Here is a 225,875-nt window from a genome sequence, read left to right as displayed (position 1 = left end):
TCACCGGCCATTGCCCGTGGGCCGGCTGCCCGGACGAGATCACCCCGCAGGCGAACGCCCACATCGGCGCGAACCAAGTGATCGGCTTGAGAAGCTCGACAACGGCGCTCGGGGCGGGCGTGGTAGCCATCCCGGCACGCTACCGGGGCGACGGGGCGTGTCAAGCTGGATTTACACTTCGCGGCAAAATGTCGATCCGGCTTGGCGAACAAAGCGCCCCAGCATGCCGACGAATACAAAATCCAACACCGGCTTTGGCCGGACACGATCGTGTCAAGGGATGGTCGATTCGTCGAAGGGTAGAAGTTCTTAAACTTAGCCTTCGAAGAGTCTGCCCGGGTTCGCCGCAGCAACTCTTCGACGAGTCGCACGGGCGATCCCGCCCTCACGGTCGCGTCTGCGCCGGATCGGTGCGGATGCGCCGACGCCATCCGGCCCACGGGCTCTGCCCCGATCGGGCGCCGCCCGCCGCCTGCTGCGCTACGCTCGCAATGACCGTGGGATTTGCGGCGGCCCGCCCGGGCGTCCCGATCGCACCCGCATCCCGATAGGCTGCGCAGCCGCCGCACAGGAGCCCTCCAGCCGGCCGCGCGATCCCTGGACGACTCCTTCGAGGCCTACGCTACGCTCGGGCGCACAGGATGAGGGAATGGGCTGGCAATCCCGCCCATCCCCTCGTCGCCACGGCCCAAGCCAGGCCGAAGACCCCGCATCCTGAACCGCAGCAGGAATCAATCGTCTTCGCCGGGGGCGTCGAGGTCGCCGACGCCGTAGCGGCGCATCTTGGCGTAGAGGCCCTGGCGGCTCAGGCCGAGCATCTCGGCCGCGGAGGCGCGGTTGTCCCGGGTGATCCGCAGGGCCGCCTCGATGCAGAGCTTCTCGATCAGGTCCGTGGTCTCGCGGACCAGGGTCTTCATCGAGACCCGGCCGACCAGCTCGGCCATCTGCTCCACCGAGCGCGGCACGTCGCGGCTGCCGGCGAGCCGGCCCTCGGGGATCCGCCGGGGCGCGGAGCGGATCGCGAAGCCGAGGCACGGCCGGGACCCCGGCACCGAGACGGCCGCGACCTCGACATCCTCGACGCCGCCATAAGTCCCCCGGATCACCGTGGCGAAGCGGCGGACCGAGCCGTGATCGACCAGGCTGGCGAACAGGGCCTGGGCCTCGGTATCCTCGCGGCCGAGCCACTGGTCGAGGGGCCGGCCCCGGGCCTGGCCCTCCGTGGCGAGCTGCGCCAGTTCCAGGAAGGCGGCGTTGGCCATCAGCACCCGGCGGTTGGAATCGGTGACCACGAAGCCCTCGGGCATCGCCTCGATCACCGCCCGGGTCGGGGCCTCCTGGTCGGGGCTCGCCTCGGCGGCGGCCGGATCGGCCACAAGCCGCATCAGCGCGCTCGGGCCGCCCTCGCCGCGGAACAGCGAGACCGAGACCGTCACCTCGCCGCGCCCATGCGGCAGGGTCGCGCGCACCTCCCCGGCCTGGCCGGTCGCCCGCAGGGCGGCGAATTGGGCCTCCAGCGAGCGGGCGCTGCCGGCCTCGAACAGGTCCACGGCGTCCTGGCCGGCGAGCCGTTTGGCCGGGCGGCCGAGCAGGCGCGCGGCGGCGGGATTCGCCTCGACGACCCGGCGGGTGCCGGCATCGACGACCAGAACCGGCTCGCCGGAGATCTGGAACAGCAGCCGGTAGCGGGTCTCTGAGGCGCGCAGGCGGTCGTAGTCGCGCTCCAGGGCCTGCTGGGCATCGGTGAGCCGGCGCTGGAGCGCGGCCACCGCCCGCATGTCGCGGCCGAGGATGAGGATCGGCCCGCCCTCCACGGAGCGGAGCGAGGCGTAGCGGATCGGCAGGTCGATGCCGCTGGGGGAGGGGTGGTTGATCTGCCGCCAGCGGGTGATGCCGCCGGTCTGGGCGTCGCGCAGCAGCGCGTCCACCTTCGGCCGGCTCTCGACCGTCACGGTGTCGATCCAGCGCCGGCCCAGCCAGCCGGGGATGTTCTCCGCTTCCAGATCGGCTGCCGCGGTGGCGTCCCGGATCACCCCGTCGGCATCGACCACGAGGGACAGGTCGGCCGAGGCCGCGACCAGACGTCCGACCGCCTCTCCATCGAGGTGGCCGGCCACCTGGAGCAGCGCCGCAGGGGGCGGCTGCGGGGTGGGGTGAGGCTGGGGCGTCACGGTCACCGTAATGTGATGGTTGTACTTTGGACCCTTTCAGCAGGCCAGGGCGCGTCTGTCCAGCAACGCTTCGGCGGTGGCCGGCGCCAAGCACCCGTCCGGTGCACAGGCATCGGCGCCGACGATGCCCGCCTCGCCGCCGTAGCGGGCGAAATACGGACCGCCGACGATCACCCGGACCTCGGGATTGGCGGAAGCGCGCCGGACATCCGCCACGGTGACGGTCAGGGCGGGCAGGAACACGTCGCAGGACAGCGACAGCCCGACCACGTCGAACCACTCGGTGCGCAGCAGGTTCAGGGGATCGACCTCAGGCCCGGGGACCGCGGTGGTCACGTCCCAGCCGGCTTCGCGGAAGAAGCTCGCGACGATCGACAGGCCGAAATGATGGGTCTCGCCTGGGCAGGGCAGCAGCAGCACGCTGCGGCCGTTGGCGGGCACCGACTCGTCCTCGAGCTGCGCGCAGAGGCGCCGGCTCACCGCCTGCAGCCGGCCCAGCGCCTCGGTCACGGCGAGGAAGTCGCAGACATCGTCCTCCCAGAGCTCGCCGAGGTGGCGCGCCGCCGGGGCGAGCAGGTCGAGGAGCAGGCGCGGCAAGGGCAGCCCGCCCTCGCGCAGGGCGGAGACCTGGCCGTCGAGGTCGATCGGCCCGGGGGCGAGCAGGAGGGCGCTGAAGGCCGCGATCTCGTCCGGGCTCGGCGCCCGGTCGACCTGGGCGCGGCGGCCGGCGGGCCGGTGGGCCAGCATCAGCCGGGGCAGGATCTCCGCCTCGACCAGGCGGGCCAGCGCGTCCGGCACCGCCTTGTCGTCCGCGGCGGGGCGCGGGATGGATTGGTGGCGCACCCGCGGGCCGTCCGCGAAGGACGACCGCCCGTCGCTCATCGTGCCGCAGCCGCCGGCGACCGGCCCAGGATCCAGACGCTCACCGAAATGCCTCCAGTCTCCCATCGGCATCCCTCCCAGAAGCGGCCCCGGCCCGGATGGACCGGCGGTTCCGCATGCGCGTCGAGCACGGCGTTGTCCGCCTGTCTTCTCACGTCTTCGTCGTCGTCGATCCTCGGATCAAACCAGCCAAGCTACGAAAGCCCCAACCAGCGTTCGGAACGATACCCGAGCCGCCGATCTTGGCAATGACTTGGAACAAAGAAAATATGTCAAACCGCATGTCATCTCAAAGAAGCGTCAAGCTCACTTGACACTTTTGGGGATGCGGCCCTAGCCTCTGCCAACGACGACGTCCCAGGACGACGCCGAGAGCAGGGGAGCGGATGCATGGGTCCCGGGGACCGGCCAGCACGACCGCTCTACACGGCCGCCGAGCGTCGGCGGCGCGACGCCTCGCCCTGGACCCTGGTGCAGGGCGTGCTCGCTCCGGTGCAATTCGCGATCTTCCTGGTGAGTCTCGCCCTGGTGTTGCGGGCGCTCGCCACCGGGCAGGGCCAGCTGGCCGCCGAAGCATCCGTGGTGGTGAAGACCCTGGCGCTCTACGCGATCATGGTCACGGGCTCGATCTGGGAGAAGGCGGTGTTCGGCCGCTGGCTGTTCGCCCCGGCCTTCTACTGGGAGGACATGGTCAGCATGCTGGTGCTGGCCCTCCACACCGCTTACCTCGCGGCGCTCGCCACCGGCGCCCTCGGCGCTCAGGCCCTGCTGATCCTCGCGCTGGCGGCCTACGCGACCTACCTGGTCAATGCCGGGCAGTTCCTGCTGAAGCTCCGGTCCGCCCGCCTGGAAGGTGCCGGCACAGGCCAGCCGCAGCTCGCGGAGGCCCTGTCGTGAACGCGCCCGTCCCGCCCCCGGTGGCCGCGTGCGGCGGCATCGACCTTCATCAGGAGCACGGCCAGCGCGCAGTGTTCTGCGGGCTCACCGGCATCGTCTGGCTGCACCGGAAGATCCAGGACGCCTTCTTCCTGGTGGTCGGCTCGCGCACCTGCGCCCACCTGATCCAGTCGGCCGCCGGGGTGATGATCTTCGCCGAGCCGCGCTTCGCCACCGCGATCATCGACGAGCGCGACCTGGCCGGGATCGCGGACGCCAACGAGGAACTCGACCGGGTCGTCACCCGGCTGATCGAGCGGCGGCCGGACATCAAGCTCCTGTTCCTCGTGGGCTCCTGCCCGTCCGAGGTGATCAAGCTCGACCTCTCCCGGGCGGCCCAGCGCCTGTCGGGGCGCCTCGCACCGGTGCGGGTGCTGAACTATTCGGGCTCCGGCATCGAGACGACCTTCACGCAGGGCGAGGATGCCTGCCTGGCCGCCCTGGTGCCGGAGCTGCCGCGGGCGCCGGCCGAGGAAGCGCCGGCGCTGCTGATCGTCGGCGCGCTGGCCGACGTGGTCGAGGACCAGTTTCTCCGGATCTTGTCCGCGATGGGGATCGCCGACGTCCGGTTCCTCCCGGCCCGCCGGGCCGGCGCGATGCCGGCGGTCGGGCGCAATACCCGATACCTGCTGGCCCAGCCGTTCCTCGCCGACACCGCCCGGGCGCTGGACGAGCGCGGCGCGCGCCGGCTCGCCGCGCCGTTTCCGCTCGGCGCCGAAGGCACCACCGGCTGGCTGCGCGCGGCTGCCGAGGCCTTCGGGATCGATGACGCGACCTTCGCGGCGGCGACCGCGGCCGGGCGCGCCCGGGCCGAGACCGCGCTCGCGCCCCATCGCGACAAGCTCGGCGGCAAGCGGGTGTTCTTCTTCCCCGATTCGCAGCTCGAAGTGCCGCTCGCGCGGTTCCTCGCCCGCGAGCTCGGCGTGGCGCTGGTCGAGGTCGGGACGCCCTACCTGCACCGGGCGCATCTGGCGGCCGAGATCGAGTGGCTCCCCGCCGGCACCCGCGTCACCGAGGGCCAGAGCCTCGACGACCAGATGGATCGCTGCCGGGCGGCGCGGCCGGACCTCACGGTCTGCGGCCTCGGCCTCGCCAACCCGCTGGAGGCCGAGGGCCTCTCGACCAAGTGGTCGATCGAGCTGCTGTTCACCCCGGTCCAGGGCTACGAGCAGGCCGGCGACCTCGCCGAATTGTTCGCACGCCCGCTCCGGCGCCGCGCGCTGCTGGAGGTGTAGGGCGATGCAGCTCACCCTCTGGACTTACGAAGGCCCCCCGCATATCGGCGCGATGCGCGTCGCCACCGCGATGACCGGGCTGCACTACGTGCTGCACGCGCCGCAGGGCGACACCTACGCCGACCTGCTGTTCACGATGATCGAGCGGCGGGATGCCCGCCCGCCCGTCACCTACACGACCTTCCGGGCGCAGGATCTCGGCCGCGACACCGCCGAGCTGTTCAAGACCTCGGTCGCCGCCGCCTACGCGCGCTTCCAGCCGCAGGCGATGATCGTCGGCGCGTCCTGCACCGCCGAGCTGATCCAGGACGATCCCGGGGGGCTCGCCAAGGCGCTCGATCTGCCGATCCCGGTGATCCCGCTGGAGCTGCCGGCCTATCAGAAGAAGGAGAACTGGGGCGCGTCCGAGACCTTCTATCGGTTGGTCCGGGCCCTCGCGGGGCCGGCCTCGCCCCGAAGCCCGGATGAGCCGCGGCAGCGCCCGCTCTGCAACATCCTGGGCCCGACCGCGCTCGGCTTCCGCCACCGCGACGACCTGATCGAGATCCGCCGGCTGCTCGACACGCTCGGGATCGCCGTCAACGTGGTGGCGCCGCTCGGGGCCAGCCCGGCCGATCTCGGCCGACTCAAGGATGCCGACTTCAACGTCGTGCTCTACCCGGAGACTGCCCGCAGCGCCGCCGAGTATCTTAGGAAGAGTTTCGGGCAGCCCTTCACCAAGGAAGTGCCCCTCGGGGTCGGCGCCACGAATCGCTTCGTGGCGGAGGTCGCGGCTCTGGCCGGCATCGATCCGGCGCCGGTCCTCGACGGGCCCGGCTCGCGCCTGCCCTGGTACTCGCGCTCGGTCGATTCGACCTACCTGACGGGCAAGCGCGTCTTCGTGTTCGGCGACGCGACCCACGCGATCGGCATCGCCCGGATGGCCGCCCGGGAACTGGGCTTCACCGTCGTCGGCCTCGGGACCTACGGCCGCGAATTCGCCCGCGAGGTCCGGGCCGAGGCGGCCGAGCACGGCATCGAGGCCCTGATCACCGACGACTATCTCGACGTCGAGGCCGCGATCCGCGCCGCCGCCCCGGAACTCGTCCTGGGCACCCAGATGGAGCGCCACGTCGCCAAGCGGCTCGGCATCCCCTGCGCGGTGATCTCCGCCCCAATCCACGTCCAGGATTTCCCGGCCCGCTACGCCCCGCAGATGGGCTTCGAGGGCGCCAACGTCCTGTTCGACACCCTGGTCCATCCGCTGATGATGGGCCTCGAAGAGCATCTCCTCGGCATGTTCCGGGAGGATCCCGAATTCCACGACGGCGTCGGCCCGTCGCATCTCGGCGGCACGCCGTTCGAGGCCCCGCCGGTTGCGGCCCCCGTGCCCCCGGCGCCCCCAAGCCCGGCAGTCGCGCCGATCCTCCTGGAGGAAGCGGTCACGATCACGGACGCCCCCTGGGCCCCCGAGGCCGAGCGGGAACTGAAGAAGATCCCGTTCTTCGTGCGCGGCAAAGCGCGCAGCAACACGGAGAAGTTCGCCCGTGAGCGGCGGCTGCCGCTCATCACCCTCGAAACCCTCTACGACGCCAAGGCGCATTATGGCCGCTAGAGCGCTCCCCGCCGGCCTGGAGGCCGGCTCGTCGAAGGCGGACGCCTCGCAGCGCCGGCCGCCGATCCGCGTCGTCATCGTCACCCTCGACAACCACCTCGCGAGCGCGGTCGAGCGGGCGCGCCTGCGCCTGCGGTCCGAGATGCCCGGCGTGGTGCTCGGCTTCCACGCCGCGGCGGAGTGGGACACCGATCCCGCGGCCCTCGACGCCTGCCGCAGCGACATCGCCCAGGCCGACATCGTGCTCTCGGCCATGCTGTTCATGGACGAGCATGTCCGGGCGATCCTGCCGGCCCTCGCGGCCCGCCGCGACGCCTGCGACGCGATGGTCGGCTGCCTCTCGGCGGGCGAGGTGGTGAAGACGACCAAGCTCGGCCGCTTCGACATGAGCGGTACCAAGCGCAGCGCCCTGGACTTCCTGAAGAAGCTGCGCGGCAAGCCCGGCCAGCAGGGCAATGCCGGCCGCCAGATGGCGCTGGTGCGCAAGCTGCCGAAGATCCTGCGCTTCATCCCGGGCTCGGCGCAGGACGTGCGCGCCTACTTCTTGACGCTGCAATACTGGCTGGCCGGCTCGGACGAGAACGTCGCCGCCCTGGTCCGTTTCCTGGTGCATCGCTACGCCGCCGGCGCGCGCGCCGTGTGGCGCGACGGCCCGGCCGCGCCGGCCCCGCTCGACTATCCCGAGACCGGCCTCTACCACCCGCGCATGGCCGGCCGGATCGGCCAGGACCCGTCCCGCCTGCCGCGCGCGGCGGAGGCGCGCGGCCGGGTCGGGCTGCTGCTGATGCGCAGCTACGTGCTGGCCGGCAACACCGCCCATTACGACGGGGTGATCGCCGCCCTCGAGGCCAAGGGCCTCGACGTGGTGCCGGCCTTCGCCAGCGGCCTCGACAACCGCCCGGCCGTGGACGCCTTCTTCATGCGGGACGGGCGCGCCCGGATCGACGCCCTGGTCTCGCTCACCGGCTTCTCGCTGGTCGGCGGCCCGGCCTACAATGACGCCGCGGCGGCCGAGGCGATGCTGACGCAGCTCGACGTGCCCTACCTCGCCGCCCAGGCGCTGGAATTCCAGACGATCGAGCAGTGGGAGGCGGGCGAGCGCGGCCTGTCGCCGGTCGAGGCGACCATGATGGTCGCGATCCCCGAGCTCGACGGCGCCACCGCCCCGATGGTGTTCGGCGGCCGCTCCGCCGCATCCGGCAGCGACAACGCCCGGGACATGCGCGCCCATCCCGAGCGGGTCGCGCGGCTGGCCGAGCGGATCGAGAGCCTCGTGTCCCTGCGCCGGACGCCCAAGGCCGCGCGCAAGATCGCCGTGGTGCTGTTCAACTTCCCGCCGAATGCCGGCGCCACCGGCACCGCCGCGTTCCTGTCGGTCTACGCCTCGCTGCTCAACACCCTGAAGGGCCTGGCGGCGGACGGCTACGCCGTCGAGGTCCCGGAGAGCGTCGACGCCCTGCGCGAAAAGATCCTGGACGGCAACGCCAAGCGCTACGGGACCCAGGCCAACGTCCATGCCCGCATCCGGGCCGAGGACCATGTCCGGCGCGAGCGCTACCTCGCCGAGATCGAGACCCAGTGGGGTCCGGCCCCCGGCCGCCACCAGACCAACGGCGCCGACCTGTTCGTGCTCGGCGCGCAATTCGGAAACGTCTTCGTCGGGGTGCAGCCGGCCTTCGGCTACGAGGGCGACCCGATGCGCCTGCTGTTCGAGCGCGGCTTCGCGCCGACCCACGCCTTCTCGGCCTTCTACCGCTACCTGCGCGAGGATTTCGCCGCCGACGCCGTGCTGCATTTCGGCACCCACGGGGCGCTCGAGTTCATGCCCGGCAAACAGACCGGCCTGTCCGAGGCCTGCTGGCCGGAGCGCATGATCGGGGCGCTGCCCAACATCTATCTCTACGCGGCCAACAACCCGTCCGAGGGGACGCTGGCCAAGCGCCGCTCGGCCGCGACGCTGGTGAGCTACCTGACCCCGAGCCTGGCCACCGCCGGGCTCTATCGCGGGCTGCTCGACCTGAAGAGCTCGATGGAGCGCTGGCGCGGGCTCGACCTCGAAGCGACGGCCGAGCGCGAGACCCTCGCCCGGTTGATCCAGGAGCAGGGCGCCGCCGTCGATCTCGTCCCCGCCGAGCCGGCCTGGAGCGGCGACCTCGGCGCCCGGGTCGCGAGCCTCTGGTCCGCCGTGCAGGAGCTGGAGCAGACCCTGATCCCGCACGGGCTGCACGTGGTCGGCGAGGGCGTGCCGGAGGCGGAGCGGATCGACCTGCTGCTCGCCCTCGCGGAGGCCTCGCACGGGCTCAAGCCCGATCGCGCCGGCATCGCGGCGCTCGTCGCGGGGCAGGGCGCCGAGGCGGCCTTCGCGGCTTCCGGGCTGCCGGCGGATACCGAAACCCGCGCCGCCTTCGCGGGGCTGGCCAAGACCGACGCCCTCCTGGCGCGCGACCACGAGGTCCCGGCGCTCCTGCGGGCGCTCGATGGCCGCTTCATCCCGCCGGTGGCCGGCGGTGATCTGCTGCGCAACCCGGCGATCCTGCCGACCGGGCGCAACATCCACGGTTTCGATCCGTACCGCCTGCCCTCGGCCTTCGCGGTGGCCGACGGCGCCCGCCAGGTCGAGCGCATCCTCGAGCGCTTCGCCGCGGACGGAAAACCCTGCCCTGAGAGCGTCGCCCTGGTCCTCTGGGGCACCGACAACCTCAAGAGCGAGGGCGGCCCGATCGCCCAGGCGCTCGCCCTGATCGGCGCGGCCCCGCGTTTCGACGGCTACGGCCGGCTCAGCGGTGCGGTGCTGATCCCGCTCGAAACGCTCGGCCGCCCGCGGATCGACGCGGTGGTCACCCTCTCGGGCATCTTTCGGGACCTGCTCCCGCTCCAGACCAAGCTCTTGGCGGAAGCGTCCTTCCTCGCCGCCACCGCCGACGAGCCCCTCGAAAAGAATTTCGTGCGCAAGCACGCTTTGGCGATCCAGGCCGAGCAGGGCTGCGACCTGGAGACGGCGGCGTTGCGGGTCTTCTCCAACGCCGAGGGCGCCTACGGGGCCAACGTCAACCACCTCGTCGATTCGGGGAGCTGGGACGACGATGCCGAGCTGTGCGAGACCTTCTCGCGCCGCAAGAGTTTCGCGTATGGCCGGAACGGCCGCCCGGCGCCGCAGCGCGACCTGATGAAGGCGGTGCTGGCCTCCGTCGACATGGCCTACCAGAACCTCGATTCCGTCGAGGTCGGCGTCACCTCGGTGGACCATTACTTCGACGGACTCGGCGGCATGGGCCGGGCGGTGGCCCGCGCCCGCGGCGAGGCGGTGCCGATCTACATCAGCGACCAGACCCGTGGGGAGGGGCGCGTGCGCTCCCTCGAAGAGCAGGTGGCGCTGGAGACGCGCACCCGCATGCTCAACCCGAAATGGTACGAGGGGCTGCTCAGCCACGGCTACGAGGGCGTGCGCCAGATCGAGTCGCACCTGACCAACACGGTCGGCTGGTCGGCCACCGCCAACGCGGTCCAGCCCTGGATCTACGAGCGCATCACCGAGACCTACGTGCTCGACCCCGCCATGCGCGAGCGCATGGCCGCCCTCAACCCCACCGCCTCCGCCAAGGTCGCCCAACGGCTGATCGAGGCCCACAAGCGCGGCTTCTGGACCCCCGACGCAGCGATGCGGGACGCCCTCGACCGGGCCGAGGAGGAACTGGAAGATCGTCTCGAAGGCGTCACCACAGGAGTCGCCGCATGAACATCGCCATCCGCAATCCGGTCATCGCCCGGAAGGAAGAAGGCAGCGTCCAGGTCGCCCTCGACCCGGACCTGAAGATCGAGACCGCGAAGGTGTTCGCGGTCTACGGCAAGGGCGGCATCGGCAAGTCCACCACCTCGTCGAACCTGTCGGTGGCGTTCTCCAAGCTCGGCAAGCGGGTGCTGCAGATCGGCTGCGACCCCAAGCACGACTCGACCTTCACGCTGACCAAGCGCCTCGCCCCGACGGTGATCGACGCCCTCGAGGCGGTGAACTTCCATTCGGAGGAGCTGCGCGTCGAGGATTTCGTGGTCGAGGGCTATAACGGCGTGATGTGTGTCGAGGCCGGCGGCCCGCCCGCGGGCACCGGCTGCGGCGGCTACGTGGTCGGCCAGACCGTGAAGCTCCTCAAGGAGCATCACCTCCTGGAGGATACCGACGTCGTCGTGTTCGATGTGCTGGGCGACGTGGTCTGCGGCGGCTTCGCCTCGCCCCTCCAGCACGCCGACCGGGCGCTGATCGTCACCGCCAACGACTTCGATTCGATCTTCGCGATGAACCGGATCGTGGCGGCGATCCACGCCAAGGCGAAGAACTACCCGGTGCGGCTCGGCGGCGTCATCGCCAACCGCTCGGCCAAGACCGACGAGATCGATCGGTTCAACGACGCGGTCGGCCTGAAGCGCCTCGCCCACTTCCCCGACCTCGACGTGGTCCGCCGCTCGCGCCTCAAGAAGTCGACCCTGTTCGAGATGGAATCGTCTCCCGAGCTCGACGCGGTGACGGCCGAATACATGCGGCTCGCCGAGACGCTCTGGGCCGGCGAGGAGCCCTGCGAGGCCGTGCCGATGAAGGACCGCGACCTGTTCGAATTTTTGGGATTCGACTGATGGCGGGCGCGAGCTACGACACCCGCAGGGGTGAACTGACCACCTATTTCGACCGCACCGCGGTCGAAGCCTGGTCGCGCCTGACCTCCGACGCGCCGGTGAGCCGGATCCGCGCCACCGTGCGGGCCGGCCGGGACGCGATGCGCGCGACGCTGCTCTCCTGGCTGCCCGCCGACATGGCGGGCCTGCGCCTGCTCGATGCCGGCTGCGGCACCGGGGCGCTCAGCGTCGAGGCCGCCCGACGCGGGGCCGAGGTGGTCGCCATCGACGTCTCGCCGACCCTGGTCGGCCTCGCCCGGGACCGGCTTCCGGCGATCCCCGGTCCCGGCCGGATCGCGTTCCGCGTCGGCGACATGCTCGACCCGGGCCTCGGCCGGTTCGACCACGTGGTGGCGATGGATTCGCTGATCCACTATCGCGCCGCCGACATCGTCCGGGCGCTCGCGGTGCTGGGCGCCCGCACCGAGGGCTCGGTTCTGTTCACCGTGGCGCCGCGCACGGCCCTGCTCACCGTGATGCACGCCGCCGGAAAGCTTTTCCCCCGCGGCGACCGCTCGCCGGCCATCGTGCCGGTGACCGAGGGCGGCCTGCGCCGGCGGATGTCCTCGGAGCCGGCGCTCGCCGGCTTCACCTGGGCGCAGAGCCATCGGGTCAACAGCGGCTTCTACCTGTCGAACGCGATCGCGCTGACGCGCGCCTCACAACAAAGCCCGCATCCTGAGGTGCCGGAGCGCAGCGGAGGCCTCGAAGGAGCCCTCCGGCCGGCCGCGCGATCCCTGGAGCCCTCCTTCGGGGCGGCTGCGCCGCACCTCAGGATGAGGGGGAAGGATGGGACGGGGGGGACCCCCGCATGAGATCCGGCCGCGCCCTGACAAACGCCCTCATGCGCCTCGGCCCGGCGATCCTGCCGTTTGCGGATGCCGCGACCGTCGAGCTGCCGATGGGGCGGCTGCTGCGGCTGGCCCTGTTCCAGGTGACCGTCGGCATGGCGGCGGTGCTGCTGATCGGCACGCTCAACCGGGTGATGATCGTCGAGCTCGGCGTCCCGTCCTGGATCGTCGCCGTGATGCTGGCTCTGCCGCTGATCTTCGCGCCGCTGCGGGCCTTGGTCGGGTTCCGGTCGGACACGCACCGCTCGGTGCTGGGCTGGCGGCGGGTGCCGTATATCTGGTTCGGCACCCTGCTCCAGTTCGGCGGCCTGGCGATCATGCCGTTCGCCCTGCTGATCCTGTCGGGCGACACCACCGGCCCGCTCTGGGTCGGGGATTTGGCCGCGGCGCTGGCGTTCCTGCTGGTCGGGGCCGGACTGCACACCACCCAGACCGTCGGCCTCGCGCTGGCCACCGATCTCGCCCCGGCGCATGCCCGCCCGAAGGTGGTGGCGCTGCTCTGCGTCGCCCTCCTGTTCGGCATGATGGCGAGTGCCCTGCTGTTCGGGCTGTTCCTGGCCCACTTCTCGCCCGTTCGGCTGATCCAGGTGATCCAGGGCGCGGCGCTGATCACCATCGTGCTGAACGGGGTCGCCCTTTGGAAGCAGGAACCCCGCGATCCGAACCGGGCCCAGGCCGCGCCGGCGCGGGACTTCCGCTCCTCCTGGCGCGACTATGCCGGGCAGGGCGCCGCGCGCCGGCGCCTCGTGGCGATCGGGCTCGGCACCGCGGGGTTCTCGATGCAGGACATCCTGCTCGAACCCTATGGCGGCCAGATCCTGCATCTCTCGGTCGGGGCGACCACCGCCCTGACCGCTCTGCTCGCCGCCGGCGGCGGGCTCGGCCTGCTGATCGCCGCCCGCTGGCTCGGCCGCGGCGGCGACCCGTTCCGGGTCTCGGCCGTCGGCGTCGGCATCGGCATCCTGGCCTTCTCGGCGGTGGTCTTCGCGGCGCCGCTCGCCTCCGCCGACCTGTTCGCGGCCGGCGTCAGCCTGATCGGGCTCGGCGGCGGGCTGTTCGCCCACGGCACGCTCACCGCCTCGATGAACCGGGCCGGGCCCGAGGATACCGGGCTGGCGCTCGGCGCCTGGGGTGCCGTCCAGGCGAGCGCCGCGGGCATCTCCATCGCCGCGAGCGGCATCGTGCGCGACCTCGGCGGCGCCATCGCCCAGTCGGGGGTCCTCGGCGAGGGCATGAACGAGCCCGCGATCGGCTACCTGATCGTCTACCACATCGAGATCGCCCTCCTGTTCGCGGCCCTGATCGCCCTGGGCCCGCTGGTTCGGGAGGATGCGCGCGCGGCGATTCGCGATCGCCTCGGCGGCACCCTTGCCGAACGGACGGCCTGAGACTCGGGGAGGACAACCATGCCAACCGGCGCCATTACGGGTTACGTCGACGTCGCCCAGGTCGTGCTCTACGCCTTCTTCATCTTCTTCGCCGGGCTGGTCTTCTGGCTGCGCCGCGAGGACCGGCGCGAGGGCTATCCGCTGGAGAACGAGATCGTCGGCCGCCGCAAGGCGCCGGACCCGGTCCTGATCCCGCGCTCCAAGGCGTTCCACCTGCCGGGCGGCGAGACCACCTACGCGCCGCAGGCGATGCAGGGCCGGGACGACATCGAGACCGGGATCCCGGCCCGCAAGGTCGAGCCCTGGCCCGGCGCGCCCTACGAGCGGACCGAGGCCTCCCTCCAGGCCGGTGTCGGCCCAGGCTCCTGGGTGGTCCGCCACGACGTCCACGACAAGACCTGGGACGAGGAGTACCGGATCGTACCCCTGCGGGTCGCAACGGCCTTCGTCATCCATGAGGACGGCCCGAACCCGATCGGCATGACCGTGTTCGGCACCGATAACGCGGTGGCGGGTGTGGTCAGCGACGTCTGGGTCGACCGCGGCGAATCGCTGATCCGCTACTACGAGGTCGAAATGCCCGCAGGTGGCCGCCGGCTGATGCCGACCACGTTCTGCCGGGCCGGCGGCTTCACCAAGACGGTGAAATCCGAGGCCCTGCTCGCCGCCCAGTTCGCCGACATCCCGGCGACCCGGGATCCCGACAGCATCACCTTCCTGGAGGAGGAGCGGATCATGGCCTATTTCGGCGCGGGCACGCTCTACGCCACCCCGGCCCGGGCGGAGCCCCTGCTATGAGCGGCGATTTCCTCCCCGAAGGCACCCTGCGCGGGTTGCCCGGCCCGCTGCCGGCGAACGAGCGGATCCTGTGGCAGGGGGCCCCGACCACCGGGGGGCTGCTGGTCCGGGTCTATCACGCCCGCCTGGTCGCGGCCTGGTTCGCCGCCTGCGCCCTGGCCTTCGGGCTCACGGCCGGCTCGCCCGTCTCGGCGCTCGCCACGGTCGGCCCGACCCTGGCGGTCGGCGCGGTCGGGCTCGCGCTGCTCTGGCTGTTCGCGTGGCTCAGCCACCGGACCACGGTCTACACGATCACCGACCGCCGGGTGGTGCTGCATACCGGCATCGCCCTGCCGGTGACCCACAACGTCCCCTTCGCGCAGGTGGAGGGTGCGGCGTTGCGTGCCTTCACGGATGGGAGCGGGGATCTGCCGCTCCGGTTGCGGCCGGGCCTGCGCATCGCCTACCTTCAGCTCTGGCCGCATGCCCGGCCCTGGCGCATCGCCCGGACTGAGCCCATGCTGCGTTCCGTCCCGGATGCGGACGCGGTGGCGGCGCTCCTGGCGCGGGCGGTCGAGGCCCATGCCGCGGCGTCGCAGACGGTGCGGCCGGTGATCGTCCCGCGTCCGCGGGCGGTCCAAGAAAATCCCGGCCGCCTCGTCGCGGCCGAATAGGGAGAGGCGCGATGGGCGAGCGGGCGGAGAGCGTCGGCCGAGCCGCAGGACCGGCACCGGCCCTGCTGATGATCGGCGCCGGGGCGCTGATGGGCTTCGCCATGCTGGCCGTCCTGATCGGGCGCAGCGAGGGCATCGGCATGATCGCCCTGCCGGCGGCCAAGCCGGTCACGCGGCTCGAATTCCGCGCCGAGGACCAGGTCGACGGCTCCATCGCCCTGCGCAACGCCGCCGACCGGCAGATCGTCGCCTGGATCCGCCCCGGCGAGGACGGTTTCCTGCGCGGGACCCTGCGGGGCCTCGCCCAGGCCCGCCAGCGCGACGGCCTCGGCCCGGAACAGCCGTTCAGCCTGACCCGCTACGATGACGGCCGCCTGTCGCTCGCCGACGACGCCACCGGCCGCCGGGTGCCGCTCGAAGCCTTCGGCCCGACCAATGCCGGCGCCTTCGCCCGGCTGCTCGCCGCCGCCGGCCCGGAGACGCGCTGATGGGCCTGTTCGCACGCCGCACCGTCACCGTGCCCTGCACGATCGAGATCGAGCAGACGCCCGAGAGCCTGCACGCGCACGTCACCCTGGATTCCGGCTTCGAGATCGAGCCCGGCGACGCGGTTCAGGTCCACGACGCCCCGACCTCCGTGCCCTACGGCGAGCGGCTTACCGTCCGCCGCACCGCCACCGTCACCCGGGCCGGCCTGCTGGAGCGTGCCTGGACGAAGCTCGTCGCCCATCTCGAACTGACCGAGCTCTACGAGGTCAGTTTTTCCGAGAGGAGGAAGCTGTGAACGCTCCTGTCCCGCCGCTCTCCGGCCAGCCGGTCCCGAAAACGCCGGTCAACGAATCGACCAAGGCCGCCCAGGAAACGACGTTCCTGAGCCCGCGCTTCTACACCACCGATTTCGACGAGCTCGACCGCACCGACGTCGAGCCGGTGCGCCGGGACTGGGACCTGCTCATCGCCGAGCTGCGCGCCGACCCGAACAAGCGCCACTTCACTCGCAACGCCGATTTCGACTGCGACCTGTCGCAGATGGAGCCCGAGCTGCGGAAGGAGTTCCTGGATTTCCTGGTGTCGTCGATCACCGCCGAGTTCTCCGGCTGCGTGCTCTATGCCGAGATGCGCAAGCGCGCGAAGAACAAGGACATCAAGGAGCTGTTCGGCTTCATGAGCCGCGACGAGGCGCGCCATGCCGGCTTCATCAACGATACGCTGAAGGATTTCGGCATCGGGGTAGATCTCGGCTTCCTGACCAAGTCCAAGAAATACACGTTCTTCCGGCCGAAATTCATCTTCTACGCGACGTACCTGTCGGAGAAGATCGGCTACGCCCGCTACATCACCATCTTCCGCGAGCTGGAGAGGCACCCGGAGCGGCGCATCCACCCGATCTTCAAGTGGTTCGAGCTGTGGTGCAACGACGAGTTCCGCCACGGCGAGGCCTTCGCGCTGCTGATGCGCGCCAACCCGAAGCTGACGAGCGGCGTGAACCGCTACTGGATCCGGTTCTTCCTCCTGGCGGTCTTCGCCACGATGTATGTGCGCGACCATCACCGCCCGGCCTTCCACGCGGCGCTCGGGGTCGACCCGACCGACTACGATTACAAGGTGTTCCGCATCACCTCGGAAATCTCGCGGCAGACCTTCCCGCTGGAACTCGACCTCGACAACCCGAAGTTCCGGGCCGGGCTCGACAGGCTGCTCGCCTGCTCCCGGGCGATCGCCGAGGCCCGGGCCCGGGGCGGCGTCCTGGGCAAGCTCAAGCACGGCGCCCAGGTGCTGCGCGCGGCCGCAACCTTCGTCCGGCTTTACCTCCTGCCGGTCAAGGCGAACGCCCTGCCGGCCGATATCCGCCTCCAGCCGGTCTGGTAGGATGGCGACCTACGCCGTCCCGGTCGCCTACGCCCTGGTGCTCTGGTGGTTCTCCACCGGGCTGATCCTGCTGCTCGACCACGCCCCGCGGCGCACGCATCCGTGGAGCATGGCCGGCGCGACCCTGCTGCTCGCCGGCGCCCTGGTGGCGATCCGCTTGAGCGCGCAGGATACCAGCGCGGCGGGGGCCTACACGGCGTTCACGGCGGCCCTGGCGGTCTGGGGCTGGCAGGAGATGAGCTACTACATGGGCTTCCTGTCGGGCCCGAAGCCGGCCGCCTGCGCGCCGGGCCTGCGCGGGCTCGACCGGTTCCTGGCGGCGCTCGCCACCAGTCTCTGGCACGAATTCGCCATCGTGGTCGGCGGCCTGGCGATCCTGGCCCTGGTCTGGGGCGGGGCCAACACCATCGCCCTCTGGACCTACGGCGCGCTCGTGGTGATGAACCTGTCGGCGCGGCTCAACCTGTTCCTCGGGGTGCGCAACCTGCACGCGGAGTTCCTGCCGGACCATCTCGGCTACCTGGCCTGCTACCTGTCCCGCAAGCCGATGAACCTGCTGTTCCCGGTCTCGGTGAGCCTCGGGACCGTCGCGGCGGGCCTGCTCGGGCGGGCGGCCCTCGGCCCGGATCTGCTGGCGCACGAGCTGGTCGGCTTCACCGTCCTGGCGACCCTGATGGCTCTGGCGACGCTCGAACACTGGTTCCTGATGCTGCCGCTGCCCTCGGCCGAGCTGTGGCGCTGGAGCCTGCCGGCACGCAATCCGGACGGCGCGGCACGGCCGGGAGACAACGGGTAGACCCGGCCATCACGAAAGGATTTCGCGCGCGCACCAATTTGGAACTGGTCTCGTGCGAAACCCGACCTCACAGGCGGGAGCAACCCGCGAATCAATCGGGGAGAGGCGACATGGACTACGAGACCTTCTTCGGAGCCGAGATCGCCGGACTCCACCGCGAGGGCCGCTACCGAGTCTTCACCGACCTCGAGCGCCACGCCGGCAACTTCCCGCACGCCACGCACCACCACCCGGCGGGCACGCGCCCGGTCACGGTCTGGTGCTCCAACGATTATCTCGGCATGGGCCAGCACCCCGCGGTGACGGGTGCGATGCACGAGGCGATCGACCGCTGCGGCGCCGGGGCCGGGGGCACCCGCAACATCTCCGGCACCAACCACTACCACGTGCTGCTGGAGCAGGAGCTCGCCGACCTCCACGGCAAGGAGGCGGCCCTGCTGTTCACCTCCGGCTACGTGTCGAACTGGGCGGCGCTCGGGACCCTGGCCTCGCGCCTGCCGAACTGCGCGGTCTTCTCCGATTCCGAGAACCACGCCTCGATGATCGAGGGCATCCGGTTCTCCCGGGCCGAGCGCCACATTTTTCGTCACAACGACCCGGAGGATCTGAACCGGAAGCTCGCTCTGGTGGATCCGGCCCGGCCGAAACTCGTCGCGTTCGAATCCGTGTACTCGATGGACGGCGACATCGCCCCCATCGAAGAAATCTGCGACGTGGCCGAGGCCCATGGGGCGCTCACCTATCTCGACGAGGTCCACGCGGTCGGCCTCTACGGCGCCCGCGGCGGCGGCATCGCGCAGCGCGACGGCGTCGCCCACCGCCTCGACGTGATCGAGGGGACGCTGGGTAAGGCGATCGGCGTGCACGGCGGCTACATCACCGCCTCGGAGAAGCTGTGCGACTTCGTGCGCAGCTTCGCCTCCGGCTTCATCTTCACCACCTCGCTGCCCCCCGCGGTGGCGGCGGGCGCCGCGGCCTCGATCCGCCATCTCAAGGCCAGCGGCACCGAGCGGGCGCGCCATCAGGAGCGCTGCGCCAAGGTCCGGACCGCCCTGGAGGCCGCCGACATCCCGGTCCTGCCCAACGACAGCCACATCGTGCCGGTGATGGTCTGTGATCCGGTGCTGTGCAAGGCGATCTCCGACACCCTGCTCGACGAGTTCGGCATCTACGTGCAGCCGATCAACTACCCCACGGTCGCCCGCGGCACCGAGCGCCTGCGGATCACCCCCTCGCCGCTGCACACGGATGCCGACATCGCCCATCTGGTCGGGGCGCTCTCCACGATCTGGGCGCGGATCGGGCTCCGGCAGAAGGCGGCGGAGTAGGGGTTCCCTTCTCCCACCCGCTCCCGCATCCTGAGGTGCCCGCGTAGTAGCGAGCCTCAGGATGAGGAGGGTGGATCGGATGCCCCCTCCCAGCATCGGGTCAGCGCGTGCCAACCTTCCCCTTCTCGGCCATCGTCGCGCAGGACGAGATGCGCCAGGCGCTGCTGATCGCCGCGGTGGATCCGTCCATCGGCGGCGTGCTGGTGTTCGGTGACCGCGGCACGGGGAAATCCACGGCGATCCGGGCGCTGGCCGCCCTGCTGCCGCCGATGCGGGCGGTGGCCGGCTGCCCGTACAATTGCGATCCCGACAGCCCGGCGGAGAGCTGCCCGCACTGCGCGAGCCTGCCGGGCGCGCGGCGAAAGTCCGAAAAGAAGCCGGTGCCGGTGGTGGACCTGCCGCTCGGCGCCACCGAGGACCGAGTGGTCGGAACGCTGGACCTCGAGCGGGCGCTGGGCGCCGGCGTGAAGGCGTTCGAGCCGGGGCTGCTCGCCCGGGCCAATCGCGGCTTCCTGTATATCGACGAGGTGAACCTGCTGGAGGACCACCTCGTGGATCTCCTGCTCGATGTCGCGGCCTCCGGGGTCAACACCGTCGAGCGCGAGGGGCTCTCCCTGCGCCACCCCGCCAAGTTCGTCCTGGTCGGCTCCGGCAACCCGGAGGAGGGCGAGCTGCGCCCGCAGCTGCTCGATCGGTTCGGGCTGTCCTGCGAGGTCGCGACCCCGCAGGACATCGCCACCCGCATCGCGGTGGTGCGCGCCCGCGACGCCTACGAGCGCGACCCCGAAGGGTTCTGCGCCGCCCGGGCGGGCGACGAGGCGGCGATCCGAAAGAAGATCCTGCTGGCCCGGGAACGCCTGCCGCATCTGGCGGTGCCGGATTCGGCGCTGGAGCGCGCGGCGCAGCTCTGCCTGACGCTCGGCACCGACGGCCTGCGCGGCGAGCTGACCCTGATGCGCACCGCACGGGCGCTGGCAGCCCTCGACGGCGCCGAGTCGGTCACGGACGACCATATCCGCCGGGTCGCCCCGGCCGCCCTGCGCCACCGCCTGCGCCGCAACCCGCTCGATGAATCCGGCTCGACCGCCCGGGTCGAGCGGGCGCTGGCGGAGGTGTTTTCGTGACGGGGCCTGCGCAACCGCTCCCTCCCCCCTCTGCGGGGGAGGGTACCCTGCGCAGCAGGGGGGGAGAGGGGAGCGCCACGTCCGGACGAGGCGCGTCGGGTGCGAAACCCGCTGCCGTCGCGCCGCCCCTCTCCCGACCCTCGCTGACGCGAGGGCCACCCTCCCCCGCAGAGGGGGGAGGGAAGGCGGAAGCGTCCCAAAACATCTGGCCCGACGCCCTGCGCGCCGCCCGCCTCCTCGCCACCGACCCGCACGGCTTCGGCGGCGCGGTTGTGCGGGCGGCGCCTGGGCCGGTGCGCGAGCGCTGGCTCGATGCTGTGCGGGCGCAGCTTCCCCCGGAGACGCCCTGGCGCCGGCTGCCGCCGGGGATCGGCGACGACAGCCTGCTCGGCGGCCTCGACCTCGCCGCGACCCTGGCGGCCGGCCGGCCGGTGGCGCGGGCGGGATTGCTGGCACAGGCCGATGGCGGGCTGATCGTCGTACCCATGGCCGAGCGGCTGCCCCCCGGCATCGCGGCCCGCGTGGCCGGCGCCCTCGACACCGGCACCGCGTCGGAGCACCCGGCGCGCTTCGGCCTCATCCTGCTCGACGAGGGTGAGGGGGACGAGAGAGTGGCCGACGCCCTGGCCGACCGGCTGGCCTTCCGCATCGATCTGAGCGGCCTCGGGATCGCGGATTGCGACGCAGCGGCGCCCCGTCTCGAAGCTCCGCCCGCCCCGGAGGACGACCCGCTCGGCACGCTGTGCCGGCTGGCGGACGCCTTCGGCGTCGCTTCCCTGCGCGGCCCGGTCCTGGCAGCCCGGGTGGCGCGGGCGCTCGCCGCGGGGGAGCCGATCGGCCCGGACGCGATCACTGCGGCGGCCCGCCTGGTCCTGGCCCCGCGCGCCACGCGCCTGCCCGGACCGGAGGCGGCGATGCCGGAGGACGCGGCTGCGCCCCCGCCGCCCGCGGAGAATCACGCCGCGGAGGACGCGGCGGATCCAGTGCCAACTGACGCGGCCGAGGATCGCGTGCTGGAGGCGGTGCGCGCGGCGATCCCGCCGAACCTTCTGGATCAGCTGCTGGCGGGCGGCGTGCGCCTCTCGACCGCGAAGGCCGGACGGGTCGGCCAGCCGGCGGCGGCGCGTAAAGGGCGGCCGATCGGCAGCCGGCGGGGTGATCCACGCTGCGGGCGCCTCGACCTGCTGGCGACCCTGCGGGCGGCGGCGCCATGGCAGGCCTTACGGCGTGGGGAAGGAGATACCCGCCCGATCCTGGTCCGGCGGGACGATCTGCGGATCCGGATCCTGCGGCAGCGGACCGAGACCACGACGGTGTTCTGCGTGGACGCCTCGGGCTCGGCCGCGCTGGAGCGTCTGGCGGAGGCCAAGGGCGCCGTCGAGTTGCTGCTGGCCGAGGCCTATGTCCGGCGCGACCGGGTGGCCCTGGTGGCGTTCCGCGGCGCCGGCGCGGAGCTGGTCCTGCCGCCGACCCGCTCGCTCACCCGGGCGAAGCGCGGCCTCTCGGGCCTGCCGGGCGGGGGTGGGACGCCGCTGGCTGCGGGGATCGACGCGGCGCTCACGGTCGCCCTCGGCGTGCGCCGGAGCGGCAGCCGGCCGGTCATCGTGCTGCTGACCGATGGGCGCGCCAACGTCGCGCGCTCGGGGGAGGGCGGCCGGGCCAAGGCCGGCGCGGAGGCCCTGCAGGCGGCCCGCGCGCTGCGCGCGGCCGGGTTGCCCGCCCTGGTGATCGATACCGGTGCCCGTGGCGAAGGCGCACGCGCGGTCGCAGACGCGATGGCTGCCCGCTACCTTGTGCTACCCCGTGCCGATGCCGGGCTGCTCAGCGCGGCGGTGCGGGCCGCGCTCTGAGCGTCCTCGCGGGCCGGACCGGGCCGGCCCCGGTCGAGGCTCGGATCAGAGATGGATGCCGACGCCGAGATCGGCGACGCGCTGGTTGTGGGACATCCAGGCGTTCAGCATGTCGCGGAACAGGGTACGGAAGCTCCAGCGGCCGGAGGTCGAGGCAGCGATGTGATGGGTCGAGGAGGTGAAGACGATCATGGCCGGTTCCGTCGGTAGGAGATGTGCGGTGCCTGGGAGCGCCACCGTGATGCCGTCTTTGCTGCGTCGCAGCAATCGGGTTTCCGGCAGCGGTGGCATGCGGTTTCCGCATGCAATCTCAATGTCTTACGAAATACTTCCAACCCAGCACGATAGCGCATCGGCGCGGTCTGCGCTCAAGCTTGGTGCAACGCGGGATATCGGGTGGTGCTGAGCGTGCGCGACGCGGATCGGCCCGACTGGGCGGTCGAGGGCCGGGATTGGCCGCACCGGGAGGCGAGCCGCTTCGTCGAGGCGGCGGGCCTGCGCTGGCACGTCCAGGAATTCGGCCGGCCCGAGGCGCCGGCGCTGCTGCTCCTGCACGGGACCGGGGCGGCCACGCATTCCTGGCGCGGATTGGCGCCGCTCCTGGCCCAGGATTTCCACGTGATCGCCCCGGACCTGCCGGGCCACGGCTTCACCGATCCCCTGCCGGATGCCGACCTGTCGCTGCCCGGCATGGCGCGGGCGGTGGCGGGCCTCGTGGCGGCGCTCGGACGCCCGCCCGTCGTGGTGGCGGGCCACTCGGCCGGGGCGGCCGTGCTGGCGCGGATGTGCCTGGACGGCGCGATCGCGCCGCGTCTGCTCGCCGCCCTCAACGGCGCGCTCGCGCCGCTGCCGGGGGCGGCGAGCCTGCTGTTTCCCGGCATGGCCCGGCTGCTGTTCCTCAACCCGTTCACGCCGAAGATTTTCGCCTGGACGGCCGATCGGTCGGCGGCCAAGCGGCTGATCGAGGGGACCGGCTCGCGGCTCGATCCGCAGGGCGTCGATCTCTACCGGCGGCTCTTCGCCCGGGCCGGCCACGTCCGTGGGGCGCTCGGCATGATGGCGAACTGGGACCTCGCCGGGCTGCACCGGGCCTTGCCGGATTTGACGACCCGGACCCTGCTGATCGTCGGCAGCGACGACCGGGCGATCCTGCCCGACACCGCCTTCACGGTCCGTGACCGCCTGCCCGACGCCCGCGTCGCCCTGATCCGCGGGCTCGGCCATCTCGCGCACGAAGAGGCGCCGGAGCGCGTCGCCGAGGTGCTCCTCGACGAGGCAAGGGCGATGGGCGTTCTCGGAGCCTGATGCGGCCGCCGCCGGTTCCGCGGGGCTGGCGCCGCCCTTGCCTGGGTCGTAGAGCCAACCGCAAGCTGTGGGATTGGCGGCGAAGCCGCGACGAGGAGTGGCCGTGACGATGGCGAGACCCGTGATCGGCGTCATCGGAAACACACGCCTGCTCGACAACCGGTTCACGGCCCAGATCGTCGGCGAGAACAACCTGCGGGCGGTGGCCGAGGTGGCCGGTGCCCTGCCGCTGATGTTCGCGGGCAGCCCGGCGGTCACCGATCTCGGCGACCTGCTCGCCACGGTGGATGGCGTGCTGCTCACCGGGGGCCGCGCCAACGTCCACCCGACCCGCTTCCAGGCGGCGCCCCACCCCGCGCATGAGCCCTACGACGAGGCCCGCGACGCGGTGGCCTTGCCGCTGATCGAGGCCTGCGTGGCGCGCGGCGTGCCGCTGTTCGGGATCTGCCGCGGGTTCCAGGAGATCAACGTCGCCTTCGGCGGCACCCTGCATCCCGAGATCCGCGACTTGCCCGGGCGGCTCAACCATCGGATGCCGCGGCTCGAGAACGGCGAGATCCATCCGGATCTGGAGGTGGTCTTCGCCGACCGCCACGAGGTCCGCCTGGTTCCGGGCGGCGCCTTCGCGCGGCTGCTCGGCCGCGCAACGATCCGGGTGAACTCCCTGCACGGCCAGGGCATCCTGGAACCGGGTGCCCGCGTCGTGGTCGAGGGGATCGCCGAGGACGACACGATCGAGGCGATCCGCATCGCCGATGCGCCCGGCTTCGCCCTGGGCGTGCAGTGGCATGCCGAGCACGATCCCACGACGAACTTGATCAACCGCGCGCTGTTCGAGGCGTTCGGGGCTGCGGCGGCGCGGCAGCGTGCCGAATCCCGCCGACCTCGTTGAGCTGGATTGCGCCGGGGATCGGGTCCGCGAAGTCGCGACGCGGGTAATGCAGGCTTCGCGGCCGCGCGAGCCGAGTCTATCCCGTCTTAATCTATGTTTGTCCGCCCGCTGAACATTGCAGCAGATCTTTCGCCGGGCTGTCAGATTCTTCCCGCGACGGCGCTTGATTCACCTTCTCCCCGGACGACCTGTCGCAGGCGGGAACGGCATCCTGTCGCTGGGGTTGCCCGAGTCCCGAACAGCGGTTGCCTTTCCCAGGGCATACCTGCGCAGACCTTGAGCCATGGACCGCATGCAGCTGCCGCGCGACGACCAAGAGCATCCCCGTGCCCAGGCCTTTCGCGAGTTCATCCGGAACCCGCCCTTTCCCTGCGTCGGCGCCAAGTCGGCGCTCTCGCGCGGGCGCATGAAGATCGTCGTGGCCCGGGACATCACCTCGGGCTGGGACGACATGCGCATCTACCCGGCGCTGCTCGCCTTCGTGGCGCGCTATCGGGAGGCGCCCGACCTGTTCCAAAGCTTCGCCGTGGTGTTCGAGGGACCCGGCGACCTCTCGGAGGAGGCGTTCGAGCAGAACCTCTGGGCGCGGGCGCAATCCCTGACCGACAAGGATGCCTGGCTCGGGCAGCCCCACGACGCGCGCGTGGCGGATGATCCGGACAACCCGCATTTCTCCCTGAGCTTCGGCGGCGAGGCGTTCTTCGTGGTCGGGCTGCACCCGAATGCGAGCCGTCCGGCCCGGCAATTCTCCTCGCCGGTCTTGGTGTTCAATCTCCACGCTCAGTTCGAGCGTCTGCGCGCCGAGGGCCGCTACGAGAAGCTGCGTGCCTCGATCCTGGAACGTGACGAGGCCCTGGCCGGCAGCCTCAACCCGATGCTGGCGCGGCACGGCGAGACGTCGGAGGCGCGCCAGTATAGCGGCCGCGTGGTCGATGCCGATTGGCGCTGCCCGATGCAGGGCCGGCCCGCGGCCCCTGCCGCGCCGGCCACCGACGATTGGCATCCGCTGGCCTTGCCGCTCGACAGCCTCGTCCCGCCCAACGGCGGCTGAGGCGTCGCGCATGGGCCTGGATCGCGGCGGCGTCTGCCGCGTTTCCGGCCGGACGAAAGCGGAAGCGGAGACATCATGGACCGGGCGGACGTGCAGCAGATCGAGCCGCGCTCAGGCGTCGCCTTCACCCTGGACCGGGGCCAGCGCCTCACGGTGATCGACCCGCGGGGCGAGCAGGTGGCCGATCTCGTCGCCTACAACCGCCACGACACGGGCGAGGTGATCTCCTCCGGGCGGACCCTGGATTATGCCAGCCGGATCTACCTGACGACGGGCGATCCGCTCTATTCCAACCGCTCGAACGTGCTGCTGCGCATCGTCGAGGACACGGTCGGACGACACGATTTCCTGCTGACGCCGTGCTCGGCCGACACGTTCCGGATCATCTACGGCGATACCGACCCGCATCGCGGATGCTTCGGCAACCTCGCCGCTGCGCTGGCCCCCTACGGAATCGCGCCGGACGCGATCCCGGTGGCGTTCAACTGCTTCATGAACGTGCCGATCGACGGGACGACCGGAGCGCTCACGGTCGAGCCGCCGCTGAGCCGGGCCGGCGACCGGATCGTGTTCATCGCCGAGACCGATCTGATCATCGGACTGACCGCCTGCTCGGCGCTGCAATCGAACAACGGCAGCTTCAAGCCGATCCACTACCAGATCGATGGCTAGGGCGCCGACCCCGGCCGACGGCGCCAGACTTACAGCGACGTATTTTGTATTTTTTGCTTGAAAACCTCTACGAACGAACGATTGTCTGGCGGTACCCGCACTGAATAGACAAGAATAGATTTTTTCTTACTTCAAAACGATCAAAATACGCCGCCAGCACCCGGCGTGGACCTAATATTTACCAATCGCGTGTCAAACCTTCGCCCCGGAACAGCGCCGAGGGTCGGGGCCGCCCGTGCGGTGTCGACCCCGGCGCTGAGAACTCCCGACGGTTTTCGCCCGTCCCGTTCCCGGTGCCCCGATGACACGCTCGCAGACTCACCGCTCGCCCGAGGGCAATCCTGCGCCCCGGTGGAGCCTCTCGAACGTCACGCTGCGCCACAAGCTGGCGGCCGTGATGGCGCTGGTGCTGGCCGCCGTCGGCGCCCTCAGCGGCCTGAACTACATGGACACCCGATCCTCGGCGCTCGAGGATCGCGCGCTGATGACCAAGAATCTCGGCGACGTCGCGCAGAGCCTGATCGGCCATTACGCGGCGCTGGCCACCGCCGGCCGGATGCCGCTCGATCAGGCCCAGAAGGCCGCCCTCGATGCCGTCAGCGCGCTGCGCTTCGGCAATGCCGATTACTTCTTCGTCCTCGACACCGATGGGCGCCTGATCGCCAACGCGTTCAACGCCAAGAATGTCGGCAAGGTGGTCCTGGACCAGACCGATATGCCGGGCGGCAAGCGCTACTTCGCCGAGATGGTCGAGGTGGCCAAGCGCGAGGGCTCCGGTTTCGTCAGCTACATGAAGCCGCGCGCGGGCGGGACCGAGCCGGTCGAGAAGGTCGTGAGCGTGCAGCTGTTCAAGCCGTGGGGCTGGATCCTGTCCGCCGGCCTCTACCGGGACGACGTCCACGCCGCCGTGCGCAGCCGCGCCATCGCGAACGCCCTGTGGTCCGCGGGCCTCGTGATCCCGGTTCTGGCCCTGCTCCTGCTCATCGGCAACGGCCTGTCGCGGCCGATCGTGCGCCTGACCGCGGCGATGCGGGGGCTCGCCGGCGGCGACCTCGCGGTGCCGGTGGCGGATCAGGCGCGCGGTGACGAGGTCGGCGCGATGGCGCGGGCGGTGCAGGTCTTCAAGGAGGCGCTCATCGCCAAGCAGGAGGCCGAGGCCGCCGCCGCCGTCGAGAACGCCGCCAAGATGCGCCGGGCCCAGGCGCTGGACGAACTGACCACGCGGTTCGACGCGCATGTCGGCGCCCTGACGCAGAGCCTGTCCTCGGCCGCCGTGGAGATGGAATCCACCGCCCGGGAGATGACGCGCACCGCCCTGCGGACCACCGACCAGTCCGGGCGGGTCGCCGCCACCTCCGAGCAGACCTCGGCCAACGTCCAGACCGTGGCGGCCGCCAGCGAGGAGATGTCCGCCTCGATCCAGGAGATCGCTGCCCGCGTGGCGCAATCCTCCACCATGGCCGACAAGGCCAGCCTCGACGCGGCGCGCACCAACGAGCTGATGCAGGTCCTGTCCCGCGGGACGGACCAGATCAGCGAGGTGATGGGCCTGATCGCCGGGATCGCCGGGCAGACCAACCTGCTGGCCCTCAACGCCACCATCGAGGCCGCCCGGGCCGGCGAGGCCGGCAAGGGGTTTGCCGTGGTGGCCGGTGAGGTGAAGGCCCTGGCGGCCCAGACCGCCAAGGCCACCGACACGATCGCCGGCCAGATCGCCGCGATCCAGAGCGAGACCCGCCACGCGGTCGAGTCGATCCGCACCATCGGCGGCACGATCGACACGATGCGCACGGTGGCCCTGAGCGTGGCCGCGGCCATGGAGGAGCAGGGCGCGGCCACGAGCGAGATCGTCCGGAACGTCACCGAGGCGGCACAGGGGACCCAGGCGGTCAGCGCCGACATCGCCGACGTGCTCCAAGCCGCCGGCGAGACCGGCGCGGCGGCAGGCCAGGTGCTCAGCGCCGCCCAGGATCTGGCGCGCTACGCCTCGGGCCTCGGCCAGGAGGTGACCACCTTCCTCGCGGCGGTGAAAGCCGCCTGAGGGACGCTAGCCTAAGCATTACCTCCGGCGCGTTGAGATGGTGCTCCCCTCGCCCCGCTTGCGGGGAGAGGGCCGCGACGACCTCGTCGTCGGCGCGGCGAGGCGGCAGCCGAAGGTGAGGGGGTGATTCCGAAGGAAGCTCTTCCGGAATCGCCCCCTCACCACCGCTTCGGCTTCGCCTGCGCTTCCTGCACGGACGACGACGTCCGTGCGGGCCTCTCCCCGCAAGCGGGGCGAGGGGACCCGCGTCAAAAAAAATCAAAGAATCCCGTCGATCGCCACCCGCAGATGCTCGGGGCCGCGCAGGGCGGCGCCGGGCCGGTAGGGCGGTGGGTCCTCGACCAGCCGGGGGGCCTTGAGGCGCTTCGCGAGAGCGGTGAGCGCCGCCTCGGCCTCGAACCGGGCGAGCGGGGCGCCGACGCAGTAATGCAGGCTGCCGCCGAAGCCGAGATGGCGGATGCCGGCGCGGTCCGGGTCGAAGCGGTCGGGATCCGGAAAGACGGCCGCGTCGCGGTTGCCGGAGGCCAGCAGCAGGACGAGGTCGGCGCCCTCGGGGATCGTGACGCCGGCGATGTCGATGGCGGACAGGGTCTTGCGGGTCCGGAACTGCACCGGCGGCTCGTAGCGCAGGAGTTCCTCGATCAGCCGCGGCGCGCGGCCGGGATCTTGGCGCAGGCGCTCCAGCTCGTCGGGATGGCGCAGCAGCGTGAGCAGCCCGTTGGTGATCAGGTTCACGGTGGTCTCGTGACCCGCCACCAGCATCAGGATCGAGGTCGCGATCAGGTCGTAATCGCCCATCTTCACGCCCGCCGGCGTCGCCTCGTTGGCGAGCCCGGAGAGCATGTCGTCCTGCGGGTGGCGGCGCTTCTCCTTGATCAGGTCGGCCATGTAGCCGCCGATCGCGTCGAAGGTCCGGCTGTTCTCGGCGCGGATCTCGGTGTCGGACAGGCTGTCGGGCTCGAGCGCCGTGGCGAGCTGCGTCGCCCAGCCGTGGAATTTCGGCTCGTCCTCCCGGGGCACGCCGAACAGCTCGCAGATCACCGTCACGGGCAGCGGGTAGGCGAGGTCGTCGACCGCGTCGATCTCCCGGGCGTCGCGCTTCTCGTCGAGCAGCTCGGCCACCAGCCGTTCCGAGCGCACCCGCATCGCCTGCACGCGCTCGCGGGAGAACTGGTGCATCACGGAGGCCCGCAGGACATCGTGGTCCGGCGGATCGCGGAAGATGAAGACCCGGTGCCGGTCCATCATCCAATCCTTGAGCGGCTTGACGATCAGGTCCGTCAGCGGGTTACCGGTGCGCGGACGGTCGGCCGGGGGCAGCGTCTCGGAACTGACCCGCGGATCCTGCAGCAGGTTCGCGATGGTGCCGTGCGTGGAGGCCACCCAGGTCCCGGATTCGGTCCCGTCATCCTGGCGCGAGACCGGGTTCTGCCGCAGCTTGGCGTAGACTGGATAGGGGTTCGCACGGTTGGCGAAATCCTTGACCTGGTCGAGGAGGGTGGCGTCGGGCATGCGGCATCCGTGCTGCGGCGCTTCAGATCGAGACCCTGGCGGCTGCGTCCCGAAACCGGGGCGAGACGCCGGGCGTGTCAGGCGAAACCCGGGGCGAGGATCGTGATCCCCCGCGCCGGGCGATCGGCCGCCGCCCCGTGGGGCGGGAACGGCGCGGCGGTGGCGACCAGTTCGGCATGGGCCGGAAGCCAGCGGGCGCTGTCGACCGACACCGCGGCGACGCAGCGGCCCTCGCGGCCATAGACGGCCACGAAGCGGCCCGAGCCGGGCTCGCCCTGCGTGAAGGCCACGGCATCCGCCCCCGTGGTCAGCCCGGCGGATTTGACGACGACGTCGCCCTGCGTCGACCAGAAGGTCGGCAACGCGCCGTAGGGAACCTCGGGCTTCACCCCGGCCAGCAGCCGCCCGGCATGGATTCCCTGCGCGACGGCGTGGCTCCAATGCTCCAGCGCGGCGCGCCGGCCGCCATAGAGCGGATGGGGGAAGCGGGCCACGTCGCCGGCCGCGGCGATACGGAGATCGGGCTGCCCGTCGCGGTCGAGGACGTAGCCCGCCGCGTCGCAATCGACGCCGCCCGGATCGGCCGAGAGGCCGGACCCGTCGAGCCATTCGGTGTTGCGGAGGGCCCCGAGGGCGATCACCGCGACATCGGCTTCGATGCGGGTGCCGTCGGTCAGGTGGGCGCGCACCAACCGGCCGTCCTCGCCCTCAAGCCACTCGACCTCGCTGCCGCAGCGCAGGTCGACGCCCCGGCCTTCGTGGATCGCCCCGATGAAGCCGCCCACCGCGCTGCCGAGGACGCGCGACAGCAGCGTCGGACCGGATTCGACCAGGGTCGCCCGCAGCCCGAGCTGCCGGCACAGGCTGGCGACCTCGCAACCGATGAAGCCGCCGCCGATCACCAGGACCCGCCGGGGCCGAGCCGCCAGGGCGGCCCGCAGAGCCGCGGCGTCGTCCCGCCCGCGCAGGGTGAAAACGCCGGACAGCCGCCCCTCATGCGGGTTCGGCCAGGGCCTGGCGCGGGTGCCGGTGGCGATCAGCAGCCGATCGTAGGGCAAGGCGCGCCCGTCGGCGAGGTGCAGGGTGCGGGCGGCGCGGTCGAGGCGCGTCGCGGCGCTGCCCAGGATCCACGCCACATCCGCGCCGAGGCTGCTCGGCAGCGTGGTGGCATCCGCCGGGGTCTCCCCGGTGAGGACGTGCTTCGAGAGCGGCGGTCGGTCGTAGGGCCGGTACGGCTCGTCGCCGACGATGGTCAGCGGGCCGGAGAACCCGGCCTCCCGCATCGCCTCGGCGCCGCGCAGGGCCGCGAGGCCCGCACCCGCCACGATCACGCGCTCGGCAGTCGATCCCGACGCCATCTCAGGCGCCCCGCTCCGGATCCTCGACCCGGATCGCCTGGACTGGGCAGGCGACGCGCGCCCGCTCGATATCGGCCCGGTCCCGGGCGGCCGGGGCGGGATCGTAGATCAGGGCCTCGTGTCCCTCGATGCGGAAGGAGCGCGGCGCCGCGTAGCAGCACTGGGCATAGGCCTGGCAGAGATTGAGATCGACGCACACCCGCAGGCCGGGTGACGGGCCGGAGGATGCATCAGCGGTTGTGGACATGGCGGTGCAACCGCGGCGGCGACGGCGGGGTTCCGCGAGGATTGCAGATCCCGCCGTCGCAGGGTCCCGCCAACCGTCTCGCCGAGAGTATCGGACGCATGATCGGGGATCCTCGGCGGCGCGGCAAGGGTCGTTCACGCGAATCCAAACCGATTCACCAATCTAAAATTGTCCTGGGGTATCATCGCCAGACGGGAGCGTCGGAATTCCCCTCCGTGACGGTTCGCTCTATTGTCGCGCCGCCCGCGGACCGATCCGAAGTCCCGCGATCTCAGGAGGGCACCATGCCGTACGGTGCACGAACGAGTCTCGCCGCCCTCATCCTGTCCCTCACGCTGGGCGTGACCGGCGCCTCGGCCGAGCCGGCCTCCGGCTGGACCGACCCGCCGGCCCGCAAGCTGATTCCGGCCGCGAGCCCGGCCGAGACGCCGAAAGCCGCGTCGCCCGCATCGCCCCCTGCCGCCTCGACCCCGGCCGCCGCGGCCCCATCCCGCAAGGCGGTCGCCGCCCGGCCTGCCCCGAAACGCGTCGTGACGCACCATCCCGCCCCGGCAGCCAAGCGGGTGGCCGCGACCCCGCACCGGCCGCGCGTCGCCGCAGCCCCCGCGCGGATCGTTCGCCCGCCCAGGATGGTCGCGGTCGCGCCGCCGCCCCCACCGCCGCCGGACGGCTATCCGCGCTACCGGGCCTACAATTACGGCCCGGGCTATGCCGACGAGCGGCTGGAGCGCCTGCGCGCCGCGGAGGCCGCGGGCTACCTGGTCGTGCGTCGCCGCACCGTGGAATTCCCGGACGGCCGGTCGCTGCGGGTCTACCGACCGGACGACGAGGGCGAGCCGTTCTGAGCCGGAGCGCCCGCCGCCGAAGTCAAAGACCGGGCGTCGAGCCGTCGGCGAACACCGCCCGCAGCGGCGCCCGCAGGATCTTGCCCGCCGGGTTGCGCGGCAGGAGCCCGTCCCAGACGACCACGCGCACCGGCACCTTGAAGGCCGCGAGCCGCTGCGCCGCGAAGGCCCGGATCTCCTCGGGCTCGGTCTGGGCGCCCTCGGCCAGGGTCACGATCGCGCCGGGCTCCTCGCCAAGTGTCGGGTGGGGTATCGACAGCACCACTGCGTCTATCACGTCGGGGTGCGCGTAGAGGGCGTTCTCCACCTCGCAGCAATAGATGTTCTCGCCGCCGCGGATCAGCATGTCCTTGATCCGGTCGACGATGGTCAGGAACCCCTCGTCGTCGGCGCGGGCGAGGTCACCCGTGCGCAGCCAGCCGTCGGCCAGCACCTCGGCGGTGGCCGCCGGGTCGTTCCAGTAGCCGCGGACCACGTTCGGGCCCTTCACGCAGAGCTCACCGATGCTGCCGGGGGCTAAGTCCTGCCCGAGCGGATCGAGGATCCGCACCTCGCAGACCGGCAGGGGCGGGCCGCAGGATTCGGGATGCGCGCGGTAATCCTCGGCCTGGTGATGGGTGAAGGTCGCCGAGGTCTCGGTCATGCCCCAGCCGGTGGCGGGGACGGCCTTCGGGAAGGCCTCGCCCAGGGCGCGCACGAGGTCGCCCGCCGCCGGGGCGCCGCCATAGGTCACGGATTCGAGGCTCGGCAGCGACCGGCCGGCCTCTTGGGCGGCGGTGGCCAGCTGCCAGGCGATAGTCGGCACGCCGCCGGCGCCGGTGCAGCCCTCCCGGTCGATCAGGTCGAGGGCCTCAAGGGCGTCCCAGCGATGCATCATCACCAGGCGATGGCCGCCATAGAGCGCCGCCCCGAGGCTCGCGTGGCAGCCGGTGACGTGGAACAGCGGGATCACCAGCAGCGAGGCCCGCTGCGGCGCGGAGGGGTCGGGCTTCGGCGGCGCCTCGCCCCGGCGCAGGGCGCTGCGCGCGGCGGAATAGGGATAGGCCATCACCGTGGTCGCCGCCGCCCGGTGGGTGCCGACCGCGCCCTTGGGCCGGCCGGTGGTGCCCGAGGTGTAGAACAGGGTCGCGTCGTCCTCGGGGTCAAGGGCGATATCCGGCGGCGACCGGTCGGGCAGGGCGGCCCAATCCGCAACCGCACCGATCACCGCGGAGAGCGGCGTCGCCCGGTCGTCGGGCTCCATCCGCGTGACGAAAATCCGCTCCAGCGCCGGGCATTCGGCCCGGTGGGGCGCGATGCGCTCGAACCGCGCGCCGTCGGCGATCAGCACCCGCGCGCCGGAATGTTGGAGCGCGTAAGCGAGTTCCGGCCCGGTCCACCAGGCGTTGAGCGGCGTCGCGATCGCCCCGGCCAGCAGGGCGCCGTAATAGCAGACCGGCCATTCCGGCAGGTTGCGCAGGGCGATCGCCACCCGATCGCCCTTGCCGATCCCGGCCGCCACCAGGGCATGGGCCAGGGCGGTCGCGGCGCGGGCGAAGCCCGCGAAGGTGACGCGCTCGTCCCGGTAGACCACGAAGGTCTTGTCGCCATGCCCCTGGGCGATGCGGAACAGGTCGCGCAGGGTCGGCGGCGCGGTCGTCCAGATCCGGGTCGGCACGCCGCGGATCGGCACGGTGGCGATCGCGAACGGCGCGCCCGGGGCGGTGAGGCGCGCCTCCGCGTCGCGGAAGGAGAGGGCCGGCCAGCCGGCGGGGAGGCGGGGATCAGGGCTCATCGCGCGATGGTCACGCCGCCGTCGATGACCAGCGCCTGGCCGGTGACGAACCGGCCGGCCGGCGAGGCCAGGAACACGGCCGCGCCCGCGATCTCGTCGGGCTCGCCGATCCGGCGGAGCGGCGCGGCCTCCGTGGTCGAGGCCAGCATCTCGGGATCCTCCCACAGGGCCCGGGCGAAATCGGTGCGGATCAGCCCCGGGCACAGGCAGTTCACCCGGACATTGGCCGGGCCGTATTCCACCGCGTAGTTGCGCGCGAGCTGGAGGTCGGCGGCCTTGGAGACGTTGTAGGCGCCGATCACCGGCGAGCCCTTCAGCGCGCCGATGGACGAGACGATCACGATCGCCCCGTCCCGCCGCGCGACCATGCCGGGGGCGACCATCTGGATCAGCCAGTGGTTCGACAGGACGTTGTTCTCCAGGATCTTCCGGAACTGCGCGTCCGAGATGCCGGCCAGCGGCCCGTAATACGGGTTGCTGGCGGCGTTGCAGACCAGCACGTCCACCGGCCCGAGCCGGGCCTCGGTCTCACCGACCAGATCCTCCAGTTCCGCCTTCACGGACATGCTCGCCGGGATCGCCACGGCGCGGCCCGGGCCGTGGACGGCCTCGATCTCGGCCACCACCGCGTCGCAGGCCGCGCGCTTGCGCGACGAGATCACCACCCGGGCGCCATGCTCGGCCATCCGCAGGGCGATCGCCCGGCCGATGCCCCGGGACGAGCCGGTGATCAGCGCGACCTTGTCGGTCAGATCGAACAGGGACATGGGCCGGCTCTGCTCCGGACGGGGCGGCACGCGCCCACCGCCCTCATTCCGCGGGCTATGATGCTCGGACGTCTTCGACGGAAGAAGAGCCCGGTCGAAGACACGCGCCTCTCCCTCCCCCCTCCGCGGGGGAGGGCGGCCCCTGCGTCAGCAGGGGTCGGGAGAAGGGAACCCGGCCTCCGGATTGAGCAGAGCGGGCATGAAGGCCGCAGCCGTATTCTGCACCGTCGCTCCCCTCTCCCGACCCCCTTCGGGGGCCACCCTCCCCCGCAGAGGGGGGAGGGAGGGCGCGTGCCCTCTCCGGAGCGAGCTTTCCTTTCAAGGCGCACACCATCCAGAACCTGTTGTGTGAATCCGCCAGCCCGCGCGGGAAAGGGAATCCGCGCCTCATACAGCCGCCGATCTGCCCCTCCAGCCATCGTCACACCTCCGACTCCGCCAGCATCGACCGGCGCAGGCGCGCCATGCCGGCGAGCCAGCGTTCGGGGTCGTCGGCCCGGCGGCGGGCGTAATCCGCCACCTGCGGGTGCGGCAGGATCAGGAACCGGCCGGCGGACAGCCCGTTGAAGGCCGCCTCGGCCACGGAGTCGGGCGAGAGCACGCCGTCGCGGGCGGCCGCGCTCGCCGCGCCGAGCATGGCGGTCTCGACGCCCTGCGGGCACAGGGCGGCGATCCGGATGTCGTCCGCGGCATGCGCGATGGCGAGGTGTTCCAGGAAGGCGAGGGCGGCGTGCTTGGTGGCCGAATAGGTGGCGCTGCCGATCTGGCTCAGCAATCCGGCGGCCGAGACGGTGCCGAGGAACGCGCCCCCGCCCCGGGCGAGCCAGAGCGGGACCAGGATTCGCGCCGCGTGGACATGGCCCATCACGTTCACCGACCAGGCGCGTTCCCAGCTCGCCGGATCGGCCGAGGTCGCAAGGGCGGGATCGGGATCGCGCTCGAGGATGCCGGCATTCGAGCAATACAGGGCGATCGGCCCGATCTCGGCCTCGATCCGGGCGAGGGTCCCGGCGACGGCCTCGGCATCCGCCACGTCCAGTGGATAGGCCCGGCCGCCGAGCCGGGCGGCGACGGCCTCCGCCCCGACGCCGTCCCGGTCGAGGGCGACGATTTTGGCGCCCCGCGCCTGCGCGGCCTCGGCGAGCGCCCGGCCGATACCCCGTGCGGCTCCGGTGACGGCGACGACGCGGCCGGCGAGATCCATCTCAGGCCCCCGCCCGCTCGGCGAAGGCCCAGGCCGAGGCGGCGAGCGTCGGCACCCGCGCCGCCATGGCGGCGGCGTGCTCGCTCGCGGCGTTGCCGGCCTTGGCGCGGGCGGCCACGCCCTGGAGGATGCCGACCAGCCGGAACAGGTTGTAGGCGAAGTACCAGTCGAGCTCGGGCAGGTCCGCCCGTCCGGCGGCCCGGCAGTAGAGTGCCACCGCCTCGTCCCGGGTCGGGATGCCCAAAGCCGGCAGGTCGAGCCCGCCGAGCGCACTGCGGCCGTCCGCGGGCAGCGCCCAGTGCATCAGCAGGTAGCTGAAATCGGCGAGCGGATCGCCGAGCGTCGACAGCTCCCAGTCGAGCACCGCGCTGACGCCGCCGTCGGGCGAGAAGATCAGGTTGTCGAGGCGGTAATCGCCGTGGACGATGGCGGTGCCCTGCTGCTCGGGCACGGTCTTGGGCAGCCACGCGATCAGGCGCTCGACATCCTCCAGCCGGTCCTCCTCGGCGGCGCGGTACTGGCGGGTCCAGCGGTCGACCTGCCGGGCGAAGTAGTTGCCGGGCTTCCCGTAATCGGCGAGCCCGGCCGCCTCCGGGTCGATCGCGTGGAGCCGGGCCAGCGTGGCGATCATCATGGCGTAGTGCCGGTGCCGACCATGCGGGTCGAGGCCCGGCAGGGTGCCGTCCCAGTGCACGGTGCCGCCCACCGCCTCCATCACGTAGAAGGCCGCGCCGATGATGGTTTCGTCTTCGCAGAGCGCGAAGGGGCGGGGGACGGGAAAACCCTCGCCGTAGAGCGCGCCGATCACCCGGAACTCGCGCTCCACCGCATGCGCCGAGGGCAGCAGCGGCCCGAACGGCTTGCGCCGGAGCACGTAGGCCTGGCCGGGCGTCTCCAGCCGGTAGGTCGGGTTCGACTGGCCGCCGCGGAACTGCTGCAGGTCAAGCGGCCCGGCATAGTCGCGGACATGCTCGGCGAGCCAGGCGGCCAGCCGGGCCTCGTCGATCCGATGGCGCGGCTCGACCGGCTTCACGCCGGAAAAGGCGTCGGGGCCGCTCATGTACCCTCCCGGGCATTGGTGTAGCGCCCGAATTCGAGCCGGGCGATGGAGCGGTTGTGCACCTCGTCCGGCCCGTCGGCCAGCCGCAGGGTGCGGATATGGGCGTACATCTTGGCCAGTCCGAAATCCTCGGACACGCCGGCGCCGCCATGGGCCTGGATCGCGTCGTCGATCACCTTGAGGGCGATCCGCGGGGCGGCGACCTTGATCATGGCGATCTCGAGCTTGGCGCCCTTGGCGCCGACCTTGTCCATCATGTCGGCGGCCTTCAGGCAGAGCAGCCGGGTCATCTCGATGTCGATCCGCGCCTCCGCGACCCGCTGCTCCCAGACCGATTGCTCGCTGATGCGCTTGCCGAAGGCGACCCGCGAGACGAGCCGGCGCGCCATGGCCTCCAGCGCCGTCTCGGCCACCCCGATGGTGCGCATGCAATGGTGGATGCGCCCCGGCCCGAGCCGTCCCTGCGCGATCTCGAAGCCGCGCCCCTCGCCGAGGATCAGGTTCTCCGCCGGGACGCGCACGTTCTTCAGCACCACCTCGCCGTGACCCTTGGGCGCGTCCTCGTAGCCGAAGACCGGGAGCAGGCGCTCGACGCGCAGGCCCGGCGCATCCAACGGGACGAGGATCTGCGATTGCTGCCGGTGGCGGGGGGCGTCCGGATCGGTCTTGCCCATCAAGATCGCGATCCGGCAACGCGGATCGCCGACGCCGGTGGACCACCATTTGCGGCCCTCGATGACGTAATGCTCGCCGACCCGGCGGATCGCGGTCTCGATGTTGGTGGCGTCCGAGGAGGCGACGTCGGGCTCGGTCATCAGGAAGGCCGAGCGGATCGTCCCGTCCATGAGCGGTCGCAGCCACTGCTCCTTCTGGGCCGGGCTGCCGTAGCGGTGCAGCACCTCCATGTTGCCGGTATCCGGCGCCGCGCAATTGAAGCATTCCGACGCGATCCCGACCTTGCCCATCTCCTCGGCGCAGAGCGCGTAATCGAGGTTGGTCAGGCCGGCGCCGCGGTATTCGTCCGTGTCATGCTCGGGGGAGGGCGGCAGGAACAGGTTCCACAGGCCCTCGCCGCGGGCCTTGTCCTTCAGCCGTTCCATTGTGGCCGAGGGCGCGCGGCTCGCCGCCCGCTCGGCCGCCACCGCGGCGGCGGCGGGCCGGATCGCGTCGGCGATGAAGGTGCGGACCCGGGTCAGCCACTGCGTCTGGGACGGGGAGAAGTCGAAATCCACGGCATCCGCTCCACTCTGGCCCAGCGCCGGATGCGCCGCCTCGATGACTTCGTCCGTCCCACCCAACCCCTCATCCTGAGGCGCCCGGCGATTGCCGGGCCTCGAAGGAGCCCTCCAGCCCGCTTGCGATCCCTGGAAGCCTCCTTCGAGGGCTACGCTGCGCTTCGCCACCTCAGGATGAGGGGATGGGTGGGAGGCACGGGATTACTTACAGATACTTCGCCCCCATCTCACCGGCGAAGCGGTCCGGCGGACCTTCCCAGACGATGCGGGCCTGTTCCAGCACGTAGACCCGGTCGGCATGGGGGAGCGCGAAGGTGACGTTCTGCTCGCCAAGCAGGACGGTGATCGGCGTGGTCTGGCGCAGGCGTTCCAGGGCCTTCGACAGCAGCTCCAGGATCACCGGGGCGAGGCCGAGCGTCGGCTCGTCGAGGATCAGGAGGCGCGGGCGCATCATCAGGGCGCGGGCGATGGTCAGCATCTGCTGCTCGCCGCCGGACAGCGTGCGGGCGGTCTGGCCCTCGCGGGCCTTGAGGATCGGGAACAGCTCGTAGAGCCAGTCGCGCCGCTGCACGCTCTCGGCCTTGGTGACGTGCTGGCCACCGAGATCCAGGTTCTCGCGCACGTTGAGATCGCCGAACAGCTCGCGGGTCTCCGGCACCTGGACGATACCGGCCCGGGCGATCGCGGCGGGGCTCAAGCGCGCGAGATCCTGGCCGTCGAACCGGATCGTCCCGGTATGCGGGACCAGGCCCGAGATGGCGTTGAACAGGGTGGTCTTGCCGGCGCCGTTGAGCCCCACCACCGAGACGAACTCGCCCTCGTGGACGTGGATCGCGGCGCTGCGCAGGGCCTGCGCCTTGCCGTAGAGCACGTCGACGTTCTCGACGGTGAGCAGCGAATCCGGCTTGAACGCCGCCTCCGGGCGGGCGGCGGTCTCGATGCTGCCGCCGAGATAGACCCGGCGGACAGTCGGGTCGGCCATCACGGATTCGGCCGAGCCCTCGGCGATGCGCTCGCCGAGATACATGGCGAAGACCCGGTCCACGAGGGCCGCGACGCTCTTCACGTTGTGGTCGACGAGAAGCACCGCCTTGCCCTCGTCGCGAAAGCCGCGGATCAGCTCGGAGAAGGCCGCGACCTCGCCGCCGGTGAGCCCCGCGAAGGGCTCGTCCACCAGCACCACCTTCGGGTCGCGGGCTATCGCCTTGGCGAGTTCCAGGCGGCGGAGATCCGCGAAGGGCAGGGTGCCGGGCCGCCGGTCGACGACCGCGCCGAGGCCGACGCGCTCGGCGATCTCCCGCGCCCGCCGCGCCACGTGCGGGTCCGCCGCCAGCCGGATCAGGCTGTCGGGCAGGAGGGCGAGGCTGATATTCTCCAGCACGGTCTGCCGCTGGAGCGGGCGGGCGTGCTGGAACACCAGGCCGACGCCAGAACGAGCGACCCGGTGGGCCGGCAGCCCGCCGATCTCGGCGCCGTCGAGGCGGATCGAGCCGGCGGTGGGCCGCTCGAGCCCCATGATCAGCTTCATCACGGTGGACTTGCCCGAGCCGTTCGGCCCAATCAGGCCCAGGATCTCCCCGGGTCGCAGGTCGAGGTCGATGTCCTTGACCGCGACCAGGCCGCCGAACCGCTTGGTCAGGCCGCGCACGGTGAGGCAGGGTTCGGCAAGGGAGGCGGCGCGGGGCGGCGCGGGCCTGACGGCGACGGTCATCGCGCTCTCCGGACGGATGCGAGGCCGAGCAGCCCCGAAGGCACGAACAGGATGACCAGCAGGGCCACCGCCGAGACCACGAAGGTCGAGAGGGGCCCGAGCGGCCGCAGCAGCTCGCCCGCGGCGATCAGGAACACGGCCCCCAGGGCGGCGCCCACGATGGTCCGGCGTCCGCCGAGCACCGCCGCAATGATCACCTGCACGCCGACCGCGGTGTCGATCAGCGTGCCGACGGACGCGGTGCCCATGTAGAAAACCACCAGACCGCCCGCGAGGCCCGAGAAGGCGGCGCTGACCGCAAAAGCCGCGAGCTTGTGCTTGGCGACATTGAAGCCCAGTGCCCCGGTCACGATCGGGTCCTGGCCGGCGGCCTGGAGGATCAGCCCCGCGGGCGAGCGGGCGATGGCGGTGAGCACCAGCCCGGCGAAGGCCATGAAGCCGAGCGCGATCCAGTAATTCGTGTCGGCGTCGATGGAGATCACGTCCGGCACCGTGAGGCCGATCTCGCCGCCGGTGATCCCGGAGAACACCACGATCATGTTCTGCAGGAGCAGCACCGCGACCAGGGTGATGAGCCCGAAATACGGGCCCCGCACCTTCAGGGCCGGCAGCGCCAGGGCCAGGCCGCCGACCACCGCGAGCACGGTCCCGGCCGCCAGGCAGTAGGGGATCGGCACTTCGTAGCGGTTGTTGAGGATGCCGGCCCCGTAGGCCCCGAGCCCGATCAGGAAGGTCGGGCCGAAATTCACCTCGCCGGCGAAGCCGAACAGCAGGTCCCAGGCCATGGCGAAGACGCCGAAGTAATACGCGATGGTCAGGAGCCCGAGGATGTAGCCCGAGACCCACCAGGGCAGGAACGCGGCCAGGGCGAGCGCCAGCAGCGCGACCCAGAAGCCCGGGGTGGAGAGGAGCTTCATGGGGTCAGCCTCATCGGTGAAACGACCGACCTCACTCGGGACCAAGACCCGTCCCGCCCAAACCCCTCATCCTGAGGTGCCGCGCCAGCGGCGTCGAAGGAGACCTCCAGGGATCGCGCGGCGGGCTGGAGACCTCCTTCGAGGCCTGCGCTACGCGCCTGCACCTCAGGATGCGGGCGCAGGCTGGGGGCCCGTGGGGTGGAAGAAACCATCACCGCCGCCCCAGCAGGCCCTGCGGGCGCAGGTACATCACGGCCACGAGCAGCAGCAGCGCCGGGATCACCCGGTAGGCCGGGGAGATCAGGTAGGCGGTGGCGGTCTCGAGATAGCCGACCACATAGGCCGCGATCAGCGAGCCAGTGACGCTGCCCAAGCCCCCCAGCACCACGATCGAGAAGGCGCTCGCGGTGAGCGGCCCCACCGAATAGGACGAGACGCCCAGGAACATCCCGAGCAGCACCCCGGCGATGCCGGCGAGCAGCCCGTAGATCGCCCAGACCGCGACGTAGATCCGGGACATGTCGTGGCCGAGCAGCGTGACCCCGCGGGGGTTCATGGAGGCGGCGAGCAGGACCTTGCCGGCCCGTGCCTTGTTCACGAACAGCCAGAGCAGCCCGATCACGATCCAGCAGATCACCGCGGTGAAGATCTCGTTCTTCGGCGTGCGCACCCCGGCGATCTCGATCACGCCCTCGACGATCGGCAGCACCGTCTTCGGGTTGTCGGTGAAGAAGTAGGCGACGAGCTCCTGGATCATGATCCCCCAGAGCAGGGTGCCGGTGAGCACGAAGATCTCTTTCTCCTCGCGCGGGATCGCGCGGCTGCGCTCGATCGGGGCGACGATCGCGAAGTAGGTGACCAAAGCGGCGGCCAGGCCGCACAGGATGCCGATCCCGGCGCCCGCGTAGGAGCCGAGGCCGAACTGGGACGAGGCCGCCCAGGCCGCGACCGCGGCCATCACCATCAGCGCGCCGTGCGAGAGGTTCAGCACGCCGGAGACGCCGAAGATCAGGGTGAAGCCCATCGCGCCGAGCGCGTAGAGCGCCGAGATCGCGAAGCCGTCGACGAGGATCTGAAGCCCGATCATCGCGCTCTCCCCGACCGCATCACTGCACCGCCGGCTTGACCGCGGGCGGGAGGACCAGCTTGCCGTTGGCCACCTCCGTCGGCCAGATCGCGACCTGCTTGCCGCTCTGCCACTGGGCCAGCAGCCCGGTGACGAAGCCCCGCCCGTACTTGATCGAGTGGGTGAAGGTCTCGTCCTTGCCGTAGAACTGGATCCGCCCGACCGTGCCGAGCCAGTCGGTCTTCTCCAGGGCGTCGACCAGCTTGTCGGCTTCGGTGGAACCGGCGCGCTTCACCGCGTCCGCGGCGTAATGCATGGCGTCGTAGGCCATGTAGCCCGCGTAGGACGGGGCGCCGCCGAAGCGCTTGATGTAGGCGTCGGTGAAGGCGTTCGTCTTCTCGGTCATCGCCACGCCCGGCACCGCGATGGCGTCGAACAGCACGCCCTGCGTGCCGCCGTTGGTGTTGGCCCAGAAGGTCGAGGAGGTCGCCTGGCCGCTGATGCCGGTCATGGCGATCGGAACCTGCTGGTTCTGCCATTGCACGGTCGGCTGCACCCCGACATGGGCGATGCCGGTCACGATCAGGTCGGGCTTGGCCGCCTCGATCTTGTTGTAGATCGGGGTGAAGTCCCCCGTATCCGGCGAGAACCGGACATGCTCCACCACCTTCAGCCCGGCCTTGGGGAGGCATTCCTCGTAGGCCGCGTCCAGCGGGCGGGTCCAGGCCGCGTCCTCGCTCATGATCGCGGCGGACTTGGCCTTGAGCAGCCCGACCAGCGCCTCCTTGGCCGAGTCGCAGACCGACTGCGCCAGGGCGTGCGAGGTCAGGTAGCCGTGGAAGGTGTAGCGGTTGCGCGCGTAGTCCTTATGGACGGCGACGCTGATCTCGTTGGAGGCCGCGCCCGGTGTGATCATCGGGGTCTTGAGCCGGGCCGACCACGGCATCACGGCCAGCACGACCTCGGAGATGTAGCTGGCGATGACGAGGTTGACCTTGTCCTCGCTGACCGCCCGCTGGAACGCGCGGACCGCGTCGGAGGCGGAACTCTTGTCGTCGTAGGTCACGACCTGGATCTGGCGCCCGTCGATGCCGCCCTGGGCGTTGATCTCGTCGGCGGCGAGCTGGACCGCCTTCGGGATCGCGGACCCGGCCACCGACTGCGCCTCGGCGATCACCCCGATCTTGATCGGGTCGGCGGCGCGGGCCTGCCCGGTGAGCATCAATCCCGCCGCGAGCAGCGCGGGCAGCGTGCGCCGAATCGGGGCACGCCGAGCGACGACGCGCACGGTCTCGGACATCGGCGATTCCTCATCCCAGGCGCCCGAATTTTTTATTCGCGGGCTTGGGATGAACTGTATCTGCGCCAAAGCAGAGCACAAGACCTGCGTCGGGATCGGCCGGTGACGTTTCGGCCAAGTCGTTTTCCGCCCGGGGTATCGACTCGCTGCGCGCCGGCCTAGGCTCGGGGTGGCGCCGCGAAACGCGGGCCCGACAGCCTCGAAGAAGGGCGACGGACAGGTGAGGAACGCACGCTCGGCCGCGGCCGGGGTTCGCCCCGGACCGCGGCCCCGGATTCCGGCGACGCGCCTGCTGCCGCGGGGAACGCGCGCATGAGCCTGCGCTGGACCCGGCGCCCCGAGGGCTCGACCTGGGGGGATTTCGGCCCCGACGACGAGCGCGGGCGGCTGAACCTCCTGACCCCCGAGAAGGTCCGCCAGGGCGTCGCCGAGGTGCGCGAGGGCCTGACCTTCTGCCTCAGCCTGCCCCTCGACCTGCCGGGCGGCAACGTCCTCAATCCGCGCCGGCACCCGCCGCAGATCACCCCGACCCGGCGGGCCAACGGCCGTCCGAACATGAACTTCCCGGTCTGCGAGGAGGTCGACGGCGCCACCGACGTGATCTGCGACGACCGCGCCCTGATCCACCTGCAATACTCGACGCAGTGGGACTCGCTCGCCCATGTCGGCTCGCTGTTCGATGCCGACGGCGCGGGCGCCGCGCCGACCTTCTACAACGGCTTTCGCGGCGGCCGGGACATCGTCGGGCCGAGCACCCCCGAGGCCGCCGACCAGCCCTCCCGGGCGAAAAAGCTCGGGATCGAGCGGCTGGCCGAGGTCGGCATGCAGGGCCGCGCCGTGATGATCGACCTGCGCGCCCATCTCGGCGACGCCAAGGCCAAGGTCGGCTACGACCAGCTCGCCGGCATCATCGCGGCCGACGCGGTCGTGATCGAGCCCGGCGACATGGTCTGCCTGCATACCGGCTTCGCCGAGCGGCTGATCGCCATGGGCGGGGAGCCCGATCCGAAGCAGGTCCACAACCTCTGCGCCGGGCTCGACGGCCGGGACCCGCAACTCCTCGACTGGATCACGCGCTCGGGCCTCTGCGCGCTGATCGCCGACAACTACGCCGTCGAGGCCTATCCGGCCGGGATAGGGCCGGCCTGCTGCGCGACCCTGCCGCTCCACGAGCACTGCCTGTTCAAGCTCGGGGTCAATCTCGGCGAGCTGTGGCACCTGACGCCGCTCGCCGACTGGCTGCGCGCCCATGGGCGCAACCGCTTCCTGCTCACCGCGCCGCCGCTCCGCCTGCCGGGCGCGATCGGCTCGCCGGTGACGCCGATCGCGACGGTGTGAGGGAGACACCATGACGGAAATCGCGATCGTCGGCGGCGGCCTGATGGGCCACGGCATCGCCCTGGTGCTGGCGCTCCACGGGCATGCCGTGCGGATCACCGACACGGATGCGCAGACCCGCGCCCGGGTGCCGGCGCTCATGGAATCGGCTCTGGCGACCCTGCAGGAGGCGGGCGCTGCCCCGGACGGCTGGGATTCCGCGCGGCTCGCCCAGGCCGTCCGGGTCGAGGCGGAACTCGAACCGGCGGTGGCGGGGGCCGACCTGGTCATCGAGGCGATCACCGAGAACCCGGAGGCCAAGCGGGCCCTGTTCGCCGCGCTCGACCGGCTCTGCCCGGCCGACACGATCCTGGCCAGCAACACCAGCTATCTCGACGTCTTCCCGCTGATCCCCGCGGCCCGGCAGGCGCGGGCGCTGGTGATGCACTGGTACACGCCGCCCTACATCGTCGACCTCGTCGACGTGGTCCCGGGCCCCGGCACGGATCCGGCGGTGATCGCGGCGATGCGCGACCTCGTGCTCGGCCTCGGGCAGGTGCCGATCGTGCTCAAGCGCTTCATCCCCGGCTACGTCGCCAACCGGATCCAGTCGGCGATCAGCGCCGAGGTGTTCCGGCTGCTGGACGAGGGCATCGCCGCGCCGCGCGACATCGACGACGCGATCATCCACGGGCTGAGCTTACGCATCCCGATCCTCGGCCACCTCGCCAAGGCCGACTTCACCGGGCTGGAGCTGACCCAGCGCGCCCTGGCGAATGCCAGCTACGCGCCGCCCCCGTCGCGGACCCGGTCGGAGACCCTGGACGCGCTCTGCGCCGAGGGCCGGACCGGGGTGATGGCCGGCCGGGGCTATTTCGACTGGGGCGGGCGCGAGCCGGAGGAGCTGTTCCGCGAGCGCGACCGCAAGCTCCTGGCGCTCAAGCGGGCGATGGCCGGGATCGGCCGGATGGAGGGCACATGATCGGCGCGGACCTGTCCGGACGGCGCATCCTCGTCACCGGCGCCTCCTCGGGCATCGGGCTGGCCACGGTGACGCTGTTCGCCCGCAACGGCGCCAGCGTGGCCCTGAACCACCTGCCCGACGATCCCCGCGGCCCCGCGGAGGCCGAACGTCTCGCCGCCGAAGGCCTGGCCGTGATGGCGTTGCCCGGGGACGTGTCCCGGCCCGGCGAGGCCGAGGCGATGGTGGCGGCCGGGATCGCGGCGCTCGGCGGCCTCGACGTGCTGGTCAACAATGCCGGGACCTCCGGCACCACCGCGCCCATCGCCTTCGAGGATCTCGACGCGATGACCGAGGATTTTTGGGCCACGATCCTGGCGACGAACCTGATCGGCCCGTACCGGTGCGCCAGAGCCGCAGCGGCCAGTCTGAAAGAAAGCCGCGGGGCGATCGTCAACACCGCCTCGGTGGCGGGGCTCGGGCGGCGGGGCTCCTCGATCGCCTATTCGGCCAGCAAGGCCGGGCTGATCAACCTGACCCGCAGCCTCGCCCGGGCGCTGGCCCCCGACGTGCGCGTCAACGCCGTCGCCCCGGGCCTCGTCGCCACCCCCTGGACCGAGCCCTGGCCGGAGGCGCGCAAGGCCGCCACCGTGCAGCACACGATGCTGCGCCGCATGGCCCGGCCCGAGGATATCGCCGAAACGATTTTTTTCCTTGCTGCAGGGGCCGCCTACATCACCGGCGAGACCATCACGGTGGATGGCGGGGCGATGTAGCGGGGCTCAGGCTCCTGCTGGGAGCGACGTCTATCGAGGTTCGGAGCGCGATCGCTCTTGAAGGCCGCGCGGTGCTCCCTCTCCCGCACGGGAGAGGCGACCCGTGCCCCTCACGGGCAACGGCAAGGCCCTATCCAACGACGGAAGCGCGCATATCCAGTAGCCCTTGCGGGAGGGCAAAAGCGCAGCGGTTCAAAGGCTTGACGCAGAACCTGATGGGTCGGCCCAGCTTCCCGCGGGCGGCACCGTCAGGATCAGGGAGACGACCATGTCCCGGACGACCGTCATCACCTGCGCCCTCACGGGCTCGTTCGACACGCCCCGCAAGAACCCGGCGGTGCCGGTGAGCCCGAAGGCCATCGCGCAATCGGCCCTGGAGGCCGCCGCCGCGGGCGCCGCGGTGGTCCACATCCATGTCCGCGATCCCGAGACCGCCGCGCCCAGCATGGAGCTCGCCCATTACCGCGAGGTGGTCGAGCGGATCCGCGAGCGGAACGAGTCCGTGATCCTCAACCTCACCACCGGGGCCGGGGGCCGGTTCGTGCCCGGCGATCCCGACCCGTCGGTGGCGGGCCCCGGCACAACCTTCGTGTCGCCCGAGACCCGGACCCGGCACGTCGCGGCGCTGCGTCCCGAGATCTGCACCCTCGATATCGCGACGATGAATTTCGGCGAGCACCTGTTCCTCAACACCCCCGCCCACCTGCGGGCCATGGCGGCGCAGATCCGCGAGGCCGGGGTGAAGCCGGAGATCGAGGTGTTCGACCTTGGCCAGATCGAGCTGGCCCGGCACCTGATCACCGAGGGGCACCTGGCGCGGCCGCCCCTGTTCCAGATCTGCCTTGGCATCCCCTGGGGCGCCCCCGCGACCCCGGAGGCGCTGGTGGCGATGCGCGCCCGGCTGCCCGAGGATGCGATCTGGTCGGCCTTCGGCATCGGCCGGGAGGAATTCCCGATCCTGGCGGTGGCCGCCGGCATGGGTGGCAATGTCCGGGTCGGGCTGGAGGACAACCTGTACCTGGCCCGGGGCGTGCTCGCGCCCAGCAACGCCGCCCTGGTCGAGAAGGCCGTCAGCCTGCTGGCCCATCTCGACCGCGAGCCGGCCACGCCCGACGAGGCGCGCGCGATCTTCGGGCTGGCGCCGCGCGGGTGAGGGGAGGCCCTGACGGATCGCCCGCATCTTCTCATCCGCCCGTATCGGCCTCGGGAGCGGCCGGATAAGCTGTATTGGGACGCCATGCGAGCGACGAACAACGTCGCCGCGTACAAAAAACAGGGAGTGAGACATGACGGTCCGCCACCGTGTCGCGGCACTGACGGGGCTTCTCTGCGCGCTCGGGGCGGGGACGGCCCTGGCGGCCGACCTCGTGCCGGTGAAGATCGGCGTGCTGAACGACCGCTCCGGCGTCTATTTCGACTCCACCGGCGAGGGCGCGGTGGTCGCCGCCCGCATGGCGGTCGAGGATTTCAAGCCGGAGTCGCACGGGCTGAAGGTCGAGGTGGTCGCCGCCGACCACCAGAACAAGCCCGATGTCGGCGCCTCGATTACCCGGCAATGGTACGACCGCGACGGCGTCGACGCGGTGTTCGACGTGCCGACCTCCTCGGTGGCGCTCGCGGTGGCGCAGATCACCAAGGAGAAGAACAAGGCGTTCGTGAATTCCGGCGGCGGCACCGCAGACCTGACCGGCCCGGCCTGCACGCCCAACACCGTGCACTGGACCTACGACACCGCGGCGCTCGCCAACGGCACCGGCAAGGCGATGCTCAAGCGCGGCGGCAAGACCTGGTACTTCATCACCGCCGACTACGCCTTCGGCCTCGCCTTGGAGCGCGACACCAAGGCGGTCGTCGAGAAGAACGGCGGCACGGTCGTTGGCGGCGTGCGCACCCCCTTCCCGAACCCGGATTTCTCCTCGTTCCTCCTCCAGGCGCAGGCCTCCGGCGCGCAGGTGATCGGCCTCGCCGATGCCGGCCTCGACGCGGCCAACGCGATCAAGCAGGCGCACGAATTCGGCATCCGCCAGGGCGGCCAGAAGCTCGCGGCCCTGCTGATCGCCATCACCGACATCCATTCCCTGGGCCTCGAAGTCGCCCAGGGGCTCGAATTCACCGCCTCGTTCTACTGGGACCTCAACGACGGCACCCGGGCCTTCTCGGACAGGTTCGGTGCGCGCATGTCCGGCCGGAAGCCGACCTCGTACCAGGCCGGCGTCTACGCCAGCACGCTGCATTACCTGAAGGCCGTGGCGGCCCTGCACTCGGCCAAGGACGGCGCCGCCGTGGTCGCCAAGATGAAGGCGTTGCCCACCGACGACCCCCTGTTCGGGACGGGTACGATCCGGCCGGACGGGCGCAAGATCCACCCGATGTACCTGTTCGAGGCCAAGGCGCCCTCCGAGTCGAAGGGCGAATGGGACCTCTACAAGGTGCTGGAGACGATCCCCGCCGAGCAGGCGTTTCGGCCGATGGGCGAGGGCGGCTGCCCGATGGTGGCCGGACTTTCGGCCAAGTAGCCGCCCACGGAGCCGGTCAGGCCGCTCCGATCCCGTCCAGGGTGGCCATCGCGTCGTCGGGCAGCGTCAGCTCGGCCGCCGCGAGGTTCTCACGCAGGTGGCCGAGGGAGGACGTGCCCGGGATCAGCAGGATGTTGGGCGCCCGCCGCAGCAGCCAAGCGAGCGCCACCTGCATCGGCGTTGCCCCGAGCTCGGCGGCGACCGCCGACAGGGCGGTGGATTGCAGCGGGCTGAAGCCGCCGAGCGGGAAGAACGGCACGTAGGCGGTCCCGGAAGCGGCGAGCGCATCGATCAGGGCGTCGTCGCCCCGGTGCGCCAGGTTGTACTGGTTCTGCACGCAGACGATCTCGGTGATGCGCCGGCCCTCGGCGATCTGCTGCCGGGTGGCGTTGCTCAGCCCGATCCGCCGGATCAGGCCCCGGCGCTGCAGATCCGCCAGCACCGAGAGCGGCGCCTCGATCGATCCCTCGGCGGGGCCGTGGACGTCGAACATCAGGCGCAGGTTGACCACGTCGAGGACATCCACGCCGAGATGGCGCAGGTTGTCGTGGACGGCCTGCGTCAGCTCCTCGGCCGAGAAGGCCGGGTTCCACGAGGCGTCCGGCCCACGCATGGCGCCGACCTTGGTCACGATCACCAGATCGTCGGGATAGGGGTGGAGCGCCTCGCGGATGATCTGGTTGGTCACGTGCGGCCCGTAGAAGTCGCTGGTGTCGATGTGGTCGACGCCCGCGGCCACCGCCGCGCGCAGCACCGCGACCGCGGCCGCCCGGTCCTTGGGCGGCCCGTAAACGCCGGGGCCGGCGAGCTGCATGGCCCCGTATCCGAGCCGTTTCACCCTGCGGTCGCCGAGCGAAACGGTTCCGGTCTGCGCGATGTCGGTCATGACGAATCTCCTGTTGCCGCCCCGGGTGTAGACGGCCCGGACTGCGCGGATTAGCCGTGACGATCGGCACGGGCCGTGCGGGATTTCGAACAATGGCGATGGACCTGGCGGATCTGACGGCCTTCGTGACGGTGGCGCGGGCCGGGGGGTTTCGCGAGGGCGCACGGGCCGGGGGTGGGAGCGCGTCGAGCCTCAGCGAGGCGGTGCGCCGGCTGGAGACGCGCCTCGGCGTGCGCCTGCTGAACCGCACCACCCGCAGCGTCGCGCCGACCGAGGCCGGCGCCCGCCTGCTCGAACGGCTCGGCCCGGCCCTCGGCGAGGTCGAGGCCGCCCTCGACGTGGTGAACGGGTTCCGCGACCGCCCGGCCGGGACGCTCCGGCTCAACGTGCCGCTGAGCGCGGCGCGCCTCGTCCTCCCGGCGATCGTGCCGCCCTTCCTGGCCGCCTATCCCGAGATCCGGCTCGAACTGGTCGTCGAGGACGGCTTCGTCGACATGCTGGCGGCGGGGTGCGACGCGGGCATCCGCTACGACGAGCGGCTGGAGCAGGACATGATCGCCGTGCCGATCGGCCCGCGGCGGCAGCGTTTCGCCACCGCGGCCGCGCCGTCCTATCTCGACCGGCGCGGGCGCCCGGACCACCCGCGCGACCTCCTGGACCATGAATGCCTGCTGGGTCGGTTCCCGAGCGGCAGCCTGACGGCGCCGTGGGAGTTCGAGCGCGAAGGCGAGATCGTCCGCGTGGATCCGTCCGGCCCGCTGATCGTGCGCGTCGGCGCCAGCGACCTCACGATCGCGGCGGCGGTCGCGGGGACCGGGATCATCCATCTCTTCGAAGACTGGCTGCGCCCGCAGATCGAGAGCGGTGCCCTGGAGCCCGTGCTCGAACCCTGGTGGCAGGTCTTTTCGGGCCCGTTCCTCTACTTCCCCGGCCGCCGGCACCTGCCGGCGCCGCTGCGGGCCTTCGTGGATTTCATCGCCGCGCGGACGCCCGGCCTCATTCCGGCAGCGCGAACACCGTGAGCTGGCCGCCGGGCGCCGTGTATTGCGACAGGGCCGCGTAGCCGCCGACCGCGCCCGAGCCGTCGGCCGGGTCGGTCAGCCCGGCGGCCAGCCCGATGCCGGCCCAGCCGCCGATCCCGGAGAGCACCGCCACGTATTGCCGGCCGTCATGCTGATAGGTGGTGACGTTGCCGACGATGCCGGACGGGGTCTTGAAGCGATAGAGCTCGTGCCCGTCCCGGGCGTCGACCGCCTTCAGGTAACCTTCGAGCGTGCCGTAGAAGACCACGTTGCCGGCGGTGGCGAGCGCCCCGGACCAGACCGAGAACGGTTCCGGGATCGTCCAGGCGATCTGTCCCCTGGCCCCGTCCCAGGCGATGAAGGCGCCGGTCCGGTCGGAGCCCTCGGGCGGGTGCAGGGTCAGGGTCGCGCCGACATAGGGCTGGCCCGGCGTGTAGCTCACCCGGAACGCCTCGTAATCCATGCACATGTGGTTGGTCGGCACGTAGAACAGGCGCGTCACCGGCGAGTAGGCGGCCGGCTGCTGGTTCTTGGCGCCGAGCGCCCCGGGGCAGATGTTCTTGGTAACCTCTTCCTCGTCGGCCTCGCCCGGCGCGTAGCGCTTGTCCACCACCGGCCTGCCGTAGCCCGGAGAGGCGCGGTCCAGGTCGATCCGGCGCGCCCAGTTCACGCTGGGATCGAATTTTTCGGCCACCAGCACCTCGCCCGTGGCACGGTCGAGGGTGTAGCCGAAGCCGTTGCGGTCGAAATGGGTCAGCACCCGGCGCGGGCGCCCGTCGATCACCTGCTCGGTCAGGATCATCTCGTTGACGCCGTCATAATCCCACTGGTCGTGGGGGGTCATCTGGTAGACCCAGCGCGCCATCCCGGTATCGGGATCGCGGGCGATGATCGCCATCGTCCAGCGGTTGTCCCCCGGGCGCTGGGCCGGGTTCCAGGTCGCCGGGTTGCCGGTGCCGTAATAGACGAGGTTCAGATCCGGGTCGTAGGAGAACCAGCCCCAGCTGCAGCCGCCGCCGATCCGCCACTGGTCGCCTTCCCAGCTCTTGAGCGAGGAATCTCGGCCGATCGGGCGCCCGAGCTCGGTGGTTTTCTCCGGATCGACCAGCATGTCGGCATCCGGCCCGGTGGCGTAGGCGCGCCAGAGACGCTGGCCGCTCGCCTGGTCGTAGGCCGTGACGTGGCAGCGGGCGCCGTACTCGCCCCCGGCAATGCCGACGATGAGCTTGCCGTGCACCGGCAGGACCGTGGCGGTGTTGGTCTCGCCCTTGGCCGGGTCGCCGTTCCGCACGGACCACAGGACCCGGCCGGTCTCGGGATCCAGGGCGACCACGGTGGTATCGGCCAGCTGCAGGAACAGCCGACCGTCGGCGTAGGCCAGCCCGCGGGAGACCGTGTCACAGCACATGACCGCGATCACGCCCGCATCCTGGCGCGGGGCGTAGCGCCAGAGGATCTTGCCGTCCTGGTCGAGGTCGAGGGCGTAGACCAGGTTCGGGAACGGGGTGTGCACGAACATCCGATTGCCGACGACGATCGGGGCGCCCTCGTGGCCGCGCAGCACGCCGGTGGAGAAGGTCCAGGCGACCTTGAGGCGCGAGACGTTGCCGGCGTCGATCTGGGCCAGCTCGGAATAGCGGGTGTTGGCGTAATCCAGGGTCTGGAGGACGGGCGGCTCTTGCGCGGAGGCCACGCCGAGGAGGCCGGCGAGCGTCAGGGCCGCCAGGATCAAGACGCGCATGCTCGGACTCCACCTGCCGCCGCCCGGCGCGGCGGCGCCGGCCTCATACACGACCGTCTGCACCGACCGTCCGGATCGCCACCGCGGCCAAGCGTCCGCGCCCGGCCTCACATCCGCTCTTTGACGATCTCCTCGGCCTGCGGATCCGGCTCGTGGCCGGCCTCGCGCAGCAGCGGCACCACCGTCGCCGCGTCCCGGGCGACGATGTAGCTGAGGTCCAGCCCCTCGCGGATGAAGCCATGGCCGCGCATGTGCTCGAACAGGGCGAGCAGCGGCGCCCAGAAATCGGCCACCGAGACCAGCACCACCGGCTTGCGGTGCCGCCCGAGCTGCGCCCAGGTCAGCTGCTCGACCAGCTCCTCCAGGGTGCCGATGCCCCCCGGCAGGGTCACGAAGGCGTCCGAGCGCTCGAACATCAGGCGCTTGCGGGTGTGCATGTCGGGCACCACCACGGTCTCCTGCACGTCGTCGAGCATGTGCTCGCGCGCCTGGAGGAAATCCGGGATGATGCCGGTGACGTGGCCGCCGGCCGCCAGAGCGGCGCGCGCCACCGTGCCCATCAGGCCGACATCGCCCCCGCCATAGACGAGGCCCATCCCGGCCTGCGCGATCGCCGTGCCGAGGGTCTCGGCGGCGTCGCGGAAGGCCGGGTCCCCGCCGAAGCCGGAGCCGCAATAGACGCAGACTGTCCTCACCGGAGCCATCCGGCGCCCTCCATCACGCAACCGTTGCGAGCCGTCGAGAAAGCCCCCCGCGCCCGGCGCTCCACGCGCCAAACTGCTGAATTCGCGTGGGATTCACCCGCCGGAGCGGCGGGACGGCTTGGTGTCGCGACCATGTACGGTATTATGGGCGGTGCAGTCGACGGTTTTTGAGTGGGCAGGCTGCCCATTCGCCGGGCGGCCGGCAGAGCAGGGAGGCCCTCGTGGCGATGTCGAGACAGGTGCGGCGCAGTCTCGCCCTGGCGCTCGCCGGCCTCCTCGGCGGCCTCGGCCTCGTGCTGGCCCTGTTCGGCGGCGAATCCCTGCGGCGGATGATCGACCGGCACGAGCCCGAGCCCCCCGCGGCCACGGCGCCCGCGCCGCAGGGCGGCCTGCGCAGCCTGACGGATCCCGGGGCGACGGCGCAATCCGAGGCGCCGCCGATCGATTTTCGCGACGACAAGACCGGACAGGCCAAGACCGATGCGGCCAAGCCCGGCGACGGCCGATCCGCCATACGGGATCCGGCGGCGGGCGAGGTGCGCGCGGCCGATCGTGTGCCCGACGGCAAGACGGCCGAGCCCGATCCCACCGCGGTGCCGCGCTTCGACATCGTCCGGGTCGAGCCGAACGGCGAGGTGGTGGTGGCCGGGCGCGGGGCGCCCGATGCCGAGATCGAGATGCTGGTCGACGGCAAGGCGGTGGCCCGGGCCAAGGCCGACGCGAACGGCCAGTTCGCCCTGGTTCCGCCGGCGCTGCCGGCGGGCTCCAGCGCCCTGCGGCTGCGCATGACCACCAAGGACGGCCGGGCCGCGGATTCGCGCCAGAGCGTGGTGGTGGACGTGGCGCCCAACCGCGACCGGCAGCCCCTGGTGGCGCTGACCGCCCCGGACGCCGCGACGGTGGTGCTGTCGCAGCCGGGCGCGCCCGAGGCGGCGACGGGAACGGGCAGCCCGGCGGCGAAAGCCCCGGGGGCGCCCGCCACGGCCGGAAAGGCGCCGGCCACGCAGATCGCCAGCGTGGACGTGCAGGAGAACGGCCGGCTGTTCGTGACCGCGACCGGGATTCCGGGGGCGAAGCTCCGGCTCTACCTTAACGACACGCTGATCGCCCCGGGCAGCGTCGGGCCGGACGGCCGGGCGAGCTTCACGATCGGGCGCGGCGTGAAGCCCGGCCAGTACCAGGTGCGGATCGACCAGATCGACCCGCGCACCGGCAAGGTCGCCACCCGCGCCGAGGTGCCGCTCGCGGTGCCCGAGCCGACCCGCGTCGCTACCGGCGAGGGCGCCGGGCAGGAACGGCCGCGCGGCCCGTCAAGCCTGCAAGGCGCCGGAAGCGGGCAGGGGGCGCCCCGTCCCCAGGACGGGCCCACCCCGGCGACGATGCCCTCCGCCCTCAGCGGGAATCCCACCGAGACGAGCGGCCCGACCCGGGCCGGCGCCGTGTTCGTGCCCGAGATCACCACCGCCAAGATCACCCGGGGCGACAATCTCTGGCGGATCAGCCAGCGCACCTACGGCCGGGGCGAGCGCTACACCGTGATCTACGACGCCAACCAGAACCAGATCCGCGACCCGGACCGGATCTATCCGGGCCAGATCTTCATCCTGCCGACCGACAAGCGGGGCTGACGCCCTCACTCGACGATCTGGTCGTCCTCCGCGAGGGCCAGGCGGCGCAGCATCCGGAGCGCCCCGGACAGCTCCTCTTGGGACGGCGTCGACAGGGCGAGGCGGACCGCGTTCGGCGCGTGGCCGGGATTCACCGCGAAGGCCGTGGCCGGCAACAGGGCGATGCCCCGGCGCAAAGCCGCCGCCGCGAAGGCCTCGGCCCGCCAGGTCTCGGGCAATTCGAGCCAGAGATGGTAGGCCCGGGGATCGCCGACCACCGTCAGGTCCGCCAGGATCTCCCGGGCGAGGGCCTGGCGGGACGCCGCGTCCCGGCGCTTGGCCTGCGCCAGCGTCGCGGCCGAGCCGCCCGCCATCCAGTGCAGGCCGGCGGCAAGCGACAGGCCGAGGGCGGTCCAGGCGCCCTGGCGCACGGAGGCCGCGAGCCGGTCGGTGAGGTGCGGCGGGCCGGCGATCAGCCCGATCGTGAGGGCCGGCATCACCCGCTTCGACAGGCTGTCGATCAGGATCGTCCGGTCCGGCGCCAGGCTGGCCAGAGGCTGCGTGTCCGCGAGGAAGCTGTAGACCGCATCCTCGATCGCCGTGAGCCCGGTCGTCTCGAGCACGCGGGCGATCTCGGCGCGGCGGCCGGGGCTCATGGTCGTGCCGAGCGGGTTCTGCAGGGTCGGCTGGAGATAGACGCCGCCCAGCGGCGTCCCCCGGTGCGCCTGGAGGATCGCGTCGGGGCACACGCCCTCCGCGTCCATGGCCAGCGGCACCAGGGTGATCCCGAGCCGGGACGCGATGCCCCGGACCGACGGATAGGTCAGCGGCTCGCAGCCGATCCGCCCCCCCGGCGGCGCCAGGGCCGCGAGCGCGGCGGCGAGCGCCTGCCGGCCGTTGCCGGTGAACAGGATGTCGGCCGGCTGGGGCGCGTAGCCGTCCCCGGAGAGGAACCCGGCCGCGGCTTCGCGGGCCCGGGGCGTGCCGTCCGGGCCATACTGGTTGAAGCTGATCTCGGAGGCCCCGCGCGCCAGGGCGGCCAGGGTCTCGGCCAGCACGGCGTCCTGTTCCGGCAGCCGGGAATGGGTCCGTTGCAGGTCGAGAGCCGCCGGGGGCGGATCCGGCTGGAGCATCACGGCCCGGCCGGGCTCGGAACGCACGAAGGTGCCGCGGCCGACCTCGCCGGTCACGAGCCCGCGCCGACCCAGCTCCGCGTAGACCCGGCTCGCCGTCGAGACCGCGATCCCTCGGGCATAAGCGAAATCCCGCTGGGGCGGCAGCCGGTCGCCGGGGCGTAGCGCGCCCGCGGCGATCTCGGCGGCGACGGCGTCGGCGACATCCCGGTAATCCGAGCTTCGCATCATTGCTCCGAGTGCAATGTTTCGATTGATCCGAGATCTCTATCGGTTCAATTCTGGCGCCGCAATCCCGGCCGGATCGCTTCCCGTCACCGGATCCTCCGCCATGTCGATCATCGCCTTCCCATCCGCCGCGTCCGCCCGGTCCGAGAACCGGCCCGTGCGGCGATCCCTGCTGCGTCTCTGGCTGCAGCGCATCCGGGCCCGGCGGTCGCTCGCCGCCCTGAATCCGGACCAGCTGCGGGATGCCGGGATCGAACCCTGGCGGCTGCGCCACGAGATCCGGAAGCCGTTCTGGAGAGGATGACCGGCCCTGCGGCCGCTGCGGGTGCCTCGACCGTCCCACGGACCTATATGCGGGGAGACGATCGTTCCTCCCGCACAGAATTCCGCATGACCGACGATACCGCGCCTCCGGCCGGGCCTACGCCCCCGGCTGAGCGCCCCGGGCTGATCGCCACCTACCGGCGCCTGTGGCCGCATCTCTGGCCGCACGGCCGGCCGGACCTGCAGCGCAGGGTGTTCCTGGCCTTCGGGCTGCTGCTCGCGGCCAAGCTCGTCACCATGGTGACGCCGTTCACCTTCAAGTGGGTCACCGACGCGCTGGTCGCCGCAGTCGGCGGCAAGGATGCCCCGTTGCCGACGGGGCTGTTCGCGGCCCCGATGCTGCTGCTCGTGCTCTACGGCCTGTCGCGGATCGCCATGTCGGCGCTCACCCAGGTGCGCGACGGGCTGTTCGCCAAGGTGGCGATGCACGCGGTGCGCCGCCTGGCGCTCAAGACCTTCGAGCACATGCACCGCCTGTCCCTGCGCTTCCACCTCGAGCGCAAGACCGGCGGCCTCACCCGGGTGCTCGAGCGCGGCCGCGCCGGCATCGAGGAATTGTCGCGCCTGATGGTGCTGACCCTGGTGCCGACCATCGTCGAGTTCGTGCTGGTGCTCGGCGTGCTCGCCTACGAGTTCGACTGGCGCTACGCGCTGGTCGCGTTCCTCACGGTCGCGGCCTATCTCGCCTTCACCTACAAGGCGACCGAGTGGCGGATCGCCATCCGCCGCCGGATGAACGCCTCGGACACCGACGCCAACACCAAGGCGGTCGACTCGCTGCTCAATTACGAGACCGTCAAATATTTCGGCGCGGAGGCCCGCGAGGCCGCCCGCTACGACGTGTCGATGGCGAAGTACGAGAAGGCCTCGACCCAGACCTACGTGTCGCTCGCCGTGCTCAATGCCGGCCAGGCGGTGATCTTCACCATCGGGATGACGATCGTGATGTGGCTCGCCGCCCGGGACATCCTGGCCGGGCGCACGACGATCGGCGGCTTCGTGCTGGCCAACACCCTGCTGGTTCAGCTGTCCATGCCGCTGAACTTCATGGGCATGATCTACCGCGAGATCAAACAGGCGCTGATCGACATCGACGACATGTTCCGCATCCTCGGGCAGACCCCGGAGATCGCCGACAGGCCCGGGGCCGCGCCGCTCAAGGTCGCGGGCGGCACGGTGCGGTTCGAGGACGTGCGCTTCGCCTATACCCCGGAGCGGCCGATCCTGCGCGGCGTCTCGTTCGAGATCCAGGCCGGGCAGACCGTGGCGGTGGTCGGCCCCTCGGGCGCCGGCAAGTCGACCCTGTCGCGGCTGCTGTTCCGGTTCTACGAGCCGCAGGGCGGCCGGATCAGCATCGACGGCCAGGACATCGCCGCGGTGACCCAGGAATCGCTGCGCGCCGCGATCGGCATGGTCCCGCAGGACACGGTGCTGTTCAACGACACGATCGGCTACAACATCCGCTACGGCCGGGCCGACGCCACCGATGCGGAGCTGCGCGAGGCGGCCCAGCTCGCCCAGATCGACCGCTTCGTCTCCGGCCTGCCGGAGGGCTACGACACGCCGGTGGGCGAGCGCGGCCTGAAGCTGTCGGGCGGCGAGAAGCAGCGGGTCGCCATCGCGCGGACCATCCTCAAGGCGCCGCCGATCCTGGTGCTCGACGAGGCGACTTCGGCGCTCGATTCCTTCACCGAGGCCGAGATCCAGTCGGCGCTTGACCGGGTCAGCCGCGGCCGCACCACCCTGGTGATCGCCCACCGGCTGTCCACGGTGGTCAATGCCGACGCGATCCTGGTGCTCGACCACGGCCGCATCGCCGAGCGCGGCACCCATGCCGAGCTGCTGGAGGCCGGCGGCATCTACGCGGCGCTCTGGGACCGTCAGCGCGAGGCCGACGCGGCGCTGGAAGTGCTCCAGCGCGCCGATGCCCCGGTCCTGCCGATCCGGGTCGGGCGCGGGACGGTGCCGGCGACGGAACCGGCGGAGTAGAACACAGGGAGGCGGATTACTTCTCGGGCTGTATTCGTTATACTGCGCTGAACGGCCCATCACGAAGGCCGCGCTGCGAGACGGCTCACGCCGTCCGGTCGGGGGAGACATCCATGTTGAAGGGCCTGATCACGGCCGGCGCAATGCTGGTCGCCCTCGGCGGGACGGTGCGGGCCGAGGACGTCGTCCGGCTCGGCAACCTGAAATTCGCCCATTACGGCGCCATCTCCTACATGAAGGAGATCGCCCCGAAATTCGGCCTGAAGATCGACGAGCGCCAGTTCGCCAAGGGCGCCGACATCTATCCGGCAATGGCCGTCGACCAAATCGACATCGCGGCCTCGGGGGGCGACGGCGCCGTGGCCGCGCGCGGCAACGGCGTGAAGCTGCTGGTGGTCGCGGGCTTCGCCGATGGCGGCGTGCGCATCCTCAAGCGGCCGGACCTCCCCGCCAAGAGCGCGGCCGAGCTGAAGGGCCTCAAGGTCGCCACGGTCCGCGGCGGCACCCAGGACCTGATGCTGCTGGCCGAGCTCGACAAGCACGGCCTCACCTGGTCCGAGCGTCCCGGCAAGGACGTGCAGCTGACCTACTTCAACAATTACGCCGACCTGAACCAGGCGCTCGGGCAGAAATACGTCGACGTGATCTGCCAGTCGGAGCCGCAATCCACCCAGGCGATCAGCGCCGGCTGGGGCGTCGAGCTGGTCAAGCCCTACGACACCCCGATCGGCAAGCCGGTGCGGCCGCTGGTAATGACCGAGAAGATGTACAACGAGCGGCCGGACGTGGCCGCCAAGGTGCTGCGCCTGTTCGTGGCCGCCACCAAGGCGTTCATCGACGACCCGGCGCTCGCCGAGAAATACGTCCGCGAGCAGGTGTTCAAGGGCCAGCTCACGAGCCAGGATTTTCGCGACGGCATGGCCAACGCGAGCTACACCTACGCCATGCCCGCCGGCCACATGCAGGTGACCACCGACTACATGGTCAAGTACGGGCTGGGTAAGATGCAGAACCCGCCCAAGAGCGATGCCGAGTGGGTCAAGCTCGACCTGCTCGAGAAGGCCAAGGCCGACCTGAAGGTCGAGTGATCCGATGGCCCTGCGCGACCTTCGCGGCGTCCTCATCCCGATCGCGCTGCTGATCCTGTGGGAGCTGGCGAGCCGCACCGGCCTCGTCTCGGCCGTGGTGCTGCCGCCGCCGAGCGCGGTGGCGGTGAAGTGGTGGTCCGGGCTGCTGCCGGCCCTGCCATACGATCCCGGCCAGGAGAGCTACCTGTCCTGGCTGTTCTCCGGCGAGATGCCGCATGACGCGGTCTCCAGCCTGTCCCGCGTGGTCTCCGGCTTCCTGATCGGCGCCGGGCTCGCGGTGCCGATCGGCCTGGTGCTCGGCACCAATGACGGGCTCTACGGCCTGTTCAACCCGCTGCTTCAGGTCCTGCGCCCGATCCCGCCGATCGCCTACATCCCGCTCGCCATCGTGTGGTTCGGGCTCGGCAACCCGCCGGCCCTGTTCCTGATCGCGCTGGGCACCTTCTTCCCGGTCCTGGTCAACACCATCGCGGGGGTGCGGCAGGTCGATTCGATCTACATCCGCGCCGCCCGCAATCTCGGTGCCGGCTCCTGGACGATGTTCCGCCGGGTGATCCTGCCGGCCGCGAGCCCGTTCGTGCTCGCCGGCATGCGGATCGGCATCGGCACCGCCTTCATCGTGGTGATCGTCGCCGAGATGATCGCGGTCTCGGACGGGCTCGGCTACCGGATCCTCGAGGCCCGGGAATATATGTGGTCGGACAAGATCATCGGCGGCATGCTGACGATCGGAATCCTCGGCCTGATCATCGACGGGGCGATGAGCCGCCTCAACGATCACCTGCTGCGCTGGCATCGCGGCCTGGAGCGGTAACCCGGACGATGTCGGCAGAGATCGTGGTCGCGAACGCCGTCAAGGTGTTCGGCAGCGGCGCCTCGGGCGTCGCCGCCCTTCAGGACATCTCGGCGACGGTGCCGGAGGGCCAGTTCCTGTGCCTGCTCGGGCCCTCGGGCTGCGGCAAGTCCACCCTGCTCAACGCGATGGCGGGCTTCAGCCCGCTGACCTCGGGCACGATCACGGTAGGCGGCAAGCCGGTGGTCGATCCCGGCCCGGACCGGGGCATGGTGTTCCAGGAATACGCCCTGTTCCCGTGGATGAGCGTCGAGGACAACGTCCGCTTCGGCCTCGACATCAAGGGCGTGCCCCGCGCCCAGGCCAACGAGACGGTCGACCGGATCACCGCGACGCTCGGCCTGTCGGATTTCCGCAAACGCTACCCGAAGGATCTCTCGGGCGGGATGCGCCAGCGCGTGGCCATCGCCCGCATCCTCGCCCTCGACCCGCCGGTGATGCTGATGGACGAGCCGTTCGGGGCGCTCGACGCCCTGACGCGCCGCACGCTGCAGGACGAGCTGCTCCGGATCTGGGCCGATTACCGCAAGACGATCGTGTTCGTGACCCACTCGATCGAGGAGGCGATCTACCTCGCCGACCGCATCCTGGTGATGACCTACCGGCCCGGGCGCATCAAGCGCGACGTCACCGTGCCGATCCCCCGGCCCCGCGACCCGGCGAGCGCCGATTTCAACGCGATCAAGCGCGAGCTGGGCCAGCTCGTGATGGAGGAGCAGGCCCGCTTCACCGACGCGGAGCTGCACGCGCCGGCGGTGGATTGACGGGCGTTTCGGAGCGCGGCCGCTTCGCTCACCCGCCGGACCGGACCTTCACCCCGAGCAGGCCCTCGAACGGCAGCACCATCGCGCCCTTGTCCCGGTCGCCGTGGCCCTGGCGCAGGGCGGTCTGGTAGGTCGCGGTGGCCGCCGCCGTGACCGGCATCGGGAAGCCGTGCTCGGCCGCGATCGCCGCGGCGGCGACGAGATCCTTGTAGGCCGCGCCCATCGGATAGCCCTCGTCGAAGCGGCCCTGGAGGATGCGCGGCACGAAGTACTGCGACGCGTAGCTCCGGCTCGTCCCCGTGGTGACCACCTGCGCGACCTGGTCCGGATCGAGCCCCATCGCCACCGCCATCGGCAGCACCTCGGCGAGCGCCGCGATGTTGATGTCGTAGAGCACGTTGTTGATCGTCTTGGTGAGCTGGCCGGAGCCCACCGGCCCCATATGCAGGACGCTGGTGCCGATCCGCTCCAGCAGCGGCCGGACCGCCGCGACGGTCTCCGCGTCGCCGCCGCACATCACCGTGAGCGTCCCGGCCTCGGCGCCGGCCGGCGCCCCGGAGACCGGGGCATCGACGAAACGCCGCCCGGTCGCCGCCAGGGCGCACCCGATGGCGAGCGCCTTGGCGTGTGCGATGGTGCTGAGATCCACCACGATCGCCCCCGGCGCCAGCCGTTCGGCCAGGCGATCCCCGCCGAACAGGGCCGCCTCGACCACGTCGCCGTTCGGCAGGCACAGGAGCAGCACCTCGGCGCCGTCGAGGGCGGCGGGATCCGCCGTCGCGACGAGGCCCGGCCCCTCGAGCCCGGCAAGGCGCGCCGGGTCGGCATCCATCGCCACGAGGGTCTCGGAGGCGGCGCGCTTGGCCGCGAGGTTGCGGGCGATGGGAAGTCCCATCGCGCCGAGGCCGAGGATGGCGAGCTTCTGCACCGGACGCGTTCCCCCTTCGGCCCTGGACCAGGCCAGCGGCGCTCTTTGGGACAGCCCCGCTCCCCCCGCGCCGTCATGGCGAGCGCGGTGAAGCACCCCAGAGCGGCGCGCGATTCCCGTAGGGAACGTGTCCCTGGATTGCTTCGCTACGCTCGCAAGGACGGAAGGCCGCAGCCATCCCTTCGAGAGGACCTGTATCGGACGTATCAAGGGGCGCCGCAATCTTGGATGGCGTGTCCCACTCACGGCGGGTGGGGACGATGCAGCATGTCCGATGCGACAAAGACGGACATCCGGTTTTCAGGTCCGCAAGGCGCACCGAACGCAACGCCGACAAATAACCACGGCGAGAAGACTTTCAGCCGGGGATCGACAGGCTTTTGTCACACTTGGTTCGCCGGTGATGACCGGGCCGCCGTTGAGGCGGAAGGCGATTATCGCTAGCGTGCCGGCACATTGGGAGGATGCACGGCAACCGTGCACGGGATGGATATGGCACAAGCAACCCACGCGACGACCGCGCCCGGCGCCCCCCGCGAGCCCTGGTACAAGGTCCTCTATATCCAGGTCCTGATCGCCATCGTGCTCGGTGTGCTGCTCGGCTGGTACGACCCAGCAACCGGCAAGGCGATGAAGTGGCTCGGCGATGCCTTCATCGGCCTGATCAAGATGATGATCGCGCCGATCATCTTCTGCACCATCGTGCACGGCATCGCGTCGGTCGGCGACCTCAAGAAGGTCGGGCGCGTCGGCGTGAAGGCGCTGGTCTATTTCGAGGTGGTCTCCACGCTGGCGCTGCTAATCGGCGTGCTGGTCGGCGAGGTGATCAAGCCCGGCGCCGGCTTCAACGCCGACCCGTCGAAGCTCGACGCCAGCAAGGTCGCGACCTACGCCAACAAGGCGGCGGCCGATTCCACCGTCGCCCACATCCTGGCGATCATCCCGAAGAGCTTCTTCGATCCCTTCGCCACCGGCGACCTGCTGCAGGTGCTGCTGATCTCGATCCTCACCGGCGTCGTCGTGACGAGCCTGGGCGAGCGCGCCGCCGCGGTGAACAGCGCGATCGACACCGCCGGGCAGATCTTCTTCAAGATCATCGGCATCGTGGTGAAGCTCGCCCCCGTCGGCGCCTTCGGGGCGATGGCGTTCACGATCGGCGAGTACGGCATCCAGAAGGTCTACGACCTCGCCTGGCTGGTCGGCACCTTCTACGTCACCGCGATCCTGTTCGTGCTGGTGGTGCTCGGGAGCATCGCCAAGGTCGCGGGCTTCTCGATCCTGCGCTTCCTCGCCTACATCAAGGACGAGCTGCTGATCGTGGTCGGCACGTCGTCCTCCGAGACGGTGCTGCCGCAGCTGATGACCAAGATGCGCCGGCTCGGCGCCTCGGATTCGGTGGTCGGCCTCGTGGTCCCGACCGGATACTCGTTCAACCTCGACGGCACCAACATCTACATGACCCTGGCCACGCTGTTCCTGGCCCAGGCCGTGGGGGCGGACCTGACCTTCGCGCAATACGCGACGATCATCCTGGTGGCGATGCTGACCTCGAAGGGCGCCTCGGGCGTCACCGGCGCCGGCTTCATCACCCTGGCGGCCACGCTCTCGGCGATCCCGAACAGCCCGGTCCCGGTCGCGGCCATGACCCTGGTGCTCGGCATCGACAAGTTCATGTCCGAGTGCCGCGCGCTCACCAACCTCGTCGGCAACGGCGTCGCCTGCGTGGTGGTCAGCCGCTGGGAGGGCGAGCTCGACATGGTCAAGCTCAACGAGGTCATGGCCCATCCGGTGGCAATCGGCACCGACATCGCCGACCACGCGCCGCAGCCGATGGGGACCGACAGCAAAGTCACCAAGGTCGCCGCGGCGGAGTGATGCCTGCGCCCACCGGGCGGGCGCGCCTGGGCATCGATCTCGGCGGCACCAAGATCGCCGGGATCGTGCTGGATTCACGGGGCGCGACCCTGGCCGAGGCCCGGATGCCGGCGCCGCGCGGCGCCTATCGCGACACCATCGAGGCCCTGGCCACCCTGGTGACCCGCCTGGAATCCGAGGCCGGCGCGCCGTGCAGCGTCGGCATCGGCATGCCGGGCAGCCTGTCGCCCGCCACGGGCCTCGTGCGCAACGCCAATTCTCACTGGCTCAACGGCCACCCCTTCGGGATCGACCTCGCGCAGCGGCTCGACCGGCCGGTGCGGATCGAGAACGACGCCAATTGCCTGGCGGTCTCGGAAGCGGTCGACGGCGCCGGCGCCGGCGCGCGCGTCGTCTGGGCGGTGATCCTGGGCACCGGCGTCGGATCCGGCATCGCCATCGACGGCCGCGTGCTGACCGGCCGCAATGCGATCGCGGGAGAATGGGGCCACGGCCCCCTGGCCGCGCCCCGGGCCGACGAGCAGCCCGGGCCCGCGTGCTATTGCGGCCGCCGGGGCTGCGTCGAGACCTGGCTGTCCGGCCCGGGCCTGGCGGCCGACCACGCCAGGCGGCACGGCGGCGCCCTCACCGCCGAGGCCATCGTGGCGGCCGCGCGTGACGGCGACGCGCAGGCGCGCGACACGCTCGCGACCCATCTCGACCGCCTCGGCCGCGCAGCCGCCCAGGTCGTCAACCTGCTCGATCCGGACGTGATCGTGATCGGCGGCGGCCTGTCGCGGATCCCCGAGCTGATCGCCGGCCTGCCCGCAGCGATCGCCCCCCATGTCTTCTCCGACGCCTTCGACACGCCGGTTCGCGCGAGCCTGCACGGCGATGCCTCGGGCGTGCGCGGGGCAGCCTGGCTCTGGGACGCGGACTGAGCGTCCGACCGGCGCAGCGACCGACGACGCGGCCCCGATCGCGCGCGAGCCGAACAGTTTCGCGCTGCGCGGGCACAAGCCCCAACACCACGACCGTAAGCAGGCATCGGCACTCCGGTCTCACGCGGGATGCGCAGGGATGCGGGTCCACTGGCAGCGGCGCCGGATTTGCGGCTTGCCTCCAATTCATACCAAGCATAAGGTTGCCACGCCGAAGATAAACGACTCAATTTTACTTGAAGTAGATAGTAATATTTGATCACTTATCGGCGGATCGAGACTATAAATACCAAAAAACAGATAAGATATTCGTCTTAGAATTGGACGTATACAGGGAAGAAATCCGAGACGGGACTCGAATCAGCCTTCGACGTCTTGGATACCCGTGATGCGCGTCCTCCTGGTTTCGTCTGCGTTCAACAGCATGACGCAGCGATTTTTCGTTGAATTGTCCGATGCCGGATACGAGGTCGCGGTCGAGATCTACGGCGGCGACGAGCAGCGCCTCGAAGATGCGTTCGCCGCGTTCCGCCCGGACCTGACGATCGCCCCGTTCCTGACCCGCGCGATCCCCGAGCGGATCTGGCGCGAGCATCTGACGCTGATCGTGCATCCGGGCATCGAGGGCGATCGCGGCGCCTCCGCCCTCGATTGGGCGATCCAGGAGAAATGGGCCCAGTGGGGCGTGACCCTGCTGCAGGCGGAAGCCGAGATGGATGCCGGCCCGATCTGGGCGACGCGCAACTTCCCGCTGCGCCAGGCGCCCAAGAGCAGCGTCTATCGGCGTGAGGCGATCGACGCCGCAATCTCCTGCCTGTGGGAGGCCCTCGCCAATTTTCAGACGCCGGGCTTCCGGCCCCGGCCGCTCGACTACGCCGCCCCGACCGCCCTCGGGCGCCTGCGGCCGTCGATGAAGCAGGCGGATCGCCGGATCGACTGGAGCCGGTGCGAGACGGCCGACATCCTCGCCCGGATCCACGCGGCCGACGGCGTGCCCGGCGTGCTCGACGAGGTCTACGGCCTGCCGGTCTACCTCCATGCCGCCTGCGCGGAGCCCGAACTGCGCGGCGTCCCGGGCGCGGTGATCGCCCGGTCGGAGAGCGGCGCGATCTGCCGCGCGACGGTCGACGGCGCGATCTGGATCGGCCGCCTGAAGCCGAAGCTGGAGGGCGGCGGTGGGATCAAGCGCAGCGCCCTGGACACGCTGGGCGACCGGATCCCGGCCGACCTGCCCGTCGCCGTCCCGGCGGGCCTCGCGCATCCCAATCCGGTCGAGGAGGTGAGATTGGAGCGCAGGGGCGACATCGTCCACCTCCACTTCGACTTCCACAACGGCGCGATGAGCACGGTGCAGTGCCGTCGGCTCCAGGCGGCGTTCCGCCAGGCCGCGGAGAGCTCCGCCAAGGTCATCGTGCTGGAGGGCGGTGACGACCTGTTCTCGAACGGCATCCATCTCAACGAGATCGAGGCCAGCGCCGACCCGGCGGCGGAATCCTGGGCCAACATCGTCGCCATGGACGATCTGGTGCGCGAGATCATCACCGCGACCGACACGGTCGTCGTCGCCGCGCTCGGCCGCAATGCCGGCGCCGGCGGCGCGATCCTGCCGCTGGCCGCCGACTTCGTGCTGGTCCGGCAGAGCGTGGTGCTCAACCCGCATTACCGCAACATGGGCTGGCTCTACGGCTCGGAATACTGGACCTACCTGCTGCCCCGCCGGGTCGGCTGGGAGCGCGCCGTCCAGTTGACCGAGGCGTGCCTGCCGATCAGCGGCCGGCGGGCCGCCGAGATCGGGCTGGCCGACGAGGCCATCTCGGGCGATGCCGATCAGTTCGCCCGGGCGGTCCAGGCCTTCGCCGCCGCGCAGGCGGAGCGGCATGCCGCGCTCACCGACCGCAAGCGCCTGCAGCGCCAGGAGGACGAGGACCGCCGGCCGCTCGATGCCTATCGCCGGCACGAGCTGACGCAGATGTACCGGAACTTCCACCAGCCGGACGCGCCCTATCACCGCGCCCGCAGCGCCTTCGTGCACAAGCGTCCGGCCTGCTGGTCGCCGCTCTCGGTCCGCATGCTGACGGAGCTGAAGCGGCTCGAGACCAGCGCCACGCCGGAGGTCATCCGGAACGCTGCGGCTTAGGAGTCCTCAGCCCGGCAGAGCGCATTGGAAGACGGATGGGGCGGGGTTCTTCTCGCCCCTCGCGAGACAATCGCCCGCGCACCGTGATTCCGGGGTCGCGGAATCCGGAATCCGCAACCGCAGCGGCATCAGGGTCCTGCACTCTCGGCGGCTCTGGGTTGCCCCCTCCGGATTCGACCTCGCCTGCAGTTCCTTGGAGTCACGCCGTGGCTTCTCCGGCGGCTATCGCATCGCAAACTTGGTAAGCGGTCATAAGAACCGCAATCCGACACCGATAAGCTGTCGCCGCTGGCGAACGGGCTGCCGTCGCACGGGCTCCGGCACATGACGCGGCACCCGCACGGTCACGTGTCCGGGCCGGCCCTTGTCGGGGCGCGAGGGGCAGGGCAGGGAGGGCCCGTCCCAGACCCGATGACCCGATGATCGTCCGCACCCGGCCCAACCTGTTCACCCTGCTGTTCACTATGCAGGGCTCGATCCTGCCGCGCGTGGCCTGGAAGCTCGTCGGCATCGTCGCAGTCGCCTGCCTGGTGGTCTGGGCGGAGGCGCGCTGGCCGGCCGTCTTCCCGGTGACCGCGGGGGTCGCGCCGTTCACGCTGGTCGGCCTCGCCCTGTCGATCTTCCTGAGCTTCCGCAACAATGCCTGCTACGAGCGCTGGTGGGAGGCCCGGAAGGTCTGGGGCAGCCTGATCGGCGAGGTGCGCAACCTCGCCCGCCTCCTGCCGGCGCTTCTGCCGCCCGCCGAGGCGGCGCCGCAGTTGCGCAGGCTGTCGGCCTTCGCGCACGGCCTGCACGCGCGCCTGCGCGGCCTCGACGAGGCGCTGGCGGTGGATGGGAAGGCCCCCGGATCAGACCTTTGCGGTCCCAATCCCACCGACTCGGTCCTGGCCGCCCTGACCCGCGATCTCGCCGGGCTGATGCGCAGCGGGCGCCTCACCGATATCCAGTTCGGCCTCATCGAGGCGCGGATCGAGGCGCTGTCCGGCGTTCACACCGCCTGCGAGCGGATCGCCAACACGCCGCTGCCCTTCGCCTACACGCTGCTCGTCTACCGCACCGCCTGGCTCTACTGCCTGCTCCTGCCGGTGGGACTCACGGGCTCGCTCGGCTGGGCGACGCCCGTGGTCGTGGCGCTGGTCGGCTACACCTTCTTCGGCCTCGATGCCCTGGGCGACGAGCTGGAGGAGCCGTTCGGCACCGAGCCGAACGACCTGCCCCTCGACGCGATGGTCCGCGCCGTCGACCGCATCGTCCAACACGCCCTCGGCGAGCCGATGCCGGCGCCGCTGGCGCCGGACGGGTACTGGCTGCGGTAGGGCAGGGGTCAGCCGTTCCAGCCGCGCAGGACCGGCTCGCTCCGGTCATGCTCGTAGCCCAGCACGCTGACGCTCGCGGTGCCGAGCACCAGCACCGCGCCGCCCTCCGGCGGCAGGCCGATCCAGCGGGCGGCGAGCACGCGCAGGACATGCGCGCTGGAGAACAGGATCAGGTCCGCGTCCAGGGGGCGGATCCGGGCGATGACCCGGTCCGCCCGGGCGCCGACATCGGCAGCATCCTCGCCGCCGGGGCAGCCGTCCCGGAACAGCCGCCAGCCCGGGCGCTCGGTGAGGATGTCCTTGGTGGTCCGCCCTTCGTAGGCGCCGTAATCCCATTCGGCCAGGTCCGGCTCGATCACGCGACCCGCGCCGAAGCCGGCAAGGGCACAGGTGGTGACCGCCCGACTCGACGGGCTCGACCAGACCGCCGCGTAACTTTTCTTCGCGAGTCGCGGCGCCAGGGTGCGGGCCGCGTCCTCGCCGGCCGGCGTCAACGGGATGTCGCTGCGCCCGGTATGCTGGCCGGACCGGCTCCAGGCCGTCTCGCCGTGGCGGACCAGGGTGATCTGCGGGAGCTGGGTCTCGGACATGCACGCCTCCGGCTGCTTGTCGTCAACGCATCCGGGCCGATCCGGCACCGCGCGGCCCAATCACCGCGTCGCACGCCCAACATCGCGCTTGCGCCGCTATGAAAACGGACATAAACATATCTTTATGTCTAACGCTGAGAGTCGCACGGCGGGATCGATCCCCTTTCCGGAAGCCCTGGGCGTTCTGCGCGCGGCGGCCGAGGAGACGCGCCTGCGCATCCTGGCGCTGCTGACGGAAGGCGAGCTGTCGGTCTCCGACCTCACCGACATTCTCGGCCAGTCGCAGCCGCGCATCTCGCGCCACCTCAAGCTGCTGGTCGAGGCGGGCCTCGTCGAGCGCCATCGCGAAGGCGCCTGGGCGTTCTTCCGGCTGTCCGAGGCGCGGGCCGGCCTGGCCGACCCGCTCCTGTCCGGGCTCGACCGGACCACGCCGCCGCTCTCGGAGGATCGCGCCCGGCTCGATGCGGTGCGTACCCAGAGGGCCGAGGCGGCCCAGACCTTCTTCGCCCGGCTGGCGCCGAAATGGGACGAGCTGCGCTCTCTGCACGTCCCCGAGGCCACCGTCGAGGCGGCGGTGCTCGACGCGCTCGGCGAGCGCCCGCTCGGCAGCCTGATCGATCTGGGCACCGGCACGGGCAGGATGCTCGGCCTGCTCGCGCCGCGGGCCGCCCGCGCCACCGGGCTCGATTCGAGCCACGCCATGCTGTCGGTCGCCCGGGCCAACCTGGAGCGTCAGGGCCTGTCGCGGGTCGACCTGCGCCAGGGCGACATCCACGCGCCGCCCTTCGCCCGGGCGAGCTTCGATCTGGTGGTGGTGCATCAGGTGCTCCACTATCTGGACGATCCGGCGCGCGCCTTGCGGGGCGCCGCGCGCCTCGTCGCACCCGGGGGCCGGCTCCTGGTGGTTGATTTCGCCCCGCACGATCTCGAATTCCTGCGCACCAGCCAGGCCCACCGCCGCCTCGGCTTCTCCGCGGACCAGGTTTCCCACTGGCTGGCCGAGGCCGGGCTCGCCACGGTCGCGACCCGCGATCTGGTGCCCCGGGAGGCCGGGCAGCTCACCGTCACGCTCTGGCTCGCCCAGGACATGGGCGTCGGCCGCGAGGCGGAACCGCTTCAGCGCGCGGTCGCCTGACCTGCGGGCCGGACGACCTCCACGCAACCCTGTTCACCCATATCGTCTGAACCGATCGACATAGAGGACGAGACCCGATGCGCCGTTCCACCCACCGCGCCAGCCGCGACGGCTACCACCCGATCCGCGTCTCGATCGAGTTCTTCCCGCCGAAGACCGACGAGATGGAGAAGATCCTGTGGTCCTCGATCGAGCGGCTGGCCCCGCTCCAGCCGAAATTCGTCTCCGTGACCTACGGGGCCGGCGGCTCGACCCGGGAGCGCACCCACAACACCGTCGCCCGGATGATCCGCGAGACCACCCTCAAGCCGGCCGCGCACCTCACCTGCGTGGATGCCAGCCGTGAGGAGATCGACGCGGTGGTGCAGGCCTATTGGGATGTCGGCGTGCGCCACATCGTGGCCCTGCGCGGCGACCCGGCCGACGGCGTCGGCCACGCCTACAAGCCGCATCCGGAGGGCTACGCCACGACCGCGGAGCTCGTCGAGGGGATCAAGCGCATCGGCGACTTCAAGGTCTCGGTCTCGGCCTATCCCGAGAAGCACCCGGAGGCCGCCACCCTGGAGGCGGACATCGATGCGCTGAAGGCCAAGGTCGATGCCGGCGCCGACCAGGCGATCACCCAGTTCTTCTTCGAGAACGAGGTCTACCTGCGCTACCTCGAGAAGGTGCGGGCCGCCGGGATCACGATCCCGATCATCCCGGGCATCCTCACGGTGCAGAACTTCAAGCAGGCGGCGAACTTCGCCCGCCGCACCGGCGCCTCGGTGCCCTACTGGCTGGCGGCCCGGTTCGAAGGCCTCGACAACGACGTGGAGACCCGCCGGCTCGTCGCCGCCGCCGTGGCGGCCGAGCAGGTGCTCGACCTGGTGGACGAGGGCGTGCAGGACTTCCACTTCTACTCGATGAACCGCTCCGACCTCGTCTACGCGATCTGCCACCTGCTGGGCCTGCGCGCGCAGGCGCCGAAGCTGGCAGCGGAAAAGGCGGCGGCCTAGATTCAGCTGCGCCCACACGGCGCAGCAGGGGGCAGGACGATGGCCGAACCGCAGGATATGATTCTTCCGATTCTTCGGGAGATGCGGACCGAGTTGCAGACGGGCTGCTCCGATGTTTGCCGGCAATTCGTTGCGGTCGATGCGCGCTTCGACAGGTTGGAGCGCCAGTGCGACGATCTCCGTAAAGCCATGACGGGCGAATCGATGCTCGGTCGCTGCGCGGCCGCGGGGGTCGGGAAGCGTCTCGACGCGATCGAGAGGCGGCTCGTCATCCTGGAAAAGACGGACTGACGCGGACCATTCCCGGGCCGGTCCGAACCTGAAACGCCAACCCGCGCCCTCATCCTGAGGTGCCCGCGCCAGCGGGCCTCGAAGGAGGGCTCCAGGGATCGACACGACATCTGGGGGCCTCCTCCGAGGCCCCCGCTTCGCTACGGCACCTCGGCTGAGGTGGTCTGTTGGGACCGATCATGACTGACTTTCCCCCCGTCGACGGCACCGAGATCGCATCCGCGCTGCGGACCCGCGCGTCGGAGAAGATCCTCGTCCTCGACGGGGCGATGGGCACGGTGATCCAGCGCCTCGGGCTGACCGAGGCGGATTTCCGCGGCGACCGCTTCAAGGATCACCCGAACGATCAGAAGGGCAACAACGACCTCCTGATCCTGACCCAGCCGGACGCGATCCGGCAGATCCACCTGGATTACTTCCTCGCCGGCGCCGACGTCTGCGAGACCAACACCTTCTCGGGCACCACGATCGCGCAAGCCGATTATGGCCTCGAATCGATCATCCACGACCTGAACCGGGAGGGCGCGCGCCTCGCCCGCGAGGCCGCGCAGCTCGCCGAGAAGCAGGACGGCCGCCGCCGCTTCGTCGCCGGCGCCATCGGCCCGACGAACCGCACCCTGTCGATCTCGCCGGACGTGAACAATCCCGGCTACCGCGCCGTGACCTTCGACCAGGTCAAGACCGCCTATATGGAGCAGGTCCGCGGCCTCATCGCCGGCGGCGCCGAGCTGATCCTGATCGAGACGATCTTCGACACGCTCAACGCCAAGGCGGCGGTGGCCGCGGCCTGGGCGGTGTTCGAGGAGACCGGGATCCGCCTGCCGATCCAGATCTCCGGCACGATCACCGACCTGTCGGGCCGGACCCTCTCGGGCCAGACCCCGGCGGCGTTCTGGAACGCCCTGCGCCACTCCGATCCGCTGACCTTCGGCCTCAACTGCGCGCTGGGCGCCCGCGAGATGCGCGGCCACATCGCCGAGCTGTCGCGGATCTGCGACACCCTGGTCTGCGCCTACCCGAATGCCGGCCTGCCCAACGAGTTCGGCCTCTACGACGAGAGCCCCGAGGCCATGGGCAAGCTGGTCGGCGAGTTCGCTGAAGCCGGCCTCGTCAACATGGTCGGCGGCTGCTGCGGCACGACGCCGGACCATATCCGGGCGATCAGCGAATCGGTCGCCGGCAAGACGCCCCGGCAGATCCCCGAGATCCCGCGCCTGATGCGGCTCTCGGGGCTGGAGCCCTTCGTCCTGACCAAGGAAATCCCGTTCGTGAACGTCGGTGAGCGCACCAACGTCACCGGGTCGGCCAAGTTCAGGAAGCTCATCACCAACGGCGACTACGCCGCCGCCCTGGACGTCGCCCGGGATCAGGTCGCCGCCGGCGCCCAGGTGATCGACGTCAACATGGACGAGGGCCTGCTCGACTCGCAGAAGGCGATGGTCGAGTTCCTCAACCTCGTCGCCGCCGAGCCCGACATCGCCCGGGTGCCGGTGATGGTCGATTCCTCGAAGTTCGAGGTGATCGAGGCCGGCCTGAAATGCATCCAGGGCAAGGCGATCGTGAACTCGATCTCCATGAAGGAGGGCGAGGAGAAGTTCATCGAGGCGGCTCGCGTCTGCCGCTCCTACGGCGCCGCCGTGGTGGTGATGGCCTTCGACGAGCAGGGCCAGGCGGATACCTACGAGCGCAAGGTCGAGATCTGCACCAAGGCCTACCGGATCCTGACCGAGCAGGTCGGCTACCCGCCGGAAGACATCATCTTCGATCCGAACATCTTCGCGGTCGCCACCGGCATCGAGGAGCATAACGGCTACGGCGTCGCCTTCATCGAGGCGACCCGGACGATCCGCGGGACCCTGCCGCACGCCCATATCTCGGGCGGCGTCTCGAACCTGAGCTTCGCGTTCCGCGGCAACGAGCCGGTGCGCGAGGCGATGCACGCGGTGTTTCTGTACCACTGCATCCAGGCCGGGATGGATATGGGCATCGTCAATGCCGGCCAGCTCGCCGTCTACGACGAGATCCCGGCGGAGCTGCGGGAGCTGTGCGAGGACGTGGTCCTCAACCGCCGCGACGATTCCACCGAGCGGCTGCTGGAATCGGCCGAGCGCTTCAAGACCGGCGCCTCCGCCCAGGCCAAGACCGCCGACCTGACCTGGCGCGAGGCCCCGGTGGCCAAGCGCATCGAGCACGCGCTGGTCAACGGCATCACCGAGTACATCATCGCCGACACCGAGGAGGCGCGGGCCGGCGTCGAGCGTCCGCTCCACGTCATCGAGGGCCCGCTGATGGCCGGCATGAACGTCGTCGGCGACCTGTTCGGCGCCGGCAAGATGTTCCTGCCCCAGGTGGTGAAGTCCGCCCGGGTGATGAAGCAGGCGGTGGCCTATCTCGAGCCGTTCATGGAGGAGGAGAAGCGCGCCAATGGCGGCGACGGCAAGCGCCAGGCCGCCGGCAAGGTGCTGATGGCCACCGTGAAGGGCGACGTCCACGACATCGGCAAGAACATCGTCGGCGTCGTGCTGGCCTGCAACAACTACGAGATCATCGATCTCGGCGTGATGGTCCCGGCCGCCAAGATCCTCGACGTGGCGCGCAAGGAGAATGTCGACATCGTCGGCCTGTCCGGCCTGATCACCCCGTCGCTCGACGAGATGGTCCATGTCGCCGGTGAGATGGAGCGCGAGGGCTTCTCCGTGCCGCTGCTGATCGGCGGTGCCACCACCAGCCGGGTGCACACGGCGGTGAAGATCCACCCGGCCTATGCCAAGGGCCAGGCGGTCTACGTCACCGATGCGAGCCGCGCCGTCGGCGTCGTGTCGAGCCTGCTGTCCAAGGAGACCCGCGACTCGACGATCGAGACCGTGCGCGCCGAATACGCCAAGGTCTCGGCCGCCCATGCCCGCTCGGAGCTCGACAAGCAGCGGCTGCCCCTGGCCAAGGCCCGGGCCAACGCCTTCAAGATCGACTGGTCGGGCTATGCCCCGAAGAAGCCGGCCTTCACGGATGCCCGGGTGTTCGGCTCCTACGAAGTCGCCGACCTCGTGCCGTATATCGACTGGACGCCGTTCCTGCAGACCTACGAGTTCAAGGGCCGCTTCCCGGCGATCCTCGACGATCCGGACCAGGGTCCGGCCGCCCGCGCCCTCTACGAGGACGCGCAGGAGATGCTCAAGCAGATCGTGGCCGAGCGCTGGTTCAACCCGAAAGGCGTGATCGGCTTCTGGCCGGCCAACAGCGTCGGCGACGACATCGTGCTCTACAAAGGCGAGAGCCGCAGCGACCGGCTCGCGACCTTCCACGGCCTGCGCCAGCAGCTCTCGAAGCGCGACGGGCGGCCCAACACCTGCCTGTCGGACTTCGTGGCCCCCGCGGAGACCGGCATCGCCGATTACGTCGGCGGCTTCGTGGTCACGGCCGGCCTGGAGGAGGTTCGGATCGCCGAGCGGTTCGAGCGGGCCAACGACGATTACCGGGCGATCCTGGTGAAGGCGCTGGCCGACCGGATCGCCGAGGCCTTCGCCGAGCGCATGCACGAGCGCGTCCGCCGGGAATTCTGGGGCTACGCGCCGGACGAGCATTATTCGCCCGCCGAGCTGGCGAGCGAGCCCTATGACGGGATCCGCCCGGCTCCGGGCTATCCGTCCCAGCCCGACCACACCGAGAAGACGCAGCTGTTCGACCTGCTGAAGGCCGAGCGGCGGATCGGGGTGAAGCTCACCGAGTCCTACGCCATGTGGCCGGGCTCCTCGGTCTCGGGGCTCTACCTGGCGCATCCGCAGGCGCACTATTTCGGCGTCGCCAAGGTCGAGCGGGACCAGGTCGAAGACTACGCCCTGCGCAAGGGCATGGATATCCGCGAGGTCGAGCGCTGGCTCGGGCCGATCCTGAACTACGACCCGACGCGGTACCTGGCGGAAGCGGCGGAGTAGGGGGCTCGGCAAGCATCGGTTGTGAGGGACGCCTTGCGGCGCCTGAACACCCGCGTCGTCATTCCGGGGCTCGCTGCAGGCGAGAGCCCGGAATCCAGAACCACAGGCGAGCCCGAACGATGCGACGCGGGTTGCTCAAAGCCGGCAAGCTCGGCGGCTCTGGATTCCGGGCTCCGCTGTGCGGCCCCGGAATGACGATGCGTTTCGGCTCTTTCGAAGGAACTCTGAGCGACCCGCGTCAGCAGGTCCCGGCGCCGCGGGTGTTGACGTAGAGCGCGTAGACCGAATGCGAGGCGGTCATCAGCAGTAGGTTGCGGTTGAGGCCGCCGAAGCAGAGGTTGGCGCAGCGCTCGGGCAAACGGATCCGGCCGATCGGCTTGGCCTGGGACGAGAGGATGAGCACGCCGTCCTCGGCCTCGCTCATACCCCAGCCGCACCAGAGGTTGCCGTCGACATCGATCCGGAAGCCGTCCGGCGTGCCGGTGCCGGCGTCGTAGAACACCCGTCCGTTGGCGGTCCTGGTGCCGGTCTCGACCACGTCGTAGACGCGGATCAGGCGGTTCGGCTTGGCGCGCGCCTCGATGACGTAGAGCTTCGACTCGTCCGGCGAGAAGGCCAGCCCGTTCGGTCCCGCGAGACCGGCCACCGCGACGCTCGCCTGCCCGGTCGCCGGGTCGATCCGGTAGACATTGCCCGGGAGCTCCGGCGCCGCCATCGACTCGTGCGGGTTGGGGCCGAAGGCCGGATCGGTGAACCAGATCGCACCGTCGGAATGGCACACGACGTCGTTGGGTGAATTGAGCGGCTTGCCGTCGAACCGGTCGAGCAGCGTGGTGATCGAGCCGTCATGCTCGGTCCGGGTGACGCTGCGGGACTTGTGCTGGCAGGTGACGAGGCGGCCCTGCCGGTCCCGGGTGTTGCCGTTGGCGTAGGCGGACGGCTTGCGGAACATTGTGAGCGCCCCGGAGGCCTCGTCCCAGCGCATGATCCGGTCGTTGACCACGTCGCTGAACAGCAGCGCGCCCATGTCGCCGAACCAGACCGGCCCCTCGGCCCAGCGCAGGCCGGTGGCGACACGTTCCACGGTGGCGGAGGGGATGCGGTACTTGGCGAAGGCCGGGTCGAGCACCTCGACGGCGGGATCGGGCACGCGCTGCGACGGCTCCCACCCGGCCCCGGCCGCCCGGGCCGCCCCGAGCAGGGCCGCGCCCGCGAGCAGGCCTCTGCGTGCGATCGTCGCCATGTATCCTCCCTGTCCGGTCAGCCGCCGGCTTCGTCCACGATTCGTGGATCGTTGTTTGGCCGTGCTGCCTTGCCCCGGGCTGAGACGTCGGTCCGCGGGGAGCGCGCGGGTCAGTGAATTTCCGGCTCGGGAATGCCTCCGGCGCCCTCGAGGAAGTCGAAGTCGCAGCCCTCATGCGCCTGCCGCACGTGCTGGGCGAACAGGCGGTTGTAGCCCCGGGGATAGGCCCGGTCCGGCGGCACGAACGAAGCGACGCGCGCGGCGATCTCGGCCTCGTCCAGATGCAGGTGGATGCGCCGCTCGGACACGTCGACGGTGATCAGGTCACCGTTGCGCACGGCCGCCAGCGGACCCCCGGCCGCCGATTCCGGCGAGACGTGCAGGATGCAGGCGCCGTAGCTGGTGCCGCTCATGCGCGCGTCCGAGATCCGCAGCATGTCGCGCACGCCCTGCCGGAGCAGGACCTTCGGGATCGGCAGCATGCCCCATTCCGGCATGCCCGGGCCGCCGATCGGGCCGGCATTGCGCAGGACCATGATGTGGTCCGGGGTGACGTCGAGGTCGAGGTCGTTCACCGCCGCGCTCATGGCGTCGTAATCGTCGAACACCAGGGCCGGCCCGGTATGCTTGAGGAAACGCGGATCGGCGGCCGGCGGCTTGATCACGCAGCCATGCGGCGCGAGGTTGCCGTACAGGATCGCGGTGCCGCCGGATTCGACGATCGGCTTGTCCAGGGGGCGGATGACGTCGTCGTTGTAGACGCTCATGCCGGCGAGCCCGTCGCCGATCGTGCCGCCGGTGACCGAGCGGGCGTCGAGGTGGAGGAGGGGGGACAGCCGCACCATCAGCGCCCGGATGCCGCCGGCGATATGGAAATCCTCCATCAGCCAAGCGCCCGAGGGCCGCAGGTTGGCGATCACCGGCACCTTCTGGGCGAAATCGTCGAATTCGGACAGCTTGATCGGGATCCCGGCCCGGCCCGCCATCGCCACCAGATGGATCATCGCGTTGGTCGAGCCGGCCAGGGCGTTGTGGACCACGAGGGCGTTCTCCACCGAGCGCCGGTCGAGGATGTCGGACGGTTTCAGGTCCTCCCAGATCATCTCGACGATGCGCCGGCCGCAGGCGCTGGCCATGCGCGGATGGTCGGCATCGGCCGCCGGGATCGAGGCCGCGCCCGGCAGGGACAGGCCGAGCGCCTCGGCGATCGAGGTCATGGTCGAGGCGGTGCCCATGGTCATGCAGGTGCCGAAGGTGCGGGCGATGCCCGCCTCCATGTCGTTCCACTGCTGCGTGGTGATCGTGCCGGCTTCCTTCTCGGCCCAGTATTTCCACACGTCGGAGCCCGAGCCGAGGATCTTGCCGCCGGAATGCCCGCGCATCATCGGCCCGGCCGGCAGGAAGATCATCGGCAGGTTCATGGAGATGCCGCCCATCACCGTGCCCGGCGTGGTCTTGTCGCAACCGCCCATCAGCACCGCTCCGTCCACCGGGTGCTGGCGCAGCAGTTCCTCCACCTCCATGGCCAGGAGGTTGCGGTAGAGCATCGTGGTCGGCTTGACGAAGTTCTCCGAGAGGGAGAGCGCCGGCAGCTCGATCGGGAAGCCCCCCGCCTGCCAGACCCCGCGCTTCACCTGCTCCACCCGCTCGCGGAAGTGGAGGTGGCAGGGGTTGATGTCGCTCCAGGTGTTGATGATCCCGACGATCGGCTTGCCGGTGAAGTCGGCGCGCTCGTAGCCCATCTGGAGCATGCGCGAGCGGTGACCGAAGCTGCGCAGGTCGGTGGCGCCGAACCAGCGCTGGCTGCGCAGATCGCCGAGGGTCTTCTTGTGTGCGTTCATCAGACGGTCTCCGGTCTCACGCGCTCGGTCGCGGCGGCCGGTCGGCCCGCCGTGCCGCCCCGGCCCGCCCCCGTCGCGCCCGGCCGGACCGCCAGGAAGGTAATCGTCGCGGAGGCGAGCGCGCAGGCGGCGAGGAAATACAGGCCGGCCTCATAGGTGCCGGTGGCGTCCTTCAGCCAGCCCAGAACGTAGGGGCCGACGAAGCCGCCGAGATTGCCGATCGCATTGATCAGCGCAATGCCCCCGGCCGCGGCCGGTCCCGACAGGAACTCGCCGGGCATCGCCCAGAAGGCGGGCTTGGTGCCGTAGAGCCCGATCGCGGCCACGGACATCGCCGTAAGCGACCAGAGGCTGCCCAGCATCGGCCCCGCAGCGATCAGGCCGAGCATGGCGATCACCCCGGCGACCACGAAGTGCCAGCGCCGCTCGTCGTTCCGGTCCGACGACCAGCTCCAGGCGACCATACCCACGGTGCCGACGACGTAGGGCACCGCGGTGGCCAGGCCGGTCTCCCAGTCCGTGAGCTTCAGGCTCTTGAGGATCGGCGGCAGGAAGAAGGTGATGCCGTAGGTCGCCGTGCCGATGAAGAAGTAGATCGCCGCGAGCGCCAGAACCCGGCGGTCGGTCAGCGCCTGCTTGAGCGTGAAATGCCCGTGCGCCTGGACCGTGTTCCGGCGCTCGGCCTCCAACGTGTCCTCAAGCCAGGTTCGCTCCTCCGGCGCGAGCCAGGCAGCCTTGGCGGGGCGGTCGGTCATCAAGGCGAGCACGACGAAGGCCAGCAGGATCGAGGGCACCGCTTCCAGGATGAACAGCCACTGCCAGCCGTACAGGCCGAGCACGCCGTCGAGCTGGAGCAGCGCGCCGGAGATCACCGCCGTGAGGGCGTTCGAGCCCGGCACCGCCAGGAACAGGGCCGCCACCACCCGGGCCCGGTAGCGCCGGGGAAACCAGTAGGTGAAGTACAGGATCATGCCCGGGAAGAAGCCGGCCTCGGCCACCCCGAGCAGGAAGCGCATCGTCAGGAAGCTCACCGGGCCGGTGATGAAGGCCATGGCGCCCGCGACCAGGCCCCAGGTGACCATGATCCGGGCGATCCAGAGCCGGGCGCCGTTGCGCTCCAGGAGGAGGTTGCTCGGTATCTCGAAGATGACGTAGCCGAGGAAGAAGATCCCCGCGCCCCAGCCGTAAATGGTCGCCGAGAAGCCGAACTCCCGGTTCAGCCCGAACGAGGCGAAGCCCACATTCGTGCGGTCCATGTAGGCGATGAAGTAGATCAACACGATGAGCGGCAGCAGCCGCCACGAAACCTTCGCGACCGTGCGCCGCTCGATCTCCGGCAGCGCCGAGACCGCAGGCATGCCCCCCGACATAGCCCCCTCCCAATCTTGCGTTTTCGGTGCCGGCTTCACGCCGATCGGTATCGGGCGCCGTCAGCGCCCGTTCTGCTTCCGCCACGCGGCGAAGTCGGCGAGACTCTGCTCGTCGGTGGCAGGATAGAGGCCCAGGATGGAGCGGCCCTTGCGGACCTCCTCGGTGACGAAATCCTCGTAGGCGGTCATCTCGACGGCCTCGTCGGCGATCTCGTCGGCGAGGTGGGCGGGAATCACCGCCACGCCGTCGCCGTCACCCACGATCACGTCGCCCGGGAAGACCGGGGCGTCGCCGCAGCCGATCGGCACGTTGATGTCGATCGCCTGATGATGGGTGAGGTTGGTCGGCGCCGAGGGACGCACATGGTAGCTCGGCATGTCGAGTCGGGCGATCTCGTCGGCGTCGCGAAAGCCGCCGTCGGTGACGAGACCGGCGCAGCCGCGCACCATCAGCCGCGTCGCCAGGATCGAGCCGGCCGAGGCCGCGCGCGCATCCTTGCGGCTGTCGATCACGAACACCGCGCCGGGCGGGCAATCCTCCACCGCCTTGCGCTGCGGATGCGTCCGGTCCCGGAACACCGTGATCGGGTTCAGGTCCTCGCGGGCCGGGATGTAGCGCAGGGTGAAGGCCTCGCCGACCATCGTGGCGCCGCCGCCTTTGAGCGGGCGCACGCCCTGGATCATCTGGTTGCGCAGGCCGCGCTTGAACAAGGCGGTCATCAGCGTCGCCGTGCTGACGGTCTTGAGCTTGTCACGCGTCGCGATGGATAGCCCGGGCATCCGCATCATCCCCCTGAAAGCGGTCGCCGTCGAACCCGGATCATCGAGGATCCGGCCGGCGCGGATGCGCCCTGGGCGACCAGTGATATCTCAGGGCTTGAGTAGGACGCCCACCGGAGCCATTGTCAACCGGAGCAGGCGGGGGCTTCGGGACAGACGGGGGGCAGCTTGGCCGGGGAGCGGATTTTGTCGGCGGGCGCCGACGCGTTCGGAATGCAGGTCGATGCCAGGCGGCCGCGTTCCCTGTCCGAGACCGCCTACGACGCGATCGAGCAGATGATCATCAGCCGGCGCCTCGCGCCGGGCGCGATGGTGTCGGAGGGGGAGCTCGGTGCGGAACTGGCCCTCGGGCGCACCCCGGTCCGCGAGGCCCTGGCGCGCCTCAAGGCGATCGGCTTCGTCGAAGTCCATCCGCGCCGCGGCGTGCTGGTCACGCAGGTGGACATCATCAAGCACCTCGAGCTGCTGGAAGTCCGGCGCCCGCTCGACGAATTGGTCGCCCGCTGCGTAATCGCCCGCGCCTCGGACGACGACATGGCGACCTTGCAGGCGCGCACCGAGGGCCTGCTCGCGGCCGCCGCGGCCCGGGACCGCGAGGTCTATTTCCGGCTGAAGCGCGCCCTGCACGAGGCGATGGTCGCGGCGGCGTACAACACGACCCTGACCGGCACGATGGGCCCGCTCCACGCCCAGTCGCGGCGCTTCTGGTACGCCCACGAACCCACCGCCAGCTTCCTCGACTGCGCCGGCATCCACGCGGCGATCGTGGGCGGGATCGCCGCTCACAACTGCGAGCGGGCGCTTGCCGAAATCGGCAGGCTGTTCGACCTCCTCGACCGGATGACGCGCCGGGCCCTCGACCGCCAGCCCCTGGTCTGACAGGTTGACCACGCCGCCCGCAGCCCTATCTTGGGACTGAGATATCAGTCGCATCCCAGGAAACGGCATCGGTCAGGCCAAGGCCGCGAGAGGCCGGCCGGCTGCTCCTGGGGACATGCTCCGGGGCGCCGTCAACGCCAGGGAGAAACGACTTGAGCGGATTGCCCCAACGCACCGGCGCGCAGGTGCTCGTCGATCAGCTGATCGCCCAGGGCGTGGAGCGGGTCACCTGCGTCCCCGGCGAGAGCTACCTGGCCGTGCTCGATGCGCTGCGCGACAGCGGCATCGACGTGCTCGTCTGCCGCCAGGAAGGCGGCGCCGCGATCATGGCCGAGGCCGCCGGCAAGCTCACGGGGCGCCCCGGCATCTGCTTCGTCACCCGCGGGCCCGGGGCCACCAACGCCTCGGCGGGCGTCCATATCGCGCGCCAGGATTCGACCCCGATGATCCTGTTCGTCGGCCAGATCGCCCGGGCGATGCGGGACCGGGAGGCATTCCAGGAGGTCGATTACCGGCAGATGTTCGGCGGCCTGGCCAAATGGGCGGTGGAGATCGACGACGCGGCCCGCATCCCGGAGATCCTCGCCCGGGCCTTCCGGGTCGCGCTCCAGGGCCGGCCGGGCCCGGTGGTGATCGCCCTGCCGGAGGACATGCTCGACGATGTCGCGGCGGTGGCCGACGCCCCCCGGGTCGTCCCGGCCGAGCCGGCGCCGGCGCCGGGCGATGTGGAGCGGCTGCGCGCGCTGCTCGCCGCGGCGCGGCAGCCGATGGTGCTGCTCGGCGGCGCGCGCTGGACCGAATCGGCCCGCACGGCCCTGGCCGGATGGGCGGAGCGCCACGACGTGCCGGTGGCGGTGTCGTTCCGGCGCGCCAACCTGTTCTCCGCCGACCATCCGAATTTCGCCGGCGAGCTCGGGATCGGGCCGAACCCGGCCCTCCTGGCCCGGATCAAGGAGGCCGACCTGCTGCTCATGGTCGGCGGGCGCCTGTCCGAGATGCCGGCCCAATCCTACGGCCTCCTCGGCATTCCCAATCCCGGCCTGCCGCTGGTCCATGTCCACCCGGACCCGGCGGAACTCGGAAGGGTCTACCAGCCGGCGCTGGCGATCCAGGCCACCCCGGAAGCGTTCTGCGCGGCCCTGCCGGCCTATGATGCCCCCCGGACCGGCCGCGCCGCCGAGGCGCACGCCTCCTACCGCGCCTGGTCGGAAACCCCGGAGCCGAAGCCCGGCTCATTCCAGTACGGCGCGGCGATCGCCTGGCTGCGCGAGCGGCTGCCGCCGGAGGCGGTGATCTGCAACGGCGCCGGCAACTTCGCCACCTGGGTGCACCGCTACTACCGGTTCCGCGCCTTCGGCACGCAGCTCGCCCCGACCTCGGGCTCGATGGGCTACGGCCTGCCCGCCGCCGTGATGGCCAAGCGCAGCCTCCCCGAGCGGATCGTCGTGACGCTCGCCGGCGACGGCGACGTGATGATGACCGTGCAGGAATTCGCCACCGCCGTGCAATACGGCGTCGCCATCATCGTCGTGGTCCTCGACAACGGCATGTACGGCACGATCCGGATGCACCAGGAGCGCGAGTATCCCGGACGCGTCTCGGCGACCGAGCTGCGCAATCCCGATTTCGCCGCCCTGGCCCGCTCCTGCGGCGGCCACGGCGAGCGCGTCGAGCGGACCGAAGAGTTCGCCCCGGCCTTCGAGCGCAGCCTCGCCGCCGGCATGCCGGCGATGATCCACTGCCTCGTCGATCCGGAGGCGCTGACACCGACCATGACCCTCGCGGCGATCCGCGCGAAGGCCCTGGCGGCACGCGAGGGCTGAGAGGCCTTCCCTGAACACCGACCCGGTGCGGATCCTCCGTACCCATACGAACAGGAGTCGACGATGACCGTGCGTGGCGAAAACCTGATCGGCGCCCAGGCCCAGCGAGGCACGCAGGCGGCATTCCGGGCCGTGGAGGCGGCCACCGGCCAGGCCCTGGAGCCCGAGTTCCCCGGCGCGAGCCTCCAGGATCTCGACCGGGCCTGCGCCCTGGCGGAGGCCGCCTTCGACACCTACCGCGAGACCGATCCGGAGACCCGGGCGGCCTTCCTCGAGACGATCGCCGCCAACATCCTCGATATCGGCGACGACCTCGTCACCCGCTGCATGCAGGAGACCGGGCTGCCCCGGCCGCGGATCGAGGGCGAGCGCGGCCGCACCGTCGGCCAGCTGCGCCTGTTCGCCGGCGTGTTGCGCGAGGGCAGCGCCTTCGAGATCCGCATCGACCCGGCCCTGCCGGACCGCAAGCCGCTGCCGCGGCCGGACCTGCGCCTGCGCAAGGTCGCGCTCGGACCGGTGGCGGTGTTCGGCGCCAGCAACTTCCCGCTCGCCTTCTCGGTGGCCGGGGGCGACACCGCCTCGGCGCTGGCGGCCGGCTGCCCGGTGATCGTCAAGGCCCATCCGGCCCATCCCGGCACCTCGGAGCTGGTCGGCCGGGCGATCCAGAAGGCGGTGGCCGCGAGCGGCTTGCCCGAAGGGGTGTTCGCGCTGCTGTTCGATGCCGGCCAGTCGATCGGGCAGGGGCTGGTGGCCGATCCCCGCATCGCCGCGGTGGGCTTCACCGGATCGCGCCGGGGTGGCACCGCCCTGATGGAGATCGCGGCCAAGCGCCCGCACCCGATCCCGGTCTATGCCGAGATGAGCAGCATCAACCCGGTCCTGCTGTTCCCGGGCGCCCTGGCGGCCCGGGGCGAGGCGATCGGCCGGGCCTTCGCGGCCTCCCTGACGCTCGGCGCCGGCCAGTTCTGCACCAATCCGGGCTTGATCCTGGCGGTGCCGGGCCCGGGCCTCGACGCCTTCCTGGCCTCGGCCACGGCCGCCCTGCGGGAGACGCCCGCCGCGACCATGCTGACCCCGGGCATCCACAAGGCCTATTGCGAGGGCGTCGCGCGGCTCGCCGGCCACGCCGCGGTCACGCGCCTCGCCGAGGGACCGGAAGGCACCGCGACCCAGGGCCGGGCGGCCCTGTTCGCCACCGATTCGAGCGCCTTCCTGGCGGAGCCCGAGCTGCAGGAGGAGATGTTCGGCGCCGCGGCCCTGGTGGTGCGCTGCCCCGACCTCGCCGCGATGCGGAAGGTCCTGGAGCATCTCGAAGGCCAGCTCACCGCCTCCCTGCACATCACGCCCGAGGACCATGCGGCCGTGCGGGACCTGCTGCCGCTGCTGGAGCGCCGGGTCGGCCGCATCCTGGTCGACGGCTTCGGCACCGGGGTGGAGGTGGCCCACGCCATGGTCCATGGCGGCCCGTATCCGGCGACCTCCGACGGGCGCACGACCTCGGTGGGCAGCCTCGCGATCGACCGGTTCCTGCGGCCGGTGAGCTACCAGGACCTCCCCGACGCGCTGCTTCCCGCGGCCCTGAAACAAGCCAACCCCCTCGGCCTGCCGCGCCGGATCGACGGCGTTCTCGAGCGCCGCTGACGCGACCGGGCGCGCGGGGACGGGCCGGCCCGTCCCTCCCCGCGCGCCCCAATCTCGAACGGCGCAGTTTGCGCCCGATCGAGCGCTTGCAACGCCGAGACTCCCCGTCTAGACAGCCCCAGCCCACGGTGGGGCGTCGCCAAGTGGTAAGGCAGCGGTTTTTGGTACCGCCATTCCCAGGTTCGAATCCTGGCGCCCCAGCCAAGCCTCCGCTCAATCAGTGATCTGTTGTTAAGCTGGTCGCAGCCGCTCCCGCGGCACGGCCGATTGTACGCAGCGCTGTTGCACGCGCTTGTCCACAGGACAGGGCGTTGCCACTGTGTTCTAACCTTTACCGGCGTGGGCCGGCATATCGGTGACGACGGCGAGTCCGTTGCGATGGGCGGGCACGACCGCTTGGTGCCTCCGTAAAGCGGAACTCCACCACGGTCGCGTTGAGCCGCGGCACCAGCGACCAGCCAGGGCGTGCACACTCGGCTGAGGGCTCAACGCGGAAAGCCTCCGCGTTCGGGATGATCCCGCCATGCGCACAGGCGCCTATGGGTCCTCTACCGAGGCTGCAGGATGGGTCGGGCCCGACGTGCCTGCCGCAAGCGGCCGCGCACCCTGGCCCTCTGCTCATCCTCAGGTCCCCCGCAACATTGGGCGGGGAACGTGTCTGATCGACGATCCGCCTGTCGATCAGGGTGTCGGGAGCAGCGGTGTGATCTCGGGCGGCGCTTCGCGAACGGAGCGCAACTCGTACCACAGGGCGTTCAGCACCCCGGCCGCCGCGGCGAGGCCGAGGCCGAGGACCCAGGCGAAATACCACATTGTCGAACTCCTTCGAGAGTGGGGAGGAAGCCCGCGGCCACCCGGCCGCGGAGCGAGCTCAATAGGCCGCCGAGCCGGGGGCGGTGATGTCGCGCTCGGAGACCTTCCCCCAGAGCACCCGGTAGACCCAGGCCGTGTAGGCGAGGATGATCGGCAGGAAGACCACCGTCGCGATCAGCATGTTGCGCAACGTCGCCCGGCTGGAGGAGGCGTCGAAGACGGTGAGCGCGTGGCCCGGATGCGTGCTCGACGGCAGGATGACGGGAAACATCGCGAGGCCGACCGTGGCGATGATGCAGGCGATGCCGAGCTTCGAGGCCAGCAGGGTCAGGCCCTCCCGCCGGGCGCGGAAGCCCATCATGGCGAGCAGCGGCGCTACGATGCCGAGGAGCGGGACGAGGGCGAGGGCCGGATGCGCGCGGAAATTCGCGAGCCATGCGCCGGCTTCCGTGACGACCTCCTTGGCGAGCGGGTTCGAGGGGCCGTCGCCGGGCAGCGCGGTCACGACCCGGTAGCCGCCGAAGGCCCCGGCCCAGACCAGCAGGCCGCCGAGCGCGAAGAGCGCCGCGGTGGCGAGCGCCGCCCGCCCTCCGATGGCGCGGGCGCGCTCGGCGACCGGCCCCTCGGCCTTGAAGGCGAGCCACGCCGCCCCGTGGGCCACCAGCATCGCCACCGAGAGGCCGCCGCAGAGGAGCGCGAGCGGGTTGAGCAGGCCGAGCAGCGTGCCGCCGTAGATCGGCCGCAGGTCGTCCGTGAAGTGGAAGGGGACGCCCTGGAGCACGTTGCCGACGGCGACGCCGAAGATCAGGGCCGGCACCGCCCCGCCGACGAAGAGCGCGGCGTCCCATCGCGCGCGCCAAGCCGGGCTCTCGTTCTTCGAGCGGTACTTGAAGGCCACCGGCCGCAGGATCAGCGCGAACAGCACGAGGAACATGGCGAGATAGAAGCCGGAGAAGCTCAGCGCGTAGAGCGCCGGCCACGCGGCGAAGATCGCGCCCCCGCCGAGCACCAGCCAGACCTGATTGCCTTCCCAGGTCGCCGAGACGGTATGGATCGCCAGCCGCCGCTCGATGTCGGTGCGGGCGACGAAGGGCAGGAGCGCGCCCACGCCGAGATCGAAGCCGTCGGTGACGGCAAAGCCGATCAGCAGGACGCCGAGCAGGACCCACCAGATCAGGCGTAGGCTTTCATAGTCCGAGAGAAGGGCGAGCATGCGGGAAACTCCTCGGCAGGGAGGCGCGACCGGGATCGGCCGGCCCCCGAAGGAAGGGGAGGGAGGGGGTTACTCGGCGGCGGCGAGGCGTGCGCCGGTCCCGTTCACGGTCTGGCCGGGGAAGAGCGCCGCCGGATCCTCGGCCAGCGTCTCGGGACCCTTGGCGATGGCCCGCAGCATCAGCCGCACCTCGATCACCGCCAGCACGCCGTAGACGAGGGTGAAGCCGGCGATGGTGATGAGCAGGGAGGGGATCCCGAGTTCGGAGGTGGCGAGCGCGGTCGGCAGTACGCCCTCGATGATCCAGGGCTGGCGGCCGAACTCGGCAACGAACCAGCCGAACTCGATGGCGATCCAGGGCAGCGGCAGAGCCAGCAGCGCCGCCTTGAAGAGCCAGCGGGGCGCCTCCGCCTCCCGCGCCGTGTGCCAGAGCGCGGCCCCGAACAGGGCGATCAGGAGAAAGCCGCAGGCCACCATCGCCCGGAAGGTGAAGAAGATCGACGGCACATGCGGCACGGTCGACCACGCCGCCCGATCGATGTCGGCCTCGGTCGCCGTCCGCGGGTCGCCGATCAGCGGCTTGAGGAGCTGGGCGTAGCCGAGATCGGCTTGCGTCCGGGCGAAGTCGGCGCGGGCCTGGGCATCGTTACGGTCGGCCTTGATCCGCTCCAGGGCCGCGTAGGCGACGAGCCCGTTGCGGATGCGGTCCTTGGCGTGCGCGACGAGCTCGGTGATGCCGGGGATCTCGGTCGTGAGCGAGCGGGTGCCGATCAGGCCCATCGCGTAGGGGATGTGGAGGGCGTAGCGCGTCGTGCGGCTCTCCAGATCCGGGATGCCCACGGCCGTGAAGGCGGCGGGCGCGGGCTCCGTGTGCCACATCGCCTCCATGGCGGCGAGCTTCATCTTCTGGTGGTCGGTGATGGCGTAGCCGCTCTCGTCGCCGAGCACGACGACGCTGAGCGCCGAGGCCAGCCCGAAGGCTGCCGCGATGGCGAAGGAGCGCTTGGCCAGTTCCAGGTGCCGGCCCCGCAGGATGTAGAGGGCCGAGACGCCGAGCACGAAGACCGCGCCGCAGACGTAGCCGGCCGAGACCGTGTGAACGAACTTCGCCTGCGCGACCGGATTGAGCAGGACGGCGGCGAAGTCGGTCACCTCCATGCGCATCGTATCCGGGTTGAAGGCGGAGCCCACCGGATTCTGCATCCAGCCGTTGGCGATCAGGATCCAGAGCGCCGAGAAATTCGTGCCCAGCGCCATCAGCCACGTGACGACGCAGTGGGCCAGGGCCGAGAGCTTGTCCCAGCCGAAGAAGAACAGCCCGACGAACGTCGCCTCCAGGAAGAAGGCCATCAGGCCCTCGATCGCGAGCGGGGCCCCGAACACGTCGCCGACGTAGTGGGAGTAATAGGCCCAGTTCATCCCGAACTGGAACTCCATGGTCAGGCCGGTGGCGACGCCGAGCGCGAAGTTGATCCCGAACAGGAGGCCCCAGAACTTCGTCATGTCGCGCCAGACCTTCCGGCGCGTCATCACGTAGACGGTCTCCATCATGGCGACCAGGATCGAGAGCCCCAGTGTCAGGGGCACGAACAGGAAGTGGTACATCGCCGTCAGCGCGAATTGCAGGCGCGACAGATCGACGAGCAGCGGGTCGGTCATGGAAGAGTCCTCGGCGTCCTGCAAAGCCTGTCGCCCCGGAGGCGGCATGGGCGCCTTGACCCAGATCAAAGCCGCGCTCGGCCGTCCTCGCGCACAAGGCGGCATGTCCCGTCCGCGAACGATCCGCCTCCGCCGAACCGGCGCCCGTCCCGCGCCCGCCGCCCTCGGCCTCGCCCGCGAGGCGGCGCGCGCCGGCCTGCGCCGCATCCACGGGCTCCACGCCCTGCGCAGCGCCGCGGCGCTCGGAGGCGCCGTGGCACTCGCGCGGCTGACTGGCGCGTTGATCGAGACGGGCGAGCTCGACGATCCGGCACTGGGCCTCGCGGTGGCCTGCGCGCTCGCGGGCGCATGGCTCGCCGCGGCGATCGAGGGGCGCAGCGCGGTGCTGGAGGCGGAGGTCGGCGCAGGGCTGATCGATGCCGCGCAGGCGCAGCTGACGGCGATGCCGGCCCGCACCGCCACGGCGCTGCCCAGGGGCGCGCTGATCGCCGGCCTGCAGCGCCATCCGGGGGCACTCGCCCGCCTCGTTGTCGGCCACGCCGCCGCGCGGCGCATGATGGCGCTTGGGCCCCTGCTGACGGCGGCCACCCTCGCTTCGGTCTCGTGGCAGGCTGCGCTCGCCCTTGTCCTCGCGAGCCCGGTGATGATCGTCTTCTTCGCCCTCGTCGGCGGGATGATCCGGGAGCGCGCCGCGGCGCAGGAGGCGGCGCTCGGGCGACTGGCGACCCAGTTCGCCGACCGCGTGCGGGCGCTGCCGACAATCCTGGCCGCCCACAGCCTCGCGCACGAGGCGGGCAAGCTCGACCGGCGGCTCAGGGCCTATAGCGTCGGCACCATGGGCGTGCTGGCGGTCGCCTTCCTCAATGCGGGCGTGCTCGACTTCTTCTCGTCGCTCACGATCGCGATCCTGGCGGTCTTCCTCGGCCTGGGCCATCTCGGCCTCGCCGAGATCCCGGGCTTTGCCGGGCTCGCGCTCTGGCAGAGCCTGCTGATCCTGCTGCTCGCGCCCGAGTATTTCGCACCGTTCCGCCGCTACGCCGAGCTCTATCACGCCAAGGCGGAGGGCGAGGCCGCCGCGGACGCCCTCGCCTGGGTGTTTCCGCAGGACGCGACCGCGGGGGCCGTGATCGTCGGGCCGCGCCTCGAGGCGCCGGGCGTGCGCGGCCTCGTCCTGCCCCATACCGGGCCGGTCCCGGATTTCGACCTGCCGCGGACGGGCCTCGTCGCGCTCACGGGGCCGAGCGGGGCCGGCAAATCGACCCTGCTGCGGGTATTGGCCGGGGTCGAGGCGCCGCGCGCCGGTGCGGTGCGGCTGCCGGAGGCGGGCCCGAGAACCTGGGTCTCCCTGGAGAATCCCGTTCCGGCCGGTACGCTGCATCACGCGCTGACCGACGGCGTCGTGGCACCGCCCGAGGCGGTGGCACGGGCGGCCGCCGCGCTCGGCCTCGCCGACGACCCGCACTGGCCGGGCGGCCTCGATGCCCCTGTCCGGGCGGGGGCGGAAAACCTCTCCGGCGGCCAGCGGATGCGGATCGCGGTGGCGCGGCTCCTGCTGCGGCCGGGCCTGGCCTTCTGCGACGAGCCGACCGCCAAGCTCGATCCGGTCAACGCGGCGCGGGTCCGGCAGGCCCTGCGGGCGGCCGCCCGCCACCGCCTCGTCGTCGTCGCGACCCACGACCCCGCGCTGGCGGCGCTCGCCGACCGGCGGGTGAGCCTTGGCGCCACCCCGCTCGAAAGACAGGCCGCATGATCCGCTCGTCGTCCGCGGCCGGCACGGCCGGCGCCCGAAACCGCATCTGGAGCCGGGGCTGGCACCTCGCCTTCGCCCTCGCGGCCCTGGCGCTCGCCGCAAATCTGGCCCTGGCCGGCACCGCAATCGCCTTCCTGGCCGCAGTGGCGCTCGCCGGCGCGGGGCCGGCGGCCTTCGCCTTCAACTTTCACCATCCGGCCGCCCTGGTGCGCCTCTTCGCGCTGCTGCGCACGGGTGCGCGCTACGGCGAGCGCATGACCGGGCACCGCGCGGCGCTCGCCGATCAGGTCCGCCGCCGAGCGGGCTTGTTCGCGGCCCTGGCCCGGGCGCCGGAGAGCCGCGCCGCGGGCTGGCAGCTCGGCCGCCCGGAGCGGCTGGCCGACTTCATCGACGACGTGGCCGACGTCGACTACGCCCGGCTGCGTGTCGCCTTCCCGCTCGCGATCACCGGAGCGGCGCTCCTCGCGCTCCTGGCCGCGACCACCCTTCTCGCGCCGCTCGCCCTGCTGCCGCTCGCCGGGCTCGCGCTCGCCGCAACCCTCCTCGCCCGCCGCACGGCGCGTCGGCTCGCCGCCATCGAGGCCGGGACGCGGGCCGCACGCCGGGCCGCGTCGGTCGACCTCGGCGCGGCACTCGCGGGGGCCATCCCCCTCGATGCGGAAGGCCGACGCGCGGCCAGCCTGCGCGACGCCCTCGACCCGATCCGCGCCGCGGAGCGGACGGGCGCCTCCGGGCGGCGGGCGCTGGCCCGGCTCGAAGCTGTGCTGGCCCTGGCCGGCCCAACCGCGGCCCTGGCCACGCTGCTCGCTGCCTGGAGCGCGGGCGCCCGCGGCACCGGCCTCCTGCCCGCTGGCTTCCTGGCCTTCGGCTGGCTCGGGCTCGCCGAGCCGCTGCTCGCGCTGCCCCGGTCACTCCTCGGCGCCGTCCGCGCCCGCCTCGCGCGCGGGACTTTTCCGTCCGAGGCGAGCGCGGCCGCAGAGGCGAGCGCACCCTGCGGTGCCGCCGGGCCGCTCACCCTGCACGGCCTGCGGCTGCGCACACCGGAGGGGCGCGATCTCGGCCCGGTGCCGGACCTCACGGTTTTGCCCGGCCTCGCCCTGATCCTCGTCGGCGCCAGCGGCTGCGGCAAGACCACCCTGCTGAAGGCCCTCGCGGGCTGGGGCGAGGACCGCCCCGGGGACGAAATCCGCCTGGGGGGCACCCGCCTCTGCGCGCAGGAGAGGCGGGCGGCGGCGCATCTCGGCCTGCACGACGCGGCCATCCTGGCCGACACCGTGCGGGAGAATCTGTTCGCGCCCGATGCCGCGGATGCGGAACTCTGGGCGGCGCTCGCCGCGGTCGAACTCGACACCCGCATCCGCTCCGGCGGCGGCCTCGACGCCTGGATCGGCGAGGGGAGCCTGTCACTCGGCGAGGCGCAGCGCCTCAACCTCGCCCGCGCCGCCCTGAGCCCGACCCCGGTGATCCTGCTCGATGAGCCCGCCGAGCATCTCGGCGACGATCAGGCCGCCCGCATCCTCGCAGGCCTCCTGACGCTATGGCGCGACCGCGTCGTCGTGCTCACGAGCCACCGCCCCGATCTCGCGCTGCCGGGCCGCCGCTTCGTGCTGGCGCCGCCTTTCGCTCTGGATCAGGGCCCGAGCCCGGCACCGGCGGCAATCTGCGCCTCATGAACCCCGATCTCCGCGCCCGCTACGACCGGCTCCGGCTGCCCCGCTACACCGGCACCCCGACGCCACCGCACTCCAGGGCAGGCCCGCGCTTACCCTTGCAGCCACCCGGCATCGGCGGTGCCAGGCGCGCCCATCCGGCATCCCTCGCGGGAAGCGTGGTCCATCGTGCCACCACATAGCGGGACCAAACACCGAGCGCTCCGCGCATCTCCCGGTGTCGCGACCGAGTTGTGGCTGTCCCGTCTCTTGGCAGCGCCCGATCGCGGCTCGGTCCGGCGCTGCCCAAGCGTTCGAGCGAAGGCGGCCTCGGCCTACCAGAGATGCATCAGGATATTGGAAAGCTTGCTGAACCAGTTGGTCGATGGCGTTTGGTGGGGCTCGGCGTGGCTGAGCTTCTGCATCATGGAGAGGGCGGCTTTTCGCTGGCTCTCGGAGATGGAGAACGTCTGATAAGTGGCGGTCTTGGCCGCCGCAGGGGCTCCGGCAGAGACCTGGGCGCCGGCACCGCTCGCGCTCGTCGGCGCGGCCGCGCTGATCGGGTTGGTCGGGCTCGTGGCGGTCGGCGCCGAGGCGGGTGAGGCGCTGCTCGGGGCTTGCAGGCTCGGTGCCGGTGAGCGGCTCGCGCCCGCGGCGCTGGCGAGGGCGGGCTGCGCCGTGTTGGCCGTGACGTTGGTCGGACTAGCCGTCGGGCTGGTCGGGACGATGGTGGTCGGCTGCACTGGGCTTGTCGGCGCGGGGCTCGCGGCCGGGGTGGTGGCGAGGCCGCTCGCGCTGGCCGTGGCCGTCGAAGACGGGCTCGTCGGGCTGGGTGCCGCGGTCGGGGCTGCCGTCGGGGCTGCGGTGACGGGCGCGGTCGTGACGGGGGAGATCCCCGCCGATGCGGAATCCGAGGCCGTCGTGCCGGCGGACCCGGCGGTGTTCGATCCCGCGGGCGCGGTGTTGGCCATGCCATTGGCGCGCTGCGAGGCGACCGGGGTCGTCGCGCCGGGGGCGGAAGGGGTCGCACTGGCGGGCGCGGCCGGATTGGCGGGGACGCTGGCCTGTGCGGTCGGCGTGGTGGCGCTCGCGGTCGGGGTCGTGCTGCCCGCGGAACTCGGTGCCGGGATTGCGGATGGGGCCGGTGTCGTGGCGGCGGGGGTCGCGTGCGTCCCCACATTCGTGCCGGGGCTCGCCGTGCTGGCCGAGCCCGTCTGGGCGGCAGGTGCGGCGGCGCCACTGGCGGCCGGGCTCGGCGCCGCTGCCGCATTGGGCGTCACGGTTGTGGTCTGCGGCGCGGCGCCGGCGGTCACCGGGTGCGTGCTGCCGGTCGCCGAACTTGTCGCGCTGACCGGGTTCGGGGCGGCGCTGGCCGGAGCCGGCGCGACGGTCTCGCTCCTGGCCGGGCCGGTCGACGGGGCTGTGGCCTGAGGCGCTGCGCTGCCGGTGCTCGAGCCCGTCGCGCTCGGCGCGGCGCTGGCCGGGGCGGTCGAGACGGGGGAACTCGGGGTCGCGTCCTTCGTGCTGCCGGATCCCGTCGTCGATCCGGCGGTGTTGGCCGTCGCGGTGCCGGTCCCCGATGCGGTGCCGGTCGTCGAGCCGGTCGCCGGCTTGGCCGCTGGCGCGCCGGCGGTCGTGGCCGCGGCGGTGGTCGGGCTGCTCGCGCCCGAAGACGATGCGGGGGAGGGCGTCGCGCTCGCCGCGCCGGCCGCGCTGCTCGACGGGGCTGCACTCGTCGTCGCGCTCGGCGTCGGATTGGCGGCGGTCGCGGGTGTCGATGCGGCCGCCGAGGTGGCGCCGTACAGGCCCGGATCCTTGCCGTCCGGGCTCGACACCGCGTCCTGCCTCACGGCGACGGCGGACGAATCCTTCGAGTAGGCGCGGACGTAGTCGATCTTCGAGGTGATCGCCGTGCGGGCGATGTCGGCGTTGTTGCTGCCGCCGCCCTGCGTGGCCAGATCGACCAGCATGTACATCGGGCTGTGCAGGTCCGACGGGGTGGCCTGCGAGCCGGTCATCTGGCCGTCGACGTAGAAGCTGATCCGGTCGGCCTGCCAGTCCATGCCGTAGGTGTGGTAGCCGTTCTGGTTCGGCATCACGCTGGTGACCTGGCGGTTCTGCTGCCAGGGGATGTTCGGCGTCTGGTCCGTGGTGTGGATCGTGCTGTAGACGGTGCTGGGCCCGTCGCCGTAGCGCTCGACGACGTCGAGTTCCTGATGCTGCCCGGCATTGTGCGGGTCGGGCTTCTGCTGGTTCGGCAGCAGCCAGAACGCGTCCCAGGCGCCGACCTGCTCGGAGAAGTCGGCCCGGACCTCGAAATACCCGTAGGTCTGGGAGAAATTGCCCTGCGTGGTCAGCAGGCCGGATTCCCAGCTGCCGGGCACGCCCGACGTCGTCCTGTCCGGCACCGCGGTGATCGACAGGGCACCGTTCTGGACCTGGAAGGGGTCGTAGCCGGAGCCTTTGTCCACGAAGGAGGAATGGCCGAATCCGACATCGGCGTTGGCGTCGCCGCGATCCTGCGCGCGAATATCGGCCCAGGTCGTGCCGGCGCCGGTCTGCGAGATACTGCGGGTGTTGAATTCTTCGTCGAAGGTCAGCTTGTAACCGGTCAGATCGACCATGACTATTCCCCCAGACTTTCGACAAGGCGCGATTCTGCGATCGCAGCACAAGAAAGCTTGCCTACGTGATTACAGGACGCCGCGAGCGGCCGACCTGCCCAGCTGTATTTTCCTATTTTTAACGCTGTGGAAACAATACTTACGTGGTTGCTTGGCTGTCAAGATTGGTGTTTTGGCAGATTTCAAGCAGACGATTTCGATCTATGCAGATTAGCGCCAACCGATACCCTATTGGGGATTGACAGTGGCGGGCATGCCCCAGCCGCGCCTGTGTTTATTTGCCTAGACCTTCGGCGACCTCGGGCGCGTCCGAGGCTGAGAGCGGCCGCGGCGGAGCCGGGACTTCGCTGTGAAAGCGTGTGCCGGTCGTGGGTTAGGCGGGCGGACAACCGGCACGGGCTGGGGTCGTCGAGACCGGCTTCGGCGCGGCGCGGCGCCCCCTCGCGCGGGGCGGGGAAAGCGTCCGCGGCCCCCCGGCTGGCGCCTCAATTTTGGGCGCGCAGCCCTCCGGCTGCCCGCCGATCACGGGCGGTCGGCAAGCCTCGGCACGCCGCCGCAGGGCGCCGCCGCGCCGTCCGCTCAGGCTTCGGCGAGCAGGCGCTCATACTGTGCCTCGGCGGGCCCGTAGGTGTCGCCGGCCAGTTCCCTGAGCCTGTCGCGGTCGAGCACGGTGATGCGCCCGTCGCTCGCCCGGACCATGCCGGCGCCGGTCAGGACATAGAGGGCCGCCGTCACGCCGGTGCGGCGCACGCCCAGCATCATCGCCATGAAATCCTGCGTGAGCGGCATCTCTTCACTGTCGAGCCGATCATGGGTCATCAGGATCCAGCGGGCGAGCCGCGCCTCGACGTTCAACGTGGCGCTTGCGTAGACCGTGTAGCCCGTCTGGATCATCAGGCTCAGGACGTAGCGGCCCAGAACGCCCTGCAGGCCCGGGCTCGCCTGCAACGCCTCGCGCAAGTCGGCCGCGCGGATGCGCAACGCCTCGCCGCCACCCTGCACGATCCCCAGGAAGGGGCCACGATCGGTCCCAAGGACGAGGGGCACGCCGGCCAGACCCTCGGCGCCGACGAGGCCGATCTCGATCCGGCCGCCCTCGGTGGTCGCCACGAGCGAGACCAGGCCGGTCTCGACGAAATAGGCATGCGACAGCGGTTGATCGACGCCGATCAGCGTATCCTGGAGGTGGAGCGGGACGCGCTCCAGGGCCCGGGCCAGACCCGCGAAGTCCTCCGGGGCGAGGGCGCCGAGCAGGCGGTTGCGAATGTCGGATTGCCGAAGCTGGATCACGGTGCGTCTCCCAATCAGGGCAAGAGCACGCGGTCTCTCAGTCGTTCGCGCCCGAAAACTTCGGCGAACAATGACGATATTATAGTACTATTCCACACAAATAGATAGGGCGGGATCGAATGTACGCTTTCGGACCAACGATATATATTAGGATCGAAATCTGGTCCAATTCCATCGAGCCGATTTGTATATATAAATCTGCCGAATTTTATCGAATGGATACTCGGCTGACGCATGACAGATGGACTGGAACGCACGGATGCTCACTGCTCGCCCGGCCGACATGGCGGCCTACGCGACCCCGCCCAAGAGCCTCACGACCGATTTCGACTTTCCGGTGCGGGAACGCCTCGTTCCGAAGCAGAACGAGGTTCTCGTCCCCGGCGCCACGCCGGACGTGGCCCATCTGCTGCTGGCCGGCCATACCTGCCGCTACCGCATGCTGCAGGATGGTCGACGCCAGATCACCGCCATCCTGGTGCCGGGGGACATCTGCGACCTGGAGGCGCTCCTGGCCGGGCGCTCCAGCTATGCCGTGAGCACGCTGACCCGCTGCACGCTCGGCGAGATCCCGCTCTCGCGCTTCGCATCGACCCACGATCCGGTCCTGGCGGCGGCGCTGCAACGGCGCCTGCGCCGCGACGAGGCCATCGCCCGCGAATGGATCGTCAGCCTCGGCCGCCGGGACGGGATCGAGCGGACGGCGCATCTGCTGTGCGAATTGCGCTGGCGGCTCGCCGAGGTCGGACAGGCGACGGACGACAGCTATGAATTGCGCATCACCCAGCACGACCTCGCCGACGCGCTCGGCCTGACCTCGGTGCACGTCAACCGCGTGCTGATGAACCTGCGCGCCGAACGGCTCATCCACCTGAAGGGCGGCCGGCTGACGATCATCGACCGCACGCGCCTGAAGCACCTGGCGCAGTTCGATCCGGCCTATCTGGTCCAGTGACCGCCGCATGGGCGCGGCGCGGTCGGTGCCGGCCGGTCGGCCGCATCCCGGCGGGTTCCGGGATGCGGCTTCGCGGAGGCAGGCCGGCCCGCATCAACGGGTCGGCAGCGCGGTCGCGGTGACGACCCGGGTCGCGACCGGGGCGGCCGGGACGAGGCGCGGCGTGGTCGCCAGCTCGGCGGCGGGACGCGCGGCCGAGATCGCGCGGGCCTGCTCACGGTAGAGCGGCGGGGTCAGGGCGATGGCCTCGTCCGCGACGGCGGAGCCGATCGTCGGCAGGGTGGCCAGGGCGGCGACGATGAAGGAACGCAGGGTCATGGTGGGATACCTCTCGCTGTCCGGGTCAGGGGCCCGGTGTCGAGGCGATATCTACGCTGCACTGCGTCATGATCCAAACAGATCGGATCGATACTTCAAATCGATCTCGTCAATGATGGCCAGGCATCGTGGGCGGGCGGGGCATCGGCCGAGACCTCCGGTTTCAACCGACGGGTGCGGTCCGCCGATCGCCATGCTACGCCTCTCGGGTCAGCCGAGCTTGCACGGATACTGATCCTCGAACCGGGACGTCACATGCTGGGCTGGTTTCGTGCGCTGATGCCGAGGGAAGACCGGTTCTTCGACCTGTTCGAGCGTCATGCCGCCACCCTGGTCGCCGGCTCGGACGCCCTCCGGGCCCTGCTCGACGGCACCCAGGACGTGCCGGTGGCCTGCCAGGCGATCGCCGATCACGAGGATGCGGCCGACGCGATCACCCGCGAGGCCCTGCTGGCGGTGCGCCGAACCTTCATCACCCCGTTCGACCGGAGCGACATCCAGGCCCTGGTCGGCTCCCTGGACGATGCCATCGACCAGATGCTCAAGACCGCCAAGACGGTGCAGCTGTTCGAGGTCACCGCCTTCGAGCCGTCGATGCGCGAGATGGGCGCGGTGATCCAGGAGGCCGCCGCCGCCACCGCCGAGGCGCTGCCGAAGCTGCGGGCCCTGGGCGAGAACGCCACGATCCTGAACACTCTGACCGAGCGGGTGATCCAGCTCGAAGGCCGGGCCGACGACCTGCACAATGCCGGGCTGAAAGCGCTGTTCAAGGCCTCCCGGCAGGATCCCATGGCCTTCGTGGTCGGCTCCGAGCTCTACGACCATCTGGAGAAGGTGATGGATCGGTTCGAGGATGTCGCGAACCAGATCAGCAGCATCGTGGTCGAGCATGTCTGAGCCGACCGCGTGACCCTCCTGATCCTCCTCATCGCCGTCGCCCTGGTCTTCGATTTCCTGAACGGGCTGCACGACGCGGCCAATTCGATCGCCACCATCGTGTCGACCCGGGTGCTCGCACCCCGCTACGCCGTCATCTGGGCGGCGTTCTTCAACTTCGTGGCGTTCCTGATCTTCGGCCTGCATGTGGCCAGCACGGTGGGATCCGGCATCGTCGACGTCACCATGGTGACCGACCGGGTGATCCTGGGCGCGCTCGGCGGTGCGATCAGCTGGAACCTGATCACCTGGTATGCCGGCATCCCGTCCTCGAGCTCGCACGCCCTGATCGGCGGGTTGCTCGGGGCCGGCATCGCGAAGGCGGGCCTGAGCGCGATCGTCTGGCCCGGGGTGATCGCCACCAGCGCCGCGATCGTGCTCTCCCCGGCCCTGGGCTTTGGCCTCGGGCTGCTGCTGATGCTGGCGGTGTCGTGGATCTTCGTGCGCGCGACGCCCCACGCGGTGGACCGGCTGTTCCGGGGGATGCAGTTCGTCTCGGCCTCGCTCTACTCGCTCGGCCATGGCGGCAACGACGCGCAGAAGACCATGGGGATCATCGCGGTGCTGCTCTACGCCCACGGGGAGGCGGGCGGCGCGTTCCACGTCCCGCTCTGGGTGGTGCTGTCCTGCCAGACCGCCATGGCGCTCGGCACGCTGCTCGGCGGCTGGCGCATCGTCCACACGATGGGCTCGAAGATCACCCGGCTGTCGCCGATGCAGGGCTTCTGCGCCGAGACCGGCGGGGCCGTGACCCTGTTCGCCGCCACCGCGTTCGGGATCCCGGTCTCGACCACCCATACGATCACCGGGGCGATCATCGGCGTCGGCGCGGCCAAGCGCGTCTCGGCGGTGCGCTGGAACGTCGCCCAGGGGATCGTGGTCGCCTGGGTGGTCACGATGCCGGCCGCGGCCCTGGTGGCGGCCCTGGTCTACGGCGTCGCGGGCTTCGTGCTGCCGTGACCGGCCGGCGCGCGAGCAGGATTGTTGCACCGGTAACGCTAAATTTTAGCTCGCCGATATAGCAAATTGTATAGGAGTGTGGTGTAAATTTTACTATTCCTCAATCAGGGTCCAGTTGTTGCTTATCGCGGCCCTCCTATTCGTGGTCGGTGTGCTGGAAGGCTGGCGCTACCGGGCCCAGATGGTGGTGGCGAGCTCGATGCTCATCGCCCTGGTCTGCCTGCCGCTCTGGGCGCTCACCGCCACGATCGACGCCGAGAAGCTCCTGGTGCTGCTCGCCTACCTGGCCGCGCATCAATCCGGCTACCTCGTGGGGGCCTATGTCGGCGCCGGCCTCCACCGGGATCGGTGAACCCGCTCACCAGGTCCAGACGACCCGGCCCGTATAGAGATAGATCACGACCCAGATCCCGATCGACACGGTCAGCCACGTCACGACGACTGGTAGCGGCGGCTTCTCGCCCGACTCGCGGCGCAGTCTCGCGAATGCGTCTTTCACCATCAGCCTCCCGTGCGCGACCTGCGCTGCAGACGCGAACGGAAGGAATCCGGGGAAAGTTTCAGACCGCCGCCGCATCGGCGCGCGGCCCGCGAGCGCCTTCGGCTCGCTCGGGGCTCAAGGCCCGAACTGCACCGGAACGCTGAGGTCGGCCACCCCGGTCTCGGCCAGCAGCTCGGCGGGGGGCGCCTTGAACGGGCTCGCCCCCTGCACCGCCCGGAGCGCCCGCTGGTCGAGGCCGCGCGAGCCCGAGCTGCGCTCGATCTCGGCCTGGCGCACCGCGCCGTCGGCGGCGATCTCGACGCGCACCACCACCGTGCCGGCCGCCCCGCGGGTGTTCCCGCGCCGGTCGGCCCGATCGACCGCGTCGATCCGCGTGACGAGGGCCGACAGCCAATGGCGCACCGCGGGGGAGACGCCCGTCCGCGCCTCCGCCAGCCAGGGCACCAGCAGGAGACCGAGCACGACGGTTCCGTGAGTCAGCAGACGTGACGACATGCTGGAACAACGACCCTGTGGCTGATTGGTAGCCCGGCTATCCTCACGCTGAAGGGTTTACCGGTCGTGACCCTGCGGGCGAGCCGATGCGACGCGATACCCGCGGTGATACCGGACGCCGCGCGGACGCGACGCCGCGGTTTGCGAGCCGTGCCTCCCTGCGCACCGGGCTCGACCCGGGCCGGCACGGCGTATCGGACGTGCGCGGGGGAAACTTGATCCAGGATGTGAAAGCCGCCTAGCCTCGCGCTTATGAACGGCGATACCCCGGTTTCGACCCAAGGGGTCGCCGCGGACATCCGCCCGGACACGGGCCGGACCTGCGGCGGCGCCCGGCAAGTCCCCGCCCGGACACGCCCGAAACCCCGGTGCGGCTTCCGCATTCACCCTTGATCCAGGAGAAGGCCCACATGACCCGATTGGCGGAGCTGCAGAGCGACCCCGCATTCCAGCAAGCCGTGCTCGCGGTGCGCGGTGCGGCCAGCACGCTGAGCGGCCGCGCCGTCACCGCGGAGGAAGCCAGCTTCCTGGTCGGCATCGCGCTGGCGACCTTCGCCAGCTCCGGCGGCCTCAACGAGCCGAGCCTCAGCCGCCTCGCCCGGTTCTCCGACACGGTCGGGCAGAACGAGACCGTCGACAGCCTGATGAAGCACTGAGGGCGCCTCCGGCGTCCAGGCCCGGCGAAGGCCCGGTGGAACCGGCTACAGAAAGCCGATCCGCCGGGCCAGCATCACGACCAGGGCCAGGCAGGCCGCGAGGCTGACTCCGAGCATCGCGACATTCGTCCAGAACCGGACCGGCCGGCTGGAGCCCTCGATCCCGCTGGCGCGCAGCCTGACCCAGGGAACGTAGAGGAAGAGCGCCACCACCGTCAGGACCAGGAACGCGAAGGTGGCGAACCGGCCGGACAACAGCGCGGCCCCGGCCAGGACGGTCCAGCCGAGGACGATGCCCACCATGGTGAAAAGGGCCGTCGTGTTCACGTCCGCATCATCCCTCACGCGGATGGGTCGATCCGCCGTCCTGCGCGGCGCGAAGGCCCGACCGGATCACGGCCGGTTCTCGTACGATCCGCGGCGCGGGTTCAACGCGCAGCGCAAGGGTTCGCGAGAACCGTGAACCAACTACGCTGACCTGGGGATGTCTGAGAGATATCTGGTGCTGCGAGACAGGATTGAACTGTCGACCTCTTCATTACCAATGAAGTGCTCTACCACTGAGCTACCGCAGCAAGCGCCGTGGCGACCCCGCTGGGGGGCGTGTCCGTCCGGCTGAGAGGGGCCATAAAGGATCGACGGGGCGTTGGCAACGGTCGATTACGCGTCCGTCGGCTTAACTTGGCGGCAGGCGGCGCGAATGATCGCCGCGAGGCCCGGCTCGGACACGGCCTCGGCCGCCTCCGCCGGGGTGAACCAGCGCAGCTCGCGCTGGTGGACCTCGGGGAAGTTCTTGAGCTGCTTGCGCACCTCGAGCGGGAAGACCTTCACCTGGCACAGGACGGCATCCAGGTTCTTCAGGCGCTTCTGGTAGAAATAATAGCCGAGCGGCCGCTTGCCGACGTCGCCGCGCAGGCCGGCCTCCTCGTAGGCTTCGCGGGCCGCCGCCTCGAACGGCTTGCGGCCCTTCATCGGCCAGCCCTTCGGGATCACCCACCGCCGGCTCTCCCGCGAGGTCACCAGCAGGATACGGTTCTCACCGTCGCTCCCCAGCTGGAACGGCAGGACGCCGACCTGGCGGCGCGGCTCGGCCTCGTCCTCGACGGCGGCCGTCACGGCCGCACCGGGCGGGACGAAACCCGTATGGAGCCCCGCCGGGTCGGCAGCGGGACTGGAAGGTGAAGCGGCGAACGGATGGTCGGGCCCTCGATCGGCGGTTGCCTGAAGCAGCAAGAAAATACGCTGTATCAGCAACAGCCGTCAACGTAACCGCGCGAGCCAAGGAGAAGTTCAGCACAAAACTGATAATTCCACCCGAGCTCTTTCGTTATCCGACTAACGTCAGGCCCGTGGCCGCATTATCCGGCCCGCCGGACCGGATGTTCGCCGGCGGCCGGGACCGCGGCGGCCGCCATCCCGGCCGAGACCGGATCCGCCGCCGGGGCAGGGGCCGTCTTGCTCGCGGGCATGATGGTCGGAAGCGGGGCGGCCGGCGTCGGGGCCGGATGTGCCGGGACGAGAACGGGCTGCGTCTCCTCGGGTTCCTCGGGCTCCATCGCGGGGGCGGCGGCCGCCAGCGTGTTCGGGGGCTCGCGCCACACGAAGGCGTCGAGCCGGCCGGTGACCGGCGAGACCGGCGCCCAGGTGTCGGAGGCGATCCCGTCGGCGATCCAGACCGGGTCGCGCGGCGCCCGGGCCGCCCGGGCCAGCCATTCGCGGGCCTGTCCCGACGCGGCACCGTGCTCGGCCTCCTCGATCGCCGCCATCATCAGGCTGGAGCGCACGGTCGGGCGGTCGGCGAGCAGCGGCTTCAAGGCCTCCCGGGCCCGGCCGTAATCGCGGGCATCGAGCGCCGCCTGCGCCACGGCGAGACGGGATTCCGGATCCCAGGAGGAGAGCTTGGCCAGGGTCTCGGCCCGGGACAGGCGGTCGCGGACCGAATCGCCGGGGCGTAGGCCGAGATAGACCTTGGCGAGGTCGGGATGCGGATTGGCCTTCCAGGCCGTCTCGACGACCTTGGCGGCCTTGCGCAGGTCGCCCCGGCGGGACAGGAGTCGGCCGGCGATGCAGGCCGCCGGCACCAGGTCGGGGGCGAGCTTGACCGCCTGCAGCGCGCGCTCCGCGGCGAGCTCGGGCTCGCCGGCCTCGCGCTCGCCGGCAATCGCCGTCAGCAGCACGGCGCGCTGGCGCCGGGCGGTCGGCTTGTCGATCAGGCCGAGCGACGAGCGACGCTCGATGGTCTCCAGGGCCGAGGCCCAGTCGCCGTCGGCGGATTGCGCCTCGAGCATCGCCTCGTTGGCCCAGGTGACGCTCGGGGCGAGGCGGGCGGCCTCCACTGCGTAGGCGCGGGCGGCGGTCTCGTCCTCGCGGCGGCGGGCCTCCACGAACAGGCCGCGCAGGCCGAGGACCCGGGTCTCGGGGTCGTCGACCATGCGCTGGAAGGCGCTCTCGGCGGCGTCGCGGTCGCCCGAGATCTGGGCCGCCTGCGCCTTGAGCAGCAGGGTCAGCGGCTCGGGCCCGAGCAGCCGCTCGGCATCCCCGGCATAGCGGCGGGCGGCGAGCGGATCGCCCGAGCCCACCGCCACCATCCCGCGCGAGAGGGCGGACAGGCCCTTGGCGCGGCGGCGCTCGGCCGAGCCGCGGACCAGCGCCTCCGGCAGGCCGATCACGCCGCGCACGATCGCCCAGAGCAGGCCGAGGACGATCGCGGCGGCGATGACGCCCACCAGGGCGACCGCGAGGCTGGTGCCGATCTGGTAGCCGTTCCAGACGATGGTGACGGTGCCGGGCCGGTCGGCGATCCAGACCGCCCCGAAGGCGGCGAGTGCGAGCAGGGCCAGGAAGGCGAGGGCGCGCCACATGGGGTCAGTGTCTCCTGTCGATGGCCGCCGGGCGGCCGCCGCTGGGTCCGGAAGGGGCGGGGCCGCTGGGGGCCCGCCCGGATTTGATGCAGCCGCGCAGCGCGCGGGTCGGCGCCGTCACGCCTAGCGGCCGGATGACGCCGCCGGAGCGGCACCGGGGGCCGGATCCGTCGGCAGGGCCTTGAAGGCGCCGGCGAGCAGCGTCCGCACGGCCTCCTCGGCGGCGGCCCGGGCCTTGAGCTTGGCGGCAAAATCCCCCGCCTGGTCCCGCGCCTCGGCCGGCAGCGCCGCGAAGGCCGCGGAGGCCGCCGGGAGGTCGCCGCGGTCGAGGGCCGCCTGGACCTTGGCCTCGGGCTCGTCGGAGGCCTCCGGCGTCGCGGAGGGCGTATCGACCTTGCGGACCTGCACGAGGCCGTCGGCCATGCTCAGGAGCTTGGTGCGGAAATCGCCGGCCTCGGCGGCGCTCTTGGCCCGCTGCGCCCGGCGCTTGGCCGCGATCTGCTCGGCGATGGGCCGGAAGTCGTTGGCGAGCTGCGCCGTCGTGGGCGCGCCGGAGTCTGCAAAGGGCGCGAGCGCCGCCGCCTGGGATTCGGCCCCGGGATCGAGCTTGCGCAGGGTCGCGAGCGGCTCCGCGTAGGGCATGCCGGCGGCGAGCGCCGACGCCACTCGGTCGGCCACCACGACCCGCAGGGCCGCCTGGACGGTGGCGACCTCGGCGCGCTGGGCCAGGCCCTTGTCGAGGGCCGCGATCTTGTCGGCCTGCTCCTGCAGGCGGCGATCGACCGCCTTCGCGGCCTCGGCCGCCTGAGCCTGGCCGGCCTCGGCGGCGGTGCGGCTCGCCTGCGTCGCCGCCTGGACCGCCTCGGTGGCGGCCTTCACGCGGGAATCGAGGGCCTGCTGCAGCGAATCGAGGCGCTGCCCGAGGGCTGCGTCGGCCTCGGCATTGGCCTTGGTCCGCTGCTCGACTTGCCCCTGCAGGGCCGCGATCTTCTTCGATGTCTCGGCGACCTCGCCCTTGGCGGACTGATCCGATTCGAGCGCCTTCACCCGCGCATCGAGATCGGCCACCTGCTTCGGATCGATGGCCTGGACCGCGCCGAGCTTCGAATCGCCCTGCTGGTCGCGACCGGGCTCACGGCCGGGCTCCTCCTGGAGTGCGGCGACCCGCTGATCGAGGCTGTCGAGCCGCGCCGCGAGATCGGCCGGCACGGCCGGGGCCGCCCCGGGGGCCTGACCCTCCGTGGGGGTGCCGCCGGGCGCCGGGGTCTTCTCCAGCGCCTGCCGGGCCGCGGTCTCGGCGGCGGCGACGCGCTTGTCGAGCTCGGTGAGGGCGTCGCGGGGGGCGAGCCCGTCCACGCGCTTGTCCAGCGAAGCGACCTGGCCGGACAGGGACGGATCGGCGGCGTTCGGGCGCAGCATGCCGCCGATTCCGGCGCGCTCGGCGCCGAACAGCGCGCCCGCGCCGATCAGGCCGCCGAGCAGGCCGGCCGCCGCCAGCGAGCCGAACCCGGCCCGGGCGCGCCCCGGCTGCGGGCTCGGGACCGTCACGGCCTTCCCGCCCGGGACCGGTCCCTTCGGGGGCTCCTTGCCGGCATCCTTCGGCGTGTCCTTCGCTGCGTCCTTCGGCGTCTCCTTGCCGGGCGGCGGCGGATCGGGGATGCGCTTGGCCTTGAGATCGAGGATCGGGCCGGCCGTCACCGCGGCGGACGCGGCGCCGGCCGCGGTGGCGCCGGGGCGGGGCGTGCCGCCCGCCTGCGCACCCGGGCCGGGCTGACCGGGCTTGCTGGGATCCGGTTTGGCCGCCTCCGGCTTGCCGGGATCCGCTTTGCCGGGCTCGACCTTCGCACCCGCCGTCGCGGGACCGGTGGCGCCGGGCTGCGACGCCGGGGCCTTGCCGTCACCCGGACGGCCGGACGGCCCCGGGCCGGACTTCGCGAGATCCGCGGCGCCCACCGGCGTGGTTGGTTTGCCGGCTTCGGGCTTGCCCTCTGTCGCGCCGGGGCCGCCCGGCCTCGCGGTCGTGACCGGCTCGGTCGCCGGCTTGGGCGGCGTGGCACTCGGCGCCTGATTCGCGGCGGCCTGCGCGGGCTTGGCGCCGCCGACTGCGGGCGCCGGCGACTTCGCCCCGGGCTTCACGTCGCCGGGCCTGGCATCGCCGGGCTTGGCATCGCCAGACTTGACCTCGTCCGGCTTCGGACCGCCGGTTCCGGGCTTGTCGGCGTCGCTGGGTGGTGGCGTCACGGGCAAGTCCTCCAACTCTTCGGCGTCGCCGCGCCCCCGTAGCACCGCCGCGGCACCGGGCGCGAGGGCGAGATACGGCGGCTCTGTCGCTCTGTCACCGCGCGCCGTCACCGAGGCGAGGCGCAAGGGCATCGAGCAGGTCCGTTTCCCGCGGTCGTCCCGCGACGAAATGGACCGCGACGCCGGCTGCTTCCAGGGGAAACGCGACATCAGCCGACAGGCAGTAATGCCTCAGGCGGCGGAAAGCTCCGCCGTGTCCCGATTGGTCTGCGAGCGCCAGGGCGACGGCCGCGCTGCGGCGGGAATAATGCAGCGCGGCATCGAGCGCCCCGGCGGCCAGCGCGGCGTTCACGGCATCGGGCAGGGCGGGCACGGGCTCCGCCGCGTAGGCGACGAGGATGGCGACCGCGAATCCGCCCGCCGCCAGGCTCGAACCGGGCTCGGCCTTGCGCTCCACCCCGGTGGCGTGGAGCAGCCGGGCGCCCGGCGGCAGGCTCTCGGCGACCAGGGCGGCGAGCCCGGCCGCGTCGCCCGGCCCCTCGCGCACCGGCCCGAGCCCGGCCGCGCGCGCCAGGGCGGCGGTGCGAGCCCCCACCGCGAAGACCGGCAGGCCCCGCAGGGCGGCGGCGTCCCGGAGCGCCGGCACGGCGTTGGCGCTGGTGAGCAGCAGGCTGTCGAAGGGTCCCTCGGGCAGCGCCGCGCCGGTCGGCCGCACCGCCAGCACGGGGGCGACGAGGGGCGCATGCCCCCGCGCCGCCAGCGCCGCGCCGGTCCGGGAGGCCCCCGGCTCAGGCCGGGCGACCCAGACGCGCAACCGCTAGCCTTCCAGGGTCAGGCGCACGCCGTGGCGCGCCTGGCCGCCCGGCGGGAGCAGGCGCTGCGAATCGCGCTCCTGCAGCGGGCCCGAGAAATCCGCCCAGTCGGCGTAGCCAGTCCAGCATTCCAGCGACAGGAACGGCGCGGTCGGCTTGGTCCAGACGGCGAGATGCGGGAACTCCTCCATCTCCATCCGGATCGCCTTGTCGGGCCCGGTAAAGCGCATCCGGCGGCTCTTGGCGTTCCGGAACACGAAGGCTTCGGTGAAGATCTCCGGGTCCAGCGGCAGCGTGCTGCCGACCAGCGGGATCGGCTGCTCCGCGCGCAGCAGAAGGCCGCCGGGGCCGACCTGCGGCGCGAATGGGCGCTCGGCCTGCTCGAACTCGACCGCGTAGCCGCCATCCTTGGCCCGCGCGCCGCCCGCGAAGGGCCACGGGAAGGCCGGGTGGAAGCCGAGCGCGTAGGGCAGGGGCGCGTCGCCCGGATTGGCCACGGTGACCTCAAGATCGAGGCCGGCGGGACGCACCCGGGCGGCGACATCGAGCCGGAACGCGAACGGGTAGTGCCGCCGGGTCTCCGGCCCGTCGGCCAGCCGCAGAATCACCGCGTCGGCGCTGCGCTCCACCACCGAGAAGGGCACGTCCCGGGCGAAGCCGTGCTGCGCCATCGGGTAGGTCTCGGACCCGACCGTCACCTGCCCGCCGGCCGAGGCGCCGACCACCGGGAAGAGCCAGGGGGCGTGCCGATTCCAATGCGCCGGGTCGCCGCTCCACAGATACTCGGCCCCGCCGACCCGCCAGGAGACCGGCTCGGCCCCGTGGGTGGCGAGGGTGGCCGTGGTTCCATCCGGCGCGGTCAGGTCGATGCGCGTGCTCAAGCGGGCCTCCCGGGCGATCCTCGGACAGCCGAGGTAACGGACGCGGGCCGGGACGCAAGGGGCGCGGGCCCTCGGCAGGCGCGGCGGCCTGGAGGTTCGCCCCGCCTCCCCCGTCCGCCGCCGACACGCGGGATCGTGCTCGGAGGCCTGCCACGGCGCCCGAGACCCGCATGAGCGGAAACGCCGTTCGTCTGTTTCCGTACGGAGCCCGCAGAAGCGGAACCGTCTGCCCACGTGTGACGCGGTGGATCGCCTTCGCCCTGCGGCAAAGGTTCCGAGACGAAACAGCGGCCGCCGACCCGCCGGATCGACGGCCGAAGACGCGCGAACCGAGAGCGCCTTCAACCACGCGTCTATAGCTGCCACAACCCGAGATTTTATAACCTATATTAGAAGCAGTCGTTTTTGGATCGCGCGATACGTCAGATTAACGGTCTAAAAAGCGGATCACTATAGCCAGAGAGTGCTATCTCGGTCCCCGGTTTTACGTGATGCTCAAGGTCGTTGGCTGCTTCGTCGATTCCCATGATGTCTGGCTCGTCGGTCTGGCGGCTCTGACATGCGCCCTGGCGGCGACCACGTGCATCGAGCTTCTGCGGCATGCCCGCAAAGCGACCCCACGGATCCGGGCGGTCTGGCTCTGCGTCGCGGCGGTGGCCGGGGGATCCGGCATCTGGGCGACCCACTTCATCGCCATGCTGGCCTTCGAGCCGAACCTGCCGAGCGCCTACGCCGTCGGCCTCACGGGCCTCTCGCTCATCTACGCCGTCGCGATCACCGGGCTCGGCCTCGCCATCGCGATCACCCCCGCCCTGCCGTTCGCGGCCGCGCTCGGCGGCGCCGTCCTCGGGCTCGGCATCGCGGCCATGCACTATACCGGCATGGCCGCGTTCGAGATCGCCGGGCACATCCGCTGGGATCGCGCCCTCGTGGCGGCGTCCCTGGTCCTCGGCGCGTTCTTGGCCGGCGCCGCCCTGCCGGTGGCGCTTGCGGGCGAACGGCTGAAGGGACGCCTGACGGGCGCGCTGCTGCTGCTGCTCGCGATCTGCAGCCACCATTTCGTCGCCATGGGCGCGGTCACGATCGTGCCCGATCCGGGCGTCCTGATATCGGAGAGCGCCATCCCGGCGCGCTGGCTCGCCGTCGGCGTCGCCCTGGCGAGCCTGGCCATCCTGTTCCTCGCCGGCGCGGCGCTGACCCTCGACATCCGCGATCGCCGCCAGGCGGTCCTGGAACGGGAGCGCCTGCACAGCCTCGCCAACGCCGCGGTCGAAGGACTGGTCGTGTGCCGCGGCGATCGCATCGTCAGCGCCAATGACAGCTTCGGCACCCTCGTGGGCGTCGCCGCCGCCGACCTGTCGGGAATCCCGCTGTCGCGGTTCCTGCCGGAAGCCGCGACGCGCCTGGCGCTGGCCACCCCGGCGGATCAGCCGGTGGAGACGGAGCTGCAGCGCGCCGAAGACGCCGCCAAGATCCCGGTCGAGCTGATCGTGCGGCCGGTCACCTACGGCAACCAGCCCCATTACGCCATCGCGGTCCGCGATCTGCGCGCCCGGCGCCGGGCCGAGGGACAGATCGAGTTCCTGGCGCACCACGATGCGCTGACCAGCCTCGCCAACCGGGCGCGCTTCAACCAGCGCCTGGATCAGGAACTGAAGGTCGCCAAGGTGACGGGCCGGCGGCTGGCGGTGCTCTGCCTCGACCTGGACCGGTTCAAGGAGGTCAACGACCTGTTCGGCCACGCGGCCGGCGACGCCATGCTGATCACCGTCGCGAAGTCGGTGAGCGCGCTCCTCGACAAGACCCAGCTGATGGCCCGGCTGGGCGGCGATGAATTCGCGATCCTCATGCCCTGCGATCAAGCGATCGCGGCCGGGCGCCTGGCCGAGCAGATCCTGGACGCCCTGCGCAACAGCGCCGACGGGGCCGGCCCGACGATCGCCACCAGCGTCGGCATCGCGCTCTTCCCCGACGACACGGATGAGCGGGCCTCGCTCCTGAGCTACGCCGACACGGCGCTCTACCGCGCCAAGTCCGAGGGCCGCGGCACCTACCGGTTCTTCGAGGCGCGCATGGGCGCACAGGTCCGCGAGCGGGGCCTCCTCGAACACGACATGCGGCATGCCGTGGCCCGCGGCGAGATGCACCTCGTCTACCAGCCGCAGACCGACGTGCGGGACGGGTCCGTGCTCGGCTTCGAGGTGCTGCTGCGCTGGCAGCATCCGCAGCGCGGCGCGGTGCCGCCGGGCCTGTTCATCCCGATCGCGGAGGAGAGCGGCGCGATCCTGCAGATCGGCGAATGGGTGCTGCGGGAAGCCTGCCGCGAGGCCGCCGGCTGGCCGAACCCGCTCACCATCGCCGTCAACGTCTCGGGCCTGCAGCTCCACGCGCCGCACTTCGCGCAGCTGGTCCACGAGGTCCTGTTCCAGACCGGGCTGAAGCCCGAGCGCCTGGAGATCGAGATCACCGAGACGGCCCTGATCCGCGATCCCGCCCGGGCCCAGTCCACCCTGCGCCAGCTCAAGGCCCTGGGGGTGCGCATCGCCATGGACGATTTCGGGACCGGCTATTCCTCCCTGTCGAACCTGCGGACCTATCCGTTCGACCGGATCAAGATCGACGGCTCGTTCATCCGGGCGGTGGACGGCAACGAGCAGGCCGCCGCGATCGTCCGGTCCGTGCTCGGCCTCGGCCGTGGCCTGGGCCTTCCGGTCCTGGCCGAGGGCGTCGAGACGGAGGCGGAGCTCGGTTTCCTGGTCAGCGAGAATTGCGACGCCGCGCAGGGCTACCTGATGGGCCGGCCCGCCGCGATCGCGACGTTCGCCGCGCACACGCACGGCCCGGAACCCGAGAGTGACGGGCAGGCTCTGGTGGCCTGACCGCCTCCGCTCAGGCCATCGCCCCCAATCGCGGCAGGATCGTCTCCGGCGGCCCGGAGGCGACGAGGCGCCCCGCCTCCAGGACGTGGACCGCGTCGGCCCCCTCCAGGGTGGAGAGCCGGTGGGCGATCAGGATCAGGGTGCGCCGGCCCGCGAGGGCCCGCAGGGCGCGCATCACCGCTCCTTGCGTCTCGTCGTCCAGTGCCGAGGTCGCCTCATCGAACACGATCACGTCCGGGTCGTGGTAGAGCGCCCGGGCGATGCCGATGCGCTGGCGCTGGCCGCCCGACAGCCGCGCCCCGCGCTCGCCGACGCGCTCGCCGTAGCCCCGGGGCAGGGCGGCCACGAAGTCGTGGGCGCCGGCGAGCCGGGCCGCGCGCTCGACGGCGGCGCGGTCCGGCGCGTCGAGGCCCAGCGCGATGTTCTCGGCCACCGTGCCGTCGACGAGAAACACGTCCTGCGGGACGTAGCCGATGCGGTTCTGCCAGGCGGGGCGGGCGCTCGCGTCGAGTTCCCGCCCGTCCACGGTGATCCGGCCGGTGCCCGGGGTGAGCACCCCCAGCAGCAGGCCCGCCAGGGTCGACTTGCCCGAGCCGGTGCGGCCGGCAAGACCCACCGTGGTGTTGACCGGGACGGTCAGGTCGATGCCGCTGAGCGCCGGTCGGCCGGTGCCGTAATCGAAGCCGATGTTTTCCAGCCGGATTTCTCTCGCAAAGGGGAGGCGCTCACCGGTGCGAGGCGCGGGATGACGTTCGTCGGCGAGCTCGTCGACGATCACCTGCACCACCGGGCTGTAGAACCGCATCAGCGAGACGGAGGTGAAAATGTTCTGGAAGGCCGGCAGCATCCGGTAGCCCGCGAAGGCGAACAGGCCGAGCAGCGGCAGGATCCCGGCGACGTCGAGCCCCTGGGCGAGGGCGAACAGCACCACCACGATCACGCCGCCGAAGGCGAGGGCCTCGATGACGAAGCGCGGCATCTGGCCGGTGAGCAGGCTCGCCGCCGTCGCGACCGCGTAGGCCCGGGCCGGGGCGTCGAACCGACCCGCGAAGGCCTCGGCCCGACCGTAGAGCTTCAGTTCCGTCAGCGCCCCGAAGGTCTCCTGCACGATCCGGAACCGGGCCTCGTTGTCGGTGACCGAGCGGCCGCCGAGCCGGGCGAGCCGGGCCCGCATGATCAGGTAGATCCCGACATAGAGGCCGCCGAAGCCGCCCCCGAGGATCAGGGCGAGCTGGGGGGCGTAGGCCAGCAGGAAGACGATCACCGCGAGCGCCGAGGTCGCCCGGGAGGCCAGCACGGTGGCCGGGGTCAGCACGCCGACGACCAGCCGGTCGGTCTCGGACAGGACGTTCTTGGCGAGCTCGGCGCTGTTGGCCTGGGCGAAGAACAGCCGCTCCCGGTCGAGGTAGCGGAACAGCAGCCGGCGGCTGAAGCCGTAGCCGGCCAGATGCGTGAACAGGAGCTGCGCGTAGGTCAGCCCGGCATTGACCACGGCGGTGGTCAGGATCGCCAGCAGCGCCGCCCCGCCGGTGACCAGCAGGAAGCTGCGCTCGTCGATGAGGCCGAGGCTCTCGCGGGCCTGGGCGAGGTAGGGCACCCTTGTCGCCGCCGAGGGATCGCCGACCAGGGTCAGGAACGGGATCACCGAGGCGACGCCGACCACCTCCAGCAGCGCCGCGACCGCCAGGCCCAGCGCGATCAGGGCGAGCCGGCGCCGATCGCGCGCGCGCATGATCCGAACGAGGTCGATCAGCGCGCGCATGGTTCGGGACGGGTCGGCGGAAGGGCTCGCATGGCCGGGCCGGGCTTAGAGGGCCCGGTGCCGGAGGGGAAGATGGCCGGGGGCGGAAGGCGCGGTGAGGATCCGCCCGGTGCCCCGAGAACATGGGCCTCCCATCCAACCCCCTCATCCTGAGGTGCGAGCGCAGCGAGCCTCGAAGGAGCCCTCCAGGGATCGCGCGGCCGGCTGGAGGCCCCCTTCGAGGCCTCCGCTTCGCTCCGTCGCCTCAGGATGAGGGGGGTGGGTGGGAGAGCGGGCTCCCAGCCGGACCGTCAGTCGAGCTTCTTCAGCGAGCCCAGATCGACGTCGCCGTTCTGGCTGGAGAAGGTCAGCGACTGGGTGCTGCCGTCCGCTTGCGAGACGCCGCCGATCCGGTGGTCGCCGCTGTCGTAGGTCGTGACCTGGCCTTCGCGCTCGATCAGGAGCCGGTGCTTGTCCGGGAAGAACGCGTATTTCATGCCGTTCTGCGAGCCGCTGGTCGCGGGCTCGCCGAGGTCCTTCGGCCAGAAGGGCTCCATGCCCTTCATCGGTTCCATGGGCTTCATGGGTTCCATCGGCTTCATCGGTTCCATGGCGCGTCTCCTGTCCGGATCGGTGACGGGAGGACGCGGCAGGGCGGAAACGGTTGCATGAGCTGCCCGCCGCCGGACAGCGATGCGGTCCGGCGGCGGGCGAATGCGGCGCGGCCCGGTCTCAGGGCCGGGCGCCCGGCACCGGCCGCTCGCGGACCTGGCCGTCGAAGCCGACATGGAGCGCGTGCTCGCGCCCGTCCCGGTCCTTGGCGGCGACGTCGAGGTGGCGCGGGCCGCGTCCGGTCACCCGCACGTCGCCGTAGCCGGCGGCCTGGACGGCGGCGGTGAGCGCCGGCACGTCCGGATTCGGCCCGAGGCCCAGCCGGTCCTTGGCCCAGTCGAGGCTGCCGGTCGGAGGCCCGCCCGCCGGCCCGATCACCACCTTGCGGCCGTCGCCGTGGGTCAGGACGCTGGCATGCAGGAACCCGGTCTCGAACCGGCCCTGCACGGTCACGGCCTCGCCCTTGGCGACCAGGGTGCCGCCCTCGCCGGCGGGCCCGGTCTCGACCAGTGCCCGGCCGGTGGGATCCTGGACCACGAACTTGTTGCCGTAGATCTCGGCGACCTCACCCTTGATCGCGGTGGCGCTCGACGAGGCGAGCGCCTGGATCGCCACCGGATCGACCGGGGTCGGCTGGAACGGCGTCCCCTGCGCCAGGGACAGGCCGGCGGCGCCGAGCGCCAGGGGCGCCGCGATCGCGGCCACCACCCAGGTCCGGGCCGGGATCGTTCTGGCGGTCTTGGCGGGGGCGGGCTCGCGGATCTCCCGGGCGGTGCCGTCGATCGTGGTGTGGTCGGTCATCTGAATCGTCCTTCCGAAGGCTGGGGACCCGATCGGTCCGTGGCGCCTTCGTAAGTCGCCCCCGCGAATCCGGCCTGAACCGCCCGGTTCAGCCCCGGTTAAACCCGGCTCCCTATGGCCGGATCGGCGCCGAGACGCGCGGGCGATCAAGGACTTGGCCGCGCGTGCCGATGCGGGATGCCGGATTGACGGGCCGCGTGAGAAATCGGCCCTAACTTCCCGTCGCCGCGCGCTTTCCGGCATTGGGCCGGGTTTGGGGGAGGGCGAATCCGTGAAGATCCTGCTGGTCGAGGACGACGCGGCCCTGGCCACCGAACTGGCCAAGGTCCTGCGCGCGGAGAACTTCGTCCTCGACCGGGCCGCCACCGGCGAGGATGCCCAGCATCTCGGCGAGACCGAGGGCTACGACGCGGTGGTGCTCGACCTCGGCCTGCCCAAGGGCGACGGCGTCTCGGTTCTGCGGGCCTGGCGGGCGGCCGGGCGGACCCTGCCGGTGCTGGTGCTCACCGCCCGGGACGGCTGGAGCGACAAGGTCGCGGCCTTCAAGGCGGGGGCGGACGATTACCTGGTCAAGCCGGTGCGGGTGGAGGAGCTGGTGATCCGCCTGCGCGCCCTGGTGCGCCGGTCGCAGGGCGGCGGGGCGAGCCGGATCGCCTGCGGCCCCCTGAGCTTCGACACCGGGCTGGGCGCCTTCGAGCACGAGGGCCTGCCACTCAAGCTCACCGGCCTCGAATGGCGGGTCCTGTCCTGCCTGATGCTCAACCGCGACGCGGTGGTGCCGCGCCCGCACCTGATCGAGCGGGTCTACGAGGGCGACGCGGATGTCGATTCGAATTCCGTGGAGGTGATCATCACCCGGTTGCGCCGGAAGATCGCCCCGGCCCGGATCGAGAGCGTGCGCGGCCACGGCTACCGCCTGCACGCGGATCCGGCCTGATGCCGCCGCCGAAGAAGGGCCCCCCGCCGCGCCGCTCCCTGCGGACCCGCCTGCTCGCGGCCGCCCTGGCGCTGGTGCTGGCGGCGCTGGTGGTGGCCGGCCTCGCCATCGGGGTGATCCTGCACCGCTTCGTCCGCGGGCAGATCGAGGGGCATCTCGACGCCCAGATCGTCGCGCTCCGGGCCGGCCTGGAGGCGGGGCTCCTGTCCCAGAACCGCGACGCGCCGCCCTTCGACCGGGACGGGCCGGGCTGGGCCTGGGAGGTCCGCCGCGGGGCCGAGACCTACGGCTCGGGCTCCCTGCGGGGCGGCCACATCACCGTCACCGATCCGGGCCCCGACGACGCGGCCGATCACCCGCATCCGGCGGACGGCACCGGGCCGCGGGGGGAGCGGCTGATCCTGCGCATTCTCGACGTGCCGGGGACGCCCCCCGCCACGATCATCGCGGCGGCGCCGCGGGCGGCCCTGTACGGGCCCCTGCGCGAGGCCCTGACCAGCCTGGCCCTGGCGCTCGGGGTGCTCGGCCTCTGCCTGATCGCCGGGCTGGCCCTGCAGGTGCGCCTCGGCCTGGCGCCGCTGCGGCGCCTGCGGGCCGACCTCGCCGCCGTGCGCGCCGGGCGCCGGGAGCGGGTGCCGGAGGAGCAGCCCGCCGAGATCAAGCCGCTGGTGAGCGAACTCAACGCCCTGCTCGACCAGAACGCGCAGAACCTCGAGCGCGCCCGCGGCCACGTCGCCAACCTGGCCCACGCCCTCAAGACGCCGCTCGCGACCCTGTCGATGGCCCTGGCCGATCGGGCCCGCGATCCCGACGGGGCGCTGCGCCTCCAGGTCGACGACATGGACCGGCGGGTCCGCCACCACCTGCGCCGGGCTCGCGCCGCGGCGCTGTCCGGCTCGGCCCGGGGACGCACGCCCCTGGCGCCCCGGGTCTCGGACCTGCGCGACGCGCTGGTGCGGCTCTATGCCGAGAAGGGCGTGGTGATCGACCTCGCCGTGCCGGACGCCCTATCCGTGCCCTGCGAGGGGCAGGATCTCGACGAGATGCTCGGCAACCTCGTGGACAATGCCTGCCGCTGGTGCCGCAGCCGGGTCCGGGTCGTGGCCGTCAGCGAGGCGGGCGGCATCGTGGTGCGGGTCGAGGATAACGGCCCAGGCCTCGACGGCGCGGCCGCCGCTGCAGTCATGGAACGCGGCCGCCGCCTGGACGAGGGCGTGCCGGGCCACGGCTTCGGGCTGCCGATCACCCTCGAACTCGCCGAGCTCTACGGCGGCGGGCTCACCCTCGGCCGCTCGGAGCTGGGCGGGCTGAAGGCGGAGCTGACCCTGCCGGCGTGAAGCCGGACGACCAGGCTTCGCCGCGATCGACGTCGTCCCCTATGCTCGGCTCGATCGCAGGCGTGCGACCTCGCTCGGCCCAGTCTCGAGGTAGAAGCGGATCGCATCCTCGACCAGAGCGTCGGGCGTGACACCCGCCGCCTTCGCGGCCCGCGTGACCTGAAGGCCAAGCGCGAGATCGACGCGCAGGTTGGCACCCTGGCTCGGCGGCGTCGATGCAGCGACAGGGGCAGAGGCAGGTATCGGCGCAGCACTGTTCCGCGACTCGAGCTTGCCAAGCTTCGCTTCGCGGCGGCCCCGGTGGACGAGAGCGTCGGCGCGCTCATTGAGACGGTCGCCCGCATGGCCCCGGACCCAGGTCCATTTCACGTCGCGCGCCGCGTTCAGTTCGTCGAGGCGCTTCATGAGGTCGACATTCTTCACGTCACCCGTCGTCGTGCGCCAGCCTTTCGCCTTCCAACCGCGCATCCACTCGGTCACCGATTTGACGACGTACTGGCTGTCGCACCGCATCTCGATCGCGGCCCCGGCCGGGAAATGCTCGAGGCCCTTGATCGCAGCCGTCAGCTCCATGCGGTTGTTGGTCGTGGTGCCGGGTTCTCCGCCGCACAGCTCGACCGTATTGTCCGGAGCCGCAACGACGACCCCCCAACCGCCTGGCCCGGGGTTCGGGTCGCAACCGCCATCGGCATAAACGATCGTTCGCATCGTGGCGTCAGCCCTTCCGTAGGGGGTGGTCGATAGGAGGCCGCCAGCGATGCCCGAAATTGGCTGACAGATCGTATCTCCGGCTCAGGGCGAGACCCGCTGAAGCACGGCGGACCGTGCAGCCTCGCCATGCCCATGACACGCCGCAGGGAGGGTGGGCGTCGCGCGCGTCAGCGAGATCGAGAGTGTCGCAGATCCGCCGCCCTCAAGGGAACTCCCCCCGCGGCACTCAGACTCAAACGCGATGCGCTGCTTCACGCCGAGCCGAATTGGCCGGACGGCCGACGAATGGCTGGTTTCGAGACGCGCCAACGGCTGTCTTCACGACTGGCCTCGGTCGAAAGCAGCCTCCCTGAGCGCAAGCTGATCGCGCTCAGCCTCGTAGGGCGCCGTATCCCAGCCAAACGAGGAATGCCGCCCGGTCGCTTCGCTGCGCTCGCACAGCCGCCATGGTCCCGAGGCGATCAAGCCAGCGCCGCCCGCAGGATCGGCCGGATGCGCGGGTCGATGCAATGGGCGACGTTGAAGCGCATGTAGCCGTTCCAGTCGTCGGACAGGCTGAAGGCCGTGCCCGGGGCCAGGACCATGCCCTGCGCCAGCGCCCGGCGCGCCACCTCGGCGCCGTCGCGCCCATCCGGCAGGCGCATCCACAGGAAGAAGCCGCCCCGGGGTTGCGCCCACGGCTCCAGGCCGCAGGCGCCGAGTTCGGCCGAGGCCTGGACCATGGCGCCGGCGAGCCGCCGCTTGGTCTCGGCGAGGTGCCGGCGATAGCAGCCCTCGGTGATCAGGCTGTGCACCAAAGCCGCCGTGACGTGGCCGTTGCCGAGGCTGAGCGCGAGCTTCAGGTCGACCAGGGGCTCGACCCAGTCGGCCCGCAGCGCGATCCAGCCGCAGCGCGCGGCCGCCGACAGGGTTTTCGAGAAGCTGCCGATCTGGATCACCCGCTCCAGCCCGTCGAACCCGGCGAGCCGTGGCGCCGGCTCGGGCTCGAGATCGCCGAAGATCTCGTCCTCGACGATCAGGGTGTCGTGCGACTCGCACAGCTTCAGCAACCGGTGCGCGATGGCCGGGGCGAGGCTCGCCCCGGTCGGGTTCTGGAGCGCCGCGTTGGTCAGGTAGAAGCGCGGCCGGTGCCGCTCGAGCAGGGCGCCGAGGGCCCGCAGGTCCGGCCCCTCCGGGGTCAACGGCACGCCGATGACCGAGACCCGGTGCGCCCGCAGCAGCGCCAGGAAGTTGAAGTAGCAGGGATCGTCCACCAGGACGGTGTCGCCCGGCTGGAGCAGGAACCGGCAGACCAGGTCGAGGGCCTGGGTGGCCGATTCGACCAGCACGATCTGGTCCGGCTCGGCGCCGACGCCCTTCTCGGCGATCTTGCGGGCGATCTGGATCCGCAGGGGCTCGTAGCCCAGAGGCCGGTCGTAATTGGTCATCTCGGCCAGATCCGCCCGCGCCACCCGGCGCAGGCCCCGCCGGATCGCCTCGTGGGGCATCCAGGAATCCGGCAGCCAGCCGGCCCCGGGCTTCAACTGGTCCGAGCCGGCCTGCTGCGCCTGGCGGGTGATCCACAGCGGGTCGACGATCCGGTCGAGCCGCGGCCCCATCGCCTGGAGCGAGAGCGGCCGGGTCTTGCCGGCGACGTAGAAGCCCGAGCCCGGCCGCGCCACCAGGGTGCCCTCCGCGGCCAGCCGGTCATAGGCCTCCACCACGGTCGATTTCGACACGCCCATGGATTCCGCGAAGGCCCGCACCGACGGGATCCGGACCCCGGGCACGAGGTGGCGCGCCGCGATGCGCTCGCGGATCTCGCCGGCCACGATCTCGACGCGCGTCCCGGTGGGCTTGGGCGCGACCTGCATCCGTACTGCCTTTCCGACCGGACAATTCTTCGAAAGCGTACCGAACTGTTCCTGTCGCCGCCAGCCCGGCCCGGTCAGGATCGTCGCGTCCTGAGGAGATGGAGGATCGCGCCATGGACCAGTGCCTCACCGAGACCGCCCGCACCGGCACCCCGCCGTCCTGGATCGCCCGGGTCGTCGGGGCGATCAGCGAGGCCGCCGCGGAGGTGCGGGCGGAGCTGTCGCGCGCGGCGATGAACCGGCGCGTCCTGCACCGGCTCTCGACGCTGTCCGAGCGGGAGCTGAAGGATATCGGTCTGACGCCGCAGGACGTCGCGGACGCGGCGGTGCCGGGTTTCCGCGACGCCACCGACCTGCTGATCGGCCGGCGCGAGGCCCGCCGCCGGGCGCGGGCCGCACGCGCGTGGTGAGGCCGGCCGGGGCTGGGACGATCGCGGGGACAGTGGCAAGGATCGTTGGATGACGTTGCGCGACACGCTGTCGGCGATTCTGGTGGTCACGATCCTCGGCGCCAACTTCGTGGCGATCAAGATCGGCCTCGAGACGACCCCACCGCTGCTGCTCTGCGCCCTGCGCTTCGCCCTCGCGGCGATACCGGCCGTGCTGGTGATCCGGCCGCCCCGGGCCCCGGCCACCCTGGTGATCGTGTTCGGCCTGGCCCTGGGGGTCGGTCAGTTCGGGTTGCTGTTCACGGCGATCCGGCTGGGCATGCCGGCCGGCCTGTCGTCGCTGCTGATCCAGGTCCAGGTGCCGTTCACGGTGGCACTCGCCTGGCTGTTCCTTCGGGAGCGGCCGCGCGGGCTCCAGGTGCTCGGGGGCGTGGTCGCCCTCCTGGGCACCGCGACGATCGCCCTGGGTCGAGCCGGAGGCGCACCGCTCGGGCCGCTTCTGCTGGTCGTCGCGGCCGCGTCGGCCTGGGCCTGCGCGAACGTCACCGCGAAGCGGATCGGGCGGGTCGACATGCTCGCCCTGATGGTCTGGGGCAGCCTCGCCACCGCGGGGCCGCTGCTGGGCCTGTCCCTGATCGTCGAGGGACCGGCCGCCCTCGCCACTCTGGCGCATCCGGACTGGACGGCGGTGACGTCGATCGCCTTCCAGGCCTATCCGACGACCCTGCTGGCTTTCGGCCTGTGGACCCGGCTCCTGACCCGCTATCCCGCGGCGGCCGTGACGCCGTTCGCGCTGCTCGTGCCGGTGGCCGGAATCCTGAGCACGCACCTGATGCTCGGCGAGCCGCTGAGCCCCGACATCCTGGCGGGCGGAAGCCTGATCCTCGCCGGAATCGCCCTCAGCATCCGCGGCGGTCGCAGGCGTGCCGTGGATCCGATGCGCGTGGCGGTCGATGCGCCACCGCGGGCCGTCAGCTGAGCCGCCCATGCGCGCGTGACGTTCGGCAGACTTGCACGGACGCCCGTGCCGCGGCCGTGTCATCCCGCGCCACGAAAGCCCCCGGGATGACGCGGCGAGGGTCGCGTCGCGGACAGAGAAGCGAGTGTCAGGTCGCGCAGGAGCTCTGGCCAAACGGGTCGGGTTCGACGGCGCGGATACACCGAGCCGTCATGCCCCAACAGGCCCCAAGCCGCAGCGCAAACGTCAAACGGCCCCCGACGTGGTCGGAGGCGCGGTTCGGTCCTGATATCGAGGGATCGTGGAAGTGGCGCGGGCGACGGGGCTCGAACCCGCGACCTCCGGCGTGACAGGCCGGCACTCTAACCAACTGAGCTACGCCCGCACGGCGTGGTCGCCTCGGAGGGGCGTTTCGCCCGGCGACGGGGCGGGGTTTATGGGCCAGGCGGGGGGCTGTCAAGCGCGTCCGTGGCGGTTTCGTGCGGGACGCGACCGGATGGCCTGCGCGCTTGCGTCGTGTTGCAGGGCTGCCGCGCACGCCCACATCCCTACACAAGACAGGACGTGCACTTTGTGCGACGCGACAAGCCATTGTCACGGGTCGGCGGCTCGACTAAGCCTCCGGCCGCGCGCATCCTGGCATAAGAACAATTCCACGGGCGAATCCGGTTCGGCGGCGCACCGCGGTTTCCCACGTCAGATCGAGACGCTCTCGCGAGGCCCTGGCATGACCGGCTTGTTGGCGGACTACCTTCCGCTCATCGTGTTCATCGGCGTGGCTCTGTTCATCGCCACCGCCCTGCTGGTCGTGCCGTTCCTGGTCGCCTTCAAGAGCCCGGATCCGGAGAAGCTCTCGGCCTACGAGTGCGGCTTCAATGCTTTCGACGATGCCCGCATGAAGTTCGACGTGCGGTTCTACCTCGTGGCGATTCTGTTCATCATCTTCGATCTCGAGGTCGCGTTCCTGTTCCCGTGGGCGATCACCTTCGGAGACCTTGGCTGGTTCGGCTTCTGGTCGATGATCGTCTTCCTGGGCGTGTTGACGGTCGGTTTCGTCTACGAGTGGCGCAAGGGCGCCCTCGAGTGGGATTGATTCGCAACAGCCGCCTGCCCGCACCGTTTTCCGAGTCGCCGATGGCCCTGATCACCGACACGACCCACAGCCTGTCCCGCGCCCCCGCGGTCGCGCCCCAGCCCAAGGGGATCATCGATCCCAATACCGGCCGGCCGATCGGCGCGGACGACCCGACCTTCCTGTCGATCAGCGACGAGCTGGCCGACCGCGGCTTCCTGCTCACCACCACGGACGAGCTGATCAACTGGGCCCGCACCGGCTCGCTGATGTGGATGACCTTCGGGCTCGCCTGCTGCGCCGTCGAGATGATGCAGATGTCGATGCCGCGCTACGATTGCGAGCGCTTCGGCTTCGCGCCGCGCGGCTCGCCCCGCCAGTCGGACGTGATGATCGTCGCCGGCACCCTGACCAACAAGATGGCCCCGGCCCTGCGCAAGGTCTACGACCAGATGCCGGAGCCGCGCTACGTGATCTCGATGGGCTCCTGCGCCAACGGCGGCGGCTACTACCACTATTCCTATTCGGTGGTGCGCGGCTGCGACCGGGTGGTGCCGGTGGACATCTACGTGCCCGGCTGCCCGCCCACCGCCGAGGCGCTGCTCTACGGCGTGCTGCTTCTCCAGAAGAAGATCCGCCGGACCGGCACGATCGAGCGCTGAGGGACGGCCATGACGAACGGCATCTCGATCCTGTCGCACACGCAGCCGGAGAGCGGCGCGGGCGCCCTCACGGCGATGGCCGAGCGCATCACCGGCGCGCTCGGCCCGGCGGTGGTGTCGCACACCATCGCATTCGGCGAGCTGACCCTGGTGGTTCAAGCCTCCGACATCATCTACGCGCTGACCTACCTGCGCGACGACCCGGCCTGCGCGTTCCGCAGCTTCATCGACATCTGCGGTGCGGACTACCCGCAGCGCGAGAAGCGCTTCGACGTGGTCTACCACCTGCTCTCGCTGCGCCACAACGCGCGCATCCGGGTGAAGGTGCAGACCGACGAGGTGACGCCGGTCCCCTCGGCGATCGAGGTGTTCCCGGCGGCCAACTGGTACGAGCGCGAGACCTACGACCTCTACGGCATCCTGTTCTCGGGGCATCCGGACCTGCGCCGGCTGCTCACCGATTACGGGTTCGAGGGGCATCCCCTGCGCAAGGATTTCCCGCTCACCGGCTTCGTCGAGGTCCGGTACGACCAGGACGAGGCTCGGGTCGTCTACGAGCCGGTCCAGCTGACGCAGGAATTCCGGAACTTCGATTTCCTCTCGCCCTGGGAGGGCACGGATTACGTGCTCCCGGGCGACGAGAAGAAGTCGGCCTGAGGAGCGGAACCGCCCGATGACCGAGCACAACATCCGCAACTTCGCGATCAATTTCGGCCCGCAGCACCCGGCGGCGCACGGCGTGCTGCGCCTCGTGCTGGAGCTGGACGGCGAGGTGGTCGAGCGGGTCGATCCGCATATCGGGCTGCTGCATCGCGGCACCGAGAAGCTGATCGAGCACAAGACCTACCTGCAGGCGACGCCCTATTTCGACCGGCTCGACTACGTGTCGCCGATGAACCAGGAGCACGCCTTCTGCCTGGCGATCGAGAAGCTCGCGGGCATCGAGGTGCCCCGGCGGGCGCAGCTGATCCGCGTGCTGTTCTGCGAGATCGGCCGGCTGCTGTCGCACCTGCTCAACGTCACCACGCAGGCGATGGATGTCGGCGCCCTCACGCCCCCGCTCTGGGGCTTCGAGGAGCGCGAGAAGCTGATGATCTTCTACGAGCGCGCCTCGGGCGCGCGGCTCCACGCCAACTATTTCCGGCCGGGCGGCGTCCACCAGGACCTGCCGCCCAAGCTGATCGACGACATCGACGCGTTCTGCGACCCGTTCCTGCAGGTCGTCCAGGATCTCGACGACCTCGTCATGGCCAACCGCATCTTCAAGCAGCGCAACGTCGACATCGGCATCGTGTCGGTGGACGAGTGCATGGAATGGGGCTTCTCCGGCGTCATGCTGCGCGGCTCGGGCATCCCGTGGGACCTGCGCAAGGCGCAGCCCTACGAGTGCTACGAGGAGATGGAGTTCGACATTCCGGTCGGCCGGAACGGCGACACCTACGACCGGCAGGTGATCCGCATGGAAGAGATGCGGGAATCGGCCAAGATCATGAAGCAGTGCTGCGCCAAGCTGCGCGAGCCGGCCGGGCAGGGCCCGATCGCCGCCATCGACGGCAAGTTCGCGCCGCCGCCGCGCCGCGAGATGAAGCGCTCGATGGAAGCGCTCATCCACCACTTCAAGCTCTACACCGAGGGGTTCCACGTACCGGAGGGCGAAGTCTACGCCGCCGTGGAAGCACCCAAGGGGGAGTTCGGCGTCTATCTCGTGTCCGACGGGACCAACAAGCCGTACCGCTGCAAGATCCGCGCGCCGGGCTTCGCGCATCTTCAGGCGATGGATTGGATGTGCCGGGGGCACCTTCTGGCCGACGTGTCGTGTGTGCTGGGCACCCTCGACATCGTGTTCGGCGAAGTGGATCGGTAAGGCGTTAGCAGGATGGCAAACCGCAGACTCGCGCCGGCCTCTGAGCAGCCCGAGAGCTTCGCGTTCTCCCCTGAGAACGCCGAGTGGGCGAAGACCCAGATCGCCAAGTACCCGGAGGGCCGCCAGGCCTCCGCGGTGATCTCGCTGCTCTGGAAGGCGCAGGAGCAGAACGGCGGCTGGCTGCCGCGGGCGGCCATCGAGGCGGTGGCGGCCGAGCTCGGCATGCCCAACATCCGCGTGCTGGAGGTGGCGACCTTCTACACGATGTTCGCCCTGGAGCCGGTGGGCCGCTTCTGGATCCAGGTCTGCGGCACGGTGCCGTGCGATTCCTGCGGCGCCCGCGGCCTGAAGGAGATGCTCGAGGCGCGGCTGGGCCCCCCCGGCCACGTCTCGCCGGACGGCAACTTCTCCTGGCTCGAGGTCGAGTGCCTGGGCGCCTGCTGCAACGCCCCGATGGTGCAGATCAACCAGGATTATTACGAGGACCTGACGCCCGAATCGCTCGGCACCCTGATGGACGACCTGGCGGCCGGCCGGCCGGTCAAGGTCGGCTCGCAGACCGGGCGTAACGCCTCGGAGCCGCTGGGCGGTCCCGATACCCTGACCGACCCGGCTCTGTTCGACGGCTCTCGGGTCGGCGCCTGGCGCAAACGCTTCGAAGAGACTGCCAAGCCGGACGACTCGGCGGCGAAGTCCGACGAGGCCGCCTCGACCGACCGGCGCGCCGCCGACCAGCCGAAGCCCGCCCGGCCGGATGCCGGTCGCCCGGTCGAGCGCTCGGTGAGCGACGCCCCGGCCCAGCGCGCGGCCGACGGCAAGACCCCGGTCAAGGAGCAGGACCAGGCGGACGCGGCCGAGACCGGCCGTTCCACGGCCAAGGAGGGCGCGCCCCGCCAGGGCGACGCGGATGTGCAGGCAGCCCCCGCCAAGGCCATCTCCGAAGGCGAGCAGGCCGGCGGCGACCAGGGCAGCCAGGAGACGCCCGATCGCGGCACCGTCCCGCAGCAGCCGGAAGCCTCCGGGGCCAGCGAAGGCGAGGTCGCGGCGGAAGCCGAGGAGGCCCGCGTCGCCGGGGCGCTCGACGCCCTGCCGAAGGACGCGACTCCCGAGCAGAAGGCGAACGCGGTCGGCACCCGTCCGCCGGGTCTCGACGGGGCCCGCGCCGGAAAGCCGGACGACCTCACCCGGATTAAAGGCGTCGGCCCGGGCAACAGCCAGCGCCTGAACGCCCTCGGCATCTACCATTTCGACCAGATCGCCGCCTGGACCCGCGACGAGATCACCTGGGTCGGGACCTACCTCGCGTTCCCGGGTCGCATCGACCGGGAGAACTGGGTCGGGCAGGCTCAATCGCTGTCGGGCACCGGGAACTGACCGCCATGTCCGCCGTCACAAACGCGCTGATCGATGAGGTGCTGACGGCCATGCCGGTGCGCCTGAGCGGCACCGACGCGGGCGTGCGCGCATCGCGCGCTTTGCGACTCGATACCGTCGACGCTCCGGTCAGCTGAGGAACGAAGAACATGCTGTCGGATCAGGATCGCATCTTCACCAACCTCTACGGCCTGCATTCGCCGGGCCTGGAGGCTGCCAAGCAGCGGGGGGCCTGGGACGGGACCAAGTTCCTCCTGGAGCAGGGCCGCGACTGGATCATCGAGGAGATGAAGGCGTCGGGCCTGCGCGGCCGCGGCGGCGCGGGCTTCCCCACCGGCCTGAAATGGTCGTTCATGCCCAAGAAGTCGGACGGGCGCCCGCACTACCTCGTCGTCAACGCCGACGAGTCGGAGCCGGGCACCTGCAAGGACCGGGAGATCATGCGGCACGACCCGCATCTCCTGATCGAGGGCTGCATGCTGGCCTGCTTCGCCATGGGCGCGCATGCCTGCTACATCTACATCCGCGGCGAGTACGTGGCCGAGAAGCACGCGCTCCAGAAGGCCGTGGACGAGGCCTACGAAGCCCGTCTCGTCGGCCAGTCGAACGTGCACGACTATCCCTTCGACATCTACGTCCACCACGGCGCGGGCGCCTATATCTGCGGCGAAGAGACGGCGCTGATCGAGAGCCTCGAAGGCAAGAAGGGCATGCCGCGGCTCAAGCCGCCATTCCCGGCCAATATGGGCCTCTACGGCTGCCCGACGACGGTCAACAACGTCGAGTCGATCGCGGTCGCCGGCACGATCCTGCGCCGGGGCGGCGCCTGGTTCGCCGGGCTCGGCGGCAAGAACAACACCGGCACCAAGCTGTTCTGCGTCTCGGGGCACGTCAACAAGCCGTGCAACGTCGAGGCGGAACTCGGCATCACCTTCCGCGAGCTGGTGGACCGGCATTGCGGCGGCATGCGCGGCGGCTGGGACAACCTGCTCTGCTCGATCCCAGGCGGCTCGTCGGTGCCGCTGGTGCCGGCCGAGCAGATCATCGACGCCAAGATGGATTTCGACACCCTGCGCAACCTCGGCTCGGGCCTGGGCACCGCGGCGGTGATCGTGCTCGACCGGTCCACCGACATCGTCGCGGCGATCACCCGGATCTCGTACTTCTACAAGCACGAATCCTGCGGCCAGTGCACGCCCTGCCGGGAAGGCACCGGCTGGATGTGGCGGGTGATGCAGCGGATGACCGAGGGTCGCGCGCAGAAGCGCGAGATCGACATGCTGTTCGAGGTCACCAAGCAGATCGAGGGTCACACGATCTGCGCGCTCGGCGACGCGGCGGCCTGGCCGATCCAGGGCCTGATCAAGCACTTCCGTCCCGAGATCGAGAAGCGGATCGACCGCTACACGGCCAACCCGCATTCCGACCCGATCCCGATGGCCGCGGAGTGACGGGATGGTGGACCAGCCCGACAACCTGCTGCTCGTCTACCTGCGTCGGATCGACGAGAAGGTGGATCGGCTGGCGGACGATGTCCGCGAGCTGAAGACACGCATGACCGCCGTGGAAGAGCACGTCGCAAAAGTCGATTTGTCGATCGCCGGCGTCAATCGGCGCATCGACCGGGTCGAGGCGCGCCTCGAACGGATCGAGCGACGCCTCGATCTCGCCGACGCCCCGCACTGAGATGGCACCGATGACAAAAATCCTCGTCGACGGCACCGAGGTCGAGGTTCCGGCCGAATACACGCTGCTCCAGGCCTGCGAGGCCGCGGGGGCCGAGATCCCGCGCTTCTGCTTCCACGAGCGCCTGTCGATCGCCGGCAATTGCCGGATGTGCCTGGTGGAGCTGAAGGGCGCGCCCAAGCCCGTGGCGAGCTGCGCCTACGCGGTGAAGGATTGCCGGCCCGGCCCGAACGGCGAGCCGCCGGAGGTCCTCACCCGGTCCGGCCTGACCAAGAAGGCCCGGGAAGGGGTGATGGAGTTCCTCCTCATCAACCACCCGCTCGACTGCCCGATCTGCGACCAGGGCGGCCATTGCGACCTGCAGGATCAGGCGATGGCCTACGGGGTCGATTCGACCCGCTACCAGGAGAACAAGCGCGCGGTCGAGGAGAAGCATATCGGCCCGCTGGTGCGGACCGCGATGAACCGCTGCATCCACTGCACCCGCTGCGTGCGCTTCCTGGCGGAGGTAGCGGGCGTGCCCGACCTCGGCGCCATCGGCCGCGGCGAGGACATGGAGATCACCAGCTATCTAGAGCAGTCGATGGCCTCGGAGCTCCAGGGCAACGTCGCCGACCTCTGCCCGGTGGGCGCCCTGGTGCACCGGCCGCAGAGCTACAACGTCCGGCCCTGGGAGCTGAACAAGACCGAATCAGTCGACGTGATGGACGCGGTCGGCTCGTCGATCCGCGTCGACACCCGCGGCCGCGAGGTGATGCAGATCGAGCCGCGGGTCAGCGAGGAGATCAACGAGGAGTGGATCTCGGACAAGACCCGCTACCATGTCGACGGGCTGCGGATGCAGCGCCTCGACCGGCCGTACCTGCGCGAGAACGGACGGCTGCGGCCGGCCTCCTGGGGCGAGGCGTTCCAGGCCATCGCCGCCAAGGTGAAGGGCGCTGATCCGAAGCGCATCGGCGCCGTGGTCGGCGACCTCGCGGGCGTCGAGGAGATCTTCGCCCTGCGCGAGCTGATGCGCGCGCTCGGCACCCCCAATCTCGATTGCCGCCAGGCCGAGCCCGGGCTCGATCCGGCGCTGGGCCGTGCCTCGTACCTGTTCAACCCGACCATCCCGGGCATCGAGACCGCGGACGCGATCCTGATCGTCGGCGCGAACCCGCGCACCGAGGCCTCGCTCCTCAACGTCCGCATCCGCAAGCGCTGGCGCATGGCGCCGCTCGCGGTCGGGGTGATCGGCGAGCCGGTCGATCTGACCTATCCCAGTCACTACATCGGCGCCGGCCCCGAATCGCTCGCGGGCCTCGCCCGCGGCGAGCACAGCTTCCTGGACGTGCTCAAGGAGGCGAAGGCGCCGCTGGTCATCGTCGGCGCCAATGTCGAGCCCGGTATCCTGGCGGCGGCCGCGGCCCTCGCCAAGGAAATCGGCGCGGTGACGCCGGAGTGGAACGGCTTCGGCGTGCTGCACACCGCCGCCGCCCGGGTCGGGGCCCTCGATCTCGGCTTCGTGCCCGGGGAGGGCGGACTTGGCTTCCCGGCCATGCTGGAGGCCGGCGGCGTCGATGTCCTGTTCAATCTCGGTGCCGACGAGCGCGACGTCGCCCCGGGCGCCTTCGTGATCTACCAGGGCACCCATGGCGACCGCGGCGCCTCCCGGGCGGACGTGATCCTGCCCGGCGCGGCCTATACCGAGAAGTCCGCCACCTGGGTGAACACCGAGGGCCGGGTCCAGATGGGCAACCGCGCTGGCTTCCCGCCGGGGGATGCCCGCGAGGATTGGGCGATCCTGCGCGCCCTGTCGGACGTGCTGGGCCACCGCCTGCCGTTCGATTCGCTCACCGCGCTGCGCCGGGCGCTTTACGCCGCGCACCCGCATCTCGCGGCGGTCGGAACCGTGGAGACCGGCGACGTCGCAGCGGCCGTGGACCGGCTCGCCGGCCTCGGCGGCGCGACGGGCGGCCCCGCCTTCGCCTCGCCGGTCACCGACTTCTACCTCACCAACCCGATCGCCCGCGCCTCGCGGGTGCTGGCCGAGTGCTCGCGCCTCGCCCGCGAGCGCGCCGCCGAGGCACAGCCGCTCGCGGCGGCAGAGTAGGGATCCGACGATGACGCCGCTCGAAATCCTCGGGACCGTGCTCCTGATCGTGCTGAAGAGCTTCGTGCTGCTGGCAGCGCTGCTCGTCTTCATCGCCTACGCGCTGCTCGCCGACCGCAAGATCTGGGCGGCGGTGCAGCTCCGGCGCGGCCCCAACGTGGTCGGGCCGTTCGGCCTGTTCCAGTCGTTCGCCGACCTTCTGAAGTTCGTCCTGAAGGAGCCGGTGATTCCGGCGGGCGCCAACAAGGCGATCTATCTGCTGGCGCCGCTGGTCTTCGCGATGCTGGCCCTGTCAAGCTGGGCGGTGATCCCCCTCGCCGACGGCTGGGCGATCGCCGACATCAATGTCGGCATCACCTATATCTTCGCCATCTCCAGCCTGGGCGTCTACGGCGTCATTATGGGCGGCTGGGCGTCGAACTCGAAATACGCCTTCCTGGGCGCCCTGCGCTCGGCGGCCCAGATGATCTCCTACGAGGTCTCGCTCGGCTTCGTGATCATCTGCGTGCTGCTCTGCGCCGGCTCGCTGAACCTCTCGCGCATCGTGATGGCGCAGGACACCAGCCTCGGCCTGTTCGGCTGGTACTGGCTGTGGCTGTTCCCGATGTTCGTGGTGTTCTTCATCTCGGCGCTCGCCGAGACGAACCGCCCGCCCTTCGACCTGCCGGAGGCGGAGTCGGAGCTGGTGGCCGGTTACATGGTCGAGTATTCCTCGACGCCCTACCTGCTGTTCATGCTGGGCGAGTACGTCGCCATCATGAGCATGTGCGCCCTGGGCACCGTGCTGTTCCTGGGCGGCTGGCTGTCGCCGATCCCGTTCGCGCCGTTCACCTGGGTGCCGGGCGTGATCTGGTTCATCCTGAAGGCCAGCTTCCTGTTCTTCCTGTTCGCGATGGTGAAATCCATCGTGCCGCGCTACCGCTACGATCAGCTCATGCGTCTCGGCTGGAAGGTCTTCCTGCCGATCTCGCTGGTCTCGGTCGTCGTCGTCGCCTTCGTGCTCAAGCTGACCGGCCTCGCGCCGGGCGCCTGAGCCCACCCGCCGAATCGGAGATCCGGGCCATGAAGCTCGATCAGGTCGCAAAGAGCCTGCTGCTGAAGGAGTTCGTATCGGGGATGATCCTCGGCATGCGCTACTTCTTCAAGCCGAAGGCGACGATCAACTATCCCTTCGAGATGGGCCATCGCGGCCCGCGCTTCCGGGGCGAACACGCCCTGCGCCGCTATCCCAACGGCGAGGAGCGGTGCATCGCGTGCAAGCTCTGCGAGGCGATCTGCCCGGCCCAGGCCATCACCATCGAGGCCGGCCCGCGCCGCAACGACGGCACGCGCCGGACGACGCGCTACGACATCGACATGGTGAAATGCATCTATTGCGGCATGTGCCAGGAGGCCTGCCCGGTGGACGCCATCGTCGAGGGGCCGAACTTCGAGTTCTCGGTCGAGACCCGTGAGGAGCTGCTCTACGACAAGCAGAAGCTCCTCCTGAACGGCGATCGCTGGGAGCGCGAGATCGCGCGCAACATCGCGATGGATGCGCCTTACCGGTGAGGCCATGACGGGGGCGCTGTTGTGCCCCCGCCGACCGGGTTCTATAGACGGGCCGCCCGCTGCGGCCCGTTTCCACGCAAGGCAGAAGGGGCCGCTTCGGCGGCCGATCCCGACGAGCGCATGACCGCAGCAGCCGCCTTCTTCTATCTGTTCGCGAGCGTCACGGTCGCGTCGGGCTTCATGGTGATCGCCTCGCGCAATCCCGTCGCCTCGGTGCTGTTCCTGATTCTCGCCTTCGTGAACGCCGCCGGGCTGTTCGTCCTGATGGGCGCCGAGTTCCTGGCGATGATCCTCGTCGTCGTCTATGTCGGCGCGGTCGCGGTGTTGTTCCTGTTCGTCGTGATGATGCTCGACGTGGACTTCGCCGAGCTGCGCCAGGGCTTCCAGCAATACTTGCCGATCGGCGGCCTGATCGGCGCGATCTTCCTGGTCGAGCTGCTCCTGGTGGTCGGCTCCTGGACGATCGATCCGGGCCTGGTGCAGGCGCCGCTCGGCAACGTCGCGGCGGCCGAGAACGTCACCAACGCCCAGGCCCTCGGCCGGGTGATCTACACGGAATACGCCTACTTCTTCCAGCTAGCGGGCCTGATCCTGCTGGTGGCGATGATCGGCGCGATCGTGCTGACCCTGCGCGACCGCCCGGGCGTCAAGCGCCAGAACATCTCGGTCCAGAACGCCCGCACCCAGAGCATGGCGGTGGAGACCCGCAAGGTGCCCTCCCGCCAGGGTGTCGAGGTCTGATGCCCGCCGGAGGTTTCGAACGATGATCGGCCTGAGCCACTACCTCACCGTCGCGGCGATCCTGTTCACGCTGGGCGTGCTCGGGATCTTCATCAACCGCAAGAACGTCATCGTCATCCTGATGTCGATCGAGCTGATCCTGCTCGCGGTCAACATCAACCTGGTCGCCTTCTCGACGCAGCTGAACGACATCACCGGACAGGTCTTCGCCCTGTTCGTGCTGACCGTCGCGGCCGCCGAATCGGCCATCGGCCTCGCCATCCTCGTGGTCTTCTTCCGCAACCGCGGCTCCATCGCGGTCGAGGACGTGAGCATGATGAAGGGCTAGGGCGCCCTTTTTCGCGCGCCCTGAGTTGACGGGCCCCGAGTGACAATCCGGATGCCGCCGCCCCGCGGTCGGCCCGGAGGACGGACTGCAAGAGAGCGATGTATCACGCGATCGTCTTCTTCCCGCTCATCGGCTTCTTGATCGCCGGCCTGTTCGGTCGGTATATCGGGGCCCGGGCCTGCGAGTACATCACCACGGCGTTCCTCGCCTTCACGGCCCTGATCGCCTGGGGCGTGTTCCTCGAGGGCGGCCACGCCGAACGTGTGCAGGTCGCGTCCTGGTTCTCGGCCGGCGACCTCACGGTCGACTGGGCCTTCAAGGTCGACGCGCTGACCCGGGTGATGCTCGTGGTCGTCACCACGGTCTCGACCCTCGTCCACCTCTACTCCGTCGGCTACATGCACGAGGATCCGCACCGGCCGCGGTTCTTCGCCTACCTGTCGCTGTTCACCTTCGCCATGCTGATGCTGGTGACGGCCGACAACCTCGTGCAGATGTTCTTCGGCTGGGAAGGCGTCGGTCTCGCCTCCTACCTGCTGATCGGCTTCTGGTACGAGAAGCCCTCGGCCAACGCCGCCGCCATGAAGGCGTTCATCGTCAACCGGGTCGGCGATTTCGGCTTCTCGCTCGGTATCTTCCTGGTCTTCGTGCTGACCGGCTCGGTGGCGTTCGACGCGATCTTCGCCAAGGTCGACGCGATCAAGACCCTGAGCTTCCACCTGCTCGGCCATGACTGGAACGCGCTGACGCTGGCCTGCCTGCTGCTGTTCATGGGCGCCATGGGCAAGTCGGCGCAGTTCCTGCTGCACACCTGGCTGCCGGACGCCATGGAGGGCCCGACCCCGGTCTCCGCGCTGATCCACGCCGCCACCATGGTGACCGCCGGCGTGTTCATGGTCGCCCGGCTGTCGCCGCTGTTCGAGGAGGCGCCGAACGCGCTGATCGTCGTCACGGTGATCGGCGGCATCACGGCCTTCTTCGCGGCCACGATCGGGCTGGTGCAGAACGACATCAAGCGGGTGATCGCCTACTCGACCTGCTCGCAGCTCGGCTACATGTTCGTGGCGCTCGGCGTCGGCGCCTACTCGGCCGGGGTGTTCCACCTGTTCACCCACGCCTTCTTCAAGGCGCTGCTGTTCCTCGGGGCCGGCTCGGTCATCCACGCGATGCACCACGAGCAGGACATGCGGAACATGGGCGGCCTGCGCTCCCACATCCCGTTCACCTGCGCCATGATGGCGATCGGCTCCCTGGCGCTGATCGGCTTCCCCTACACGGCCGGCTACTATTCCAAGGACGCCATCATCGAGGCCGCCTACGCCTCGACCCGGCCCGGCCACACGCTCGCCTTCCTGTGCACCGTGGTGGCGGCGTTCTTCACGTCCTTCTATTCCTGGCGCCTGTTCTTCATGACCTTCGAGGGTCCGGCCCGCTGGGGCGTCCACGCGGCGCATGACCACCACGCCGCCCCGGCGGTCGCGCATTCAGGCACCGCTTCTGCCGCCCTGGCCCATGAGGCCGACGGCGCTCCGGGCCATACCGAGGGCGTGGCCCACGACGATCACGGCCACGACGTCGAGCCGGCCCACAAGAGCGACCTCGTCGCGGACGATCATCACGGCCACGGCCATCACGGGGACCACACGCCCCACGAGAGCCCCCTGGTGATGACCATCCCGCTGGCGATCCTCGCCTTCGGCGCGCTGTTTGCCGGGATCATCTTCCACGACCGCTTCATCGGGTCCGGCATGGATGCGTTCTGGGGCCATGCCCTGGCGCACGGCCCCGAGAACCACATCATGCACGAGATCCACGAGGTCCCGGCGCTGGTCTCCTACGCACCGTTGATCATGCTGATCCTCGGCTTTGTCCTGGCCTTCTGGATGTATATCCGCCGTCCGGAACTGCCGGGGGCGCTCGCCGCGCAGCAGCCGTCGCTGTACCGGTTCCTACTCAACAAGTGGTACTTCGACGAGCTCTACGACCGGATCTTCGTCCGTCCGGCCAAGGATTTCGGCCTGTTCCTCTGGAAGCAGGGCGACGGAAAGATCATCGACGGGCTCGGCCCCAACGGCATCGCGGCGCGCGTCGTCGACGTGACCCGCGGCGTGGTCCGCCTGCAGACGGGCTACGTCTACCACTACGCCTTCGTCATGCTCATCGGCGTCGCTGGCCTGATCAGCTGGTACCTGATGGCCGGCCTGCCCAAGGGTGCTCACTGATATGCTCGGCCTCGGCATCCTCTCCGGCCTGTTGATCGTCCCGCTCTGCGGGGCGGCCTTCATCCTCACCCTCAAGGGCGACGACGAGTCGGTGGCGCGCAACAGCCGCTGGGCGGCGCTCGCCACCACGATCGTCACCTTCCTGCTCTCGCTGGTGGCCTGGGGCCGCTACGACGCCTCGTCGGCGAGCTTCCAGCTGGTCGAGAGCCATCCGTGGCTCGCTGAGACGATCCGGTTCAAGCTGGGCGTCGACGGCTTCTCGATGCCGCTGATCCTGCTCACCACCTTCCTGATGCCGTTCTGCATCGGCGCGTCATGGACCTCGATCCACGTCCGCGTGAAGGAATACTTCGTCGCCTTCCTCGTCCTCGAGACGACGATGATCGGCGTGTTCGCCTCCCTCGACCTGCTGCTGTTCTACCTGTTCTTCGAGGCCGGCCTGATCCCGATGTTCCTGATCATCGGGATCTGGGGCGGGGCACGGCGGATCTACGCCAGCTTCAAGTTCTTCCTCTACACCCTGCTCGGCTCCGTGCTGATGCTGCTCGCCGTGATGGCGATGTACTGGCAGGCCGGCACCACCGACATCCCGACCCTGCTCCAGTACCGCTTCCCGGTGGGGATGCAGACCTGGCTGTGGCTGGCCTTCTTCGCTTCCTTCGCGGTGAAGATGCCGATGTGGCCGGTCCATACCTGGCTGCCCGACGCCCACGTCGAGGCGCCCACGGCCGGCTCGGTGATCCTGGCGGGCATCCTGCTGAAGATGGGCGGCTACGGCTTCATCCGGATCTCGCTGCCGATGCTGCCGGTGGCGAGCCACGACTTCGCCCCCCTGGTCTTCGCCCTCTCGGTGATCGCGATCATCTTCACCTCGCTCACCGCGCTGATGCAGACCGACATCAAGAAGCTGATCGCCTACTCGTCGGTGGCCCATATGGGCTTCGTGACGCTCGGCCTGTTCACCCTGAACGAGCAGGGCATCCAGGGCGCGCTGTTCCTGATGATCTCGCACGGCATCGTGGCGGCGGCGCTCTTCCTCTGCGTCGGCGTGGTCTACGACCGGATGCACACCCGCGAGATCGCCGCCTATGGCGGGCTCGTGAAGCGGATGCCGCTCTACGCGGTGGCCATGATGGTTTTCACCATGGCCAATGTCGGCCTGCCCGGCACCTCCGGCTTCGTCGGCGAGTTCCTGTCGATGCTCGGCGCCTTCAAGGCCAACCCGAACGTCGCTTTCTTCTCGACCTTCGGCATCATCCTGTCCGCGGCCTACGCCCTGTGGCTCTACGCGAGGGTGATCTACGGCAAGCTGGAGAAGCCGAACCTGCAGGGCATCCTCGACCTCGACACGCGGGAGAAGATCATCCTGGCGCCGCTGGTCGTCCTGACGATCTATTACGGCGTGCATCCGGCCCCGGTGCTCGACGTCTTCGCGCCCTCGACCGACGCGCTGATGGCCGGCATGAAGGCCGCCCTCGCCAACACCCAGACCGCGGCCGCCGCGCTGCCGCTCGCTCGCTGAGACGGAACAGATGCCCACCGTCCACTCCGTCCTGCCCTCGCTGGCCCCGCTCCTGCCCGAGCTGATCCTCGGCGTCGGGGTGCTGCTCCTGATCCTCTACGGCGCCTGGCGCGGCGACCGCTCCGCCGAGAGCGTCAGCATCGGAGCCCTGGTCCTGCTGCTGTTCGCCCTGTTCGTGGTGCTGTCGCAGCCGACCGCCGGCCGGGTGACCACCCTGTCGGGGGCCTTCGTCTCGGACGCCTTCTCCAAGGTGATGAAGTCGCTGGTGCTGCTCGGCTCCGCGGCGACGATCCTGCTGGCGCACGACTTCTTCAAGCGCGAGCATATCGACCGGTTCGAGTTCCCGGTGCTGATCGTGCTCTGCACCATCGGCATGATGGTGATGGTCTCGGCCAACGACCTGATCGCGCTCTATCTCGGCCTCGAGCTGCAATCGCTGGCCGCCTACGTGATCGCGGCGTTCCACCGGGACGACGCCCGCTCCACCGAGGCCGGCCTGAAGTACTTCGTGCTCGGCGCGCTCTCCTCCGGGATGCTGCTCTACGGCGCCTCGCTGGTCTACGGCTTCACCGGCACGGTCTCGTTCCCCGGGATCGTCTCGGCGCTCAACGAGACGGCCGGGCTCGGCATCGTGCTGGGCATCGTGTTCCTGGCCGCGGGCGTCTGCTTCAAGATGGCGGCCGTGCCGTTCCACATGTGGACGCCTGACGTCTACGAGGGCTCGCCGACCCCGGTGACCGCCTTCTTCGCCACCGCGCCCAAGATGGCCGCCGTCGCCATGACGGTGCGGGTCTTCATCGGCGCCATGCCGGACGTGACGGCGATCTGGCAGCAGATCTTCATCTTCGTCGCCGTGGTCTCGATGGCGCTCGGCTCGTTCGCGGCCATCGGCCAGCGCTCGATCAAGCGCCTGATGGCCTACTCGTCGATCGCCAATATCGGCTACGCGCTGATCGGGCTCGCCTGCGGCTCCGAGGAGGGGATCAGCGGGCTCGTCACCTACATGATCATCTACCTGGCCATGACGCTGGGCACCTTCGCGATCATCCTGTCGCTGCGGCGCCGGGAGGTGATGTTCGAGTCGATCGACGACCTGTCGGGCCTGTCGCGCACCCATCCCTGGCTGGCCTTCTGCCTCGCCGCGATGATGTTCTCGCTGGCCGGCATCCCGCCGCTTGCCGGGTTCTTCGCCAAGTTCTACGTCTTCGCCGCCGCCATCAAGGCCGGCCTCGTGACGCTGGCGGTGATCGGCGTGGTGACCAGCGTGGTCGGCGCCTACTACTACCTGCGGCTGGTCAAGATCATGTATTTCGACGAGCCGAAGGAGCCCTACGAGGCGATGGCCCCGGGCCTGCGCGTGGTGCTGGCTCTCTCGAGCGTCGTGGTGGTGCTGTTCTTCCTGCTCCCCGGACCGCTGGTCGGCGTCGCCGGCCGGGCAGCCCGGTCCCTGTTCTAGATCCAGCCTCGCTTCCGATGAGCCTGCGGCGCGATCAGAAAAGAACGCCTTGAGCTACCGTCTCGGGTCCGAGGCGCGAGCCCAGGGCCACCGCCTGCACGTCCACGACAGTCTCGGCTCGACCAATACGGAGGCCATGGCGCAAGCTCGGGCCGGGGAGACCGGTCCGCTCTGGGTGGTCACGCATCGGCAGGAGGCCGGACGCGGTCGGCGCGGCAACGTCTGGGCGTCGCTGCCGGGCAACCTGGCCGCCAGTGTCCTCTGGCCGGTGGCCGGGGTGGCGGCGGGTCACCTCGCCGAGCTCGGCTTCGTCGCGGGCCTCGCCCTGATCGAGGCGCTGGAGACGGCCTGCGGCACCCTGCCGGATACCCGAACCGGCCGCGGCGCCCGATCTCTCTGGTTGAAATGGCCGAACGACTTGCTGCTCGACGGCCGGAAGCTCGCCGGGCTCCTGCTCGAGGCGGAGACGCTGCCGGGCGGCCGCAGGGCGGCGGTGATCGGCTTCGGCGTCAACGTCGCGGCGGCGCCGGAGGGGCTCGAGGCCGCGAGCTTGGCCGCGACGGGTTACGCCGGCGGCGCCGAAGCGCTACTGGAACATCTCTCGGACCGGATGGCCGTGCGCGCACGGGCCTGGGACCGGGGACGGAATTTCGCTGACCTGCGCGAGGATTGGCTCGCGCGGGCCGCGGGTCTTGGGTCGGAGATCGCGGTGCACAGCGGCGAGCACATCCTGCGGGGGGTGTTCGAGACCATCGACGAGGGGGGGCGGCTCGTGATCCTCGCCCCCGACGGAAAACGGCATACCGTGACGGCGGGCGAGGTGCATTTCGGAACGGCCGCGACGGCGGCATGACGTTGGACGACGACAGATGGTGATGGGACAGGAGGAGCTGGTCTTCCTGCCGCTCGGCGGCGTGGGCGAGATCGGGATGAATGCGGCCCTCTACGGGTTCGGTCCGGAGAAGGGCCGGAAGTGGATCATGGTCGATTGCGGCATGGGCTTCGCCGGCGAGGAGCAGATGCCGGGGATCGACCTGATGTTCCCCGATCTCTCCTTCATCGAGGAGAAGCGGAAGGACCTGCTGGGGATCTTCATCACCCATGCGCACGAGGACCATATCGGGGCGATCTCGGAGCTGTGGCCGCGCCTCAAGGTGCCGGTCTACGCGACGCGCTTCGCCAAGAACCTGCTGGAGACGCGCCGCCTTTCCGAGCCCGGCGCCCCGAAGGTCGAGCTGCGCGAGGTGAAGCCCGGCCGGCGCGTCACCGTCGGCCCGTTCGAGATCGACTACATCCCGGTCTCGCACTCGATCCCCGAGTCGAACGCCATCGCGATCCGCACCGCCGCGGGCCTGGTGGTCCATACCGGCGACTGGAAGATCGACCCGACCCCGGTGGCCGGCGACATCACCTCGCCGGAGGCGTTCACGGCGCTCGGCGACGAGGGCATCCTGGCGCTGGTCTGCGACTCGACCAACGTGGTCCGCGAGGGCTTCTCGCCGAGCGAGAAGGAGGTTGCCGCCACCCTCAAGACCCTGATCGCGGATTCCCCTCACCGGGTCGCGGTCACCACCTTCGCGTCGAACGTCGCCCGCATCCGCGCGGTGGCCGAGGCGGCCGCCGCCTGCGGGCGCGAGGTCGTCGCGGTCGGCCGGGCCATGGACCGGGTGATCGACGTGGCGCGCGAGTGCGGCTACCTCGACGGCCTGCCCGAGTTCCGCCGGTCGGATTCCTGGAAGAACTTGCCCCGCGAGCGGGTCGTGGCCCTGCTCACCGGCTCGCAGGGCGAGCCGCGGGCGGCGCTCGCCCGGGTCTCCCGCCGGGACCATCCGGATATCAGCCTGGCCGCCGGCGACCGGGTGATCTTCTCCTCCCGGGCGATCCCCGGCAACGAGCGCGATGTCGGCTCGATCATCAACGATCTGGTCGAGCAGGGCGTCGAGGTCATCACCGACCGGACCGAGCTGGTCCACGTCTCCGGCCATCCCCGGCGGGACGAGATGGTCGAGATGTACAAGTGGACCCGGCCGGGCACCGCGATCCCGGTCCACGGCGAGGCCCTGCACCTCGACGAGCATGCCCGCTTCGCCCGGGCCCAGGGTGTCCAGAACGTGGTCAAGGCCCGCAACGGCAGCCTCGTCCGCCTCAGCCCCGGCAAGCCCGAGGTCATCGATCACGTGAAGGCGGGCCGCCTGTACAAGGACGGCAACGTCCTGATCGACGAGAAGGACCGGGCGATCCCGGAGCGGCGCAAGCTGATGCAAGCCGGCCTGGTCTCTGTGGCGATTGCCATCGACGAGGACGGCGTCGTGCTGGGCGATCCGGCGGTGGACATCATCGGCCTGCCCAACCGCGGCCGTTCCGGCGAGCCGCTGATCGAGACGGTGGTCGATGCGGTCTCGCGCACCCTGTCGGGGATGTCGCGCGGCAAGCTCAAGGACTCGGAGGGCGTCGAGAAGACGGTCGACCGGGCCGTGCGCACGGCCGTCAACGAGGTCTGGGGCAAGAAGCCCGCCTGCCACGTACAGGTCGTCGAGGTGTGACACTGGTTGCCGACCCGACGGCGCTCTAGTGTTTCGGGCGTGGGATGCACCGGCTTGTCTGACGACAGCCGGACGCTGCGCAGGTCCCCTCTCCCGATCGGGAGAGGGACAGGGTGAGGGGGCAGGATCTTCCGGATAGGGCGGATCCCTCACCCCAACCCTCTCCCGCACGGGAGGGGGGGTACGTGGCGTCAGCTCGCAGTGGCTGAGCCGCAGCCCGAACAAGACGCTCTCGGAAAGAGGGCTTCGATGGTGGGAGGAATCAAAAAATGATCGGGCGGCTCAATCACGTGGCCATCGCCGTGCAGGATCTCGACGCCGCCTGCGCGGTCTATCGCGACACGCTGGGCGCCACGCTCACGCCGCCGCTGCCGCAGCCCGAGCACGGCGTCACGGTGGTGTTCGTCGAGCTGCCGAACAGCAAGATCGAGCTGATGGCGCCGCTCGGCGAGGGCTCGCCGATCGAGGCCTTCGTGGCGCGCAATCCGGGCGGCGGCATCCACCACGTCTGCTACGAGGTCGACGACATCCTGGCCGCCCGCGACCGGCTGAAGGCGCAGGGCGCCCGGGTGCTCGGCACGGGCGAGCCGCGGATCGGCGCCCATGGCAAGCCGGTCCTGTTCCTGCACCCCAAGGACTTTCTCGGCACGCTGGTCGAGCTGGAGCAGGTGTGAGCCGGATCCTGACCACGCTGACGCGCTCGACCCCGGCGACCCTGGTCGCCGTGGCCGTGCTCGTGGCCGCCTTCGTGGCCGTCGGGGTGAGCCAGTTCCGGCTCACCATCGGCGGGGCGATCGCGCTCTACTTCGTCGTGTGGTGGACGCTGCTCTTCGCGGTGCTGCCCCTGCGCAACCAGCCCGAGACCCGGCCCGGGCACGTGGTTCCGGGACAGGATCTCGGCGCTCCAGCCTCCCCGCGGCTGCGCGAGAAGGCGATCTGGACGACGCTGGTCGCCGGTGTCGCCTTCCTGGCCGCTCTGGCGGTGTTCCCGCTGACGGGATTGTAGGGCAGCGGCACCTACGGAGGACGACCGGTCTACAGCAGCGTCCCGGAAGACGACCGCACCGTCAGCGACTTGCCCGCCCGCGAGACGAGATGGGCGAAGGCGAGGGCGGCCGCGGAGGCCTGTGCGGCCGACGGGAAGGTCCGATGCGATTCAGCGACCGTCTCATCGGCTTCGTTGAGCAGGACCCAGGACCAGAGATGCTCGGCCTGGCGGATCTGAAAATGCATGGCGGGCTCACCCGGTAAGGTCCATGCCCAAGCATGCGCCGCAAAAAGGTGTTGCGGGTTAATGGTTTGCGCCGGCAAAGTCCAATAGTCGACAAACCATCGACTTGTTCGCGCTTTCACCGCTCTTCACAGCATGCCGATTGCCGCAGGCAGGCAACACGCCCTGATCGGCAGGCAAGACTCGTGGGCGATGAGCTGGTTGGCGCCGTATTCAGGCCCAGCGCCTCGGTCGAAGGATCGGAGGCGCCGCCGCGAAGGATGTCCAACAACAAAAAAAGCAAGGCCCGAGGCCTTGCTTTTCAAGCTGCAGTGGCTCGACCTTTAATTGTCCTACGCATTGCCTGCGTGGCGGTCGGTTTTCCTCCCGAGACTCGGACCCTGCGCCGCCTCTTGCGGGCGTCGCAAACATCACGCCCCGCTTATAGGAACAACAATTCGTGTTGTCACCGGGTCTGCGAGAAAAATCTGCGCTTTCTTGCCGGCAAATGGGCAGATCGCTTCCGATTGCGGCATCGGGCCCGGCCGACCGGCCCGTGGCGGCGCGGCCCGATTAGGCCGCGCCGTGATCCGACGGTGCTTGTATTTTCCGGCCCCGGCGTGTTGTGTGCCCTCGCGCCGCGGTTCCTCCCGGCCCGATCCAGGCCAAGACTCGGAAAACATGCGTCTTTCTCGCTACTTCATGCCGACCTTGCGCGAGACGCCCAAGGAAGCCGAGATCGTCTCCCACCGGTTGATGCTGCGCGCCGGCCTGGTGCGTCAGGAGGCGGCCGGGATCTACGCCTGGTTGCCCCTCGGCCTGCGGGTGCTGGAACGCGTCTGCGCGGTGATCCGCCGGGAGCAGGATCGTTCCGGCGCCATCGAGATCCTGATGCCGACCGTGCAATCGGCCGAGCTGTGGCGGGAATCCGGGCGCTACGACGCCTACGGCAAGGAGATGCTGCGCCTGAAGGACCGGCACGACCGCGAGATGCTCTACGGCCCGACCGCCGAGGAGATGGTCACGGAGATCTTCCGGGCGAGCGTGCGCTCCTACAAGGACCTGCCCAAGAACCTCTACCAGATCTCGTGGAAGTTCCGGGACGAGGTGCGGCCGCGCTTCGGCACGATGCGCTCGCGCGAGTTCCTGATGAAGGACGCCTATTCGTTCGACTTCGACCAGGCCGGGGCGCGCCACGCCTATAACCGCATGTTCGTGGCCTACCTGCGCACCTTCGCGGGGCTCGGCCTCCGGGCGATCCCGATGCGCGCCGATACCGGCCCGATCGGCGGCGACCTGTCCCACGAGTTCATCATCCTGGCCAAGACCGGCGAGAGCGAGGTGTTCTGCGACCGGGCCTATCTCGATTTCGAGACCCCGCCCGAGACCGTCGATTTCGACGACGTGGCCGCGCTCCAGGGCATCGTCGACGCCTGGACCTCGCATTACGCCGCCACCGACGAGATCCACGAGCCGGAGGCCTTCGCGGAGGTGCTGGAGGAGAACCGCCTGAGCGCCCGCGGCATCGAGGTCGGGCACATCTTCTATTTCGGCACCAAGTATTCCGAGCCGATGGGCGCCAAGGTCGCCGGGCCGGACGGGATCGAGCGGCCAGTCCATATGGGCTCCTACGGCATCGGCCCGAGCCGGCTGGTGGCCGCGATCGTCGAGGCCAGCCACGACGAGGCCGGGATCATCTGGCCGGATTCGGTGGCGCCCTTCGACGTGGCGCTGATCAACCTCAAGGTCGGCGATGCCGGCACCGACGCCGCCTGCGCGCAGATCCAGGCGGAGCTCGAGGCCGCCGGCCTGTCCGTGCTCTACGACGACCGCGACGAGCGCCCGGGCGCGAAATTCGCCACCGCCGACCTGATCGGCCTGCCCTGGCAGGTGATCGTCGGACCGAAGGGCCTGGCCGACGGCAAGGTCGAGCTGAAGCGGCGCGCCGGGGGCGAGCGCGAGAGCCTCGCCACCGTCGACCTGCTGGCCCGCATCCGCCGCGTCTGACCGCTCGGCTGCGGGGCGAGCGGCTCCGGAGCGCTCCCGGCCGACGCGGATCCCGGTTCGGCGCCGGCGAGCGCATCGCGACACCGCCTGCGCGCCGTTTCCGATTGCAACACGATCGGGAACGGCTCTAGGCAGCATTGCGAGCAGCAATTCTGCTTCAATCCGTGTTCATGCATCATTTTCGCCGCGGGAGCGGCGACAGCGCGGTCAATGGTGCTTAGGGCTAATCCGATGACGGGAGCAGCGGCGATCGACCGGGTGAGGAGCTTCGCGGCCTCCTTCCGCGAGGGCACGGCCCCGTTCGCGCCGTTCGAGTGGATCATCGCCGGCCGCTACCTGCGGGCGCGTCGCCGGGGCGGCGGCGTCTCGGTGGTCGCGTTCTTCTCCGTGCTCGGCATCGCGCTCGGCGTCGCCACCCTGATCATCGTGCTCTCGGTGATGAACGGGTTCCGGGCGGAGCTGCTCTCCAAGATCGTCGGCATCAACGGGCACCTGTTCGCCACCCCGATCGACCGGCCGTTCAACGATTGGGTCGACCTGTCGGAGCGCCTCTCGAAGGTGGCCGGCGTGCGCGCCGCGGTGCCGCTGGTGGAAGGCCAGGCCTTCGCCTCGTCGCAGTTCGGCGGCTCCGGCGTGATCGTGCGCGGCGTGCGCGCCGCCGATCTCGACGCGCTCGCCGCGGTGTCGAGCGCGATCCGGGGCGGTACGCTGGAGGGGTTCGACGACGGCAGCGGCGTCCTGATCGGCCGGCGGCTCGCGGATTCCCTGGGCCTCCAGGCCGGGGACAACATCACCCTGGTGACGCCGAAGGGCTCGTCCACGCCCTTCGGCACGGCGCCCCGCACCAAGAGCTACGCGGTCAAGGCGGTGTTCGAGGTCGGCATGACCGAGTTCGACCAGACCTTCGTGTTCATGCCGCTCACCGAGGCGCAGGCGTTCTTCAACCGGGAGAGCGACGTCAGCATGATCGAGATCTACGTCGACAAGCCCGATCAGGTCGGCGAGATGCGCGAGCCCCTGGAGATGGCGGCCGAGCGCCCGGTGCTGCTCACCGATTGGCGGCAGCGCAACCGCACCTTCTTCGGGGCGCTGGAGGTCGAGCGCAACGTGATGTTCCTGATCCTCAGCCTAATCGTCGTGGTGGCGACGCTCAACATCGTCTCGGGCCTGATCCTGCTCGTGCGCGACAAGTCGAGCGACATCGCGATCCTGCGCACCATGGGGGCGACCCCGGGCACGATCATGCGTGTGTTCCTGATCAACGGCGCGCTGATCGGCCTGGTCGGCACCCTGAGCGGCCTCGGGCTCGGGGTCCTGATCACCCTGAACATCAAGCCGATCCAGCATGTGCTGTTTCCCGGCGCCTGGGATCCGACCGTGCGGTTCCTCGCCGAGATCCCGGCCCAGATGAACCCGAAGGAGATCACCGCCGTGGTGATCACCGCGCTCCTGCTGTCGCTCGCGGCGACGCTCTATCCCTCCTGGCGTGCCGCCCGGCTCGATCCGGTGCAGGCCCTGCGCTACGGCTGACGGTCCGCACCCCATGAGCGATGCAAGCCAGCCCGCCGGCACTCCGCCGGTGCCGGCCCTGTTCTTTGCCCGCGTCGAGCGGCGCTACCCGCAGGCCGAAGGGGCCCTGGAGATCCTGCGCGGGGCCGACCTCGCGATCTGGCCCGGGGAGCTCGTGGCCCTGGTGGCACCCTCGGGCGCCGGCAAGTCCACGCTCCTGCACCTCGCGGGCCTGCTGGAGCGGCCCGACGGCGGCGAGGTCTATATCGGCGGGCGGCCCACGGCCGCGATGCCGGATGCCGAGCGCACCCGCCTGCGGCGCGAGGAGATGGGCTTCGTCTACCAGTTCCACCATCTGCTTCCGGAATTCTCGGCGCTCGAGAACGTGGTGATGCCGCAGCTGATCCGGGGCCTCGGCCGGGCGGAGGCCAAGGCCCGCGCCACCGAGCTCCTGAGCTTCCTGGGCCTCAAGGAGCGCCTGCCGCATCGCCCGGCCGAGCTGTCGGGGGGCGAGCAGCAGCGCGTCGCCATCGCCCGGGCGGTGGCCAACGGCCCGCGGCTGCTGCTCGCCGACGAGCCCACCGGCAATCTCGACCCCGGCACGGCCGGCCACGTCTTCTCGGTGCTGATGTCGCTGGTGCGGGCCTCGGGCCTCGCGGCCCTGGTCGCCACGCACAATCTGGACCTCGCTGCCCGCATGGACCGCCGGGTGACGATCCGCGACGGGCTGATCACGCCGCTGGAGTGAGGGCGGCGTCCCTCATCGACACTTGAGCTGGTAGCGGCGCGCGATAAGACCTCCCGACGATGCGTCGAGGGAGAGAGTCGAGGCCGTGCGGGCTTTGCGGCCCGAGCCGCCGTCGCAGCTGTCAGTGAACACATCCCGGAGGACCTGCCCCGGCGTCGCGAGCCCGGTGGCGGGGTCGAGCTTGACGACGGTGAGCGCGGTGACGCTCTCGCCCATGTTGTAGGCGCCGGATTCGAGCAGCACCTCGCTGCGTCCGTCGCGATCGACATCGGCCGCCGCGACGAGCCGCTGATACTGGACGTCCTTGGGGAGCCGGAAGAAGCGCGCCTTCATGCCGTCGCCGACCACGACGAGGACCGGTGCCGCCGCATCCGGAAACGGGTCGCTGGCCACAGGCGCCTTCTCCTGGATGAGATAGGCGCGCTCGCGGCTGTCCGCCCGCGTGAACGCGCCGGCGGCCGAGCCCAGCACCACGAAATCGGTGCCCAGTTCCATGCGCAGGGCCTTCGGCGCCTCCTCCGCCATGATCCGCACCAGCCGGACGCGCTCGTCCGGCAGCACCGAAGGCTCGGCATCCCGGAAGCCACTATCCCGATAATCCACGATGACATCCGCGGCGTAGGCGCCGTGCGCCAGACCCAGCACCATGACACTCGACAGCAGGCGGATCACCGCAACCTCCCGATGAGACGATCGTGGATCGACGCACCACGACCCTGGAAAAAAAACCCGCGCCCAGCGCTCGGCCTCCGGCGTCGGCACGCGAGTCACGGTGAGCCGCATCATCGCGCGGTCAGGCGACATGTCCAGCGATGCAGGACCATAGTCTTCATTCGCCGGCCGGCCGTCAGCGGCGTCCGTCTCGGAGATCCGGCCGAGATCCGTCAGCCTTTGCAGGGCCCCGTGCGGGTTTGGCGGGCGGAGGTGTCTCCGCTCGCGGACAAATTCGGCCGGCATCGACCCGCGCAGGAGGGCGCGCTAGGCTCGGGGCATGCAGGTCGGACGAGAGCCGGGATCGGGAGAGGCGGTGACGGATCGATCCCATGCCGCCGCCGGTCCCGATCCGGTCTGTTCGGGGATCGCGCGGGTCAGCCGGCACTTGCGACGCCTGGAGGCCCTGGCCGCACAGCATCGCTTCCGCAAACGGGTCGTCCGCGCCCTGCGCGGCGGGGCAGGGGGTGGCACCAGCCTCCTCGTCCTGATGAAAGCCAAGATCGTGGGCTCGTTGGCCGGGAAGCTCGCGATTGCCGCGTTGGTCGGGCTCGGCCTCGCTTGGCCGTTCGCGGCGTTGGCCATCCTCACCGTCGTCGTCGCGGTGGTGTCGATCCTCAGCTGCGAGCCCACGGACCTCGACGGCTGCGACTGCAGGCGCCCCAACGCCCGACGCGAACGGCTCACGGCGCTGATCGAGCAGCGCCGGGCGTGGCTCGCCGCCCCCTCAGGGACGGTGCCGAGCATCCGGACCTTTCGGATGCCCCGGCGCACCTGATCGCCAAGCGTATCGCTGATACGGCCGGGGTGATCTCACGCGACCCCGATGGCGAAACCCCTCACCGGCGGGCGGCCTGCGCGGCGTTCCGCCCGGATCCGCGTTCGGCCTCCAGGAACGCCAACGCCTCGACCGTGTCGCAGGCCGCGCCGATCGCGTCGGGGCCATCGGCCATGCGCGCCTTGGCCCGGGCGCAGGCGCGCATCACGGCCGGATCGGACAGCAGGCGACCGAGGACGCGGGCGGCCCGGGCCGGCCGGAAGGCGCGGCGGCTCAAGGTCGCGCCCAGCCTCCGATCCTTGAGGCGCTGCCCCTCGTCGAAATGGTCGAACGCGACCGGGACCACGAGCTGCGGGATGCCCGCCGCCAGGGCCTGCGCCACCGTGCCGACGCCGCCATGGTGGACCAGGGCCGCGCTGCGCGGCAGCAGCGCGCTCAAAGGGGCGTAGGGCAGGTGGATGATCCCGGGCGGCAGCGGCTTCGGGATCTGGCCGTCCTGGGGGGCGAGCAGCACGCCGCGCCGGCCCATCCGGCGGCAGACCGCCAAGGCGGTCTCGAAGAAGGACGCCCCCTGGCGCATCGCCGAGCCGTAGGTGAACACGAGCGGCGCGTCGCCCGCGGCCAGGAAGGCCTCGAGCTCCGGGGGCATCGCCGGCACGTCGCCGAACCGGTCGACCAGCGGGAAGCCGAGCTGCACCGCCTGGGCCGGCCAGTCCGCCTGGGGGGCGGCGTACCAGTCCGGAAACATCAGCAGCATGCGGGTCGGGCTGTTCCACCAGTGCCGCAGCCGGGCGACCGGATCGAGGCCCAGCCGCGCGCGCAGCGCGTTCAGGGGCGGAAGCGTGAACGGGCCGACCGCCACTGTGTCGGCCCCCTGGTTGAGCCAGGCGCGCGCGGCCGCCGGGAGGATCCGGGGCAGCGGCAGCCCGGGCAGCCGGGGCGGATCGGACCGGCTCTCGATCAGGAACGGCATCACGTGCAGCGTGGCGGACGGGATGTCGTAGAGCTCCTGCGCCAACCGCGCGCCCCAGGCCAGGGGCGAGGCGACGACGATCTGCTCGACCCCGCGCGCCCGGGTCGCCCCGAGCCAGAGGCAGGTCGTCTCGGCGACCTGCATGGCGAAGTCGAACATCGGGCGGAAGCCCCAGCGCGGATGCCAGAGTTCAGGCTGGTCGATGACGGACTCGTAATCGGCGGCCGAGCCGAGCGGCTGGAAAGCGAGGCCGGCGCGGCGCGCCATCGCCTCGAACGGGGCCGGTGCCGCCAGCGAGACCCCGTGCCCGCGGGCCAGAAGCGTGTGGCCCAGCGCGATGAACGGCAGCACGTCGCCATGCGTGCCGACGGCCACCAGTGCGACCTGGATCCGTCCCCCCATGTGTTGCGCGGGAATAGCCTGCTCCTTTGACCCCCCCGGTCAAATATCGAACGCCCGTATAGGCCGGCGGCATGCCAGGCCACCCGATCTGCATCAAGCCACTATTTGTTTACCACGTTTTAAAGCCGCAGGCGCCGCAAGCCCGAAGGCGCTTTCAACGGAACAAAAGATGAACATTATGGGGGTGGAACACGGGAGGCACGACGATGCTGAAGCGGTTGGTCCTGACCGGAATGGTCGAGTTCATGGCGTTCGGGATGCTGTTCGCGGCTGTCGGCGCCTGGGCGATAGCACTGGCACCCGTCCGTTAGCCGGGCTTTGCGTTTTGGCGCGCGGTTCCCGCCCGAAACGCCTTATGCACAGGCGATCGGCGCTCGCGCGCGGATTGTCCACAGCGGGCGGCCGAACTGGTGCGCCCGGAACACGACCGGTGGATATCGTCGCCGATGGCTTCGCCATACGTCGACTTGGCAAGGCCGAGCGGGGATGTTGGGCGACCCCTGAACAAGGTCGGCCATGCCACGCCAGCTCAAGGAGGTCGGATTCGTCCACCTCCACGTCCATTCATCCTATTCCCTTCTGGAAGGGGCGCTGAAAGTCGGCTCCCTGGTCAAGGCCGCGGTCGGCGACCGGCAGCCGGCCCTGGCCCTCACCGACACCAACAACCTGTTCGGGGCGCTGGAATTCTCCGAGAAGGCGGCCGGGGAGGGCGTCCAGCCGATCGCCGGGGTGCAGCTCTCGGTGGCGTTCGAGGCGGCCGACCCGCACCAGCGCGCGGCGCCGACGAGCCACGGGGTCGTGCTGCTCGCCCAGGACGAGGCCGGCTATGCCAACCTGCTGCGGCTGGCCAGCCGCGCCTATTTCGACACGGCGCTGGGCGAAACGCCGCGGGTCGAAGCCGCCGCCCTGGCCGAGTGCGGCACCGGCCTGATCGCGCTCACCGGCGGCCTGTCCGGCCCCCTCGACGCGGCGTTCCGGGCCGGCCGGCCCGAGCTGGCCCTGAGCCGGCTGAAGCAGCTCAAGGCGGCCTTCGGCGAGGACCGGCTCTACGTCGAGATCCAGCGCCACGGCTTGCCCGAGGAGGCGCGGATCGAGACGGCGCTCCTCGACCTCGCCGGCCGCCACGGCCTCGGGATCGCGGCGACCAACGAGCCGTTCTTCGCCAAGCCCGACGATTACGACGCCCATGACGCGCTGCTCGCCATCGCGGACGGGCGGCTGGTCTCGGACGAGCGTCGGCGCCGGGTCACCCCGCGCCACGCCTTCAAAACCCGCGCCGAGATGGCCGCGCTGTTCCACGATCTGCCGGACGCGCTCCAGGCCACGGTCGAGATCGCCATGCGCTGCGCCGTGCGGGCGCGGACCCGCAAGCCGATCCTGCCGAATTTCGGCTCGGTCGCGGCGGGGGAGACGCCGCCCATGGCCGACGCGCTGGCCCAGGCGTCCGACGCCCCGGTCCAGGCGGTGGCGGCCGACGAGCCGACCGAGCTGCGCCGCCAGGCCGAAGCCGGGCTGGAGCTGCGGCTGAAGCAGCACGGCACGGCGCCGGGCTTCTCGGAGGACGATTACCGCAAGCGCCTCGCCTTCGAGCTCGACGTCATCGTCAAGATGAAGTTCCCGGGCTACTTCCTGATCGTCTCCGACTTCATCAAGTGGGCCAAGGACCACGACATTCCGGTGGGCCCGGGCCGCGGCTCCGGTGCCGGCTCGCTGGTAGCGTGGTCGCTGCTGATCACCGACCTCGACCCGCTCCGCTTCGGCCTGCTGTTCGAGCGCTTCCTCAACCCCGAGCGCGTCTCGATGCCGGATTTCGACATCGACTTCTGCGTCGAGGGCCGCGAGCGCGTGATCCGCTACGTCCAGCAGCGCTACGGCGAGCGGCAGGTCGGGCAGATCATCACCTTCGGTACGCTTCTCGCCCGCGGCGTGCTGCGCGATGTCGGCCGCGTGCTGGAGATGCCCTACGGGCAGGTCGACAAGCTGACCAAGCTCGTGCCGCAGAACCCGGCCAACCCGGTGACGCTCGCCCAGGCGATCGAAGGCGAGCCCAAGCTTCAGCAGGCCATGGAGGAGGAGCCGATCGTCGCCCGGCTCATCGACATCGCCAAGAAGCTCGAGGGCCTGCACCGCCACGCCTCGACCCACGCGGCCGGCGTGGTGATCGGCGACCGGCCCCTCGAGGAGCTGGTCCCGCTCTACCGAGACCCGAAGACCGGGATGCGGGTGACCCAGTTCAACATGAAGTGGGTCGAGCAGGCCGGCCTCGTGAAGTTCGACTTCCTGGGCCTCAAGACGCTCACGATGCTGCGGTGCTGCACCGACCTGCTGAAGCAGCGCGGCATCGAGATCGACCTGGCGAGCCTGCCGCTCGACGACAAGAACACCTACACGCCGATGGGCCGGGGCGAGACGGTCGGGGTGTTCCAGGTGGAATCCGCCGGCATGCGCAAGGCCCTTTGCGAGATGCAGGCCGACCGGTTCGAGGACATCATCGCCCTCGTCGCCCTCTACCGGCCGGGCCCGATGGCCAACATCCCGGTCTATTGCGAGCGCAAGCTCGGCCGCGATGCCGGCAACGAGGCGTCCTGGTACCCGGATCCGAAGCTGGAGCCGATGCTGAAGGAGACCTTCGGCATCATCGTCTACCAGGAACAGGTGATGGAGATCGCCAAGGTCCTGGCCGGCTACTCGCTCGGCGAGGCCGACATGCTCCGGCGCGCCATGGGCAAGAAGATCCGCGCCGAGATGGACGCGCAGCGCGACCGGTTCCTCAAAGGCTGCACCGAGCGCGGCCTGACCAAGGCCAAGGCCAACGAGATCTTCGACCTCCTGGCCAAGTTCGCCGATTACGGCTTCAACAAGAGCCACGCGGCGGCCTACGCCCTGCTGACCTACCAGACCGGCTACCTGAAGGCGAACTACCCGGTCGAGTTCCTGGCCGCCGCCATGACGCTCGACATCGACAACACCGACAAGCTCGCCGAATTCCGCCAGGACGCGCAGCGCCTCAAGATCACGGTCGAGCCGCCCTCGATCAACACCTCCGGCGAGGTGTTCGAGGTGCGCGACGGCAAGATCTTCTACGCGCTCGCCGCCATCAAGGGCGTCGGCCGCGAGGCGGTGCGGGCGCTGGTGGAGGCCCGGGGCGACCGCCCGTTCAAGGACCTCGCCTGCCTGGCCCGCCGGCTCAACCCGCGGATGATCAACAAGCGCACCCTGGAGAGCCTGGTCCAGGCCGGGGCGCTGGACTGCATCGAGCCCGACCGGGCCCGGGCCTTCGCGGCGGTCGAGCCGATGATGAAGCTCGCCACCAGCGCCGCCGAGGCGGCCTCCACGGGCGTCACCGACATGTTCGGCGGCGTGGTCGCGGACGACGTGTCCCTGCGGATCCCGCCGCACGAGGTCTGGCCGATGGCCGACACGCTCAAGCGCGAATACACGGCGATCGGGTTCTTCGTGTCGGGCCACCCGCTCGACGAGTACGGCGACCTGCTGGACAAGCTGCGGGTGCAGAGCTGGGCCGATTTCTGCCGCTCGGTCCGGGCCGGGACCAGCAGCGTCGGCCGGGTCGCCGCCTCGGTGCTCGACCGGGCGGAGCGGCGCACCAAGACCGGCAACAAGATGGGCATCGTCACCCTGTCGGACCGGACCGCGCATTTCGAGGCGATCATCTTCTCCGAGGGCCTGGGCCAGTACCGCGACATCCTCGAGCCGGGCCGGCCCCTGGTGCTCCAGCTCCAGGCGAACCTGGAGGGCGAGGACGTGCGCGCCCGGATCCTGACCGCGGAGCCCCTCGATCACGCGGTCGCCCGCCACCAGAAGGGCATCCGCATCCATCTCAGCGACCCGCGCGGGGTCGCACCGGTGCAGCAGCGCCTGTCGATGCGGGGGGAGAGCGAGGTCTCGCTGATCCTCAAGCTCGACGGCGGCGACCGCGAGGTCGAGATCCGGCTCCCGGGCAAGTTCCAGGCCTCGCCCCAGCTCGCCGGCCAGCTCCGGACCGTGCCGGGGGTGGTGCAGGTGGAGGTGAGCTAGCTCGCCTCCGAACCGGCTGCCGCCAGCACCACGGCCCGCGTCCCCACCGGCACGCGGCCGTAAAGGTCGATGATGTCCTGGTTCAGGAGGCGAACGCAGCCTGACGACACCATCGTGCCGACGGTTTGCGGCTCCGTGGTGCCGTGCAGCCGGTAGAGCGTGTCCCGGCCGTCCCGGTAGAGGTAGAGCGCCCGGGGCCCGAGGGGGTTGCCGGCACCGCCCGGCAGGCCGCCGGCGACCGGCCCGTAGCGCTCGGGCTCGCGCTTGATCATCGCGGGCGTCGGCGTCCAGCGCGGCCATTCGGCCTTTCGGGCGATGGTGGCCGGCCCGCGGAAGTTGAACGCCTCCTCCCGGCCGACGCCCACGCCGTAGCGGATCGCCCGTCCCTTCTCCCGCACGAGGTAGGCGAAGCGCGAGCCCGGATCGACCACGATCGTGCCGGGCGGTTCGGCCGTGGCGTAGTCGACCTCCTGGCGCAGGAAGCGCGGGTCGATCCCCGTCAGGTCCACCGCCGGGACCGGGAAGGGCTCGCCGGGGAGGGCGGCATACATCGCGACAAAGGCGGGATCGACCGGTGGGCGCAGATCCGACACCGGCGCCGTCTGCCGGGTGACGCAACCGGGCAGCAGAAGGGGCGTGCCTGCGAGCAGGGTCCGGCGGGTGAGGGTCATGGGTCGGCGATCTCGCGAAGGGTGCGGATCGAGAGAACCGCCACGCTGTCGCCCCGTCCAGCGGCTATGGGGTGATCGGACCCATAACCGGATGGCATCCATGGACCTGGCCCTCGCCCTGCGCGCCTTCCTCCGCACCGTCGAGCGCAGCTCCCTGAGCGCGGCGGCGCGGGATCTCGGCGTCTCGCAGCCGGCGGTGAGCAAGCATCTGCGCAACCTGGAGGCCCATATCGGCGCCCGCCTGCTGGAGCGCTCCGCCCGGCTGGTACGGCCGACGCCGCAGGGCCAGCGGCTCTATGAAGCGAGCCAGCCGGCTCTGGCCGCGATCGACGCGGCGCTGGAGGATGCCCGGACCGAGGCGGGCTCCGTCGAGGGTCGCTTGCGCCTGCATGCGCCCTCCTGCATCGGCGTGAAGCACCTGCATCCGATCGTGACGGCGTTCCAGGCGGAACACCCGCGGGTGACGGTGGATCTGGTGCTGGAGGATCGTGTGATCGATCTCGTGCACGAGGATTACGACCTCGCGCTCCGTTACGGCCGGCCGGAGGGCCAGGATCTCGTGGTCCGCCGGCTCGGGTGGGTGCAGCGCATCCTGGTCGCCGCCCCCGCCTACCTGGCGCAGGCCGGCGGGATCGAGACGCCCGAGCAGCTCGCCGCCTGCGCTCTCGTGGCGACCCGGGCGGCGGTCGATGCCCGCAGTGCCCTGATCCTGCATCGGGGCCGCGAGACCGTGACCGTCCCGGTGCAACCGGTGCTCCGCACCAACAACGCCGAGGTCTTGGTCGCGACCCTTCTGGCGGGGCGGGTAATGGGTCCGGTGCAGCACCTGCTGGTGGCCGATCACCTCGCGGCGGGCCGGCTCGTGCGCGTGCTCCCGGATTACGAGGTCCGCTCGACCGAGGCCTATCTGGTCTACCCGTCCGTGCGCCACATGCGCCCGGCGGTGCGCGCCTTCACCGATTTCGCCGTGCCGCGGATCCGCGCCGTGGAGGGGATGCATGCAAACGTGTGACGCGGGGATTGGCGGCCGGGCCAGCGACCATCACCTCCCGATACTGCGGCGCACGCAAGATTTTTTTCCGCTCTAACCCGCTTCGGAAGAAAAAGATTCCCCGCCGGGCACGGAAGAAGCCCGGTCGGCAGTCGGAACATGTGGGCGCCTCACCCGTAGGTTCCGAGCGCACCTCGCGCAAACGGAGCTGCCCGCATGTTCATGAAGATCGACCGCCTGCTCGCGGAGCTGCCGGAGCCCAAGAAGCCCGAGCCCAACGCAGCCGCCGCCCTGCAGGAACTGCTCGGCGGTAAGTACGGCGAGATGTCGACACTCGGGAACTACATGTTCCAGAGCTTCAATTTTCGTAACAAGACCAAGCTCCGCCCATTCTACAGCCTCGTCTCGAGCATTTTCGCCGAAGAGATCGGCCACGTCGAGCTGGTCTCGACCGGCATCGCCATGCTGAATAACGGCCCGGGCAACCCGGCCAAGGACGTCGACATCTCCAAGGCGCCCTTCGCCGAGATGCAGGATGTGCGTCTTGCCGGCAGCTTCCTGTCGAATGGTGGCGGCGCGATGCCGATGAATTCGAACGCCGCGTCCTGGAACATGGACATGGTCACGACCACCGGCAATCTGATCATCGACCTGCTGCACAACTTCCACCTGGAATGCGGTGCGCGCATCCACAAGCTGCGGGTCTACGAGACCATGAGCGAGCCGACCGGCCGTGAGGTCTGCGCGTATCTGCTGGTGCGCGGCTCGCTTCACGCGCACGCCTATGCGCTGGCCCTGAAGAAGCTGACCGGCGTCGAGATCGAGAAGATGCTGCCGACCCCGAACATCGACCTGTCGCGGGTGCCGGAGTGTCAGAAGTACCTCGACGAGGGCAAGCACCGCCGCCTCTACACGTTCAGCGAGGTCGATTATAAGGAAGCGGCCGGCGTCTGGTCGAACGACGAGGTGGCGCTGCCGGGTGATCCGCCGGGCAATCTCGAGGTGATCGACGGAGCCCCCGAGGGCGGCAAGATCCCCGAACTCGACGGCAATTACGGTGCCTTCGCGCCGGATTACGCGCCGGAAGAGATCTTCGAGATCGCCAGCAAGCTCTACAAGAAGGGCCGCTGAGCCCATCGGATTCGGCGTCGCCCCGCGCGGCGCCGAACCACCCTACAACGTCTACAGCGGTGGCGCGGCGAGGCAGCTTCCGAGAGCCGTCTTCAACGCCACCGCATCGCTGTCCGACACGGAAAAGCTCGCCGTCAGGGTCTGATCCCCGCCGCGCGGGCTCGCCTGCGTCCAGGTGAGCCGCGTGCCGGCCTGGGCGAGCGCGAGGGCGACGCCGCGTAGCGGGTCCTCGCCCCGGCGGGCGCCGGCCACCGTGAGGCTGATGCTCCTGTCGGGATCGCGGGCCTCCGCGCCCTGCGCGGCCATCCGCACGGAACGGACGCCGGCGGCGTTCGAGACCAGGATGCCGGTGAGCGGCGCGGCGTTTCCGCCGCCCTGCAGGCCGGCCACGTCGAAACCCTCAGAAAAGTCCGCGAAGCGCGGCACCGTCAGAACCGCCGACACGCCGGATCCGGCCGGATCGCAGGCGAGCCGCAGGGTCGCCGGGTGCTGGCCCGCGCCGAGGCTGGCGTTGCCGGCGAGGTCCGTGGAGCCTGGCACCGGCCGCGACCCGTCGGGCAGCACCGGCGTGCCCCCGGTCAGGATGTCCGACAGCCGGAAACCGTGGGGCCAGGGTCCGGCGGCGAGCACGGCGACCGCAATCACCAGAATCGCCAGGGCCACGCCGATCCGGAGCCGCATCCTGTCCTCGCCTGTCGGAAACTTGCGCCTGTGGGAAACTTGCGCCTGTGGGAAACTCGGGCCGGCGGCATAGCGCATCGCGCCGGATACCGGAACCGGCGCGATGCGCTAGATCCTTGGTTCTGCATCGTCTTTTTCCGAAGGTCGGAAGCGGCCGCTTCAGATGATGCCCAGGCGATCGCGGTTCGGCCGCAACCGTTCGTTCACCACGACTGCAGGAAGCGCCCACAAGCACAACCTGTGGGCCTCGCGGCAACTCCGTAAAAACCGATCGATCCTATGCACGCTTGCTCAACCCTGAGCGTCGCGATGCGCATCAAGATCCTCCTCGCCCTCACTCTCGTGGTCTACGTCACCACCGGGCGCGCGCCCGGCATCCGCGAGCCGCGCAACCCGGATACGGAGCAGGCGGGCGGCCGTGTCGTCATCGCGATGAAGCGCGCCTGGGCGTGAGCCTCACGCGCCCGGCGCGCAGGCCCTGAGCCGGGCGGCCACCAGCGCCTGAAGGTTCCAGAGATGCCGGTCGCGGATGCCGAGGCGCTCGCAGGCCTCGACGGTCCGGAACAGGTACTCGGCGCTGGGGCCGGCATGCCCGCAGGCGGCCGCGATTTTTTCCGCGATCTCGGCATCCGAGAGGCGGCCGGCGTAGCGCTCGTTGGCGCGGTTGGCCAGGAAGGTCAGCGCCGAGACGGTGCCGGCCTCGGTCGCCACCGGCAGCCAGCGGGCGACGTAGCCCCGGCCGCGCATCTCGCGGCGCCAGACCGGCATCAGCGCCTCGCGGATCTCCAGGCCGGGCAGCCGGAACGCCACGCCCTTGCACAGGCCGCCGCGATCGAGCGCCAGGACGAAGCCCGGCCGCTCCGGCGTGCCGCGAAACCGCCGCTGGAGCAGGCAGAAGCGACGGTGAAATCCCCGCACGGTCCCGATCCGGCTCTCGGCCACCGGGAATTCCGGCCGCCACATCAGCGAGCCGTAGGCGAAGACCCAGATGTCGTGCCCCTCGCGGCCCGCGGTGATCGCCTCGAGGCCGGGGCGCAGCTCCGCGTCGCTCAGAACCTCGAGGGCGCTCGGGTCGTCCGGGACGGGGGTGGCGTGGGCGCGGGCGATCAGGTCGAGGCTGAGGTCGAGACGGCGCGCTTGGGGTGACGGCATGCCTGTCAACGCGGAAGGTTCAACGCGCGTTGCCCAGGGCGTCCAGTTCCGGGAACGGCTGGCTGCGGTGGCCGGTGCAGACCTCGTCGTCGTCGATCACCTCCAGCCGGTCGGCCGCATAGCGCATCACCGCCTTCGGCCGCTCGGGCTTGCCGAAGGTGCGGCCGCTCATCCGGCTCGACACGCAGTAGAGCGTCCGGCCGCCATCCTCGATCGGCCCGGCGAGCCGGCTGCCCTCGAACCGCACCGGCAGCAGCGAGACCGATCCGAAATCGACCTGCTTGAGGGCCAAAGCCGCGATCCGCTGCTTCAGGGCCGGGGATGGCGCGTCCTCGGCGGCGGGCTTCGCCGTCTTGGGGGCAGCCAGCGCGCCGGTGATGGTCAGAGCGACGGTGAGAGCCAGGGCGGCACCGATCGTCACGCGAGCGTCCGAAATCACCACGCCATCGCTGCAGTGTCGCCGGCGGGCGAGCCGATCTGACCGCATCCGACACAGCTTCGCGCTGGGCTTCAGAGCTGTAACGAGACGTAGCCCGATCATGACTACAAAGACCCTCTCCCCTGCTGTGTTCAACCTGACAGAGAACACACGCCGGTTCCCCCGTCGTGCCTCAACAAGGAGCGCTCGGCCGGATCGAATGTCCTTCATCATCTTCGTGAACTCGCCCGGAGCGAGGATGACCCCGTATCGGGCCAAGAGACGGCGATGGAAATGCCAGTGCTCGATGAGGATCGACGCGCCGAGCCAACGCCTATCAAAGGGATCATCAGCCATCGTGGCATACCCTCCTGGGATCCTGATCCACTTAACCGACATCTTTATGAGACCCGGTTCACGAATCGGGTCAGAAAACCTCACGTCATTGGCGATCTGACCCCAGGATCGGAAAATCTTCCAGGCGCTTGATGGCTCACAAGATGGCCGAGGCGTGCTTATCTCCCCTGCATGCAGTGGATCGATGACGGGATTGTTCTGGGCCTGCGCCGGCACGGGGAGAGCGGCGTCATCCTGGAGGCGATGACCGAGGCGCACGGCCGCCATCTCGGGCTCGTGCATGGCGGGCGCTCGCGCCGGATGCAGCCGGTGCTCCAGCCCGGCAACCGGGTCCGGCTGACCTGGCGGGCGCGGCTCGACGAGGGGCTCGGCGCCTACACGGTGGAGCCGCTCGAATCCCAGGTCTCCCGGATGATCGGCTCGGGCATCGCCCTCTACGGGCTCGGCCACATGGCCGCGCTGCTGCGTCTCCTGCCCGAGCGCGACCCGCATCCGGCGCTCTACGAGGCGGCGGGCATCCTGGTCGATCATCTCGACAATCCAGCCGTGGCGCCGCCGCTGATGGTGCGGTTCGAGCTGGAGATCCTGTCGGAGCTCGGCTTCGGCCTCGATCTCACCGCCTGCGCGGCCACCGGGGGCAACGACGCCCTGGCCTACGTCTCGCCCAAGAGCGGCCGGGCGGTCAGCGCCTCCGCCGGAGAGCCTTTTCGCGATAAGCTCCTGGCCCTACCCACCTTCCTGCATGCAGGCGGATTGCCGGGGCCCGACGGCGTTGCACAAGGGTTTACCTTGACGGGGTACTTCCTCGACCGGCACGTCTGGGGTCCGCGCGGCCTCGCCGCGCCGGAGGAGCGCGCGCGATTCGTTGCGCTCGGTCGCGAGGCCGAGTAATGTTCGCGCTATGTTCTGCATGTGACCGAGCCGGGGACCGCCCGAGCCTCGGTTGAGACCAACCCCGTCCTTCCGGGGCCGCGCAGCGGAGCCCGGAATCCAGAGCCGCATCGTCGAACGGGTGGACGCGTCCGTCACCCCGGGCACGGCGGGCGGTTCTGGATTCCGGGCTCGCCTCCGGCGCCCCGGAAGGACGGATCGCGCGTTGTGGTGGTGCTGCCGGTCGGCGGCCCCGCCCTCAGACAGGAGCCGTCATGGGCCAGCCCTTCGAGCCGCCGTCCGGCGACGGGATCGAGAGCGTCGAGCTGAAATCCGCGCTGGAGGAGCGCTACCTCGCCTATGCGCTCTCCACGATCATGCACCGGGCGCTGCCGGATGCCCGCGACGGGCTGAAGCCCGTGCACCGGCGCATCCTGTACGGGATGCGGCTGCTCCGCCTCGACCCGAACACCGCGCACAAGAAATGCGCCAAGATCGTCGGCGACGTGATGGGCGACTTCCACCCGCACGGCGACCAGGCGATCTACGACGCGCTGGTGCGCCTCTCCCAGGACTTCGCGCAGCGCTATCCGCTGGTCGACGGCCAGGGCAATTTCGGCAACATCGACGGCGATGGCCCGGCCGCCTACCGCTACACCGAGGCCCGCCTCACCGAGGTCGCCCGGCTGCTGCTCGACGGGATCGACGAGGACACGGTCGATTTCCGCCCCTCCTACAACGGCGAGAAGGAGGAGCCGGTGGTGCTGCCGGCCGCCTTCCCGAACCTGCTCGCCAACGGGAGCCAGGGCATCGCGGTCGGCATGGCGACCTCGATCCCGCCGCATAACGCGGCCGAGCTCTGCGACGCCGCGCTCTACCTGATCAGCCATCCGGGGGCGACCTCGGCCCAGCTCAACAGCTTCGTGCAGGGGCCGGATTTCCCCACCGGCGGCATCCTGGTCGATTCGCCCGAATCGATCGCCGAGGCCTACCGGACCGGCCGGGGCGCCTTCCGGGTCCGGGCCCGCTGGCACAAGGAGGATCTCGGCCGCGGCACCTGGAACATCATCGTCACCGAGATCCCCTACGGGATCCCGAAGGGCCGGCTGATCGAGAAGATGGCCGAGCTTCTCCAGGAGAAGAAGCTGCCGCTGCTGGCCGACGTGCGCGACGAATCGGCCGAGGACGTGCGCGTCGTGCTGGAGCCGCGCTCGCGCACGGTCGATCCGGTGATCCTGATGGAATCGCTGTTCCGGCTCACGGAACTCGAAGCCCGCATCCCGCTCAACCTCAACGTCCTGGTCGGCGGCCTCGTGCCGAAGGTGATCGGGCTCACCGAGTGCCTGCGGGAATGGGTCGATCACCGCCGGGTGGTGCTGCAGCGCCGCTCCCGCTACCGCCTCGGGCAGATCGACCGCCGCCTGGAGATCCTGGGCGGCCTGCTCATCGTCTATCTCGACCTCGACGAGGTGATCCGCATCATCCGCGAGGAGGACGAGCCGAAGCCGGCCCTGATGGCGCGGTTCGAGCTGACCGAGGTCCAGGCCAACGCGATCCTCGACACCCGCCTGCGCAGCTTGCGCAAGCTGGAGGAGATGGAGCTGAAGCGGGAACTCGACGCGCTCACCGCCGAGAAGGCCGAGCTCGATGCGCTCCTGGCCTCAGAGCCGGCGCAGTGGAAGACCATCCAGGCGCAGATCCGCGCCGTGAAGAAGACGTTCGGGCCCGAGACCAAGCTCGGCAAGCGCCGGACGACGCTCGCGAGCCCGCCCGATGTCGGCGGCATCGACTTCACCGCGGCCCTGGTCGAGCGCGAGCCGATCACCGTGATCGTCTCGACCAAGGGCTGGATCCGGGCCTTGAAGGGCCACGTCTCCGACCTCTCGGGCGTCGCCTTCAAGGGCGATGACGGGCTGAAGATCGCCTTCCCGAGCGAGACCACCCAAAAGATCCTGCTGCTCGCCTCGAACGGCAAGGTCTTCACCATCGAGGCCTCCAAGCTGCCGGGCGGCCGCGGCTTCGGCGATCCGGTGCGCCTGATGGTCGACCTCGACGACGGCACCGAGGTGGTGGCGGCGCTGCCTTACAAGCCGGAGACCAAGCTGCTCATCGCCGGCTCGGACGGGCGCGGCTTCGTGGCGCCCTCCGACGCGCTGGTGGCCAACACCCGCAAGGGCAAAGGCGTGCTCGGCCTGGACGGGGACGCGACCGCCGTGGTGCTCGTCCCGGCCGACGGCGATCATGTGGCGGTGGTGAACACCGAGAAGCTGCTGCTGATCTTCCCGATCTCGGAGGTGGCCGAACTCTCCCGCGGCAAGGGCGTCCGGCTCCAGCGCTGCCGCAGCGGGGGCCTCACGGACGCGCACGTCTTCAAGCTGGCCGACGGCCTGCCCTGGCAGGACGGCTCGGCCGAGGGGCGGCTCGCCAACGCTGCGGTGCTGGAGAAGTGGCTCGGCCACCGCGGCGAGGTCGGCCTGATGATGGCGCGCAGCTTCCCGAAATTCGAGCGGTTCGGGCGCTGAGCGAAACGAGATCGTGACGGACGCCGAACCCGCTTTCTCGTCGCTGAGATCCTGCGCCGCAGCCTCGAAGGAGGGCTTGAGAGATCGCAAGGCCATCTGGGGGCCTCCTTCGAGGCCTCCGCTACGCTCCGGCACCTCAGGATGAGGGCGCGGGTGGGACAGACCCTGTCTCAGTGCGAACGCTGGCCGAGCCAGAGCGCGCCGAAGGCCAGCACACCGCCAGCAAAAGGCACCGCGAGCAGGAGAAGGAACTGGGCTGTCGTCATGGGCGAAGATCCCGAAGCGCGTGCCGCACACCCCAATGTATGGCGCCACTCATGATCCAGCAAACCGCCATCGCGATGAGCACGGGCGCGAAATGCGGGCGATCCGACAGGGCGGTCGATATGAACGGCGCGAAACCACCCACGGCGAAGATCGCGACGGCGAGACCATTGGCGTAGGTCCCTGTGAACTTGATGCGCTCGTTCGCGACAAGCTTGTCGCGCGCTTCCTCGTCCAGTTCCGGCATCAACCAAGCCCCCCGGCCGGCCCTAACGTTAACCCGGCCTGACCATGGGCAAAAGGAAGCCCACCGCTCGCCTCACCGCCCCGTCACGGCCGCTTCGTCCGCGGCCCAGAGGTGCTGGGCCGCGTAGGCCCGGAACGGCCGCCAGGCCTCGGCCCGGGCGAGGAGCGCGGCCGGGCTCGGGCGGCCGGTGCCGGTCGCGAGGGCGCGCAGCAGGCCGACATCGCCCACTGGCAGCGCATCCGGCAGCTGGAGCGCCCGCATGGCGATGTACTGGGCCGTCCAGGGACCGATCCCGCGAATCGCCGTGAAGCGCAGCACCGCCGCCTCCAGAGTCCCGGCGGGGGCGAACAGGTCCGGATCGGCGAGCGCCGCCGCCGCCAGTGCCCGGATTGCCGCGCCGCGGGAGCGAGGCATGTTTAGGGCCAGCGCCACATCGGCCTCGGCCAGCTGGGCCGACGTCGGGAAGACATGGGTCAGGCTGCCGACCGGCTCCGCCAGGGGCGTCCCGAAGGCCGCGACCAGCTTTCCGGCGAGCCGGATCGCGGCGGCAACAGAAACCTGCTGGCCCAAAATCGCCCGGCAGCCGGTCTCGAACGGGTCCCAGGCGCCCGGCAGGCGCAATCCGGGGCGAGCCGCCACCAAGTCCGACAGGGTCGGGTCCCGGGACAGGCAGGCCGCGATCGCCGCCGGGTCGGTATCGCAATCGAACAGGCGGCGCAGGCGCGCGGCGATCTCCGGTTCGGAGCTTGAGGCGAGGCCGTGGAGCGTCGCGTGCAGCGCATCATCGCCGAACGCGACAGCGACGATGCCGGGCCGGCCGCCGATGCAGATGGTGCGCGCATAAGACGGCTCGCCGGGCTCGGCCGATTCGACCCCCAGGATCGTCCGCTTCGCCAGGAAGGCGCGGATCGACGCCCAATCGTAGGGCGGCCGGACGGGGAGGCGGAGCGTGACGACCGATCCTGCGGCAGGCGCAAACGAGAGGGGCGGCCCTTCGGCCGCCCCAGGGGTCACATCGGGTTCGATGGGCCGGCTCAGCCGCGCTGGTCCACCGGCACGTAGTCGCGCTGGGTCGGGCCGACATAAAGCTGGCGCGGACGGCCGATCTTCTGCATCGGGTCCTCGATCATCTCGGCCCATTGCGCGATCCAGCCGACCGTGCGCGCCACCGCGAACAGCACGGTGAACATGTCGGTCGGGAAGCCCATCGCCTTGAGGGTGATGCCCGAGTAGAAATCGATGTTCGGGTAGAGCTTCTTCTCGATGAAGTATTCGTCCTTGAGGGCGATCTGCTCCAGCTCCATGGCCACGTGCAGCAGCGGATCCTCGGTCTTGCCGAGCTCCTTCAGCACCTGGTGCGTGGTGCTCTGCATGATCCGGGCGCGCGGGTCGTAGTTCTTGTAGACCCGGTGGCCGAAGCCCATCAGGCGGAACGGGTCGTTCTTGTCCTTGGCCTTGGCGACGTACTTGCCGACGTTCTCGGGCGTGCCGATCTCCATCAGCATCTTCAGCGCCGCCTCGTTGGCGCCGCCATGGGCCGGGCCCCACAGGCAGGCGATGCCGGCCGCGATGCAGGCGAACGGGTTCGCGCCCGAGGAGCCGGCGAGCCGGACGGTGGAGGTCGAGGCGTTCTGCTCGTGGTCGGCGTGCAGGATGAAGATCTTGTCCAGCGCCTTGGCGAAGACCGGGTTGACCTCGTACTCCTCGCACGGCACCGCGTAACACATCCGCAGGAAGTTCGAGGTGTAGTCGAGGTCGTTCTTCGGATACACGAAGGGTTGGCCGATGGAATACTTGTAGGCCATCGCGGCCAGCGTCGGCATCTTGGCGATCATGCGGATCGACGCGATCATCCGCTGGCTCTCGTCCGTGATATCGGTCGAGTCGTGGTAGAAGGCCGAGAGCGCGCCTACCGAGGCCACCATCACGGCCATCGGGTGGGCGTCGCGGCGGAAGCCCGTGAAGAACCGGTTCATCTGGTCGTGCACCATGGTGTGGCGCGTGACCCGGTAGTCGAAATCGGCCTTCTGGGCCGCGGTCGGCAGGGTGCCGAACAGCATCAGGTAGCAGGTCTCGAGGAAGTCGCCCTTCTCGGCGAGCTGCTCGATCGGGTAGCCGCGGTAGAGCAGCACGCCCTCGTCACCGTCGATGTAGGTGATCTTCGATTCGCAACTCGCCGTCGAGGTGAAGCCCGGGTCGAAGGTGAAGGCGCCGGTCTTGGCGTAGAGCTTGCCGATATCGATGACGTCCGGGCCGATCGTGCCGGATTTGACCGGCAGTTCGATCTCCTTGCCGTCCACGGTGATGGTGCTGGATGCGCTCATGGAACGTGGACCCTTCTCTGGCGACGTGGCGGATGCCGGCCTCGGGTTGCCCGAGGCGACCCCGGGGCCGGAGCACGCCGCGTTATGTTGCGGGTGCTCACGCGCCATGGGTTACCCAAACGGCAGTGCAGCAGCAACGGGGTGGGTGACAACCCGACCCCTTCGCCAAGCGAAATCCAACCCGGCGCCCGCAGTTCCCGGTCGCCCGATCAGCGCGACCGGATCGTCCCGGATGTCACATCCCGGGCGAACCGGCCGGGTTTCGCGATGCGCATCGACGTGGCCCGAAAGACGCTCGCCTTCGGGACGATGCGTCAGGCCACCTGATCCCCGAGGCGGGCCAGGGTCTCGGCCCCGCCGAGCACGGCCATCACGTCGAACAGGGGCGGGGAGGTGGTCCGCCCGGTGAGCGCGGCCCGCAGCGGCTGGGCCACCTGCCCGAGCTTGCATCCGGCGGTCTCCGCATATTGGCGCACGGCGCCCTCGGTGGCGGCCGCGCTCCAGTCGGGCAGGGCTTCGAGGGCCGGCAGCACGCCGGCGAGGCGCGCCCGGCCCTCGTCGGAGAGGAGCGCCCGGGCCTTGTCGTCGAGCGCCAGGGGGCGCTGGGCGGTGAGGTAATAGGCGCTGTCGAGGAGCTCGATCAGCGTCTTGGCCCGCTCCTTCAGGCCCGGCATGGCCTGGGTCAGCTTGTCCTTTAGGTCGGGCTGGAGCGTCGCCGGAAGGCCGCGCTCGGGGCCGACATTGGGCAGGATCGTCTCGATCGCGGCGACCAGATCGGCATCGGCGCTGCCGCGGATGTAGAGCCCGTTGAGGTTGGCGAGCTTGGCGAAGTCGAACCGCGCCGCCGAGCGCCCCACCGCGCGCAGGTCGAAGGCCGCGATCATCTCCTCGGTGGAGAACACCTCCTGGTCGCCGTGGCTCCAGCCCAGCCGCACCAGGTAGTTGCGCAGGGCCGCCGGCAGGTAGCCGAGGTCGCGATAGGCCTCGACGCCCAGCGCGCCGTGGCGCTTGGACAGCTTGGCGCCGTCGGCACCGTGGATCAGCGGGATATGGGCCATCTTGGGGATGTCCCAGCCGAGCGCGGAGAAGATCTGGCTCTGGCGCGCGGCGTTGGTGAGGTGGTCGTCGCCGCGGATGATCTGGGTGACGCCCATGTCGTGGTCGTCGACCACGACGGCGAGCATATAGGTCGGCGTGCCGTCCGAGCGCAGCAGCACGAGGTCGTCGAGATCGCGGTTGGCCCAGGTCACCCGGCCCTGCACGGCGTCCTCGACCACCGTCTCGCCCTCGGTGGGCGCGCGCAGCCGGATCACCGGCTTGACCCCGGCGGGCGCCTCGGACGGGTCCCGGTCACGCCAGCGCCCGTCGTAGCGCGGGGCGCGGCCCTCGGCGCGGGCGGTCTCGCGCATCTGCGTGAGCTCCTCCGCGGAGGCGTAGCAGTGATAGGCGCGGCCGGCGGCCAGCAGCTCCTCGGCGACGGCGCGGTGGCGCTCGGCCCGGGCGAACTGGAAGACCACGTCCCCGTCCCAGTCGAGGCCGAGCCAGGACAGGCCGTCGAGGATCGCGTCGATCGCGCCCTTGGTCGAGCGTTCCCGGTCGGTATCCTCGATGCGCAGCAGCATCTTGCCGCCGGTGTGCCGGGCATAGAGCCAGTTGAACAGCGCCGTGCGGGCTCCTCCGATATGGAGGTAGCCGGTGGGCGAGGGGGCGAAGCGCGTGACGACGGCTGAGGACATCGGGCCGATATGTTCGGGGGCGGAGGGCGACGGGGCGGGGCAGGGCATTCGGGCGGCGCCCGGCGCACGAAGTGGCGCCCGTAGCACGAAGTACGCGCTGTAGCACGGGCCGAGGGGTGCGTTAAGAATCCCATGCCGGAGCTGAGTCGCCCGGCGCGAGGCGAGGGCGGATGCGGCGGATCGGCGCGAGGCTGGCGGGCGGCGCGGTGGCGCTCGCCGGGCCGCGCCCCGCATGGGCGCCGGCGCTGCGCGACTGGTTTGCCGGCGGCCTCGCCCGGGAGGTCGAGCAGCGCCGCCTATTCCCCTGGCTGGCGGTGGCATTCGGCACCGGGATCCTGGTGTTCTTCGCGGGCGCCGACGGGACGCCCTTTCTGGCCGCGCCGCTCGTCGGGGCGGCGCTGGCGCTCGCGCCGGTGCCGTTCCTGGGCGCGCGGCCGGGGAGTCTGGCTCTCGCGCTGGCGCTGGCTGCCGGCTTCCTCGGCTTCGCCGCGGCGACCTGGCGGGTCGGGCAGGTGGCGGCCCCGATCCTGTCCCGGACCACCATCGGGCCGCTCACCGGAATGATCGAGGCGCTGGACGAGCGCGAGGTCGGTGCCCGGCTCGTGATCCGGGTGGAGAGCTTCGCCGGGCTCGATCCGGCGGTGAGGCCGCTCCGGGTCCGGGTCTCGTTCCGGACGGCGCCGCCCCTGCGGCCCGGGGATTTCATCGCCGCCACGGCACGATTGCTACCGCCGCCCGAGGCGGCACGACCCGGCGGCTACGACTTCGCCCGGGATGCCTATTTCCAGGGGATCGGCGCGGTGGGCTCGCTGATCGGCGCGATCACGGTTCAGGCGCCGCCCGCACCGCCGCCGCTGCGCCTGCGGCTCGCGGCCCTGCTGGACGAGGCCCGCAACGCGCTGACGCGCCGGATCGCGCAGGCCGAGGGCGGCCAGGCGGGAGCGGTGGCGGCCGCGCTGGTGACGGGCAAGCGCGGGCTGATCGGGCCGGCCGCCAACGACGCGCTCCGGGCCGCGGGCATCTATCACGTCGTCTCCATCTCGGGCCTCCACATGGTGCTGGCCGCCGGCGTGGTGTTCTGGCTGGTGCGGGCGGCCCTGGCTCTCATCCCGTTCTGCGCCCTGGTCTGGCCGATCAAGAAGATCGCCGCCGGGTTCGCGATGCTGGGCGTCACCGCCTATTGCGCCTTCTCGGGCTGGGACATCGCCGCCGAGCGCTCGCTGATCATGACCCTGATCATGCTGGGCGCGATCCTGGTCGATCGACCGGCTTTGTCGATGCGCAACATGGCGCTCGCCGCTTTGATCGCCCTGGCACGGGAGCCCGAGGGCCTTCTCGGGCCGAGCTTCCAGATGTCGTTCGGGGCGGTGGCCGGGCTGATCGCCTGCGCGCGGCTGATCGAGGGCGGCCTGTTCCGGCGGCCGGGGGCAGGGCGGATCGAGCGGCTCGTCGGCTCCGGCCTCGCGGCCGTGACCGGCACCCTGGCGACGACGCTCGTGGCGCAGATCGCCACCGCGCCATTCGCCACCTACCATTTCCAGACGATCCAGCCGTTCGGGCTGATCGGCAACGCCCTGACCCTGCCGCTCGTCTCGCTGGTGGTGATGCCCGCGGCGGTTATCGGGATCCTGGCCTATCCCTTCGCCCTCGACCGGCCGGTCTGGTGGCTGATGGGGCAGGCGGTGGGCGGCATGCTGGCGATCTCGGAATGGATCGCCGGCTTCGATCGGGCCACCCTGGTGCTGCCGGCTTTCGGCACCGGCGCGCTGGTGCTGCTGGCGGCGGGGCTGCTCCTGGCCACGCTCCCGGTCTCGCGGCTGCGCTGGCTCGCCCTGCCGCCCGCCCTACTGGGGCTCGGACTCGCCGCGATGCCGGACCGCTTCGATCTCTATATCGATCGGCAGGGCGGCGGCGCGGCCGTACGCGGGACCGATGGACGCCTGGCGGCGCTGGGCAGCCCGTCGGCCTTCGTGCTGGAGCAGTGGCTCAAGGCGGATGGCGACGGCCGGTCGGCCAAGGCGGTCATCGGCGGTGTCGCGCAGAGCGGACGCTGCGACCGTCTCGGCTGCACCGCGCGCCTGCCGGATGGCCGCGCCATCGCCCTGGTCCGCGACCGGCGCGCCTTCGCGGAGGATTGCGCCCGGGCGGCGGTGCTGATCACCCGGCTCGCCGCGCCGCCGACCTGCCACGCGCCGCTGGTGATCGACCGCCGGGCGCTCGCCGCCCACGGCGCCGTCGCCCTTCGGGCCGACCGCGCGGGATTCACGGTTCGCTATGCCCACGACGAGGGCCGCTCCGTTCCCTGGCGACCGTCCCCCAATGCCGGGCCGTCACCAGTGCAGCGGACCGAAATGCCCGCTCCCGGCGCCCCGATCCCGTCCGAGCCCGACGCCGCCGGTCCCGAAGCCGGGCCCGGCGACGCGCCGACCGAGCCGCTTCAGTAGCGGCGGACGAGGCTGACGAGCCGGCCCTGGATCTGGACCCGGTCGGGTCCGAGCACGCGGGTCTCGTAGGCCGGGTTGGCGGCCTCCAGGGCGATCGAGGAGCCGCGGCGACGCAGACGCTTCAGCGTGGCCTCCTCGTCGTCGATCAGCGCCACGATGATGTCGCCGGTATTGGCCGTGTCCTGCTTGCGGATCACCACGAGGTCGCCGTCGAGGATGCCGGCATCGACCATCGAATCGCCGCGCACTTCGAGGGCGTAATGCTCGCCGCCGGCCAGGAAGTCCGGCGACATGGTGATGGCGTGGCTCTGGTTCTGGATCGCCGAGACCGGCGTACCGGCCGCGATCCGGCCCATCACCGGAATCGAGATGGCGCGCCCGCCATCATCGATCATCCGGGTGGTCGCGGGCTGGGGCGGCAGCTTGGACTTGCCACCTTCGACCACGCTCGGGGTGAAGCGGCGGGGCTCGGCCGGCGGCGCGGCGGCCTGCGACAGGCTCTCGGGGATGCGGATCACCTCGATGGCCCGCGCCCGATTCGGCAGGCGCCGCAGGAAGCCGCGCTCCTCCAGGGCCGTGATCAGCCGGTGGATGCCCGACTTGGACTTCAAATCGAGGGCGTCCTTCATCTCGTCGAACGAGGGCGGGACGCCGCATTCCTGCATGCGGCTCTGGATGAAACGCAGGAGGTCCAATTGCTTGCGCGTGAGCATCGACGGGGGACTCGCGGCTTGGCGGACCGCATCGACGCGGCCTCGGAAACAAATCACGAACACGTTAAACGTTCCGCAAGTGTTCCGCAAGCCTGATCCGGCCAAGCTTGATGGGCCGAGGCGCCCTGTCGCGCAAGCCTGCGCACTCTGCCCCTCGGCCTCACGGTGACCTGAATCGCATCGGATGGTCCGGACGCTATGAAGGTTCGTGCCGGACGGCGAGGTCCCGACCTCGACCCGGATAGAATTGGACTCGACCGTCTGGAACGGTCGCGTGCCCCATCAAGACATGGGTCGAATGGACGTCTCAACATCCGATATTGTCGAACCGGGCAGCCGCGTGAAGCGCCTGCGGTCCGCGACGGCGGCGGCCCATGATCAGCTCGACCGGCGGGTCATGGCGGGACAGCCCTTCGCGAGCCTCGAACGGTACGCGCTGTTCCTGCAGGTCCAATACCGATTCCATACACGGGTCGATCCGCTCTATCGCGACGGCGCGCTGGGCTTCTTCCTGCCCGATCTCGACGGGAGGCGCCGTCTCACCCTGATCGCGCAGGATCTGCGCGACGTGACCGGCCGGATCCCCGACGCAGCCGCGGAGGACGGGGACGCGATCGATCCCGTGGCCGGGCTCGGCTGGCTCTACGTCGCGGAGGGCTCGAATCTCGGCGCCGCCATCCTGATCAAGGAAGCCCGGAAGCTCGGCCTCTCGGAAGGCCACGGCGCCCGCCACCTCGCCGGGCATCCGGACGGACGCGGGCTGCACTGGCGGCAATTCACCACCGCGCTCGACCGGATCGCGCTCGCGGGCGACGGCGAGGCCCGCGCCGCCGCCGGCGCCACGGAGGCGTTCCGGTACGTGCACCGGCTCGTCGGGGATGCGTTCGGGGGCTGAGCGCCGGTCGGGGCGACAAACGCATTGACTGGTCAAGCGGGGCCGTTTCAATGCGCCACGGGGCTGGAACTGGGCTTGGGATGACGAGGATGCGACGGCGCGCGGCTCTGCTGCCCATCGGCTGGGTGAGTGTCGGCCTGGCCTTGGCCGGCTGCACCACCGGATTCTCGTACATCTCGCGGAACTACGTCGCGCTCACCCCGCAGGTGGTCACGATCGGCTGCAAGGAGCCCTACGAGGTCTACGACAACCGGCAGCTGCGCCGGATGCTGATCGTCTCGAACGCGCTGCGCGAATATGCCGGCTGCAATCTCAGCGAGGTGCGGATCGATCCCGATCCGGCGGCAAGCCGGGTGAAGCGGTTCCGCACCGCCGCCCGCGCCTATCTGGACGAGACCGTGCGGGAAGATTGCCGGATCACCGGCGAGACGGTGTTCGACCCGCAGAAGAGCGAGTTCGCCTATGCCTGCGACGGACCGATCGAGAAGCGGGGCACGGTGGTGCCGCGCCTGCCCGGCCGCAATCCGGGCCTGAACCAGCAGTAATTCTTTTGAGGCCCGAGGACCGGTCAGGTTCCGGGCTTCGGAAACGTGCGCTCGGCGGCATCGCCGGCCGCCGCCAGCAGGGCGCGGGCGAAGGCGCGGGCTTCCGACCGGTCCAGCACGATGGCCGCCGTGACCGGGCTGCCGCCGAGGTCGGCGAGGGCGAGTTCCAGCCGCACCCCGTCCGGGACGGCACTCGCCTGGAGGCTCCAGCCGCCGCGATCCGTGCTCTTGGTCATCACAACCCCTTCCTGCCTGGCAGACCCGAAAAAACGCCGCAGGCTCCCGCCGGAACGGCCCGCGCCCGCCGCTGTTCCGATCCGGTGCCGCACGCCGCTTCCCTGCCTCGCCTGTCCACCCTGCTCAAGACCGCCGGCCCCGGTCTCGTCGTGATGCTGGCCGATACGGATGTCGGCAGCCTCATCACGGCGGCGCAGAGCGGTGCCCGCTGGGGCTACTCCCTGTTGCTGCTGCAGATCCTGCTCGTGCCGATCCTGTACATCGTCCAGGAGCTCACGGTCCGCCTCGGGACCGCAACCGGCCGCGGCCATGGGGAGCTGATCCGCGCGCATTACGGGCCGATCTGGGCCTGGATCTCGTATGCCGGCCTCGTGGTCGCCGGGATCGGGGCGATCGTCACCGAGTTCTCCGGCATGGCCGGCATCGGCGACGTGTTCGGGGTGCCGCGCCTCGTCAGCCTCGGATTGCCCGCCGCCCTGCTTCTCGGGCTGGTGTTCACCGGGAGCTACCGGCGCGTCGAGGTCGTGGCGATCGCGGTCGGGCTGTTCGAGCTCGTGTTCATCGGGCTCGCCATCGCGGCCCGGCCGAATCCGGGCGACATCGTCGCCTCCTTTGCCCACATGCCTCTCGGCGACAGCTCCTACCGGGTGCTGATCGCCGCCAATATCGGCGCGGTGATCATGCCGTGGATGATCTTCTACCAGCAATCGGCGATCGTCGACAAAGGCCTCGGCTGGGACCATGCCCGGACTGCGCGGCTCGATACCTTCGTGGGTGCCGTGATCTCGCAATGCGTGATGGGTGCGATCCTGATCGCGGCCGCCGCCACGATCGGCCAGGCCGGGCAGGGCACCAAGAACGGCCTCGAGACGGTCGGAGACCTCGCGGGCGCCTTCACGCCGGCGCTGGGCCCCTGGCTCGGGCAGGTGGTGTTCGGGGTCGGCATCGTCGCCGCGGCCTTCGTGGCCCTCAACGTCGTCGCGCTGGCGCTCGCCTGGGGCTTCGGCGACGTCACCGGCCGCCCGCATTCCCTCGAACAATCGCCCCGCGAGGCGCCGGCCTTCTACGGCACCTTCGCCCTGGTCGTCGTGGCGGGGGCGGTCACCGTGCAGCTCGTGACGAATCTCGTCGCGCTCAACATCGCCGTCGAGGTGATGAACGCGCTGCTGCTGCCGCTGGCGCTGGGCCTGCTGATCCTGCTCGCCACCCGGGCCCTGCCGGAGGACAGACGGGTGCGGGGCGCCTACAAATGGGTGGTCTACGGCGTGTCCGGCCTGACCGTGGCGTTCGCCATGATCGGCGTGCTCGACGGGGTCGGCCTGCTCTGAACCGATTGACGCCGCCGCCTCGATGATGTCTCCCCGGGCGGGCTGACAGAGTGGAGTCGCGACACATGCAAGAGATCTGGTTCCGCACGGGCGAGGCCACCGTGCTGGCGGCCGAGGGCCAGTACACCGACGCGATGCCCGAGGTGCTGATCGGCTCGGTGCGCGGGCCGGTGGGCCAGGCCTTCGCGTCGATGATGGGGCAGGTCCAGGGCCATACCCGGATGTTCGTGGTGCGCGACCTCAACCAGCTGGTGCGCCCGGCCACGATGATGACCACCAAGGCGACGATCCACACGGCCGAATATGTCGAGCTGCTCGGCGGCGTCGTCCAGGCGGCCACCGGCGACGCGATCGTGGATTGCATCATCGAGGGCGTGCTGCCGAAGGACGGGCTCGACGAGCTGTGCATGATCATCATGATCTGGCTCGACCCGCGCTGCGCCGAGGACGACAACCTCGACCGCAAGGACCTCTACCGCACCAACTACGAGGCGACGAAGCTCGCCATCGCCCGCGCCCTCAAGGGCGAGCCGACCGTGGACGAGCTGATCGCCAACCGGAAGACGGTGAAGCACTACGCCCTCGAGGACGTGATCGAGTATTGATCAGCGTCGCGCCCGCGCCAGCGTGGTGCGGGCGTAGACATCGCCCAGCCGGCACTCGAGCCCGGCTGAGGCGATGACGAGCCGGTCGTCGGGATCCGTCATCCGACGACGGACCCAGCCGGACCCGGTCCGCTCCGACAGGGTGACGTCGAAGGCTCGTTGCTCGACGAGGAGCAAAGCCTCGCACATCGGCAGGGCTTCGTAGCCGGCGAGCTTCACGTCGATCTTTCGACGATTGAGGCTCGATAACCGGCGCCTGTCGCTCGGTGAGATGATTTCAACGGCGAGGTAGAGTGTGCCGACGACGTTCTGGCCCGGCTCGAACTCCGCCAAGTCGATGATGGCGATGTCGGGGACGTAGGTATGTCCTCGGATCGTAGGGCTGAGATCGATCGCAGGATTCGGGACGGCAATCCGACCGGGCGCCGTGCGCTCGAGGGCGTCGTTCAGCAGGCGGTCCAGATTGCTGCTGATGATCTGGTGGTCGATGCTGGGCTGAGCCTGCATGACGAAGCAGCCCTCGATCAGCTCCCACTTTTCCTCGTCGGGGCGGGAGGCCACGAAATCCTGGAACGTGACGTGCGGCTCGGCCGGCCGCGGCCGTGTGGCGAACGCTGTCATGGCGAGTCCGTATAGGATGGCGCAGCCAGGATCGGACCGGCCGGCGCACCGGTCAAGCCGGCGTCACCGCGGCGGGATCCGCCCCACCGAGCAGAGGGTGCGCATCGCGCTGCTGCCGGGGTCGGTGTAGCAGGAGGCCGACCAGCCGTTCTGCTGGATGAACGACTTGCGCCGCTCCGAGAGGGCGGTCCGGTACGCGTCGGCGATGATCGGCTCGACCCGCGCGGCCGGCTCGCCCACCAGGATCTCGGAGGCCGCCGCCAGGTCGCGGAAGAAGGCCGCCGAGGGGCTCGGTTCGGCGGAGGTCGCCTGCACGATCGGCTCGGCCCGGCAGGTCACGTCGAACTTGATCGGGCCGGCGAGCCGGATGTCGATGCTGGGCCCGGCCCGCTTCCCGACCTTGCCGCCGATCGCCCCGGCGATCTGGTGAGCGAGGTCGTCGCAGGGCTCCGCCCGGGCGGCGGCCGGCAGGCCGGCCAGGGCCGCGAGGACGAGGGCGAGGAGCGGGCGCGGAACGGCGACGTTTGGCATGGCCGGCACTCTACGCGCGGCGCCCGGCCTGTCGAGGGCCGGGTTCAGGCCCGCATCTGGGCGAAGCTCTTGAGCAGGGCCGGGGCGACCCGCATCCCCACCGGCACCAGCTCGGCCGGGGGCGGGCAGCGGACGCAATCCTCGAGATAAGCGAGGGAATCTTCCAGCACCGAGCCGGTGAAGGGCTTGGCGATCACCGCCGTGGCGCCCTCCAAATCGTCCGAGAGCGCCCGGGCGTTGGCGGTCATGAAGGCCGCCGTGATGCCGCCGATATCGCGCACGGCATGGGCCACCTCGACGCCCGAGGAATCGTCGCCGAGCCGCAGATCGATCAGCACCAGTTCCGGGCGGGTCTCGTGGATGAGGGCGATCGCCTCCCCGGCCGTCATGGCAGTGCCCACGACGCGATAGCCGGCCGCCTCCAGCATCATCTCGATCTGCATCAGGATCAGGGCCTCGTCCTCGACGACGAGGATCCGCATCGGCTCGCTCATGTGGCCTCCAGACCGGTAGCCATCTCGCGGGGCAGGCGGACGTTGACGATCGTGCCCGGGTCGTTCGCCTGCCAGGCGATGCTGGCACTGAGCTGGCGGCACAGGGTGCCGATCAGCCGCTTGCCGAATGAGCGCTGCTCCATGACCTGCACGGGCATGCCGACGCCGTCGTCGGCGATCTTGATGCTGAAATAGCGGTCGTCCGGCGCCACCGTCACGGACAGCCGGCCGGCGCGGTCGCCCGGGAAGGCGTGCTTGAGCGCGTTGGTGATCAGCTCGTTCATCATCAGCGCCACCGGCGGCGCCTTGGCGACCGGGATCTCCACGGTCTCGAGGTCCAGATGCAGGCGGATGCGGTCGAGGCCCGAGCCGCGCACGAGGTCGGTGGCGAGGTCGCGGGCGAACTCGGCGACGTCGAAGCGCTCGACGTTGTTGGACTGGTAGAGCCGGCGGTGGACCGTGCCGAGGGCCTCCACGCGGGTCAGCATCGCCTCCATGGCGCTGCGCGCCGCCGGATCGGTGATCGCCTTGGTCTGCATAGCGAGCAGGGCCGCGATCATCTGGAGGTTGTTCTTGACCCGGTGATCGACCTCGTGGACCAGCATGGTCTGCGTCGCCAGGGCGTCGGTCAGGTCGCGGGTCCGGCGGGCGACCTCGGCCTCGAAATGGTCCTTCTCCTGCTGGACCCGGAGATGGGCGTCCACGCGGTCGGTGACGTCGAGCTGCGAGGCGAAGAAGAACAGCACCTCGCCGGCCTCGTTGGCGACCGGGCTGAGATACAGGGCGTTCCAGAACGACGACCCGTCCTTGCGGTAGTTCAGCAGGTCGATGGCGATGTCCCGCTGCGCCGTGACGGCCTCGCGGATCAGCGCCACGGCGCCGCGATCGGTGTTCTCACCCTGGAGGAGGCGGCAATTGCGGCCGAGCACGTCCTCGCGCTCGTAGCCCGTCATCCGCAGGAACGCGTCGTTGGCGAAGACGATCGGGTTGTCGGGCAGGCGCGGATTGGTGACGATCATGGCCATCCGCGTGGCGCGGACTGCGGCGGCGAACGGATCGCCCTTACCGTGCTCGGCGTCGAGCCGGTCCGTCAGATGCCATGCGTCGGGCTGTTCCATCGAACCTGCTCTTCCATGCCCGGCGTTCGTCACCTCCGGCAATCGGCTGAGGCCTGCGCGCTCGCAGGCCGGGACCTAAACGGCCGATTCGCACGAAGGGTTCAGGGACGGTACCGTTTGACGCGAAAAACCCATCGACAGGATGCCGCACCCGGATCGGCGTCATCGTCCCCACCCGCCTCGAGGCGCCGGGTCATCGCCTAAAGAGACCCGGCACGTGGGACGCCGCTCGAGCCTTTTTCCGCACCCGCCGGGCAAAGTGTCGCCCGGCCTCACGCCGGCCTCCGAGACACGCCCCGCATCGGTTCGCGCCCCGGGCGATGGCGGCTGGGAGTCATGGACGCGGGCACCGCCCCACCCCCGAGCCCGCCGGTCCGCCACCGAACGGCTGCGCCGAAATCCGTCCGCGGGCGGCGCGACTGCTGGTGCGAGGCCGCTCATCCGCCGCGATCCCAAGTTGCAGTGTTCACGAGGCAAGGACACGTTGGCGGCACCGATCTGACGGAGATATGCGATGGAACGCAGGCATTCGTGGTCCTGGGCGGCAGCGTGCGCGCTCGCCCTGCTGCCAGCCGCCGCCGGAAGCGCCGATGACGACGGCTCCCCGATCTTCGGCGTGAAGCTCCCTGTCGGGTACCGCGATTGGCGGCTGATCAGCATGGCTCACGAGGCCGGCAGCCTCAATGACATCCGTGCCGTACTCGGCAACGACATCGCCGTGCAGGCCTTCCGGGACGGGACGCGTCCGTTCCCGGATGGCGCCGTGATCGCGCGGCTGGCCTACGCGTATGTGCCGTCCGAGGAGAACAACGCGATCTTCGGCCAGGCTCAATCCTTCGTCCCGGGCGCACCCACGAACGTGCAACTCAGCGCCAAGGACGCGACGCGGTACGCCGACACCGGCGGCTGGGGCTACGGACAGTTCGAGGGCGGCAAGGCCAACCGCAGCGCAGCGCTGATGGGGACCTGCGCGCCCTGCCACGCCCGGGCCCCGGCGGGCGACGATTTCGTCTTCACGCACTACACGCCCTGAGGGTGCGGGGCCGCGTTGAAGCCGGCTGAGCGGCTCGCGAGACCCGGCGGTGTCGATGCCGGAGCCGCGTCCGCCTCGGACCGTCACCCCGGACGGGCGGAATGCGCTCAGAACAGACCATCGGCTTCCGGGTAACGGGCCCAGTGAAGCTCTCCCCCGGAGCCGACCTCGAACGGGACCGACAGAGGCGTGCCGGTGGGAGGCCTCAGTGCTCTTCAGCATGCGCGAGATGGATCAAAGCCGAAAGCCTGCGCGCGACGAGCGGGTGATGGTCGGAGCGCCGCCCAGGTACTTCCCGATCATCGCGCGTCTGATCGCTTTCACAAGGAATATAATGCACGTTATAATTTGGATTGCCGAATTGCCAGTTGAACAAGATCATCGGTATAGCAGTAACCATTCATAAATGCGTCAATTTGTACCTTGATATTGCCTGGCCAAAAACCAATTATACAGGGACCAACAATTCGTGGTTGCCCCGGCTGAAGAAGGTTAATCTTCGCAGTCCGCCTGCTTATTGATTGCATATATGGGTCAATATCTATGCTGGCGGCTGATTTGTTTGCTCTTACGGGCGGTGTGATAGGAAAGTACATGCGCGTGAGCGCCGTGATATTCGTGTCGATCGTAATTCTTTTCTCACAACTTCTTTTTTCAGCGTTCTACAACGAATTCCTGTGGTACAGACTTGTGGTTGTATTTGCTCAGCTTTCAAGCCTGCAAGGAGGATACCTGATCAGTTCGGCAATATTTTCAGGAGACGTCAGCAGAAAATAGAATCAGTACATGATGAGTCGACCTTCCATCCAGCTGGCAAGGGCTACCAATACGACAGCCAGAACCAGAGCGATCATACCGACGCGAATCTTATTCGTTTTGCTCATATTACAAACGATCGATGGACGTGCTGCGGCGGATATTTATACCGCGTAAGGCGAATTGATGGCTTCGCAGAATGCCCCGAGAGCACCACGCGCGCCTCGATTTGCCGACCCGGCGGACGGCGCAACGGCGGGTCGTGCAACACGATGCAGATACGGCCAACGGGGCTCGCTGAGGGCTGACCTGATCGCCTGTACGGAAGGAAAAGCGTTTCCTGCCGAGCGTGATCGGATGCCGCATCTTGAGTTTGGATAGGCTTCTGAAGGCTCGTCCAACCCCGACCCCGCGCGACGATACCCTTGAGCATGCGCGTGACCCTGGCCTTGGCATCACGCGGCGACGGAAAGCAGACCGCGCCCTCAGGCCGCACAGGCCGGCGCTCGCGTTGTCCCGCGCCATAGTCCCTGGAATAGACCGTCCGACGCTCACCAGGCTAAGATTTATCCACTTATGCGTCGCTCTCATAGGTTAATTATTTAATAAAATCTCTATTCATGAAATATTGAGCGCGCCCCTTGCGGCGCGCACATCTTGGTATCGATCCCGAAATAGACGCGACCACAGAGGCCCGGGGGCCTTTCGTCCCCAGATCTCAGATCGGCACGCCCCGTAGCTGCGCGGTCTGTACAGGCCGACGAAACGGCTCGCGATCCAGCCCTTCGCGACCGGCTTCGATCGGATCGCGTGGCCGCTTGCGCGCTTCTGGAGCGTCGCGCTCTCGGGTCGAGAGCGGTCGGCGAAGCGTCGGTATTCGACAGCCCGCGCGCAGTGCCGGTGGGGCGTCCCGCACGGGCGCTCAATGAAAATCCCGGCTCGGATACATCCGCCGGTCCGGGGGCGCACCGAAATCCGTGGTCTCGGGCGGCAGCCGCATCCCGGCCGCGCGCAGGTCGCGCAGGGAATCCGTGAGGTCGCGGAACCCCTCGGCGACCAGATGGACCACCCCCTCGGCCCGCTGCACCCGGCCGCGCACGGCGAGGAAGCGGGCCTGCATGGCGGCCCGGCGGTTGGCCTCGAACACCGTCTTCCAGATGATCACGTTGGCGATGCCGGTCTCGTCCTCCAGGGTCAGGAACACCACGCCCTTGGCGGTGCCCGGCCTCTGGCGGATCAGCACGAGGCCCGCCACCGTGACCCGGGCGCCCTGGGGCAGGGCCGGATCGCAATGGGCCCGGGCCGGGATCGCGCCGATCCGGGCGAGGCGGCCCCGGAAGAACGCGACCGGGTGCCCCTGGAGCGACAGGCCGGTGGCGGCGTAATCCTCGGCCACCGCCTCGGGCAGGGGCAATGTCGGCAGGTTCACCTGCGGCTCGTGCCGGAACAGGCCGTCATCGGCGTGCCAGGCGAAGAGCGGCAGCGGCGCATCGAGCAGATGGCCGCGGCGCTCGGCTCCATCCGCCTTGGCCGCCTTGCGGGACGCGGTGCCCTCCAGCGTCCGCACCATCCACAGGGCGGCGCGCCGGTCGAGGCCGAGCGACCGGAACGCGTCCGCCTCGGCCAGGCGCTCCAGGGCGTTGCGCGGCAAGGCGAGGGCCGCCTGCAGCCCCTCGATGCTGGCATAGCCGTTGGCGCGCAGCCGGACGAGCCGGTGCATCGCCGCCTCGGGCAGGCCGCGCACCTGCCGCAGGCCGAGGCGCACCGCGTGCAGCTTCGGATCCGCGGCCGGCTCCAGGGTGCAGTCCCAGGCGCTGGCGTTGACGCAGACGCCTCGCACCTCGACCCCGTGGGCGCGGGCGTCGCGCACGAGCTGGGCCGGCTGGTAGAAGCCCATCGGCTGGGCGTTGAGGATCGCGGCCAGGAAGACGTCCGGGTGCCGGCACTTCATCCAGGCGGAGGCGTAGACCAAGAGCGCGAAGCTCGCCGCGTGGCTCTCCGGGAAGCCGTAGGTGGAGAAGCCCTTGATCTGCGCGAAGCAGCGCTCGGCGAAATCCGCCGGGTAGCCGCGGCGGGTCATGCCGCCCACGAATTTTTGCTCGAAACCGCCGATCGAGCCGACATGCCGGAAGGTCGCCATCGCCCGGCGCAGCCCGTCGGCCTCGGCCGGGGTGAAGCCCGCCGCCGTGATGGCGATCTGCATCGCGTGCTCCTGGAACAGCGGCACGCCATAGGTCTTGTGCAGCACCGTGTGCAGCTCGTCCGCCGGCCCGTGATCCGGATGCGGTGCCGGATAGACCACCGGGTCGATCCCGGAGCGCCGCCGCAGGTAGGGATGGACCATGTCGCCCTGGATCGGGCCGGGGCGCACGATCGCCACCTGCACGACGAGGTCGTAGAACTCCTTCGGCTTGAGGCGCGGCAGCATCGACATCTGCGCCCGGCTCTCGACCTGGAACACGCCCACCGAATCGGCCTTCGCCAGCATCGCGTAGGTGTCGGGATCCTCCCGGGGCAGGTCGGCGAGCGTCTCGTAGAACAGGCCGTGGTCCCGCTCCAGAAAATCGAGGCCGCGCTTGAGGCAGGTCAGCATGCCGAGCGCCAGCACGTCGACCTTCATCAGGCCGATCGCGTCGATGTCGTCCTTGTCCCACTCGATGAAGGTGCGGTCCGCCATGGCGCCGTTGCCCACCGGCACGGTCTCGTCGAGGCGCCCCCGGGTCAGGATGAAGCCGCCGACATGCTGCGACAGGTGGCGGGGGAAGCCGATCAGCTGGTGCGCGAGGTCGAGGGCCTGCCGGAGCATCGGGTTGTCGGGATCGAGGCCGGCCTCGCGCACGTGCTTGTCCGGCACGTCCTTGCCCCAGGAGCCCCAGACCGTGTCGGCGATCGCCGCGGTCACGTCCTCGGTGAGCCCCAGCACCTTGCCGACCTCGCGGATCGCCATGCGCGGGCGGTAATGGATCACCGTGGCGCAGAGGGCGGCCCGGTCCCGGCCGTAGCGGTCGTAGAGGTGCTGGATCACCTCCTCGCGGCGCTCGTGCTCGAAATCGACGTCGATATCGGGGGGCTCGCCCCGGTTCTCGGAGATGAACCGGGCAAACAGCAGCCGGTGCTTGGACGGGTCCACGGCGGTGATGCCGAGGCAGAAGCACACCGCCGAATTGGCCGCCGAGCCGCGGCCCTGGCACAGGATCCCCTTGCTCCGGGCGAACTCGACCACGTCGAACAGGGTCAGGAAGTAGCGGGCATATTTCATCTGCGCGATGAGCCGCAGCTCCTCGTGGAGCGTCGCCTCGACCGCGACCGGGATGTCGCCGGCATAGCGCCAGCGCGCCCGCTCCCAGGTCTTCTCCTCCAGATATTCCTGCGGCGTGCGCCCCGGGGGCACCGGCTCGTCGGGATATTCGTAATGCAGCTGCCCGAGGGAAAAGCTGCAGGCCTGCGCGATCTCGAGGGTGCGGGCCAGCGCCTCCGGATGGTCAGCGAACAGCCGGGCCATCTCGGCAGGGGGCTTCAGGTGGCGCTCGGCATTGGACTCCAGGCGGTAGCCGGCCTCCGCGATCCGGCAGCGCTCGCGGATGCACGTCACCACGTCCTGGAGCGGGCGCCGTTCGGGATGGTGGTAGAGCGCGTCCGAGACCGCGACCATGGGCGCTCCGTAGGTCTCGCCCAGTTCGGCCAGGAGGCCGAGGCGGCGGCGCTCGTCGCCGCGGCGCGCGTGGCTCGCGCCGAGCCAGGTCCGGCCCGGGGCGGCGGCGGCCAGGGCCTCGAGCCGGCCCAGGAACCCGTCCGGGGGGCGCAGGCGCCGGCCCGGCGGCATGGCGATGAACATCTGCCCCTCGGCGGCCTCCAGCATCTCGGCGAAGGTGAAGCGGCATTCGCCCTTGCGGCTGCGCCGGTTGCCCAGGGTGAGCAGCAGGCAGAGGCGGCCCCAGGCCTGCCGGTCCACGGGATAGGTCACGGCCTCGAACCCGTCCTCGGTGACGAGGCGCACGCCCGGCAGGACGTGGATCTTCAACCCCTCCGCCTCCAGCGCCCGCGCCGCCGCATGCGCCCGCACCACCCCGGCCACGGTGTTGCGGTCGGCGATCCCGAGGGCCTTGAGCCCGTAGGCCGCCCCCTGCACGACATATTCCTGCGGATGCGAGGCGCCGCGCAAAAACGAAAAATTCGTGGTGAGGGCGAGCTCGGCGTAGGCGGGGCCGCTCACGCGAACACCCCGTGGACGAACCACGCGGCCGGGCGGCCGGGGGCGTGCGGCCCGTCGCGGTAGAGCCAGAGCCGGCGGCCGGCCTCGCACTCGACCCGGTAATAGTCCCGGGCCGCGCCCGGCGCGTGCCACCACTCGGCCGCGATCCGCTCCGGCCCCTCGGCATGGACGATCGCGTGGATCCGGGCGCGCCAGCGGAAGCGCCGGGGCGGCCCCTCGGGCACGGTGGACAGGACGTCGAGGGCGGCCTCGCCCCGGGGGAACAGCACCAGGGGCCGGGGCGGCAGGTGGTCCGGCCAGGGTGTCGGATCTGATATCCAGGGGAGGGGCTGGGCGGCCCGCTCGGGGATGTGGCTCGCCCGCGCCCCGAGGCGCAGGAGCGGCCGGCCGAGGCGCTGCGTCAGGGCGTCCGCGAGGGCGTCGATCCCGTCGCCCTGGGGCGCCGCCCCGAGCTCGGTCTGGCGGGCCGACAGGGCGCCGGTCACCGTCACGGTGAGCGTCACCGTCTCGAAGCCGAAGCCGGCATCGAGGCCCGCGCCGAGGCGGTCGAGGCGCAGGGACACCAGGGCGGCGACGCGCTCGGGGCAGCGCTCGGGCCGGGACAGGCCGAGATCGAGGACGCGCATCACCCCGTCGACCCGGTGCAGCACGAGGCGCAGGCCGCAGGCGCCGATTCCGTCCCGCTCCAGCCGGGGTGCGATCTCCGCCATCAGCAGCCGGGCGGTGACGACGATGTCCGATTGCCGGCCGATCGGGTCGAGGAAGCCCCGGGCGGCCCGGTACGCGGCCTCCTCGGTGAGCGGCGCCAGGGGCTCCGGCCGGCGGCCCATCGCCTGGTCGAGGCGCAGCAGCAGGGCCTCGCCGAAGCGGCGGGCCAGCGGCCCCCGGGCCAGGGCATCGACTTCGCCGACCCGGCGCAGGCCGAGCCGCCGCAGGCCCGAGACCGTGCCGGGATCGAGGCGCAGGGCCTCCACGGGCAGCGCCCGCAGGGCCGGTTCGGCCCCGCCCGGAGGCACGATCACCCGGTCGGAAGCGCCATAGCAGGCCAGCGCGAAGGCGCCGCCGGGGGTGTCGGCGAGCGCGATCCGGGCGGGAATCTTCGACCGCGCCAGGCGCCCGGCCAGATCGTCCACGAGGGGCTCTTCGCCGCCGCGCAGGTGGCTCGCCCCGGCGACGTCGATATAGAACCCGTCCGCCGCCTCGGCGGCCCCGAACGGCGCCACGACGGGGGCGTAGCCCTCCGCCCAGCGGCAGAGGCGCAGCAGCGCCGCCCGGTCGGATTCGGAATCGGCGGGATGGACCTGGAGCGGCACGCCGATCCGCGCCCGGACCCGGCCCAGGGGCTCGCCCGGCCGCAGGCCCAGGGCGCGGGCCTCCGGATCGAGGGCGAGGAGCCGCAGGCCGCCGGGGCCCTCGGCCGCCACCGCGAGCGGGCCACGGTCAGGCGCGAGACCGGCCCGCCGCAGCCGCGTCACGGGCCAGTGGCTCAGGCAGACGCAGACGATGCGCGGCATGGTCCCACTCCAGAAGCCAGTCGCCGCCCCGCCCGTTGCGGCAGCGCTCGAGCCGCGCCCGCCAGCGCGGGTTGTCCAGAGTCCCGAACCGGTCCCGGGTGGCCGGGGCCGAGGCGATGCTCCAGCGGGTGGCGGCGCCGTTGGGCAGGCCGGCCTGCGGCGGCCGCAGGATCAGCACCAGCGGCGGCGCAGCCCCCTCCGAGCCCCCCTCGGCGGCGAGCTGCAGGCGCCGGCCCGGCTTCAGCGGCAGGCCGTCCGCCAGGAGGCCGATCAGCACCGGCAGGGCGCGGGCGTGGAGCGCCGCCTCGAGCGCGCGAAACACCTCCGCGTCGCCCCCGGCCTCCAACAGCAGAAGCCGGCCCGGATCGAGGCCGAGCCCGGCCAGGCCATGGCCGTGGGGCAGGGGCTGGTTCGGCGCGGCGGCGATCAGCGCCGCGCCTTGCGTGCGGGCGAGCTGGGCGGCACAGAGCGCCAGGGTGAAGCCCAGGGCCGCGATCGCGTCCGCCGGCTCCATCGGGGCGATCTCGTGCGGCGGCCCGAGGGCCAGGCCGCCGCCGGGCAGATGCGCGTCGATCGCCGTCAGGCCGAGCGGCAGGACCGGCCGCGGCGCCGCCGGGCCGCCCGGACCCGCGAGGCGCGCCCGCAGGGCCGCCAGCCGCTCCCGGGGGCTGCCGGGTGCGGAGGCCCGCCCGGTCTGGTTCGCAGGGTCCAGCCCCATCTCCGTGTGCTCCGGTCATGCCGGACGATAGGAACATAACAGGAACATGTTCAAACCGTTTCCGCACGGCACCTGAATCGGACGCCGGGCCAGCGGCTTGGCCTGTGGATGGATGTGGACGCGTGTGGAATCGCCTCGGGCCGCCCGCGACCAAAGCCACGGTTGACCGAGTCCGCGAGCCGAGACCACAAGTCGTGTGCCGCGCCAGACGCGGCCGACACGGTCCGAGCATGCGCCCAGCCCTCGCCTTGACGATCCTGCTCGCCCTCTCCGGAGCGGCCCTGGCCCAGCAGCCGCCGGATCCCGGCCCCGCCCCATCCGCCGAGGCGCCCCCGCGCCAGGCCAGACCACGGCCCCGGCACGCGCAGGCCCCGAGCCAGCCGATCATGGTCTACGACGCCCGGATCGAGGCCGGCGACCTGCGGATCTCGGGCTCGGTGCGCAAGCCCGGGGCGATCGTGGTGCTGGACGACGACATCTCGATCCAGGCCGACCGGCGCGGGCGCTTCACCTTCCGGGTCCCCTACCGGCCGCCGACCTGCGTGGTGACCCTGAAGGCCGAGCCGGACGAGCGCGAGGCGGTCGTGGCCAACTGCGCCGCCGAGGGCCCGCCGGGCCCGCCCGGCCCGCAAGGCGCCGCGGGTCCGCCCGGGGAGGCGGGTCCCAAGGGCGATGCGGGTCCCAAGGGCGACCAGGGACCGAAGGGCGACCAGGGCCCCAAGGGTGAGACGGGCGCTCCGGGCCTGCCGGGCGCCAAGGGCGATCAGGGTCCCAAGGGGGATCAGGGTCCCAAAGGCGATCAGGGTCAGAAGGGCGAAGCCGGGAGCAAGGGCGAACCGGGGCCCAAGGGCGAGCCTGGTGCAGTCGGTGGGGCGGGGCCGAAGGGCGAAGCCGGCGCGTCCGCCCTCCGGGCCGTGCGCAAGTCCGACTGCGCGGGCGGCTGCACCGTCACCTGCCCGGCCGAGGAGATCCTGGTCACGGCCCACTGCCTCAAGGCCGGCACCCCGGTCTATGACGGGGAGGGGGCCACCTGCCCGTCGGAAGCCTCGGGGATCGTCGGGTTCTGCACCCGGCCGTGAGGGCAACGGGGGCCACAATCTCTGTCGCGGGATGCTGGGCTCTCTCCCCCCACAAGCTAAGATGTTCAGACATCGGCTTGTGCAGGGACTTGTGCAGGCCGCGACGCGCCCCCTCTCCCGTGCGGGAGAGGGTTGGGGTGAGGGGTGCGACCTCTCCGGAAGACCCTGGTCCCTCACCCTGTCCCTCTCCCGCACGGGAGAGGGGACCCGCGCCTCGTCCAGGGACGTGGAATCCGCTCGCTTCCCGCCCGCCGGAGCGGGGGCATAAGCCAGCGCCATCGTCGACACGTTCAGGAACCCGCCGCTCGGATCCGAGCCCCAGGCGGCGCGCTCGCCCCGATCAGCCGTCGGTCTCGCGCAGCCAGTCCAGCATCCCGGCGGCGGCGGCCCGGCCGCCCGCGAAGGCGCCCTGGAGCAGGTAGCCGCCGGTCGGGGCCTCCCAGTCGAGCATCTCGCCGGCCAGGAACAGGCCCGGACGGGCGCGCAGCATGGCCCGGCCGTCGAGGGCGTCGAGGCGCACCCCGCCGGCCGTCGAGATCGCCCGCTCGATCGGGGCCGAGCCGACGAGGTCGAGGGGCGCGGCCTTGATCAGCCCGGCGAGCGCCGCGGGCTCGGCCGGCAGGGCGGCGCCGGCGGCCTCGCGCAGCAGGCCCGCGGCCACCGGCGAGAGCCCCGCGGCCTTGCGCAGGCGGGTCGCGGCCGAATCCCCCGGCCGGGCACCGGAGAGGCGGCGGGCCAGGGCGTCCCGGGTCAGGTCGGGGCGCAGGTCGACGAGGAGGCGGGCGCTTCCCCGCGCGGCGATCGCCGTGCGCAGGATGCGCGACAGGGCGTAGACCGCCCCGCCCTCGATCCCGGCCTCGGTGATCACCGCCTCGCCCCGCACGGTAGTGCCGTCGCAGGCGAGCGCCACCCGCTTGAGCGGCGCGCCGGCAAACCGCTCTCGGAACAGGTCGGACCAGGCCACCGCGAAGCCGGCATTGGCCGGCTCCAGGGGCGCGACCTCCACGCCGAGCCCTTCGAGGAGCGGCACCCAGCGCCCGTCCGAGCCGAGCCGCGGCCAGCTCGCCCCGCCGAGCGCCAGCAGGGCCGCCCGGGGCTGGATCTCGGCCGGGCCATCGGGCGTCTCGAAGCTCATCGTCAGGTGCAGCAATCCCGCCCCAGGGTCGGGATTGCTGCGTCCGGCGGACGACCGCCCCGCAGTCGCGGGGGCGGATCGCGATGCAGCGCGATCCGAGGGCCCCCGCTCGGCGATCGCCGTGAGCCGGTGGCGGGTGCGGATCCGGACCCCGAGGCGGTCGAGCCGCGCCAGCCAGGCCCGCAGCAGCGGCGACGCCTTGAAGCTCGTGGGAAACACCCGCCCGCTCGACCCCACGAAGGTCGGCTCGCCGAGTTCCGCGCACCAATCCCGCAGCGCCTCCGGGGGAAAGGCCGCGATGGCCGCGTCCAGGTGGCCGGCGGGATGGTAGCGGCCCAGAAAATCCGCGCGCGGCTCGCTATGGGTGAGGTTGAGGCCGCCGCGCCCGGCGATCAGCAGCTTGCGGCCCACCGAGGGCATCCGGTCGTAGACCGTCACCGCGCGGCCGGCCTGCGCCAGCACCTCGGCCGCGGCCAGCCCGGCCGGCCCGCCGCCCACGATGGCGATGTTGTCTGTCTCGTCCGGCATCCGCCTGGAGAGCGGCAGGCACCCGTGCCTGTCAAGATGTGGCCGGGGTCGCCCTGCGCGCCGTCACGGCTCTCTAGAACAGGGCCGACAGGGCCGGCCAATGAACCCGCAGGATCGTCCGGCCGTTCTCGGTCGGGATCTGCGAGATGGTCCGCTCCACAACCTGGCCCCCCAGACGCTTGTAGAAAGCCAGCGCAGGCTCATTGGCCTCGAACACCCACAAGTGCAGGCCCTCCGCGGCCTGCTGAGAGGCCAGCTTGCGCGCAGCCGAGCGCAGCAGTGTCGCGCCGATCTTCCTGCCGCGCATCTCCGGGAGGACGTGCAGGTTGTCCACCAGGCTGCCCCAGCGCCGATCCAGGTTACGCTGCGTCGCTGCGAAGCCGACAAGCGTGCCATCGCCGGTCGAGGCGACGTCCACCAGGAAATCCGGCGACGGGGTGCTCAGCTTTCCGAGCCAATGAGAGCGACGATCCTCCTCGATCGGTCCGGCCAGAAACGCCGGGTCGAGGATCGAGCGATAGGCGTCCCGCCAGCTGGCTATGTGGATCGCCGCGATGGTCAGCGCGTCCGTCGCCTGCGCCGGACGGTAGATGATGTCGGCCATCCTCAAATTATGCGTGGGGCACCGCAGGCAGGCAAATCCTGACGTGCCGGGCCGAAAGCGCCGGGCCACGCCGGATCGGATGCCGAATGCGGCCCCCCGCCTTCGCCTGCGCCGCGACCGGGCGCGTCGTCCCGCGCCCCGTGTCCCGCACAATGCAGATGACCGCGGACCGTGTAGGATCCGGCGCAACGCCTCGTTAATGCCATCCCGCTCGCGCAACCCTGCGCTGCGGCCCGGTTCCCGTCCACCCGGCCGATCCGATCCAAACCCAAGAGAGGCTTCTGACTCGTGGCGCTCTCCACCGCCGTCACCGCGACCGAGGCGGACGCCGATCCGGCCCCATCCACCACCCAGCCGCGCCTCAACCCGCTCGAGATCCGCGCGATCGTGTTCGGCCTGATGACCGCGATGCTGCTCGCGGCCCTCGACCAGACCATCGTGGCGACCGCGATGCCGACCATCGGGCTCGATCTCGGCGACGCCGCGAACCTGCCCTGGATCGTCACCGCCTACCTGCTGGCCTCCACGGCGGTCACGCCGCTCTACGGCAAGCTCTCCGACATCCACGGCCGGCGGATCATGCTGCTGATCGCCATCGTGACCTTCGTGCTCGGCTCGCTCGCCTGCGCGGTGGCCCCCACGATGGTGACCCTGGCGCTCGCCCGGGGCCTCCAGGGCATCGGCGGCGGCGGGCTGATCGCCCTGTCGCAGACCATCCTGGCCGACATCATGCCGCCCAAGGAGCGGGCCCGCTACCAGGTGGTGATCGCCGGCGTGTTCGTGGCGGCCTCGGTGGCCGGGCCCCTGCTCGGGGGCTTCTTCGCCCAGCACCTGCACTGGTCGCTGATCTTCTGGATCAACCTGCCGATCGGCTTCCTCGCCTTCGCGCTGACCAACGCCAAGCTGAAGCTGCTGCCGCGCAACGAGCGCCGCCACAGGCTGGACTATCCCGGGGCGTTCCTGCTGATCCTGAGCTCGACCTCCCTGATGCTGGCACTGAGCTGGGGCGGCGTGCGCTATCCCTGGAGCTCCGCGCCGGTCCTCGGCCTGCTCGCCCTGGCGGCGATGCTGGGCGGCCTGTTCGCGGCGCGCCTCGCCACGGCGGCCGAGCCGCTGATCCCCATCGAGGTACTGAAGGACCGGGTGGTCTACAGCGCCACCCTGTCCGCCTGCTTCGCGATGGGCACCTTCATCGGCCTTACCATCTACGTGCCGATCTTCCTCGAAGGCGTGATCGGGCTCACCGCCAGCGAATCCGGCGTGGCCCTGGTGCCGCTGATGGTCGGCACCGTCACCGGGGCGACGCTGTCGGGCCGGTCGATGCTGCTGTTCCGGCACTACAAGCGCCTGCCGCTCGCCATGATGAGCCTCAGCATCGTGTGCTGCGCCGTCATTGCCCTGGAGGGCCGGGCGCTGCCGTTCTGGCTCATGGAGGTGATGCTGGCGCTGCTCTCCATGGGGATCGGGACGATCCTGCCGCTCTCCACCATCGCGACCCAGAACGCGGTGGAACCGCACCAGCTCGGCATCGCCACCGCGGCGATGAACTTCTTCCGCTCGCTGGGCGGCGCCCTGATCGTGGCCGCCTTCGGGACGATCGTGCTGGGCGGCGCCGCCGGGACCGGGCACGATGTCGAGAGCCTGATCCGCGGCGCGGACCCCGCGCATCTCGCCCTGACCTTCCGCTCGGTGTTCCTGGCCGCCTGCCTCGGCCTGATGGCGGCCTTCGGGTTCCTGGCCTACATGGAGGAGCGCCCGCTGGGCGAGCGTCCCGCGGCGAAGCCCGGAGGCGCACCGAAAGCCGACACTCCCAGATGAGGCACAGATCTTGGCCTGGCTGATCCTGCTCGCGGCCGGCCTGCTCGAGGTGGTCTGGGCCTACGCGATGAAGCGCTCGGCGGGCTTCACGGAGCTCGTCCCCAGCGTCGTGACGGTGGCGGCCGCCCTCGGCAGCTTCGTCCTGCTCGCCTTCGCCATGCGCAGCCTGCCGCTCGGCACCGCCTACACGGTCTGGACCGGCATCGGCGCGGTGGGCGCCTTCCTGCTCGGCATCCTGATGCTCGGCGAAAGCGCGAGCCCGCTGCGGATCGCGGCGGCGGCGCTGATCGTCTCCGGCCTGGTGCTGATGAAGCTCTCCGGAGAGGCCTGAGACGCGCCGGATGCCGCCGCCTCCCGATCCGTGAGCCGGCAACCTCGTTCCGGGATGCGGCGGGGATCATCCGGCCGCCACGTCCGTGCCCTTGATTCGCCCGGTTCGCCCGCTTAACTCGCCCCTATCGGCTGCGGGCCCCTCTGGCGGGCGCTGTTCAGCGCCCGTGATGTCGGAGCCGATGCTTTCCTTCCGGAATCAGCATCAGGTCCCGCACATGATGGACGTTCTTACCGTCGAATGGCTCGGCAAGCCGTTGTGGATGTGGCTCGGCTTCCACGCCCTCGTCGGATGTCTGCTCGCCTTCGATCTCGGGCTGCTGCACCGGGACAAGGAGCACGAGATCGGCGTCCGCGAGAGCCTGCTGCTGACCGGCTTCTACCTCGCGCTCGGCCTCGCCTTCGGCGGCTGGATCTGGTGGTATCTCGGCCCGCAGGCGGGTGAGGAATACGTCACCGGCCTCGTGGTCGAGAAGTCGCTGTCGATGGACAACGTCTTCGTCATCGCCATGATCCTGGCCGCGCTCGGCATCCCGCGCGCCGCCCAGCACCGGGTCCTGCTCTGGGGCATCCTGGCCGCCGTGCTGCTGCGCGGCCTGATGATCGGCCTCGGCGCGGCGCTGGTGCATCAGGTCCACTGGGTGCTGTCGCTGTTCGCCGCCTTCCTGATCTTCGCCGGCCTGAAGATCCTGTTCTCGGGCCCCGAGGAGGAGGGCGACTTCCAGAACAGCGCCGTAGTGCGCTGGATCAAGAAGACGTTCCGGGTCACGCCCGAGCTGCACGGCCAGCGCTTCGCGGTCCGTCGGCCCGACCCGGCCACCGGGAAGAAGGCCCTGTGGTTCACTCCGCTGGCCCTGGCGCTGGTGCTGGTCAACGGCGCCGACGTGATCTTCGCCGTCGACAGCGTGCCGGCGATCTTCGCGATCACCACCGACACGTTCGTGGTCTACACCTCCAACATCTTCGCGATCCTGGGCCTGCGCGCCCTCTACTTCGCGCTCGCCGCGATGGTCGACCGCTTCGCCTATCTGAAGACCGCGCTCGCCTTCATCCTGATCTTCATCGGCGCCAAGATCGTGGTCGCCGACACGTTCGAGCTCATCCACGTGCAGCCCTGGGTCTCCCTGGTCGTGACCCTGTCACTGCTGGCGATCGGCGTGCTCTACAGCCTGTGGCGCACCCGCACCGATGCGCCGGCCCCGGCGGTCACCGGCCCGGCCCATGGCCACGAGGCGCGGGCCCACCGGGCTTGAGAGGCCAAGCCTGAGCGGCCGGGCATCAGGGCTCCGCCCCGATCACCCGACACAGGGCTGAGCCCTTTGGAAACCCCAGGGTTCCGGCTTCAAGCCGGCAGGGCGGCGATCAGGTCGCGCAGGGTGGTGATGGTCGAGGCATCGGCCACGCCATCCACCCGCGCCTGGCGGAAATGGCGCTGGAACGCCGTGACGACCGCGTGCGTGCGCGCGTCGAAGGTTCCGGTCACCGACAGGTCGTAGCCGTAGAGGGCGAACATCGCCTGCAGCGCCTCCACGGGCTGGCCGGCATCGCCCTGCGCGAAGAACCGCCCGTCCCGCAGGCCGGCCGGCGGCACGATGTGGCCGACGCCCGCGGCGGCGAGGCGCTCCCACGGGAACGTCTCGCCCGGATCCTCCTTGCGCTCGGGGGCAACGTCGGAATGGGCCAGGACCCGCTCCGGCGGGATCGGCCAGCGTTCCAGGATGTCCCGGGACAGGGCGATCACCGCGGCGACCTGCGCGTCCGGGTAGGGCGGCAGCCCGCCGGCATGGCCCGGATGGACGATCTCGATCCCGATCGAGCAGGAATTGAGGTCGCTGACGCCCTTCCAGGCCCCCTGGCCGGCGTGCCAGGCGCGGCGGGCCTCCGGCACCATCTGGACGATGCCGCCATCCTCGAACACGAGGTAATGAGCCGAGACCTCGCTCAGCGGGTCGCGCAGCCGCGCCAGCGCGGCGGCCCCGCTGGCCATGCCGGTGTAGTGCAGGATCAGCATGTCGGGTCGCTGCCCGCGGCGCTCGCCATGGTTCGGCGAGGGCGCGACGCGGCGGGCGAGGGGGCTGTCCGGGGTCAGCGTCATGGCGGGCTTGTGCCATGGTTCGCGCCTCGATGCGCCGTCGAAAATACCGGATCGCGCCGGCCCGTCATTGACGGCGTTCGGGCGATGCGCCCACATGCGGGGCCACAGCGGAGGTCGACGATGGCCGGCCCGGTCCGGAACAAGACAACGCCCCGGCGCATCGGCGTGAGGACGTTCCGGAGCCATATTGACGCCTTCCTGCGCGAGGCGCGGAACGGCCATACGTTTCTGGTCACGTCGCGGGGCGAAGTCTTGGCCGAGATTCGGCCGCCCGCAGACGCGGTTCGGGCAGACCGTACCCCCGGGGCGCTCCGCGGCCGGATCCGCATGGCGCCGGATTTCGACACGCTCCCGCCCGACATGCTGGCGGCGATGCAAGGCGAGGAGCCGTGAAGCTCCTGCTCGACACCCACGCCCTCCTCTGGTGGCTCGGTGATGACGATGCGCTCGGACGGCAGGCGCGAGCGCTGATCGCGGATCCCGGCAACGACGTGCTGGTCAGCGTGGCATCGCTTTGGGAGATCGTCGTCAAAGTGCGGATCGGAAAGCTTCAGGCCGATATCGCGGAGATCGATGCGGCCCTCACGCAGGACCAGTTCGTCCGGCTCGATATCCGGCCCGCGCATCTCACGGTGCTCGGCGGCCTGCCGAAGCACCCCGATCATCGCGATCCCTTCGATCATCTGCTCCTCGCGCAGGCGATCAGCGAGGATGCTGGTTTCGTATCCGAGGATCGACATGCCCCCCGGTATCCGGTGCGGGTCGTCACCTGCTCCGACCCTGCGGCCTGAGGCGCTCACCGCTATCCGCGCTCCTGCACGATCCGGTCGTAGGCGGCGTTGATGGCCGCGAGCCGGCGCGTGGCGATCGCCACCGCCTCGGCGGGCAGGCCCCGGGCCAGCGCCCGATCGGGATGGTGCTCGGCGACGAGCGCCCGGTGGCGCGCCTTCACGGTCGCGTCGTCGGCATCCCGGTCGAGCCCCAGCACCGCGTAGGGATCGTCCGGCAGCCGCACGTGCCGCGCCGCGATGCGGCGGAACGCGGCCTCGTCGAAGCCGAAGATCCCCGAGACCGCGCGCAGGTAGCGCTCTTCCGCCTCGTGCAGGGCCCCGTCGGCGCCGGCGATCTGGAACAGGCCGTCGAGCACGTCTTCGAGGAGGGCGGGCTCGTCCCCGAAGGTCGCCGCGAGTTGCCGGGCATAGGCTTCGAAGCCGTTGGTGGTCTTCTTCGCCAGATCGAACAGCCGCTCGACGCCGGCCCGCGCCGACTCTTCGACGTGAACGACGCGGCCGAACGCCTCGACCTCGGAGGGCAGCACCACGCCGTCGGATTTGGCCATCTTGGCGGCCAGCGCCACCAGCCCGGTGGTGAACACCACGTCGCGCGGGGTCGGGCCGAAGGGCGCGCCGATTCGATCGACCAGGAAATGGCCCGCGACGCCGCCGATCAGCGCCCCGAGCGGGCCGCCGATGGCAAGCCCGAGCCCGGCGCCGCCGAGCTTGCCCCAAGGTCCCTGGGGCTTCCCCTGAGCCTTAGGCTGAGCCTTGTCGACCTCCTGGCTCATGGGCGGGGCGGCCCCGAGCGGGATCGTGGACGCGGTGCGATCATGGTCGGCGGCTTTGGGTCCCGCACCGGGGACGCGCCCGGCCGGGGGCCGGGATAGCCGCTCCTCAGGCCGCGCGGAAGGGCCGGGACGCGTCCCGGCCCCCGCTCCGGCGCCTTAGCGGCAGTAGATGTTGCCGTAGGCATCCCGGTAGGTGCCGTAGGGGCAGCGCGGCGCGGTCGAGGCGCCCACAATGGCACCGCCGGCGCCGCCGATCGCGGCACCCGCCAGGGCACCGCCCGCGCGGCCCGTGGCGGCCGCGCCGATGGCTGCACCGGTGAGGGCGCCGAGGCCGGCGCCGCCGAGCGCGCGATCCTCGGGGGTGTTGCAGGCGCCCAGCGACAGGGCGGCGATGGTGGCGAGGGCGGCTGCGGTCAGCTTCTTCATGGTCCCCTGATCTCCCTTGTGCATCCGGTCCGGCCGTCGGCCGTGATCGTCGCGGATCGCGGTGAGCTTAGCAGGAAAGCAATGCCGGCCATACGGCTAAGGTTCCACGCGCGGCGACGGAGAGTTGCACCCGCTTCCCGTCTCGCCCTATGCCACCGCCCGAGAGGCGGCGCTCCGGCCGGGGCGCCGCGACGCCATCCGCGAGGATCCCATGTCGAGAGCCACCACGATCGTCCGCCGGGCCGCGGTTCGCCCCGACCGCGTCGCCGACACGGTGAGCCTCGATCACGCCGCCCGGGCGGCGGCCTCCGGATCCCTCGTCGCGGAGGGCGGGCTCGCCTTCGAGGTGGCGCTCACCAAGGCGGCGGCGCTGGAGGACGGCGATGCCCTGCGCCTGGAGGACGGCCGCCTGGTCGCCATCCGGGCGGCCGCGGAGGATCTGCTGGAGGTCCGCGCCGAGAACCCGGCCCGGCTGACCCGCCTGGCCTGGCAGCTCGGCGGCAACCACGTCCCCGCCGAGATCGCCGCCGACGTGCTCTACGTCCCGGCTTCCCCGGCCAATGCCGAGCTGGTGCGCGGGCAGGGCTGCACCGCGAGCCCGGTCTCGCGCGCCTTCCGGCCGGAGCGCGCCGCGCACGACCACAGCACCTGCGGGCACGACCATAGCCACGACCATCACGGACACGATCACGGGCACACGCACGATCACGATCACGGCCATCACGGGCACGACCATGCCGAAGCCCATGACCACGCCAAGGCGCACGATCACCCCAAGGCTCATGATCATGCGCATGACCATGACCATGCGCATCCCGGTCACGTCCACGGCCCCGGCTGCAACCACGACCACTGACGGGCGCGGTCGAAGCCGATCCCGGTTCGGCGCCCGTTTCGTGGCGCGGACGTTCCGGGATGCCGGCGCGGGACCGTCGACCGAATCCCGGACCCGTGGCGTCGCCGAGAGGGGCGGTTGACGGAGTGGATCTTCCGCGACCCACCGGATGCCGCGCTGCTGACGACGCCCAGCCTCATTCGCGCCGGGGCCTGGATCGCTCACGGCCCCACGATGCCGACGATGGCGGTTCCATGACGGCTCCTCCGAGCGCCCGAGCGTGGAAGACGCCGCGGTGGTGTCGCTGCGAAGCGTGGTGCTGCGCGACGGATCGTTGACCGCGTTGGGCGATCGACGAGGGTTGGCACGCCTGGCGTGACGGCCCGGACGCACCCTGGCAGCGGGCGAAGATCCCGAGCGGGGGCCAGACCGGCCCGGCCGATCGACGGGCCTGCCCCATCGCCACGTCGCGATCGGCCCCGGGGCTCCCCGCCCGCCATTGTGCGCGGCGAAGCGAGCCGGAATAGCTCACGCTCTCGCAGCGCGGCCTGTCCCGAACCGTCGCCTTGCGCGCGAGATCGGCGCAGAGGATCGGCAGAGGATCGGAGGCTTTGCCCCATTCTCGCGCCCCGGTCGGATCGCGCCGGCGGCAGCGAACCCTTCCCGCCGAAGAGCAGCTTCAATCAATCGCAGGGCGTCGTCGATATCAGAAACGGTCGCCAAGAACGCCTTGAAGACAGAACGTCTGAAATATTCGATCTTTCATTTCGCAAACCTTGAGGCCAGATCGCTTATACATAATGCAAGCTCCAAGTGTTGCATGCAGATCACAGCCCTGCGCCCAAGCTTTGGATACGATGTCGGAAATTCGTATTCTTGGATCCCCGAACTATGCGCAAGACCATCGCTTCCCTGGCCGCCTTCACGGCGTTGACGGCCGCTGTGTCCGCAGCAGATCTGCCTCGCCGCGCGTATACGCCCCCGCCGCCGCCCGTTCCGGTCTTCTCCTGGGCCGGCGCTTATTTCGGCATCAATGCCGGTTACATCACCACGACCAAGGACAGCGTGACGACGGCCGGCGTGTTCCCGGGCAACGACGGCGTCCGGGTCGGCAACCGTCCGGCCGCTCTGGGCCTGCCGCGGGACGGCTTCACCGGCGGCGGCCAGCTTGGCTACAATTTCCAGTTCACGCCCGGTTCCGGCTTCGTCGTCGGTGCCGAGGCCGATCTGGCCTATACCGACCTGAACCGCACCCGCAGCACCACCGGGCGCCTGGGCGGCATCAGCACCTTCCGGCAGATGGGCGATTTCCTCGGGACCGTGCGCGGCCGCGTCGGCTACGCCTTCGACCGCACCCTCGTCTACGCCACCGGCGGCTTCGCCTATGGGTCCGAGACCTATCGCGGCGTCTTCCAGACGGCGGCCGGCCAGCCGAACTTCTACGGCAGCAGCTCGCGCGTCGAGACCGGCTACGCGGCCGGCGGCGGCATCGAGTTCGCGCTGCCCACCGATTCCGTGTTCAACATCTTCCATTCCAACGCGGTGACCCTGAAGGGCGAGGCGCTGTACTACGACCTCGGCCGCCGCACCGTGCCGCTCGTGGCGGTCGGACCGGGCGTCGGCGCCTACGCCGCCCGCTTCCGCAACGAGGGCGTGCTCGGCCGCTTCGGCCTGAACTACAAGTTCGGCAGCTAAAGCGCAGGGCGCGACGGCCTGATGCAATCAGGCCGGATCGGGCTTCGGGACAGTCCCGGCGGAAGGCCTGTCTCGAACCCGGCCGAACGTCGATCACGCGGCCCGGACGCCATCGCCCGAGGCCGCAGGCCGTTCAGGGCCGCTTCGGCACCGGCCGCCGGCAATAGGCGCGGGCCTCCGCCTCCGTGAGCCCGTCCTGTGCCGCCGCGCATTGGTCGAGGGTCAGGCCGATGCTGGCCGCGTAGGTCTCGTTCGGCGACAGGGCGTCGCGCGCGAGGCTTGCCAGATAGAACAGGAACGCGGCCACCGCGATCAGCGTCGCCGACACGAGGACGCGGTTCAGCATTCGGCCCGCTCCCGGCCGCGCAGGCGAGCCCTCCGGCGCATCACGGGAAGCCGACCAGCATCTGCGCCAGCGCGAGGAGCACGAGGCCCGCGCAGATCAGCGTGACGGCGGTGCGATCGAGGCCGGTCCGACGCATGGCGCTCCAGCCTAACACCCGTGTCGAACCGGCGCGTCGCTCACAGGACCAGGCCCCAGAGCTCCGTGGCCAGGCCGCAGGCGCGCGACGGCGCCGCGGCGCCGAGCAACGCGCCATCGATGATGCGCGCGACCCGATCATCCGGTTGACACTCGACCATGGCGCCGCCTCCCTGGGTTCCACACTGAAGGCCGCCTGTTGCTGCCCTGTGTCGTCGAGCGGTCCCGCCCTGAAACGCGGCCGTCCCGCGCCCGGCGCGTCGGCGGGGCGCAGGAACACCCCGCAGGACCCATCGTTGGACTCCCATCCCAACGCGAGGCCCGCATGACCACTGATCCGCTGCACAAGTATCCGCGCCCGCCCTTCGAGGCGCAGCCCCAGAGTTTCCCAGGCAAGACCGGCCGGATGGCGCCCGAGCCCGATCATGGTGAGGAGAGCTACAAGGGCTCCGGCAAGCTCACCGGCCAGGTCGCGCTGATCACCGGCGGCGACAGCGGCATCGGCCGCGCTGTGGCGATCGCCTATGCCCGCGAGGGCGCCGACGTCGCCATCTCGTACCTGCCGGAGGAGCAGGCCGATGCGGAGGCGGTGAGCGGCTGGATCGAGAAGGCCGGCCGGCGCGCGCTGCTGTTGCCGGGCGATCTCAAGGACCCAGCCTATGGCCGCTCGATCGTCGCCCGCACCGTCGAGACCTTCGGCCGCCTCGACGTGCTGGTCAACAACGGCGCGTTCCAGCAGCCGAACCAGGGCCTCGACGCCATCGAGGACACGATCTTCGAGGACCATTTCCGCACGAACGTGTTCGGCCCGTTCTACGTGACCAAGGCGGCGCTCGCCCACCTGAAGCCCGGCGCCTCGGTGATCTTCACCTCGTCGGTGAACTCCAAGCACCCGATGCCGTCGCTCATGGCCTACAGCGCCACAAAGGGCGCGCTGAGCAACATGGTGCTGAGCCTCTCGCAGCTGCTCGCCGAGAAGGGCATCCGGGTGAACGGCGTGCTGCCGGGCCCGATCTGGACGCCGTTCATCCCGTCCGGGATGAGCCAGGATTCGGTGAAATCCTTCGGCGACCAGGTGCCGTTCGGCCGTCCGGGCCAGCCGGCCGAGCTCGCCTCCGCCTACGTGATGCTGGCCTCCGAGGACAGCAGCTACACCTCCGGCGCGCTGATCACCGTAGCGGGCGCGATGCCGGTATTCTGATCGCGGGCCACGACCGGGATACCGCCCGTCGCCGGACACGGCGGTGTCCCGCAACTCCGTGCGCTGTTCGGGACCCGCTCCGTCGTGGTATCAGCGGCCTCTCCCCCCAACCCGCAGGACGACACCCGACGCGCGGGGCAATACGGATCTGGCACGTGACGGCGGCTGAGACTTGCGGCGCACTTCCGGGATGGCGGTTCTCCGTCGCCCCGATGATGGATTGGACCGATCGGCATTGCCGGGCCTTCCACCGCACCCTGTCGGCGCGGGCGCGGCTCTACACCGAGATGGTCACCACCGGCGCGGTGCTGCACGGGCCGCGCGAGCGGTTGCTCGGCTTCTCGGATCTGGAGCACCCGGTGGCGGTGCAGCTCGGCGGGTCCGATCCGGCCGAGCTGGCGCAGGCCGCGCGGATCGCCGCGGAGTTCGGCTATGCCGAGATCAACCTGAATGTCGGCTGCCCGTCCGACCGGGTGCAGGACGGCCGTTTCGGCGCCTGCCTGATGCGCGAGCCGGCCCTGGTGGGCGATTGCGTGGCCGCCATGAAGGCCGCGGTCTCCGTGCCGGTGACGGTCAAATGCCGGATCGGCGTCGACGACCAGGATCCCGAAGCGGCCCTCGACGCGCTCGCCGACGCGGTCGTGACCGCCGGGGTGGACGGGCTGATCGTCCATGCCCGCAAGGCCTGGCTCCAGGGCCTGTCGCCCAAGGAGAACCGCGATGTGCCGCCCCTCGATTACGGCCGCGCCGCCCGGCTGAAGCGGCGGCTCGGCGCCCTGCCGGTGGCGGTCAATGGCGGCCTGCGCGACCTCGACGCCGCGCAAGACCGCCTCGCCGAGGTCGACGGCGTGATGGTCGGCCGCGCCGCCTATACCGAGCCGGCTTTGCTGCTCGGCGTCGATCCGACGCTGTTCGGCGTCGCCGCGCCGGTGCCCGACGCCTTCGCGGCCGTGGAGGCGTTCGAGCCCTACATCGCCGACGTGCTCGCCCGCGGCGAGCGCCTGCACGCGGTCACCCGCCACATGCTCGGGCTGTTCAACGGCCGGCCGGGCGCGCGGGCCTTCCGGCGCCACCTCTCGACCCACGGGATGCGGCCGGATGCCGGGCTCCAGACCCTGCGGGACGCGGTGGCCACGGTCTCGCGCGAGATACCGGAGGCCCGGGCGGCCTGAGAGCCACGCCCGTCAGGGCGGGCTCAGGATCAGCCGGTCACCCCGGACCTCGTAGGCGGAGAGGCGCGTCAGGAAGGTCTGGCCCAGCAGGTTGCCGGCGAGCGAGCCGGGCCGGGCCACCATGGCGTTCACCCGCCGCTCGCTGATCGTGCCGACACGCAGCGAATCGAGCTGGATCGGCGCGGCATAGGCGATGCCGTTGGCTGTGGAGACCCGGGCGGTGAAATCGGCCGGCGCCGGGGTGATGCCGAGAGCCGCGGCGTTCTCGGCGGTCAGCACGACGCTGCTCGCCCCGGTATCGAACAGGAACGGCTGCACCCGGCCGTTGACCTCGGCCTCGACCCGGAAATCGCCGTCCGCACGGCGGGTGATCGTCACGGAGCCGCCGGGGCCGGACACGGCCGAGCCGGGCCGGAGATCGCCGAGCACCCGGGCGCCGACGCCCTGGAACCGGTCGCCGTAGCTGTAGCCGATCACCAGGGCGAGCCCGATCAGCGCCCAGGCGAAGAGCGCGCGCAGGTTCGGTCCGAGCGCGGACCGGAATTGCCGCCAGTAGCCGGCGACCACCAGGGCCAGGATGCCCCCCGTGGAGGCGAGGGCGGCGAGGTGGTCGGGCTCGATCACGCCGCCGATGCTGTCGCTGCCGTCGCTGAGGACCAGGACGGCCGTGACCAGCGCGATGGCGGCAAGCCCGAGATAGATCATGACGGCAGCGGCTCCTCAAAGGACGTGAACCCGGCCCCGCGCATCCGGGCGCCGAGCCCGGCCATGATGGCCCGGCGCTTGGCTTCCGGCATCCCGCCCCAGGCGGCGATCTCGTCGCGGGTCCGGCCGCAGCCGCGGCACAGCCCGCTGGCGGCGTCGAGCACGCAGACCTTGGTGCAGGGGGACGAGGGCTTGGGCGCGGGCGACATCGCCGATCCTTGGACGCGGGATCGTGGCTCGATCAAGGCCCGGGATGCCGCATCAATCCGCCGAGGCCGCCACGAGGGCGAGCAGGGCGGCGATCTCGGCGATCTGCTGGCAGGCGCCGATCACGTCCCCGGTCTGACCGCCGATCATGTGCCGGGCGAGGCGGGTCAGCGCGAGGGCCGCGAGGCCGGCGCACAGGATCATCAGCGCGACGCCGCGCAGCGGCAGGCCGAGGATCACGCCGCCGAGCGCCACCGCGAGACCGATCGCGAGGGCGACCCACAGGCTCGCGCGGTTCGGACGACCGACGGAGGCGGAGAGGCCGCCGGGCCGCGCCGGCGGCAGCAGCACCATCGGGGCGAGGGCGGCGAGCCGGGACAGGGCGGCGACCAGGATCAGCGCGGTCGCGGCCGCGTAGCCGGTGCGGTCCAGCAGCGTCGCCAGCGCGCCGATGCGCAGCGCCAGCGCCAGGACCAGGGCCGCCCCGCCATAGGCGCCGATCCGGCTGTCGCGCATGATCTCCAGGCGCCGCTCGAGCGTGGCACCGCCGCCGAAACCGTCGGCGACGTCGGCCAGCCCGTCCTCGTGGAGCGCGCCCGTGGCCAGGACCATGACGGCCACCGCCAGGGTCGCGGCCAGGAACGGCCCCAACCCGATCCACCAGCCGACCGCCAGCACCAGGGCGGCGGGCAGCGCCAGGATCAGGCCGGCGAGCGGCAGCATCCGGGGCAGGGCGGTGAAATCGGGGACCCGATGCGGGTCCGGCTCACCGGGCAGTTGCGGCACGGGCAGGCGGGAGTAGAACCGCAGACACCCGGCGAGGTCGTAGAGGGCGCCGCGCCCGGGCCAATCGGCCTCCCCGCCGGTCTGCCTGTCCATCGCGGCCTCTCGCCACCACCCGCCACCGCGCCCCGGTGGGGCGAGCCGATCGCGAACGGTCAGGCGGCGCAGAATCACTATAGGCGTCCCGATACGCCGTCGTCTCCCCGTTCGCGGGCGCCCACAGGAAATCATCGCCGCCATGACCGACGCCGCAAAAACAGATCCGGGCCCGTTCGACGATATCCGCAAACTGCTCAAGGCGATGCCGGGCCCCGACCGGGACGCCCAGGAGGCGGTGGCCGCCCGGGACGCGACCCTGACCAAGCCGGCGGGCTCCCTCGGGCGGATGGAGGATCTCGTGTCCTGGCTGGCCGCCTGGCAGGGCAAGGCGCCCCCGAGCCTCGACCGGCCCCTGGTCTGCGTCTTCGCCGGCAGCCACGGGGTGACCCGCAAGGGCGTCTCGGCCTTCCCGGACGCGGTCAACCGGCAGATGCTCGACAATTTCGCCGCCGGCGGGGCGGCGATCAACCAGATCTGCGCCGCCTACGGGCTCGGCTTCAAGGTGTTCGACCTCGCCCTCGACATGCCGACCGGCGACATCACCGAGGGCCCGGCCCTGGACGAGCGCGCCACCGTGGCGACCATGGCGTTCGGCATGGAGGCGGTGGCCGCCGGCACCGATTGCCTCGGCATCGGCGAGATGGGCATCGGCAACACCACGGTGGCGGCCGCCCTCTACGCCGCCTTGTTCGGCGGCGAGCCCGCCGTCTGGGTCGGGCGCGGCACCGGAATCGATCAGGACGGGCTCGCCCGGAAGGTCGCGGCCGTGGAGGCGGCGCTCGCGCACCATGCCGGCCATCTCGGCGACCCGCTCCAGATGCTCGCCCGGCTTGGCGGCCGCGAGATCGCCGCCATGGCGGGGGCGATCCTGGCCGCGCGCCTGCAGCGCATCCCGGTGGTGATCGACGGCTACGTCGCCACCGCGGCGGCGGCGCTCCTCCATGCCGCTGACCCGTCGGCCCTCGACCATTGCCTGGCCGGCCACGTCTCCGCGGAGGGCGTCCACGCGGAGGTGCTGGAGCGGCTCGGCCTCGTGCCGCTGCTGGCGCTGGGGATGCGGCTCGGCGAGGGGTCCGGCGCCGGCATGGCGATCGGCCTGCTCAAGGGCGCGCTCGCCTGCCATACCGGCATGGCGACCTTCGCGCAGGCGGGGGTTTCCGGGAAGAGCGCCGGGTAGGCGCGCGAGCCGCGATTCGATGCTATATCGGGCGGACCCGATAACGGATCCGTCGATCCCGCGTCCCTCCCACCAGATCACCTCATCCTGAGGTGGCGCAGCGAAGCGGAGCCCTCGAAGGAGGGCTCCGGGACTCGCGGCGGTCCCTGGAGGGCTCCTTCGAGGCCCGTCGATCTCCGATCGCCGGGCACCTCAGGATGAGGGCGCGGGTGGGATCGCTACGAAAAAAACGATGAACATCACCCAAGCCTTCACCTTCGAGGCGGCCCATCGGTTGCCGAACGTGCCCGCCACGCATCGCTGCCACCGGATGCACGGGCATTCCTACCGGGTCGAGTTGACCGTCTCCGGGCCCGTGGATCCGCATACGGGCTGGGTGATCGACTTCTACGACATCGAATCGATCTTCGGCCCGCTCCTGGCCCGGCTCGACCACCATTGCCTCAACGAGATCGAGGGGCTGGAGAATCCGACCGCGGAGAACATCGCGGCCTGGATCTGGCATCGCCTGCGGCCGGACCTGCCGGGGCTCGCCCGGGTGCGGGTCGCGGAGACGCCGATGTCCTGGGCCGAGTACGATGGCGACTGAAGCTGCGATCATCGGCGACCGCTCGGCGCTGGTGCTGTTCTCCGGCGGCCAGGATTCGGCCACCTGCCTCGCCTGGGCGCTGGACCGGTTCGACCATGTCGAGACCTTAGGGTTCGATTACGGCCAGCGCCACCGGGTCGAGCTCGACCGCCGTGCGGTCCTGCGCGCCGGCATGGGCCGCATCGACCCGGCCTGGGCGACGCGCCTCGGCGCGGATCACACGGTCGCCCTCGACGCTTTGGGCAAAATCTCCGAGACGGCGCTGACCCGGGACGCCGAGATCGGCTTCGCGGAATCGGGCCTGCCCAACACCTTCGTGCCCGGCCGCAACCTCGTGTTCCTGACCTTCGCGGCGGCGCTCGCCTATCGGCGCGGGATCCGGCACGTGGTCGGCGGCATGTGCGAGACCGACTATTCCGGCTATCCCGATTGCCGGGACGACACGATCAAGGCGCTGCAGGTCGCGCTCAACCTCGGCATGGAGCGCCGGTTCGTGCTGCACACGCCGCTGATGTGGCTCGACAAGGCGCAGACCTGGGGCCTCGCCGAGGATCTGGGCGGCCAGCCGCTGGTCGAGCTGATCGTCGAGGACAGCCACACCTGCTATCTCGGCGAGCGCGGGGCGCGCCACGCCTGGGGCTACGGCTGCGGCACCTGCCCGGCCTGCCGGCTGCGGGCGGACGGGTTCGCGCGATTCACCGCCTCTGCGGCCTGAGACCGTCCACCAGCACCGCCAGCGTCCCTGAAAACGCCGCCGGGCTCGCGAACAGCCGCTCCATCAGCAGCGCCCCCTCCAGCGTGGCGATGACGTAGCGGGCGAGCACCGCGGGTTCAGGTCCGGACCGCACGCTGCCATCCGCCTGCCCCGCGCGCAGCACCGCCTCCAGCCAGGCGAGATGCCCCTCGAAGAACGTCGCGATGTCGTGGCGCAGGCGCTCGGGCAGGGCCTCGCCCTCGATGGCGAGCGCCGCGCACAGGCAGCCGAGCCCCTGCTCGACGCCGCCGAGATAGAGCTGTCCATAGGCCGCGATCCGCCCCGGGCCGTCCGGTACGTCCGCGCGGATCGCCGCCAGGGCGGCGTCGTAGCGGTCGGCATAGGCCGCCACCAGGGCCGCACCGAGATCGACCTTGGTCGGGAAATGGTGGTGGATGCTCGCCTTGCGGATGCCCACCGCCTCGGCGAGGTCGGCGTAGCTGAACCCGGCAAAGCCGCGCCCCCGGACCAGGGTCTCGGCCTGACTCAGCAGCTCGGCGCGGGTGTCTCGCATCGCTTGGACATCGTCTCTGCGGCTCGCGCGAACGTGTGACCGCCCGGCGCCCGTTCCCCAACATGCCACTTGACCGCCCAAAGATCTACCTACTTAATGGTAGGCAATGAGAGACCCTCCCAGGTCGCCCGCTGCGCCATCGCGCCCGGCGCGACACGCCCGGCCATCGGGCATCTCGGGAGAGGCATGAAACAGGGAGGTTCCGGCATGACGGCATCCGCCGTCCATCCAGGCGAATCCGCCGTCGCGGGCCGACCCCTGTCGCGGCGTCACGCCCTGTTCGCCGGCCTCTGCCTGTGCTGCATGCCGACCCTGGGGCGCGCAACCGAGGGCTTCACGATGGAGGAGGTCGGCCCCGGCATCTTCATGCGCCAGGGCCTGATCGCCGACGCCACCGCCGACAACGCCGACGCCATCGCCAATATCGGCTTCCTCATCGGCCGGGACGGCGTGCTCGTCACCGAGACCGGCGGCAGCCTCGCGGACGGCCAGTGGTTGCGGGCCGAGATCGCCAAGCGTACGCCCAAGCCGATCACCCATGTGGTGCTCACCCATGTCCACCCGGACCACGTCTTCGGGGCCGGGGCCTTCGTGCAGGACAAGCCGGTCTTCATCGGCCACGCCAAGCTCGCCGAGGCCCTGGGCGCGCGGGGGGAATTCTACCGCCAGCGCCTGGTCGAGATGCTCGGCGAGGCGCGCACCGGGCCGGTCATCTACCCGACCCTGAGCGTCGCCAACACCGCCGAGATCGACCTCGGCGACCGGCGCCTGACCTTCACGGCCCACGGGCCGGCCCATACCAGCTGCGACCTGTCGATGCGCGATTCCGGCAGCGGCCTGCTATTCCCCGCCGACCTGCTGTTCGTGAACCGGATCCCGTCGCTCGACGGCAGCCTGCGGGGCTGGCTCAAGGAGATCGAACGGCTGAAGGCCATGGGGGCGACCCGGGCGGTGCCGGGCCACGGGCCGGTCTCGGTCGATCTCGGCCCGGCGCTCGCCGACCTCACCGGCTACCTGACGGCCCTGCGCGACGGTACCCGCGCGGCGATCGCCAAGGATGTCCCGATCGAGAAGGCCGTGGCCAGCGTCGCCCAGGACCAGCGGGACAAGTGGGCCCTGTTCGACACCTATAACGGCCGCAACGTCACCGTGGCCTACCAGGAACTTGAGTGGGAATAGTCTTTCGAGACTCCATATTGAGACCAACCGGGAGAAACGCCATGACGCTCAAGACCGCCCACGCGGCAGCGCTCGCCCTCATCCTCGCCACCACCGCCCTGGCGGGCCCCGTCCGGGCCGCCGGCGCCTCCGACACCGAGCAGGAGCGGGCGGCGCGCTGGCAGGAGATCGCCAAGTCGATCTTCGGCGACCGCGCCATCGAGAAGACCGACAGCCTGGTGAAGATCGACGCCCCCGCCCGGGCGCTCGACGCCGCCCTGGTGCCGATCACCCTGACCATGCCGCAGGGCGACCAGATCAAGGCGGTGTCGCTGATCATCGACGACAACCCGGCCCCCTACGCGGCGCGGTTCGAGTTCGGCCCGGCCGCCGACCCGGCGGAGCTGAAGCTGCGGGTGCGGGTCAACAACTACACCGACATGCACGCCGTGGTGGAGACCCAGGACGGCAAGCTCTACGAGGCGAAGCAGTTCGTGAAGGCGTCCGGCGGCTGCTCGGCCCCGATGGGCATGAGCGACGAGGAGGCCATGAAGGGCATGGGCGACATGCGCATGAAGTTCGCCGAGACCCAGCCCGGCAAGCCCGTGGAGGCGACGCTGATGATCCGCCACCCGAACTTTTCCGGGATGCAGATGAACCAGGTCACCCGCGACTACACGCCGGCCCGCTACATCGACAAGCTCACCGTCTCGGCGGGCGACCGCAAGGTCTTCACCATGACGGGCGACATCTCGATCGCGTCGAACCCGGTGATCAACTTCGCGTTCAAGCCGGACGGCAAGCCGCTCCAGGTGGCGGCGAGCGACAATGCCGGGGGCAGCTGGCAGCACAGCTTCACCCCGCCGAGCCCGACGAACTGACCATGGCGCGCCTGCCCCCGATCGGGCGGCTGGCGGCGGCTCTGGCCGCTCTCGGCTGCCTCGCCGCCGCCCCGGCGGATTCGCCCGTGAACGTGCCCGAGCCGGAGGGGCTCTATGCCGGCCCGCCCAAGGGCTACACCCCGCCGACGCTCAAAGGCGCCGCGGTGATCGACGCCGATGCGCTCGCCGCGCTGTTGGCGGGGCCGGACAAGCCGGTGCTGATCGACGTCGCCGCCCCCGACCGCAAGCCGTCGAACTTCCCCGAAGGCCGCCTCTGGCTGCCGGTGCATCCCTCGATCCCCGGCTCGGTCTGGCTGCCGCTCGCCGGAGCCGAGCCCATCGCCCCGGAGCGGGAAGCCCTGTTCTACGCCCGGGTCGCGGAGCTGACCGGCGGCGACACGGCCAAGCCCGTCGTGGTGTTCTGCCACGTCGAGTGCTGGGGCAGCTGGAACGCCGCCAAGCGCCTGGTGCGCAAGGGCTATACCGGCGTGCGCTGGTTCCCCGAGGGCGTCGAGGGCTGGCAGGAGAAGCACGAGACCGCGACCTTACGCGAGGACCCGGCCTGGAAGGCTGCGGCCGAACCCCAGGCGGGGCGCTGACCCGCGGGGCGGGGCGGTGTATGAGGGCCGCATGATGCGGAACGCGCCCCCTCTCCCGTGCGGGAAAGGGTTGGGGTGAGGGGCCAGGGCTCTCCGGAAAAGTCGCATCCCTCACCCTGTCCCTCTCCCGCACGGGAGAGGGGACCCGCGCCCGACCGGGATGCCGAAAGAGGTCCGAACCATGTCGCAGGTCGTGCAGTCCCGCCGGCTCCGAGCCATCGACATCGGCAAGCGCAAGGCCGAGGGGCGCAAGATCATCGCGCTCACCGCCTACCACGCCCACACCGCCGGCATCGTCGATCCCTATTGCGACTTCATCCTGGTGGGCGACTCGCTCGGCATGGTGATGCACGGGATGGAATCGACTATTCCCGTCACCCTGGAGATGATGATCCTGCAGGCGCAGGCGGTGATCCGCGGCACCGCCAAGGCGCTGGTGGTGGTCGACATGCCGTTCGGCTCCTACGAGGCGAGCCGGGAGCAGGCCTTCCTCAACGCCTCCCGGGTGCTCAAGGAGACCGGGGCGGGGGCGATCAAGATGGAGGGCGGGGCCCATTTCGCCGAGACGGTGGCCTTCCTGGTCCAGCGCGGCGTGCCGGTGATGGGCCATATCGGCCTCACCCCGCAGGCGGTGAACACGATGGGCGGGTTCAAGGTCCAGGGGCGGGCGCCGGACGACGAGCGCCGCCTGCTGGAGGACGCGCGGGCGATCTCCGAGGCCGGCGCCTTCGCGATCGTGCTGGAGGGCATCGTCGAGCCGGTGGCGCGGGCCATCGCGACGTCGCCCCAGGTCACCGCCGCCACGATCGGCATCGGCGCCTCGGCTTTCTGCGACGGGCAGATCCTGGTGCTGGAGGACATGCTCGGCCTCTCCGAGAAGACGCCGAAATTCGTGCGCCAGTTCGGCTCGCTCCGGGCCCATATCGAGGACGCCGTGAAGGCCTATGCCGACGCGGTGCGGGCCGGGCGGTTCCCGGCGGACGATCACACCTACGGGTAGGGGCGGGACCTGCCCGGGGGCCGATCCACGATCTCGGTGGCCTCGGGCATGAGCGCCATGAGGGCGCGCAGGGCCGGGCTGGCGTCCCCCGACCAGACCAGGCGGGTGCGGTTGCGGCCCAGGTGGAGCGGCAGCTTATGGCGCTCCACCGCCGTGCTCATCACCGCGTGGTCGAGCACCTCCGCCGGCACGATGGCCATGCCGGTGCCCGCCGCCACGCAGGCCACGATGGCGTGGTACGAGCTCATCTCCAGGACCCGGTCGTAGGACGCGCCCTCCTCGGCCAGCCACTCGATCAGGCGCTGGCGGTACGAGCAGCCATGCGGGAACGCCACCAGGGTCCGCCGGCCGGTCCCGGGCGCGGTCCGGCCGGTGATCAGCACCAGCTCCTCGTCGAAGGCCGGCACCGACGACAGGCTCGCGCGGTCGAACGGCTCGGAGACGAAGGCCGCCTCGATCTCGAAGCGCTCCAGCTGCCGGAGCATGGCGCGGGTGGTGCCGGTCTGCAGCTCGATCGTGACGTCGGGGAATTGCGCGTGGAAGGCCGACAGGATCGGCGGCAGCCGCGCCCCGGCCGCGCTCTCCAGCGAACCCAGCCGCAGGACGCCGCGGACCACGCCGCTGCGCAGCTCCTGCTCGGCCAGATCGGCCATCCGCAGCAGCACCTCGGCATGGCCCAGGAGGGTGCGCCCGGCCTCGGTAAGCGTCAGGCCGCGGCCCTCGCGGCGGAACAGGGCCACACCCAGCCGCGCCTCGAACTGCTTGATCCGGGTCGTCACGTTGGACGGGACCCGGTGCAACATCGCCGCCGCCCGCGTGACCCCGCCCTCTCGGACCACGCAGCGAAAGATGTCGAGGTCGTCGAGATCCATCGTTCTCATCACGAGAAACGTACGTCACAAAAATTCATTTTCCAAGAATGGCTGACAGGTGTTCAAAGGGTGCCGCCATGAGCACGCTCCCGCCCGCCCCGACCGATTCCGAACACGCACCCTGGCCGGTCGTCGCCAGCGGCCTCGTCGCGCTAGCGGTCGCCATGGGCATCGGGCGCTTCGCGTTCACGCCCCTGATGCCGCTGATGATGCGCGACGGCACCCTCACGGCCGCCGCGGGGGCGGAATGGGCCGCGGCGAACTACGGCGGGTATCTGGTCGGCGCCCTGACGGCCTCGTGGTTCGCCGGCAATCCGCGGCGAGGGCTGCTCCTGAGCCTGGCCGGCGTGGCGCTCACCACGATGGCGATGGCGGCGGTCGGCCACGACGCGCCGGCCGCTCTCGGGGCCGGGCTGCGGGCCCTGGCCGGCGTGTTCAGCGCCTGGGCCCTGGTCTGCGCCAGCGGCTGGTGCCTGGCCGAGCTCGCCCGGCGCCGGGTCGGCGCGCTTGGCGCCTGGATCTATACCGGCGTCGGCTCAGGCATCGCGCTCGCCGGCACGCTGGCCTGGCTCGGCGGGATCCAGCCGGCGTCCCGGCTGTGGCTCGAGCTGGGGCTGGTCGCCGGGCTCGGCGCCCTGCTGGTCTGGTCCCTGTCCCGGGGGCAGGGTACGGAAGCGGCCGGGATCGGGGAGCGCGAGGCCGCCGCCGTCGTCCGGCGCCCCCGGAACGGCCAGGCGGCCCTGGTCCTGTGCTACGGCGTCTTCGGGTTCGGCTACATCGTGCCGGCGACATTCCTGCCCGCCATGGCCCGCGAGCTGGCCTCCGACCCTCGCGTGTTCGGCCTGACCTGGCCGCTGTTCGGCCTCGCCGCCGCCCTGTCGGTCGCGGCCGTGGCCCGCTGGTCGAAGCGCGTGCCGCGCCAGCGCCTCTGGGCGGCGGCGCAGGGCGTCATGGCGCTCGGCACCGGCCTGCCCCTGGCCGCCCACGCCCTCTGGGCGGTCGCGGCCTCGGCGATCCTGGTGGGCGGCACCTTCATGGTCGCCACCATGGCAGGCCTTCAGCTCGCGCGCGAGGCGCGGCCCGACAACCCGACGCCGCTCCTCGCCCGCATGACCGCCGCCTTCGCGGCCGGGCAGATCGTCGGCCCGGTTCTGGTGCGCCTCCTCGGCCCCGGCCGCCGGGCCAGCTGGGACGCGCTGGACTGCACCGGCGCCGTCGCCACCGTGCTGCTGGTGCTGACCGCCCTCTGGCTGTGGCGCGCCGCGCGGCCCTCACCCGAGAGCCTGATGCCCGCCTGACGCTCCGGCATCCCCGGCCTGGCCCCTCACTGCTCCGGCAGCCCCGCGCGCCGGAGCCCGTCATAGATACGCTCGCGCTGGGCGAGGAAGGTCGGGTCCGTGGAGGTCAGGCTACGGTAGCGGGCGAGGCTGTAGCCGGGCCGGAGCCGGAGGAACTCGGCCAGGGACGCCCGGGCCTCCTCGTCGCGGTCGAGCCGGGCGAAGGCGCAGGCGAGATAGAGATGGGGGAAGTCGAAGAGCGGGTTCACGGCCGCCGCCCGGCGCAGCGGCTCGATCGCCTCCTGATCCTGCCCGAGATGGAGCTTCGCCAACCCGTCCCGCGCCAGCCAGGCGCCGAGCAGCGGATCGCGCGGGCTGAGGCGGATCGCGGCCGCGATGTCGGCCTCCGTCCGCTCGGCCCGGCCCAGGAAGATCTGGATCAACCCGCGATAGGCGTAGGCCCGCGCGAAGCTCGGGTTCAGGGTCAGGACCCGGTCGAAGGCGGCGAGCGCCTCCGCGTAGCGGGAGCGGGCGCGCAGGGTCTCGCCGCGCAGGTAATGGGCGAACGGATGCGTCGGGTCGCCCTGCAGCACGGAGGCGATGGCCTGCTCGGCCGTATCGAGGTCCGCCGTCCGCTCCGTCGTCCAGCCGTTCAGCACCCCGTCGACCAGCACCTCGGCGAGACCGAGCCGCGCATCGGTGTTCATCGGGTCGAGGCCGAGCGCCCGCTCGAACAGGGGTCGGGCCTGGGCGTGATTGTCCCGCGCGAAGGGCCGGTTGAGCAGCGCCTGGCCGCGCATGACCAGATCCACCGCGTCGGCCGGCTGCCCGGCCCGGGCGTGGGTCGCGGCCTCCAGCAGGCGCACGCCGAGCGCCCGGCCGACCTGCGCGACGAGGACGTCCTGGGCGGCCCCGACTGCCGCGCGCGGCCCGTCGTAGCGGTCCGCCCAGAGGGAGGCGCCGGTCTCGACATCGGTGAGCTGCACGGCGAAGCGGACCTGCTCGGCACTCTGCCGCAGGCTCCCCTGCACGACGTAGCGCACACCGAGCTCGCGCCCGATCGCCCGCGGCTCGGCCTGCCGCCCCCGGTAGGATTGGGCGGTGCCGTGCGCGATGACGAAGGTGCCCGGTGCGCGGGCGAGGTCGGCGGAGAGATCCTCGGCGAGCTGCTCGGCGAGGTAATCCTGGTCCGCGTCGCCGCTCTGGTTCGTGAGCGGCAGGACGACGAGCGACAGCCGGGGGCGCACGGTCGGCTCGCGGAGCTCGGCCGCCCGCTCGGATCCGGCGAGGTACGGCCAGGCGACAGTCAATCCTGCCGCGCCCGCGGCCAGCACCGCCGCGGCGCCGAGCGTCGGCCGGAGGGCTGCCCGGGCCCGGCGGACCTGGACGGCGCGCGACGTCCGCCCGTCCGGCGGCGGCACGGCATAGACCCGCAAGGGTCGCGTGATGTTCTTCAGCCGCTGCGGGCCGAGGTCGAGGAACCGGATCTCGGGAAGGCCGCGCACCTGGAGATAGGCGGCTTCCGAGAGCCGCAACGCGCCGGGATCGGCGGCGGCCTGCAGGCGCGCGGCGATGTTGACGCCGTCTCCGAAGATATCCCCGCCATGGACCATGATGTCGCCGAGATGGATCCCGATGCGCAGGCGGAACCGCCCGGCATCGCCCTCGGCCGCGGCGAGCGCCTGCTGGATCGCGACGGCGCAGCAGACGGCGTCCGTCACGGAGGCGAACTCGGCCAGCACGCTGTCCCCGGCCGTGTTCGCGATCCGCCCGCGCCGCGCCAGGATGAGGCGGTCGACGACCTCCCGCATGGCCTGGAGCGCCCGCATGGCGCCGCTCTCGTCGGCATGCATGGCCTTGGAATAGCCGGCGATGTCGGCGGCGAAGATCGCGGCCAGCCGGCGTTCCGGAACCGACCATTCCACGGCGCTCGACCGTTTGGCGTTCTGGCTCATTGCGATCCGTTCGCGACTCGACCGCCCGGGATGCTGTTCGCGCCGAAGACTGTATCGAATGCAGCCGCGCAAGTCTTGACCCTGGATGGCCGAGAATCGCAGCGCCCCATTCTACTATTCGGCCTTATGGGAATATTCAATAACAGGATTGCTTGTCGGGGGCGGATTGCAGCGCCGGGTCGCCCGGCGGGACGGGCCGGCCTTACCCCACCCGCCGCGACGGCAGCCGCAGCCCCGGGGCTGGCCGCTCAAGCAGGACTTCCCGACGGAAGCGCACCAGCCGCGCAGGCCGGCCGGCGGTGCCGCTGGTGAGGGCTTCGGTCTCCTCCACCAGTCCCTGCTGGGCCACGAGGCGCCGGAAGTTCTGCTTGTGCAACTGCGTGCCCGACAGCGCCTCGACGGTGCGCTGGAGCTGGAGCAGGGTGAAGGCCGGGGGCATCAGCTCGAACACCACCGGGCGATACTTGATCTTGCCGCGCAGGCGGCTGATCGCGGTCGCCAGGACCCGGCGGTGGTCGAAGGCCATGGGCACGCCGGTCGGGTCGTTCGGCACCGCCGGCCCGGCATTGCCCCGCGCTTCCGGGATCAGGCCGGCCTCGAACAGCAATTCGTAGCGCTCGAGCACGCGCTCCTCGTTCCAGGTGCCGCCGTTCATCCCGAAGGTGAGGCCCAGACGGTCGTGGCGGCGGGTGCGGATCGCGCAATCCGCGGGCTCGGCCGCCCAGGCCGCGAGCCGCGCCTCGATCGCGTCGAGCTGGGGCGGGCGGCCGTTGCGGAAATCCTCGTACGGGAGGTAGCGGTACCAGTTCTGCCACGCCGCCTCGGCGAGGCCGGCCGGGCGCTCCTCGCGGACCAGGGCGAGATAGGCCACCGAGAGCGCGTGCGCCTCCGGCGCCTCCTCCCCGCCGGAGCGGTCGCGGTCGCCGAAGGTGTAGAGCTGCTCGACATAGCCGAGGCGCTGGTGGGTCTGGCGCTCCACCCAGGCGCGCAGGCCGCGCTCCAGGGTGGCGTGCTCGGGCACGAGCGGCCCGGCCGGCAGGCCGTCGCCGCGACCCGGGGCCTGGTCCGGCACCCGGATGGTCAGGGCGCGCGGCTCGCCCTTGGTCGCCGCGACGATCACAGCGACGAGGCCCACGGAGGAGCGCTCCGGCAGGGCCTGTGCCCCGCCCGCACCCGTCTGCGCCTCACCGACCGTCATCGTCCCTCGAACGCCTCCGCCGCCGGGCGCGGAATCCCGGATCGGATGAGCCCCTATAGGGGCACAGGATCGTGGCGCGTCAACGCGGCGGTGTGATCCGGTTTCCGGGTCCGGGACCGTCGTCTCCGCGCGCAACGGGATCCCGGCCGATGGACTGGGCGACGGGGGCCGCCTGGCAGACGCGATCCGGGGGGCGGCCAGTCCGGCGGCGCGCTTGCCAACGCGACCGCGGCTGCCCAAACAGGGCCGCCCGAGAGGTGCCGGCGCGGGGCCGGTCGGGGCGGGGGCAGGCGACCACGATGGCAGCGAGCGCGATCTCCGCGACGGCCGGGAGCCGGCCCGTCGATCTGCGGCTCTACGGTCTCCTCGATGTCGGCGTCTGCGGCGCGGACGGCGACCATCTGGCCCGGCTCGCCGCCGATGCGGTGACGGGCGGCGCGACCCTGCTCCAGTACCGCGAGAAGGACATTCCGGATGCCCGCGCGGCGCTCGCGCGGATCCGGGCGATCCAGGCCGCCGTCGGGGGGCGGGTGCCGGTGCTGGTCAACGACCGGGTCGACCTGGCCCTGGCGGCGGGCGCGGACGGCGTCCATCTCGGCCAGAGCGACCTCCACCCGGCCGAGGCGCGCCGCCTCCTGGGGGAGGGGGCGATCATCGGGTTGACCGTGAAGACCGCCGCCCAGGCCGACGAGCTGTACCGGCTCCCGGTCGACTACGCCTGTATCGGCGGCGTCTTCGCCACGACCAGCAAGGACAATCCCGACCCGCCGGTCGGCCTCGACGGCTTCGCCCGCATCGCCTTCCGGGCGCGGCTCGCCCGGGGCGCGAGCCTGCCGCTCGGCGCCATCGCGGGGATCGGCCTGCACAACGCCGCCGACGTGATCGGCGCCGGGGCGGACGGCGTCGCGGTGATCACCGCCCTGTTCGGGACGGAGCCGGTGCGGCAGCGCGCCCGGGAGCTGCGCGCGGCCATCGATGCGGCCCTGGCAGCGCGGGGCGCCGCCCGATGAGCGGCGCCAGCCCCATCGCGGTCACCATTGCGGGCTCGGATTCCGGCGGCGGGGCCGGCATCCAGGCCGACCTCAAGACCTTCTCGGCCCTCGGCGTCTACGGCGCGAGCGTGATCACCGCGCTCACCGCCCAGAACACACGGGGGGTCCAGGGCATCCACGACGTGCCGGCCGCGTTCGTGGCCCAACAGATCGACAGCGTCTTCTCCGACCTCGCGGTCGACGCGGTGAAGATCGGCATGCTGTCGCAGATCGCGGTGATCGACGCGGTCGCCGACGGGCTGGCGCGGCAGGCCGGGACGATCCCGGTGGTCCTCGACCCCGTGATGGTCGCCACCAGCGGCGACCGGCTGATCTCGGAGGACGCCGTGGCGGCGCTCCGGGACAGGCTGCTGACGCGCGCCGACCTGATCACCCCCAACCTGCCGGAGGCGGCGGTGCTGCTCGGCGAGGCGGTGGCCGAGGACGAGGCCGGCGCGGCGTCCCAGGCCCGGCGGCTGGTGGCTTTGGGCGCCCGCGCCGTGCTGATCAAGGGCGGCCACGGGCACGGCGCCATGAGCGTTGACCACCTCGTGACCGCCGACGGGCACGCCCAGACCTTCGCGGCGCCGCGGCTCACCACGCAGAATACCCACGGCACCGGCTGCACCCTCTCCTCGGCGATCGCGGCGGGCCTCGCCCGGGGCCTGGAGCTGCCGGCGGCGGTGACGCTGGCCAAGGATTACCTGACGGCGGCCCTCAACGCCGCGGACCGGCTGGCGATCGGCTCCGGCCACGGCCCGGTCCACCACTTTCACGCGATCTGGCCCTGACTTCAGGGGGGTGGCCGCCTTGCGCCCGGGCGGCGATTGCGTTTGAAGAAGCGCACGATCGTTCGGATAACGGAACGGCCTAGGTGGACCGGTGACGATGCAGGATCAGGCGGAACGGCCCGACAGGGCGCGCGGACGCGACCTGCTGACCGGGGCGCAGGTGCTCTCCGGCCAGCTCGGCAAGACGATCCAGCGCCTGCGCAAGGCCTACAACCTCTCGCTGTCGGAGCTCGCCGAGCAATCGGGCGTGGCGAAATCGATCATCAGCCAGATCGAGCGCAACGAGACCAACCCGACGCTGGCGACGATCTGGCGCCTCTCCCAGGCCCTCGATGTGTCGATCGACCGGGTGCTGGCGGCCGGCGACGAGGAGCCGTTCATCGAGAAGACCTCCCGGGCGGATACGCCGATCCTGGTCTCGGAGGACGGCAAGGTCCGGCTGGCGATCATCGGCTGGATCAAGACGATCGAGTGGCTGCAATGGTACGAGGTCACGGCCGATCTCGGCGGCGTCCTCGATTCGGACCCGCACCAGCGCGGCTCGGTCGAATCGCTCTCGGTCGCCGAGGGCGCGTTCGAGGTCGAGATCGGCGGCAGCGTGCAGCGGGCCCGGACCGGCGAGACCCTGCGCTACCGCTGCGACCGCCCCCACCTCGTGCGCTGCATCGAAGGCCCCGCCCGGGCCACCATGGTGGTGATCATGAAGGCGGCCGTGATGGAGTGAGGCTCTCGGCCTCACCGATCCGGGCCGGGTCGAACGGCGTGGTCCGATAGATCTCGCTGATCCAGTTGCCGAACAGCAGGTGCGCGTGGCTCCGCCAGGAATTGCGCGGCGGCTTCGACGGGTCGTCGTCGGGGAAGTAATGGGCCGGCACCGCCGCGCCGGCATCGCGGATGTACTCGTCGGCGAGCGTGGCCGTATCGTATTCCAGGTGATTGAACATGTGGAGCGACCGGCGATCCGGATCGCTCAGGAGGCACAGGCCGGTCTCCGGGCTGTCGGCCAGGATGGACAGGCCGCTTCCGTCCGGGATGTCCTCCCGGCGCACCTCCGTCCAGCGGGAAACCGGGACGCAGAACTCGTCCGAGAAGCCGCGTAGATAGGGTGAGGCCGGGGCGTGATTCCGGTGGCGGAACACGCCGAACGCCTTGTGCGGGAGCGTCCGCTTCGGGATTCCGTAGAAGTGGTAGACGGCCGCCTGCGCCGCCCAGCAGATCGTCAGACAGCTATGGACGTTCGAGCGCGTCCAGTCGAACACGCGACACAGCTCGGCCCAGTATCGCACCGCCTCGAAGGGCAGACGCTCGACCGGGGCTCCCGTGACGATGAAGCCGTCGAACCGCTCCTCCCGGACATCGCTCCAGGGCCGATAGAACGCATCCATGTGTTCGGCGGGGGTGTTGCGGGCGACATGGTCGGTCATCCGGACCAGGGTCAGCTCGACCTGGAGCGGGCTCGAACCGAGCAGGCGGGCGACCTGCGTCTCGGTGCTGATCTTGTTGGGCATCAGGTTGAGCAGGCCGATCCGCAGCGGCCGGATGTCCTGACGGACCGCGTCGGTCTCGCGCATCACCACGACGCCTTCGGCCTCCAGGGCGCGGGCTGCGGGGAGATCGTCGGGGATCTTGATCGGCACGGTGCGTCGTCCCTGTCTTCCGGGGCCGACCTCCGTGGCTTGATCCGCTTGGTTGCCGGCTCGGCCACATCCTCCTTGCGGAGCGCCACCTTGCCCGGATCGGCAGGTTGGCGTCGGGTGTCGGCCCGACTCTTGATGTGCGGCCAGGATTACCGAGACGGCTCAGGTTGTTCAAGGGCCGGCTCGCAGCCGACCGCGGATTCACGGTGCATGCGGGCGGCCCCGATCGGCACCGCGACGGAGCGATCCCGTTCCGGGCCCTAGCAGGCGACCGCTTCCGACAGCGCGCGGTGGCGATAGTCGCGCGGGCTCAGGCCGTAGCGCTCCTTGAAGCGGCGGGAGAAATGAGCCTGGCTGGCGAAGCCGCACGCATAGGCCAGGGTGCCGAGCGGCATGTCGATGTATCCGGGATCGGCCAGGCGGTTGGCCGCAACGCTCAGACGGCGGTGCCAGATCCAGTCGGAGATGTGCTGTCCGCGCTCGTGGAACAGCTCCTGAAGGCGCCGCAGCGACACGCCGGTCGCGGCCGCGAGGTGGGACGGATCCAGCGTCTGGTCGTGGAGGTTGGCCTCGATATAGGCCTTGGCGCGCTGGACCACGACGCTGCCGTGAACCGGCCGGGGCACCTCCTGCGCCATGCGCTCGGCCAGGCTGGCGACGACGAGATCGATTCCCACCCCGACCATGCGCTCGGCCACGTGAGCGGGCAGCCGGTTCCCCTCGCGCAGGAGGTTGGACAGGAACGAGCGGGTCAGGGTCGTGACCGGCAATCCGCCGCCGACGGTCAGGCCGGCGAAGATCCGGGCGGGGCCCAGCACGCCCTCCAACCGCTCGCGCGGGATCGCGATGGCCAGCACCTCGCTGTAGCCGTTGTGCTCGATCGTCCAGGGCGTGTTCGTGTCCCGGATCGCGAAATCGCCGGCCGTGTCCGTGCTCGATCGATCGTTCTGGTCCGAGCGCACGGTGCCGGTCAGCACCATGCTCATGAAGAGATGATCGGTCTTGTGATTTTCGTGCCGGAGCGTCCGCGGTGTCGTCGCCGCGCGGAGATTGCGCAGCGCGAACTTCGTGAAGTCCAGACCGCCGATACTGACGCCGTCGATCGTCGCGTCGAACGGCTCCTCGCCCAGGCAGTTCTGCGCCATCGGGACGAGGCGATCTTCGCAAACATCCCGCCAGCTGCGAAACCGATCTTTCGGTAAAACCCCGTCCGTCGAGAAGATGGTCTGCATCGCGGCCGCCCTATGGCCGCGATTGTTGCAAGCTGCAACCATAAAGTTTGCAAAGTACACATGTGCACAATCGGAGGCAGAGCTTTGGCCGGCCTATTGCGTGCCCCGCCCGTTTCGGCGCGCTCACCTGACGTGCTTCCGTCCGAGCGGCAGGGACCATCGATCCGCGGCGCGCGTCCCTCAGATTGATCGGCGGCGCAGGCCGACGCCTCGCGCCGCCGCCGACCTCAGCCGGCGCGCCGGCTTCCGGAGGTGAGCTCCCGTGTCTTCGCGCGGAGCCCTCAGCGCCCGGTATTCACCCAGCGCACCACGTCGGCCAGCACGGTGGTCAGCGCCTGATCAAGGGCGCGGGCGCCGTTGCCGGCGTCGATCTTGGCCACCGGCACGCGGGCGGTGAAGATCCGGGCGGCGGTCACCTTGCCGGTGCCGTCGGCCACGAGCTTCAGCGAGAGGTCGACCACCGCTTCCCCGGTCGTCGCCTGGATGTCGAAGGCGCGGATCTCGCTGATCAGCTGGTAATCGGCCACGACCTTGTCGCCGGGCCGGCTGACCGAGCGGAGCCGGCCGGAATTCTCCAGGCTCTGGAGGAGGCGGGTCTGGATCAGCCGCGGCAGCCGGTCGGCCCATTGGCCGCCGCCCAGGAAGGCGAGGGCGCCGCCCGATTCGCGCACGATGATCCGGTCGGCCTCGAAGGGCTGAATGCCCACCGGCTCCGAGACCGCGATGGAGCGGCCGGCCGAGACCGGTCGCCCGGCCGAGGGCAAAGCCGCGAGGTCGAAGGTCAGCGGTGCCGCGCCGCCACCGCAGCCGCCCAGCAGGGCAGCGAGCAAGGCGGCGGCGAGGAGGTGGGACGAGCGGGCCATACGCACAACCTGAGAAACCCCGCCGGCGAGCGGCAGAGCTGTATAAGCTATGCCGCAGAAACTATCCCTGGCCTGTATCCGTGCCGTGCGCCGGAACACATCGACCCGGCAGCGGACGATTTCAGCGGCCGCCGTTGTATTCGGGCAACGACGGCTTGCCGCCGAAGATCACCTGGCTCGGGTCGCGCTCCAGGCTGCGCACGGTCCGGTTCAGGGTGTTGAGGGTGCGCTGGCCGTCCCCGGACAGGGCCTCCACCTCCCGGCGGCCGGTGCCGCTGAGCCGGCCGAAATTGGTCGACATGCTGGCGGTGCGCTTGTCGAGATTCTCCGACATGGTGCGGAACGCCTTGCCGGCGTCGCGCACCGAGACCGCGGCGGCCCGGATCTCCGCGAAGGTGCTGGAGCCCTCCTGGCCGGCGGCGGAGCCGAGGAAGCTCTGGGCGCCGTTGAGCACCCCGTCGATCTTGTCGGCCGAGGCGTTGAGCTTGGCCGCCAGGGAGCGGGCATCGTGCACCGCCCCCTCGATGTCGGGGCTCGACTTGGACAGGGCCGCCGAGAACCGGTCGGCGTTGTCGATCACGTGGCCGAGCTTCACCCCGTCCACCGCCTTGACCAGGGTCGCGATGTTGGGGCCGACATCGGCGAGCGTCTTCGAGAAGGACTCGACATTGGTGAGCGCGCGATTGATCGCGCCCTCGTTGCCGGCCACGATCCGGTCCAGCCGGGCCAGCATGTCGTCGGCCCGCTGCGCCACCTGGCGGGCGAGCGCCATCATGTCCTGCATGTCGGAGGAATCGGCGAAGATCGTCGGCGGCTCGCCATTGGCCATGGGCGTGAGCACCGGCGCGTCGGCGTTGCCGCCCGACAGGGAGATCACCGAGACGCCGGTCAGCATCGCCGAATCGAGGCGCGCGCGGGTATCGGCCCGGAGCGGCGTCGAGGGATCGACCTTGATCTGGGCCAGCACCCGGCGGGGATCCTGTGGGGCGAGGCGGATATCGGTGACCTCGCCGACCTTGATGCCGTTGAAGTTCACGCTGGATCCGCGGGAGAGGCCGCCGACCGAGCCGGAGAACACGATGCGGACGGTCTGGCTGACCTGCCGCGACGAGCCGCCGGAGAGCCACAGCACGGTGCCGAAGCCCGCCAGGATGACGGCGAGGGTGAAGGCCCCGATGAGGGCGTAGTTCGCGCGGGTTTCCATGCGGTCAGCCTGCGGTTCCGCTCGGCGAACAGGATCGGGCCGAGCTGCGGGTCCACGGTCCCGGGCGGGACCGGGACGGGATCAGGGGGAGGGGACGGTCAGGCATGCGCCGGCACGCCGGTGGTGAGGGCGCGGGCGCGCTTGCCGTGGAAATACGAGCGCAACCAGGGATGGTCGCTCGCCAGCATCTCCTCGATCGTGCCGGCGGCGATGATCTGGCCGTCGCCGAGCGCCGCGATGCGGTCGCAGGCGGTGTAGAGGCTGTCGAGGTCGTGGGTGACCATGAACACGGTCAGGCCCAGCGTCTCCTTCAGGGTGGAGACGAGGTCGTCGAACTCCCCCGCGCCGATCGGGTCGAGACCCGAGGTCGGCTCGTCCAGGAACAGGATCTCGGGATCGAGCGCCAGGGAGCGGGCGAGGGCCGCGCGCTTGATCATGCCGCCGGACAGCTCCGAGGGCAGCTTGTCGGCGGCGTCCGGCTTGAGGCCGACCATCTCGATCTTGAGCCGGGCGAACTCGTCGAGCAGGCGCTCGGACAGGTTCAGGTGCTCGCGCATCGGCACCTGGATGTTCTGCTTGACGGTGAGCGCCGAGAACAGGGCGCCCTGCTGGAACAGCACGCCCCAGCGCTGCTCCATCCGCCGCCGCTCGGCATAGGTCATGCCGTCGACGTCGCGGCCGAACACCTCGATCGTGCCCGCGCGCTTGGGCGTGAGGCCGAGGATCGTCCGGGTGAGCACCGACTTGCCCTGGCCCGAGGGCCCGACGAAGCCCATGATCTCACCGGCCCGGATGTCGAGGTTCAGACCTTTCAGGATGTTGCGGTCCCGGAAGCCGACCACGAGGTCGCGCACCCGGATGATGGGCGCGGGGCCGGCTTCGGTCTCGGGCATGGCGGGGGCGATCATCAGGACGGGCTCAGAAATCGATCGCGGCGAAGAACACCGCGAACAATCCATCGAGGACGATGACCATGAAGATGGACTTCACGACTGAGGCGGTGACGTGGCGGCCCAGCGATTCGGCCGAGCCCTCCACGGCGAAGCCCTCGATCGTGGCGAGGATCCCGATGATCAGCGCCATGAACGGCGCCTTGATCAGCCCGACCATGACGTGGTGCACGCCCACCGCCGCCTGGAGCCGGACCAGGAACTGATCGAGCGTCAGGCCGCCATACAGCATGGCGGTGAGGCCGCCGCCGGTGAGCGCCGCCAGGTCGCCGATCAGGGTCAGCATCGGCAGGCCGACCATCAGGGCCAGGACCCGCGGCACGATCAGGATCTCGACGGGATCGAGGCCCATGACCCGCAGGGCGTCGACCTCCTCGCGCATGCGCATCGAGCCGATCTCGGCGGTGATCGCCGAGCCGGACCGGCCCGCCACCATGATCGAGGTGAGCAGCACGCCCATCTCGCGCAGGATCAGCAGGCCGATCAGGTTGACCACGAAGGTCTGGGCGCCGAAGCGCTGGAGCTGGAAGATGCCCTGCTGGGCGACGATGCCGCCGACCAGGAACGAGATCAGCACGATGATCGGCGTGCCGTTGAACGCCACCTGCTGGATCTGGTTGACGAGCGCCGTGCCCCGGAACGTGCCCGGCCGCAGGGCCACGCGCCCGCAGGCGGCGATCACCTCGCCCAGGAAGGCGAGGGCGGTGACGAATTCGCGCCCGCCCCGCACGGTCTCGCGGCCGATCGTGTCGAGGGCGCCGAGGATCAGGCCGGGCCGGGCCGTCGGCGCGGAATCCGGCTCGCGCAGGCGCACCTCGCCCAGCAGGGTGCGGTGCTCGGGCCGCACGCCGACATAGGTCAGCCTGCCCCCGGACTGCTCGATCTCGGCGCGGGTCCGCTCGAGCACCCAGGCGCCCAGCGTGTCCAGGCGCTCGATCCCGGAGAGATCGGCCGCCACGGGACCGGCCCGCCCGGCCGCCAGCAGACGCGCCGCATTCGCCTCGACGGTCGGCGCCTGGTCGGCGGTCCAGCGCCCGTCGAGCGCCAACCGGCCGTCGGCCGGCCGGTCCCGCAGCGACGCGCCGGGAACCATGCCCTCGCTCAGCAAGACCTTCACTCCTCGATTGAGGCACCACCCTGCCGTGGGGTTATGTCGACATTACGGTTGACGATCCGTGTCCAACGTCAGCCGATCGGCGCGGCCGGAGGCGCGCGCCAGGGCCAGGCCGCCGGCGGCGAGCGGCGCCATCAGCAGGAAGGCGAGGGGGCCGCCGGCCCGGTAGGCCAGACCGCTCGCCAGGGTCGCGACCACGGAGATGCCGGCATTGACGGCGCTGAGCGTGCCCTGCGCCCGCCCGCGCGCGCCCTCCGGGGCGAAGGCCGAGACCGCCGCCATCGCGCCGAGCTGCGTCGCCCCGAAGGTCAGGCCGTGCAGGCCCTGGAGCGGTACCAGCGCGGCCAGGTGGTCGCCGACCAGGTACATGCCGATCGCCCGCAGGATCGCGGCGCCGGCGCCGAGGGTCAGGAGACGCACCGGACTCCGCCAGGACGCGGGCAGGGCGGTGATTCCGGCAAACAGCGCGATCTCGGACAGCACCCCGGTGGCCCAGAGCGAGCCCACCCAGACCGGCCCGATGCCCTGGCTCGTCCAGTAGATGCTGCCGAACCCGTAGATCGCCCCGTGGCTCGCCTGGATCGCCGCCGCGGCGCCGATGCAGAGCCAGAGCTTGAGCGGCAGGCGCGGCCGGTCGGCGCCGGTCGGCACCTGCGGCAGGGCCACGACCGACCGGCTGCGCCAGGCCACGAGGCCCGCCGCCAGGGCGAGGCCGGTGAGCAGCAGCGGCACCGCGAGTTGCCCGCCCAGCGCCGAGAGCAGGAATCCCCCCGCCAGGTTGGCCAGCAGGAACGCGATGGAGCCGGCCATCCGGATCCGGGCGTAGACCAGGCGGGCGTCCCGGCGCACGGCCGCGAGCGTCAGGTAATCGATGCAGGGGACCAGCGGCGCGCCGGCCACCGCGTTGAGCAGGATCAGCAGCGCGAGCAGGGGCCAGCCGATCCCGGCGGCCCCCGGCATCAGCGCGTAGGTCAGGCTGAGGGCGAGGCTGCCGAGCAGGATCAGCCGGCGCGGGCCCAGCCCCCGGTCGAGCAGGCTCATCAGCGGCGCCGTCGCGACGATCCGGGTCGCGATCGGCAGGGCCAGGAGCACGCCGATCACCCCGGCATCGAGGCCGAGGCCGTCGAGCCAGATCGGCATGAACGGCATCGCGATGCCGATCTCGGTGAAGACGACGGCGTAGAGCAGCGACAGGCGCGCCGGGCCGGACGGGCGATGCAAGGATGGGGGTTCCCGAATGGGAGGCGGAGGATGCTCTCGGACCTGTGCGCCGTAAGCGCCCGTTAAACCCTCCCTGTCAATTTGCCGGCCTCCGGGTCGCGCCTTGTGCCGGCCGTCGCCGCGCCGGCCTTTCGGGTTCGGAGGGATCCCATGTCCGGTTCAGCCCCTGCAGGCGCCCTCGCCGAGTACGAGGCGATCGAGGCGACCATGTGCCTCAGCGAGCGCGGGCGCTGGTTCCTGGCCGAATATGCCCGCCGCCACCGCGCCGCCGAGACCGAGATGCTGCTCGGGGCCATGCGCCGGCTCGAACACGCGGTGACCGCCGACCGGGATCAGCAGACCGTCGGGCAGCTGCACGGCAACCTTGTCGAGATGGCCGCGGCGATCAGCCAGACCAAGGCCGAGATCGCCGCGATCAGCGCCCGCGACAACGAGCCGACCCGCCTGACGCAGGCTTCGCTGGCGCTGGACGCGATCGTGCGCGAGACCGAGCAGGCGACCTCCGACATCCTCGGCTCGGCCGAGGCGATCCAGGAGGCGGCCTGGACCCTGCGCGAGCGCGGCGCCGATGCCACGACCTGCGACGCCCTCGATCGGCACGCGACCGCGATCTACACCGCCTGCTCGTTCCAGGACCTCACCGCCCAGCGCACCGCCCGGATCGTCTACACCCTGCGCTATCTCGAGGACCGGCTGGCCTCGATGATCGCGATCTGGGGCAGCGCCGCCGAACCGATCCCGCCGATGCCGGGCGATCCGGCCGCGGGCGCCGGCCCGCAGGCCCAACCCTCCGACCTCTGCCAGAGCGACATCGACCGCTACATCGCCATGGAGGTTCCGGCCGTCACGGCCGCCGCCCTCGTCGCCCAGCCCGGAAGCCCGCCGCTCCACGAGGATATCGTGTTCGTGCCGGTCTCGGACGGGGATGGGTCCGAGACGGTCGAGACGGCCGACCCGGACGGGCTCGACGACGACGCTGATGCCGAGGACGGATCTGCGGATGCCGCGCCGGCGGAGGATTGGGCCGACCTCGTGGCGGCCTCCCCCGAGCCCGCCGCCGAACCGGACGGGCCGATCCTGAGCTTCGCCGCGATCGACGCGCTGCCGCCGGAGCAGCGGCTCGCCCTGTTCGCCTGACGGCGCGGAGCGGCCCTGCTATCAGGGGCCCCCGCCCGCCGAGGGTCGTGAGACGAAAACCCCGTGGCCCTGAACCTGATCAAGCTCTGCGTCGGACCCGCCTCCATCGCCGACCTCGAAGCCCGTCAGGAACGGTACCGGGACGAGGCGTTGCGCGACGGCCGGCCGGCCGACCCGTTCCACGTCACCCGCACCCTGCCCAAGCGCCACCGCGAGATCGCCGGAAAGGGCTCGATCTACTGGGTGATCCGCGGGACCCTGTCCTGCCGGCAGGCGATCACCGCGATCGAGAAGCTGACCGGCGAGGACGGCATCCCGCGCTGCCGGCTGGTCTTCGACCCGCGCCTGATTCCGGTGACGCCCCGGCCCTGCCGCCCGTTCCAGGGCTGGCGGTATCTCACGGGGCGCGACGCGCCGGCCGATCTCGGAGCCGGACAATCGGGCGACCTCGCCGAGATGCCCGAGGCGCTGCGCCGCGAGCTGGTCGGCCTCGGCCTCCTGTAGGGGGCCGCCCACCCGATCTGTCCCTCCAAAGCCCTCATCCTGAGGTGCCCGCGCCAGCGGGCCTCGAAGGAGCCCTCCAGGGATCGCGGTGCGTTCTGGAGGTCTCCTTCGAGGCCTCCGCTGCGCTGCGGCACCTCAGGATGAGGGGGTGGGTGGGATGTCCTGTGGCCGGAACAATCATGCGGTCGTCATCGCCCGGTCAGGCCGGCGCTGACCGGGTCTCGCCGGCGCGGGGCTCTCGGAGCGCCCGCGCCGGCCGTCGTCCTACGCTCCGTCGAACCGCCCGCTGGCATGGGCCAGCATCGTGTAGACCTTGCCGGTCTCCGAGGTGAGGTAGGCGTCGGTCCGCTTGGCGTCGCTGTCGTTCTTGACCACGTCGCCGAGCAGCCGCTCGAACTCACCCACGTAGCGGTCGACGCTGCGGCGGAACTCCGCGTCCGAGCGGTAGCGGCGCTGGATCTCCGCGAAGGTGGTCCGGCCCTGCGGGGTGTAGATGCGCGGGTCGAACAGGTTCGGCTCGCCGCGGCGGTAGCGCTCCCACAGGTCGACCACGGTCCGGTGCTCGATCATCCGGGCGATGTCGGTCGAGATCGTATCGAGGGCGATCCGTCCGGTCTCGGCAGGGGCCTGGGACGGCGCCTGCGGCTGGGACGGGCGGCCCGACGGGGCCGGGGCGGCGGCATTGGTGGCCGCCGGCTCGGCATCGTCGTCCTCGTCCAGGGACGCGCGGGTCAGCAGGTCGGACAGCCAGCCGCGCTTGGCACCGCCGGCCGTCATGGCGACGGGGCGGGCGGTCGCGGAGGGCCGCGGCGCCTCGATCCGGGCCGGACCGGTCGCGGCCCGGGCCGGCGCCGTCGGCAGGGACGGGGCCGGGGCAGCCTGAGCCGGCGGCGCGGACGGAGCCGGAGCGCTGCTGGCCTGCGGTGCCGCGGCGGCGCGGGACCCGCCCTCCGCCACCCGCCGCTGGGCCTGCGGCTGGGCGACGTCCACCGACCGCGTGGTCCGGGACACCAGGGCCGACAGCTCGTTGAGCGCCTTGATCTGATCGGCGACCACGCGGCGCATCTCGCCGGTGGCATCCTGCGTCTCCCGCGGCAGGTCGAGGACGCCCCGGGCGAGTTCGGCGCGGGTCGCGTCGAGTTCGCCGCGGATCGAGCCCGCCATGTCCCGCAGGGACGAGACGGAGGCGCCGAACTTGGTCTGCGCCTCGTCGAGGCCGCTGCGCATCTCCCGCGCCGCCTCCTCGATCGCCCGGCGCACGCCCTGGGCCGCCTTCTCGCTCTCGGCCCCGGCGCTGTCCTTCAGGCCCTCGAAGGCGCTGGTGACCGAAGCCCCCGCACCCTCCGCCGAGCGCGTCAGCGACTCGCCGACGGCGCGGGCGCGCTCCTCGGCGGTCCGCAGCGTCCGCTCGATGGTCTCGGACAGGGCGTTGCCCTGCTGCTCCAGGGCGCTGGCGCGCGCCTCGAAGCCGGCCAGCGCCTCAGCGAGCGCCGCCTCGCGGCCCGACAGTGTCGCCCCCAGCCGCTGCTCGATCTCGGCGAGCGACGAGGCCGCCCGATCCAGCGCCGACACGTGCACGGAGGTCTGCTCGCCGAGCGCGCGGCCGCGGCCGTCGAGGGTCTCGGCGAGGCCCGACGCCTCGCGCAGCGCCGTGTTGGCGACCTCGCGCAGAGCCTCGACCTGGGCCGCGACGCCCGCGGTGGCGCGGCCGGTCTCGGAGGCGATCCGCTGCAGGGCCGACTGGACCTGCTCGACCCGGCCGGCCAGTCCCTGCTCGATCGCGCCGAGATTGGTGCCGGCTCCGGAGACCAGCTCGCTGAGCGCCGCGTTGGCACCCTCGATCCGCTGGAGGACGGCGCCCAGCTCCCGGCCGAGCCGGTCGTTGGTCTCGAACAGCTCGGTGAGGGCGCGGCCGGCACCGTCGTCGATGGCCGCGCGCAGCAGCTCGGCCGAGGCCCGCGACTGCGCGGCCAGTTCCTCGGTCTGAAGCCGCAGGGTCTCGGCGAGCGGCACGCCGGTCTCGATCAGCACCCGCTCGATCGAATCGGCCCGGTCGGCCAGGGCCCGCGACAGGTCGAGCATCGGCCCGTCGATGGCGGAGCGCAGGCGCTCGACATGCCCTTCCAGGCTGTCCCCGACCGCACGGCCGCTGCCATCGACGCTGGCGATCAGCGCCCCGCCCTTCTCCTCGATGGCGCGGACCAGCGCCTCGGCGCTCTCCGCGAGACGGCGCGACAGGGCCTCGCCGCGGGCATCGACCAGGGCGCCCAGGGCGGTGGCCCGGCGCTCGAAGCCGGCCCCCAAAGCCTCGGTGCGGGCGTCGATCAGGCCCGCCAAAGCGGCCTCGCGCCGGCTGAGCGTCTCGGCCAGGGCGGCGTTGTGCGCGTCGACCTGCTCCGCATGCGCCCGCGCCCGCTCGTCGAGCGCCGCGACCAGGCTGGCGGTGCGCTCGTCCATGAGACCCGCGAACGCATCGTGGCGGTCGTCGAAGGCGTTGGCCAGCGTCTCGGCGCGCTGGGCGACCAGCGTCGCGAACAACCGCATCCGGCTGTCGATGCGCTGGGTGAAGGCGTCGGCGCGGGCATCGACCCCGCGGGCGAGCGCCTCGCTCTGGGCCTCCACCGATTGCACCAGGGCGGCGGTGCGCCCTTCCACGACGCCGTCCAGGTCGCGGATCCGGGCGTCGAAGGCCTCGACCAGCGAGCCCGTGCGGCCCTGGGCGGCCTCGAGCAGCGACTGGCTGCGCTCGTTGACGAGCGCCTCGATCGCCGAGCGCGCCTCGTCGAAGGTCGCGCGCAGGGTCTCGATCCGGGCGTCCAGGAGGGCGGCCACGCCCGTGGGCGCCGCGTCGAGGAGGTTGCGCAGATCCTGCGTGCGCGCCTGGACCGCCATGGCGATCTCCCGGCCCCGGTTCTCCACGGAGACCTCGAGGCTGGATTGTGCCCGCTCGAACAGGGTCTGGAGCTGGCCGGTGCGCGTCTCGAAGGCCTCGGCGAACTGGTGCTCGCGCGCTTCGAGGAGGCCGGCGATGGCCGGGCTCGCCTGCTCGATCGCGCTCTGCAGGGCCTGGGTCCGGTGCTCGATCGTCCCGGCGATCTCGCGGCTGCGGCCGTCGACCAGGCGGTCGATCTCCGCCTGGGCCCGGGCGAACAGGGCTTCGAGCTGGCCGCTGCGGGCCTCGAACGCCTCGGCGAGCTGGTGCTCGCGGGCCTCCATCAGGTCGGCGATGGCCGGGCTCGCCTGCTCGATCACATTCTGCAGGGCCTGGGTCCGGTGCTCGATCGTGCCGGCGATCTCGCGGCTGCGG

202 protein-coding genes, 3 tRNA genes, 1 pseudogene and 1 riboswitch (1 of these 207 running past the window's edge) are annotated in these 225,875 nt (G+C 70.9%); of the genes and pseudogenes, 118 read left to right on the top strand and 88 right to left on the bottom strand.

All coding sequences use genetic code 11. The features are described from left to right. The 3 genes from chlG to WYO_RS07805 all read right to left on the bottom strand — a co-directional run. A protein-coding gene (gene chlG, locus WYO_RS07815; RefSeq protein WP_007560937.1) for a chlorophyll synthase ChlG crosses the window boundary here: on the bottom strand, positions 1-130 show its 5' portion. Its footprint begins 755 nt before the window's first position; only the first 130 of its 885 coding nucleotides appear in the window; the start codon lies at positions 128-130; its stop codon lies beyond the left edge, outside the window. A gap of 601 nt (positions 131-731) precedes the next feature. Next, entirely contained in the window at positions 732-2,177 is a 1,446-nt protein-coding gene (ppsR, locus tag WYO_RS07810; RefSeq protein WP_007560935.1) for a transcriptional regulator PpsR, read from the bottom strand. Between the two features lie 30 nt (positions 2,178-2,207). Beyond that, on the bottom strand, positions 2,208-3,119 hold the full coding sequence (locus tag WYO_RS07805; RefSeq protein ID WP_007560933.1) for a cobalamin B12-binding domain-containing protein: 912 nt from the start codon (positions 3,117-3,119) through the stop codon (positions 2,208-2,210). A gap of 324 nt (positions 3,120-3,443) precedes the next feature. On the opposite strand from WYO_RS07805, the gene bchF reads away from it, so the two are divergent. From bchF to WYO_RS07725, 16 genes are all read left to right on the top strand, one after another. Continuing rightward, positions 3,444-3,950, top strand: coding sequence for a 2-vinyl bacteriochlorophyllide hydratase (bchF, locus tag WYO_RS07800; protein WP_007560930.1), 507 nt, complete (start codon positions 3,444-3,446; stop codon positions 3,948-3,950). Between the two features lie 20 nt (positions 3,951-3,970). Then, complete coding sequence (locus WYO_RS07795; protein ID WP_085985779.1) at positions 3,971-5,224, top strand: ferredoxin:protochlorophyllide reductase (ATP-dependent) subunit N; 1,254 nt, start codon at positions 3,971-3,973, stop codon at positions 5,222-5,224. Positions 5,225-5,228: 4 nt separating this feature from the next. Further along, the gene (gene bchB, locus WYO_RS07790) at positions 5,229-6,818 is read left to right on the top strand and encodes a ferredoxin:protochlorophyllide reductase (ATP-dependent) subunit B (RefSeq protein ID WP_007560926.1); all 1,590 of its coding nucleotides are present in this window, start codon (positions 5,229-5,231) and stop codon (positions 6,816-6,818) included. Further along, the gene (locus WYO_RS07785; RefSeq protein WP_007560924.1) at positions 6,808-10,554 is read left to right on the top strand and encodes a magnesium chelatase subunit H; all 3,747 of its coding nucleotides are present in this window, start codon (positions 6,808-6,810) and stop codon (positions 10,552-10,554) included. Before bchB ends, WYO_RS07785 begins: the two co-directional genes overlap by 11 nt. Further along, on the top strand, positions 10,551-11,444 hold the full coding sequence (gene bchL / locus WYO_RS07780) for a ferredoxin:protochlorophyllide reductase (ATP-dependent) iron-sulfur ATP-binding protein (protein ID WP_007560922.1): 894 nt from the start codon (positions 10,551-10,553) through the stop codon (positions 11,442-11,444). The genes WYO_RS07785 and bchL overlap by 4 nt, the downstream gene beginning before the upstream one ends. Beyond that, positions 11,444-12,298, top strand: a complete 855-nt coding sequence (gene bchM, locus WYO_RS07775) for a magnesium protoporphyrin IX methyltransferase (RefSeq protein ID WP_007560920.1) — start codon at positions 11,444-11,446, stop codon at positions 12,296-12,298. Before bchL ends, bchM begins: the two co-directional genes overlap by 1 nt. Continuing rightward, complete coding sequence (locus tag WYO_RS07770; RefSeq protein WP_007560918.1) at positions 12,295-13,722, top strand: BCD family MFS transporter; 1,428 nt, start codon at positions 12,295-12,297, stop codon at positions 13,720-13,722. Before bchM ends, WYO_RS07770 begins: the two co-directional genes overlap by 4 nt. An 18-nt stretch (positions 13,723-13,740) precedes the next feature. Beyond that, complete coding sequence (puhA, locus tag WYO_RS07765) at positions 13,741-14,520, top strand: photosynthetic reaction center subunit H (RefSeq protein ID WP_007560916.1); 780 nt, start codon at positions 13,741-13,743, stop codon at positions 14,518-14,520. Further along, positions 14,517-15,173: a photosynthetic complex putative assembly protein PuhB gene (puhB, locus tag WYO_RS07760; RefSeq protein ID WP_007560914.1), complete on the top strand. Its 657-nt coding sequence runs from the start codon at positions 14,517-14,519 to the stop codon at positions 15,171-15,173. Before puhA ends, puhB begins: the two co-directional genes overlap by 4 nt. 11 nt (positions 15,174-15,184) lie before the next feature. Continuing rightward, the gene (gene puhC, locus WYO_RS07755; protein ID WP_007560913.1) at positions 15,185-15,661 is read left to right on the top strand and encodes a photosynthetic complex assembly protein PuhC; all 477 of its coding nucleotides are present in this window, start codon (positions 15,185-15,187) and stop codon (positions 15,659-15,661) included. After that, a complete protein-coding gene (locus tag WYO_RS07750) occupies positions 15,661-15,957 on the top strand; it encodes a hypothetical protein (protein WP_007560910.1) in 297 nt (98 codons plus the stop codon). Before puhC ends, WYO_RS07750 begins: the two co-directional genes overlap by 1 nt. Continuing rightward, a complete protein-coding gene (acsF, locus tag WYO_RS07745; protein WP_007560908.1) occupies positions 15,954-17,042 on the top strand; it encodes a magnesium-protoporphyrin IX monomethyl ester (oxidative) cyclase in 1,089 nt (362 codons plus the stop codon). Before WYO_RS07750 ends, acsF begins: the two co-directional genes overlap by 4 nt. A gap of 1 nt (position 17,043) precedes the next feature. Further along, complete coding sequence (gene puhE, locus WYO_RS07740) at positions 17,044-17,838, top strand: putative photosynthetic complex assembly protein PuhE (protein WP_007560905.1); 795 nt, start codon at positions 17,044-17,046, stop codon at positions 17,836-17,838. Between the two features lie 110 nt (positions 17,839-17,948). Beyond that, positions 17,949-19,166 (top strand): 5-aminolevulinate synthase, encoded by a 1,218-nt coding sequence (gene hemA, locus WYO_RS07735; RefSeq protein ID WP_007560903.1) that lies wholly within the window; start codon positions 17,949-17,951, stop codon positions 19,164-19,166. Positions 19,167-19,273: 107 nt separating this feature from the next. Beyond that, positions 19,274-20,290, top strand: a complete 1,017-nt coding sequence (gene bchI, locus WYO_RS07730) for a magnesium chelatase ATPase subunit I (RefSeq protein WP_039902483.1) — start codon at positions 19,274-19,276, stop codon at positions 20,288-20,290. A gap of 203 nt (positions 20,291-20,493) precedes the next feature. Further along, on the top strand, positions 20,494-22,140 hold the full coding sequence (locus tag WYO_RS07725) for a magnesium chelatase subunit D (protein ID WP_039902511.1): 1,647 nt from the start codon (positions 20,494-20,496) through the stop codon (positions 22,138-22,140). A gap of 45 nt (positions 22,141-22,185) precedes the next feature. On the opposite strand, the gene WYO_RS31490 is transcribed toward WYO_RS07725, so the two are convergent. After that, entirely contained in the window at positions 22,186-22,332 is a 147-nt protein-coding gene (locus tag WYO_RS31490) for a hypothetical protein (protein ID WP_163005950.1), read from the bottom strand. Between the two features lie 207 nt (positions 22,333-22,539). On the opposite strand from WYO_RS31490, the gene bchO reads away from it, so the two are divergent. The 5 genes from bchO to WYO_RS07700 all read left to right on the top strand — a co-directional run bounded on the left by bchO (position 22,540) and on the right by WYO_RS07700 (position 28,101). Next, on the top strand, positions 22,540-23,445 hold the full coding sequence (gene bchO, locus WYO_RS07720; protein ID WP_039902510.1) for an alpha/beta fold hydrolase BchO: 906 nt from the start codon (positions 22,540-22,542) through the stop codon (positions 23,443-23,445). A 109-nt stretch (positions 23,446-23,554) separates the two neighbouring features. Beyond that, a complete protein-coding gene (locus WYO_RS07715; RefSeq protein WP_007560894.1) occupies positions 23,555-24,337 on the top strand; it encodes a gamma-glutamyl-gamma-aminobutyrate hydrolase in 783 nt (260 codons plus the stop codon). Between the two features lie 292 nt (positions 24,338-24,629). Further along, on the top strand, positions 24,630-25,388 hold the full coding sequence (gntA, locus tag WYO_RS07710) for a guanitoxin biosynthesis heme-dependent pre-guanitoxin N-hydroxylase GntA (protein ID WP_007560892.1): 759 nt from the start codon (positions 24,630-24,632) through the stop codon (positions 25,386-25,388). A 75-nt stretch (positions 25,389-25,463) separates the two neighbouring features. Further along, the gene (locus WYO_RS07705) at positions 25,464-26,060 is read left to right on the top strand and encodes an urea carboxylase-associated family protein (RefSeq protein WP_007560890.1); all 597 of its coding nucleotides are present in this window, start codon (positions 25,464-25,466) and stop codon (positions 26,058-26,060) included. A 301-nt stretch (positions 26,061-26,361) separates the two neighbouring features. Beyond that, positions 26,362-28,101, top strand: a complete 1,740-nt coding sequence (locus tag WYO_RS07700) for a methyl-accepting chemotaxis protein (RefSeq protein WP_007560889.1) — start codon at positions 26,362-26,364, stop codon at positions 28,099-28,101. Positions 28,102-28,359: 258 nt separating this feature from the next. On the opposite strand, the gene WYO_RS07695 is transcribed toward WYO_RS07700, so the two are convergent. The 3 genes from WYO_RS07695 to WYO_RS07685 form a co-directional block, all read right to left on the bottom strand. After that, a complete protein-coding gene (locus tag WYO_RS07695; protein ID WP_007560887.1) occupies positions 28,360-29,613 on the bottom strand; it encodes a cytochrome P450 in 1,254 nt (417 codons plus the stop codon). Positions 29,614-29,690: 77 nt separating this feature from the next. Continuing rightward, complete coding sequence (locus WYO_RS07690; RefSeq protein ID WP_007560885.1) at positions 29,691-30,971, bottom strand: FAD-dependent oxidoreductase; 1,281 nt, start codon at positions 30,969-30,971, stop codon at positions 29,691-29,693. Position 30,972: 1 nt separating this feature from the next. After that, positions 30,973-31,218, bottom strand: coding sequence for a ferredoxin (locus WYO_RS07685; RefSeq protein WP_007560884.1), 246 nt, complete (start codon positions 31,216-31,218; stop codon positions 30,973-30,975). Between the two features lie 284 nt (positions 31,219-31,502). Between WYO_RS07685 and WYO_RS07680 the strand changes: the two genes are divergently transcribed. Then, positions 31,503-32,063, top strand: a complete 561-nt coding sequence (locus WYO_RS07680; protein WP_007560882.1) for a hypothetical protein — start codon at positions 31,503-31,505, stop codon at positions 32,061-32,063. 22 nt (positions 32,064-32,085) lie between these two features. Here the strand turns inward: WYO_RS07680 and WYO_RS07675 are convergent, their stop codons facing one another. The 9 genes from WYO_RS07675 to WYO_RS07635 form a co-directional block, all read right to left on the bottom strand. Continuing rightward, complete coding sequence (locus WYO_RS07675) at positions 32,086-33,837, bottom strand: class I adenylate-forming enzyme family protein (protein ID WP_007560880.1); 1,752 nt, start codon at positions 33,835-33,837, stop codon at positions 32,086-32,088. Next, complete coding sequence (locus WYO_RS07670) at positions 33,834-34,604, bottom strand: SDR family oxidoreductase (RefSeq protein ID WP_007560879.1); 771 nt, start codon at positions 34,602-34,604, stop codon at positions 33,834-33,836. Before WYO_RS07670 ends, WYO_RS07675 begins: the two co-directional genes overlap by 4 nt. 421 nt (positions 34,605-35,025) lie before the next feature. Next, a complete protein-coding gene (locus WYO_RS07665) occupies positions 35,026-35,808 on the bottom strand; it encodes an SDR family NAD(P)-dependent oxidoreductase (protein WP_007560877.1) in 783 nt (260 codons plus the stop codon). A gap of 1 nt (position 35,809) precedes the next feature. Beyond that, on the bottom strand, positions 35,810-36,868 hold the full coding sequence (locus WYO_RS07660) for a phosphotransferase family protein (protein WP_007560875.1): 1,059 nt from the start codon (positions 36,866-36,868) through the stop codon (positions 35,810-35,812). Then, complete coding sequence (locus WYO_RS07655; RefSeq protein ID WP_039902508.1) at positions 36,865-38,100, bottom strand: acyl-CoA dehydrogenase family protein; 1,236 nt, start codon at positions 38,098-38,100, stop codon at positions 36,865-36,867. Before WYO_RS07655 ends, WYO_RS07660 begins: the two co-directional genes overlap by 4 nt. Before the next feature lie 208 nt (positions 38,101-38,308). Then, on the bottom strand, positions 38,309-39,814 hold the full coding sequence (locus tag WYO_RS07650; protein ID WP_007560871.1) for an ATP-binding cassette domain-containing protein: 1,506 nt from the start codon (positions 39,812-39,814) through the stop codon (positions 38,309-38,311). Further along, positions 39,811-40,731 carry a branched-chain amino acid ABC transporter permease gene (locus tag WYO_RS07645; RefSeq protein ID WP_007560869.1) on the bottom strand — a complete coding sequence of 307 codons (921 nt, stop codon included), beginning with the start codon at positions 40,729-40,731 and terminating at the stop codon, positions 39,811-39,813. The genes WYO_RS07650 and WYO_RS07645 overlap by 4 nt, the downstream gene beginning before the upstream one ends. A gap of 211 nt (positions 40,732-40,942) precedes the next feature. Then, positions 40,943-41,818, bottom strand: coding sequence for a branched-chain amino acid ABC transporter permease (locus WYO_RS07640; protein ID WP_007560867.1), 876 nt, complete (start codon positions 41,816-41,818; stop codon positions 40,943-40,945). Between the two features lie 19 nt (positions 41,819-41,837). After that, positions 41,838-43,097, bottom strand: a complete 1,260-nt coding sequence (locus tag WYO_RS07635) for an ABC transporter substrate-binding protein (protein WP_007560865.1) — start codon at positions 43,095-43,097, stop codon at positions 41,838-41,840. A 312-nt stretch (positions 43,098-43,409) separates the two neighbouring features. On the opposite strand from WYO_RS07635, the gene WYO_RS07630 reads away from it, so the two are divergent. The 5 genes from WYO_RS07630 (at position 43,410) to WYO_RS07610 (ending at position 48,667) form a co-directional block, all read left to right on the top strand. Then, on the top strand, positions 43,410-44,435 hold the full coding sequence (locus tag WYO_RS07630) for a cyclase family protein (protein ID WP_007560864.1): 1,026 nt from the start codon (positions 43,410-43,412) through the stop codon (positions 44,433-44,435). Positions 44,436-44,445: 10 nt separating this feature from the next. Continuing rightward, the gene (locus WYO_RS07625) at positions 44,446-45,396 is read left to right on the top strand and encodes a 3-hydroxyacyl-CoA dehydrogenase family protein (RefSeq protein WP_007560863.1); all 951 of its coding nucleotides are present in this window, start codon (positions 44,446-44,448) and stop codon (positions 45,394-45,396) included. After that, positions 45,393-46,151: an SDR family NAD(P)-dependent oxidoreductase gene (locus tag WYO_RS07620; protein ID WP_007560862.1), complete on the top strand. Its 759-nt coding sequence runs from the start codon at positions 45,393-45,395 to the stop codon at positions 46,149-46,151. Before WYO_RS07625 ends, WYO_RS07620 begins: the two co-directional genes overlap by 4 nt. Positions 46,152-46,419: 268 nt before the next feature. After that, complete coding sequence (locus tag WYO_RS07615; protein WP_007560860.1) at positions 46,420-47,304, top strand: 3-keto-5-aminohexanoate cleavage protein; 885 nt, start codon at positions 46,420-46,422, stop codon at positions 47,302-47,304. 133 nt (positions 47,305-47,437) lie between these two features. Further along, positions 47,438-48,667 carry an ABC transporter substrate-binding protein gene (locus tag WYO_RS07610; RefSeq protein WP_007560858.1) on the top strand — a complete coding sequence of 410 codons (1,230 nt, stop codon included), beginning with the start codon at positions 47,438-47,440 and terminating at the stop codon, positions 48,665-48,667. 16 nt (positions 48,668-48,683) lie between these two features. Here WYO_RS07610 and WYO_RS07605 read toward each other — a convergent pair whose 3' ends face one another. Beyond that, entirely contained in the window at positions 48,684-49,553 is an 870-nt protein-coding gene (locus tag WYO_RS07605; protein ID WP_007560856.1) for an aldo/keto reductase family oxidoreductase, read from the bottom strand. 92 nt (positions 49,554-49,645) lie between these two features. Here WYO_RS07605 and WYO_RS07600 point away from each other — a divergent pair, with 92 nt between their 5' ends. Further along, the gene (locus tag WYO_RS07600; protein WP_007560855.1) at positions 49,646-50,575 is read left to right on the top strand and encodes a LysR family transcriptional regulator; all 930 of its coding nucleotides are present in this window, start codon (positions 49,646-49,648) and stop codon (positions 50,573-50,575) included. On the opposite strand, the gene WYO_RS07595 is transcribed toward WYO_RS07600, so the two are convergent. Beyond that, positions 50,550-52,316: a methanol/ethanol family PQQ-dependent dehydrogenase gene (locus tag WYO_RS07595; RefSeq protein WP_007560853.1), complete on the bottom strand. Its 1,767-nt coding sequence runs from the start codon at positions 52,314-52,316 to the stop codon at positions 50,550-50,552. The genes WYO_RS07600 and WYO_RS07595 overlap by 26 nt on opposite strands. Before the next feature lie 107 nt (positions 52,317-52,423). Continuing rightward, positions 52,424-53,020 (bottom strand): TIGR00730 family Rossman fold protein, encoded by a 597-nt coding sequence (locus WYO_RS07590; RefSeq protein ID WP_007560851.1) that lies wholly within the window; start codon positions 53,018-53,020, stop codon positions 52,424-52,426. A gap of 227 nt (positions 53,021-53,247) precedes the next feature. Here WYO_RS07590 and WYO_RS07585 point away from each other — a divergent pair, with 227 nt between their 5' ends. After that, positions 53,248-54,648, top strand: coding sequence for a LysM peptidoglycan-binding domain-containing protein (locus tag WYO_RS07585; protein WP_007560849.1), 1,401 nt, complete (start codon positions 53,248-53,250; stop codon positions 54,646-54,648). Between the two features lie 5 nt (positions 54,649-54,653). Here WYO_RS07585 and WYO_RS07580 read toward each other — a convergent pair whose 3' ends face one another. Further along, a complete protein-coding gene (locus WYO_RS07580) occupies positions 54,654-55,988 on the bottom strand; it encodes a PLP-dependent aminotransferase family protein (protein ID WP_007560848.1) in 1,335 nt (444 codons plus the stop codon). A gap of 103 nt (positions 55,989-56,091) precedes the next feature. Between WYO_RS07580 and WYO_RS07575 the strand changes: the two genes are divergently transcribed. The 5 genes from WYO_RS07575 (at position 56,092) to WYO_RS07555 (ending at position 61,006) form a co-directional block, all read left to right on the top strand. Beyond that, positions 56,092-56,292, top strand: coding sequence for a DUF1127 domain-containing protein (locus tag WYO_RS07575; protein ID WP_007560846.1), 201 nt, complete (start codon positions 56,092-56,094; stop codon positions 56,290-56,292). Positions 56,293-56,378: 86 nt separating this feature from the next. Beyond that, positions 56,379-58,301: an ABC transporter ATP-binding protein/permease gene (locus tag WYO_RS07570; protein WP_039902480.1), complete on the top strand. Its 1,923-nt coding sequence runs from the start codon at positions 56,379-56,381 to the stop codon at positions 58,299-58,301. 113 nt (positions 58,302-58,414) lie between these two features. Beyond that, positions 58,415-59,389 carry an ABC transporter substrate-binding protein gene (locus tag WYO_RS07565; RefSeq protein ID WP_007560844.1) on the top strand — a complete coding sequence of 325 codons (975 nt, stop codon included), beginning with the start codon at positions 58,415-58,417 and terminating at the stop codon, positions 59,387-59,389. Positions 59,390-59,393: 4 nt separating this feature from the next. Next, entirely contained in the window at positions 59,394-60,203 is an 810-nt protein-coding gene (locus tag WYO_RS07560) for an ABC transporter permease (protein ID WP_007560842.1), read from the top strand. Between the two features lie 8 nt (positions 60,204-60,211). Next, on the top strand, positions 60,212-61,006 hold the full coding sequence (locus WYO_RS07555) for an ABC transporter ATP-binding protein (RefSeq protein WP_007560840.1): 795 nt from the start codon (positions 60,212-60,214) through the stop codon (positions 61,004-61,006). Between the two features lie 28 nt (positions 61,007-61,034). On the opposite strand, the gene WYO_RS07550 is transcribed toward WYO_RS07555, so the two are convergent. Beyond that, the gene (locus WYO_RS07550; RefSeq protein ID WP_007560839.1) at positions 61,035-61,934 is read right to left on the bottom strand and encodes an NAD(P)-dependent oxidoreductase; all 900 of its coding nucleotides are present in this window, start codon (positions 61,932-61,934) and stop codon (positions 61,035-61,037) included. 492 nt (positions 61,935-62,426) lie between these two features. Here WYO_RS07550 and WYO_RS07545 point away from each other — a divergent pair, with 492 nt between their 5' ends. From WYO_RS07545 to WYO_RS07530, 4 genes are all read left to right on the top strand, one after another. Next, positions 62,427-63,809 (top strand): dicarboxylate/amino acid:cation symporter, encoded by a 1,383-nt coding sequence (locus tag WYO_RS07545; RefSeq protein WP_007560838.1) that lies wholly within the window; start codon positions 62,427-62,429, stop codon positions 63,807-63,809. Further along, positions 63,809-64,729 carry an ROK family protein gene (locus tag WYO_RS07540; RefSeq protein WP_007560837.1) on the top strand — a complete coding sequence of 307 codons (921 nt, stop codon included), beginning with the start codon at positions 63,809-63,811 and terminating at the stop codon, positions 64,727-64,729. The genes WYO_RS07545 and WYO_RS07540 overlap by 1 nt, the downstream gene beginning before the upstream one ends. Positions 64,730-65,153: 424 nt before the next feature. Continuing rightward, on the top strand, positions 65,154-66,866 hold the full coding sequence (locus tag WYO_RS07535) for an enoyl-CoA hydratase-related protein (protein ID WP_202948048.1): 1,713 nt from the start codon (positions 65,154-65,156) through the stop codon (positions 66,864-66,866). 419 nt (positions 66,867-67,285) lie between these two features. Continuing rightward, entirely contained in the window at positions 67,286-68,182 is an 897-nt protein-coding gene (locus WYO_RS07530) for a bestrophin family protein (RefSeq protein ID WP_007560833.1), read from the top strand. Positions 68,183-68,190: 8 nt separating this feature from the next. Here the strand turns inward: WYO_RS07530 and WYO_RS07525 are convergent, their stop codons facing one another. Beyond that, entirely contained in the window at positions 68,191-68,772 is a 582-nt protein-coding gene (locus WYO_RS07525; protein ID WP_007560832.1) for a histidine phosphatase family protein, read from the bottom strand. A gap of 124 nt (positions 68,773-68,896) precedes the next feature. On the opposite strand from WYO_RS07525, the gene WYO_RS07520 reads away from it, so the two are divergent. The 4 genes from WYO_RS07520 (at position 68,897) to metH (ending at position 75,128) form a co-directional block, all read left to right on the top strand. Beyond that, positions 68,897-69,907: a metalloregulator ArsR/SmtB family transcription factor gene (locus WYO_RS07520; protein ID WP_007560831.1), complete on the top strand. Its 1,011-nt coding sequence runs from the start codon at positions 68,897-68,899 to the stop codon at positions 69,905-69,907. A 77-nt stretch (positions 69,908-69,984) separates the two neighbouring features. Beyond that, positions 69,985-70,905, top strand: a complete 921-nt coding sequence (gene metF / locus WYO_RS07515; RefSeq protein ID WP_007560829.1) for a methylenetetrahydrofolate reductase [NAD(P)H] — start codon at positions 69,985-69,987, stop codon at positions 70,903-70,905. Between the two features lie 39 nt (positions 70,906-70,944). After that, entirely contained in the window at positions 70,945-71,196 is a 252-nt protein-coding gene (locus WYO_RS07510) for a hypothetical protein (RefSeq protein ID WP_007560827.1), read from the top strand. 179 nt (positions 71,197-71,375) lie between these two features. Beyond that, complete coding sequence (metH, locus tag WYO_RS07505; RefSeq protein WP_007560825.1) at positions 71,376-75,128, top strand: methionine synthase; 3,753 nt, start codon at positions 71,376-71,378, stop codon at positions 75,126-75,128. Positions 75,129-75,366: 238 nt separating this feature from the next. Here the strand turns inward: metH and WYO_RS07500 are convergent, their stop codons facing one another. The 4 genes from WYO_RS07500 to WYO_RS07485 form a co-directional block, all read right to left on the bottom strand. Beyond that, a complete protein-coding gene (locus WYO_RS07500; protein WP_007560823.1) occupies positions 75,367-76,371 on the bottom strand; it encodes an SMP-30/gluconolactonase/LRE family protein in 1,005 nt (334 codons plus the stop codon). A gap of 110 nt (positions 76,372-76,481) precedes the next feature. Next, on the bottom strand, positions 76,482-78,212 hold the full coding sequence (gene araD, locus WYO_RS07495; RefSeq protein ID WP_007560822.1) for an L-arabinonate dehydratase: 1,731 nt from the start codon (positions 78,210-78,212) through the stop codon (positions 76,482-76,484). Next, positions 78,212-79,582: an MFS transporter gene (locus WYO_RS07490; RefSeq protein WP_007560821.1), complete on the bottom strand. Its 1,371-nt coding sequence runs from the start codon at positions 79,580-79,582 to the stop codon at positions 78,212-78,214. The genes araD and WYO_RS07490 overlap by 1 nt, the downstream gene beginning before the upstream one ends. A 60-nt stretch (positions 79,583-79,642) precedes the next feature. Next, the gene (locus WYO_RS07485) at positions 79,643-80,362 is read right to left on the bottom strand and encodes a ribonuclease activity regulator RraA (RefSeq protein ID WP_007560819.1); all 720 of its coding nucleotides are present in this window, start codon (positions 80,360-80,362) and stop codon (positions 79,643-79,645) included. Positions 80,363-80,548: 186 nt separating this feature from the next. Between WYO_RS07485 and WYO_RS07480 the strand changes: the two genes are divergently transcribed. The 4 genes from WYO_RS07480 to WYO_RS07465 all read left to right on the top strand — a co-directional run bounded on the left by WYO_RS07480 (position 80,549) and on the right by WYO_RS07465 (position 84,909). Continuing rightward, positions 80,549-81,241, top strand: a complete 693-nt coding sequence (locus WYO_RS07480) for a GntR family transcriptional regulator (protein ID WP_007560817.1) — start codon at positions 80,549-80,551, stop codon at positions 81,239-81,241. 152 nt (positions 81,242-81,393) lie between these two features. Next, the gene (locus WYO_RS07475; protein ID WP_007560815.1) at positions 81,394-83,064 is read left to right on the top strand and encodes a thiamine pyrophosphate-binding protein; all 1,671 of its coding nucleotides are present in this window, start codon (positions 81,394-81,396) and stop codon (positions 83,062-83,064) included. Between the two features lie 63 nt (positions 83,065-83,127). Then, on the top strand, positions 83,128-84,705 hold the full coding sequence (locus tag WYO_RS07470) for an aldehyde dehydrogenase (NADP(+)) (protein ID WP_007560813.1): 1,578 nt from the start codon (positions 83,128-83,130) through the stop codon (positions 84,703-84,705). A 129-nt stretch (positions 84,706-84,834) separates the two neighbouring features. Then, positions 84,835-84,909 (top strand) — tRNA-Gln (locus WYO_RS07465). Between the two features lie 477 nt (positions 84,910-85,386). Here the strand turns inward: WYO_RS07465 and cydX are convergent. From cydX to WYO_RS07450, 3 genes are all read right to left on the bottom strand, one after another. Beyond that, positions 85,387-85,518, bottom strand: coding sequence for a cytochrome bd-I oxidase subunit CydX (gene cydX / locus WYO_RS29760; RefSeq protein ID WP_007560811.1), 132 nt, complete (start codon positions 85,516-85,518; stop codon positions 85,387-85,389). 58 nt (positions 85,519-85,576) lie between these two features. Next, on the bottom strand, positions 85,577-86,731 hold the full coding sequence (cydB, locus tag WYO_RS07455; RefSeq protein WP_007560809.1) for a cytochrome d ubiquinol oxidase subunit II: 1,155 nt from the start codon (positions 86,729-86,731) through the stop codon (positions 85,577-85,579). 69 nt (positions 86,732-86,800) lie between these two features. Continuing rightward, entirely contained in the window at positions 86,801-88,390 is a 1,590-nt protein-coding gene (locus WYO_RS07450) for a cytochrome ubiquinol oxidase subunit I (protein WP_007560807.1), read from the bottom strand. Between the two features lie 103 nt (positions 88,391-88,493). Between WYO_RS07450 and WYO_RS07445 the strand changes: the two genes are divergently transcribed. Beyond that, positions 88,494-90,140, top strand: coding sequence for an ATP-binding cassette domain-containing protein (locus tag WYO_RS07445; RefSeq protein ID WP_039902503.1), 1,647 nt, complete (start codon positions 88,494-88,496; stop codon positions 90,138-90,140). After that, a complete protein-coding gene (locus tag WYO_RS07440; RefSeq protein WP_007560803.1) occupies positions 90,137-91,813 on the top strand; it encodes an ATP-binding cassette domain-containing protein in 1,677 nt (558 codons plus the stop codon). Before WYO_RS07445 ends, WYO_RS07440 begins: the two co-directional genes overlap by 4 nt. A 311-nt stretch (positions 91,814-92,124) precedes the next feature. Here the strand turns inward: WYO_RS07440 and WYO_RS32120 are convergent, their stop codons facing one another. Continuing rightward, positions 92,125-94,413 (bottom strand): family 16 glycosylhydrolase, encoded by a 2,289-nt coding sequence (locus WYO_RS32120; protein WP_007560801.1) that lies wholly within the window; start codon positions 94,411-94,413, stop codon positions 92,125-92,127. 579 nt (positions 94,414-94,992) lie between these two features. Continuing rightward, entirely contained in the window at positions 94,993-95,703 is a 711-nt protein-coding gene (locus tag WYO_RS07430) for a Crp/Fnr family transcriptional regulator (RefSeq protein ID WP_007560799.1), read from the bottom strand. Positions 95,704-95,962: 259 nt separating this feature from the next. Between WYO_RS07430 and WYO_RS07425 the strand changes: the two genes are divergently transcribed. Then, complete coding sequence (locus WYO_RS07425; protein WP_007560797.1) at positions 95,963-96,658, top strand: Crp/Fnr family transcriptional regulator; 696 nt, start codon at positions 95,963-95,965, stop codon at positions 96,656-96,658. A 93-nt stretch (positions 96,659-96,751) separates the two neighbouring features. Here the strand turns inward: WYO_RS07425 and WYO_RS07420 are convergent, their stop codons facing one another. Further along, positions 96,752-96,976, bottom strand: a complete 225-nt coding sequence (locus WYO_RS07420) for a hypothetical protein (RefSeq protein ID WP_007560795.1) — start codon at positions 96,974-96,976, stop codon at positions 96,752-96,754. A 255-nt stretch (positions 96,977-97,231) separates the two neighbouring features. On the opposite strand from WYO_RS07420, the gene WYO_RS07415 reads away from it, so the two are divergent. The 3 genes from WYO_RS07415 (at position 97,232) to WYO_RS07405 (ending at position 99,224) form a co-directional block, all read left to right on the top strand. Then, positions 97,232-97,873 (top strand): DUF47 family protein, encoded by a 642-nt coding sequence (locus tag WYO_RS07415; protein WP_007560793.1) that lies wholly within the window; start codon positions 97,232-97,234, stop codon positions 97,871-97,873. Between the two features lie 9 nt (positions 97,874-97,882). Beyond that, the gene (locus WYO_RS07410) at positions 97,883-98,872 is read left to right on the top strand and encodes an inorganic phosphate transporter (protein WP_007560791.1); all 990 of its coding nucleotides are present in this window, start codon (positions 97,883-97,885) and stop codon (positions 98,870-98,872) included. 118 nt (positions 98,873-98,990) lie between these two features. Beyond that, positions 98,991-99,224, top strand: coding sequence for a hypothetical protein (locus tag WYO_RS07405; RefSeq protein WP_039902477.1), 234 nt, complete (start codon positions 98,991-98,993; stop codon positions 99,222-99,224). Positions 99,225-99,230: 6 nt separating this feature from the next. On the opposite strand, the gene WYO_RS31485 is transcribed toward WYO_RS07405, so the two are convergent. Both WYO_RS31485 and WYO_RS07400 read right to left on the bottom strand, forming a co-directional pair. Continuing rightward, on the bottom strand, positions 99,231-99,374 hold the full coding sequence (locus WYO_RS31485; RefSeq protein ID WP_007560787.1) for a hypothetical protein: 144 nt from the start codon (positions 99,372-99,374) through the stop codon (positions 99,231-99,233). A gap of 114 nt (positions 99,375-99,488) precedes the next feature. Further along, complete coding sequence (locus WYO_RS07400; protein WP_039902476.1) at positions 99,489-99,869, bottom strand: energy transducer TonB; 381 nt, start codon at positions 99,867-99,869, stop codon at positions 99,489-99,491. A 410-nt stretch (positions 99,870-100,279) separates the two neighbouring features. Between WYO_RS07400 and WYO_RS07395 the strand changes: the two genes are divergently transcribed. Further along, positions 100,280-100,525, top strand: coding sequence for a hypothetical protein (locus WYO_RS07395; RefSeq protein ID WP_007560783.1), 246 nt, complete (start codon positions 100,280-100,282; stop codon positions 100,523-100,525). Between the two features lie 45 nt (positions 100,526-100,570). Here WYO_RS07395 and WYO_RS07390 read toward each other — a convergent pair whose 3' ends face one another. The 7 genes from WYO_RS07390 to WYO_RS07360 form a co-directional block, all read right to left on the bottom strand. Then, positions 100,571-100,852 carry a hypothetical protein gene (locus tag WYO_RS07390; RefSeq protein WP_007560782.1) on the bottom strand — a complete coding sequence of 94 codons (282 nt, stop codon included), beginning with the start codon at positions 100,850-100,852 and terminating at the stop codon, positions 100,571-100,573. A gap of 173 nt (positions 100,853-101,025) precedes the next feature. Further along, a tRNA-Thr gene (locus tag WYO_RS07385) sits at positions 101,026-101,100 on the bottom strand. 85 nt (positions 101,101-101,185) lie between these two features. Then, positions 101,186-101,641, bottom strand: coding sequence for an NUDIX hydrolase (locus WYO_RS07380; RefSeq protein ID WP_007560780.1), 456 nt, complete (start codon positions 101,639-101,641; stop codon positions 101,186-101,188). A gap of 242 nt (positions 101,642-101,883) precedes the next feature. Beyond that, positions 101,884-103,386 (bottom strand): heme biosynthesis HemY N-terminal domain-containing protein, encoded by a 1,503-nt coding sequence (locus tag WYO_RS07375; protein WP_007560778.1) that lies wholly within the window; start codon positions 103,384-103,386, stop codon positions 101,884-101,886. 123 nt (positions 103,387-103,509) lie between these two features. After that, positions 103,510-105,627: a translation initiation factor 2 gene (locus tag WYO_RS07370; RefSeq protein WP_039902498.1), complete on the bottom strand. Its 2,118-nt coding sequence runs from the start codon at positions 105,625-105,627 to the stop codon at positions 103,510-103,512. 94 nt (positions 105,628-105,721) lie between these two features. After that, positions 105,722-106,441, bottom strand: coding sequence for a uroporphyrinogen-III synthase (locus WYO_RS07365; protein WP_007560774.1), 720 nt, complete (start codon positions 106,439-106,441; stop codon positions 105,722-105,724). A gap of 3 nt (positions 106,442-106,444) precedes the next feature. Beyond that, positions 106,445-107,320, bottom strand: a complete 876-nt coding sequence (locus WYO_RS07360; RefSeq protein WP_007560773.1) for an aldose 1-epimerase family protein — start codon at positions 107,318-107,320, stop codon at positions 106,445-106,447. 491 nt (positions 107,321-107,811) lie between these two features. Between WYO_RS07360 and WYO_RS07355 the strand changes: the two genes are divergently transcribed. Continuing rightward, entirely contained in the window at positions 107,812-110,199 is a 2,388-nt protein-coding gene (locus tag WYO_RS07355) for an EAL domain-containing protein (RefSeq protein WP_007560771.1), read from the top strand. A gap of 10 nt (positions 110,200-110,209) precedes the next feature. On the opposite strand, the gene WYO_RS07350 is transcribed toward WYO_RS07355, so the two are convergent. From WYO_RS07350 to WYO_RS07340, 3 genes are all read right to left on the bottom strand, one after another. Next, on the bottom strand, positions 110,210-111,961 hold the full coding sequence (locus tag WYO_RS07350) for an ABC transporter ATP-binding protein (RefSeq protein ID WP_007560769.1): 1,752 nt from the start codon (positions 111,959-111,961) through the stop codon (positions 110,210-110,212). 290 nt (positions 111,962-112,251) lie between these two features. Continuing rightward, positions 112,252-112,551: a hypothetical protein gene (locus WYO_RS07345; protein WP_007560768.1), complete on the bottom strand. Its 300-nt coding sequence runs from the start codon at positions 112,549-112,551 to the stop codon at positions 112,252-112,254. Between the two features lie 121 nt (positions 112,552-112,672). Further along, the gene (locus tag WYO_RS07340; RefSeq protein WP_007560765.1) at positions 112,673-113,353 is read right to left on the bottom strand and encodes a hypothetical protein; all 681 of its coding nucleotides are present in this window, start codon (positions 113,351-113,353) and stop codon (positions 112,673-112,675) included. A gap of 271 nt (positions 113,354-113,624) precedes the next feature. Between WYO_RS07340 and WYO_RS07335 the strand changes: the two genes are divergently transcribed. Both WYO_RS07335 and WYO_RS07330 read left to right on the top strand, forming a co-directional pair. Continuing rightward, entirely contained in the window at positions 113,625-114,290 is a 666-nt protein-coding gene (locus tag WYO_RS07335; RefSeq protein WP_007560763.1) for a response regulator transcription factor, read from the top strand. Further along, positions 114,290-115,627, top strand: coding sequence for a sensor histidine kinase (locus tag WYO_RS07330; protein WP_007560761.1), 1,338 nt, complete (start codon positions 114,290-114,292; stop codon positions 115,625-115,627). The genes WYO_RS07335 and WYO_RS07330 overlap by 1 nt, the downstream gene beginning before the upstream one ends. A gap of 39 nt (positions 115,628-115,666) precedes the next feature. Here the strand turns inward: WYO_RS07330 and rnhA are convergent, their stop codons facing one another. Both rnhA and WYO_RS07320 read right to left on the bottom strand, forming a co-directional pair. Beyond that, the gene (rnhA, locus tag WYO_RS07325; protein ID WP_007560759.1) at positions 115,667-116,335 is read right to left on the bottom strand and encodes a ribonuclease HI; all 669 of its coding nucleotides are present in this window, start codon (positions 116,333-116,335) and stop codon (positions 115,667-115,669) included. A gap of 464 nt (positions 116,336-116,799) precedes the next feature. Further along, positions 116,800-118,191: a PLP-dependent aminotransferase family protein gene (locus WYO_RS07320; protein ID WP_007560757.1), complete on the bottom strand. Its 1,392-nt coding sequence runs from the start codon at positions 118,189-118,191 to the stop codon at positions 116,800-116,802. Between the two features lie 113 nt (positions 118,192-118,304). Here WYO_RS07320 and WYO_RS07315 point away from each other — a divergent pair, with 113 nt between their 5' ends. Together WYO_RS07315 and WYO_RS07310 are read left to right on the top strand one after the other, a co-directional pair. Further along, positions 118,305-118,601, top strand: coding sequence for a DUF1127 domain-containing protein (locus WYO_RS07315; protein ID WP_007560756.1), 297 nt, complete (start codon positions 118,305-118,307; stop codon positions 118,599-118,601). A 49-nt stretch (positions 118,602-118,650) separates the two neighbouring features. After that, on the top strand, positions 118,651-119,559 hold the full coding sequence (locus WYO_RS07310) for an EamA family transporter (RefSeq protein ID WP_007560755.1): 909 nt from the start codon (positions 118,651-118,653) through the stop codon (positions 119,557-119,559). Between the two features lie 287 nt (positions 119,560-119,846). Here WYO_RS07310 and WYO_RS07305 read toward each other — a convergent pair. Further along, positions 119,847-119,923: transfer RNA gene (locus WYO_RS07305), tRNA-Asp, on the bottom strand. A gap of 342 nt (positions 119,924-120,265) precedes the next feature. Here WYO_RS07305 and WYO_RS31480 point away from each other — a divergent pair. From WYO_RS31480 to WYO_RS07210, 20 genes are all read left to right on the top strand, one after another. After that, positions 120,266-120,631, top strand: a complete 366-nt coding sequence (locus tag WYO_RS31480; RefSeq protein ID WP_007560754.1) for an NADH-quinone oxidoreductase subunit A — start codon at positions 120,266-120,268, stop codon at positions 120,629-120,631. A 41-nt stretch (positions 120,632-120,672) separates the two neighbouring features. Further along, the gene (locus WYO_RS07295; RefSeq protein ID WP_007560753.1) at positions 120,673-121,272 is read left to right on the top strand and encodes an NADH-quinone oxidoreductase subunit B; all 600 of its coding nucleotides are present in this window, start codon (positions 120,673-120,675) and stop codon (positions 121,270-121,272) included. Between the two features lie 9 nt (positions 121,273-121,281). Further along, on the top strand, positions 121,282-121,929 hold the full coding sequence (locus WYO_RS07290; protein WP_007560752.1) for an NADH-quinone oxidoreductase subunit C: 648 nt from the start codon (positions 121,282-121,284) through the stop codon (positions 121,927-121,929). Positions 121,930-121,945: 16 nt separating this feature from the next. After that, positions 121,946-123,136 carry an NADH-quinone oxidoreductase subunit D gene (locus WYO_RS07285; protein WP_007560751.1) on the top strand — a complete coding sequence of 397 codons (1,191 nt, stop codon included), beginning with the start codon at positions 121,946-121,948 and terminating at the stop codon, positions 123,134-123,136. Between the two features lie 12 nt (positions 123,137-123,148). Continuing rightward, the gene (gene nuoE, locus WYO_RS07280) at positions 123,149-124,510 is read left to right on the top strand and encodes an NADH-quinone oxidoreductase subunit NuoE (protein WP_007560750.1); all 1,362 of its coding nucleotides are present in this window, start codon (positions 123,149-123,151) and stop codon (positions 124,508-124,510) included. A gap of 5 nt (positions 124,511-124,515) precedes the next feature. Further along, positions 124,516-124,647 (top strand): hypothetical protein, encoded by a 132-nt coding sequence (locus WYO_RS32360; RefSeq protein WP_007560749.1) that lies wholly within the window; start codon positions 124,516-124,518, stop codon positions 124,645-124,647. 12 nt (positions 124,648-124,659) lie between these two features. Then, positions 124,660-125,961, top strand: coding sequence for an NADH-quinone oxidoreductase subunit NuoF (nuoF, locus tag WYO_RS07275; protein WP_007560748.1), 1,302 nt, complete (start codon positions 124,660-124,662; stop codon positions 125,959-125,961). 4 nt (positions 125,962-125,965) lie between these two features. Continuing rightward, positions 125,966-126,196 (top strand): hypothetical protein, encoded by a 231-nt coding sequence (locus tag WYO_RS07270; protein ID WP_007560747.1) that lies wholly within the window; start codon positions 125,966-125,968, stop codon positions 126,194-126,196. A gap of 10 nt (positions 126,197-126,206) precedes the next feature. After that, complete coding sequence (nuoG, locus tag WYO_RS07265; RefSeq protein ID WP_007560746.1) at positions 126,207-128,288, top strand: NADH-quinone oxidoreductase subunit NuoG; 2,082 nt, start codon at positions 126,207-126,209, stop codon at positions 128,286-128,288. A gap of 10 nt (positions 128,289-128,298) precedes the next feature. Beyond that, complete coding sequence (gene nuoH / locus WYO_RS07260) at positions 128,299-129,321, top strand: NADH-quinone oxidoreductase subunit NuoH (protein ID WP_007560745.1); 1,023 nt, start codon at positions 128,299-128,301, stop codon at positions 129,319-129,321. 29 nt (positions 129,322-129,350) lie between these two features. Continuing rightward, positions 129,351-129,839 carry an NADH-quinone oxidoreductase subunit NuoI gene (nuoI, locus tag WYO_RS07255; RefSeq protein ID WP_007560744.1) on the top strand — a complete coding sequence of 163 codons (489 nt, stop codon included), beginning with the start codon at positions 129,351-129,353 and terminating at the stop codon, positions 129,837-129,839. A gap of 120 nt (positions 129,840-129,959) precedes the next feature. After that, positions 129,960-130,580, top strand: a complete 621-nt coding sequence (locus WYO_RS07250; protein ID WP_007560743.1) for an NADH-quinone oxidoreductase subunit J — start codon at positions 129,960-129,962, stop codon at positions 130,578-130,580. A gap of 22 nt (positions 130,581-130,602) precedes the next feature. Next, positions 130,603-130,908, top strand: coding sequence for an NADH-quinone oxidoreductase subunit NuoK (gene nuoK, locus WYO_RS07245; RefSeq protein WP_007560740.1), 306 nt, complete (start codon positions 130,603-130,605; stop codon positions 130,906-130,908). A gap of 98 nt (positions 130,909-131,006) precedes the next feature. Then, complete coding sequence (gene nuoL / locus WYO_RS07240; protein WP_007560738.1) at positions 131,007-133,130, top strand: NADH-quinone oxidoreductase subunit L; 2,124 nt, start codon at positions 131,007-131,009, stop codon at positions 133,128-133,130. Between the two features lies 1 nt (position 133,131). Next, entirely contained in the window at positions 133,132-134,652 is a 1,521-nt protein-coding gene (locus tag WYO_RS07235) for an NADH-quinone oxidoreductase subunit M (protein WP_007560736.1), read from the top strand. A gap of 10 nt (positions 134,653-134,662) precedes the next feature. Beyond that, entirely contained in the window at positions 134,663-136,108 is a 1,446-nt protein-coding gene (gene nuoN / locus WYO_RS07230; protein ID WP_007560733.1) for an NADH-quinone oxidoreductase subunit NuoN, read from the top strand. 49 nt (positions 136,109-136,157) lie between these two features. Continuing rightward, a complete protein-coding gene (locus tag WYO_RS07225) occupies positions 136,158-136,961 on the top strand; it encodes a biotin--[acetyl-CoA-carboxylase] ligase (protein ID WP_007560731.1) in 804 nt (267 codons plus the stop codon). A 16-nt stretch (positions 136,962-136,977) separates the two neighbouring features. Then, positions 136,978-138,651, top strand: a complete 1,674-nt coding sequence (locus tag WYO_RS07220) for a ribonuclease J (RefSeq protein ID WP_007560730.1) — start codon at positions 136,978-136,980, stop codon at positions 138,649-138,651. Positions 138,652-138,920: 269 nt separating this feature from the next. Continuing rightward, complete coding sequence (gene mce, locus WYO_RS07215) at positions 138,921-139,325, top strand: methylmalonyl-CoA epimerase (protein WP_007560728.1); 405 nt, start codon at positions 138,921-138,923, stop codon at positions 139,323-139,325. Beyond that, on the top strand, positions 139,322-139,657 hold the full coding sequence (locus tag WYO_RS07210) for a DUF1467 family protein (protein WP_007560726.1): 336 nt from the start codon (positions 139,322-139,324) through the stop codon (positions 139,655-139,657). Before mce ends, WYO_RS07210 begins: the two co-directional genes overlap by 4 nt. Positions 139,658-139,686: 29 nt before the next feature. Here the strand turns inward: WYO_RS07210 and WYO_RS07205 are convergent, their stop codons facing one another. After that, positions 139,687-139,884: a hypothetical protein gene (locus WYO_RS07205; protein WP_007560724.1), complete on the bottom strand. Its 198-nt coding sequence runs from the start codon at positions 139,882-139,884 to the stop codon at positions 139,687-139,689. A 658-nt stretch (positions 139,885-140,542) separates the two neighbouring features. Between WYO_RS07205 and proS the strand changes: the two genes are divergently transcribed. The 3 genes from proS to WYO_RS07190 all read left to right on the top strand — a co-directional run bounded on the left by proS (position 140,543) and on the right by WYO_RS07190 (position 144,125). Then, on the top strand, positions 140,543-141,868 hold the full coding sequence (gene proS, locus WYO_RS07200) for a proline--tRNA ligase (protein ID WP_007560722.1): 1,326 nt from the start codon (positions 140,543-140,545) through the stop codon (positions 141,866-141,868). 231 nt (positions 141,869-142,099) lie between these two features. Beyond that, positions 142,100-143,398, top strand: coding sequence for a lipoprotein-releasing ABC transporter permease subunit (locus tag WYO_RS07195; protein ID WP_007560720.1), 1,299 nt, complete (start codon positions 142,100-142,102; stop codon positions 143,396-143,398). A gap of 13 nt (positions 143,399-143,411) precedes the next feature. Further along, the gene (locus WYO_RS07190) at positions 143,412-144,125 is read left to right on the top strand and encodes an ABC transporter ATP-binding protein (protein ID WP_007560718.1); all 714 of its coding nucleotides are present in this window, start codon (positions 143,412-143,414) and stop codon (positions 144,123-144,125) included. A 12-nt stretch (positions 144,126-144,137) separates the two neighbouring features. Here WYO_RS07190 and WYO_RS07185 read toward each other — a convergent pair whose 3' ends face one another. Further along, a complete protein-coding gene (locus tag WYO_RS07185) occupies positions 144,138-144,797 on the bottom strand; it encodes a hypothetical protein (protein WP_007560717.1) in 660 nt (219 codons plus the stop codon). A gap of 355 nt (positions 144,798-145,152) precedes the next feature. Here WYO_RS07185 and WYO_RS07180 point away from each other — a divergent pair, with 355 nt between their 5' ends. After that, the gene (locus WYO_RS07180) at positions 145,153-145,614 is read left to right on the top strand and encodes a hypothetical protein (RefSeq protein WP_007560715.1); all 462 of its coding nucleotides are present in this window, start codon (positions 145,153-145,155) and stop codon (positions 145,612-145,614) included. 61 nt (positions 145,615-145,675) lie between these two features. On the opposite strand, the gene WYO_RS07175 is transcribed toward WYO_RS07180, so the two are convergent. Then, entirely contained in the window at positions 145,676-146,989 is a 1,314-nt protein-coding gene (locus WYO_RS07175) for a nucleotide disphospho-sugar-binding domain-containing protein (RefSeq protein ID WP_007560712.1), read from the bottom strand. 516 nt (positions 146,990-147,505) lie between these two features. Between WYO_RS07175 and dnaE the strand changes: the two genes are divergently transcribed. Then, entirely contained in the window at positions 147,506-151,024 is a 3,519-nt protein-coding gene (dnaE, locus tag WYO_RS07170; RefSeq protein ID WP_007560709.1) for a DNA polymerase III subunit alpha, read from the top strand. Here the strand turns inward: dnaE and WYO_RS07165 are convergent. After that, positions 151,021-151,695: a L,D-transpeptidase gene (locus WYO_RS07165; RefSeq protein WP_007560707.1), complete on the bottom strand. Its 675-nt coding sequence runs from the start codon at positions 151,693-151,695 to the stop codon at positions 151,021-151,023. The two genes, dnaE and WYO_RS07165, sit on opposite strands and share 4 nt — an antisense overlap. A gap of 100 nt (positions 151,696-151,795) precedes the next feature. Between WYO_RS07165 and WYO_RS07160 the strand changes: the two genes are divergently transcribed. Both WYO_RS07160 and WYO_RS07155 read left to right on the top strand, forming a co-directional pair. Next, on the top strand, positions 151,796-152,707 hold the full coding sequence (locus WYO_RS07160) for a LysR family transcriptional regulator (RefSeq protein WP_007560705.1): 912 nt from the start codon (positions 151,796-151,798) through the stop codon (positions 152,705-152,707). Between the two features lie 195 nt (positions 152,708-152,902). Beyond that, entirely contained in the window at positions 152,903-153,817 is a 915-nt protein-coding gene (locus WYO_RS07155) for a manganese catalase family protein (protein ID WP_007560704.1), read from the top strand. 51 nt (positions 153,818-153,868) lie between these two features. On the opposite strand, the gene WYO_RS07150 is transcribed toward WYO_RS07155, so the two are convergent. Continuing rightward, positions 153,869-154,498 (bottom strand): hypothetical protein, encoded by a 630-nt coding sequence (locus WYO_RS07150; protein WP_007560702.1) that lies wholly within the window; start codon positions 154,496-154,498, stop codon positions 153,869-153,871. 309 nt (positions 154,499-154,807) lie between these two features. Here WYO_RS07150 and WYO_RS31475 point away from each other — a divergent pair, with 309 nt between their 5' ends. Continuing rightward, a complete protein-coding gene (locus WYO_RS31475; RefSeq protein WP_007560701.1) occupies positions 154,808-154,951 on the top strand; it encodes a hypothetical protein in 144 nt (47 codons plus the stop codon). 3 nt (positions 154,952-154,954) lie between these two features. Here the strand turns inward: WYO_RS31475 and WYO_RS07145 are convergent, their stop codons facing one another. Then, positions 154,955-155,650 (bottom strand): gamma-glutamylcyclotransferase, encoded by a 696-nt coding sequence (locus WYO_RS07145; protein WP_007560699.1) that lies wholly within the window; start codon positions 155,648-155,650, stop codon positions 154,955-154,957. A 19-nt stretch (positions 155,651-155,669) separates the two neighbouring features. Then, complete coding sequence (locus WYO_RS07140; RefSeq protein ID WP_244424106.1) at positions 155,670-156,017, bottom strand: hypothetical protein; 348 nt, start codon at positions 156,015-156,017, stop codon at positions 155,670-155,672. 579 nt (positions 156,018-156,596) lie between these two features. Between WYO_RS07140 and recO the strand changes: the two genes are divergently transcribed. Together recO and parC are read left to right on the top strand one after the other, a co-directional pair. Then, the gene (gene recO / locus WYO_RS07135; RefSeq protein WP_007560695.1) at positions 156,597-157,316 is read left to right on the top strand and encodes a DNA repair protein RecO; all 720 of its coding nucleotides are present in this window, start codon (positions 156,597-156,599) and stop codon (positions 157,314-157,316) included. Positions 157,317-157,570: 254 nt separating this feature from the next. Further along, positions 157,571-159,817: a DNA topoisomerase IV subunit A gene (gene parC / locus WYO_RS07130; protein WP_007560693.1), complete on the top strand. Its 2,247-nt coding sequence runs from the start codon at positions 157,571-157,573 to the stop codon at positions 159,815-159,817. A 262-nt stretch (positions 159,818-160,079) separates the two neighbouring features. Here the strand turns inward: parC and WYO_RS07125 are convergent, their stop codons facing one another. From WYO_RS07125 to gltA, 3 genes are all read right to left on the bottom strand, one after another. Beyond that, entirely contained in the window at positions 160,080-160,328 is a 249-nt protein-coding gene (locus WYO_RS07125; protein WP_007560688.1) for a hypothetical protein, read from the bottom strand. A gap of 72 nt (positions 160,329-160,400) precedes the next feature. After that, a complete protein-coding gene (locus WYO_RS07120; protein ID WP_007560686.1) occupies positions 160,401-161,342 on the bottom strand; it encodes an AlkA N-terminal domain-containing protein in 942 nt (313 codons plus the stop codon). Positions 161,343-161,362: 20 nt separating this feature from the next. Beyond that, positions 161,363-162,652 (bottom strand): citrate synthase, encoded by a 1,290-nt coding sequence (gltA, locus tag WYO_RS07115; RefSeq protein WP_007560684.1) that lies wholly within the window; start codon positions 162,650-162,652, stop codon positions 161,363-161,365. A gap of 84 nt (positions 162,653-162,736) precedes the next feature. On the opposite strand from gltA, the gene WYO_RS30755 reads away from it, so the two are divergent. After that, positions 162,737-162,979 carry a hypothetical protein gene (locus WYO_RS30755; RefSeq protein WP_007560682.1) on the top strand — a complete coding sequence of 81 codons (243 nt, stop codon included), beginning with the start codon at positions 162,737-162,739 and terminating at the stop codon, positions 162,977-162,979. Here the strand turns inward: WYO_RS30755 and gltX are convergent. After that, a complete protein-coding gene (gene gltX, locus WYO_RS07110) occupies positions 162,967-164,388 on the bottom strand; it encodes a glutamate--tRNA ligase (RefSeq protein ID WP_007560680.1) in 1,422 nt (473 codons plus the stop codon). The genes WYO_RS30755 and gltX overlap by 13 nt on opposite strands. Before the next feature lie 170 nt (positions 164,389-164,558). On the opposite strand from gltX, the gene WYO_RS07105 reads away from it, so the two are divergent. Beyond that, on the top strand, positions 164,559-166,832 hold the full coding sequence (locus WYO_RS07105; protein ID WP_007560678.1) for a ComEC/Rec2 family competence protein: 2,274 nt from the start codon (positions 164,559-164,561) through the stop codon (positions 166,830-166,832). Here WYO_RS07105 and lexA read toward each other — a convergent pair. After that, positions 166,826-167,545, bottom strand: a complete 720-nt coding sequence (gene lexA / locus WYO_RS07100; RefSeq protein ID WP_007560676.1) for a transcriptional repressor LexA — start codon at positions 167,543-167,545, stop codon at positions 166,826-166,828. The two genes, WYO_RS07105 and lexA, sit on opposite strands and share 7 nt — an antisense overlap. A 340-nt stretch (positions 167,546-167,885) precedes the next feature. Here lexA and WYO_RS07095 point away from each other — a divergent pair, with 340 nt between their 5' ends. Further along, positions 167,886-168,440 carry a biliverdin-producing heme oxygenase gene (locus WYO_RS07095; RefSeq protein WP_348270289.1) on the top strand — a complete coding sequence of 185 codons (555 nt, stop codon included), beginning with the start codon at positions 167,886-167,888 and terminating at the stop codon, positions 168,438-168,440. An 89-nt stretch (positions 168,441-168,529) separates the two neighbouring features. After that, entirely contained in the window at positions 168,530-168,985 is a 456-nt protein-coding gene (locus WYO_RS07090) for a hypothetical protein (protein WP_007560673.1), read from the top strand. Between the two features lie 23 nt (positions 168,986-169,008). Here WYO_RS07090 and WYO_RS07085 read toward each other — a convergent pair whose 3' ends face one another. Next, complete coding sequence (locus WYO_RS07085; RefSeq protein WP_007560671.1) at positions 169,009-169,221, bottom strand: hypothetical protein; 213 nt, start codon at positions 169,219-169,221, stop codon at positions 169,009-169,011. An 84-nt stretch (positions 169,222-169,305) separates the two neighbouring features. Between WYO_RS07085 and WYO_RS07080 the strand changes: the two genes are divergently transcribed. Together WYO_RS07080 and fae are read left to right on the top strand one after the other, a co-directional pair. Then, a complete protein-coding gene (locus WYO_RS07080) occupies positions 169,306-170,550 on the top strand; it encodes a divalent metal cation transporter (RefSeq protein ID WP_007560669.1) in 1,245 nt (414 codons plus the stop codon). A 65-nt stretch (positions 170,551-170,615) separates the two neighbouring features. Then, positions 170,616-171,155, top strand: a complete 540-nt coding sequence (gene fae, locus WYO_RS07075) for a formaldehyde-activating enzyme (protein ID WP_007560667.1) — start codon at positions 170,616-170,618, stop codon at positions 171,153-171,155. Here the strand turns inward: fae and WYO_RS07070 are convergent, their stop codons facing one another. The 4 genes from WYO_RS07070 to WYO_RS07055 all read right to left on the bottom strand — a co-directional run bounded on the left by WYO_RS07070 (position 171,156) and on the right by WYO_RS07055 (position 173,919). Next, entirely contained in the window at positions 171,156-171,716 is a 561-nt protein-coding gene (locus WYO_RS07070) for a Uma2 family endonuclease (protein ID WP_244424100.1), read from the bottom strand. 123 nt (positions 171,717-171,839) lie between these two features. After that, positions 171,840-172,307 (bottom strand): hypothetical protein, encoded by a 468-nt coding sequence (locus WYO_RS07065; protein WP_007560663.1) that lies wholly within the window; start codon positions 172,305-172,307, stop codon positions 171,840-171,842. A gap of 44 nt (positions 172,308-172,351) precedes the next feature. Further along, the gene (locus WYO_RS07060) at positions 172,352-172,801 is read right to left on the bottom strand and encodes a response regulator (RefSeq protein ID WP_007560661.1); all 450 of its coding nucleotides are present in this window, start codon (positions 172,799-172,801) and stop codon (positions 172,352-172,354) included. Further along, positions 172,798-173,919 (bottom strand): histidine kinase dimerization/phosphoacceptor domain -containing protein, encoded by a 1,122-nt coding sequence (locus WYO_RS07055; RefSeq protein ID WP_007560659.1) that lies wholly within the window; start codon positions 173,917-173,919, stop codon positions 172,798-172,800. Before WYO_RS07055 ends, WYO_RS07060 begins: the two co-directional genes overlap by 4 nt. Before the next feature lie 514 nt (positions 173,920-174,433). Between WYO_RS07055 and WYO_RS07050 the strand changes: the two genes are divergently transcribed. Beyond that, positions 174,434-174,952: a cytochrome P460 family protein gene (locus WYO_RS07050; protein WP_007560658.1), complete on the top strand. Its 519-nt coding sequence runs from the start codon at positions 174,434-174,436 to the stop codon at positions 174,950-174,952. 1,678 nt (positions 174,953-176,630) lie between these two features. Here WYO_RS07050 and WYO_RS07045 read toward each other — a convergent pair. The 3 genes from WYO_RS07045 to WYO_RS07035 are packed head-to-tail and all read right to left on the bottom strand — an operon-like array spanning position 176,631 to position 182,153. Continuing rightward, on the bottom strand, positions 176,631-179,921 hold the full coding sequence (locus tag WYO_RS07045) for an error-prone DNA polymerase (protein WP_007560656.1): 3,291 nt from the start codon (positions 179,919-179,921) through the stop codon (positions 176,631-176,633). Beyond that, positions 179,918-181,435 (bottom strand): DNA polymerase Y family protein, encoded by a 1,518-nt coding sequence (locus WYO_RS07040; protein ID WP_039902468.1) that lies wholly within the window; start codon positions 181,433-181,435, stop codon positions 179,918-179,920. Before WYO_RS07040 ends, WYO_RS07045 begins: the two co-directional genes overlap by 4 nt. Further along, complete coding sequence (locus tag WYO_RS07035) at positions 181,362-182,153, bottom strand: hypothetical protein (protein WP_007560652.1); 792 nt, start codon at positions 182,151-182,153, stop codon at positions 181,362-181,364. The genes WYO_RS07040 and WYO_RS07035 overlap by 74 nt, the downstream gene beginning before the upstream one ends. Before the next feature lie 230 nt (positions 182,154-182,383). Between WYO_RS07035 and WYO_RS07030 the strand changes: the two genes are divergently transcribed. Then, entirely contained in the window at positions 182,384-183,232 is an 849-nt protein-coding gene (locus WYO_RS07030; RefSeq protein ID WP_007560650.1) for a collagen-like protein, read from the top strand. A 340-nt stretch (positions 183,233-183,572) separates the two neighbouring features. Here WYO_RS07030 and WYO_RS07025 read toward each other — a convergent pair whose 3' ends face one another. After that, on the bottom strand, positions 183,573-184,895 hold the full coding sequence (locus WYO_RS07025) for a TIGR03862 family flavoprotein (protein ID WP_007560648.1): 1,323 nt from the start codon (positions 184,893-184,895) through the stop codon (positions 183,573-183,575). Between the two features lie 73 nt (positions 184,896-184,968). Continuing rightward, positions 184,969-185,499, bottom strand: coding sequence for a GNAT family N-acetyltransferase (locus WYO_RS07020; RefSeq protein WP_007560646.1), 531 nt, complete (start codon positions 185,497-185,499; stop codon positions 184,969-184,971). Positions 185,500-185,898: 399 nt separating this feature from the next. Between WYO_RS07020 and WYO_RS07015 the strand changes: the two genes are divergently transcribed. The 3 genes from WYO_RS07015 to WYO_RS07005 all read left to right on the top strand — a co-directional run bounded on the left by WYO_RS07015 (position 185,899) and on the right by WYO_RS07005 (position 188,900). Further along, positions 185,899-187,317 carry an MDR family MFS transporter gene (locus WYO_RS07015; RefSeq protein ID WP_081496945.1) on the top strand — a complete coding sequence of 473 codons (1,419 nt, stop codon included), beginning with the start codon at positions 185,899-185,901 and terminating at the stop codon, positions 187,315-187,317. 10 nt (positions 187,318-187,327) lie between these two features. Beyond that, entirely contained in the window at positions 187,328-187,648 is a 321-nt protein-coding gene (gene sugE, locus WYO_RS07010; RefSeq protein ID WP_007560642.1) for a quaternary ammonium compound efflux SMR transporter SugE, read from the top strand. 217 nt (positions 187,649-187,865) lie between these two features. Further along, the gene (locus tag WYO_RS07005; RefSeq protein WP_007560640.1) at positions 187,866-188,900 is read left to right on the top strand and encodes a TerC family protein; all 1,035 of its coding nucleotides are present in this window, start codon (positions 187,866-187,868) and stop codon (positions 188,898-188,900) included. An 89-nt stretch (positions 188,901-188,989) separates the two neighbouring features. Here the strand turns inward: WYO_RS07005 and WYO_RS07000 are convergent, their stop codons facing one another. Next, positions 188,990-189,742: an N-acetylmuramoyl-L-alanine amidase gene (locus WYO_RS07000; RefSeq protein ID WP_007560638.1), complete on the bottom strand. Its 753-nt coding sequence runs from the start codon at positions 189,740-189,742 to the stop codon at positions 188,990-188,992. 120 nt (positions 189,743-189,862) lie between these two features. Between WYO_RS07000 and WYO_RS06995 the strand changes: the two genes are divergently transcribed. Continuing rightward, entirely contained in the window at positions 189,863-190,135 is a 273-nt protein-coding gene (locus WYO_RS06995; protein ID WP_007560637.1) for a hypothetical protein, read from the top strand. Further along, positions 190,132-190,533, top strand: coding sequence for a type II toxin-antitoxin system VapC family toxin (locus WYO_RS06990; RefSeq protein WP_007560635.1), 402 nt, complete (start codon positions 190,132-190,134; stop codon positions 190,531-190,533). The genes WYO_RS06995 and WYO_RS06990 overlap by 4 nt, the downstream gene beginning before the upstream one ends. 11 nt (positions 190,534-190,544) lie before the next feature. Here the strand turns inward: WYO_RS06990 and WYO_RS06985 are convergent, their stop codons facing one another. Both WYO_RS06985 and WYO_RS06980 read right to left on the bottom strand, forming a co-directional pair. After that, positions 190,545-191,306 carry a TerB family tellurite resistance protein gene (locus WYO_RS06985; protein WP_007560633.1) on the bottom strand — a complete coding sequence of 254 codons (762 nt, stop codon included), beginning with the start codon at positions 191,304-191,306 and terminating at the stop codon, positions 190,545-190,547. A 156-nt stretch (positions 191,307-191,462) separates the two neighbouring features. Next, positions 191,463-191,732, bottom strand: a complete 270-nt coding sequence (locus WYO_RS06980) for a hypothetical protein (protein ID WP_007560631.1) — start codon at positions 191,730-191,732, stop codon at positions 191,463-191,465. A gap of 211 nt (positions 191,733-191,943) precedes the next feature. On the opposite strand from WYO_RS06980, the gene WYO_RS06975 reads away from it, so the two are divergent. After that, positions 191,944-192,588 carry a hypothetical protein gene (locus WYO_RS06975; RefSeq protein ID WP_007560629.1) on the top strand — a complete coding sequence of 215 codons (645 nt, stop codon included), beginning with the start codon at positions 191,944-191,946 and terminating at the stop codon, positions 192,586-192,588. An 870-nt stretch (positions 192,589-193,458) separates the two neighbouring features. Continuing rightward, positions 193,459-194,262: a porin family protein gene (locus WYO_RS06970; RefSeq protein ID WP_007560626.1), complete on the top strand. Its 804-nt coding sequence runs from the start codon at positions 193,459-193,461 to the stop codon at positions 194,260-194,262. Between the two features lie 133 nt (positions 194,263-194,395). Here WYO_RS06970 and WYO_RS06965 read toward each other — a convergent pair whose 3' ends face one another. Next, entirely contained in the window at positions 194,396-194,608 is a 213-nt protein-coding gene (locus tag WYO_RS06965) for a hypothetical protein (protein ID WP_007560624.1), read from the bottom strand. A gap of 460 nt (positions 194,609-195,068) precedes the next feature. Here WYO_RS06965 and WYO_RS06960 point away from each other — a divergent pair, with 460 nt between their 5' ends. Both WYO_RS06960 and dusA read left to right on the top strand, forming a co-directional pair. After that, the gene (locus tag WYO_RS06960; protein ID WP_007560619.1) at positions 195,069-195,944 is read left to right on the top strand and encodes an SDR family oxidoreductase; all 876 of its coding nucleotides are present in this window, start codon (positions 195,069-195,071) and stop codon (positions 195,942-195,944) included. A 155-nt stretch (positions 195,945-196,099) separates the two neighbouring features. After that, positions 196,100-197,116, top strand: a complete 1,017-nt coding sequence (gene dusA / locus WYO_RS06955) for a tRNA dihydrouridine(20/20a) synthase DusA (protein WP_081496943.1) — start codon at positions 196,100-196,102, stop codon at positions 197,114-197,116. 12 nt (positions 197,117-197,128) lie between these two features. Here the strand turns inward: dusA and WYO_RS06950 are convergent, their stop codons facing one another. From WYO_RS06950 to cobS, 3 genes are read right to left on the bottom strand one after another with little or no spacing between them, the layout of a single operon-like run. Next, complete coding sequence (locus WYO_RS06950; protein ID WP_007560615.1) at positions 197,129-197,821, bottom strand: TIGR02281 family clan AA aspartic protease; 693 nt, start codon at positions 197,819-197,821, stop codon at positions 197,129-197,131. Continuing rightward, positions 197,818-198,030 carry a DUF1289 domain-containing protein gene (locus WYO_RS06945; protein ID WP_007560614.1) on the bottom strand — a complete coding sequence of 71 codons (213 nt, stop codon included), beginning with the start codon at positions 198,028-198,030 and terminating at the stop codon, positions 197,818-197,820. Before WYO_RS06945 ends, WYO_RS06950 begins: the two co-directional genes overlap by 4 nt. Positions 198,031-198,082: 52 nt before the next feature. After that, the gene (cobS, locus tag WYO_RS06940) at positions 198,083-198,907 is read right to left on the bottom strand and encodes an adenosylcobinamide-GDP ribazoletransferase (RefSeq protein ID WP_007560613.1); all 825 of its coding nucleotides are present in this window, start codon (positions 198,905-198,907) and stop codon (positions 198,083-198,085) included. A 142-nt stretch (positions 198,908-199,049) separates the two neighbouring features. On the opposite strand from cobS, the gene cobT reads away from it, so the two are divergent. The 3 genes from cobT to queC all read left to right on the top strand — a co-directional run bounded on the left by cobT (position 199,050) and on the right by queC (position 201,391). Beyond that, a complete protein-coding gene (gene cobT, locus WYO_RS06935; protein WP_007560612.1) occupies positions 199,050-200,087 on the top strand; it encodes a nicotinate-nucleotide--dimethylbenzimidazole phosphoribosyltransferase in 1,038 nt (345 codons plus the stop codon). Positions 200,088-200,319: 232 nt separating this feature from the next. Beyond that, a complete protein-coding gene (gene queD / locus WYO_RS06930) occupies positions 200,320-200,676 on the top strand; it encodes a 6-carboxytetrahydropterin synthase QueD (RefSeq protein WP_007560611.1) in 357 nt (118 codons plus the stop codon). Further along, positions 200,666-201,391, top strand: a complete 726-nt coding sequence (gene queC / locus WYO_RS06925) for a 7-cyano-7-deazaguanine synthase QueC (RefSeq protein ID WP_007560610.1) — start codon at positions 200,666-200,668, stop codon at positions 201,389-201,391. Before queD ends, queC begins: the two co-directional genes overlap by 11 nt. On the opposite strand, the gene WYO_RS06920 is transcribed toward queC, so the two are convergent. Continuing rightward, positions 201,372-201,944, bottom strand: a complete 573-nt coding sequence (locus WYO_RS06920) for a TetR/AcrR family transcriptional regulator (protein ID WP_007560609.1) — start codon at positions 201,942-201,944, stop codon at positions 201,372-201,374. The two genes, queC and WYO_RS06920, sit on opposite strands and share 20 nt — an antisense overlap. A 207-nt stretch (positions 201,945-202,151) precedes the next feature. Here WYO_RS06920 and WYO_RS06915 point away from each other — a divergent pair, with 207 nt between their 5' ends. The 4 genes from WYO_RS06915 (at position 202,152) to panB (ending at position 205,582) form a co-directional block, all read left to right on the top strand. Further along, complete coding sequence (locus WYO_RS06915) at positions 202,152-203,123, top strand: quinoprotein relay system zinc metallohydrolase 2 (protein WP_007560608.1); 972 nt, start codon at positions 202,152-202,154, stop codon at positions 203,121-203,123. A 41-nt stretch (positions 203,124-203,164) separates the two neighbouring features. Next, the gene (locus WYO_RS06910; RefSeq protein WP_007560606.1) at positions 203,165-203,983 is read left to right on the top strand and encodes a quinoprotein dehydrogenase-associated SoxYZ-like carrier; all 819 of its coding nucleotides are present in this window, start codon (positions 203,165-203,167) and stop codon (positions 203,981-203,983) included. Positions 203,984-203,985: 2 nt separating this feature from the next. After that, the gene (locus WYO_RS06905; protein ID WP_007560605.1) at positions 203,986-204,582 is read left to right on the top strand and encodes a rhodanese-like domain-containing protein; all 597 of its coding nucleotides are present in this window, start codon (positions 203,986-203,988) and stop codon (positions 204,580-204,582) included. A gap of 181 nt (positions 204,583-204,763) precedes the next feature. Continuing rightward, positions 204,764-205,582: a 3-methyl-2-oxobutanoate hydroxymethyltransferase gene (panB, locus tag WYO_RS06900; RefSeq protein WP_007560604.1), complete on the top strand. Its 819-nt coding sequence runs from the start codon at positions 204,764-204,766 to the stop codon at positions 205,580-205,582. On the opposite strand, the gene WYO_RS06895 is transcribed toward panB, so the two are convergent. Then, entirely contained in the window at positions 205,573-206,454 is an 882-nt protein-coding gene (locus tag WYO_RS06895) for a LysR family transcriptional regulator (protein ID WP_007560603.1), read from the bottom strand. The two genes, panB and WYO_RS06895, sit on opposite strands and share 10 nt — an antisense overlap. Positions 206,455-206,531: 77 nt before the next feature. Here WYO_RS06895 and WYO_RS06890 point away from each other — a divergent pair, with 77 nt between their 5' ends. Next, a complete protein-coding gene (locus WYO_RS06890; RefSeq protein WP_007560602.1) occupies positions 206,532-207,752 on the top strand; it encodes a YbfB/YjiJ family MFS transporter in 1,221 nt (406 codons plus the stop codon). Positions 207,753-207,778: 26 nt separating this feature from the next. Here the strand turns inward: WYO_RS06890 and WYO_RS06885 are convergent, their stop codons facing one another. Both WYO_RS06885 and WYO_RS06880 read right to left on the bottom strand, forming a co-directional pair. Beyond that, positions 207,779-209,686, bottom strand: a complete 1,908-nt coding sequence (locus WYO_RS06885; protein WP_007560601.1) for a tetratricopeptide repeat protein — start codon at positions 209,684-209,686, stop codon at positions 207,779-207,781. Between the two features lie 202 nt (positions 209,687-209,888). Beyond that, positions 209,889-210,884, bottom strand: a complete 996-nt coding sequence (locus WYO_RS06880) for a hypothetical protein (protein ID WP_007560599.1) — start codon at positions 210,882-210,884, stop codon at positions 209,889-209,891. 299 nt (positions 210,885-211,183) lie between these two features. On the opposite strand from WYO_RS06880, the gene thiE reads away from it, so the two are divergent. The 3 genes from thiE (at position 211,184) to WYO_RS06865 (ending at position 213,430) form a co-directional block, all read left to right on the top strand. Then, a complete protein-coding gene (gene thiE / locus WYO_RS06875) occupies positions 211,184-211,894 on the top strand; it encodes a thiamine phosphate synthase (RefSeq protein WP_007560597.1) in 711 nt (236 codons plus the stop codon). Beyond that, entirely contained in the window at positions 211,891-212,706 is an 816-nt protein-coding gene (gene thiD / locus WYO_RS06870) for a bifunctional hydroxymethylpyrimidine kinase/phosphomethylpyrimidine kinase (RefSeq protein WP_007560595.1), read from the top strand. The genes thiE and thiD overlap by 4 nt, the downstream gene beginning before the upstream one ends. Before the next feature lie 97 nt (positions 212,707-212,803). Continuing rightward, entirely contained in the window at positions 212,804-213,430 is a 627-nt protein-coding gene (locus tag WYO_RS06865; protein WP_007560594.1) for an XRE family transcriptional regulator, read from the top strand. Here the strand turns inward: WYO_RS06865 and metA are convergent. From metA to WYO_RS06830, 7 genes are all read right to left on the bottom strand, one after another. After that, positions 213,405-214,343 (bottom strand): homoserine O-succinyltransferase, encoded by a 939-nt coding sequence (metA, locus tag WYO_RS06860; RefSeq protein WP_007560593.1) that lies wholly within the window; start codon positions 214,341-214,343, stop codon positions 213,405-213,407. The two genes, WYO_RS06865 and metA, sit on opposite strands and share 26 nt — an antisense overlap. A gap of 38 nt (positions 214,344-214,381) precedes the next feature. Continuing rightward, a riboswitch (SAM-I-IV-variant riboswitch) is annotated at positions 214,382-214,487 on the bottom strand. Positions 214,488-214,603: 116 nt separating this feature from the next. Then, a complete protein-coding gene (locus WYO_RS06855; protein WP_007560592.1) occupies positions 214,604-215,575 on the bottom strand; it encodes a helix-turn-helix domain-containing protein in 972 nt (323 codons plus the stop codon). 281 nt (positions 215,576-215,856) lie between these two features. Further along, positions 215,857-216,438, bottom strand: coding sequence for an ABC-type transport auxiliary lipoprotein family protein (locus WYO_RS06850; protein WP_007560591.1), 582 nt, complete (start codon positions 216,436-216,438; stop codon positions 215,857-215,859). A 121-nt stretch (positions 216,439-216,559) separates the two neighbouring features. After that, positions 216,560-217,642, bottom strand: a complete 1,083-nt coding sequence (locus WYO_RS06845) for an MlaD family protein (RefSeq protein WP_007560589.1) — start codon at positions 217,640-217,642, stop codon at positions 216,560-216,562. 98 nt (positions 217,643-217,740) lie between these two features. Then, entirely contained in the window at positions 217,741-218,550 is an 810-nt protein-coding gene (locus WYO_RS06840) for an ABC transporter ATP-binding protein (RefSeq protein ID WP_007560588.1), read from the bottom strand. Between the two features lie 10 nt (positions 218,551-218,560). Beyond that, complete coding sequence (locus WYO_RS06835) at positions 218,561-219,685, bottom strand: MlaE family lipid ABC transporter permease subunit (RefSeq protein WP_007560587.1); 1,125 nt, start codon at positions 219,683-219,685, stop codon at positions 218,561-218,563. A gap of 66 nt (positions 219,686-219,751) precedes the next feature. Then, positions 219,752-220,927 carry an MFS transporter gene (locus WYO_RS06830; RefSeq protein ID WP_007560586.1) on the bottom strand — a complete coding sequence of 392 codons (1,176 nt, stop codon included), beginning with the start codon at positions 220,925-220,927 and terminating at the stop codon, positions 219,752-219,754. Positions 220,928-221,077: 150 nt separating this feature from the next. Between WYO_RS06830 and WYO_RS06825 the strand changes: the two genes are divergently transcribed. Further along, the gene (locus WYO_RS06825; RefSeq protein WP_007560585.1) at positions 221,078-222,064 is read left to right on the top strand and encodes a hypothetical protein; all 987 of its coding nucleotides are present in this window, start codon (positions 221,078-221,080) and stop codon (positions 222,062-222,064) included. Between the two features lie 63 nt (positions 222,065-222,127). Then, entirely contained in the window at positions 222,128-222,568 is a 441-nt protein-coding gene (locus WYO_RS06820) for a DUF1489 domain-containing protein (RefSeq protein ID WP_007560584.1), read from the top strand. Positions 222,569-222,832: 264 nt separating this feature from the next. Here WYO_RS06820 and WYO_RS06815 read toward each other — a convergent pair. Next, positions 222,833-225,875 (bottom strand): annotated as a pseudogene (locus WYO_RS06815) (hypothetical protein); the annotation flags it as partial.

Source organism: Methylobacterium sp. GXF4, from assembly GCF_000272495.1.
GTDB classification, from domain to species: domain Bacteria; phylum Pseudomonadota; class Alphaproteobacteria; order Rhizobiales; family Beijerinckiaceae; genus Methylobacterium; species Methylobacterium brachiatum.
Note: the sequence above shows the minus strand (reverse complement) of the source record. Positions and strands in the feature narration are given on the sequence as shown.

What these genes read in the sequence shown, in the direction of transcription:
- WYO_RS06950 (WP_007560615.1), bottom strand. Translation starts at nt 197,821, where the DNA reads ATGATCTATCTCGGGCTTGCCGCCATCGCGCTGGTCACGGCCGTCCTG.
- nuoN (WP_007560733.1), top strand. Translation starts at nt 134,663, where the DNA reads ATGCCCACCGTCCACTCCGTCCTGCCCTCGCTGGCCCCGCTCCTGCCC.
- WYO_RS07610 (WP_007560858.1), top strand. Translation starts at nt 47,438, where the DNA reads ATGACGGTCCGCCACCGTGTCGCGGCACTGACGGGGCTTCTCTGCGCG.
- cydB (WP_007560809.1), bottom strand. Translation starts at nt 86,731, where the DNA reads ATGCTCGCCCTTCTCTCGGACTATGAAAGCCTACGCCTGATCTGGTGG.
- WYO_RS07640 (WP_007560867.1), bottom strand. Translation starts at nt 41,818, where the DNA reads ATGATCGGGCTTCAGATCCTCGTCGACGGCTTCGCGATCTCGGCGCTC.
- WYO_RS06850 (WP_007560591.1), bottom strand. Translation starts at nt 216,438, where the DNA reads ATGGCCCGCTCGTCCCACCTCCTCGCCGCCGCCTTGCTCGCTGCCCTG.
- puhC (WP_007560913.1), top strand. Translation starts at nt 15,185, where the DNA reads ATGGGCGAGCGGGCGGAGAGCGTCGGCCGAGCCGCAGGACCGGCACCG.
- hemA (WP_007560903.1), top strand. Translation starts at nt 17,949, where the DNA reads ATGGACTACGAGACCTTCTTCGGAGCCGAGATCGCCGGACTCCACCGC.
- WYO_RS07235 (WP_007560736.1), top strand. Translation starts at nt 133,132, where the DNA reads ATGCTCGGCCTCGGCATCCTCTCCGGCCTGTTGATCGTCCCGCTCTGC.
- WYO_RS07660 (WP_007560875.1), bottom strand. Translation starts at nt 36,868, where the DNA reads ATGAGCGGCCCCGACGCCTTTTCCGGCGTGAAGCCGGTCGAGCCGCGC.
- thiD (WP_007560595.1), top strand. Translation starts at nt 211,891, where the DNA reads ATGAGCGGCGCCAGCCCCATCGCGGTCACCATTGCGGGCTCGGATTCC.
- parC (WP_007560693.1), top strand. Translation starts at nt 157,571, where the DNA reads ATGGGCCAGCCCTTCGAGCCGCCGTCCGGCGACGGGATCGAGAGCGTC.
- WYO_RS07350 (WP_007560769.1), bottom strand. Translation starts at nt 111,961, where the DNA reads ATGCGCGCGCTGATCGACCTCGTTCGGATCATGCGCGCGCGCGATCGG.
- WYO_RS07540 (WP_007560837.1), top strand. Translation starts at nt 63,809, where the DNA reads ATGCCTGCGCCCACCGGGCGGGCGCGCCTGGGCATCGATCTCGGCGGC.
- WYO_RS06890 (WP_007560602.1), top strand. Translation starts at nt 206,532, where the DNA reads ATGAGCACGCTCCCGCCCGCCCCGACCGATTCCGAACACGCACCCTGG.
- WYO_RS07320 (WP_007560757.1), bottom strand. Translation starts at nt 118,191, where the DNA reads ATGCAGGTCGCGCCCAAGCCCACCGGGACGCGCGTCGAGATCGTGGCC.
- WYO_RS07750 (WP_007560910.1), top strand. Translation starts at nt 15,661, where the DNA reads ATGGGCCTGTTCGCACGCCGCACCGTCACCGTGCCCTGCACGATCGAG.
- WYO_RS07500 (WP_007560823.1), bottom strand. Translation starts at nt 76,371, where the DNA reads ATGGCGACGATCGCACGCAGAGGCCTGCTCGCGGGCGCGGCCCTGCTC.
- WYO_RS07590 (WP_007560851.1), bottom strand. Translation starts at nt 53,020, where the DNA reads ATGGCTCCGGTGAGGACAGTCTGCGTCTATTGCGGCTCCGGCTTCGGC.
- metH (WP_007560825.1), top strand. Translation starts at nt 71,376, where the DNA reads ATGACTGACTTTCCCCCCGTCGACGGCACCGAGATCGCATCCGCGCTG.
- WYO_RS07585 (WP_007560849.1), top strand. Translation starts at nt 53,248, where the DNA reads ATGTCGAGACAGGTGCGGCGCAGTCTCGCCCTGGCGCTCGCCGGCCTC.
- WYO_RS07395 (WP_007560783.1), top strand. Translation starts at nt 100,280, where the DNA reads ATGACCCGATTGGCGGAGCTGCAGAGCGACCCCGCATTCCAGCAAGCC.
- WYO_RS07570 (WP_039902480.1), top strand. Translation starts at nt 56,379, where the DNA reads ATGACCGACGATACCGCGCCTCCGGCCGGGCCTACGCCCCCGGCTGAG.
- WYO_RS07025 (WP_007560648.1), bottom strand. Translation starts at nt 184,895, where the DNA reads ATGCCGGACGAGACAGACAACATCGCCATCGTGGGCGGCGGGCCGGCC.
- WYO_RS31485 (WP_007560787.1), bottom strand. Translation starts at nt 99,374, where the DNA reads ATGGTGAAAGACGCATTCGCGAGACTGCGCCGCGAGTCGGGCGAGAAG.
- WYO_RS07295 (WP_007560753.1), top strand. Translation starts at nt 120,673, where the DNA reads ATGGCCCTGATCACCGACACGACCCACAGCCTGTCCCGCGCCCCCGCG.
- WYO_RS07565 (WP_007560844.1), top strand. Translation starts at nt 58,415, where the DNA reads ATGTTGAAGGGCCTGATCACGGCCGGCGCAATGCTGGTCGCCCTCGGC.
- WYO_RS07675 (WP_007560880.1), bottom strand. Translation starts at nt 33,837, where the DNA reads ATGAGCCCTGATCCCCGCCTCCCCGCCGGCTGGCCGGCCCTCTCCTTC.
- nuoF (WP_007560748.1), top strand. Translation starts at nt 124,660, where the DNA reads ATGCTGTCGGATCAGGATCGCATCTTCACCAACCTCTACGGCCTGCAT.
- WYO_RS07015 (WP_081496945.1), top strand. Translation starts at nt 185,899, where the DNA reads ATGACCGCGATGCTGCTCGCGGCCCTCGACCAGACCATCGTGGCGACC.
- WYO_RS07650 (WP_007560871.1), bottom strand. Translation starts at nt 39,814, where the DNA reads ATGACCGTCGCCGTCAGGCCCGCGCCGCCCCGCGCCGCCTCCCTTGCC.
- cydX (WP_007560811.1), bottom strand. Translation starts at nt 85,518, where the DNA reads ATGTGGTATTTCGCCTGGGTCCTCGGCCTCGGCCTCGCCGCGGCGGCC.
- WYO_RS32360 (WP_007560749.1), top strand. Translation starts at nt 124,516, where the DNA reads ATGTCCGCCGTCACAAACGCGCTGATCGATGAGGTGCTGACGGCCATG.
- WYO_RS07600 (WP_007560855.1), top strand. Translation starts at nt 49,646, where the DNA reads ATGGCGATGGACCTGGCGGATCTGACGGCCTTCGTGACGGTGGCGCGG.
- WYO_RS06825 (WP_007560585.1), top strand. Translation starts at nt 221,078, where the DNA reads ATGTCCGGTTCAGCCCCTGCAGGCGCCCTCGCCGAGTACGAGGCGATC.
- puhA (WP_007560916.1), top strand. Translation starts at nt 13,741, where the DNA reads ATGCCAACCGGCGCCATTACGGGTTACGTCGACGTCGCCCAGGTCGTG.
- WYO_RS06845 (WP_007560589.1), bottom strand. Translation starts at nt 217,642, where the DNA reads ATGGAAACCCGCGCGAACTACGCCCTCATCGGGGCCTTCACCCTCGCC.
- WYO_RS07625 (WP_007560863.1), top strand. Translation starts at nt 44,446, where the DNA reads ATGACGGAAATCGCGATCGTCGGCGGCGGCCTGATGGGCCACGGCATC.
- WYO_RS07545 (WP_007560838.1), top strand. Translation starts at nt 62,427, where the DNA reads ATGGCACAAGCAACCCACGCGACGACCGCGCCCGGCGCCCCCCGCGAG.
- WYO_RS07620 (WP_007560862.1), top strand. Translation starts at nt 45,393, where the DNA reads ATGATCGGCGCGGACCTGTCCGGACGGCGCATCCTCGTCACCGGCGCC.
- WYO_RS07315 (WP_007560756.1), top strand. Translation starts at nt 118,305, where the DNA reads ATGGACCAGTGCCTCACCGAGACCGCCCGCACCGGCACCCCGCCGTCC.
- WYO_RS07220 (WP_007560730.1), top strand. Translation starts at nt 136,978, where the DNA reads ATGGTGATGGGACAGGAGGAGCTGGTCTTCCTGCCGCTCGGCGGCGTG.
- WYO_RS07700 (WP_007560889.1), top strand. Translation starts at nt 26,362, where the DNA reads ATGACACGCTCGCAGACTCACCGCTCGCCCGAGGGCAATCCTGCGCCC.
- WYO_RS07615 (WP_007560860.1), top strand. Translation starts at nt 46,420, where the DNA reads ATGTCCCGGACGACCGTCATCACCTGCGCCCTCACGGGCTCGTTCGAC.
- rnhA (WP_007560759.1), bottom strand. Translation starts at nt 116,335, where the DNA reads ATGCGAACGATCGTTTATGCCGATGGCGGTTGCGACCCGAACCCCGGG.
- WYO_RS07670 (WP_007560879.1), bottom strand. Translation starts at nt 34,604, where the DNA reads ATGTCCCTGTTCGATCTGACCGACAAGGTCGCGCTGATCACCGGCTCG.
- WYO_RS07630 (WP_007560864.1), top strand. Translation starts at nt 43,410, where the DNA reads ATGAGCCTGCGCTGGACCCGGCGCCCCGAGGGCTCGACCTGGGGGGAT.
- bchF (WP_007560930.1), top strand. Translation starts at nt 3,444, where the DNA reads ATGGGTCCCGGGGACCGGCCAGCACGACCGCTCTACACGGCCGCCGAG.
- dnaE (WP_007560709.1), top strand. Translation starts at nt 147,506, where the DNA reads ATGCCACGCCAGCTCAAGGAGGTCGGATTCGTCCACCTCCACGTCCAT.
- nuoE (WP_007560750.1), top strand. Translation starts at nt 123,149, where the DNA reads ATGGCAAACCGCAGACTCGCGCCGGCCTCTGAGCAGCCCGAGAGCTTC.
- WYO_RS07635 (WP_007560865.1), bottom strand. Translation starts at nt 43,097, where the DNA reads ATGTCCGAGACCGTGCGCGTCGTCGCTCGGCGTGCCCCGATTCGGCGC.
- WYO_RS07690 (WP_007560885.1), bottom strand. Translation starts at nt 30,971, where the DNA reads ATGGCGTCGGGATCGACTGCCGAGCGCGTGATCGTGGCGGGTGCGGGC.
- WYO_RS07490 (WP_007560821.1), bottom strand. Translation starts at nt 79,582, where the DNA reads ATGTCGGGGGGCATGCCTGCGGTCTCGGCGCTGCCGGAGATCGAGCGG.
- puhE (WP_007560905.1), top strand. Translation starts at nt 17,044, where the DNA reads ATGGCGACCTACGCCGTCCCGGTCGCCTACGCCCTGGTGCTCTGGTGG.
- WYO_RS06960 (WP_007560619.1), top strand. Translation starts at nt 195,069, where the DNA reads ATGACCACTGATCCGCTGCACAAGTATCCGCGCCCGCCCTTCGAGGCG.
- metF (WP_007560829.1), top strand. Translation starts at nt 69,985, where the DNA reads ATGCGCCGTTCCACCCACCGCGCCAGCCGCGACGGCTACCACCCGATC.
- WYO_RS07485 (WP_007560819.1), bottom strand. Translation starts at nt 80,362, where the DNA reads ATGCCCGGGCTATCCATCGCGACGCGTGACAAGCTCAAGACCGTCAGC.
- WYO_RS06865 (WP_007560594.1), top strand. Translation starts at nt 212,804, where the DNA reads ATGCAGGATCAGGCGGAACGGCCCGACAGGGCGCGCGGACGCGACCTG.
- WYO_RS07125 (WP_007560688.1), bottom strand. Translation starts at nt 160,328, where the DNA reads ATGCCGGAACTGGACGAGGAAGCGCGCGACAAGCTTGTCGCGAACGAG.
- WYO_RS07470 (WP_007560813.1), top strand. Translation starts at nt 83,128, where the DNA reads ATGACCGTGCGTGGCGAAAACCTGATCGGCGCCCAGGCCCAGCGAGGC.
- WYO_RS07510 (WP_007560827.1), top strand. Translation starts at nt 70,945, where the DNA reads ATGGCCGAACCGCAGGATATGATTCTTCCGATTCTTCGGGAGATGCGG.
- cobT (WP_007560612.1), top strand. Translation starts at nt 199,050, where the DNA reads ATGACCGACGCCGCAAAAACAGATCCGGGCCCGTTCGACGATATCCGC.
- WYO_RS06895 (WP_007560603.1), bottom strand. Translation starts at nt 206,454, where the DNA reads ATGGATCTCGACGACCTCGACATCTTTCGCTGCGTGGTCCGAGAGGGC.
- bchB (WP_007560926.1), top strand. Translation starts at nt 5,229, where the DNA reads ATGCAGCTCACCCTCTGGACTTACGAAGGCCCCCCGCATATCGGCGCG.
- WYO_RS06970 (WP_007560626.1), top strand. Translation starts at nt 193,459, where the DNA reads ATGCGCAAGACCATCGCTTCCCTGGCCGCCTTCACGGCGTTGACGGCC.
- WYO_RS06880 (WP_007560599.1), bottom strand. Translation starts at nt 210,884, where the DNA reads ATGACGGTCGGTGAGGCGCAGACGGGTGCGGGCGGGGCACAGGCCCTG.
- puhB (WP_007560914.1), top strand. Translation starts at nt 14,517, where the DNA reads ATGAGCGGCGATTTCCTCCCCGAAGGCACCCTGCGCGGGTTGCCCGGC.
- nuoI (WP_007560744.1), top strand. Translation starts at nt 129,351, where the DNA reads ATGAAGCTCGATCAGGTCGCAAAGAGCCTGCTGCTGAAGGAGTTCGTA.
- WYO_RS07400 (WP_039902476.1), bottom strand. Translation starts at nt 99,869, where the DNA reads ATGTCGTCACGTCTGCTGACTCACGGAACCGTCGTGCTCGGTCTCCTG.
- WYO_RS06840 (WP_007560588.1), bottom strand. Translation starts at nt 218,550, where the DNA reads ATGATCGCCCCCGCCATGCCCGAGACCGAAGCCGGCCCCGCGCCCATC.
- araD (WP_007560822.1), bottom strand. Translation starts at nt 78,212, where the DNA reads ATGAACGCACACAAGAAGACCCTCGGCGATCTGCGCAGCCAGCGCTGG.
- WYO_RS06985 (WP_007560633.1), bottom strand. Translation starts at nt 191,306, where the DNA reads ATGAGCCAGGAGGTCGACAAGGCTCAGCCTAAGGCTCAGGGGAAGCCC.
- WYO_RS06885 (WP_007560601.1), bottom strand. Translation starts at nt 209,686, where the DNA reads ATGAGCCAGAACGCCAAACGGTCGAGCGCCGTGGAATGGTCGGTTCCG.
- WYO_RS07330 (WP_007560761.1), top strand. Translation starts at nt 114,290, where the DNA reads ATGCCGCCGCCGAAGAAGGGCCCCCCGCCGCGCCGCTCCCTGCGGACC.
- WYO_RS07535 (WP_202948048.1), top strand. Translation starts at nt 65,154, where the DNA reads ATGACGCAGCGATTTTTCGTTGAATTGTCCGATGCCGGATACGAGGTC.
- WYO_RS06980 (WP_007560631.1), bottom strand. Translation starts at nt 191,732, where the DNA reads ATGAAGAAGCTGACCGCAGCCGCCCTCGCCACCATCGCCGCCCTGTCG.
- gltX (WP_007560680.1), bottom strand. Translation starts at nt 164,388, where the DNA reads ATGTCCTCAGCCGTCGTCACGCGCTTCGCCCCCTCGCCCACCGGCTAC.
- WYO_RS07440 (WP_007560803.1), top strand. Translation starts at nt 90,137, where the DNA reads ATGATCCGCTCGTCGTCCGCGGCCGGCACGGCCGGCGCCCGAAACCGC.
- WYO_RS31480 (WP_007560754.1), top strand. Translation starts at nt 120,266, where the DNA reads ATGACCGGCTTGTTGGCGGACTACCTTCCGCTCATCGTGTTCATCGGC.
- WYO_RS07310 (WP_007560755.1), top strand. Translation starts at nt 118,651, where the DNA reads ATGACGTTGCGCGACACGCTGTCGGCGATTCTGGTGGTCACGATCCTC.
- WYO_RS07160 (WP_007560705.1), top strand. Translation starts at nt 151,796, where the DNA reads ATGGACCTGGCCCTCGCCCTGCGCGCCTTCCTCCGCACCGTCGAGCGC.
- WYO_RS06995 (WP_007560637.1), top strand. Translation starts at nt 189,863, where the DNA reads ATGGCCGGCCCGGTCCGGAACAAGACAACGCCCCGGCGCATCGGCGTG.
- WYO_RS07345 (WP_007560768.1), bottom strand. Translation starts at nt 112,551, where the DNA reads ATGGAACCGATGAAGCCGATGGAACCCATGAAGCCCATGGAACCGATG.
- nuoG (WP_007560746.1), top strand. Translation starts at nt 126,207, where the DNA reads ATGACAAAAATCCTCGTCGACGGCACCGAGGTCGAGGTTCCGGCCGAA.
- WYO_RS07415 (WP_007560793.1), top strand. Translation starts at nt 97,232, where the DNA reads ATGCTGGGCTGGTTTCGTGCGCTGATGCCGAGGGAAGACCGGTTCTTC.
- WYO_RS07425 (WP_007560797.1), top strand. Translation starts at nt 95,963, where the DNA reads ATGCTCACTGCTCGCCCGGCCGACATGGCGGCCTACGCGACCCCGCCC.
- WYO_RS07155 (WP_007560704.1), top strand. Translation starts at nt 152,903, where the DNA reads ATGTTCATGAAGATCGACCGCCTGCTCGCGGAGCTGCCGGAGCCCAAG.
- WYO_RS06965 (WP_007560624.1), bottom strand. Translation starts at nt 194,608, where the DNA reads ATGCTGAACCGCGTCCTCGTGTCGGCGACGCTGATCGCGGTGGCCGCG.
- gltA (WP_007560684.1), bottom strand. Translation starts at nt 162,652, where the DNA reads ATGAGCGCATCCAGCACCATCACCGTGGACGGCAAGGAGATCGAACTG.
- gntA (WP_007560892.1), top strand. Translation starts at nt 24,630, where the DNA reads ATGCAGCTGCCGCGCGACGACCAAGAGCATCCCCGTGCCCAGGCCTTT.
- WYO_RS07445 (WP_039902503.1), top strand. Translation starts at nt 88,494, where the DNA reads ATGTCCCGTCCGCGAACGATCCGCCTCCGCCGAACCGGCGCCCGTCCC.
- proS (WP_007560722.1), top strand. Translation starts at nt 140,543, where the DNA reads ATGCGTCTTTCTCGCTACTTCATGCCGACCTTGCGCGAGACGCCCAAG.
- WYO_RS07715 (WP_007560894.1), top strand. Translation starts at nt 23,555, where the DNA reads ATGGCGAGACCCGTGATCGGCGTCATCGGAAACACACGCCTGCTCGAC.
- WYO_RS07205 (WP_007560724.1), bottom strand. Translation starts at nt 139,884, where the DNA reads ATGCATTTTCAGATCCGCCAGGCCGAGCATCTCTGGTCCTGGGTCCTG.
- bchM (WP_007560920.1), top strand. Translation starts at nt 11,444, where the DNA reads ATGGCGGGCGCGAGCTACGACACCCGCAGGGGTGAACTGACCACCTAT.
- WYO_RS07580 (WP_007560848.1), bottom strand. Translation starts at nt 55,988, where the DNA reads ATGCGAAGCTCGGATTACCGGGATGTCGCCGACGCCGTCGCCGCCGAG.
- WYO_RS07000 (WP_007560638.1), bottom strand. Translation starts at nt 189,742, where the DNA reads ATGACGCTGACCCCGGACAGCCCCCTCGCCCGCCGCGTCGCGCCCTCG.
- WYO_RS07150 (WP_007560702.1), bottom strand. Translation starts at nt 154,498, where the DNA reads ATGCGGCTCCGGATCGGCGTGGCCCTGGCGATTCTGGTGATTGCGGTC.
- queC (WP_007560610.1), top strand. Translation starts at nt 200,666, where the DNA reads ATGGCGACTGAAGCTGCGATCATCGGCGACCGCTCGGCGCTGGTGCTG.
- WYO_RS07290 (WP_007560752.1), top strand. Translation starts at nt 121,282, where the DNA reads ATGACGAACGGCATCTCGATCCTGTCGCACACGCAGCCGGAGAGCGGC.
- WYO_RS07530 (WP_007560833.1), top strand. Translation starts at nt 67,286, where the DNA reads ATGATCGTCCGCACCCGGCCCAACCTGTTCACCCTGCTGTTCACTATG.
- WYO_RS07005 (WP_007560640.1), top strand. Translation starts at nt 187,866, where the DNA reads ATGATGGACGTTCTTACCGTCGAATGGCTCGGCAAGCCGTTGTGGATG.
- WYO_RS07030 (WP_007560650.1), top strand. Translation starts at nt 182,384, where the DNA reads ATGCGCCCAGCCCTCGCCTTGACGATCCTGCTCGCCCTCTCCGGAGCG.
- WYO_RS06920 (WP_007560609.1), bottom strand. Translation starts at nt 201,944, where the DNA reads ATGCGAGACACCCGCGCCGAGCTGCTGAGTCAGGCCGAGACCCTGGTC.
- WYO_RS07055 (WP_007560659.1), bottom strand. Translation starts at nt 173,919, where the DNA reads ATGGAACAGCCCGACGCATGGCATCTGACGGACCGGCTCGACGCCGAG.
- WYO_RS07805 (WP_007560933.1), bottom strand. Translation starts at nt 3,119, where the DNA reads ATGGGAGACTGGAGGCATTTCGGTGAGCGTCTGGATCCTGGGCCGGTC.
- mce (WP_007560728.1), top strand. Translation starts at nt 138,921, where the DNA reads ATGATCGGGCGGCTCAATCACGTGGCCATCGCCGTGCAGGATCTCGAC.
- WYO_RS07090 (WP_007560673.1), top strand. Translation starts at nt 168,530, where the DNA reads ATGCGACGGCGCGCGGCTCTGCTGCCCATCGGCTGGGTGAGTGTCGGC.
- WYO_RS07020 (WP_007560646.1), bottom strand. Translation starts at nt 185,499, where the DNA reads ATGGCCGACATCATCTACCGTCCGGCGCAGGCGACGGACGCGCTGACC.
- WYO_RS07250 (WP_007560743.1), top strand. Translation starts at nt 129,960, where the DNA reads ATGACCGCAGCAGCCGCCTTCTTCTATCTGTTCGCGAGCGTCACGGTC.
- WYO_RS06945 (WP_007560614.1), bottom strand. Translation starts at nt 198,030, where the DNA reads ATGTCGCCCGCGCCCAAGCCCTCGTCCCCCTGCACCAAGGTCTGCGTG.
- WYO_RS07770 (WP_007560918.1), top strand. Translation starts at nt 12,295, where the DNA reads ATGAGATCCGGCCGCGCCCTGACAAACGCCCTCATGCGCCTCGGCCCG.
- WYO_RS07060 (WP_007560661.1), bottom strand. Translation starts at nt 172,801, where the DNA reads ATGAGCGAGCCGATGCGGATCCTCGTCGTCGAGGACGAGGCCCTGATC.
- WYO_RS06975 (WP_007560629.1), top strand. Translation starts at nt 191,944, where the DNA reads ATGTCGAGAGCCACCACGATCGTCCGCCGGGCCGCGGTTCGCCCCGAC.
- WYO_RS06855 (WP_007560592.1), bottom strand. Translation starts at nt 215,575, where the DNA reads ATGCAGACCATCTTCTCGACGGACGGGGTTTTACCGAAAGATCGGTTT.
- nuoH (WP_007560745.1), top strand. Translation starts at nt 128,299, where the DNA reads ATGACGCCGCTCGAAATCCTCGGGACCGTGCTCCTGATCGTGCTGAAG.
- nuoK (WP_007560740.1), top strand. Translation starts at nt 130,603, where the DNA reads ATGATCGGCCTGAGCCACTACCTCACCGTCGCGGCGATCCTGTTCACG.
- WYO_RS07525 (WP_007560832.1), bottom strand. Translation starts at nt 68,772, where the DNA reads ATGTCCGAGACCCAGCTCCCGCAGATCACCCTGGTCCGCCACGGCGAG.
- bchL (WP_007560922.1), top strand. Translation starts at nt 10,551, where the DNA reads ATGAACATCGCCATCCGCAATCCGGTCATCGCCCGGAAGGAAGAAGGC.
- WYO_RS07420 (WP_007560795.1), bottom strand. Translation starts at nt 96,976, where the DNA reads ATGACCCTGCGTTCCTTCATCGTCGCCGCCCTGGCCACCCTGCCGACG.
- WYO_RS07050 (WP_007560658.1), top strand. Translation starts at nt 174,434, where the DNA reads ATGGAACGCAGGCATTCGTGGTCCTGGGCGGCAGCGTGCGCGCTCGCC.
- WYO_RS06915 (WP_007560608.1), top strand. Translation starts at nt 202,152, where the DNA reads ATGACGGCATCCGCCGTCCATCCAGGCGAATCCGCCGTCGCGGGCCGA.
- WYO_RS07165 (WP_007560707.1), bottom strand. Translation starts at nt 151,695, where the DNA reads ATGACCCTCACCCGCCGGACCCTGCTCGCAGGCACGCCCCTTCTGCTG.
- WYO_RS07695 (WP_007560887.1), bottom strand. Translation starts at nt 29,613, where the DNA reads ATGCCCGACGCCACCCTCCTCGACCAGGTCAAGGATTTCGCCAACCGT.
- WYO_RS07175 (WP_007560712.1), bottom strand. Translation starts at nt 146,989, where the DNA reads ATGGGGGGACGGATCCAGGTCGCACTGGTGGCCGTCGGCACGCATGGC.
- WYO_RS06905 (WP_007560605.1), top strand. Translation starts at nt 203,986, where the DNA reads ATGGCGCGCCTGCCCCCGATCGGGCGGCTGGCGGCGGCTCTGGCCGCT.
- recO (WP_007560695.1), top strand. Translation starts at nt 156,597, where the DNA reads ATGCAGTGGATCGATGACGGGATTGTTCTGGGCCTGCGCCGGCACGGG.
- WYO_RS06910 (WP_007560606.1), top strand. Translation starts at nt 203,165, where the DNA reads ATGACGCTCAAGACCGCCCACGCGGCAGCGCTCGCCCTCATCCTCGCC.
- WYO_RS07270 (WP_007560747.1), top strand. Translation starts at nt 125,966, where the DNA reads ATGGTGGACCAGCCCGACAACCTGCTGCTCGTCTACCTGCGTCGGATC.
- WYO_RS07035 (WP_007560652.1), bottom strand. Translation starts at nt 182,153, where the DNA reads ATGGGGCTGGACCCTGCGAACCAGACCGGGCGGGCCTCCGCACCCGGC.
- WYO_RS07560 (WP_007560842.1), top strand. Translation starts at nt 59,394, where the DNA reads ATGGCCCTGCGCGACCTTCGCGGCGTCCTCATCCCGATCGCGCTGCTG.
- WYO_RS07575 (WP_007560846.1), top strand. Translation starts at nt 56,092, where the DNA reads ATGTCGATCATCGCCTTCCCATCCGCCGCGTCCGCCCGGTCCGAGAAC.
- WYO_RS30755 (WP_007560682.1), top strand. Translation starts at nt 162,737, where the DNA reads ATGTTGCGGGTGCTCACGCGCCATGGGTTACCCAAACGGCAGTGCAGC.
- WYO_RS07680 (WP_007560882.1), top strand. Translation starts at nt 31,503, where the DNA reads ATGCCGTACGGTGCACGAACGAGTCTCGCCGCCCTCATCCTGTCCCTC.
- cobS (WP_007560613.1), bottom strand. Translation starts at nt 198,907, where the DNA reads ATGGACAGGCAGACCGGCGGGGAGGCCGATTGGCCCGGGCGCGGCGCC.
- WYO_RS07065 (WP_007560663.1), bottom strand. Translation starts at nt 172,307, where the DNA reads ATGCCAAACGTCGCCGTTCCGCGCCCGCTCCTCGCCCTCGTCCTCGCG.
- queD (WP_007560611.1), top strand. Translation starts at nt 200,320, where the DNA reads ATGAACATCACCCAAGCCTTCACCTTCGAGGCGGCCCATCGGTTGCCG.
- WYO_RS07195 (WP_007560720.1), top strand. Translation starts at nt 142,100, where the DNA reads ATGACGGGAGCAGCGGCGATCGACCGGGTGAGGAGCTTCGCGGCCTCC.
- fae (WP_007560667.1), top strand. Translation starts at nt 170,616, where the DNA reads ATGCAAGAGATCTGGTTCCGCACGGGCGAGGCCACCGTGCTGGCGGCC.
- WYO_RS32120 (WP_007560801.1), bottom strand. Translation starts at nt 94,413, where the DNA reads ATGGTCGATCTGACCGGTTACAAGCTGACCTTCGACGAAGAATTCAAC.
- WYO_RS07645 (WP_007560869.1), bottom strand. Translation starts at nt 40,731, where the DNA reads ATGAAGCTCCTCTCCACCCCGGGCTTCTGGGTCGCGCTGCTGGCGCTC.
- nuoL (WP_007560738.1), top strand. Translation starts at nt 131,007, where the DNA reads ATGTATCACGCGATCGTCTTCTTCCCGCTCATCGGCTTCTTGATCGCC.
- WYO_RS07355 (WP_007560771.1), top strand. Translation starts at nt 107,812, where the DNA reads ATGCTCAAGGTCGTTGGCTGCTTCGTCGATTCCCATGATGTCTGGCTC.
- WYO_RS07705 (WP_007560890.1), top strand. Translation starts at nt 25,464, where the DNA reads ATGGACCGGGCGGACGTGCAGCAGATCGAGCCGCGCTCAGGCGTCGCC.
- lexA (WP_007560676.1), bottom strand. Translation starts at nt 167,545, where the DNA reads ATGCTCACGCGCAAGCAATTGGACCTCCTGCGTTTCATCCAGAGCCGC.
- WYO_RS07085 (WP_007560671.1), bottom strand. Translation starts at nt 169,221, where the DNA reads ATGACCAAGAGCACGGATCGCGGCGGCTGGAGCCTCCAGGCGAGTGCC.
- WYO_RS07340 (WP_007560765.1), bottom strand. Translation starts at nt 113,353, where the DNA reads ATGACCGACCACACCACGATCGACGGCACCGCCCGGGAGATCCGCGAG.
- thiE (WP_007560597.1), top strand. Translation starts at nt 211,184, where the DNA reads ATGGCAGCGAGCGCGATCTCCGCGACGGCCGGGAGCCGGCCCGTCGAT.
- WYO_RS07595 (WP_007560853.1), bottom strand. Translation starts at nt 52,316, where the DNA reads ATGCGCGTCTTGATCCTGGCGGCCCTGACGCTCGCCGGCCTCCTCGGC.
- WYO_RS07685 (WP_007560884.1), bottom strand. Translation starts at nt 31,218, where the DNA reads ATGTCCACAACCGCTGATGCATCCTCCGGCCCGTCACCCGGCCTGCGG.
- WYO_RS07785 (WP_007560924.1), top strand. Translation starts at nt 6,808, where the DNA reads ATGGCCGCTAGAGCGCTCCCCGCCGGCCTGGAGGCCGGCTCGTCGAAG.
- WYO_RS07520 (WP_007560831.1), top strand. Translation starts at nt 68,897, where the DNA reads ATGTCTAACGCTGAGAGTCGCACGGCGGGATCGATCCCCTTTCCGGAA.
- WYO_RS07190 (WP_007560718.1), top strand. Translation starts at nt 143,412, where the DNA reads ATGAGCGATGCAAGCCAGCCCGCCGGCACTCCGCCGGTGCCGGCCCTG.
- WYO_RS07665 (WP_007560877.1), bottom strand. Translation starts at nt 35,808, where the DNA reads ATGGATCTCGCCGGCCGCGTCGTCGCCGTCACCGGAGCCGCACGGGGT.
- WYO_RS07285 (WP_007560751.1), top strand. Translation starts at nt 121,946, where the DNA reads ATGACCGAGCACAACATCCGCAACTTCGCGATCAATTTCGGCCCGCAG.
- WYO_RS31490 (WP_163005950.1), bottom strand. Translation starts at nt 22,332, where the DNA reads ATGATCGTCTTCACCTCCTCGACCCATCACATCGCTGCCTCGACCTCC.
- WYO_RS07040 (WP_039902468.1), bottom strand. Translation starts at nt 181,435, where the DNA reads ATGCCGCGCATCGTCTGCGTCTGCCTGAGCCACTGGCCCGTGACGCGG.
- WYO_RS06835 (WP_007560587.1), bottom strand. Translation starts at nt 219,685, where the DNA reads ATGGTTCCCGGCGCGTCGCTGCGGGACCGGCCGGCCGACGGCCGGTTG.
- WYO_RS07105 (WP_007560678.1), top strand. Translation starts at nt 164,559, where the DNA reads ATGCGGCGGATCGGCGCGAGGCTGGCGGGCGGCGCGGTGGCGCTCGCC.
- WYO_RS31475 (WP_007560701.1), top strand. Translation starts at nt 154,808, where the DNA reads ATGCGCATCAAGATCCTCCTCGCCCTCACTCTCGTGGTCTACGTCACC.
- WYO_RS07145 (WP_007560699.1), bottom strand. Translation starts at nt 155,650, where the DNA reads ATGCCGTCACCCCAAGCGCGCCGTCTCGACCTCAGCCTCGACCTGATC.
- WYO_RS07375 (WP_007560778.1), bottom strand. Translation starts at nt 103,386, where the DNA reads ATGTGGCGCGCCCTCGCCTTCCTGGCCCTGCTCGCACTCGCCGCCTTC.
- WYO_RS07555 (WP_007560840.1), top strand. Translation starts at nt 60,212, where the DNA reads ATGTCGGCAGAGATCGTGGTCGCGAACGCCGTCAAGGTGTTCGGCAGC.
- WYO_RS07605 (WP_007560856.1), bottom strand. Translation starts at nt 49,553, where the DNA reads ATGACCGACATCGCGCAGACCGGAACCGTTTCGCTCGGCGACCGCAGG.
- WYO_RS07450 (WP_007560807.1), bottom strand. Translation starts at nt 88,390, where the DNA reads ATGACCGACCCGCTGCTCGTCGATCTGTCGCGCCTGCAATTCGCGCTG.
- panB (WP_007560604.1), top strand. Translation starts at nt 204,764, where the DNA reads ATGTCGCAGGTCGTGCAGTCCCGCCGGCTCCGAGCCATCGACATCGGC.